Annotated in this window: 198 protein-coding genes, 2 tRNA genes and 1 pseudogene (2 of these 201 cut by a window edge); 101 read left to right on the top strand and 100 right to left on the bottom strand. The window is 38.6% G+C overall.

Annotated elements, in window-relative coordinates:
* Together P0077_RS11415 and P0077_RS11410 are read right to left on the bottom strand one after the other, a co-directional pair.
* On the bottom strand, positions 1–529 hold the 5' portion of the coding sequence (locus P0077_RS11415) for an HmuY family protein (RefSeq protein ID WP_276165379.1). It extends 896 nt beyond the left edge of the window; the window shows 529 of its 1,425 coding nt (coding positions 1–529); it begins with the start codon at positions 527–529; its stop codon lies beyond the left edge, outside the window.
* 11 nt (positions 530–540) lie between these two features.
* Entirely contained in the window at positions 541–2,670 is a 2,130-nt protein-coding gene (locus P0077_RS11410; protein WP_276165378.1) for a TonB-dependent receptor plug domain-containing protein, read from the bottom strand.
* Between the two features lie 117 nt (positions 2,671–2,787).
* Between P0077_RS11410 and P0077_RS11405 the strand changes: the two genes are divergently transcribed.
* Together P0077_RS11405 and P0077_RS11400 are read left to right on the top strand one after the other, a co-directional pair.
* Entirely contained in the window at positions 2,788–3,705 is a 918-nt protein-coding gene (locus P0077_RS11405; RefSeq protein ID WP_276165377.1) for a DUF6607 family protein, read from the top strand.
* Positions 3,702–4,193 carry a DUF2271 domain-containing protein gene (locus P0077_RS11400; protein ID WP_276165376.1) on the top strand — a complete coding sequence of 164 codons (492 nt, stop codon included), beginning with the start codon at positions 3,702–3,704 and terminating at the stop codon, positions 4,191–4,193. The genes P0077_RS11405 and P0077_RS11400 overlap by 4 nt, the downstream gene beginning before the upstream one ends.
* 113 nt (positions 4,194–4,306) lie before the next feature.
* Here P0077_RS11400 and P0077_RS11395 read toward each other — a convergent pair whose 3' ends face one another.
* From P0077_RS11395 to P0077_RS11330, 14 genes and pseudogenes are all read right to left on the bottom strand, one after another.
* Complete coding sequence (locus tag P0077_RS11395; protein WP_276169195.1) at positions 4,307–4,567, bottom strand: outer membrane beta-barrel protein; 261 nt, start codon at positions 4,565–4,567, stop codon at positions 4,307–4,309.
* A 37-nt stretch (positions 4,568–4,604) separates the two neighbouring features.
* Complete coding sequence (locus P0077_RS11390) at positions 4,605–5,525, bottom strand: alpha/beta fold hydrolase (protein WP_276165375.1); 921 nt, start codon at positions 5,523–5,525, stop codon at positions 4,605–4,607.
* A 104-nt stretch (positions 5,526–5,629) separates the two neighbouring features.
* The gene (locus tag P0077_RS11385) at positions 5,630–6,448 is read right to left on the bottom strand and encodes an alpha/beta fold hydrolase (RefSeq protein WP_276165374.1); all 819 of its coding nucleotides are present in this window, start codon (positions 6,446–6,448) and stop codon (positions 5,630–5,632) included.
* 264 nt (positions 6,449–6,712) lie between these two features.
* The gene (locus P0077_RS11380; RefSeq protein ID WP_276165373.1) at positions 6,713–9,151 is read right to left on the bottom strand and encodes a TonB-dependent receptor; all 2,439 of its coding nucleotides are present in this window, start codon (positions 9,149–9,151) and stop codon (positions 6,713–6,715) included.
* A 232-nt stretch (positions 9,152–9,383) separates the two neighbouring features.
* Positions 9,384–9,596, bottom strand: a pseudogene (locus P0077_RS11375) (nuclear transport factor 2 family protein); the annotation flags it as partial.
* A 72-nt stretch (positions 9,597–9,668) separates the two neighbouring features.
* Positions 9,669–9,878, bottom strand: coding sequence for a hypothetical protein (locus P0077_RS11370; RefSeq protein ID WP_276165372.1), 210 nt, complete (start codon positions 9,876–9,878; stop codon positions 9,669–9,671).
* Between the two features lie 321 nt (positions 9,879–10,199).
* Positions 10,200–11,396 (bottom strand): acyl-CoA dehydrogenase family protein, encoded by a 1,197-nt coding sequence (locus tag P0077_RS11365; protein WP_276165371.1) that lies wholly within the window; start codon positions 11,394–11,396, stop codon positions 10,200–10,202.
* 244 nt (positions 11,397–11,640) lie between these two features.
* Positions 11,641–12,447: a sulfite exporter TauE/SafE family protein gene (locus tag P0077_RS11360; RefSeq protein WP_276165370.1), complete on the bottom strand. Its 807-nt coding sequence runs from the start codon at positions 12,445–12,447 to the stop codon at positions 11,641–11,643.
* A gap of 21 nt (positions 12,448–12,468) precedes the next feature.
* The gene (locus P0077_RS11355) at positions 12,469–12,882 is read right to left on the bottom strand and encodes a DsrE family protein (RefSeq protein WP_194525949.1); all 414 of its coding nucleotides are present in this window, start codon (positions 12,880–12,882) and stop codon (positions 12,469–12,471) included.
* Between the two features lie 20 nt (positions 12,883–12,902).
* Positions 12,903–13,583 (bottom strand): Tat (twin-arginine translocation) pathway signal sequence containing protein, encoded by a 681-nt coding sequence (locus P0077_RS11350; RefSeq protein WP_276165369.1) that lies wholly within the window; start codon positions 13,581–13,583, stop codon positions 12,903–12,905.
* 6 nt (positions 13,584–13,589) lie between these two features.
* Positions 13,590–14,597, bottom strand: coding sequence for a c-type cytochrome (locus P0077_RS11345; protein WP_276165368.1), 1,008 nt, complete (start codon positions 14,595–14,597; stop codon positions 13,590–13,592).
* A gap of 440 nt (positions 14,598–15,037) precedes the next feature.
* A complete protein-coding gene (locus tag P0077_RS11340; protein ID WP_276165367.1) occupies positions 15,038–16,114 on the bottom strand; it encodes a nickel-binding protein in 1,077 nt (358 codons plus the stop codon).
* A gap of 293 nt (positions 16,115–16,407) precedes the next feature.
* Entirely contained in the window at positions 16,408–18,363 is a 1,956-nt protein-coding gene (locus P0077_RS11335) for a helix-turn-helix domain-containing protein (RefSeq protein ID WP_276165366.1), read from the bottom strand.
* Between the two features lie 178 nt (positions 18,364–18,541).
* Complete coding sequence (locus P0077_RS11330; RefSeq protein WP_276165365.1) at positions 18,542–20,515, bottom strand: helix-turn-helix domain-containing protein; 1,974 nt, start codon at positions 20,513–20,515, stop codon at positions 18,542–18,544.
* A gap of 279 nt (positions 20,516–20,794) precedes the next feature.
* Between P0077_RS11330 and P0077_RS11325 the strand changes: the two genes are divergently transcribed.
* The 10 genes from P0077_RS11325 to P0077_RS11280 all read left to right on the top strand — a co-directional run bounded on the left by P0077_RS11325 (position 20,795) and on the right by P0077_RS11280 (position 29,415).
* Entirely contained in the window at positions 20,795–21,700 is a 906-nt protein-coding gene (locus P0077_RS11325; protein WP_276165364.1) for a YihY/virulence factor BrkB family protein, read from the top strand.
* A gap of 141 nt (positions 21,701–21,841) precedes the next feature.
* Positions 21,842–22,585 (top strand): SDR family oxidoreductase, encoded by a 744-nt coding sequence (locus tag P0077_RS11320; RefSeq protein ID WP_276165363.1) that lies wholly within the window; start codon positions 21,842–21,844, stop codon positions 22,583–22,585.
* 24 nt (positions 22,586–22,609) lie between these two features.
* Positions 22,610–22,849 (top strand): DUF7218 family protein, encoded by a 240-nt coding sequence (locus P0077_RS11315; protein ID WP_276165362.1) that lies wholly within the window; start codon positions 22,610–22,612, stop codon positions 22,847–22,849.
* Between the two features lie 39 nt (positions 22,850–22,888).
* Positions 22,889–23,911: an AI-2E family transporter gene (locus P0077_RS11310; RefSeq protein ID WP_276165361.1), complete on the top strand. Its 1,023-nt coding sequence runs from the start codon at positions 22,889–22,891 to the stop codon at positions 23,909–23,911.
* Between the two features lie 298 nt (positions 23,912–24,209).
* Positions 24,210–24,851: an NADPH-dependent F420 reductase gene (locus P0077_RS11305; RefSeq protein WP_276165360.1), complete on the top strand. Its 642-nt coding sequence runs from the start codon at positions 24,210–24,212 to the stop codon at positions 24,849–24,851.
* 72 nt (positions 24,852–24,923) lie between these two features.
* Positions 24,924–25,223 carry a ribosome hibernation-promoting factor, HPF/YfiA family gene (hpf, locus tag P0077_RS11300; protein ID WP_276165359.1) on the top strand — a complete coding sequence of 100 codons (300 nt, stop codon included), beginning with the start codon at positions 24,924–24,926 and terminating at the stop codon, positions 25,221–25,223.
* A 40-nt stretch (positions 25,224–25,263) separates the two neighbouring features.
* Positions 25,264–25,425, top strand: coding sequence for a hypothetical protein (locus P0077_RS11295; protein ID WP_276165358.1), 162 nt, complete (start codon positions 25,264–25,266; stop codon positions 25,423–25,425).
* Between the two features lie 40 nt (positions 25,426–25,465).
* Entirely contained in the window at positions 25,466–27,292 is a 1,827-nt protein-coding gene (locus P0077_RS11290) for an SLC13 family permease (protein WP_276165357.1), read from the top strand.
* 10 nt (positions 27,293–27,302) lie between these two features.
* The gene (locus P0077_RS11285) at positions 27,303–28,202 is read left to right on the top strand and encodes a mechanosensitive ion channel family protein (RefSeq protein ID WP_276165356.1); all 900 of its coding nucleotides are present in this window, start codon (positions 27,303–27,305) and stop codon (positions 28,200–28,202) included.
* A gap of 112 nt (positions 28,203–28,314) precedes the next feature.
* Positions 28,315–29,415 (top strand): AI-2E family transporter, encoded by a 1,101-nt coding sequence (locus P0077_RS11280; RefSeq protein WP_276165355.1) that lies wholly within the window; start codon positions 28,315–28,317, stop codon positions 29,413–29,415.
* 46 nt (positions 29,416–29,461) lie between these two features.
* Here the strand turns inward: P0077_RS11280 and P0077_RS11275 are convergent, their stop codons facing one another.
* Entirely contained in the window at positions 29,462–29,647 is a 186-nt protein-coding gene (locus P0077_RS11275) for a hypothetical protein (RefSeq protein WP_276165354.1), read from the bottom strand.
* A gap of 227 nt (positions 29,648–29,874) precedes the next feature.
* On the opposite strand from P0077_RS11275, the gene P0077_RS11270 reads away from it, so the two are divergent.
* From P0077_RS11270 to P0077_RS11250, 5 genes are all read left to right on the top strand, one after another.
* Entirely contained in the window at positions 29,875–30,945 is a 1,071-nt protein-coding gene (locus tag P0077_RS11270; RefSeq protein WP_276165353.1) for a DNA topoisomerase IB, read from the top strand.
* Between the two features lie 197 nt (positions 30,946–31,142).
* Positions 31,143–31,592 carry a ferritin-like domain-containing protein gene (locus tag P0077_RS11265; protein ID WP_276165352.1) on the top strand — a complete coding sequence of 150 codons (450 nt, stop codon included), beginning with the start codon at positions 31,143–31,145 and terminating at the stop codon, positions 31,590–31,592.
* A gap of 74 nt (positions 31,593–31,666) precedes the next feature.
* On the top strand, positions 31,667–32,401 hold the full coding sequence (locus P0077_RS11260; protein WP_276165351.1) for an SOS response-associated peptidase family protein: 735 nt from the start codon (positions 31,667–31,669) through the stop codon (positions 32,399–32,401).
* A 133-nt stretch (positions 32,402–32,534) separates the two neighbouring features.
* On the top strand, positions 32,535–32,696 hold the full coding sequence (locus P0077_RS11255; protein ID WP_215438016.1) for a DUF1328 family protein: 162 nt from the start codon (positions 32,535–32,537) through the stop codon (positions 32,694–32,696).
* Between the two features lie 28 nt (positions 32,697–32,724).
* The gene (locus P0077_RS11250; protein WP_276165350.1) at positions 32,725–32,916 is read left to right on the top strand and encodes a hypothetical protein; all 192 of its coding nucleotides are present in this window, start codon (positions 32,725–32,727) and stop codon (positions 32,914–32,916) included.
* Between the two features lie 150 nt (positions 32,917–33,066).
* On the opposite strand, the gene P0077_RS11245 is transcribed toward P0077_RS11250, so the two are convergent.
* Positions 33,067–33,600, bottom strand: coding sequence for a hypothetical protein (locus P0077_RS11245; RefSeq protein WP_276165349.1), 534 nt, complete (start codon positions 33,598–33,600; stop codon positions 33,067–33,069).
* A gap of 181 nt (positions 33,601–33,781) precedes the next feature.
* On the opposite strand from P0077_RS11245, the gene P0077_RS11240 reads away from it, so the two are divergent.
* The 4 genes from P0077_RS11240 to P0077_RS11225 all read left to right on the top strand — a co-directional run bounded on the left by P0077_RS11240 (position 33,782) and on the right by P0077_RS11225 (position 39,241).
* Positions 33,782–34,333 (top strand): helix-turn-helix domain-containing protein, encoded by a 552-nt coding sequence (locus P0077_RS11240; protein WP_276165348.1) that lies wholly within the window; start codon positions 33,782–33,784, stop codon positions 34,331–34,333.
* Between the two features lie 24 nt (positions 34,334–34,357).
* Complete coding sequence (locus P0077_RS11235) at positions 34,358–34,804, top strand: response regulator (RefSeq protein ID WP_276165347.1); 447 nt, start codon at positions 34,358–34,360, stop codon at positions 34,802–34,804.
* Between the two features lie 120 nt (positions 34,805–34,924).
* Positions 34,925–37,807, top strand: coding sequence for a PAS domain-containing protein (locus P0077_RS11230; protein WP_276165346.1), 2,883 nt, complete (start codon positions 34,925–34,927; stop codon positions 37,805–37,807).
* Between the two features lie 405 nt (positions 37,808–38,212).
* Positions 38,213–39,241 carry a helix-turn-helix domain-containing protein gene (locus tag P0077_RS11225; RefSeq protein WP_276165345.1) on the top strand — a complete coding sequence of 343 codons (1,029 nt, stop codon included), beginning with the start codon at positions 38,213–38,215 and terminating at the stop codon, positions 39,239–39,241.
* Between the two features lie 230 nt (positions 39,242–39,471).
* On the opposite strand, the gene P0077_RS11220 is transcribed toward P0077_RS11225, so the two are convergent.
* Positions 39,472–40,581 carry a DUF2254 domain-containing protein gene (locus P0077_RS11220; protein ID WP_276165344.1) on the bottom strand — a complete coding sequence of 370 codons (1,110 nt, stop codon included), beginning with the start codon at positions 40,579–40,581 and terminating at the stop codon, positions 39,472–39,474.
* Positions 40,582–40,678: 97 nt separating this feature from the next.
* Positions 40,679–41,176 (bottom strand): YciE/YciF ferroxidase family protein, encoded by a 498-nt coding sequence (locus P0077_RS11215; protein WP_276165343.1) that lies wholly within the window; start codon positions 41,174–41,176, stop codon positions 40,679–40,681.
* A gap of 214 nt (positions 41,177–41,390) precedes the next feature.
* Here P0077_RS11215 and P0077_RS11210 point away from each other — a divergent pair, with 214 nt between their 5' ends.
* The gene (locus tag P0077_RS11210) at positions 41,391–41,891 is read left to right on the top strand and encodes a Dps family protein (protein ID WP_276165342.1); all 501 of its coding nucleotides are present in this window, start codon (positions 41,391–41,393) and stop codon (positions 41,889–41,891) included.
* A 61-nt stretch (positions 41,892–41,952) separates the two neighbouring features.
* Here P0077_RS11210 and P0077_RS11205 read toward each other — a convergent pair whose 3' ends face one another.
* The 6 genes from P0077_RS11205 to P0077_RS11180 all read right to left on the bottom strand — a co-directional run bounded on the left by P0077_RS11205 (position 41,953) and on the right by P0077_RS11180 (position 51,838).
* The gene (locus tag P0077_RS11205) at positions 41,953–42,393 is read right to left on the bottom strand and encodes a BLUF domain-containing protein (RefSeq protein ID WP_276165341.1); all 441 of its coding nucleotides are present in this window, start codon (positions 42,391–42,393) and stop codon (positions 41,953–41,955) included.
* A 108-nt stretch (positions 42,394–42,501) separates the two neighbouring features.
* The gene (tamL, locus tag P0077_RS11200; protein WP_276165340.1) at positions 42,502–44,823 is read right to left on the bottom strand and encodes a translocation and assembly module lipoprotein TamL; all 2,322 of its coding nucleotides are present in this window, start codon (positions 44,821–44,823) and stop codon (positions 42,502–42,504) included.
* Position 44,824: 1 nt separating this feature from the next.
* Positions 44,825–49,822: a translocation/assembly module TamB domain-containing protein gene (locus tag P0077_RS11195; protein WP_276165339.1), complete on the bottom strand. Its 4,998-nt coding sequence runs from the start codon at positions 49,820–49,822 to the stop codon at positions 44,825–44,827.
* Between the two features lie 135 nt (positions 49,823–49,957).
* A complete protein-coding gene (locus P0077_RS11190) occupies positions 49,958–50,713 on the bottom strand; it encodes an alpha/beta fold hydrolase (RefSeq protein WP_276165338.1) in 756 nt (251 codons plus the stop codon).
* Positions 50,714–50,716: 3 nt separating this feature from the next.
* Positions 50,717–51,157, bottom strand: a complete 441-nt coding sequence (locus P0077_RS11185; RefSeq protein WP_276165337.1) for a hypothetical protein — start codon at positions 51,155–51,157, stop codon at positions 50,717–50,719.
* Positions 51,158–51,328: 171 nt separating this feature from the next.
* Positions 51,329–51,838 (bottom strand): peroxiredoxin-like family protein, encoded by a 510-nt coding sequence (locus P0077_RS11180; protein WP_276165336.1) that lies wholly within the window; start codon positions 51,836–51,838, stop codon positions 51,329–51,331.
* Positions 51,839–52,078: 240 nt separating this feature from the next.
* Here P0077_RS11180 and P0077_RS11175 point away from each other — a divergent pair, with 240 nt between their 5' ends.
* The 5 genes from P0077_RS11175 (at position 52,079) to P0077_RS11155 (ending at position 56,496) form a co-directional block, all read left to right on the top strand.
* The gene (locus P0077_RS11175; RefSeq protein ID WP_276165335.1) at positions 52,079–52,897 is read left to right on the top strand and encodes an SDR family oxidoreductase; all 819 of its coding nucleotides are present in this window, start codon (positions 52,079–52,081) and stop codon (positions 52,895–52,897) included.
* Positions 52,898–52,939: 42 nt separating this feature from the next.
* Positions 52,940–53,758 (top strand): SDR family NAD(P)-dependent oxidoreductase, encoded by an 819-nt coding sequence (locus P0077_RS11170; protein WP_276165334.1) that lies wholly within the window; start codon positions 52,940–52,942, stop codon positions 53,756–53,758.
* Positions 53,759–53,796: 38 nt separating this feature from the next.
* The gene (locus P0077_RS11165; RefSeq protein WP_276165333.1) at positions 53,797–54,273 is read left to right on the top strand and encodes a hypothetical protein; all 477 of its coding nucleotides are present in this window, start codon (positions 53,797–53,799) and stop codon (positions 54,271–54,273) included.
* A gap of 10 nt (positions 54,274–54,283) precedes the next feature.
* Positions 54,284–54,415: a hypothetical protein gene (locus tag P0077_RS11160; RefSeq protein WP_276165332.1), complete on the top strand. Its 132-nt coding sequence runs from the start codon at positions 54,284–54,286 to the stop codon at positions 54,413–54,415.
* 725 nt (positions 54,416–55,140) lie between these two features.
* Entirely contained in the window at positions 55,141–56,496 is a 1,356-nt protein-coding gene (locus P0077_RS11155; RefSeq protein WP_276165331.1) for an exopolysaccharide biosynthesis polyprenyl glycosylphosphotransferase, read from the top strand.
* Positions 56,497–56,805: 309 nt separating this feature from the next.
* On the opposite strand, the gene P0077_RS11150 is transcribed toward P0077_RS11155, so the two are convergent.
* From P0077_RS11150 to P0077_RS11090, 13 genes are all read right to left on the bottom strand, one after another.
* Positions 56,806–59,187, bottom strand: a complete 2,382-nt coding sequence (locus P0077_RS11150) for a GumC family protein (protein ID WP_276165330.1) — start codon at positions 59,185–59,187, stop codon at positions 56,806–56,808.
* Positions 59,188–59,289: 102 nt separating this feature from the next.
* Entirely contained in the window at positions 59,290–60,048 is a 759-nt protein-coding gene (locus P0077_RS11145) for a WecB/TagA/CpsF family glycosyltransferase (protein WP_276165329.1), read from the bottom strand.
* A gap of 59 nt (positions 60,049–60,107) precedes the next feature.
* Positions 60,108–61,211: a glycosyltransferase family 4 protein gene (locus P0077_RS11140; protein ID WP_276165328.1), complete on the bottom strand. Its 1,104-nt coding sequence runs from the start codon at positions 61,209–61,211 to the stop codon at positions 60,108–60,110.
* A 9-nt stretch (positions 61,212–61,220) separates the two neighbouring features.
* Positions 61,221–62,123 carry a sugar transferase gene (locus P0077_RS11135; protein ID WP_276165327.1) on the bottom strand — a complete coding sequence of 301 codons (903 nt, stop codon included), beginning with the start codon at positions 62,121–62,123 and terminating at the stop codon, positions 61,221–61,223.
* Positions 62,124–62,126: 3 nt separating this feature from the next.
* The gene (locus tag P0077_RS11130) at positions 62,127–63,329 is read right to left on the bottom strand and encodes a glycosyltransferase family 4 protein (protein WP_276165326.1); all 1,203 of its coding nucleotides are present in this window, start codon (positions 63,327–63,329) and stop codon (positions 62,127–62,129) included.
* A gap of 29 nt (positions 63,330–63,358) precedes the next feature.
* Positions 63,359–63,580, bottom strand: a complete 222-nt coding sequence (locus tag P0077_RS11125; protein ID WP_276165325.1) for a hypothetical protein — start codon at positions 63,578–63,580, stop codon at positions 63,359–63,361.
* Between the two features lie 70 nt (positions 63,581–63,650).
* A complete protein-coding gene (locus tag P0077_RS11120; protein WP_276165324.1) occupies positions 63,651–64,577 on the bottom strand; it encodes an O-fucosyltransferase family protein in 927 nt (308 codons plus the stop codon).
* Positions 64,578–64,857: 280 nt separating this feature from the next.
* Positions 64,858–65,892 carry an O-antigen ligase family protein gene (locus P0077_RS11115; protein WP_276165323.1) on the bottom strand — a complete coding sequence of 345 codons (1,035 nt, stop codon included), beginning with the start codon at positions 65,890–65,892 and terminating at the stop codon, positions 64,858–64,860.
* Positions 65,893–66,109: 217 nt separating this feature from the next.
* Positions 66,110–67,282 (bottom strand): glycosyltransferase, encoded by a 1,173-nt coding sequence (locus P0077_RS11110; RefSeq protein WP_276165322.1) that lies wholly within the window; start codon positions 67,280–67,282, stop codon positions 66,110–66,112.
* Between the two features lie 8 nt (positions 67,283–67,290).
* The gene (locus P0077_RS11105) at positions 67,291–68,433 is read right to left on the bottom strand and encodes a glycosyltransferase family 4 protein (protein ID WP_276165321.1); all 1,143 of its coding nucleotides are present in this window, start codon (positions 68,431–68,433) and stop codon (positions 67,291–67,293) included.
* Between the two features lie 50 nt (positions 68,434–68,483).
* Complete coding sequence (locus tag P0077_RS11100; RefSeq protein WP_276165320.1) at positions 68,484–69,587, bottom strand: polysaccharide pyruvyl transferase family protein; 1,104 nt, start codon at positions 69,585–69,587, stop codon at positions 68,484–68,486.
* 3 nt (positions 69,588–69,590) lie between these two features.
* The gene (locus P0077_RS11095; RefSeq protein ID WP_276165319.1) at positions 69,591–70,988 is read right to left on the bottom strand and encodes a Coenzyme F420 hydrogenase/dehydrogenase, beta subunit C-terminal domain; all 1,398 of its coding nucleotides are present in this window, start codon (positions 70,986–70,988) and stop codon (positions 69,591–69,593) included.
* On the bottom strand, positions 70,985–72,508 hold the full coding sequence (locus P0077_RS11090; RefSeq protein WP_276165318.1) for an MATE family efflux transporter: 1,524 nt from the start codon (positions 72,506–72,508) through the stop codon (positions 70,985–70,987). Before P0077_RS11090 ends, P0077_RS11095 begins: the two co-directional genes overlap by 4 nt.
* A gap of 682 nt (positions 72,509–73,190) precedes the next feature.
* Here P0077_RS11090 and P0077_RS11085 point away from each other — a divergent pair.
* From P0077_RS11085 to P0077_RS11055, 7 genes are all read left to right on the top strand, one after another.
* On the top strand, positions 73,191–74,363 hold the full coding sequence (locus P0077_RS11085) for a phage tail-like protein (RefSeq protein ID WP_276165317.1): 1,173 nt from the start codon (positions 73,191–73,193) through the stop codon (positions 74,361–74,363).
* A gap of 88 nt (positions 74,364–74,451) precedes the next feature.
* The gene (locus tag P0077_RS11080) at positions 74,452–75,837 is read left to right on the top strand and encodes a methylmalonyl-CoA mutase subunit beta (RefSeq protein WP_276165316.1); all 1,386 of its coding nucleotides are present in this window, start codon (positions 74,452–74,454) and stop codon (positions 75,835–75,837) included.
* Between the two features lie 30 nt (positions 75,838–75,867).
* Positions 75,868–77,964, top strand: a complete 2,097-nt coding sequence (scpA, locus tag P0077_RS11075) for a methylmalonyl-CoA mutase (RefSeq protein WP_276165315.1) — start codon at positions 75,868–75,870, stop codon at positions 77,962–77,964.
* A 251-nt stretch (positions 77,965–78,215) separates the two neighbouring features.
* Positions 78,216–79,778, top strand: coding sequence for a sensor histidine kinase (locus tag P0077_RS11070; RefSeq protein ID WP_276165314.1), 1,563 nt, complete (start codon positions 78,216–78,218; stop codon positions 79,776–79,778).
* A 4-nt stretch (positions 79,779–79,782) separates the two neighbouring features.
* Complete coding sequence (locus tag P0077_RS11065) at positions 79,783–80,178, top strand: response regulator (protein WP_276165313.1); 396 nt, start codon at positions 79,783–79,785, stop codon at positions 80,176–80,178.
* 165 nt (positions 80,179–80,343) lie between these two features.
* Positions 80,344–80,417, top strand: a tRNA-Arg gene (locus P0077_RS11060).
* A 452-nt stretch (positions 80,418–80,869) separates the two neighbouring features.
* Positions 80,870–81,988 carry a Fic family protein gene (locus P0077_RS11055; protein WP_276165312.1) on the top strand — a complete coding sequence of 373 codons (1,119 nt, stop codon included), beginning with the start codon at positions 80,870–80,872 and terminating at the stop codon, positions 81,986–81,988.
* A 385-nt stretch (positions 81,989–82,373) separates the two neighbouring features.
* On the opposite strand, the gene P0077_RS11050 is transcribed toward P0077_RS11055, so the two are convergent.
* The 9 genes from P0077_RS11050 to P0077_RS11010 form a co-directional block, all read right to left on the bottom strand.
* Positions 82,374–84,542 (bottom strand): xanthine dehydrogenase family protein molybdopterin-binding subunit, encoded by a 2,169-nt coding sequence (locus tag P0077_RS11050; RefSeq protein ID WP_276165311.1) that lies wholly within the window; start codon positions 84,540–84,542, stop codon positions 82,374–82,376.
* Positions 84,543–85,037, bottom strand: coding sequence for a (2Fe-2S)-binding protein (locus tag P0077_RS11045; protein ID WP_276165310.1), 495 nt, complete (start codon positions 85,035–85,037; stop codon positions 84,543–84,545).
* Between the two features lie 16 nt (positions 85,038–85,053).
* Complete coding sequence (locus tag P0077_RS11040) at positions 85,054–85,668, bottom strand: hypothetical protein (RefSeq protein WP_276165309.1); 615 nt, start codon at positions 85,666–85,668, stop codon at positions 85,054–85,056.
* Positions 85,669–85,791: 123 nt separating this feature from the next.
* Positions 85,792–87,225 carry a c-type cytochrome domain-containing protein gene (locus P0077_RS11035; RefSeq protein WP_276165308.1) on the bottom strand — a complete coding sequence of 478 codons (1,434 nt, stop codon included), beginning with the start codon at positions 87,223–87,225 and terminating at the stop codon, positions 85,792–85,794.
* 3 nt (positions 87,226–87,228) lie between these two features.
* Positions 87,229–88,692, bottom strand: a complete 1,464-nt coding sequence (locus P0077_RS11030) for a DUF1501 domain-containing protein (protein WP_276165307.1) — start codon at positions 88,690–88,692, stop codon at positions 87,229–87,231.
* Between the two features lie 4 nt (positions 88,693–88,696).
* A complete protein-coding gene (locus tag P0077_RS11025) occupies positions 88,697–91,030 on the bottom strand; it encodes a PSD1 and planctomycete cytochrome C domain-containing protein (RefSeq protein WP_276165306.1) in 2,334 nt (777 codons plus the stop codon).
* A gap of 197 nt (positions 91,031–91,227) precedes the next feature.
* Entirely contained in the window at positions 91,228–92,415 is a 1,188-nt protein-coding gene (locus tag P0077_RS11020; protein ID WP_276165305.1) for a M20 metallopeptidase family protein, read from the bottom strand.
* A 59-nt stretch (positions 92,416–92,474) separates the two neighbouring features.
* Positions 92,475–93,002 (bottom strand): YceI family protein, encoded by a 528-nt coding sequence (locus P0077_RS11015; protein ID WP_276165304.1) that lies wholly within the window; start codon positions 93,000–93,002, stop codon positions 92,475–92,477.
* A gap of 34 nt (positions 93,003–93,036) precedes the next feature.
* The gene (locus P0077_RS11010; RefSeq protein WP_276165303.1) at positions 93,037–94,098 is read right to left on the bottom strand and encodes a formylglycine-generating enzyme family protein; all 1,062 of its coding nucleotides are present in this window, start codon (positions 94,096–94,098) and stop codon (positions 93,037–93,039) included.
* A gap of 216 nt (positions 94,099–94,314) precedes the next feature.
* Between P0077_RS11010 and P0077_RS11005 the strand changes: the two genes are divergently transcribed.
* Positions 94,315–94,995 (top strand): head GIN domain-containing protein, encoded by a 681-nt coding sequence (locus tag P0077_RS11005; protein WP_276165302.1) that lies wholly within the window; start codon positions 94,315–94,317, stop codon positions 94,993–94,995.
* 5 nt (positions 94,996–95,000) lie between these two features.
* Here P0077_RS11005 and P0077_RS11000 read toward each other — a convergent pair whose 3' ends face one another.
* The 7 genes from P0077_RS11000 to P0077_RS10970 all read right to left on the bottom strand — a co-directional run bounded on the left by P0077_RS11000 (position 95,001) and on the right by P0077_RS10970 (position 105,271).
* On the bottom strand, positions 95,001–95,183 hold the full coding sequence (locus P0077_RS11000; RefSeq protein WP_276165301.1) for a CPXCG motif-containing cysteine-rich protein: 183 nt from the start codon (positions 95,181–95,183) through the stop codon (positions 95,001–95,003).
* 9 nt (positions 95,184–95,192) lie between these two features.
* On the bottom strand, positions 95,193–96,212 hold the full coding sequence (locus P0077_RS10995) for a Gfo/Idh/MocA family protein (RefSeq protein WP_276165300.1): 1,020 nt from the start codon (positions 96,210–96,212) through the stop codon (positions 95,193–95,195).
* 109 nt (positions 96,213–96,321) lie between these two features.
* Positions 96,322–97,686, bottom strand: a complete 1,365-nt coding sequence (locus P0077_RS10990; protein WP_276165299.1) for a TolC family protein — start codon at positions 97,684–97,686, stop codon at positions 96,322–96,324.
* 14 nt (positions 97,687–97,700) lie between these two features.
* Positions 97,701–100,997 carry an efflux RND transporter permease subunit gene (locus P0077_RS10985; RefSeq protein WP_276165298.1) on the bottom strand — a complete coding sequence of 1,099 codons (3,297 nt, stop codon included), beginning with the start codon at positions 100,995–100,997 and terminating at the stop codon, positions 97,701–97,703.
* A complete protein-coding gene (locus P0077_RS10980) occupies positions 100,997–102,133 on the bottom strand; it encodes an efflux RND transporter periplasmic adaptor subunit (protein ID WP_276165297.1) in 1,137 nt (378 codons plus the stop codon). The genes P0077_RS10985 and P0077_RS10980 overlap by 1 nt, the downstream gene beginning before the upstream one ends.
* A gap of 172 nt (positions 102,134–102,305) precedes the next feature.
* On the bottom strand, positions 102,306–103,178 hold the full coding sequence (locus P0077_RS10975) for a leucine-rich repeat domain-containing protein (protein ID WP_276165296.1): 873 nt from the start codon (positions 103,176–103,178) through the stop codon (positions 102,306–102,308).
* Between the two features lie 182 nt (positions 103,179–103,360).
* Complete coding sequence (locus P0077_RS10970; RefSeq protein WP_276165295.1) at positions 103,361–105,271, bottom strand: ABC-F family ATP-binding cassette domain-containing protein; 1,911 nt, start codon at positions 105,269–105,271, stop codon at positions 103,361–103,363.
* A gap of 136 nt (positions 105,272–105,407) precedes the next feature.
* On the opposite strand from P0077_RS10970, the gene P0077_RS10965 reads away from it, so the two are divergent.
* Positions 105,408–105,824 carry a DUF983 domain-containing protein gene (locus tag P0077_RS10965; protein ID WP_276165294.1) on the top strand — a complete coding sequence of 139 codons (417 nt, stop codon included), beginning with the start codon at positions 105,408–105,410 and terminating at the stop codon, positions 105,822–105,824.
* On the opposite strand, the gene P0077_RS10960 is transcribed toward P0077_RS10965, so the two are convergent.
* The 8 genes from P0077_RS10960 to P0077_RS10925 all read right to left on the bottom strand — a co-directional run bounded on the left by P0077_RS10960 (position 105,802) and on the right by P0077_RS10925 (position 117,104).
* Positions 105,802–106,854: an NAD(P)/FAD-dependent oxidoreductase gene (locus P0077_RS10960; protein WP_276165293.1), complete on the bottom strand. Its 1,053-nt coding sequence runs from the start codon at positions 106,852–106,854 to the stop codon at positions 105,802–105,804. The two genes, P0077_RS10965 and P0077_RS10960, sit on opposite strands and share 23 nt — an antisense overlap.
* A gap of 92 nt (positions 106,855–106,946) precedes the next feature.
* Positions 106,947–107,849 carry a type IX secretion system ring subunit PorN/GldN gene (gene porN, locus P0077_RS10955; RefSeq protein ID WP_276165292.1) on the bottom strand — a complete coding sequence of 301 codons (903 nt, stop codon included), beginning with the start codon at positions 107,847–107,849 and terminating at the stop codon, positions 106,947–106,949.
* A gap of 59 nt (positions 107,850–107,908) precedes the next feature.
* Positions 107,909–109,468: a type IX secretion system motor protein PorM/GldM gene (porM, locus tag P0077_RS10950; RefSeq protein ID WP_276165291.1), complete on the bottom strand. Its 1,560-nt coding sequence runs from the start codon at positions 109,466–109,468 to the stop codon at positions 107,909–107,911.
* Between the two features lie 54 nt (positions 109,469–109,522).
* On the bottom strand, positions 109,523–110,179 hold the full coding sequence (gene porL, locus P0077_RS10945) for a type IX secretion system motor protein PorL/GldL (protein ID WP_276165290.1): 657 nt from the start codon (positions 110,177–110,179) through the stop codon (positions 109,523–109,525).
* 251 nt (positions 110,180–110,430) lie between these two features.
* Entirely contained in the window at positions 110,431–111,786 is a 1,356-nt protein-coding gene (gene porK, locus P0077_RS10940) for a T9SS ring complex lipoprotein PorK/GldK (protein WP_276165289.1), read from the bottom strand.
* A gap of 123 nt (positions 111,787–111,909) precedes the next feature.
* The gene (locus P0077_RS10935) at positions 111,910–113,067 is read right to left on the bottom strand and encodes a formimidoylglutamase (protein WP_276165288.1); all 1,158 of its coding nucleotides are present in this window, start codon (positions 113,065–113,067) and stop codon (positions 111,910–111,912) included.
* A gap of 109 nt (positions 113,068–113,176) precedes the next feature.
* Positions 113,177–115,684, bottom strand: a complete 2,508-nt coding sequence (gene topA / locus P0077_RS10930; protein ID WP_276165287.1) for a type I DNA topoisomerase — start codon at positions 115,682–115,684, stop codon at positions 113,177–113,179.
* Between the two features lie 121 nt (positions 115,685–115,805).
* Positions 115,806–117,104 (bottom strand): LVIVD repeat-containing protein, encoded by a 1,299-nt coding sequence (locus tag P0077_RS10925; RefSeq protein ID WP_276165286.1) that lies wholly within the window; start codon positions 117,102–117,104, stop codon positions 115,806–115,808.
* Between the two features lie 444 nt (positions 117,105–117,548).
* Between P0077_RS10925 and miaB the strand changes: the two genes are divergently transcribed.
* The 8 genes from miaB (at position 117,549) to groL (ending at position 124,707) form a co-directional block, all read left to right on the top strand.
* On the top strand, positions 117,549–118,994 hold the full coding sequence (miaB, locus tag P0077_RS10920; protein ID WP_276165285.1) for a tRNA (N6-isopentenyl adenosine(37)-C2)-methylthiotransferase MiaB: 1,446 nt from the start codon (positions 117,549–117,551) through the stop codon (positions 118,992–118,994).
* A gap of 30 nt (positions 118,995–119,024) precedes the next feature.
* Positions 119,025–120,293, top strand: coding sequence for a sigma-54 interaction domain-containing protein (locus P0077_RS10915; protein WP_276165284.1), 1,269 nt, complete (start codon positions 119,025–119,027; stop codon positions 120,291–120,293).
* A gap of 60 nt (positions 120,294–120,353) precedes the next feature.
* Positions 120,354–120,872 carry an LptE family protein gene (locus P0077_RS10910; RefSeq protein WP_276165283.1) on the top strand — a complete coding sequence of 173 codons (519 nt, stop codon included), beginning with the start codon at positions 120,354–120,356 and terminating at the stop codon, positions 120,870–120,872.
* Between the two features lie 63 nt (positions 120,873–120,935).
* A complete protein-coding gene (locus P0077_RS10905) occupies positions 120,936–121,856 on the top strand; it encodes a DUF8458 domain-containing protein (RefSeq protein ID WP_276165282.1) in 921 nt (306 codons plus the stop codon).
* Positions 121,857–121,863: 7 nt separating this feature from the next.
* Positions 121,864–122,226: a preprotein translocase subunit SecG gene (gene secG / locus P0077_RS10900; RefSeq protein ID WP_276165281.1), complete on the top strand. Its 363-nt coding sequence runs from the start codon at positions 121,864–121,866 to the stop codon at positions 122,224–122,226.
* 143 nt (positions 122,227–122,369) lie between these two features.
* Positions 122,370–122,648, top strand: a complete 279-nt coding sequence (locus tag P0077_RS10895; protein WP_194525858.1) for a co-chaperone GroES — start codon at positions 122,370–122,372, stop codon at positions 122,646–122,648.
* Positions 122,649–122,736: 88 nt separating this feature from the next.
* Positions 122,737–123,042: a four helix bundle protein gene (locus tag P0077_RS10890; protein ID WP_349292948.1), complete on the top strand. Its 306-nt coding sequence runs from the start codon at positions 122,737–122,739 to the stop codon at positions 123,040–123,042.
* A gap of 33 nt (positions 123,043–123,075) precedes the next feature.
* Positions 123,076–124,707, top strand: a complete 1,632-nt coding sequence (gene groL, locus P0077_RS10885; RefSeq protein ID WP_276165280.1) for a chaperonin GroEL — start codon at positions 123,076–123,078, stop codon at positions 124,705–124,707.
* Positions 124,708–125,140: 433 nt separating this feature from the next.
* Here the strand turns inward: groL and P0077_RS10880 are convergent, their stop codons facing one another.
* From P0077_RS10880 to P0077_RS10870, 3 genes are all read right to left on the bottom strand, one after another.
* The gene (locus P0077_RS10880) at positions 125,141–125,497 is read right to left on the bottom strand and encodes a heavy-metal-associated domain-containing protein (RefSeq protein WP_276165279.1); all 357 of its coding nucleotides are present in this window, start codon (positions 125,495–125,497) and stop codon (positions 125,141–125,143) included.
* Positions 125,498–125,521: 24 nt separating this feature from the next.
* On the bottom strand, positions 125,522–127,831 hold the full coding sequence (locus P0077_RS10875) for a TonB-dependent receptor (protein ID WP_276165278.1): 2,310 nt from the start codon (positions 127,829–127,831) through the stop codon (positions 125,522–125,524).
* Between the two features lie 172 nt (positions 127,832–128,003).
* Complete coding sequence (locus P0077_RS10870; RefSeq protein WP_276165277.1) at positions 128,004–128,417, bottom strand: HYC_CC_PP family protein; 414 nt, start codon at positions 128,415–128,417, stop codon at positions 128,004–128,006.
* 209 nt (positions 128,418–128,626) lie between these two features.
* Between P0077_RS10870 and P0077_RS10865 the strand changes: the two genes are divergently transcribed.
* The 8 genes from P0077_RS10865 to rodA all read left to right on the top strand — a co-directional run bounded on the left by P0077_RS10865 (position 128,627) and on the right by rodA (position 137,740).
* Complete coding sequence (locus P0077_RS10865) at positions 128,627–129,724, top strand: hypothetical protein (protein ID WP_276165276.1); 1,098 nt, start codon at positions 128,627–128,629, stop codon at positions 129,722–129,724.
* Positions 129,725–129,811: 87 nt separating this feature from the next.
* Positions 129,812–130,270, top strand: coding sequence for a GAF domain-containing protein (locus P0077_RS10860; protein ID WP_276165275.1), 459 nt, complete (start codon positions 129,812–129,814; stop codon positions 130,268–130,270).
* 175 nt (positions 130,271–130,445) lie between these two features.
* Complete coding sequence (gene purH, locus P0077_RS10855) at positions 130,446–131,975, top strand: bifunctional phosphoribosylaminoimidazolecarboxamide formyltransferase/IMP cyclohydrolase (RefSeq protein WP_276165274.1); 1,530 nt, start codon at positions 130,446–130,448, stop codon at positions 131,973–131,975.
* 67 nt (positions 131,976–132,042) lie between these two features.
* Entirely contained in the window at positions 132,043–133,071 is a 1,029-nt protein-coding gene (locus tag P0077_RS10850) for a rod shape-determining protein (protein ID WP_013992538.1), read from the top strand.
* A gap of 89 nt (positions 133,072–133,160) precedes the next feature.
* Positions 133,161–133,985, top strand: a complete 825-nt coding sequence (gene mreC, locus P0077_RS10845; RefSeq protein ID WP_276165273.1) for a rod shape-determining protein MreC — start codon at positions 133,161–133,163, stop codon at positions 133,983–133,985.
* The gene (locus P0077_RS10840; protein WP_276165272.1) at positions 133,975–134,484 is read left to right on the top strand and encodes a rod shape-determining protein MreD; all 510 of its coding nucleotides are present in this window, start codon (positions 133,975–133,977) and stop codon (positions 134,482–134,484) included. The genes mreC and P0077_RS10840 overlap by 11 nt, the downstream gene beginning before the upstream one ends.
* A 46-nt stretch (positions 134,485–134,530) precedes the next feature.
* Positions 134,531–136,453, top strand: a complete 1,923-nt coding sequence (locus P0077_RS10835; RefSeq protein WP_276165271.1) for a peptidoglycan D,D-transpeptidase FtsI family protein — start codon at positions 134,531–134,533, stop codon at positions 136,451–136,453.
* A 3-nt stretch (positions 136,454–136,456) separates the two neighbouring features.
* Positions 136,457–137,740, top strand: a complete 1,284-nt coding sequence (gene rodA / locus P0077_RS10830; protein WP_276165269.1) for a rod shape-determining protein RodA — start codon at positions 136,457–136,459, stop codon at positions 137,738–137,740.
* Between the two features lie 15 nt (positions 137,741–137,755).
* Here the strand turns inward: rodA and P0077_RS10825 are convergent, their stop codons facing one another.
* Positions 137,756–138,574 (bottom strand): DNA/RNA non-specific endonuclease, encoded by an 819-nt coding sequence (locus P0077_RS10825; RefSeq protein WP_276165268.1) that lies wholly within the window; start codon positions 138,572–138,574, stop codon positions 137,756–137,758.
* A gap of 119 nt (positions 138,575–138,693) precedes the next feature.
* Here P0077_RS10825 and msrB point away from each other — a divergent pair, with 119 nt between their 5' ends.
* From msrB to P0077_RS10800, 5 genes are all read left to right on the top strand, one after another.
* On the top strand, positions 138,694–139,155 hold the full coding sequence (gene msrB / locus P0077_RS10820; RefSeq protein WP_276165267.1) for a peptide-methionine (R)-S-oxide reductase MsrB: 462 nt from the start codon (positions 138,694–138,696) through the stop codon (positions 139,153–139,155).
* Complete coding sequence (gene msrA / locus P0077_RS10815) at positions 139,148–139,699, top strand: peptide-methionine (S)-S-oxide reductase MsrA (protein ID WP_276165266.1); 552 nt, start codon at positions 139,148–139,150, stop codon at positions 139,697–139,699. The genes msrB and msrA overlap by 8 nt, the downstream gene beginning before the upstream one ends.
* Positions 139,699–139,953: a peptide methionine sulfoxide reductase gene (locus tag P0077_RS10810; RefSeq protein ID WP_276165265.1), complete on the top strand. Its 255-nt coding sequence runs from the start codon at positions 139,699–139,701 to the stop codon at positions 139,951–139,953. Before msrA ends, P0077_RS10810 begins: the two co-directional genes overlap by 1 nt.
* A gap of 2 nt (positions 139,954–139,955) precedes the next feature.
* Positions 139,956–140,444: a peptide-methionine (S)-S-oxide reductase gene (locus P0077_RS10805; protein WP_276165264.1), complete on the top strand. Its 489-nt coding sequence runs from the start codon at positions 139,956–139,958 to the stop codon at positions 140,442–140,444.
* Between the two features lie 262 nt (positions 140,445–140,706).
* The gene (locus tag P0077_RS10800) at positions 140,707–142,044 is read left to right on the top strand and encodes a polysaccharide lyase family 7 protein (RefSeq protein ID WP_276165263.1); all 1,338 of its coding nucleotides are present in this window, start codon (positions 140,707–140,709) and stop codon (positions 142,042–142,044) included.
* A gap of 160 nt (positions 142,045–142,204) precedes the next feature.
* Here the strand turns inward: P0077_RS10800 and P0077_RS10795 are convergent, their stop codons facing one another.
* Positions 142,205–144,349 carry a carboxy terminal-processing peptidase gene (locus P0077_RS10795; RefSeq protein WP_276165262.1) on the bottom strand — a complete coding sequence of 715 codons (2,145 nt, stop codon included), beginning with the start codon at positions 144,347–144,349 and terminating at the stop codon, positions 142,205–142,207.
* Between the two features lie 190 nt (positions 144,350–144,539).
* Here P0077_RS10795 and surE point away from each other — a divergent pair, with 190 nt between their 5' ends.
* The 5 genes from surE to P0077_RS10770 all read left to right on the top strand — a co-directional run bounded on the left by surE (position 144,540) and on the right by P0077_RS10770 (position 149,497).
* A complete protein-coding gene (surE, locus tag P0077_RS10790; protein WP_276165261.1) occupies positions 144,540–145,316 on the top strand; it encodes a 5'/3'-nucleotidase SurE in 777 nt (258 codons plus the stop codon).
* Between the two features lie 66 nt (positions 145,317–145,382).
* Complete coding sequence (locus P0077_RS10785; RefSeq protein ID WP_276165260.1) at positions 145,383–145,667, top strand: hypothetical protein; 285 nt, start codon at positions 145,383–145,385, stop codon at positions 145,665–145,667.
* Between the two features lie 87 nt (positions 145,668–145,754).
* Positions 145,755–146,867, top strand: coding sequence for a lipid-A-disaccharide synthase (gene lpxB / locus P0077_RS10780; RefSeq protein ID WP_276165259.1), 1,113 nt, complete (start codon positions 145,755–145,757; stop codon positions 146,865–146,867).
* Positions 146,868–146,914: 47 nt separating this feature from the next.
* The gene (locus P0077_RS10775) at positions 146,915–147,469 is read left to right on the top strand and encodes a C40 family peptidase (RefSeq protein ID WP_194525839.1); all 555 of its coding nucleotides are present in this window, start codon (positions 146,915–146,917) and stop codon (positions 147,467–147,469) included.
* Positions 147,470–149,497 (top strand): ComEC/Rec2 family competence protein, encoded by a 2,028-nt coding sequence (locus tag P0077_RS10770; protein ID WP_276165258.1) that lies wholly within the window; start codon positions 147,470–147,472, stop codon positions 149,495–149,497.
* On the opposite strand, the gene P0077_RS10765 is transcribed toward P0077_RS10770, so the two are convergent.
* Together P0077_RS10765 and P0077_RS10760 are read right to left on the bottom strand one after the other, a co-directional pair.
* Complete coding sequence (locus tag P0077_RS10765) at positions 149,494–150,888, bottom strand: peptide MFS transporter (protein ID WP_276165257.1); 1,395 nt, start codon at positions 150,886–150,888, stop codon at positions 149,494–149,496. The genes P0077_RS10770 and P0077_RS10765 overlap by 4 nt on opposite strands.
* A gap of 131 nt (positions 150,889–151,019) precedes the next feature.
* On the bottom strand, positions 151,020–153,197 hold the full coding sequence (locus tag P0077_RS10760) for a S9 family peptidase (protein ID WP_276165256.1): 2,178 nt from the start codon (positions 153,195–153,197) through the stop codon (positions 151,020–151,022).
* 103 nt (positions 153,198–153,300) lie between these two features.
* Between P0077_RS10760 and P0077_RS10755 the strand changes: the two genes are divergently transcribed.
* Positions 153,301–154,674, top strand: a complete 1,374-nt coding sequence (locus tag P0077_RS10755; protein WP_276169194.1) for a hydroxymethylglutaryl-CoA reductase, degradative — start codon at positions 153,301–153,303, stop codon at positions 154,672–154,674.
* Entirely contained in the window at positions 154,671–155,585 is a 915-nt protein-coding gene (locus P0077_RS10750) for a GYDIA family GHMP kinase (RefSeq protein WP_276165255.1), read from the top strand. Before P0077_RS10755 ends, P0077_RS10750 begins: the two co-directional genes overlap by 4 nt.
* A 52-nt stretch (positions 155,586–155,637) precedes the next feature.
* On the opposite strand, the gene P0077_RS10745 is transcribed toward P0077_RS10750, so the two are convergent.
* The 7 genes from P0077_RS10745 to P0077_RS10715 all read right to left on the bottom strand — a co-directional run bounded on the left by P0077_RS10745 (position 155,638) and on the right by P0077_RS10715 (position 163,551).
* The gene (locus P0077_RS10745) at positions 155,638–157,752 is read right to left on the bottom strand and encodes a peptidylprolyl isomerase (RefSeq protein ID WP_276165254.1); all 2,115 of its coding nucleotides are present in this window, start codon (positions 157,750–157,752) and stop codon (positions 155,638–155,640) included.
* A gap of 67 nt (positions 157,753–157,819) precedes the next feature.
* Positions 157,820–159,109, bottom strand: a complete 1,290-nt coding sequence (locus P0077_RS10740) for a hemolysin family protein (protein WP_276165253.1) — start codon at positions 159,107–159,109, stop codon at positions 157,820–157,822.
* Between the two features lie 2 nt (positions 159,110–159,111).
* Positions 159,112–159,315 carry a hypothetical protein gene (locus P0077_RS10735; protein WP_276165252.1) on the bottom strand — a complete coding sequence of 68 codons (204 nt, stop codon included), beginning with the start codon at positions 159,313–159,315 and terminating at the stop codon, positions 159,112–159,114.
* The gene (lptC, locus tag P0077_RS10730) at positions 159,308–159,916 is read right to left on the bottom strand and encodes an LPS export ABC transporter periplasmic protein LptC (RefSeq protein ID WP_276165251.1); all 609 of its coding nucleotides are present in this window, start codon (positions 159,914–159,916) and stop codon (positions 159,308–159,310) included. Before lptC ends, P0077_RS10735 begins: the two co-directional genes overlap by 8 nt.
* A gap of 4 nt (positions 159,917–159,920) precedes the next feature.
* A complete protein-coding gene (locus P0077_RS10725; RefSeq protein ID WP_276165250.1) occupies positions 159,921–161,294 on the bottom strand; it encodes a tetratricopeptide repeat protein in 1,374 nt (457 codons plus the stop codon).
* A 242-nt stretch (positions 161,295–161,536) separates the two neighbouring features.
* On the bottom strand, positions 161,537–162,823 hold the full coding sequence (gene bamG, locus P0077_RS10720) for a BamG family beta-barrel-assembly machinery protein (RefSeq protein WP_276165249.1): 1,287 nt from the start codon (positions 162,821–162,823) through the stop codon (positions 161,537–161,539).
* Entirely contained in the window at positions 162,823–163,551 is a 729-nt protein-coding gene (locus tag P0077_RS10715) for a type III pantothenate kinase (protein ID WP_276165248.1), read from the bottom strand. The genes bamG and P0077_RS10715 overlap by 1 nt, the downstream gene beginning before the upstream one ends.
* A 102-nt stretch (positions 163,552–163,653) precedes the next feature.
* Between P0077_RS10715 and P0077_RS10710 the strand changes: the two genes are divergently transcribed.
* The 8 genes from P0077_RS10710 (at position 163,654) to P0077_RS10675 (ending at position 169,726) form a co-directional block, all read left to right on the top strand.
* Positions 163,654–163,726, top strand: a tRNA-Phe gene (locus P0077_RS10710).
* A 64-nt stretch (positions 163,727–163,790) separates the two neighbouring features.
* Positions 163,791–164,765 (top strand): phosphotransferase, encoded by a 975-nt coding sequence (locus tag P0077_RS10705; protein ID WP_276165247.1) that lies wholly within the window; start codon positions 163,791–163,793, stop codon positions 164,763–164,765.
* Entirely contained in the window at positions 164,762–166,057 is a 1,296-nt protein-coding gene (locus P0077_RS10700) for an ADP-ribosylglycohydrolase family protein (RefSeq protein ID WP_276165246.1), read from the top strand. Before P0077_RS10705 ends, P0077_RS10700 begins: the two co-directional genes overlap by 4 nt.
* A gap of 75 nt (positions 166,058–166,132) precedes the next feature.
* Entirely contained in the window at positions 166,133–166,624 is a 492-nt protein-coding gene (locus tag P0077_RS10695; protein WP_276165244.1) for a rhodanese-like domain-containing protein, read from the top strand.
* Between the two features lie 60 nt (positions 166,625–166,684).
* Positions 166,685–167,362 (top strand): TIGR04282 family arsenosugar biosynthesis glycosyltransferase, encoded by a 678-nt coding sequence (locus P0077_RS10690; protein WP_349292946.1) that lies wholly within the window; start codon positions 166,685–166,687, stop codon positions 167,360–167,362.
* Positions 167,359–168,174, top strand: coding sequence for a purine-nucleoside phosphorylase (locus tag P0077_RS10685; protein WP_276165243.1), 816 nt, complete (start codon positions 167,359–167,361; stop codon positions 168,172–168,174). The genes P0077_RS10690 and P0077_RS10685 overlap by 4 nt, the downstream gene beginning before the upstream one ends.
* A 114-nt stretch (positions 168,175–168,288) precedes the next feature.
* Positions 168,289–169,035 (top strand): DUF547 domain-containing protein, encoded by a 747-nt coding sequence (locus P0077_RS10680; protein ID WP_276165242.1) that lies wholly within the window; start codon positions 168,289–168,291, stop codon positions 169,033–169,035.
* Positions 169,022–169,726: a TIGR04283 family arsenosugar biosynthesis glycosyltransferase gene (locus tag P0077_RS10675; RefSeq protein ID WP_276165241.1), complete on the top strand. Its 705-nt coding sequence runs from the start codon at positions 169,022–169,024 to the stop codon at positions 169,724–169,726. Before P0077_RS10680 ends, P0077_RS10675 begins: the two co-directional genes overlap by 14 nt.
* On the opposite strand, the gene P0077_RS10670 is transcribed toward P0077_RS10675, so the two are convergent.
* The 5 genes from P0077_RS10670 to P0077_RS10650 all read right to left on the bottom strand — a co-directional run bounded on the left by P0077_RS10670 (position 169,723) and on the right by P0077_RS10650 (position 174,112).
* Positions 169,723–170,796 carry an N-acetylmuramoyl-L-alanine amidase family protein gene (locus P0077_RS10670; RefSeq protein ID WP_276165240.1) on the bottom strand — a complete coding sequence of 358 codons (1,074 nt, stop codon included), beginning with the start codon at positions 170,794–170,796 and terminating at the stop codon, positions 169,723–169,725. The two genes, P0077_RS10675 and P0077_RS10670, sit on opposite strands and share 4 nt — an antisense overlap.
* A 179-nt stretch (positions 170,797–170,975) precedes the next feature.
* Positions 170,976–171,857, bottom strand: a complete 882-nt coding sequence (locus tag P0077_RS10665; protein WP_276165239.1) for an AraC family transcriptional regulator — start codon at positions 171,855–171,857, stop codon at positions 170,976–170,978.
* Between the two features lie 65 nt (positions 171,858–171,922).
* Complete coding sequence (locus P0077_RS10660) at positions 171,923–172,960, bottom strand: flavin monoamine oxidase family protein (protein ID WP_276165238.1); 1,038 nt, start codon at positions 172,958–172,960, stop codon at positions 171,923–171,925.
* Positions 172,961–172,962: 2 nt separating this feature from the next.
* Entirely contained in the window at positions 172,963–173,265 is a 303-nt protein-coding gene (locus P0077_RS10655) for a carboxymuconolactone decarboxylase family protein (protein ID WP_276165237.1), read from the bottom strand.
* A 100-nt stretch (positions 173,266–173,365) separates the two neighbouring features.
* Positions 173,366–174,112 (bottom strand): SDR family NAD(P)-dependent oxidoreductase, encoded by a 747-nt coding sequence (locus tag P0077_RS10650; RefSeq protein ID WP_276165236.1) that lies wholly within the window; start codon positions 174,110–174,112, stop codon positions 173,366–173,368.
* 23 nt (positions 174,113–174,135) lie between these two features.
* Here P0077_RS10650 and P0077_RS10645 point away from each other — a divergent pair, with 23 nt between their 5' ends.
* Genes P0077_RS10645 through def form a run of 3 tightly spaced genes read left to right on the top strand, consistent with a single transcriptional unit; the run spans position 174,136 to position 176,262 of the window.
* Entirely contained in the window at positions 174,136–174,897 is a 762-nt protein-coding gene (locus P0077_RS10645) for a VOC family protein (protein WP_276165235.1), read from the top strand.
* 8 nt (positions 174,898–174,905) lie between these two features.
* Positions 174,906–175,721, top strand: a complete 816-nt coding sequence (locus P0077_RS10640; RefSeq protein ID WP_276165234.1) for a DUF6503 family protein — start codon at positions 174,906–174,908, stop codon at positions 175,719–175,721.
* A gap of 10 nt (positions 175,722–175,731) precedes the next feature.
* Complete coding sequence (gene def / locus P0077_RS10635) at positions 175,732–176,262, top strand: peptide deformylase (RefSeq protein ID WP_276165233.1); 531 nt, start codon at positions 175,732–175,734, stop codon at positions 176,260–176,262.
* Here def and P0077_RS10630 read toward each other — a convergent pair whose 3' ends face one another.
* The 5 genes from P0077_RS10630 to P0077_RS10610 all read right to left on the bottom strand — a co-directional run bounded on the left by P0077_RS10630 (position 176,263) and on the right by P0077_RS10610 (position 181,019).
* Positions 176,263–177,528 (bottom strand): BamA/TamA family outer membrane protein, encoded by a 1,266-nt coding sequence (locus P0077_RS10630; protein WP_276169155.1) that lies wholly within the window; start codon positions 177,526–177,528, stop codon positions 176,263–176,265.
* Between the two features lie 79 nt (positions 177,529–177,607).
* Complete coding sequence (locus P0077_RS10625; RefSeq protein WP_276169154.1) at positions 177,608–178,327, bottom strand: hypothetical protein; 720 nt, start codon at positions 178,325–178,327, stop codon at positions 177,608–177,610.
* Between the two features lies 1 nt (position 178,328).
* Positions 178,329–179,330, bottom strand: a complete 1,002-nt coding sequence (locus P0077_RS10620; RefSeq protein ID WP_276169153.1) for a glycoside hydrolase family 113 — start codon at positions 179,328–179,330, stop codon at positions 178,329–178,331.
* Between the two features lie 45 nt (positions 179,331–179,375).
* Complete coding sequence (locus P0077_RS10615; protein ID WP_276169152.1) at positions 179,376–180,266, bottom strand: hypothetical protein; 891 nt, start codon at positions 180,264–180,266, stop codon at positions 179,376–179,378.
* A 33-nt stretch (positions 180,267–180,299) separates the two neighbouring features.
* Entirely contained in the window at positions 180,300–181,019 is a 720-nt protein-coding gene (locus P0077_RS10610) for a DUF547 domain-containing protein (RefSeq protein ID WP_276169151.1), read from the bottom strand.
* A 237-nt stretch (positions 181,020–181,256) separates the two neighbouring features.
* On the opposite strand from P0077_RS10610, the gene P0077_RS10605 reads away from it, so the two are divergent.
* From P0077_RS10605 to P0077_RS10515, 19 genes are all read left to right on the top strand, one after another.
* Positions 181,257–182,606 (top strand): NAD(P)/FAD-dependent oxidoreductase, encoded by a 1,350-nt coding sequence (locus P0077_RS10605; RefSeq protein ID WP_276169150.1) that lies wholly within the window; start codon positions 181,257–181,259, stop codon positions 182,604–182,606.
* A gap of 69 nt (positions 182,607–182,675) precedes the next feature.
* On the top strand, positions 182,676–184,268 hold the full coding sequence (locus tag P0077_RS10600) for a 4Fe-4S binding protein (protein WP_276169149.1): 1,593 nt from the start codon (positions 182,676–182,678) through the stop codon (positions 184,266–184,268).
* Between the two features lie 85 nt (positions 184,269–184,353).
* Positions 184,354–184,836, top strand: a complete 483-nt coding sequence (locus P0077_RS10595) for a toxin-antitoxin system YwqK family antitoxin (RefSeq protein WP_276169148.1) — start codon at positions 184,354–184,356, stop codon at positions 184,834–184,836.
* A gap of 49 nt (positions 184,837–184,885) precedes the next feature.
* A complete protein-coding gene (locus P0077_RS10590) occupies positions 184,886–185,581 on the top strand; it encodes a glycosyltransferase family 2 protein (RefSeq protein ID WP_276169147.1) in 696 nt (231 codons plus the stop codon).
* 1 nt (position 185,582) lies between these two features.
* Positions 185,583–187,067: a cellulose synthase family protein gene (locus tag P0077_RS10585; protein ID WP_276169146.1), complete on the top strand. Its 1,485-nt coding sequence runs from the start codon at positions 185,583–185,585 to the stop codon at positions 187,065–187,067.
* A gap of 81 nt (positions 187,068–187,148) precedes the next feature.
* The gene (locus P0077_RS10580; protein ID WP_276169145.1) at positions 187,149–188,510 is read left to right on the top strand and encodes an MptA/MptB family glycosyltransferase; all 1,362 of its coding nucleotides are present in this window, start codon (positions 187,149–187,151) and stop codon (positions 188,508–188,510) included.
* 217 nt (positions 188,511–188,727) lie between these two features.
* Positions 188,728–189,351 carry a GNAT family N-acetyltransferase gene (locus tag P0077_RS10575; protein ID WP_276169144.1) on the top strand — a complete coding sequence of 208 codons (624 nt, stop codon included), beginning with the start codon at positions 188,728–188,730 and terminating at the stop codon, positions 189,349–189,351.
* A 54-nt stretch (positions 189,352–189,405) separates the two neighbouring features.
* Positions 189,406–190,596: an argininosuccinate synthase gene (argG, locus tag P0077_RS10570; RefSeq protein ID WP_276169143.1), complete on the top strand. Its 1,191-nt coding sequence runs from the start codon at positions 189,406–189,408 to the stop codon at positions 190,594–190,596.
* A complete protein-coding gene (gene argC, locus P0077_RS10565) occupies positions 190,589–191,563 on the top strand; it encodes an N-acetyl-gamma-glutamyl-phosphate reductase (RefSeq protein WP_276169142.1) in 975 nt (324 codons plus the stop codon). The genes argG and argC overlap by 8 nt, the downstream gene beginning before the upstream one ends.
* A gap of 121 nt (positions 191,564–191,684) precedes the next feature.
* Positions 191,685–192,485: a pyrroline-5-carboxylate reductase gene (gene proC / locus P0077_RS10560; RefSeq protein WP_276169141.1), complete on the top strand. Its 801-nt coding sequence runs from the start codon at positions 191,685–191,687 to the stop codon at positions 192,483–192,485.
* A gap of 54 nt (positions 192,486–192,539) precedes the next feature.
* On the top strand, positions 192,540–193,667 hold the full coding sequence (locus tag P0077_RS10555; RefSeq protein WP_276169140.1) for an aspartate aminotransferase family protein: 1,128 nt from the start codon (positions 192,540–192,542) through the stop codon (positions 193,665–193,667).
* On the top strand, positions 193,664–194,863 hold the full coding sequence (locus P0077_RS10550) for a glutamate-5-semialdehyde dehydrogenase (protein ID WP_276169139.1): 1,200 nt from the start codon (positions 193,664–193,666) through the stop codon (positions 194,861–194,863). The genes P0077_RS10555 and P0077_RS10550 overlap by 4 nt, the downstream gene beginning before the upstream one ends.
* 38 nt (positions 194,864–194,901) lie before the next feature.
* Complete coding sequence (proB, locus tag P0077_RS10545; RefSeq protein ID WP_194531118.1) at positions 194,902–195,693, top strand: glutamate 5-kinase; 792 nt, start codon at positions 194,902–194,904, stop codon at positions 195,691–195,693.
* Between the two features lie 50 nt (positions 195,694–195,743).
* On the top strand, positions 195,744–196,679 hold the full coding sequence (locus tag P0077_RS10540) for a Rossmann-fold NAD(P)-binding domain-containing protein (protein WP_276169138.1): 936 nt from the start codon (positions 195,744–195,746) through the stop codon (positions 196,677–196,679).
* 4 nt (positions 196,680–196,683) lie between these two features.
* Complete coding sequence (gene argB / locus P0077_RS10535; RefSeq protein ID WP_276169137.1) at positions 196,684–197,457, top strand: acetylglutamate kinase; 774 nt, start codon at positions 196,684–196,686, stop codon at positions 197,455–197,457.
* A gap of 2 nt (positions 197,458–197,459) precedes the next feature.
* The gene (locus P0077_RS10530) at positions 197,460–198,524 is read left to right on the top strand and encodes a M20 family metallo-hydrolase (RefSeq protein WP_276169136.1); all 1,065 of its coding nucleotides are present in this window, start codon (positions 197,460–197,462) and stop codon (positions 198,522–198,524) included.
* Positions 198,525–198,617: 93 nt separating this feature from the next.
* Positions 198,618–198,908: a four helix bundle protein gene (locus tag P0077_RS10525; RefSeq protein ID WP_349292998.1), complete on the top strand. Its 291-nt coding sequence runs from the start codon at positions 198,618–198,620 to the stop codon at positions 198,906–198,908.
* A 28-nt stretch (positions 198,909–198,936) separates the two neighbouring features.
* Entirely contained in the window at positions 198,937–200,214 is a 1,278-nt protein-coding gene (gene argH / locus P0077_RS10520) for an argininosuccinate lyase (protein ID WP_276169135.1), read from the top strand.
* Between the two features lie 27 nt (positions 200,215–200,241).
* Entirely contained in the window at positions 200,242–201,846 is a 1,605-nt protein-coding gene (locus tag P0077_RS10515) for a M1 family metallopeptidase (protein ID WP_276169134.1), read from the top strand.
* 183 nt (positions 201,847–202,029) lie between these two features.
* On the opposite strand, the gene P0077_RS10510 is transcribed toward P0077_RS10515, so the two are convergent.
* From P0077_RS10510 to P0077_RS10490, 5 genes are all read right to left on the bottom strand, one after another.
* Positions 202,030–202,878, bottom strand: coding sequence for a pseudouridine synthase (locus P0077_RS10510; protein WP_276169133.1), 849 nt, complete (start codon positions 202,876–202,878; stop codon positions 202,030–202,032).
* Between the two features lie 25 nt (positions 202,879–202,903).
* Complete coding sequence (locus P0077_RS10505) at positions 202,904–203,854, bottom strand: carbon-nitrogen hydrolase family protein (RefSeq protein WP_276169132.1); 951 nt, start codon at positions 203,852–203,854, stop codon at positions 202,904–202,906.
* A complete protein-coding gene (locus P0077_RS10500) occupies positions 203,854–204,759 on the bottom strand; it encodes a geranylgeranylglycerol-phosphate geranylgeranyltransferase (RefSeq protein ID WP_276169131.1) in 906 nt (301 codons plus the stop codon). Before P0077_RS10500 ends, P0077_RS10505 begins: the two co-directional genes overlap by 1 nt.
* Before the next feature lie 14 nt (positions 204,760–204,773).
* Positions 204,774–205,712: a mevalonate kinase family protein gene (locus P0077_RS10495; protein WP_276169130.1), complete on the bottom strand. Its 939-nt coding sequence runs from the start codon at positions 205,710–205,712 to the stop codon at positions 204,774–204,776.
* A 281-nt stretch (positions 205,713–205,993) separates the two neighbouring features.
* Positions 205,994–207,079 (bottom strand): diphosphomevalonate decarboxylase, encoded by a 1,086-nt coding sequence (locus P0077_RS10490; protein WP_276169129.1) that lies wholly within the window; start codon positions 207,077–207,079, stop codon positions 205,994–205,996.
* A 92-nt stretch (positions 207,080–207,171) separates the two neighbouring features.
* Between P0077_RS10490 and P0077_RS10485 the strand changes: the two genes are divergently transcribed.
* Positions 207,172–207,645 (top strand): TspO/MBR family protein, encoded by a 474-nt coding sequence (locus tag P0077_RS10485; RefSeq protein ID WP_276169128.1) that lies wholly within the window; start codon positions 207,172–207,174, stop codon positions 207,643–207,645.
* A gap of 2 nt (positions 207,646–207,647) precedes the next feature.
* Here the strand turns inward: P0077_RS10485 and P0077_RS10480 are convergent, their stop codons facing one another.
* The 7 genes from P0077_RS10480 to P0077_RS10450 all read right to left on the bottom strand — a co-directional run bounded on the left by P0077_RS10480 (position 207,648) and on the right by P0077_RS10450 (position 216,118).
* Positions 207,648–208,187, bottom strand: coding sequence for a DUF1697 domain-containing protein (locus P0077_RS10480; protein WP_276169127.1), 540 nt, complete (start codon positions 208,185–208,187; stop codon positions 207,648–207,650).
* Positions 208,188–209,471, bottom strand: coding sequence for a BaiN/RdsA family NAD(P)/FAD-dependent oxidoreductase (locus P0077_RS10475; protein ID WP_276169126.1), 1,284 nt, complete (start codon positions 209,469–209,471; stop codon positions 208,188–208,190).
* Positions 209,471–210,166, bottom strand: coding sequence for a glycerophosphodiester phosphodiesterase (locus P0077_RS10470; protein WP_276169125.1), 696 nt, complete (start codon positions 210,164–210,166; stop codon positions 209,471–209,473). The genes P0077_RS10475 and P0077_RS10470 overlap by 1 nt, the downstream gene beginning before the upstream one ends.
* A 60-nt stretch (positions 210,167–210,226) precedes the next feature.
* Positions 210,227–212,005, bottom strand: coding sequence for an alpha-amylase family glycosyl hydrolase (locus P0077_RS10465; RefSeq protein WP_276169124.1), 1,779 nt, complete (start codon positions 212,003–212,005; stop codon positions 210,227–210,229).
* A 3-nt stretch (positions 212,006–212,008) separates the two neighbouring features.
* Complete coding sequence (locus P0077_RS10460; RefSeq protein WP_276169123.1) at positions 212,009–214,312, bottom strand: glycoside hydrolase family 65 protein; 2,304 nt, start codon at positions 214,310–214,312, stop codon at positions 212,009–212,011.
* Between the two features lie 36 nt (positions 214,313–214,348).
* The gene (gene pgmB / locus P0077_RS10455) at positions 214,349–215,011 is read right to left on the bottom strand and encodes a beta-phosphoglucomutase (RefSeq protein WP_276169122.1); all 663 of its coding nucleotides are present in this window, start codon (positions 215,009–215,011) and stop codon (positions 214,349–214,351) included.
* A gap of 75 nt (positions 215,012–215,086) precedes the next feature.
* Positions 215,087–216,118 (bottom strand): LacI family DNA-binding transcriptional regulator, encoded by a 1,032-nt coding sequence (locus tag P0077_RS10450; protein WP_276169121.1) that lies wholly within the window; start codon positions 216,116–216,118, stop codon positions 215,087–215,089.
* A 344-nt stretch (positions 216,119–216,462) separates the two neighbouring features.
* On the opposite strand from P0077_RS10450, the gene P0077_RS10445 reads away from it, so the two are divergent.
* From P0077_RS10445 to P0077_RS10435, 3 genes are all read left to right on the top strand, one after another.
* A complete protein-coding gene (locus P0077_RS10445) occupies positions 216,463–219,552 on the top strand; it encodes a SusC/RagA family TonB-linked outer membrane protein (RefSeq protein ID WP_276169120.1) in 3,090 nt (1,029 codons plus the stop codon).
* Between the two features lie 16 nt (positions 219,553–219,568).
* Positions 219,569–221,182 (top strand): RagB/SusD family nutrient uptake outer membrane protein, encoded by a 1,614-nt coding sequence (locus P0077_RS10440; protein WP_276169119.1) that lies wholly within the window; start codon positions 219,569–219,571, stop codon positions 221,180–221,182.
* Positions 221,183–221,353: 171 nt separating this feature from the next.
* Complete coding sequence (locus P0077_RS10435) at positions 221,354–221,587, top strand: hypothetical protein (protein WP_276169118.1); 234 nt, start codon at positions 221,354–221,356, stop codon at positions 221,585–221,587.
* 75 nt (positions 221,588–221,662) lie between these two features.
* Here P0077_RS10435 and P0077_RS10430 read toward each other — a convergent pair whose 3' ends face one another.
* Positions 221,663–223,315: a solute:sodium symporter family transporter gene (locus P0077_RS10430; protein ID WP_276169117.1), complete on the bottom strand. Its 1,653-nt coding sequence runs from the start codon at positions 223,313–223,315 to the stop codon at positions 221,663–221,665.
* Positions 223,316–223,486: 171 nt separating this feature from the next.
* Here P0077_RS10430 and P0077_RS10425 point away from each other — a divergent pair, with 171 nt between their 5' ends.
* The 3 genes in view from P0077_RS10425 to P0077_RS10415 are tightly spaced (at most 41 nt apart) and all read left to right on the top strand, a layout consistent with a single transcriptional unit that may run on beyond the window.
* Positions 223,487–226,810 (top strand): VCBS repeat-containing protein, encoded by a 3,324-nt coding sequence (locus tag P0077_RS10425; RefSeq protein ID WP_276169116.1) that lies wholly within the window; start codon positions 223,487–223,489, stop codon positions 226,808–226,810.
* A 1-nt stretch (position 226,811) separates the two neighbouring features.
* Positions 226,812–230,171 carry a VCBS repeat-containing protein gene (locus P0077_RS10420; RefSeq protein WP_276169115.1) on the top strand — a complete coding sequence of 1,120 codons (3,360 nt, stop codon included), beginning with the start codon at positions 226,812–226,814 and terminating at the stop codon, positions 230,169–230,171.
* A 41-nt stretch (positions 230,172–230,212) separates the two neighbouring features.
* A protein-coding gene (locus P0077_RS10415; RefSeq protein ID WP_276169114.1) for a VCBS repeat-containing protein crosses the window boundary here: on the top strand, positions 230,213–230,686 show its 5' portion. The gene runs 2,802 nt beyond the window's last position; the window shows 474 of its 3,276 coding nt (coding positions 1–474); the start codon lies at positions 230,213–230,215; the stop codon falls past the right edge of the window.

Raw genomic sequence — 230,686 nt, 5'->3', positions numbered from 1 at the left:
GTCCACTTAAATCAATATACACTTGGTTAGGTTCATTTGGCCCACCAACTTCTGGGGCAAAGTTCCCGCCAAGAGCAGCCGTTTCTTCAAAAGCCACTTGGGTTGCGGTTGTTCCGTTAGCCATACCGTTGGCTACGTTAACCGTACTTATTTCAAAATCTATGCTCTTTTGGGTTCCTTCTACGGCATCTTTTAATTTTTTAAAAACAAAGGAAGCGCTTTGGGCCCCGCTTGCCACCTCAATAGTTATAACGCCGTTTACGGCAGCGGGAACGGTAACAAAATCTTCATCTTCGCCATAAGCAGCATTGGAACCGGTAAAAGACACTTCTACGGAACCAACCTCTGGTGCTACGGTAGAAAAAACCAAGTTTATATTTTTCTCATCTTCAGTAGCTCCAAAGCTTACGGAAGGATTCTCAAAAGCAACAACAAAATCTTCTTGTATAACTTCTCCGTCATCTGAGCTACAGGAAGAAATCAATAAAAGAAATAAAAAGAGGGATGATAATTTAAAGGTAGTTTTCATAAGTATTCTAATTAGAAATTAAGGTTGTATAAAAGTTTTAAAAAATATGATCGTCCGTAACCTAGCAACAATCCGTTGGATGGACTGGAATGTACACCTCCGCCACCAACGGTTACCGTATTTACCCTAGTAATATTCAGTAAGTTTCGTGCACCTAACGTTACCTGAAACTTATTATCCATGAAGGATTTTTTTAGGGTGGCATCTAGCCAACTATATTGGTCTTGCTCATCTTTGAGAAAGATTACATCTCCATCTGAATTCTGATTTTGAACAAATTGATATTGCTTACCCGTGAATTTGTAGTATGCTGAAAAAACGGTATTCCATTTTGGTATTCTGTACGACAGGTTACCATTTAACTGTAAGGAGTATAGGTAATCATCATTAAAATCCACTTCACTTTCCAAGGTTTTGGACTGGCCGGAAAAAGAAACACCTGCGCTTATTTGCAAATTATCATAGGACGTAGTATTGGTATAGGAAAGACCCCAAGTTTTATAACTATCAATATTGTTATATTGATAAGCCAATGGGTTGGTATTAACAATTGTCAACTCTATTCTATCATCTACGGAGAGATACCAAGCTGATAATTTGTTCTTTAACGACCATTTATCATTTGCCGTCCAAAAATCCTTTTTGAGATGTAAAAATGCGGAGTATCCCCGTTCCGGGTTAAGGTCTTCATTCCCTCGCATATCATGGTTAATGTCTACGAAATACGTAAACAGTTCATTATAATTGGGACTTCTAGGAGAGGTACCCAATACCGCTCTCAACTGGTACCCATTATCAAAAAGATATCTAGAACTTAACGAGAGTGCCGTTTGTGGGTCAAATTTTGAAGAAAAAAGCGTCCGAACGCCAGGTCGTACAGACCACTTTTCATTTAAGTTATATTCTGCAGAAGTAAATACGTCGTAGGATTCTAAACGCCGGTTTATATGATCCGCCTCAAAATCTCCAGCCAAGGAAGAAGAATAACCATCAATGATACTTACCTCATACCCTAACTGATAACTAGACCAATTATTCGAAAATAAATTATTAAGTGTACCACGCGAATAGAACCCTTTTCTAGACTCATACTCAAACTCATCATCATCAAATTTCTCTTGGGTTTTAATACGGTAATTATAGGTTTCTACGTTGCGTTTCTGTTGTTGATACGAGAACGAAGCATCGTAAGTAGTCTTTTCACTAATATTTCCCGAGAAGTTTAAATGATGATTGAAACGTTTTGATATAAAAATCTCATCAGAAGCGGTGGGATTGGTCGTTTGAGTTGCTGAATTTAAGTTGGTACGCACAAGAGAATCGTACCGTGACACCTCTTCATCAAAATACTCAAATCGGTAAAATGCATTGAGCTTATTGCCATTATAGCGCAGAAGTCCCTTGGCGTTGTTCTGCAACTTAGGTAACCACTCATAACCACGCTTACCATCATTCAATTCATAGTTCTGTCCTTCCCTTCTCCCAAAATGACCAGCAAAATCATTGCGAGTGTATGTACCGTTTACATACCATTTCTCAGCAATATTGTGTCCTACCTTTAATGATTGTATATGTCTACCTTCATCAAAAAGCCCATATTCGTTACCAACCGTTTCCTCCTGAACATAAGGACTGATCTGCCATTTGTATTTAGAAGATTTCTTAGTTATTATATTTATTATACCGGATACCGCATTAGAACCATACTGTACTCCCATGGAGCCTTCAACAATCTCAACCTGTTCTACATCATCTAAATTCAACTGGGTCAGATCTGTATTATTACCAAGCCCTTCATCATTGATCAAAGGAACGTTGTCTATCAAAATTTTAAAATACTGCGAATCCAAACCAAAAAGTTGAACACCGCTCTTTCCGCTAGATGGGTTTGGAATAATATTTATGTTCAAGGTCTGGTTAAGAACATCGGCCAAATTGTTTGCCGCCAAATTATCGATAACCTCCCTGGAAATCACTTTTACTTGAAAAACCGACTTATCTACACTTTGTTTATTGTATTGACCGGTAACCACTACCTCTTCTAATTTAGTAGTTGCGGTTGAGTCGCGTTGCTCTTCTTGGGCATTTGTAACAACACATACAAATGAAAATAAGAATGGGGCCAATAGGCGAAAAGACATGAATATTGTTTAGACTGATTCTTAATAGAACGCAAATATATATTTTATTTTTAATCAGTCTAAATAAAATTTATATTTTTACAGCCGAAACAATAGACCACTAATAACATTTGTAAGATGAAAAAATCACTCTTTTTACTCCTTTTAACCTCTACCATTAGTTTTCCTGGAATTGCACAGAAAAACAAACAAAAGCAAGATGCCGAAGCCATAAAAAAAATGTGCGGTTGCTTTGAGGTGACCTTCAATTTTGCCGAAACTTTTAATTACACCAACGACTCCCTTTACAAACCATCAAAAACTAAAGTGGACAAAGGGTTGGAATGGGCGCAGTTGGTAACGAACAAAGCCGATCAAGTTACCATACAGCACATTTTACAAGTAGGAAACCCTGCTGAGCCCATGATTATAAAGCATTGGCGACAAGATTGGCTGTTCGAAAACCAAGACCTTTATCTATACAATGCAGATAACAACTGGACGTATAAAAACAAAACCAACGAAGAAGTTGATGGACAATGGACCCAAAAAGTATATCAAGTAGATGACAGCCCTAGGTATGAGGGTACAGCAACATGGGTTCATGTAGATGGAAAAAGTTACTGGGAAAACACCACTCCCGCTCCTCTTCCAAGAAGAGAATATACCACTAGAGGCGATTACAATCTGACCATGCGAGGAAACAGACAAGAAATTACGGATTATGGTTGGGTTCACGACCAGGATAATGATAAAATTTTACGTAAAGAGGGCAACGATGATGTGCTCATAGCCAAAGAAAAAGGATACAACACCTATGTAAAAGTAGATGACTCTCGCTGTGCAGCTGCTGCTGCTTGGTGGAAAGAAAATGCTGAAAAATGGAAATTAGTACGTTCAAAATGGGATAAAGTATTTGACCGTAAAACAGACTTACACCTTGCTGAAAAAGTGGATAACAAAGTACTTTACAAGTATCTTTTTGATGATGAAATAGTCAAGAAGAAGGAAATAGAAGAGATAATCGAGTCTTTTGTAACTACAGATGCTAAATGAAAAAGCAATATAAAATTGCAATAGTCTTTACACTATGTTTTCTGGGGTTGGTAAGTTTTATCAACCCTACAGAAACCATTAGCTACAAATGCATGATCCAACTAACCAATTATACGGGTGAAGGCGCATACATTGTGGTCTCTATACTTGACACGAATGAGGAATACCAAGAAACCCTATACGTACAAGGAGATGACAATGAATGGTATCGTGATATTGAAGAATGGTGGAAAAACGTTTATGGTATAAGAAGACCAAATGTTGATGCTATTGTGGGTGAAACCGTTACCGGAGGACAACGTAAAATGACGGTCTTAAAAATACCCGTAGATAAAATTGATGCCGGTTATAAAATTCGGTTTGAGTCAGCAGTCGAAGATAATGAATACTTTGAAAGTGATGTAGAATTTGAGTTAACCACAGAGAATTTAATGTCAAAAAAAGAAGGTAAAGGCTATATTCGTTACGTTCGTATGCTGCCGCAATAAACCTGAGCATTCTTTTATTGAACTCTACAGGTTTTTTATGCGCTTGCCCTCGTGATGTTTTTGATAGTGTGACAAGCCCAATAAAAATATATAAAAGAGTATTTACGGTTGTATTACATAGAGTCCAATACATCATTCACCTTGAATGCCAACGCACCTCCTCGTTCACCAAACTTCTTTTGAATTCCTATATTTAATCCATAGAATTCCTCTAAAACTGTCGTACCGGTGAAACTAACTATAGACGGACTATTATAGTTGATATTAAATTCCGAAGTCAGATTTTTTGCCATCGTAAACGATTGGGTATGATTGATATTGAATGTGTTTTGTTCAAATCTAAATTTTGTGCCCTCTAACGTATCCGAGCAAATGAAACAAATGGTTTAAAAAAGCATCAACATAAATTAGCTAATTTTTATTAATAAAATCAAGAACAATTTTGTTGAATTCAACGGGGTTTTCATACGCTAACCCATGTGAAGAATTTGATAATATAACAAATTCACTATGGCCTATGCAAGAATGAAGTTCTTCTAATATGGCTGTTAAAACCTCTGGTGATTTATCACCTTTCATTAATAACACTGGCATTTTTATTGTTTTAATATCATCACATGCAAGAGGAGGAAGAAGATTCTTTCTAGTAACAGAAGCTCTTAGTTCTAGGATATTATCTAGCATTAAGTCCTTTTCTTTCTGGGCTGCTTTTGAGAAATACAGACTATCTTCCAAAACACCTCCAATAAATATTTCTACCGCTTTTTCATCATTCTTTTTCGCAAATTCCTCTCCTGCAGGAATCAATACATTGCCTACAAAATCATTTAATAACTCCTCACCTTTAGGAATATTCTGCAATAGTGACATAATCGGTGGTTCTCGAAGGGTTAAACTTTGTAATAATTCAGGATGCTCCAAAGCTGTCACTAAAGATGTAAAAGCACCAAAAGAATGGCCTACAAGATGTACAGGTCCAAGATTAAGTTCTTGAATAAACGTTGTAAGATCCTTTGAATGCGCAGTAACCGAAAAATCGGCTGAATCGTTTAACACTTGTTTATTTGGATAAGCAAAACGGCGACTATACGCTATAACTCTATGGTTTTTAGCAAAGGCGTACATCTGTGCTTCCCACACCCGATAATCACCAACTGTACCATGAACAAATACAACGGGTTCTCCTTTACCTATATCCAAATAGTTTAAACTACTACCATTGATCAAAACGGTTTTTAGTTCGGTCTTATCTGGATCCGGAACACTGTTCTGCTTTTCTGGTTTCTTCTCTTTGCAGGAGATAAAACAAATTAGCATTACCAATAAACCCATACGTAATGGTCGTATAAAACTGATGCTTTTTTTGCTCGTGTGGTCATGACTATTCTATTTTAATATTGTGAGAAGTGTTTTAGTACATTTAGATTTAACGAACATTAATTTTTTACCAGAAAATCAACAATTGTCTCCGTAAAGAGCTCTCCCAATATTGTTTCTTTTTGTGGAACAGCATGGCCCAAATTGGGTACGATCCATAAGGATGATTCAGGAATTGCATTATATAACCCCACGGCAATATCAACAGGTATAATTGGGTCTTGGTCCCCATTTATAATTAAAGTGGGGCAATTTATTGTGGAAAGGTATGGTGCCGTAAAATTCATGTCCGTATATGAATCTGCCATTTGATTGTAATATTTCAACAGAAGTCTTATTTGATCTTCACCTCCAGGTTGAACCGCTTTCATATATGTTATCCAGTCAGGTCTATCTGAAGCTACAGTTTCATAGGATTTACTTGCTAACCATTCTCTTGTTTCTTTGGGTAAATGGGGTGTTGAACCCAATAAAATTAGAGATTGAATACGGGTGGTATCCATTGTTGCCATGTGCAGCAGCGCCATAGCTCCACCACTAAAACCCATAGCCGAGAATTTATCAACTTTCAGTTTATCAAGAAGACCATAGAAATCTACCGCTGCAGCTTTAAATGTAAATGAATCGGCTGTGGTCGTAGATTGCCCATGCCCTCTAGTATCCACTGTAATGACCATATTATTCTCACTTAATTCATCTACCCATGGAGACCACATATCATGGGTCATAGTATGACCATGTAACAAAAGAATTGCATCGCCCTCTCCCTTGATTTCGTAATACAATTTTATATCATTTACTTCTGCAAAATTATCCTCTTGAGCTAGTAGCCCTTGCATTACTACTATTGATAATATGAATAAAATCAGCTTTTTCATTTTAGTAGAATTTATAGGTTAAATTTTATATTAACTTACTGAAAATCAATCTCTACACGAACTGAACAGATAAATGGTTATATAGTTGATAGCACCCAGAACATATTGGACCCAATGATAAAAATGATATTCCTTTTATTAAGAAACTTTTCCCTTAAGGCTTAGTTAATACGAAGGTTTTTTTTAGCAACTTTTTGAAAATCTCAGTAAACCTCATAGCCTTTTACGGTAAATACAATAGTTCTTAAAACCCTTTAGAGACTATCAATTCACCCTTTGTCTTTCCTCTTCGGAACCGGTACCCCTTTGACGAGCAGATTTAAGTTTACGATTCCCAAAGCTGTTGGAGTACGTCAATAAAAAAGTACGATTAAAGAAATCAAACGTATTGGTCGTATTTAGGTTCTGCTCTGGTATATCTGTCTTTACCGTATATTTCATAGAGTCCAATACATCGTTCACCTTGAATGCCAACGTACCTCCTCGTTCACCAAACTTCTTTTGAATTCCTATATTTAAACCATAAAATTCCTCTAAAACTGCCGTTCCGGTAAAACTAATTATAGACGGACTATTATAGTTGATATTAAATTCCGAAGTCAGATTTTTTGCCATCGTAAACGATTGGGTATGATTGATATTGAATGTGTTTTGTTCAAATTTAAATTTTGTACCCTCTAACGTATTGCCAATTTTGGTGTTCAAGTAGGTGAAATTATTTTGTATTTTCCACCAATTAGTCAATGTTACCGGAAGCCCCAGAGTCAAAGAAAAGATTTTGGTCTCATCTAAGTTTGATGCACCAAAAATTAGACGTTCACTCATTTCGTCAAATCGAGATTGGAATCTTGAAATTGTTCCATCCTCTACTGAGTATTGTGTTGACACTATCAAAGATTGATAATTGACATCAAATTTAACAGCATTAGAAATAGCGGGCTGAACAGCAGGATTACCAGCAAAAAAGGTCGTTGGGTCAACAAAAATAACGAAGGGAGCCATGTCATTGAACGTTGGCCTTGTTATACGTCGTGAGTAGGAAAAGTTAAAACTTAAGGTATCATTTAATTTGTGTGAGATATACGCCGTTGGAAACAATTCACCAAACGACCTATCTACCACTTTACCCCGTTTATCAGAAATGAGCTCAGAATTGGTATGTTCATAACGCAGCCCCAATTGCAAGCTAGTCTTCTCGTGTATTTTATAATCAATGCTACTGTATCCCGCCAGTATTTGCTCCTTTAGACTGCTGATTTCCGTAAGCTCAGCATCCTCTATAAAATTAGCCCCTTGAAACGTGCCAACGGTTACATCATTATTAAAATTACTAAACGCTCCTTTTAACCCAATATCCAGTTTAATTTTATCCGAACTATGAGCACGATAATCAACCTTACCTACCTTAATATCAATTGGAGTTATTTTATCGCTTTCTGTAAGCTCCTCCCTTAAAAAATCATTGTTTCCATCAAAAAAACGGTTGGTATACATTGTAGGGTTTTCAATATCATACTTTAGGTAATCCACATCTAAACTTAGATACTTCTTGTCTTTAAAATTGTGTTTCAGGTTAAAATTCAAACCCAAATGCTGAATTTGATTTCGCTCTAACAATAACAATTCTACAAATGAACTTGGCATACCCGCTTCAGTTTCAGAACTACCATTGGTTGCATCCATGGTCCATTTGTTATCATTGGCCCAAAACAACAGCCCCAAAATAGTATTACCAGATACTTGATAATCCAAGCCTGTCCGAATACTATGGTTTCGTTGTATAGGCTCACGGTCCGAAATGGTATACACATGTATTGGTATATCATCCGCATCTATAAAATCACGGTCAAATTCAAACAACTGCCCTTGTGAATCCCTTAAAAAAGAATACGTACCGAAGAAATTAATCTTATCTTTTCTATAGTTGAAATTAATATTGTCTGATGTAACAGTACCATTTCCTACACCAAAAGACAATGCGTATGATCCGTTAAGACCGGCATCTGTCTGTTCTTTTAATACTATATTGATGAAACCGGCATTACCTTCTGCGTCAAAACTTGCCGGTGGCGTGGTAATGAGTTCTATAGTCTCTATATTACCCGCATTCATTCCTTCCAATAGAGATATAACAGCAGCTGCAGGCATGTAACTTTGTTTGCCATTAATCATAACTACCACCCCACTTTTACCTATCAATGCAATAGAACTGTTTTGCCTATCTACCAGTACTCCCGGTGACCGTTCTAGAATCTCTAGCGCAGAAGAGCCTGTTGATAAAATACTACTAGCCACATTTATAACCGTACGGTCAATTTTTTGAACGTACAGGTTTTTTTTTGATGCCACTATCACTTCATCCAACTCCACACCTTCAGATAGTAAAAGTGGAGACAAGGTTAATTCTTTTGTTCCTTCAAAATTAAACTCCTCAGTAGCGGTAGTTTTAAAACCAACCATGCTTGCCGATATTACATACCGGCCTTTTAATATGTTTTCAATCGAGAAAGAACCATTCTCATTTGAGATAGCCCCCTTTACAAATGAGGAATCACTAGCTTTTAATAACAATATGTTGGCGTAGGAAATAGGCTGGCCCGTTTCCGTTTGTACCTTTCCTGAGATAGTTTCTTGACTATAAGAAAACAACACGCCCAATAATAAAAAACAAATAATGGGAATTCCCCTGTTTAATAGTTTCATCACGCCTTAATTAAGCTATTCAACAATTCATTAGGGGGAACCTATGGAAATGTAACATAGGCAAACAATTAAAAATATAAAAAACCCAAAACCACATCAATTCAGTTGTATGGATGGTATACTATTCTGTATACTTCGTTTTCGCTTTAATATTTTCTCCTTTATCCGCAGACTACTAAAGAACAACAAACGATAGTATTCCCCTTAACTACAGGTTTATCCCCTCTACATCTCACCCTTCATTCAAAGGCGAGTGGTGTTCATGAATAATTTTCCAGCCATCATTGGTTTTTAAGAACAGTAATGATGTTTGCTCATTGACTACCACCAAATCCTCCCCAAATTTCAAATGAAAATCAGAATGAAAAGTTACGTTGGCCACCTCGCCATACACCGCTATTTTTAAATCTTGAGCATCAGACTTTATTACTTCAGTTACGGCCCCAAAAACATTACGCTCGTAAACTTCGTTTGCTTCATCCCCATTTCTAGGTTCTCCATTTTTAAACTCGGTAAATTAGGGTCCATAAGCATGATATGAGATGAGCTTATCCATATCTCCGTCTCTAAGACTTTGTTCTATTCCGGCGAATACGCCCTTAATTTCTTCTTGTTCTGCAGAGAATTCATCCTCAAGTAAACTTGTATTATCAACTACTCCATTGTCATCATCTTTTGCATCGCATTTAATAAAAGACATTCCAAATAAAAGAATCACTGCGTACACTGTTGCTGTTTTAATAACTTCTAAAGTTTTAGTGGTTTATAATTTTATACTTCAAAAAGATGAAGGCGACAATTAAACCACACTTAACATGCATGTTGCAGACTTATTAATTTTTAGTACCATGTTCAACTTATAATGCAAAACCTTTAAAAATTGATGAAAGGACACCAAAAAATCTTCTATTCATAAGAAAATCATATCATGAACCTGATACTTAAAAAATCTGACTTTCCAATAAAGATCTTTATATCAGGAACCGTTTCTAATTACTTATCAAGAGCCTAACTTGTTGTCTGGTTTTAGACATTTCTTATTTTGAACTTATCTAGGCTTCAGATCTAAATCGATTCCCAACATGCCCTTGGCCATAATTTCACGGGCAAAATAGGTGTTAGCGGGATGAATTTTGGCCAAACGGGCATCGCGATACAAGCGTTCAAAACCAACCTTATGGATGAGTCCGGCACCGCCCATAATGTCCATTGCCTTATCGGCCAAACGCATTGAGCCTTCGGCTGCATGACATTTGGCAGCTACAATCTTCACACCCCAGGCACCCCCATAATCCTTACCTTCGGCATATTCTCGTACAATGGTATCTAAATGCGGACCGATGCTTTCTACTTCCAATACCATATCGGCTACATCGCGCTGTATTCCTCCATGATAAGCCATAGAGGGCCGGCCCATGGAAATAGATTTCTTTTGGGGTAATTTTTCCAGTACGGTATTCAAGATTCGTTGAGCCAAACCATAATAAACGTTGGCGAAACCGAAGTTGGCCCAGGCAAAAACGCCCAGAATAAACCCATCGATACCAGCAAAACCTGGAGCCACTTGTCTTGCTATATATTTATCCGGTATAAAGACGCCGTTTAATATTGTATCATCGGAACGAGTGGCCCGCATGCCGAGCACATTGTCCCAAGTCTCTTTAATTTCATAGTTATCCGTTTCACGGGGCATAAAGACGTGTATGACCTTTGGATTGTCAGGGTCGCTATTGTCTTGCCCATGAAGCCCGAGGTAATCCCAAACAGGAGTAAGACTACCGAACATTTTATGGCCCGTAAGTTTGTAACCCCCTTCAACTTTCTCCGCTTCGCATGTAGAATAGAGCACCGGGGAGTCATTGCCCGACTCGCCATGCCCAGCAGCAAAAATCTTGCCTTTACCAGCTTCCTCCAGCACCCATTGCAGTGAGGTGTCACCCGAGCGATAGAGGTCTGCGACGAGACCTGTCCAGTAAATATGCATATTGAGGCCCAACGCCGTTGCCGCCGCGTGATAGGCAAGTTTTCGAGTGAGTTGTTCAACCTCGTCAATCAACATTCCATACCCCCCAAATTCTTCGGGAACGGCAATGAGCAGATACCCAGCTTCTTTAAGTTCATCAAAATCTTCCTGAAAAAATAGATTATTAGCATCATAATACGCCGCTCGGTCTCGGCAATTTTGAAAAATGACTTCTAATTTTTCTAGTAAGGTTTCTTTCTTGTTTGTCTGTGTCTCTATCATGATTCCTTTTTTAACTGTTATTTAAATGGATATATAAGTCTTGAGTCATGTGACCTTGAAAATTTCACTTTTACTAAATCACTAATTAAAAACAAAAAAAGGGGAGTTTTGAGCATGGACAGCGGGTTGTACAGCCATACATCGCGTTTCATTAAAATTACCTATCAAACGTATTTTGCCATGTAAGTTTTGGTTCAAATGATAATACATATGTGTCATTTGGGTAAACCCGCATCCCATACAACTAGAGTTGGTTACCTACTTCTTTACAAAAAATACTTATGGCCATTATGAGCACAAACCAGCCGAAACTTCTCTTTAGTCTTTCGCACTTTACAAAAGATGATAGGTAGACTCCCAAAAATATCCCGGCAATAGAAATCAAGGTAAATACTGATAGGAATGTCCAATTGATTTCTAGGTTACCTAAATCACCTGAAAACCCAATCAATGATTTTAGGGCGATTATAAACAGTGACGTTGCCACCGCTTTTTTCATGGGGAGTTTTACAAGTAATACCAAAACCGGAATGATTAAAAATCCGCCGCCTATACCAACTATTCCAGTCAAGACACCAATGATAACTCCTCCTCCTACCATCAAAGGGTAATTATACAGCGTCATTATTTTATCCTCAACGGCACGCTCTTTCTTAAATATCATTGACAATGATGCCACCAACATTAATATGGCAAAAAGTAACATAATACTCATATTTCTAGTCAGCACAACACCGCCTACCGAAATCAGTTTTTCCGGAATTATTGGAACTATAAATCTTCTAGCGATATATACTGCTACAAATGCAGGAATGGCAAAAACCAAAGCTATCTTAAAATCTATCAAACCCTTTTTGAAATTTTTTACTGCTCCTACCGAGGCAGAAGTACCCACCACAAATAACGAATACGTGGTTGTTGCAACGGGACTGATATGAAATAAATAGGTGAAAATGGGAACAGCCATAATGGACCCACCACCTCCCATCAGCCCCAATACAACACCAATGGCCAAAGCCGCCAAATATCCCAAAATATGGATGGTTTCCATGCTCAGCAGGTTATAGTTTGGTTATTTTCCTTCTTTGATATAGCCCCAACCAAGCTGTTGTTTGGCAATAATCTCATAAATACCGTCGGGCACAGTAGTAACGCCAGGAATCAGATCGCTAATACTCTTTTTATTCCTTTTTAAGGTATTTGCACACACCACAATAGAGACATTATCATTCTTTACAATTTCGCGAAGTGTCTCACCTGCAGCAGAAGAATCATTATCAACCATACTGTAAGCACTGCTATACACCACGAGTTCAAATTCAGAATCCGGATAGGTCTCCGACATTAATCGTACATGACGGGCTGCGGATTTATGCACATCGGTATTTGCGCTTGTTACATCAAAAACAACTTTTATGGGCTTTTCTTGGGCTACGGCAATGTTCGTTACGAATAGCACCATTGCCAATTGTATATACTTTTTCATCTTTCCTAAATTTTAGATTATTAATTTCCGGCAAAAATGTAGCCACAACCTTTCTTTTGGGCTCTTCCTAATGCCCAGACACCGGAAGGAACTACATGAATTCCCGGTTGAACCGCATCTAGCCATTCTTGATATACTTCTTTAGCATCCAGCCCCATTTTTTGGGCAACGACACCACTATATACTGAAAGTGCCAAATTGCAAACGCAGAACATCGCTCCTCTTTGTTGCATGTCTTTTATACCCTGAATTACAGGCATGGGAAAATCTCCTTCCTTTGGTTCGTAATAGGGATTCCGTAAAGAGGGAGCCTTGGTGGCATTATCATTTACTCCGAAGACCTCTCCCAGCTTGTACTTCTTCCACACTTCTGATTTTAATGCAAACGGAATGGCGTTGTGTCGTAAAACCGTCATTGCCGTAATATCATCATCACCAGAACCGGTTTCATTATTTGACAGATAAAAAGCCCAGTTCCAGATAACAGGAAAACCATCATGGGGCGTAGACCCATCGTAGACAATGCGATGCTCGCCTTTAATATTTTCGAACCAATCTTCGGCCTCCGTCATTTTTTTATCATCAAATTCTAGCATATTGGCATGCACTGGGTTGGTAATTATTGAAAAGGTACTTGCTGTAGCACCCATAAGTACCGAACCCATAAACTTTCTTCTTGAATTCATGTTCTTTGTTCTCATAATTAATTATTTAGATTTAACAATATTGTGGTTGATTTTATAGTGATCTATTATAGGTTTGAATGGCCCCAACTGATGCTGTGTTATTGAAAAGGTATCGGCATATGGTGGATATGGCGTTGAGACTGGCTTTTTCTTTAAGTCCGGAAAATCTTTGTCCTTATTTAGTTTTTGCGGTCGCCTTTGTTGGTTAATAAACCCTGCCACGTCATAGGCTTCTTCATCCGTTAAAACTGGATTTTCATAGGTTGCCCCAAATGGCATATTGGCCTTAATAAATTGGGCCGCCGTAATTACCCTTGTCATTCCCGCCCCATTATTGTAGCTATCATCTCCCCAAAGTGGTGGATACTCATAATGTGTATCACCACCATCAACTGACCTTTTACCTTGCCCATTCTTGCCATGGCATACAATACAATTGGCGGTAAAAACACTTTTTCCCATTTCAAGATTGACAGCCCTATCAGGAATCTTAATTTTCACAAAACCCTGCCCTTTGATTTTACCATCTTTTGGAGCGAATCGGCTCAACCAATTCAAATATGAGATCATAGCTTTCATTTCTTTACTCTCTGGCGGTAACATTTTACCGTTCATGCTACGTTCCATGCAACCGTTAATACGCTCTTCAATAGTTCCTATCTTATTTTCCCTGCCCCTGAACTGCGGAAATCTTTGTATAATGCCAATTAAAGGTGCTGCGTAAGGTTTAGTGCCGGACCACAAATGACAATTGGAACAGGAAAGATTGTTTCCAGCAAAGACCTTATTGCTTTTCCCACTGTTTGGACCTATATATTTTGAGGTATTCCGGAATACCTCATATCCTTGCTTTATTAGTTCATCTTCATCGGAATTTGTCAGCTTTGAAATGTCATAATTCATATCGTACATTTCATTAAATACGCTCTGATTTATGTAACCGGTAAACAATCCTCCCCAACACGTCCAAAGCAAAAAAAGAGATAGTAGTAAAAGTGCCGCAAAGGGAATAGAAAGCCTCTTTCTCAACCTCTTGACATTTTTACAAAATCGATATTTTTTTACCGTTTCCATTATAATTACTATCTGTTGTTCTATTTATTGCAAACCAAAAATTGGGCAGTACTTTCTAGCGGACATTGGGTATCCCGTTGTATTCCAACAATGTTTAGGAGGGAATATAATCAGTAAGAGATCTATGTTCTTACTTCAATTTATTAATGTAAAACTACAATAGGAAATGCCGGAGAAATGTAAGTTTTGTTTCAAAGGTTCGAACATTTGAAACACGTTTGTACTTTTTATCTCAAAAGATGAAACAAATGGTTCATCTGGTCCAAACACTATAAAACTTAGAAATTGAAAAAGCTTTGCAAACCCGATTGCCAAATTATATAAGGATTTTAAAACCAAGGTCATATCCTATTCAACAACAAAAGAAACATGGACTATACATACAAAAATTACTCTTAGACGGCATTTAATCTGGCAAAAGATGTGGGAAGCACATCATACCGGTTTCTAAAGACCCTTGTAAAATAGGTGGGACTATTAAAACCCAAATCATATGCAATTTCGGCTACGGTTTGGTCATTGCACTTTAAAGCCCTGAGTGATTTTCGGAGCCGGAGTTCTCGTATCATCGTATTAGGCGACATGCCCGTAAGCGATTTTATTTTTCTATACGTCTGCGCCTTGCTTAGGTGTAATTGATGACTAAGTACGTCGCCTTTGAAATTGGGGTCATTCAATTCATTATTTAAAATTAAGGACAGTTTTTCACAGAACAAAAAATCCGTCGCGTTTACAATTTTCACATGAGCGTGATTTAGCTTGGGGGTGTTCGATTCTTTATGGGAAAGCACCTCTGTAATGGCATCCATATAGACTACTTTGCTCAATCCTACCCAACAAAGAGTGCGTACCTTTTTTTTGGTTTCCTCAAATAGGTCTACTCCTTTTTCATCAACAGGACTACCACTGACTAGGGCCAATCGGTATTCAAAATTATCCGGAATGGTCTGTAGTAAATTAGCAATAGCCATTGCCGCTATAATGGCATCGGAAGCTAACAGAAAAGAAGCCATGGTCTCATCTTCATTAGGCTGGCGCACTATTTTTCCATGAAATTTATCAATCAAACTTCTTGTCTCCTTTATATAATGCCGGTAATTTCCTGAAAAGTCCGATGTACTTATTAGCATTATTGTTCTGAAACCCGTATCTAGGTCACCGTTCGCAGTATAGGCTAAATCTTCCTTTTGGGTGCTTCCCTGCGCCATAAAAATATTGTACTCATCATCAGAAACTTCAATGATATTACAGGCGGTCATACCATGTGATTCCGCGTGCGTTTTGTGACAGGCTTCTTTACTTGGGCCTTCCATTAGGCAAAACACCATTTTGTTCTCTTCGTTCACCCAATACTTACGTTGAATAACTCCGAAACGCTCTTGTACAGCAAGATCATGTAAATGGGCCTGAATAACGTCTTTGACAGTGAAGTCATCGGAATCTACCTTGTGTATGTCCATAAATAATGGCATGATTTGAAAATTTTGGGTTTATACTACGTTTAAAACATTGACTATCAAAAACATAAATGCAAACGAATTTATAAGATGGAACGTTTTAATCAAAGGATAGCACAAATAGCTCGTCACCCTATTAAAAGTTCATGTTTTAGTTTTCGTCTAACTATCCATAGACTCGTCAAAACAAAGATTTAAAGAATTACAATGTACTTATTACAAATATGTTCCAAACCTATTAAGCTTTAAATCAACGGTTCAAATTATGGTGCAAAACCTTCAAAAATTGTTGAAATAAGATTGAAATTCTACTGTTGCGCTGAAGATTTTATAGACAACCCAATACTTGAAAACCCGACTTTGTCGTACAGTTCTCTGTATCGCGAATCGTTTCTAATAGATGCTAATAATGGTTCTTCCCGTAGCCAGGTCATTTCTACTTCATGCCTATCATACGATTTTTGCAGCCATTCAAAAGTTCTTTCATAATCGTTAATATGGGCATAATAGAGGGCGATAAACCATGCAGGGCTGCCTGACGAACCTTTTTTGTACTCGTTTTTCAACTCGTTTAAATGCTTATTTACTTCCGAATTCTTACCATCCATTTTAGCGTAGACAGCGTTAAACCACATTAGTATTGGTGGATAGTCTGAAAATTTAGTTACTACTTTTTCAAGTTGAATCCTCGATTTTTCATATGCTCCCAAATAATAATATAACTTGGTAGATTCTCGTAAATAAAACCAGTTATCCGTATAAAAAGGGTCTGATTGCGTTAATATTTTTAAGGCCTCATCATTAGAGCCTAAATAAAACATAGCCTCTGCTTTAAAAAATGGATAAAATACGTTTGATGGATCATTTATCTTTAAATCTTGAACGGTCTCCAGAGTTTTTTCTGGTCTTCCGGTTTTTATAGGGTAATCTAGAGAAATAACAGATGGTTTGTCTAGGATGGAATCATCTAATATTTTTTTATAAAATTTCTCTACAAGTTCAAAATTCCAATCATAAAAAAAACGTCCTGTATTTAGCTCTTCTTCAACGCGTAAATTCGTTGGTTCTATTTTTAGAGCTTGTTCCAATAATGCTTTCGCATTACCCCAAGCAATTTGCTCCTCGTAAAAACCCCAAACGGAGCCGCCCATATGCCAAACATTAGCCATATCCACATAGGCTTCTATAAAATTTGAATCTGCCGCAATAGCATTCTTATAAAGGTTTATAGCATTGGAATATGATAGTTCGTCTCCTTTATTTCTTTGAAATTCCCCTTGAAGGTAATACGAATAGGCATCTTTACTTTTTGTCGGCACTTTTTTAATATTGGCTAATTCATCTTTAGCTATTGTGGCATTCATGTTGTTCACTATTCCTTCTACTACCTCGGTCTGCAGGTCAAAGATTTCGTCAGATTTCCATTCTTTTGTGTATTCCTGTGACCAAATATGTTCATTTGATTTCCCATGAATTAATTGAAGGTTAATTTTAATTTGGTCTCCTGAAATCTGAAGATTCCCCTGCAACAGGTTCGTAACACCTAATTCTGCCGCTATTTCTTGGGTAGTTTTATCCGTTTCCTTGAATTTTACGGTAGAGGTAAAAGGAATTACCTTATCAATAGCACTCACCTTTGTTAATCTTGAGATAATCGCATCCGTCATGCCATCGCTTACATATTCCAGATCCGGATTTCCCGTCCAATTTTTAAGGGGCAGAACTGCAATTGACTTAGTATCGGTTGCATTTTCTGTTACTGGAATTGCTGTCTCGTCTCTTGAGGTCTTTCTATAAAGAAACACGATTAAAAGAAGGAGAACCAATGGTAAAGCAACCCAGAGAATAGATCTCTTTCTGTTCCAATGGTCATTTTTAATACTATTAATAGCAGATTGTTCTTCCACTACTAACTCATCTTTTAACCTAGATTTGACTTCGCCTGGCGTATACCCATAAAACTTATGAAAACAAGTACTAAAATAAGTGGCACTGCTAAAACCTACACGATATGCCGTTTCCGAAGCGGTGACATCCTCTTCTTGAAGAATTTTTAACGCTCGTTTTAGTCGATATTCCCTTATAAACTGACTTGTGGAAATACCTAATGTCTTATGTAGTTTTCTATGCAGATTTGACCTGCTCATACCCACGTTTTCCGCAAGATGGTCTACCCCAAACTGATCATTGTTCAAGTTCGCCTCAATTTCTCTCGAAAGTTTATCGACCAGTGTTTCTTGCGACGATTTTTCCTCAATCCCCATAGATATATTTTTGTCTTTCACATTATCTGACATGTATCTGCACGAGGGGGTATAAGTTAGGTAAAATATTACGAAGTGTATGAGCCATAGTGTTCTAGACGGAGCCTTTTGTTTTCCTCATAGAAAGAATACAATGATGTTATCGAAAAAAGTCAATGTAAACTAAATTTACTCAATACTAATTTTTTAAAGAAGATTTTATGGGCAAACCAATACTAGAAAACCCCACATTTTCGTAGAGGTCTTTATATCTGGAATCGTTTCTAATAGGGGCCAACAATGGTTCTTCACGAAGCCAAGTCATCTCTACTTCATGTCTGTCATACGATTTCTGAAGCCACTCAAAAGTGCTCTCATAATCTTTTGTATGCGCATAATAAAGGGCTATAAACCAAGCCGGGCTGCCGGACGATCCATTCTCATACTTAGCATGTAATTCGGCCAGATGTTTGCTAATCGCTTCCGTATTCCCATCTATTTGAGCAAAAACCGCGTTCAGCCACATGAGAAGCGGAGGATAATCGGGAAATTGATTGAATATTTTTTTCAGCTGAGTTTTTGATTTTTCATGTTCACCCAAATAGAAATATTGCTTTGCCGATTCCCTTAGATAGAATAAATTATCGCTATAAGGTAGTACCGTACTGTTCAACAGGTCAATTGCTCCTTTTGAATTACCAAGAAACATCAGTGCTTCAGCCTTACGACAGAAAAAGACCCCTATTAATGAAGGATCGCGTAACAGATGTTTGTCAATATTTTCAATGGCCTCATGATACCTACCCATTTTTATGGCATAATCTGTATTAATAATAGGTGTATTAACATAAAAAGAACCTTTTGACTTTGTTTGGTAAAATTGCTCTACCATTTCAAAATTCCATTCATAGTAGAAATTCCCAGTATATAGCTCCTCCTCTACTTCTTGATTTGAAGGGTCCAATTCATATGCATGTTCCAATAAACTCTTGGCATTTTTCCACGCCGTTTGTTCGTTATAAAGACCCCACACCATACCTCCAAAACTCCATATGGAAGCAAGGCCTAAATATGCTTCTACAAAACTGGAGTCTAAAGCAATTGCTTTTTTATATAGGGGCATTGCAAGGTCAAATGTGGCCTCATTTGATTTATACCGTTGATACTCTGCCTGAAGGTAGTAAGAATATGCTTGCTTACTTTTAGTAGGTATGGTCTTGACATAAACCATTTCGCTATCTGTTATAATTGCGCTCATGCTAGAGGCAACACCTTCAACAACTTCGGTCTGGATTGTAAAAATTTCGTCAGTTTTCCATTCCCTTACATATTCTTTAGACCAAAGATGATTGTTAGATGTTCCATCAATCAATTGTAGTTTTACCTTAATTTGATTACCTGATATCTGAAGATTGCCTTGCAAAAGATTTTCTACGTCTAATTCGGTCACGATTTCCTTGATGGTCTTATTTGTTCCTTTGTATGATAAAGTTGATGTAAATGGAACGACCTTTTTAATACTGTTAATTTCGGTCAATTTAGAAATAATGGCATCGGTCATTCCATCGCTTACATATTCTAAATCGGTATCTCCCGTCAAATTTTTAAAAGGAAGTACCACGATGGATTTCTCATTGGCCGGTTTCCTAAGAGTAACTGTATCCTTATTTTCCTTTGCAGCAGAATTATAGAAATAGAAAACTACTGCACATACAACAGTGGCGGACATTGCTACCCACAGCATTCTTTTTTTAGTACCATCTCTATCGATTGGAGTACTTTGTTCAACAAAAACCTTTTCTATTTCCTCAGTACTTTTAGATTTCACCTCACCTGGCGTGTACCCATGGTACTTATGAAAGCAAGTATTAAAATAGGTGGCACTGCTAAATCCCACTCTATACGCCGTTTCCGAAGCCGTGATATCTTCTTCCTGAAGAATTTTTAGAGCTCGTTTTAATCTATACTCTCTTATAAACTGACTTGTGGATATACCTAATACCTTATGTAGTTTTCGGTGCAAACTAGATCTACTCATGCCCACGGCCTGCGCAAGACTATCTACCCCGAATTGGTCGTTATCTAGATTTAACTCAATTTCTTTCCTGAGTTTATCTATCAATCTACCCTGCGATGGTGTTGCCTTACTTCCTTTAGATAAATTTTTAGACATACCCATTTAATTGAATATCAAATTATTATCCGAGGGAAGCACAAGTTAAGAAAAATACGATTAAACTGTTTAGCAAGACCCTACCTCATCTTTAATTGATTTAATCAAATAATGAAGCAGTATTTTAAAAAGTCTATTGGTTTAATTACAAATACTAAAAATTATATTCCATATTATGCAATCCCATTAAAACATTAAGCATATCGGTTAATGTTTTGCGAACTGTCTGAGTAATTTTATTCAAAATTCTACATACGAATAGAACGCACAGCACAGCTTATGACAGCTACCAAAACCGATAAAAAATTTAAACTAAAACACCTTCCCAAATTAATAGTTGATACCTATAAAGCTTGGGATGCGGACGATCCTTTTAGACTAAGTGCTATTGTCGCCTACTACGCGGTACTCTCTTTACCCGGTCTTCTCGTTATAATTATAAATCTTGTGGGTTCGGTATGGGGCACAGAGATTGTTCAAGGAGAACTGACCCAAGAAATTTCTAGTGCTCTGGGTCATGATGCTGCAGAAGCCATACAATCCATGATGGTTGAAACACAAAATGAAAACCGAAGCACTATAGCAAGTATCCTAGGAATAGGCACTCTCATTTTTGGTGCTACCGGAGTATTCTACCACTTACAACTTTCATTGAATCAGATATGGCAAGTGCAACCACACCCGGATTCAAGTTTTATAAAAATGCTGATGGACAGAGCTAGAAGCTTTGCTTTTATTGTCGCCATCGGTTTTTTGTTGTTGGTGAGTTTTCTGGTTACAGCAGCTATATCGGCCTTAAACGCTTATATACGGAGTATGCTACCCGAGGTTATAGTCTACATTGCCTACCTGCTAGATTTTGTGGTCTCCGTTGGAATAATAACGGTACTCTTTGCTCTAATATTCAGATACCTTCCCGATGCCAAAATACGTTGGAAAACCGTTTGGATAGGCGCCCTTATTACAGCGGTTCTATTTGTATTGGGTAAGTCTTTACTGGGTTACTATTTTGGTGAAGCAAACCCTGGTTCTACCTATGGCGCAGCGGGAACAATTGTTTTGGTTCTTTTATGGGTTTCCTACTCCTGTTTAATACTATTTTTTGGAGCAGAATTTACATGGGTCTATGCCAAAAAGTACGGTCACGGAGTGCCAACTGAATCCGCCGAAAAAATTAGTGAATAGGTTCTTTTGCAGTCCTAATGACTAGAAGCACTACTTACACTCTTCTACGGTTATAGTCAATATTTTTTCTGATGTGATTAAGCTATCGCAATGGTTTTCTAAAACTTTGCAATCAATAGTAATATATCTTAAAAATAAAACATGAATATAACTGATAAAGTAATTATAATAACAGGAGCATCAAGTGGAATAGGCGAAGCAACAGCCTTAAAATTATCCAGTGAAGGCGCCAAAGTGGTGCTAACCGCCAGAAGAGAAGAAAGGCTAGAGGAGCTAAAGGAAAAAATTGAAAGTAACGGAGGTACAGCTATGATTGTTACTGGTGACGTTACTAAAAAATCCGATTACGAAAATCTCGTCAAAAAAACACTTTCTGAATATAACACTATAGATGCCCTTATCAATAATGCGGGTCTAATGCCATTGTCCTATGTGGAAAAATTAAAGACAGATGAGTGGGAAAAGATGGTTGATGTAAATATTAAAGGTGTCTTGAACGGAGTAGCAGCAGTACTTCCTACCATGATTGAAAACAAGGGGGGTAATATTATCAACATATCTTCAAGTGCAGCACGTAATTATTTCCCCGGCGGTGCGGTGTACTGTGCAACCAAATCTGCCGTGAAGATGTTTTCCGAAGGTCTAAGACAGGAACTTGCCCCAAAATATGGCATTAATGTAACATCAATTGAACCGGGAGCCGTTTCTACCGAACTCACGGACACGATAACCGACGAGGATATAAAAGAGACGTTTAAGGAGATGCAAAAAATGACATTCTTGGAAGCGGAGGATATTGCCGAAGCTATTTACTACACCCTAGTACAACCGGCCAGAGCAAATATTAATGACGTATTTATCATGCCCACGGAGCAACAGAAATAAGTTGAATCTAAAAATCTTAAAACTATGGATATTCCAAGTGTAAAAAATGAGGAGCAGTATGAGGCCCTGAGAGACAAGGGGTACAGCAAAGAGAAATCGGCCCGGATTGCCAACACGCCAAATAGTGGTAAAAAGGGCGGAAGATCAAAGCCGTATGAAGAGTGGACGAAAGAACAACTTTACGAGCAAGCTAAAAGCGTTGGTATTGATGGTCGCTCAACGATGGATAAGGCCGAACTGATTCATGCCTTACGGAATAATTAAGCTCACCTTTTTCTTCATAATTAAAAAGTAATAAGACACATGAAAACCATACACCCCAAAGTTATTCGCCAACTTTTTGTTTTATTGCTGATCGTCTGTATAGGCGGACTTATATTTAAAGAAATGGCTCCTTACTTTTCAGGTGTATTAGGAGCCATTACTTTGTACGTATTGTTGAAAAAACCAATGGCAAAATTGGTTCACAAAGGTTGGAAACCAGACCTGGCAGCAGCTTTTTTGATGTTCGCTTCTTTCATAATTATCTTAATTCCCGTTTCGGGAGCCGTCCTTATGCTGGGAAACAAGGTAAGTCAGGCAGTGAACAATTCCGAGAAAGTTACAAAAGCCGTAAAATCACAGCTGGAAAATGTAGAAAGTTATGTGGGTTATGACTTGTCCTCCTCCATAGATGTATCCGCAGTTTCAGGTTGGTTCTCCACCAATCTCCAAGGGTTTGCAGGAAGTACGTTTACTTCGGTAATCGCTATAGGTATCATGTACTTCTTTCTTTATTTTATGTTGACGAACCGCAAGGAAATGCGTGAGTCGCTTTTTGAGTATATCCCAATAAGCACGGATAATCTTAAAACTATAGGCAGCAAAATCAGAAGAATGGTACGTGCCAATGCACTAGGTATACCTTTGGTGGCGATAGCCCAAGGTGTTGTGGCGTTAATTGGTTTCCTCATCTTTGGAATTGAAAATCCCTTTTTCTGGGGCGTAATTGTCGCTATAGGTTCTATGATTCCCTTTGTTGGAAATATGTTGGGTACCCTGCCCGTATTTATAATAACGCTATCTGCAGGAGACACTTTTCAAGCATGGGGCATTCTCCTTTATGGCATTGTTGTAGTAGGCTCCACAGATAATCTAATTCGCCTTTATGTGCTTAAAAAATTAGATGATGTTCATCCGCTGATAACCATGATCGGTGTTCTTATAGGAATTCCGCTTTTCGGTTTTATAGGTCTTATTTTCGGTCCTTTGTTCGTGAGCTTATTTCTCATTATTGTACAGATTTACAAAGATGAATACGGTAAAGAAAATAGTGATTCCATGTAATTGTTACTGAACGATTTTTGGTCTGCAGGATATATATTCTGCCTATCTCCTTCTCTATTTCCACCAAAAACTAACGCTATCCATCATTCCAATGCTTCAATTGCTTTAGCAGTAATAATAGCTGCAATTGAACTAATCCGTCTTCGCATATATACCTAATATAGTGGAAGTTTCAGGATAGTCAGGTACAAAATAACAAGTACCTCCTGATACAATCCGTTGTTTTTGGGCGCTAACCCAAGAGCACATATTAAAAGATAATTTTTCGCAATAGCGGAAATAATATAAAAACACAGTTATGAAAATAGGAATAATAGGAAGTGGAAATATTGGTGGCAGTTTAGGTACGCATTGGGCAAAAGCAGGCCATCAAGTACTCTTTAGCTCACGCCACCCAGAGGAACTGAAAAGCTTGGCAAATGATGCGGGCAACAATGCAAAAGCGGTAGGCGTAGATGAGGCTTTTGAAACTAATGCAGACGTTTATTTATTGGCTATACCGTTTAAATCAGTAAATAACCTTGCCGAAAAGTATGCGTCCCAATACAGCAACAAACTTATAATTGATGCTACAAACCCTTATCCCGAAAGAGATGGAGAGCTGGCTCAGCAAGTAAGAGAGGCAAATTACACGGCTTCTGAATATACTGCCATGAAATTCAGCACGGCAAAGACCGCCAAAGCTTTTAACACCATAAAGGCAGAACACTTGCGCGACAGGGCGTTCAGGAATTCTGAAAAGTTGACCGTACCCTATGCAGCGCAGGATATAGAAAGTAGATTTATTACTAAAAAACTAATTGAAGATATGGGTTTTGACACCCTCTTTATTGGTAATCTTACCGATACGCAAATCATGGACCCTGACCAAGCTATTTATGGTAAGTCCTTGCAGCATGATGAGTTGAAAGAAGCGGTTGATTCGGCAAGAATGTACTAAGAAGCAGCATAAAACCCAATGGAGAAATACCTCCTACAATCATAAAAATTAATTTCAAAACTAAAGAACACTATGCAAATCATATATCAATATCACGACGTATCCGCTAGCGAAAGGCTGGAAGCAATGGCAAAGGAAAAATTAGAAAAGCTGGCTAACAAATTCGATTTTGTTCACCGTGCCGATGTATTCTTTAAAAAAGAAAACCGAAGTGATGACCAAGAGATGTTCTGCGACATACGTTTAAGCATGCCCGGGCCAAGAATTTTTGCCTCATCAAACGGGGAATCTTTTGAAGCGGCTATGAGCGAAACCGTTCGTGATCTGCAAGATCAGCTAAAAAAAGTAAAAGAAAAGATGTCGGCTCACTAAGCCGCCATCTTTTAAATATATCAACTTAAAAATACAAAATATGAAACCCACATCGCTCATTGGCATTGCCTCGGCATTGGCCAACAATAGGAAAATAAAACTTGCACTTGTAGGTATGCAGTTTGCCTATTTAGGTTACAAATTGTTGCAACCTAAAGAATCTGAAAAGGGCAAAAAGAAAAGAAAAAAACTAAAGCGATAACCAATAAAGCATCCGTATTCAATGATGCCACAGAAAAGAAATGACTTGGGAAATAACGTTAATGTTCTGCGTACTGCTGGTAACGGTGGCATTATTTGTATTTGAAATTTTTCCGGTAGACAAAATTGCTTTTCTAATTATTGTTTCACTAACCCTGCTAGGGCTGGTGACTCCAGAAGAAGCCATAAGCGGCTTTTCCAATAACGCCACTATTGCCGTGCTTGCTTTAATGATCTTGGCCATTGCCCTGGAAGAGAACGGCGTTATTAACTGGTTGACTTCTGGTATGGGAAAAGTTAAAGGCTTGCCCATTTACGTTATGGCCCCGGTATTTATGTTTGTTACGGCAGGCATTTCGGCATTTATAAGTACTACGGCCGTTGTTATTGTTTTTATAAAAATCGTAAATCAGCTTTCGGAGAAATACAATGTCTCCCAAAGTAAGCTATTATTGCCCATATCCTTTGCGGGTATACTGGGAGGTTCCTGTACCCTTATGGGCACCTCAACCAACCTTATCGTAAATTCAGTTGCAACAGATTTGGGTGCGGATAAATTGGGCTTTTTTGAATTCTCAATTTTAGGGTTGATTTTTCTAGCCATTGCTATTATCTACCTCACCCTAACCCTGCATTGGTTGCCTTGGGGAAAGGGTAAAAATATTGATGAGGATTACCATCTCAACAATTATGTAACCAATGTTCATATAAATTCGGATTCCCAATTGGTGGGAAAAACAATCCAAGAAAGTTTTCTTTTTGAAAACCCTGATGTTTCCCTTTTAAAATTGACCCGTAATAATAGAGTCCACAATTCACCGGGCAAATACATCACTTTTAAAGCGGATGATGAGCTGTTGTTGCTATGCGACTTGGAAAATTTATCGCGTATCAACGAGTCTGAAAATTTAAGTCTCAACCAAGAGGAATATTATGCCCCGTTACAGGACACAGAACTTAATGATGAGGACAAACCTAATGAAGATGAGCTGGACCACCGCGTATTTGCAGAGCTATTAATGCTCCCTGGCGCTCAATTTTTAGGAAAAACCTTGGGGCAACTCAGAAGTTTAATGATGCAGGATATGGTACCTATTGCCATCAAAAAGAGAAAAACCCTGACCAAGCTTAACGAAAGGTTGGTGCGTAGTAGCATGAACAAATTAGTTCTAAAAGTAGGGGACCGTTTACTTTTAGAAACATCAAAAGATAAACTGGAATGGTTGGGTAAAATGGAGAATGTACTATTGCTTCAGGAGTTTGAGAAAGGGAATGCCAACTCTAAAAGCAAACGTAATTTTTCTTTATTCATCCTGCTTTTGGTCATTGGTCTTGCAGCTTCTGGTGTACTATCCATTATGGTGAGCGCCCTTACAGGCGTTTGCATTTTACTAGTAACCAAAAACCTGGACCTTACTACGGTCTACAAAAAAGTAAATTGGCAGATTTTTTTCTTGTTGGCAGGAATGATTCCCTTAGGTGTTGCCATGCACAATAGTGGTGCCGATATGTACATCTCGGAAAAACTTTTGGGCTTCCTTATGGACCAGCCCGGCTATGTGGTCATTGGAACCTTGTTTTTTTCGACTATGATCTTAAGTGCCGTTATTAGCAATAATGCTACAGCCATTATAATGACCCCCATTTCAATAGCAGTAGCACAAGGCATGCAATTAGATTTTAAGCCGTTTATCCTGGCTGTGATGTTTGCTGCCAATTTTAGCTTTTTTACCCCTGTTGGTTATCAGACCAACACCCTAATATACAGTTTGGGCAACTACAGGTTCAGTCATTTTTTAGGAATAGGCGGCTTACTGAGTCTTATTCTAGCAGTAGTAGCCACGTTTTTATTAACCAATATATTATAACACAAAAATTATGGAAAGTAAATTTTCAATAGAAGACGCAATAAGCAAATTATGGAGCAAATTAGACGGGTGGCTAGATGCCATTATCCTTAAGCTTCCCAATATAGTTATGGCCATTCTAATAATGGTCTTATTTTACTTTATCGCAAGAGGCGTTCGCAAGCTTTTACAGAAATTTCTTCTCAACCGTATCAGTCAACAATCCATACAGGATATTATTGCCAGATTTGTATTTCTTGCTGTTGTTTTAATCGGTTTTTTTGTGGCGCTAGGCGTGCTTGAACTTGATAAAGTACTTACCAGTATTCTTGCTGGCGCGGGAGTTGTAGGTCTTGCAATAGGACTTGCTTTGCAGGGAACATTGAGCAATACCTTTGGCGGACTTATTCTTTCTTTCATGCCAAAAATAAATATAGATGACTTTATAGAAAGTGACGGTGTTAAAGGTTCTGTCTCAGAAATTAGTCTTCGCAATATTACCGTTCGCCAACCGGACAATAATTTTGTAGTGATTCCCAATTCAAAATTTATTGATGGGTCCTTTAAAAACTATTCGTTAACAGACCGAAGTAGAATTGCAGTAAACTGCGGTGTGGGTTATGAAAGTGATCTACAGGCCGTAGAAGATTTAGTAGTTAAAATTATCGGCGAGAAATTTCCTCAGAATAAAAACGAAAAAGTAGAATTTTTCTTTACTGAGTTTGGCGATAGTTCCATCAACTTTATGGTTCGCTTTTGGATTGACATGAAAGGTGCCATACAAGAACATGCCGCAAGACATAATGCCGTTAAATTGATCAAATCTAATTTTGACGCTCAGGATATCAATATTCCATTCCCAATCCGTACTTTGGATTTTGCCAAGAACACTTTAAATATGAATACTATTTCAAGTGATAAACAGTCTTAAAATAACAAGAAGACTTTGACAAATAAATAAACCTATTGGCATTGGTGCCAATAGGTTTTTATGACTGAGACCTAACTCATCTCACATACCTTAAACCACCTAAAACTAACCTATGAAATCTTCTGAAATAGCCAATGGAATTTTAAAAGCAATAGCCGCAGTATGCGGTTTAGTATTGCTCATATTCCTAATTTATGAATTACAAAGTATTGTGGCCTATATACTCATATCAGGTATTGTAGCTTTAATTGGCCGGCCCATCGTTTCCATTATACAGAGACACCTAAGGCTACCCAATATGGTAGCTGTAATTCTTACGATGCTTATTTTAACCGCACTCTGTGCCGGCGTAATCGCTTTGATTATTCCACTTCTAACGGAACAGGGCAAAAACCTCTACCTCTTTGATTTTGGTATTATCCAAAACGAGTTTGATAAGCTCTATGTGATGGCAAGTGAGTACTTTGGCACTACTAAGAAGGTGGTGGAAGATTTGGTAGAAGATGCCACTCTGGACAAAACTGGCGTACAGACATTGGGCAAGGATTTAGTTCCGTCATTTTTTAAATCCGTTTTACAGGTTCTGGACAAAATTGGAATTGGCCTGTTCTCCGTTTTGTTCATCTCATTTTTCTTTCTGAAGGATAGTAACATCATACAACGCTCTATCCTTATCACCGTACCAGACGCCCATAGAATGCGGACTATGCGTTCTTTAGCGAAAATCAAGAATCTCTTATCCCGTTATTTTGTGGGGCTCTTACTGCAGCTATTCGTTCTCTTTTCACTGTATTCCATAACGCTGATTTTAGTAGGCTTGGAGAATGCCGTACTCATAGCATTTATGTGCGCTTTATTCAATGTTATTCCTTATTTAGGACCCATGATAGGTGCTATAATCATGATTATGTTTACCATAACAAGTAACCCCGGATTAGATTTTAACAGTATAATCTTACCTAAAATAGGGTATGTTATGATAGGTGTAACCATAGGCCAACTTATAGATAACTTCTTTTCTCAACCCATAATATTCAGTAACAGCGTAAAATCTCATCCGCTGGAAATATTTTTGGTAATCTTGGCAGCCGGCTTACTTTTTGGCATTGTAGGTATGATGGTAGCCGTACCCGTATATACGGTATTAAAGGTAATTTTAAAACAAGTGGTATCTAAAAATAAAATAGTTACAGCCCTAACTAGAGGGCTGTAACACATTTTTTTCTCTGCTGAGAAACTTAGAAAAGAGCTATTGTTATTTAAAAAGCCACGCCCGAAACAATTAATCCTATGGTCAAAATAATCAGAGCGGCTATCACAATAAAAAAGCCTTTTTTGGTGATGCTGTTTTTTTGAAAAATATACTCTCGTTTATCATCATGGGCTTCCTTGGCAAATTCTGTTTTCTCGTTCTTTACTTTTTCGTCTCTAACTGTATCTTCCATAGTTTTTTAGTTTTTGATTTATTTAAAATGCACTCAAAAACACCTCTTCTAGTCTAAAAATGAATGGTTTTTAAGTTGTATTACTTCAATATACATCCATTTTTCACTTTTACCACTTAAATCACCAAAGCCGTTAATCTAATAATCGATTGAGCCCAAACCAGATACTATTTAAGGAATATCTTTAGCCAATACAGTGTTTTTACTACCATTAATTACAACAAAAAATGACAACTCAGACCCTATTAAGTCAATTGTTGAAAACTCCCGAATTGGCGATTGAAAATCTCGATTTGGTGTATGTTGACAATAAAAAAATGCCTATTTCTAGACTTAAAAAAGGGAAAGACTTTATATACCTACACAAACAAAAACCGGTAACGAACAAAAAAGAGCTAGAGCGCATTACCAATCTGGTCATACCGCCAGCATGGGAAGATGTAAAAATCACCCATCTTGCAAATGGTCACCTTCAAGCCGTAGGTAAAGATTTAAAAAGCAGAAAACAATACCGCTATCATCCCACTTGGGTGAAAATCAGAAACCAGACCAAGTTTTATAAAATGGCTTTGTTCGGCAAAAAACTACCCGAAATTAGAAAACAAGCGGATAAGGACCTGGCATTACGTACCTGGTCAAAAGCTAAGGTTGTTGCGCTTGTTGTAAAACTTATGGACGAAACCCATATTCGCATTGGCAATGAGCAATACGCCAAGCGTAACAAGTCTTATGGACTTTCTACCATGCGCAAAAAGCATATTGAAATTTTCAAGAACAATATTAAGTTTGAATTTGTTGGTAAAAAAGGTAAAAAGCACTCGGTTACCCTGCGTAACAAGAAATTAACCCGACTTATAACTCGTTGTGAAGAAATACCCGGCTGGGAACTTTTTCAGTATTATGATGACGATGGAGATAAGCAAAATATAGAAAGTTCTATGGTAAATGAATACCTACATGATATAAGTGGAGAGTTTTTTACCGCCAAAGATTTCAGGACATGGGCAGCTTCAGTTGTATTTTTTGACACGCTGTTGGACCTTGCTCCCGTACAGACCGAAAAAGAAATCAAGAAAAATCTGCTCATTGGTTTTGATGCTGCTGCCAAAGCGCTGGGCAATACCAGAAATGTGTGCCGCAAATATTATGTACACCCGGTCTTAGTTACTTCCTATGAAGATGGGTCATTAAAAAAATGGTTTGACAAGACTGATAAAATCGATTCTAAATCGGCCTATTTTTCTACTTCCGAAAAAGTTATGCTGGAGCTCTTTGAGCAGTACACGCCAAAATTTTAACGCAAGCTTGTGTTTTCTTTCACATTGAATTACAATAGGATACCGCTAAAAACAATGATTCAGCGATTGCATTAAAATTTCATTTTTTCAGATAAATCCCTGCCGTAACATCTTATTAAATTTACTGTAAGCAAAAAGATGTTATGCGGCACACATCTACCAAAAACAAGATGCCGCTCATATAAAACTAAAATATTATGAGTACATATACAGAAGAAGTGCAGACAAAATTAAACAACATATTAGAGAAAACGTATGATGCTGAAAAAGGCTTTAAAAAAGCTGCAGACCATGCAAAAAGTACCGATTTAAAGACATTCTTTAGCCGTAAAGGAGAAGAGCGTTACAATTTTGGACATGAGTTGAAAACCGAGATGGTACGTTTTGGACAAGAAATAGATAAAGGTGGCAGCGCCACAGGGGCTATGCACCGCAGTTGGATGGATGTAAAAGCATGGTTTAGTGCAGATAATGACGAAGCTATGTTGGAAGAAGCCATCACCGGAGAAAAAGCGGCAATAGATGAATACAAAGAAGTATTGAACGATACGTCCTTACCATCATCTACCGCTACGCTACTCACCCAACAAATGAATAAAATCAGTACCGATCTATCCAATATTAAAAATTTGGAAAGCGTACTATAAGAGTAGTATGGAACAACAGAAAAAGGGATGCAATCGTATCCCTTTTTTACATTATTAACTATTGAAAGATATCTATGTTCAACAAATTATCCATTAGGGCAGAAAGAAGGCAGATTGAAGAAACGTTTGGCGCCCTTTTTCAATTTCCTGACATATATAGACCCAGAAAAATCATAAACGGACTTGAAGAAAGTACCGTACCCATTATAACCTCTGATAAACAAGAAACCATAGCCACCTCAATTTGGGGCCTTTTACCCAAAAAATTTCAAGGAGACTGGGCGGTGTTTCAAAAACATGTAAATACGCTTACCATTCCGGCCGCTTCATTAGAATCACAGCCATGGTATGCGCAAACCAGTGAAACAGACAGATGCCTACTCCTTGTTACCGGGTTTTACACCACATTCATTGCAGATGGTGAACTTCTCTTTTTTCACATGACCAAAGAATCTGGCGAGCCATTTTGCCTTGCCGGCATCAGCAATGAGCTTGAGGATGGTTTTTTGACCAGTTCACTAATTACGGCAAAAGCAAATAAGACTTTTGAAGAGATTAATAATACCAGTAATCAAATGCCAATTCTAATACCTAGGCATCAGCAAAAAGATTGGCTAGACCATACAATAGGTATAGATGGAATAGAAACGGAAGAGGCCACATATACTTTAACCGCAGAACCTATTGGAAATGATTTTTTTTATGACTCTGATTCCGATGCAAACTTCTCCGTTTTAGAGCGAGAGGATTTTCTACCCTTATCCTTGCATGATTTGCTTTACAATAATAGTATAAACCTTAGTAATTAAGACCTAACCTTATTGTTTTAAGGCAAAATCATAATTTTTAGGGCTAAGGCAAACCATCAACATGGGCCATCTTTGTAACATAGAAGTCGGATAAGTACGACACTTAAAATTTACTAATCTAAAACTACATATTATGTTACGTTGGACAGTCACTTTTGTAATACTGGCGATTATAGCCGCAATATTTGGATTTGGTGGAATTGCAGCTGGTGCTGCCAGTATAGCCAAAGTCCTATTCTTTATTTTTCTGATTCTTTTTGTGATTTCATTATTCACCGGAAAGAAAGCCGTATAATTTTTTTTAATCTATAAAACCTAAACATATGAAACGTATAATATATTTAATGTCTATTTTTTTAATGACCGCATCTTTGTCAACTTTAACTAGCTGTAGAGAAGAAAACAAAGATACCGGAGATAAAATAGAAGACGCAGTTGATGATACCGGAGATGCCATAGAAGAAGGCGCTGAAGATGTTGAAGACGGATTTGAAGATGCTGTAGACGATAACTAAGATAAAGTTTGGTTGGTTGTAAAGTGGGCGTCTCCTTTTGGAGGCGTCCATTTTTTTCTGTTTACGCCGTACTACGGTAGAGCGCATTTTATAGAACTGTTAAGCCTCTCTTTCTTTTGGGAAGTAGAAGTAGGAATATTTAAAATTCTATTATTCATCCTTATCCTCTTCTTCATAAATAAGAGGATTATCCGTATCACCCAGACCCACAATTTTAATAATATTTACAACCGTATTGTACAGCATAAGTATTACAACAATTAGCGACGAACTCAACAGACCAGATATGGCCAACGAGATATAATACAGATACCTAAACCAATTTTGGGGCACATTCTCAGATTCAGTAATTGGTAAATTGAGCAGTAAAAATGTTATTACCGAAGCGATAAAAACAAAAGTATCTAGTTTTGCAATCTGCAATACATGCCGGTAATGGGCATTCTTTAAGGTAGAATCTGCGTTAGATGTGAGACTTAACAGGGTTAGCAATAATGCTAATATCGTTGCAGAAGCAAGAGCTATGGTATTACAGAGAGTATTTAGACCTCCTATTGAATTTTTAATCAACTCTTTAGCTTCGTAGCCGCTTAACCTACCCAACAAAATGGTTCCCGCAAGAATTACCAGTAGTGAAATGGCACCACCAATGAATGCCCTTCTCGTGTATTTGTTTAAAATCATTTTTATGCTATTTAAATTGTACTTTGTATTAGATTTGCTAGCTAATTAGCACATAGATCAAGCTAGTAATCCGCCTATTTTATCAGTCAGGCGATACCTAATTAATGTATTAATTTTTAAAATAAAGTAATTACCTTTCCTGTTTGGAAAAGCAAGGATTCAACACCTATATTTTGGCACTATGATTCTTTACGTAAAATATGATTTTAACCTGGCATGCAAGACTCTTTTAAAAGAACATCTTGACGCATTAGGTATTGCATATACATTAGGTGGACTTGGCGAAGTGGAAATAAAAGGAAACCTTACGGAAGAAAAACGCACTTTGCTTTCCAATTCCTTAAAGAAATATGGAATTCAGATTCTGGACGACCAGAAAACAACTTTAGTAGAGCGCATAAAAAATGCAATAGACGAACTCTTAAGAAATGAAGAACTAAAGTCCGTTAAGGTCTCAACCTATTTAGCGGATACGCTGTGCTACTCCTATGCTCATCTTTCATCTTTATTTTCTGAGAGCACCTACACTTCTATTGAAAATTATATTATCTTACGCAAGGTTGATTTAGCAAAAGAATTAATGTGCAATACGGATTACACGCTTACTGAAATTGCGTATCAATTAAATTATAGTAGTGTAGCCCATTTATCGGGCCAATTTAAGAAGACCACTGGGCTTACCCCAAGCACCTTTTTAAGAATCATGAAAAAGAAAATGAACCCCAGCGATTGATAACCCCCAACCTAAATACAACCTATGAACACCAAACTGTTGAACATAGTCTTGGCAGATGATGATGAAGATGACAGAATGCTCTTCAGCGAGGCCATTGAAGAAATTAGCATTAAGACTAATTTATCCCTTTTTAACCACGGTCAAGAATTGATGGACTATCTCAACTCGCCGGATATTGTTTTGCCAAACCTTATCTTCCTAGATTTAAACATGCCTATAAAAAATGGTATGCAGTGTCTTAAAGAGATACGGCAAAACCCAAACCTAAAAGACCTTTGCATAGCTATATATTCTACCTCATCTTCCGAAAAAGATGTGGAGGAAACATTTCTAAATGGAGCAAACATTTATCTGAATAAGCCCAATAATTTTGCTAAATTGCAATCTTCAGTAGAACGCATACTGCAATTAAATTGGCAATACCACACCTCTAACCTAAACAAAGAAACCTTTCTATTTCGCATATAGAACCTTTCTATGGATTTTAAACGAATATATTCCTCATCCAAGACCTACATAGTACTATTATTCGTTGCATTTGTAATTATTCTTTTTACGGCGAGCATGGCATATTATCAAATTATGCGCATGCAAGATCTAGCCGAAAAAGTTGCACATACCCTTCAAGTAAACAATGCCATTAGCGAACTCTCGGCGCATTCCACACAGGCCGAATCAGAGGAGTTCAGAAAACAGCTTCAGACTATAGATGATACAAGCAGTGTTTTTGATGACTACGTAAAAGAGGGAGAAACCATACTGACCACACTTAAGGATCTCACCAAGGAAAACACTTCCCAGCAGATTCGTTTGGCTCCTATGGAAACCCTATTGGACTCCTTACATGAGGAACTTAGAAGCTTGGCGAACCACCCTAGCGATGCCGTAAGAAATGTTGGAGAATCGGAATTATCAAAGAAAAGTAACATCAACTTTACCCTATACCGCATTCGGAATATACGTAACCAAATGTTGGCGGAGGAACGGCTATCCATAAAAAATACAAGGGAAGAATATGACTCCAATAAATATTTAGCGCCTTTTACCTCTCTCCTACTGGCCTTCTTTGCCTTAGTTATTTTTGTACTGGCTTTTCTAAAAATATACAGGAACAAAGTACGTATTCGTCAATCAGAGAATTTCCTTAGAAGTGTATTGGCCTCTACGGATAACATTGTAAATTATTATGAGCCCATTTATGATGAGAAAAAGACCATTGTAGATTTTAAAGTAGTTTTTGCCAACGAATGTAATCGCGACTATTTAGGACTTGAACCGGATTATCTCATTGACAAACCCATTTCCCAGGTTTTTCCTTTTTTAATGCTCAATGGTGAATTTGAAAAGCTCGTCACCAGTTTTATCAAGAAAGAAAAAGTAAACTTAGATCGCCAAATTTCGGTAGAAGGCAAAAAATTATGGTTTAAATCGCTCATAACGCCTTTAGCAGAAGGTATAATGGTAACCGCACGCAATTCTACCGCAGAGGAGAAAGCAAAAGAAGAGCAGTTAATGCTAAACCAACGGTTAGAAGACCAAAACCTAAAACTTTTGGATAACCGTGCATTTTTGAACAATATTTTCAAAAGCATTTCTCACGTGGTGATGAATTTTGAGAGTATCAGAAATAAGAAAGGTAAAATCACAGATTTTAAAATTCTATTCATTAACGACAAGATTACCCCTATTACCGGATACCTTCCAGAAGATATAATCAATAAGCATGTTTCTGAGGTCTTTCCGCCGATCTTTAAATCTGATTTTTTCACCTCATTAACAGATGTGGTCCAAACGGGCACTCCCATGTCCTATGAGGTACCGTATGAAATAAAAGGTGTTTTAAAATGGTTCAGTACACGAGCCACTAAGTTAGGGGACGGCATTACCTTAACCACCAGGGAAATAACAGAGGAAAAAGAAAAAACGGATCAGCTCTTACGGTTGAACACGCAACTTGAAACCCAAAACTCAATTTTTATAGATGCCGAAAATGTAGCCAATATAGGTAGTTACATTTGGTATTTGGACAATGGCGAGGCAACTATCTCGGATAACTTCTACCGGATTTTAGGATATGAACCCAATGAATTTAAAGTAACTTACGATAGCTATAAGCAATTTGTCCATCCTGAGGATTTGGAAACCTACAACCAATTGGGTGCCGAAACGGTTGAGCACGGAAAATCCAGGGTAACCGGGTACCGTATTATTACCAAGCAAGGAGACGTAAAATATATTGAGCTTAATGGACGTGAGCTTATACGCAATGGAAGAAAAGCTTCTGTAGGTGTTGTAGTAGATGTTACGGAAGAAAAACAGACCTCTGATCGTGTTGTATCACTTAACCAAGAAGTCTACATACAAAACTCCATTCTTACCAATGCAGAAAGAATTGCAAAAATAGGCAGCTTTATATGGTATGTAGGCACCAATGAAATTGAACTTTCGGAGAATTTTTATAGAATGTTAGGTTACGAACCCAAAGATTTTAAACCTTCATTGGATAAATATAGTGAGTTTGTTCACCCCGATGATTTAAAAAAATACCATCAAAGTATTGAAAAATCCGCCAACGAACAGAACGTTACGGAGCACCGGTACCGCATTATTACCAAAGATGGGGAAATAAAGCACCTAAAAGTAAATGGTCAGTTCATTCAAAAAAACAACAAGCAGGTCATGTCCGGTGTTGCCCAGGATATTTCTTTAAGTATTGAAGCAGAAGAGCAATTACGGGCCAGCAACATGGAGCTACAGCATAGTAATGCAGAATTGGAATCCTTTAACAGGGTTGCCAGTCATGATTTACAGGAGCCCCTTAGAAAGACACAAATGTTCATTTCCCGTATAGAAAATACAGAGGCGGAAAACCTATCCGATAAAGGGCGTGTCTATTTTAAAAAGGTAGTAAATGCCGCTTCGCGTATGCAAGCATTGGTCTTAAATCTACTGACCTATTCTAGAATTGATGCAAAACATGAAGATTTTGAACTTATAGATTTAAACGAGGTGCTGCTGAAGGTAAAAGAAGACCTATCATCAAATATTGAAAGTACCGAAGCCCAAATTAAAAGTGAAAATCTCCCTACTCTTAGAGGTGTATCCTATCAACTAGAGCAGTTATTCAACAATCTTATCTCTAATGCCATAAAATACAGAGGGGCAGATGTAACCCCTTCCATTACAATTCAGGCGGAGAAAGTCCACGCAAAGCAAATTCCCGAAGACTTTTTCAAGACCTCCAACAGTTATTTTAAAATTGCCATTATAGATAACGGTATTGGTTTCTCTACGGAACATTCCGAAAAAATATTTGAAGTCTTCCAACGTCTGCACCAAAAATCGGAATATACAGGTACGGGAATTGGCCTTGCCATTTGTAAAAAAATTGTAGAAAACCATCATGGTTTTATTTATGCAACAAGTGAACCGGGCAAAGGTTCCGCCTTTATTTTCTATCTTCCTTTATAGGTAAGAGACTTTTAAATCCTTCGTTTCTATTTTAAAAATTCAACCTTCCTATCATTTTGCAGGGTTGGCACTCCTCGCCACAGCCCCTTATTTTAGGCGATTTTAGCGTTATTTAGATTCAAAACCCACAATTGTATAACACAAAGCAAAAATTGTGTAACAGAAAATGTGGGTTCCTCCCTGATCTTTGTACCAGAACAAATAATACATCTGGTATCTATGAAAAATCTAATTGAAAAAGTATCCGAGCAGCTGGCTAGAGTAGGTCGTGTTAGATCAATTCATGAATATTCTTCTAACAATACAACGCCAGATATTATGGAGATGACCAATAATGGACATCACCAAATTCAAGGATAATCAGATTTCGACCTAAAGAAATTTACAACCTTAAAAAAGAACACTATGACAACTATAACTTTATCATCTGCAGCTATTAAAAATATGTTTCAACAACTTCACCATAATTTTGGTGGTTCACTTACGGTAAACGTAAAAGAACATATTTTAACTATAGATAACGAACTAGGCCGGGGCCATATTAGAGGAATCACTTTTAAAGGTGGTATTTCATATTTAGAGTTTGATATGGAATTCAACCAAGATTTCACCTTAATAACAGGATCTGAAGAAAACGCTCCTATTTGTTTTGCCTATTGTTCAGCAGGTAAAATTGCCCATAGCTTTAATAACGAGACTAAGAAAAACGTTTTAGAGAACTTTCAGACGGGTATTTTAACCAATGCTAGCCATACGGACAACGTTCTTTACTTTGAAAAGGACGTGCACGTTAAAACATCTTTAATTGTTGTTAGAACGGTACATGGCGAAACAGCTAAAAAGAACGGTCTAAATTACAGACTGCAGGAACTTATGTTAAATGGGAAGCCTGCCGAGAATACTATCTACATTGGCTCTTACAACTTAAAAATTGCCGATCAAATTGCCCAGTTGAAAGCCATTAAGCAACAAGGTATTGTACGTAGTTTACTAATTGAAGGTTTAGTTCATATGATATTGGCCTTAGAGGTGCAACAACATACGGATGACCTAGAAAACAGAGAAAACCAGACAGGTAGTCTAAACATGAGAGAAATGGAGTCTGTAAAAGAGATTTCCGACTTTGTACATAACTATCCTGAAAGACAATTATCTATCTCAGAGCTTTGTCGTAAGTCCGGTTTATCACCTTGTAAATTACAAGAAGGATTTAAACTGATGCACGGTACAACGGTTACGGATTACATTAGAGAGGTTCGTATTGAAAAAGCCGAAGAATTAATCAAAAACACAGATTTAAATATCTCTGAAGTAGTGTATAGCATAGGATTTACTAGCCGTAGCTACTTCTCCAAAATATTTAGAAACAAATATAACTGCAGCCCAAAGCAGTACAAAGACAAGCAAAATGTAGTATCTACTGCATCTGCATAAAACATTCACTAGAATAGTTTGGTTGTTGATAGAGCCGGCACATTGTTGCCGGCTTTTTTATGCCTAAAAAGAAATAACCAACAGTTCTTTGCAAGACCATTTCGTCTTTGGTCTCATCAGAAGATACTAGGACTCATTAGTCGGTTAAAGCTTTGATAGGAATGTACCAAAATTTGTCCTCAACAGTTTTACCTCAAGAATTAGTCAACCCAAACTAACTAAATCCTTCCTTATGAATCAAGCATCTTCCTTGCGCTTCTCAATTTCTCAGAAAGAATAGGGTCCTCTTTCATATAATGCTCCATCTCCCTAAAAACATAAGCTTTTAGCGTGTCCTTCGGGACCAATTCAAAAAACACACAACCTCCTTCTTTTGAGTGGTAGGAATTAAAAGTGGGAATTTTTTTCCTAAGAATGAATAGTTGCATTAAATAGTCTATAGCGATCAATGATGTGCCTGGGTCGTTTATTGCGGGAGAGCTCCCCTTTATGGCGACTTCCACCAAATGTTTAAATCCTATTTCTATGACGTCCACAGGTTCTGAACGATCCACGCTTAAACAACGTTTTACTTCGTCACGCAATTTTTTATCCATTGGAGAAGAGGAAGATAATACAACCTCATCAATTTGAACAAATGTCCCCATTTGCTTTTCCAGTTTAAACTGAACACCGTGCTTTTCTGAAAGGGAGATTAATTTCTCCATTCTAATATAATTGAGATAACCACAGGAATCAAAGGCGATGGTATCGGCCCATTTTTCTTCTGAATTATCGGACAGCGAAAGGCCCTCTTTCATATCCAATATATTTTGAATACTTTTTTTGGTGTTTAGATATGACCGATGTACAACGTAATTGACATGAATACTTTGAGATACGCTATGTATAAAATAGATAAAAAGAAAAATACAGATTACTACCATAACAATGGCCAAGGGTGCCGCTAAAGAAGATAACTCCCCAATATTTACGCTAGAGACCTGAACGGCCATAATTAAACTGTAAATAATGGTTCCGCTAGTAGCTCCTAAAATTACCTGATGGTGTCTTTCATGTAAGATCAACGGGATTAGCCTTGGCGAATAATTACTAATGCTTCGGTTTAAAACATTCATTACCATGGTATAACTGAACACGGTTAAGGTAAATATTCCGCCTATAGTAAAAGAAAGGATAAATTTAATACTGTCCTTATCCGTAATGGCTATACTGGGAAAATCCTTTAATATATCCGTTGGAAAAAGAATCAATACAAATGCAATAAGAGCATAACCTATCGCAATTAATACGGTTACAAATGAAATGCTATTATAAATACGTTTAACCAGTGCTAACATGATATTTTTTTTGGTTTTCATAAAAAAATCCGAAGCTTTCAGATAGCCCATACGGACTATTAAACACTTCGGATTCTTAGACAAATGGATCTAGAAATCAAGAATTCCCGCCAATTGCCTTTTTATTTAAACGGGTTTCCGCTAATTTTTCCAAGGTACTATCCGCATCATATACTTCATTAAGGGTTTCCTGTAAGGTCTTGGCTATATTTCTATATCCCAATTCTTTTGCAAACCGAACTGCCGTTCCATAACCGGATATTTCATAATGCTCTAATCGCTGAATACCAGCAATGAGACCCACATCCATTAGCTCTTTATTATCTTCCGCTTCTTCTATAAAATTTTTAGCTTCGCTAATGAGCCCTTTCATGGTTTGGCATGTTTCTCCGCTTGGGGTAATTTCCAACTCATGGCAGATATTTTCTATTCTTTTCTTCTGCTCTTTTGTTTCCTTCAAATGATTCTCAAAAGCATTTCTTAGCTGCTCATCGCTGGCATGCTCTAAAATATCGGGAAGTGCATCTAGAAACTGACTCTCCGCACTATACAGGTCTTTAAGTTGATGCTCAAATAAGTCGTTCAACGTCATCATATCTCTTTTCCTTTCTAATTAATACTCCTTATTTAATTTCTAAATATAAGATTACTGGTATTAGAAGATCAACTTTATAGAACAAAATAATAGCCTTATACTATATTAAAACCCATTTTTTCCATTCGTTTTTTTTGGAGCAAACAATAACTTTTTCCGGTTAACCAGGGCAGCGGTTTAGCCTTAAATTGCAGTAGTAATCAAAGAAGAAAATATGGAAGTTAAAGAAGCACAAAAGACCGAGATAGGCATAAAAAAATCAAATAGAGAAGCTGTAGTAAAAATGTTGCGTCAATTATTGGCCGATGAGTTTTTACTTTACACCAAAACAAGAAATGCACACTGGAATGTAGAAGGTATAGATTTCCACACAAAGCACGTTTTCTTTGAAGAAGAATATGGCAAATTGGAAACCTTTATAGATGAAGTAGCAGAGCGTATCCGTATGTTAGGGTTCTATTCTCCGGGCACTTTAAAAGAATTTTTAGAGTTGTCCAATTTAGAGGAAAACAATCCGGATCAGACGGACAGTGCCAGCTTTATGACCGTCTTATTAAAAGACCATGACAAAGTAATTAAATTCATCCGAGAAAGTATTGGCGATAATGCAGAAGCGCATAATGACGAAGGTACCGCAGATTTCATTACTGGAATTCTACAGGCACACGAGCAAATGGCATGGATGCTAAGAGCATCTTTAAAACAATTCGATTAAGACAGCAATCTGAATTACATTGAGAGTAAAAACGGCGGGAAATCGCCGTTTTTTTATGCTTTTACGAAACATCCGGCGGCTCGGCAACTAATAGTTTCATTCGTTTCCAGAAAAGAATAGCCGTTTGATTTGAATGCACCGTTAGATCGGCAAGCAGAAGCAAGTTTCTTTTGAACTGCTCATATTCATTCTGGTTCGCTTCGTTTTTATCAATGGGATAATATACCATGCCCCAATTGGGAAAATTACGATTTTCAGTAGGGCCCTCAGATAAAACATCAACATTTCTATGCCGCTTATCTTGTTTAATCTTTTCCATAAGGTCATGAATTTTCGCCTTATCGCCTTCTAAAATTTGTATAAATTTTCTCCTGTAAAATATGAGACAGCCCGTAATTCCATTTAGACCATTAAATGTTCTGGCCGTTTCAAGAATAGCTTCAATGTCCGCTATGGTCAATTCCTTTATAGCTTTTGACTCGTAAGTAAGTGTATGGATCATGAGGAAATGGCGCTGGTAAGCCAACAAAAGTAGAACATATTTATCATTGTTGTAAGGTCTTATCCTAAAAGGTTATGCCACATCGCTGCGAACAACAGTTATTTACCCCTAAAAAGGGTAACCAATGGCAAAGTTGAAAATAAGATTGTCACTTCCCCCATCAATAAACGGCGTTCTTAATCGCTCGCCTTCCGGATTGTAAGGCACTTGCAAAGGTGAGGCAAAATCAAACCGAATTACAAAACTTTGAATATCCACTCGAAGCCCGAATCCTACGCCTACACCTAACTCCTTCATCCAATCTGAACCAAACTTCCCTTCTGTGGTCAATTGCTGATTAAATGCAATGGTCTCTTCTGACTCCGTTTCATCTATCTCTACCTCATTGGTCAACCAAACATTACCTGCATCTATAAAGAACGCACCTTTTAAGTATGACCAAATAGGAAACCTGTATTCTAAGTTAGCTTCTAAACGTAAGTTACCGGATTGATCAAAGTATGAACTGGTACTATCTTCTGCACTACTAAATGTTCCCGGCCCCAAACCTCTAATCGGGAAAGCGCGAACACTATACGGCCCTCCCGAAAAAAATTGTTTTACAAAGGGCAAAGTAGATGAGTTCCCATAAGGTATACCCCAACCTGCATACAAACGACTTACCAAAGCATTTTCTTTTCCCCATTTTAAATAATACCTAAAGTCAATATCCGCTTTTGCATACTGTGCATATTCCAATCCAAAAGCGGTACTTTTTCCTCCGTTCAAGAGACTTAACGTATTACCGGCAACATCCAAACTTGTGGACACATAAATAGGACGGTCCTTGTTTTGGTCCACAAGTTCATTATAAGTGAATGTATAATTTAGTCCTGCTATAAATTGCTGTTCAAAACTACTGCTTAAAAAAGCATTGTTATCCAGAATCTCCTCAAACTCGGCCGTAGTATCCGTGAGGTTTACATAGGTTATGCTAATGGGATTCAACTCATGGTATACAAACTTATTGGCATTCCAGGTATACCCAAAAGAGCTGTTAAATGAAGTAAGTGTATATAATTTACTTCGCTTTAAAATATCCCCACCCAAACTTATTTTGGTCTTCGGCACCGCATAATTAAACCTACTGGGCGAGAAAGGCACAAGTCTGGGCAATAACAAATCTGCTTTGAGTCCGCCCGCAATACTACTGAGTCCGGCATCATCACCTCCCGACAACTGGGCTTCATAAGCAAAATTGCCTGTTAAACTCAGCGTCTCACCTCCATTAAACACATTCCGATTATTATAGGTCACCGAAATTCCCGGGCCTGCAAAACCATTGGACTTTGTTACTGCTTGAAGCTCTGTCCGAATAGACCTTTTGGTTAAAGGCGATAAGAAGATATCTGCGTTCAAAGAGCCGGTATCTTTGGTATTTGTAGTGTCCGTTTCATTGAACCGTATGTTCACGAACTTGTAACTCCCCAAAGCGGAAAGTCTATTGCTCGTTAAACGTGCCCTTTCAGAATTGTACTTCTGTCCTTTTTCAAAAAGAATATAGGGTTCCAAACGTTTGGGCTTGAAGAACTCTTCATCTTGAATAAAATAAATTCCGTTTTCCTCCGTCACCTCAGAGGGGCTTGGCAGACTATCTTGCTCAATGGAATAATTGGGATAGACCGCAATAGAATCAATCGTATAGGGTATAACCGATTTCTGCGGTGTTCCCTTTTTCAGTCTAAGAAATAAGTCGAATTTTTTATTCTCATAGCGATTGGTATCGGCCTCAAAAATCAAAAAATCAGGATTAAAATTATAATACCCTTTGTTCTTAAGATGGGAATCTATACGTTCTCGCTCATATTTTAAAAGTTCCAAATCAAAACGTTCACCTGCTTTTAATTGGGTGTCTGACATTGCCAATTCTATTTCGTCATAAATAGGCAAGCTATCTTTATCTAACTGCCACTGCTCTAGCGTATAGGGCTTTGGCAGTTCTGCCGTGTAGGTTACGGAAGCATATTTTTTTGTACTGTCCATTTCAGAAGACACTTGACTATAGAAAAACCCACGATTATCCAACCTGTTAAGCATTAACTCCTCTATTCTATCAGGATTAACATCGCTCATATACACGGGCTCCTCACCAAACTTTTTATTGAGCCATCTGTTTAGGAAACCCGGTTTTTCCTTTTGCGCTTTGTAATGGTAATAGAGTCCCAAACGCATTCCTAAAATGGTTGAATTTGGAGTAGGTTTTAGAAGCGTACTCAGTTCTTGCTCCACCGGTTTTAACGCCCTTTTATCCTCTTCGGAATCTACGTGAATTTCCGCTCCAGTAAACAGCAATTCATCCTCAGGTATGTACTTCCCCACGCTACATGCAGATTGGGCCGCCAAACACAGCAGTATAACAACTCTTGAAATAGATGTGGTACTCAACTTCATATTACTCTTCCTGATTTGGCATTTCTTCCTTTTGGCCAGCGTCCGTTTCCGCTTTCTTTTCCTCTGCTTCCTTTTTAATAGGATTGAACAACTGACTAAACTTATTAAACTCCCTATTAAATATAACGGCCATTCCGGTTACAATCAACTGACCGTCAATAATATTTTCATACTCACTTTTCCGAAAACCACGCAGACGGTACCTTCCGTCCTTAGTCAGTAAATATTCCAAACTCACGTTACCGATGATCGGTGTCTCTTCCTGACCAGATTGTGCACTACCTTCTACATCTACGGCACTACCTGCAGTGACTACCAAACGGTCATCAAACAGTTTTTTCTTTGCGTTGATATTCAGTTGGGTGCGGTCTTGTGGAGTGTCTCCCTGGTAATCGGTAAAACTATCCAGGTCAAAATCTACCTCAACACCCGTATTTCCGAAAACTTTATCAGAAAAAGCATTGAGCTCGCCAGACAACACTTTGTTTACGTTATCCCTAGCAAGAGCGGCCGTTCCCCCCGAACTTCCATCACTTCCGGAATCCGGATAAAAACGGTTCAACGCCAGTAATGAAAACACCTGTTTGTTCAATTCCGCCTCTTGTCCGTTCAATTGTTGTACCCTACCATAAACGGCTCCACTTAGGGCCCCTTGCTCGTCTTCCGGCATGTCCAGACCAAAAGATAGCTCGGGTTGCAAGAGTTCTCCATCTACATTCAAATACACCAAAAACGGTAGCACTTCCCTATATTTTGAACTCACACTAATATCTTCTCCAGATGTTACGGTAGACATGAGGGGCTCTACGGACGTTTCTATATTATAGACCGCTGTTACATCTAATTTAGCATCCGTGGGGTCTCCTTGCCATATAATGGTACTTCCCGGGTTTATCTCAAACCGTCGTTTTACAAGATTATAAAGGCTGGTCTCATAATGCCCGGATTTCAGTTCATATCGGCCCGAAAGACTTATTCTGCCATTAGGCTCAATATTAAGATTGAGCGCAGCATCCCCAGAAATGGCCAGATTATCTCCCGTTCGCTCGTCTATAATCACATGAAAATCGGCATCTTCCGCTATTTCCAAAACGGTTCTTACGTCCATTCCCTGAAAAAATGCAGGTGTCTCTTCCTGATCGTTTCGTGTTATAATAGCATCCGGATTCTCTCTGTTCACAAAAAGTACTACGCCATCGCGCTCCTCAACATCCAATTGAGATTCCGGAACTACATAAGTAATATCCGTTACCTTCCGAACACGGAGTTTGCCACTCACCTCTGGCAGCTCTAAATCACCTTGTAACTTTATATCCGCATCCAAACTGGCTACACCGTAATACAGTTCATTGTCCTCTTTTGTAGAATTCAGCACTCTAAAATTCTCTGCATCCAACTGTAGATCAAAAGCTGGATTCAACAAGTCCTCAGTTAGGACCGCTCCCTGTACCGTAAAATCGCTGCCATCCGCGTCGGCAATCTGAAAATCATCAAAATAGACGCCTTCCGTGTCCAGTTTTAGTTTTTCGTCGGTTATTTTAAACACCGAATTCAATTCCGAAACATTAAAATCCACTTCGGAAAAATTCAAAACCCCATCATACTCAGGTGAAGCTGTAGTTCCCGAGACATTTATTTTCCCGGAAAACGCACCGTGGCTATCTTTGATTGCGCCTTGGGCAAAGCCCTCCAATGTTTTCAGTTCTATGCGGTTCAGGTCCAAATCCAAGTTCAATTTTGCCCCGCTTTCGGCAGCGGCGTAATCGCCTTTTAAATCCAAATCTGCCCCTCCTTCCTTTAAGGCGAGGTTAAAATCATAAGCCGCATTCCCTGTAGAATTGGCCTGTAGCGTCAGGTTGCCCAAAGGACTTTCAAATGCTTCCAAGGAATTGATTTTAAAATCGGCAACAAGGCCTGTCGCACCAAACGGATTCTCTATGATCAAATCGCCCTTTACCATACCGGAGGCCAGGGTTTCATCAGGGTTCAAAAGACTTAAAAAAGTTTGGAGCTTAAAATTATCGAAGTGAATACCAATATGCTCCTCTTCTTGGTTGGGCAATTGATCGCTAAGGGTCAACGACTGGTCATTTCGGGTGAAGTTTACATTTCTAAACTGCAATAATTTATCACTAACGGCAATCTGATTATCTTCAGGCACAGACCATTTCCCTTTGTTCAATACCAAATTAGAAGGCTCAATACGAATGAGCGTGGTATCTTTTGCAAGTGTCAATTGGGACGAAATCTGTGCAATAGCCTCGCTATCGTCCATAGCCACAAAGTCCAGAAATAACTTTTTGTTTTTTAAGTCGCCCTTTACGAAGGTTTTCTTAATGTGGATGGGGTCCGACACGAGAGCTGCAAAACCTGCGTTAAAACTAAGATTGGTGGCATTACCAGTAACCTGTGCATTGAGACTATCAACAGAGCTCCCTTGGTACGACACGGAAGGCACACGTACATTGGCATTTAGCTTTTTGGTAAGGGCATTAAAATCGGCATCTATCAAAACCGAATCCAAGCGATCCACATCTCGTAAAAAAACTTCCGTAAGAAAGGGCGTTGGCGATAGTTTTACGTTCATTTTCACCTGAACCGAATCTACCGTAGTCTCTGCAATGGAGTCTTTAAAATAGTTTTCAAATTGATGTGTTAATACATCGCTCAATCCTTTTGGCGAAGCATTGGATTTTAAATCGGCAATCAAAAAATCGCTATCAACCGAAACATCCGTACGAGTTGCATCAATAAAAGATTTTAAACTGACAGGCCCCATTTGGTATTGCTCATTATCATAGACCGCTATTCCATTTTCAATTTGTGCATCTATATGATACGCCTCGGCATTTCCCTTAAATGTAGCATCTAGCTGCAGTCCCGTTTTAATACTTTCTGTGGTAACCCCTAAGGCATACAAATCAGCCCCAATAACGTTTAAATTCAAGTCCATTGTTGAATTAACGGAATCCAAGGCCACTTTACTTTTTGCTGAAAAATTGAGGTTCTCGTCCTTAAAGGCCAAGTCAATTCCCCCTTTTCCATTGTTAATCTCACCTTCCAGTTTTAAATCCGAAAAATCATAATTACTCAATGTCAACTGCGTAAAATCTGTTTTCAATTTTGCATCCAGATGGTTCACTGTTCCGCCACCAGAAACATCCATCGTAAAGGAAACACCACCCAATTCCGGGTTATTCAAAAGTTTGTTCAGTTGTAGGCTATCTACCTTTACATTTCCATCAAACCGCATCTCTTGAATATCTTGGTAGTTACCATTCACAGCAATAGTTCCTTCAGGAATTTCCAAGCTTGCCTCCGCCGTCAAATCATCTATTTTTCCGGTTGCCGCGGCACTAATAGTTACAGTTTTGGGAAGCGAAATACCCAACTCTTGTTCCGAAACAAATTGTGCAATATCCTCTTTTACGGTATTCAGATGAATGGTATCAAAGTTAAAATAGAGCGAATCCGGTTGTGTTACATTTTGAACATTTCCCTGGGCTACGAACCGGGTTGTTTCACCCCAATTCAATTGCATATTTTTTAAATCGATTTTCTTTAAAGTGCCCTCCGCCGTAATATTTCCCTCCACGGGATGTTGCATAGCCGACTGTAAATAAACATTCTCAGCAAGTTCCGGTTGTAGCGTAAATACATCTTTTAAGTTCAAAAACACATCTTGAAGCTTCATATCTACTTGCGTCCGCTCTGGCGTATCCATTAATTCTTCTACAGACGGGTAATTCATTGTCATTTGCCCTCCCAACGTACTTTCGTTCACACGCAATTGCAAATTCTTCAAAGCAGCCGAGGTCTCATCAATATTTGCATTGAACGTCAAGTCCTTCAAAGTAATTCCGCTTGCTTCCGAAAAGGAGAAAGAGCCAAGGTCCATTTCCAACTTTTGGGGTTGGTAGGCGATACCATTCGCCTGAAGCTGGAAATTGGAAAATGCTAAAGCATTCGGGTTTATTTTTCCTTCTTCGGATTTGGCGTCACCCATAGAATAGGCCAGGGTATTGCCCGTAAAATCTACCTCATCCAAACGCACTTTAAAATTTGGCCATTCAAAACCGGCATTGGAACTGTTTGTTACTGTAGAATCCGTTGTTGTAGCAGCAGGCAATTGTAAAGAAACGGACGAGCCTTTTAACGCTATTCTATCTACAGCTATATCATTGGTAGCCAAATCGGCTTTTGGTAATTCCAGCTCAAAATCCTGTACGTTAAATTTCGCACTAATAGAATCTGGAACGGAACTATAATCGGCTTTTACATTTTTAAACTGAAGACGGTCTACCGCCAAAAATGGCAATGTTGTCTGTGTAGTATCCTCGGTTGTAAAAGGTTTTGTTTGTTTGTACTGGATATTGGTATTTGAGAGCTCCAGTTCATCGAGCTCAAATCGTAAATTTTCCAAATCGGTTTCATCGGCATCCAAAATCAATTCCCCCAATTGAATGCGACTATCAATGCCCAAAAATTGGTCATCGTAAACCAGGTTAAAATCTTTAAAGTCTAATTCCCCAATACTGATTTGCATGGGGTCGCCAGTTGTGGTAGTGGTAGTATCCGCTGTGGCAAATGCATCTACGAGAAAAGTAAAGTTAAAATCTTCAGAAGATTCGGCTCTAGTGATGTGGGCTTGCAATCCTTCCCATGTGGCGGATTTTAAATTGAGTTCATTGCCGAAAATCAAAGGAGTTAATGGCAAATTGACCTCCAAGTTTTTTGAATACACCAAAGTATCTCCTTTGGTATCTTCCAAATACAGGCCTTCCAAAAATACATTTCCGGTAAACGTTAGGAACAAACGGTCTATCTCTACTTTGGTATTGGTCTTTTGAGCAACGTAGTCGGTAAGTTTACCCACAATAATATCTTGCCCCCATTGGCTACGGATAAAAAGTACTAACCCAAAAAACAAGAACAGCAATACCAAGAACACCCGCCCTAAGCGCCGTAACCACCTATTTTTCTTCTTCTCCTTTTGCATGCTCGGCAAAGGTCAGTAATAAGCGCATGATTTTTACGCTTTTAACAATGATATATTAACTTATTTGCTTCTGAAGTTGTCTTTTTCCGCAATCAGTAGTATCAAACTGCGACATCCAATAAAATTGAAAATCTTCTATTTATGGAGTTTTTTGATGATTCTTGCCAATCGTCGTGGCATTTCCATGGGGATTAGATGCCCTACCTTGCTCAAAGCCACGGTAGATGGATTCGCAATATACGGGAGCACTTCGTTATAAATTACCTCTGTAGAAATCACCGGGTCATCATTGGAAAAAATAACATCCGTTGGAATATCAAGTCCTTTAATACGTTCCGCAATATTGTTGTTCATACCCGTGTGAAGCCACCATTTCCAAGTCTCCTCCTCTATTCGTAATTGAGAGTTTACGGCGTACAATAATCTTTTCTTCCCCATTTTCTTTTGCTTGGCACCATGAACCGTATTTGCCGCTTCATCCCTATTAGGGTGGTTTAGCATTCGTTTGCGCTCATCATTGCTCATATTTTCTATGGTAGGGGGCGATGGTGCAATTAATAGTATCTTTTTGGGCAAGTTCGCATTCTTTATTTGGGCTGCGTAGAGTACCAGTTTAGCACCCATAGAATGGCCACATAAGATGTAGTCTTTCAATTTCAACTCTTCTATACACACATTTATATATTGGGCCATCCCGTAAATGGACGGTTCCGCTAGCGGTTTCGTTCCTCCAAAACCAGGTAGATTGAGCATGATACAGGTATACTTTTTCCCTAATCGCTTTGCCAACCACGACCAGCTTCCGGCATCGCCACCAAAGTAATGCACAAAGACGATAGTCCTTTTTCCATTACCTATTCTTTCATATTTCAATCCTGTATATTCTTGCATGTATTATTCTATCAGCGACTCTTTAGTAAGCCTCAAATTTTTAAGTCTATCCCTATGTTCTTCAAACACAGTTCTCAATTTGGAAGGCAAAAGTGAATCGGCAATAATATAACCTGCTTCCCGTAGCACCTTTTCATCTTCCTTGGTTAACTCCGCGTAAAAGGAATTTAAATTCCCACAAGAAACTAGTGTGTCATTGGCATACCAATTGGTCAAGGCCAAACAGCGGGAAGAAGGCATATAAGGTAGTTTTAAAGACGGATCCAAAAAGAAACTTACCAATTGCGCTTGCATCAGTTCCATTTCCTCAATTCTTGACACCACCATGGCCGTGCCATAAGATAAATTGGGCCTCTCCTTTAAAGTTTCAAGATGGGGCAAAGCGCCATGCACCTTGTTAAAATATATTTTTACCTTCCTATAAATTTTATAATGTAATTCCATAATCCTGTTCATTTAGTTCATATTTCGCTCTAAGAATCGTGCGTACCCTCTCCTTTAAATATACGAAATACCTTTCAATACAACTAACAGAACAGGCCATAAGGCCAATCTCTAATTGTTTTGAGACCAAACTTTTAATTCAATTGGAAACAGGTTAACTATAACCTCTATTTATTCACCTCCTCTTGCAGGATAATCGTTCTTTTCTATATAATCTATAGCATTTAGTATATCCTTCCAATCAGGACGCGCAAACGGCATAGTCTGTATCGCACTGGCGTATAAAGTTTTATCCGGTCTCACCAGAAAAACTCCTGGCTCCGAAAACGTATCAGGTTCCGAATCCTTAACGGCCTCGGAAACAAACAATCCCCAATTCCGTGCTTCTTCAATTGGCAACCCATAGGCAATAGGCAATTCTGGAACATCCCATTCCTTACCTGATTTTTTAGCACGTTCCTCACTGTCACTGCTAATTGCTATAACATGTGCGCCCCTATCTGAAAAATCTTTTAATTTTTTAGCTAGCGCCTCTAGGTAGTTCTTACATATAGGACAATGTAACCCCCTATAAAAAACAAGGACCGTAAAGGATTTGCTTTTTTGAGCGGACAAGCTCCACTGGGTATCGTTAATAAGTGGTAGTTCAATATCAGGTACTTCCGTTTTCGGCTTTATCATATTTATATTTTTTAATTCTTCTTTAATAAACGGGCAATTTTATGAACTGCCCTGTCCCCAAAATAACAACTAACAGATGGCGTAAATAGGCTTAATACCTAAAATTTATGCCGTAAAAACAAAACCGAAAACTCTTGCTATAATCGCTTTGAACACCAATTGCATTGAGCTATCAATTTTATGTATTGGGCAATCCCGGCTGCACCTCTAAGCGTAATTTTATGATCTAATCCGTAAGACATGCAAAAACCAAATAAAAGACTCGAAAACCAAACCTGTATCATAACCGGGTCAAGCGGTGGTATTGGAGCAGCCGTAGCAAAAGCCATGGGAACCGAAGGCGCCAATATTGTGGTCAATTATAGAAGCTCTAAAGAAGAGGCGGAAGAAGTAGCAGATTGGATCAACAAAAATTCCAGTTGCGGCGAGGCCATTGTTCTAAAATGTGATGTAAGTAAGGAAGAAGAGGTAAAAGACCTGTTCCGAAAAACAATTTCACATTTTGGCACTGTAGATGTTTGTGTGGCTAACGCAGGTTTACAAATAGACCACCCTCTTCATGAAATGCCATTGGATGCCTGGAAAAAAGTGATCGATGTAAATCTTACCGGGCAGTTCCTATGTGCCAAAGAGGCCCTAAATGAATTTTTAAGACGGGGAATGCGAAAAGAAGTGTCCAACTCCTTGGGAAAAATAATCCACATGAGCTCGGTACATGAAGAAATACCTTGGGCGGGACATGCCAATTACGCAGCTTCAAAAGGCGGACTATTAATGTTGATGGAAAGTATTTGTCAAGCTTATGCCCCACATAAAGTACGATGCAACAGTATTGCACCAGGGGCCATTAAAACCGATATCAATAAAGACGTTTGGAGTACGGAACAAGGCAAAGAAGATATGTTGAAATTGATACCGTACAAACGTATTGGTCTACCCGAAGATATTGGAAGTGTGGCCAGTTGGTTGGCATCGGACGAATCTGAATACATTAATGGAACAACCATTTTTGTAGATGGGGGAATGACTTGTTATCCAGGGTTTACGACCAACGGATAAGACAAACATCAAATTAAAAAATTACGAATCAAAAAAAACACAATGGATTTAAAGATAAAAGGAAAAACAGCTCTTATAACCGGAGGCGATTCCGGACTAGGTATAGAAACTGCTAAGTTTTTAGCACGAGAAGGTGTGAATGTCGTGATTTCCGATAAGGACAATGGCGAAAAACTGGCCGATGCCGTACAACAAATTGAAGCGGAGGCAAAAGATGGGGCCAAGGTAATGGGCGTAGCTGCTGATGTTTCTAAAAACCAAGCCGTGTTGGACTTGGCAAAAAAAATAGAAACGGAGTTTGGTGGTGCACATATCATTTTTCATTCCGCCGGTGTCACTGGAGCCTCGGACGATTTTTTAAAACTCACCGATGACGATTGGATGAATACTATAGAAGTTGACCTTATGGGTGCTGTTCGCATTGCTCGTGCTTTCATCCCGCAAATGCAAAAACTAAAATGGGGCCGTATGATTATGGTGGCCAGTGAAAATGCCTTCCAACCGTACGTAGAGGAGAGTCCATATAACGCGTGTAAGGCGGCTATTGTCAACCTTTCCAAATGCTTGTCCCGCTCGTACTCCAAAGAGAACATTTTATTCAATTGTGTTTCACCGGCCTATATAGAAACCCCTATGACGGATGCCATGATGGAAAAACTTGCCAAAGAGAAGGACATTTCCGTAAAAGAGGCCGTAGAGTGGTTTGTAAAAAACAAAAGACCGCATATTGCCATGGAACGTAGAGGAAAACCGGAAGAAGTAGCTTCCGTAGTTGCATTCCTGTGCTCCGAGCATGCCAGTTTTGTAAACGGAACCAATGTACGTATTGATGGAGGCGCCGTAGAGTCAGCTTTCGGTTGATTTAATGAAGCATGATGTTAATTTAAAAATCTGAAAAAATGAAAAAAGAACGCAGTACTTGGAAAAACGAATTACATAGACTGATAACGGAAATGGTGGCCGCAGAAAAGGTGTATGGCACTTTAATACAATCGGACCGCTACCCTACCTATCAGGCTTATTTTAAAAAACGCCATTTTGAACAAGGGGATTTCACCAAAATTCTAACGGACGAATACCGTGCCGTAACGGAACGAAAAATTATTGAACCTTTCACAACGGACCAACCTATTTTTGCTCCTCTGGAAAGACAGCACTTAGAAGAAAATCTAACGGAAGCACAGATCAATGTCTTGATTACCGATAAGGAACAAGCGCTAGTTTTACTGTATCAAAGCCTTTTAGCCTTTAGCGGAATGCCAAAGACCACGAATGCGCTGTTGCAATCCCAGGCCGAAGACATGAACAGTACCGTCCAAAAACTACAGATGGACTACAACACAAAATATAAATCCGGTCCTCTAAAGACCTCCTAAACAAACACCTATGAAAAACATACTAAAAGCGATATTGGCCGGTTGGGGCGCTAAAAAAATAGGAGGAGGCAAATGTGGGTGTATAGGAACTATAGTAGTTTTTATTATCCTTTACTGGATTTTAGGCTACGTCATTAATTAACGAGAAACCATTTGGATCAATTTTGATTTTTTTTGAATCAATACCCACTAAAAAACGGTTGCATATTTGTAACTCATAAGTAGGTTGAATTCCTATTTCAACGTTGAAATAGGTAGGATATAACTCGGAAAGGGAGCGTTGGGGAACGCTCCCTTTTTTTATGTCTACTAATGAGGTTTTAAATGAGGATATGGTTTTGCATTACTATCGAATGTGTCAAAATTTCATTTTTTTGAATCAATAGCGTCAATAGAACAAACGCATCTTTGTAACTCATAAGTAGGTTGTTTTGTCTATTTCATCTTAAAATAGATACTACATAACTTCATAAAGGGAACGTAGGGGTGCGTTCCCTTTTTTAGTTTTAAGATTGTATCTTCTTCAATAACTTGTTCAATCCAAAAATTCAGATGAATTCCTAATTGAAAACCGATAATCTTGTTGTTAACAATGCAATTCCTAACCCTACAACGACTTTTTTTTTTGCCTATAAGAGACTAAAGCATATATTTACCGCCTTAAATAGCACTCCACAAATGCTCCAGAATATTTTATTAAAGCTAGTTCTTAAGAATATGGTATCATCTGTGAAAAATTGCTGTTATCCCGTTGTTACCATTGCATTACTTCCTACTAAGCCCTACCTAATTACTGGTGGTTTTTCCGAATATTGTACGATTGAATTAAGCAACCGCAACCTATTTTAAGTAATAAGAACTGGAGAAATGATAAACTCGAAAAGGTCAGACTGGGCAATTCCTATATCAATTTTAATCCATTTATGTATAATTAATGGGTTGCTCTATTGCCTTACACCAGATACCTATACTAACGTCTATCATATTCTACATTACAATGGTTCTTGGCTTCTGGTTACTTATGGTCTTGGTTATTATACCAGAAAGCGTAAGGAAAGTTTTTTTACAAATATCCATAAGGTTGTCCAGCTTTATTTGATATATGGTTTGGCCTATTTCGCTTTGTTCGGTATTACTGGCAGAATTTATGAATCGCTAGAACAGCAATTGCTGATTTATCTTGTAATTTGTTCTACGCTAATCCTATATCGTTCCTTCTATTTTTGGTTACGGATAAAATACCGTTTGTGGGGCGGTAATTCGGTTAGAGTGGTTGTTATTGGCAGGGACAAAAACCTTAAAAAAATCAGAAAGGTCTTTGACGACCCTGAACTTGGGTACCGCTATATGGGCTATTTTAATAATAAAAAATCTAAGAGCCCCACCTATTTAGGGCCCGTACTTGATTGTTTTCTCTACATTCTAGAAAATAATATTGATGAAATTTATTTGGTTGCCTCCAAATTCAATAGGAAAGAACTTCACAATCTCATTGATTTTGCTGACAACAATCTCATTCGGGTAAAGATTATACCGGATAACAAAGAGATTTATTCAAGAGGTATGTTTATAGAACTCTACGAAACCATACCCGTACTCAACTTAAGAAGAGTACCCCTGGACACACTGTTCGCTAGAGTGGTTAAACGGTCATTTGATATTGTATTTTCTGCTTTTGTCATGATTACGGTACTCTCGTGGCTCGTACCCTTAATGTTTGTATTGATTAAATTAGAATCACCCGGCAAACTCTACTTCAAACAAAAAAGACACGGACTTAAAAGACGAGTATTTTGGTGCTATAAGTTTAGATCTATGCGTCCTTCTAAAAATGCAAATTCTAAAATGGCCACTAAAGGAGATATGCGGGTAACCCGTGTAGGACAATTTATTAGAAAAACTAGCATAGATGAACTACCTCAATTTTTTAATGTCTTTTTGGGCGATATGAGCGTTGTGGGGCCAAGGCCACATATGGAGGTACACACTATGGATTACGAGATAAGTGTAGATAAATACTTGGTACGGCATTTTGTGAAACCGGGTATAACAGGACTAGCTCAAATTAAGGGGTATCGAGGTGAAATTGCGGAAAAATCAGATATTCTAAATAGAACAAAACTAGATATCTTTTACGTTGAAAAATGGAGTATTTGGTTAGATATAAGAATAATATTTCTTACTGTTTATAATGTTGTAAAGGGAGAAGATAATGCATATTAAAAAAATGTACATTTGATAAAATGACTCTTTAGTATCTAATCTAATTATTTAGATAAGTAGCCCGTATTGCCCCAACTATTACTACCCTATTTCTAGAAATTAAAGAATTATAATTCAATTTTAAACTCCATCAAAATTCTTTAGGTATCCAAAACTTGATAAATAAAGATGGGTGGCTAAAAAGCATTACCAATCGCTGCAGTTACTAACATACCCATCTTCCCCAAAAAAAGGCTCTATAGAGATACATTTCCCTACAAAGCCATAAACTTTTCTGTTATGAGATTTCATAAAATCGATGCCATAAGCCTAAATACCTAATATTGATTTGATTTTACTTTTGGTATTCTCAACTCCATATTGATGGCCATAGTTAGAATCTAACATTTTAACATCATTCAGCAAAAAGCCCATATTTTTGAGTTTTTTCTGATTGTTGATATCCAGAGCAAATTCCATTACCTTTCTCTTTGTACGCCCAACTCTTAAGAGATATAGCGTTACATCAGCATACTTACTTATTAAAAATGTATCTGCTAAAATCATTGAAGGAGCCGTATCTACAATGACATAATCAAATATACTTTTAAGTTCGTTGAACATACCTTCCATTTTCTCGTTTTGCAAAAGCTGTATAGGGTTGGGAGGTACAGGACCTGATGGAAGCAGTTTTAAATTTTCATGTAATTTAGAATCATCAACAAAATTTAACACCTGTGGATCAGAACCTGCCAAAAATGTACTTAGACCTCGCGTACTTAATTGTCCATCTTCATAACGTTGCAACTGCGGATTTCGTAAATCCGCACCGACAACTACAACAGATTTGCCGGTTTGCACTAAGGTCATGGCGAGATTCATGACCGTAAAAGTCTTACCTTCTCCCTGTGTAGATGAAGTAACGTAAATACACTTTCCTTTTGTGCCTATAGCTTTCTCTCCTATTACGTAACTTAGGTTTGCGCTTAAAATGTTAAAAGACTCTCCAATCAGTGATCGCTCGTTGGATTTAATAAGATTTGAATCACCAGATGAAACATGAGGTATTTCTGCAATTAACGGTATTTGAGGCACTACTTTTCTTACCTGCTCGCGACTTCTAATTTTATTATCTAAGAGCCTCTTTATATTAATAGCCAAAAAGGGCAAAAACAACCCTAATAAAAATGATATGGCAATAACAATCTTATTATTTGGAGCAATAGGTGTTCCGCCGCTGTAAGCTTTGTCTACAAGTTTAGCCTTTGGTGCGGTAACCGCTAGGGATAAAGAATTCTCTTCTCGTTTTTGCAAAAGAAACAGATAAAGTGCTTCTTTGATATTTTGTTGACGCTCTATTCCCCTATACTCCCTTTCCTGGGAGGGAACTTCGGAAATCTGGGAACCTAAAATACCCGCCTGCCTACTAAGGTTATCCATAGAAATCCTAAGGTTCATCCGTCTACGCTCCAAACTAGTCTGAATGTTATTTTTAATCTGCGTAATCTGGTCGGTCAAACGTATTACAAGGGGGTTTTTCTCCGTAGCACCGTTCATTAACCTATTACGTTCAAGCACCGTAGCATTAAAATCACTTATCAAACTATTTGTCCCCATCTCGTCAAGACCCAGATTGGTAGGCAATAAATTAGAATCGTTGGACCGCAAATGATCTATCATTGCATTAGTAAGCTCTAATTGATTACTTACCTCCTGTTGTTTTTTTTCATAATCACTCGCATTCTCTATAATCAGTGAAGATTCTGTATCAATATCCGTTAATCTATTGGACGCCTTAAATTGTTCCTTCCCCGATTCCACTGAGTCCAGTTCGGAATTGATGATACTTAAACGTTCATCAATGAAAAAGGCACTATTTCTAGCTATTAAATTTTTATCCTCAATAGCTTCTTGATTATATTCAAAAATCAACTGGTTTAATATATCCTCGGCCCTTTTCCTTACCTCGTCAACTATTCGTACTTCAATTAAAGTAGAACTTTCCTCAACCAATTCCACTTCTAATTGGGATTGATACAGACTCGCGCGCCCAGACAGCGAAACAAATTCAATATCAACTCCAACTGGCACGTCTTTTTCTTGATTAACCTTAAAATCTTCATTTGCCTCTATAACAAAATCTACAAAACCGTGTTCTATAACATTTCCTAGCTTAACATTACTATTTTCACCATTTGGAAACAAAATTTCTACATGGGAAGAATCCGTTTTTTGAAGGCTAATAAAATTTATTTCATCCCTTATCGCTTCCGATAAACTGTTCTCGTCTAGACGCAATATCCGCAATAAGTACGGACTTTGCTTATACACCTCTTGTCTTGGAAAGCTTTCTGGCGCATAGTACAAAACATTTAACTGCAATGCTTTTACTGCGTTAAGCATTAACCTTTTGGATCTTAGCAAACCTAATTCATTTTCAATGCTACTTGTACTTAGTCCTTTTAACAGCCCCAAATCCGCATACGCAGCACCTTCACCAGAAGGCCCTTTGGCTTCCTCATTTTCAATAATTACACTAGTTGACGCCGCATAAGTTGGTATGGTAAACCTTAAGTACAATAGACCGATAATTACGGCTATGACCACACTTACTAAAAATAAAGGCCAATACCGTAAATAACTATCTAGAAGCTCTCTAAAATCCGGCAATTCTCTATCCGTATTATAATATTCTTCATTTTCTTTAGCCATAATGTTACAACAATTGTATTTTATTATTATCCTTGTTATTTCGTCTATTGAATTCTTCTTCGGAATTAGTATTATCCCTAACGGACATTTTCCTAAACCACCCTATACAGTCCTAAAATTCCTTTTTTTAATCTTTCCGCTAATTTTTTGTTTGGACAAGTAGTATAAAAAAACCACACCATAATAAATGTATCTTTTCCACATTCTCTTGGGTTCTTTTATCAAACGGCCAAACCATTCCAGGCCCAAATTAATCCATATTTTATTTGGCCTTTTTACCGTTCCGGCATAAAAATCAAAAACAGCCCCTATGGAACAAATAATATGGGCATCTAGTTGCTCTTTATGGGAATGACCCCATTTTTCCTGTTTAGGGGCGGTCATTCCAACAAAAAGCACATCTGGTTTAAATGAATTCACGGCCTTGACCATTAGTTCAGAATCCAAACTGTCAAAAGATGATTTATAGGGAGGGGAGTAACTAGCTACAGAAACATTAGGAAATTCTATTTTTAACCGTTCCTTGATTTTCACAAGGGTTTCCTCTGAAGCCCCTAAATAAAAACAGGAGCCGCTACTCGCATTCAATTTGTTCAATAAAAAGCTATGAATGTCCGCTCCAGCTATTTTCTTTATGCGAATGCCTCTCAACATACGAGCCGCCCATACCATACCAATACCATCAGGTAATAAAACATCTGCATTTACAAGTGCTTTTTGGAACTCAATATCCTTTTCCGCTATACAATATGAATATTGGTTTATTGTATTTACCTCCAATTTGGTATTTAATGGAATTCTCTCCAGCTCATCTGCAAAGAGTGAGTATCCCATACAACTTTCCGTTTTTAACTTTCTCATTCCAATTCAGTTTTGAATACTAGAAACACATATTATCACATAATCCTTCAGGTCTATAATTATCTAATGACATCATTAAGGATTTCCAGAAGATTAGCCTCAAAAATTTCACTCGTATACAAGTCCTCAAATCTTTCTCTTCCTTTTTCGCCCATTTGCTCCCGTAACGGCACATCTACTATTAAATCCACCAGTACACTCGCTAATTCCTTTTCATCTTGCCGAGGTACTAAGAATCCCGTCATGTTTTCTTTCACAATATCGGCTATTCCTCCTTCACGTGTGCTTACTACGGGAAGACCATATTGCATAGCTTCAAGAAGTACTAGGGGAAAACACTCATTATTATAAAATGTTGGAAAAACAAATACATCGGCACTACTAAAAAACTTTACTTTATCACTACCATACTGTTTTCCGTGTGCAAATACATTATCAGCAATATCTAATTGACCTATCTTTTCATAAAAAAACTCTTCCGAAATATCGGACCAGGCCCCAATAAAATGACACTCAAAGCTTAACGCTCTTTTCTTTAATAAACCGCAAGCTTCCAATAAAATCAAAACTCCTTTTTCCTCCATCATATTAGATAAAAACAAGAATTTGCAAGGTGAATCCAGATTATTCTCTTTCTCCTTTTTAGACTCGAACGCATCAGGTATACCATTTGCACAGAAATGAACATCCTTGGGTAGGACGTAGCGCTTTATATCATAATATAAAAGAGGTGAAAGTTGAATACTTTTAGTATTCTTAAAGGTAAATGTATATAACAAACGGTTTAGGGTATTCCCACTATTTTGTTCTACTCCCTTATTATGAAAGTGGTAGACAATTTCTTTGCCGAACAATTTAAGTACTAGAACAATCAAAAAATCCTTATAAAAACCAAATCCCTTGGCCGTAAGTGTCATATAACATAAATCGTAGTCTTTTTTACGCAGTGCCTGTATAACTTTTTTAGCGATTAGTATAGCCGTGAAAATTTTAGAAACTCCACCCTTTCCTATTTTGTTAAGGTTAAAAGACGTGGTTAAGTTTATATAATCCGTTTCAAATACGGAATTTATTTTTTTGCTATTCTTAATCTGTTCGCCTACCATAGCCGCTCCATTTATTGGAGGAGGAATATGCAATATGAAAAGAATTTTTTTCTTCATTAAAACATTTTAAATTCCCAAAATATTCTTGATTTTATAGTAAATTCTTGTCCGCAAACTGTACTTTGAGATAAATTGTTTTACAAATTGTTGTCTGAGTTTGGGCTCCTTATCAAAACTAAATCTAGTCTTATCGCTACTATCGAGATGAGTTTCAAAGCGGGTGTCACTAAATTTTGTATGAGTTGCCTCTAGACCAAACCCTATATTGACAACTTTGGATATTGTTGGAAAAACAGAAAGTTGATTAAATTTAAATTGATGATAGCACCATCTGATAGCCCAAGAACTTATCTCTCCGTTCATTTGTTTACTTAACATAGAGGTCATATCGGACCCCATCTCATTAAATTTCTTTTTACGCGACCCATCGCTAATAAAACTATTATAATCTGACACAGACCAATCTACAGACACCCACCTATCCTTCCATGTGGCCCAGCCCCAAGAAGATGCCCGTCTTGTAAAATAATTGTCATAAGAATAGTTTAAAGGTGTCTTTATTGGCATCGTGTAACCAGAGATAGAATGAACCCTGTCATCATTTTTAAAGTCATTCAAGGCCTGGTTCATAAATAACAAAAAGTTTTTACTGGTAACCAAATCGTCTTCTAACACAATAGCCGAACCTCTCTCTTCAATTATTTTAGAAACGCCATCTATTATTGAGGTCGCTAAACCTTTATTTTCAAGAGATTCAAAAATGACAACTTGTTTAAAACCAGTTATGCCTTTTTTAAGGTAGGCTCTTACTTCATTTACTTGAACATTATCTTTTTCACTCTTAGCTCCATCCGAGAAAATGATAAGATCTGATTCAGAAGCCAGTTGATTCTTCCCCAATGCCTCAATGGTAGCTTTTAAGGGAGTGACCTTTTTATAGGTAAATAGTAAAATAGGGGCTAATTTCATAGTCTAAGATATTCGAAATTCCGTACCAGTTATTGATACCTCATTTTCAAGAGATTTATAAATGTCTTTCCATTGTTGTTTATAAGCCCCATGATCATATTGCGTAGCGGCAATCATTGCATTCCCGCCCATTTTTTCTATATCATATTTACCTTGGGTAATTCCAATTAAAACTTTGGCAATTGATTCAGAATTACGCTCTATTAACCACCCATTCTTTTCATGCTCTAAATATTCTTCAACCCCATGCAATTTAGTTACCATAATAGGTAAACTGGCAGCAGCAGCTTGTATACAGACTAGAGAGAAAATCTCATATAGTGAGGGTAAAGCAAAAATATTACTCATCCATAAATAGGGGCGTATGTCTTTTTGAAAGCCTACAAAAATCATTTTGTTCTCTATTCCTAATCTACTCGCCTTATCTTTATAGCTTACAATTTCTTTTGGTTTACCGCCTATAACCAGAATCTTAATATGCGAACTGTCCAACGCATTGTCTTCAGTCAAACTTTCCATTAATTCCGGCAGGCCTTTACGAGCAAAATCCCCTAACGCGGCAAAAGCAATTACAAAATCCGAAGAACTTAATCCTAATTTAGCTCTCTGTTCATTCCGCTTATAATCTAATGGTCTTTTATAATGGGCTACATCGACCGGATTAGCTATGATTTTAATTTTATCTCGGCATTGTGGATATATTTCCAACAGCTCTCTGGCTAGACCTTGAGATGGAGTTACAATTACTTTAGCCTTATTAAAAGCCTTAGCCTCCTGTCTGGCATGGTACATGTGATTAAGTTTGCGCAATACCCTTCTCACCCCAGTTATTGAACTTTTTTTCCAATGTTTTTGTAAATAGGCCCTATGGCAAAAATGAGGATATGCTATAGTACAATCTATATATTGCCCTTGGGTAGTCTGAATAACATACGGGCCTTCAATTTGTTTTATGACCTCTTTCATTTTCGTTTTAACACGATTTGAAAATACCATATATCGAACAAATAGAGGTATATTAGGTGAATTTATCTTATGAAAAACTAATTTTTCCTGAAGGTTTTCATCTGCCTCATTAGCTAAAAGATGAATTTTATATTCATTAGCGAGCCCATCTAACTCTGACAAGATACAGCTACCTGCAGGACTTGTCCGTTGCACGGAAAGATCAACTACAACCAAAGTCAACTTTTTATGTGCTTCCATATTCTACCTTTTTTATCAATTTCTTGAACTTACCCGTTAGATTCTATTTCATTTACCCTACCATAGTTTTTTAATTTAGACCGTTTACCATGTATATTACTCTCCAGTGACAAAATAAAGAAGCTGAGAGCCCAAAAATCTTGGGAATTATATAATTCAGAAGCCAATTGATTTTGCCCTAGTGCCTCAATGGCAGCATTTAGCGGAGTGACCTTTTTATAGGTAAATAATAAAACAGGTGATAAACTCATGTGTAAGCTAAATTTTTAAATTAGGACATGTACAATTTATATAAATATGCCATGAGAAACTCGATAAATTTCAGTCTAAGTTTAGATTTATAAGCTGTGAAAAGGGCATTTCGAAACCATGAGGTACAGACCCTAACCTTGAATAGGCCCAATTATATCCTCCTGCTGGTTGAATGCTAAATTTTTTGAACAAAGACGCGGTCCAGCAAAAAGATGAATTACTTTGAATAATATTTTCGCCCTGATAAAGACATGCCCAATCCATAGCAGCATTATCTTCATGAAGTACATAATTTTTTCCCTTAAAAATATTAGTTATTTTTTCACGGTTATCAGAGAAAAGGTGATATTTAAGATTCGGCCCCAATTTTGATTCACAAAGTTCTATACTTTTGGAGTAGTACTCTTCAGGCAAGGCTATTGATTTTTTAAAGATATGGCGTAAATGGCTATTAAAATCCGTATCTCTCAAATGGACCATTACTGAATTTTTATCCCGTAAATCAGGATATTTAGCAATACATTCCTCCAAAATACTTGGTTTAATATTTATGTGTTTGTTTAAAGTTTTTTCTGAAGGCATTAATTGATAATGCCAAAAATGACCTTTTGCATAACCCTCTTCAAATTTTGGTAGTGTTTGCAAAAGTTCCTGCTCTTCTTTTTTTTGCCTTAGACTTCTTTCAATCACCTTTTTAAGACTATCGTTTACTGATAAAAAAATGCCAAGTTTACTAAGAGCTTTTTGAAGAAGATTTAATTCCAAAAAAGCCGACTGTTCCTCATAAATACAATCTACTACCTCATCGGATTCTTCGGTTTTCTTTATCGCGGATAAATCAAAAATAGAGTCTAAGGAACTATTGGCTGTCAATATGGGTTTTACTCCCAATTTTTCAGCCAGATTTAAAACAAAAAAAAGATGAGATATTTTATTACCATGACCAATATTCCAGCTATTGGAACTAATTCTTTTTGTATCTACGAAAAGTTTCATAATCTTCTATTTTTTTAATTGGTTATGGAATTGATGATATAGGGTAATTGAACATTTCAAGATATCTAATAAAACTTAATTAATTACATTTTCAGAGACTGTCCCTAAAAAATCCCTACCTCTAGCATATTTTTTACACCACACCCTTATTTTAATCTCACTATCCAGCTGAGTCATTAGAAAATATGGTTTATCAGCAATGTTGAAATATTTGTTTTCCTTTAAATCCATTTCGTTTGAGTAGTTTACTTATCAAGTTTAAAATACTGTTTTTACGCATTTAAGATACTGAGACTAATGATTCTTCTTTCAGGGATAATATAAAAAAACTAAGCGCCCAAAAATCTTGAGAACTATACAGAGATGATGAAAACATCCCAAAAATCAATATTTGTAAAAAAAGTAAAATAATCCAACCAGAAGGATGCCTGTTTTTCAAAACTTTATACGATTTAACCATCGTAACCGCTACCATTACAACATACGGAATACCCCCAAAAATCCCAACGGTCATAAATGCTTCTATAAAAAAATTATGCGGATAGTATCCTTTAGCTATTCCAGATGGTATTAAATAATAATTCCCGAAGAACGGAGAATCCAAGAATTGTCCTATTGCATTCTCATAAATATTATCACGTCCACTGGTTTCACCGGTTTCTATGGCTGATAACAGTCGGGTAACAATACTACTACCCACAGCTTCAGATAATTCAATTAAAATACCTATGGAAAAATAAAAAATTAATGCCGTGCAACTTACGAGGATTATCCCCTTCATAAAACCAGCTTTGGCAAAGAAATAAAAGACACTTACAGCAAGCAACACTACGACAGGTGATCGTGAACCAGCTTTCATTATGGAAATAATTCCTAATAAAAATAATAAAGGATAAATTAACTTACTATACTTGAAAGGGCGGTTGAGCAAGCCATAAACAGAAACTAGTGACAAAGCACACCCCATTTGTCCATAATTAATAGTATTTACGGTAGAATTGGCATCATAGCGCCCTACCAGCGGAAAAGGACTCTCTTTTGCCAAAAAGAATGCTATTACCAATCCAATAGCTAAACTGATTAAGAAAAAGAAAAAAGAATGATTGGAAACGAACGCTTTATCATACCGAAAAGCCAAAGCTATTAGTATGCTCAAAGTGAAACCCATTAAATCTATCGGGTTTCCCATGCCAACGGGATAGTTCTGCCAAAAAATATCGATAAAAATATTAATTAAATAAACAGCTGAAACAAAGACAAAAAGTTGCTCTCCCCAATTTAAATAATACCACTTCTTGCTATACAATACAATCAACCATATGGCAGTACATGACTTAACGGCCCACAAACTATAAGATATTAATGATGGAGGCATTCCTATAATATCCGGTATAAATGTCACCAATAAGAAAAGGCTATAAAAATTCAACGAAAAGTGAAACCTTTCTTTATAGATTTTGTATAAGTTCATAAACTATTATAACCTAAATATTACATAGAACATAATAAAAATATTCTTTCTTGAACAATAATTAGAGTTTCAAAATCAACTCCGCAAACATTTTAGGACTATGATTTTCAACAAATCTACGTTGGCCTTCTATACCTACGTCTTCGCCCAACATTTGGGTCATCTTTAAAGCCAAATTACCACCATCTGGCACAGCTAATAGTTCTCCTAAATTGTATCTAGACACTAATTCCTCTATTAATCCAGCCTTTGTAGCTATTACCCTTTTGCTAGCAGCTGCGGCATGGCCAAGAATACCACTTGAAAATTCGGCGTTTTTATAGGGTAACAAAACCGCATGGCATTGATTAAAGATACTCTTCATCATTTTTGTGGGAACAAACTGGTTGTCCCATAACATCTGCACCCCTGTTTTGATAGTTACTTCTCCTATTTTTTCATTATACAAATTTTCTTGACTTAAATTTCCAGCTTTGCCTACCAATAAAACAGCAATATCTTTTTGCGCTTGAGTCGTAAGATGGTGCGCTGAGTCGATAACCTCATCGGTACCCTTTCTTTCTCCTAACGCCCCAATATGAAGGTATATTTTCCTATGTGGTTCAATACCATAGTGCTCATAAATATCAAAATTATCCAAAGGCTCAAGCTGAGGAATTGGATCAGGCAGCATTTGAAAACAATCTGTATGGAACTCATTGTTCATGTAATTTACCGTTTCTTGATCGTTTAGCACAAAAATCTTCTGTATACTAGGGTTTCCAATACACCACTTTGTTAAATAATACCTTTTATAAAACTCTAATTTCTCCTTGAACGTAACTCTTTTTAATCTATAAAATTGTAAAAACAGAATGGATGAAATATTATGAGACACCCGCTTAAATATAGCCCCGTATTTAATGGTATGAAAGTCTAATGGCACTACATGGTCTGCCCCAATTTTTTTTGCATAGGCATTCATAATATCCATTGATCGGATAGAAGCTAAAATAGTATTGCCTTCTCGTATTCGCTTCATCTCATTCTCTTGAACCGGCATCCAGTGCACACCAAATATGTTTTTACCTTTTTCGTAAATTTCCGGAAAAAGTGATGGGAATTTAGGACTCACCACAAAAAAATATTCGTTGCCTTCAGTATTGAAATCGGATAGATAATCAATTAGGTGGCTTATATATTCTGAATGATGACCTGTAACGGCCGTGTCGTAAATTAGTTTTTTATTGATCATAAAAAGCCTTAATCGTTTTTCTCAATATCTAATTCCTGTATAAGCCTATTCATTCTTTCCTTATTTTTTGCCAATGAATAATTAGAAACGAATGTATTGTAAAGCATACTTTCCCTTTCCTTATCAACCGTAAAGTTCTCAATGGTTTTTCTAAACTCTTCCGGAGTATCTGCAACTAAAAACCCGTGGCTCACTGTGCCCTCGACACCTTTGGATGTTGAGATTATGGAAGTTTTAAGCGCCATAGCCTCCAAACATTTAAGCCTAGAACCACTTCCTTGTAAAAGTGGAATCAAAACGGCCTTTGCCTTGGCTATGTAGGGAACCATATCATCGACGGGACCAATGGCAATTATATTCTTGTAATCATAAGTGCTTATTAATTCACTATAAGCCTCTTTTGAGCCTTTACCGACAAGTAGTAGCTTTTGCTCGTTGTCTAAAGTTTTGTTCCAAACTTCCTCAATAATCCATTTTAGACCCATTTTATTCATATAGGCCCCAAAATTGGCGGTCATAATAAAGTAATCTTCTTTATTGTAATTAGCAATATATCTAGATTCATCCAGAAAATTAGGTATGAGATGAATTTTGTCACTCTTCATAAATTTGGTATAAAAAGACTTATCGTCTTCGCTTACACAAATTAACTTATTTGCGGTAGGAAAGAATATTCGCTCATGCCTATAGGCTTGCCAGTAAAATTGAATCTTTCTTATTTTGTTGAATAGACCGTTGACCGGTTCCTGCAAGAGCAAAGAAGATTCTGCATTATGAGTACCATACACTACCGGAATACCGGTTTTTTTGAACATCTTAATATATTGACCTATAAAGGCATAATCCAAAAATGCAAAATCAAAATCGTTTTGTTCTATTAAATTATCGAGTACCGAATATATTTTTTTTGAAGGGCTAAAATAATACTTGCCCGTTATCCTTTCGAATGTGGTAAAAGCCTCATTATTAAGCTCAAAGTAGCTTACATTCTTAAGTTTATAATCAGCAAAATTAATAGAATTCTGATTGGAAACCACTGCAACAACAGTATGGCCTAGCTCGGACAATACCTTGAGCAAACCATATGATCTTATTCTTTCACCTCCGTTTATGGGAAAGGGTGAAATCTTGGTGTAAAACAAAATTTTCATTAATTAAAAGAGTCTTAAAATTATAAAATTAATTTCTCTTACCTATAAACCTAAAGTCCCGCTTCATCTAAAAATTTCTGAGCCAATTCTCTCTCATTTTCGATAATTTTGTTGACCCGATTATAATCAACACTTTCATTCAGAGTTTCTATACTAATCTCACTACTATTAATAACAAATCTTTTCTTCAAATCAAACGTCTCCAATATTGAGTCAAACCTTGTAATTCCCCTTGATGTATTTCCATAAACAATAAATGGCTTATTAAATAAAATGGAAAAAGCACAGCCATGGAACGAATCTGTAATAATAAACCTTGCTTTCCTAAAACCTTCAATCCAACTTCCTACAGTCGGATAAATCATTTTATCGTCAAAGTTTCCCTCATTTGCTTTCTCTACACCAACTCTAAATGGAGTACATTGTAGTTCTTTGGCAATAATTTCAGCAGATTTTTGCTTGTCACCTCCATAATCCAACATATAAATAAGAAGCCCATTATCAGGTATGTTATTGGAATCTTCTGTAGTTGTTAGACCATTATACAATTCAGGCTCAACTAGTATTGCCGGATCCAATATATGAGTGGCATTTACTTTTAAATGTTCACCGCATAATTTGACTCCGCTTTTTTCTCGAACAGAAATGGAATTGAATTTTGAGGCTAATCCAGATAATTCTTGAGTCTTATCTTTGGTTAGTTTCCATTCATCAATACCGAAAGAGGCCGCGAAAGATATTTTAAGTGCGTTTTGATTAACAACAAAATTTAAAAAATAATTTCTATAGCGTTTCTTTGTGTAATCAAACCTCCATACTTGATCACTACCGACAACATATGCATCATAATCATTATAAGAGCTAAAGTCTTTCTGACTATAAATAGGTGCTGTCGTCTCCATATTATTGTTTTCGAAAGCTTTCATATTTTTAGAGATTTTCTTCAATCTCTTTTGATTTGCTCGTTCCTTTCCCAAAGCCGTTTTTAAAAATCTATAAACAGACTCTTTGAACGAAGTTGCCGGCAATCTTGAGGTCACTTTGAGTACGGTAACCTCATGACCACGTCTTTTTAATAGAACTTGTAGTGCATACGACTGTAATAAGCCCCCATAATTGTTATTGAATGGGAGTGTTAAAATGGCTATCTTCATTTGTTAAATTTTATTTAAGGTTTTTTTAAGGCGGTTGAAAACCTTTCTCAACAACGTAATCTTATAAGTTTGTTCGTAAACTTTTACGATGGAATTCATCCTGTTTTTGAACAAGCTAAATTGGCCATTTTTCAAAGCCTCTTGGAATGCCACATGACTCTGATTCGCCAAGTCCATACGAAGTTCTTGTCTTAATTGAATCTTTTTACTCAGATGGTCTGCATTAGGGCTTACTCTTTTTTCAGGCCGCCATTCATTATTCTTATCTTTTAACTGTAAACGATAGGCTAGCCCCTCTCTTCTATGATTAAAACCGGAACTTTGTGATTGAACCACTTTCTCCGGGGTAATTTCATCAAAATGCAGTTTTTTCTCCACTCTAGCCTTTTCAATTAAACGTGATATCGTTTTATCCCTAACCACTATAACATTGGTGCCTTTGCTGTCCTTAACATATTCCGGTAGCCATGCATCTCCAATAGAAATATCCGCAGTTTCTCCAACAACATCGTCACAATAATCGCAAGCTTGATATTTAAAAAAGCCCCATCCCCAATTGGCACCGTATAATTCGTTCAATGGAGGGCTTATTATTTCATTATCATCATCCTTACTTAAAACACTAACACCGTACTTACTTGCGTTATTATTATCAAGTTTATGCCTAAAGTTTATCTTTTCCAAATCGTCTGGATGAACTCCAAGTTGCCAGCCCCACATACTTCCGAAATGTGCACTCTTTAAATGACCACAAACTAGACCTATACAAAATTTGATTCTTTCATTTATTACAGCATCCTGCTTTGCAAGTAATCTTATTGATTTTATAAAACAGGGTAAACCGACAATTGCATATCTTCCCGCTTTTTCTTTAATCAAGCTTATCACTTCAGACATTTCAATGGGATAGTACCTAGAAGAAGAACCTTGAGAAATTTCTTCTGTTGTACGAGAAATAGTGTATTTGAATAAAACATCTCCTTCACTAGGTTTGACGTGAATAATACCATCAACTAAGTTTTGTCTCAAGAGTTCAGTTAGCACCCAAGAACCCATACCTCCTGAGCTACCATTATCCCTAAAACTCTCTTCGTCTACATGACCGGCATATGTTGAATTGATATAACCTAGTTTATCATGCTTCACATTTGTATCTCCAAACAGACCTTTTCCTATCTCATCTTCGTTTTCGCTCTCATCAGAAAAAGGACATAATTTTAAAACTTCAACATCATCTTCAAGGCTTGCACCCTCTTTAATTGTTGCTTGCAGCTTGGCGAATTCATCAAACTTTACTTCAAAAGGAGAATTTTTGACAGTGGCACAAACGCCACAACCCACACAATACCCACCTTTGATAACAGTCTCATTCAGTTTATTTATTTCCGTGTTATCCTTCATTTTCTAACTTTATTCATTATTGTATTAAAAAATTTAGTCAAAAGTGTCTTCTCATCTTCATAAAGACCATAAAAATAGATACTAGTCGTAAAAACAATAGCAGACAAACAGCCCGTTAGTAAAAACCGGTATTCCATTTCTAAATTTCTTGTTATTAGCCAACATATAGCTATGTTACTGATTAAAGGAACAATGCTTACAACCATTACACGTTTTAGATATAACGGAACAGATAACTGTGCTATTTTTTGCGCTATCCAAATACGAAGCCCAACCCCTATTGCCTCTAAACACAGATAACTAACAAAAACATAATACGGGGGAAAACCCATTTTCAAAAATATATAGGCAACAGGTAGCGTCATTAAAATGACACCTCCAACAACGGTTTGATACAGTTTGATTCTTCCAGTTGCCTGAAGAGCGGATTGCAAACCAATAGTTATTTGGTTCAACAATATTGAAACTAGAATAAGTTGTGCGAATATTGTAGTAAACTCCGGCACATCCTTTAACCAGAACTTTAATATGCAGTTCATTTCAAAAATTGCGGGTATTGCAATAATCGCCACCAAAAAGAAGCCAAATTTACTTGCTATCATAGACAACCGCAGCATTCTCTCCCTGTCATCGACCCCTTCACTTTTCATAATCTGAGGGTTTAAAGCTCTTAGCATGGTTGCGGACAAAAAATACATTTGTGCGGATAATTGATTCGCTATACCATATGCCGCGTTAATTACCGTACCAAAGAAAATATTCAGCAGCACTGCCAAACCTTGGGTTCTTCCCAAACCACATAAAGCTCCAAAAAGATTCCACCCTGCAAATGAAGATAGTTCTTTAATCTGTTCTTTATTAATTTGTGTATTTTTAAGTGAACACTCGTCATATTTTCTAATACAGAATACGACGTACAATATTAAAGTAACAAACGCCAGCGCGGCCATTAGATAACTATAGGCGATTAGCCTATTGCCCTGTAGAGAAATTAGAATAAAAGCAATAGCCAACTTAAGTAACGCCTCAAGAATATTTACCACTGCAACAAAAAGTAAATTTTCATGGGCCACCAGTGTACCCATAAACGGTACGTTAATCATACTAAACAACAACGAAGCCAACATGGTGCGGTAGACTATTTTAGCAGCGTATATACGATTTTCCGCAATATTCAGAAAATGTTCGAATAGATAAGATTCCAAGAGAGCCAAAACAACAACAATCAAAAGACCTAAAGCTACATGCATGGCAAGACTGTTGGCAAATACCGATTTTTGGTTCTCAATATCGTTCTTACCTTGGTAGAAAGATAAAAATCGTTGGGTGGAGGTTGCCATTGTATTTTTCAAAAATGCCAACACTGCAATTATGCCCGCCACCAACTCAAAAATACCGTAATCCGTACTACCAAGGGCATCCAAAATTAATCGTGTTGAATATAAAGAAACCCCTACGGTCAATACCATACGACCATATAAGATTGCAGTATTGACTATTACTCTATTTGCTGGGGTCATTCAATTAATTATTTGATTGATTTAGCTTGCACCTAATTTCTCACATCTCTATACAAAATTCTGAAAATCAAAAACTCTACATCAACAGATTCTGTTTAGACAAATATTATACAGTTCCATGTAAAAGCATTTACAACCCTATCTAACAAACCATTCGCTACACACTTTTTGTAATGTATTTTTCAAGCCTCAAATAAACATAATCTTTTGTATAAAAGAAAGTTAACTCACCTCTAATTTAAAGTACTATTTAAACCTCATTGCGGATATGTTAACAAAAATCCGTCTTACAGGTTTTTATGAAAAAAAATGTTATTATTACTTTGGAAAAAGTGGCCCTACCTCTTAATTATTATCTATATAATAATTAACATATCGGGTTTTGTAACGTTCATAATAATGCTTTTTTTTCACACTCCTTATTATAAACAATGCCCTTTAAATAAAATGCTTGCTCTTCTATTTATAACTTTAGCTTTCTAAACAAATCTTCTTACGTTTCACTGTCTAGATTCGAAGATATTCAATACGATCCAGTTACATTTCTGGCACGCCAAACAGAGTCCGTACGTGAAAAATTTAAAGGCTTAGCAAAAACCACAAACAAAGCAAATCAACAAAAAAAAGGGGGTTTTTTCGTCAAAATGATGATTTTATGCGTATATAGTATAAAATATTCATTTTGATAAGATTTTTGAGAAATTCCCCCTATCTCATTTACCTATCCTGTATAGTATTTCTATTTCTGGTATCGACAACAAATGCACAGGTAAAGATTGGAGATAACCCAGAAGAAATAGACCATGCATCATTACTTGAATTAGAAAGTACAACGCATGCCTTAGTGCTTAGCAGAGTAAGCAATGAGCAAATGCTGGCCATCTCCCCTATGGAGGGTGCTATTGTATACAACACTACTGAAGCTTGTATATTTTATTACAACGGTAATTCATGGACAAACCTTTGTGATTATTCTGGTGAATTTTCAATAATTGATCATAATGACGGAACATTTAGTTTTAATACAAGTTCCGGCTCCATAACATTTGATAGCAGCCCAGAGACTATAACCCGTTTTGTTGACAATGGAAATGGAACTTACACCTATTTTGATGAGAATAACCAAGAAACTATTATTAATACAGGCATATTGGACGGTGGCCACATAGGAACACCAGGTTCTATATTTTTTGCGAACCAAAACAATGGTGCGCCTTTTGAAGCTAATGAAGATTTATTCTGGGACAACACTAATAAAAGATTAGGCATAGGCACGAACAAACCTTCAAATGAACTCGAAGTCAATGGGATTTTGAAAGCAGCAAGAATTTCTAGTTCATTTGGTACGGCAAGCTTTCCTTCCTATCATTTTACTGGAAGTTTCAATTCCGGACTGTTCGTTCCTGGGTCTGGCGCTGTAGCCATGGCCTCAGAGGGCCGTGAAGTTGTCAGAGTTACTGACGGCAACAAAGTAGGGATAATGGTTACCAATCCACAAGCAACTTTACATGTAGGTGGTGACCTAAGAGTTGATGGAGCAATTATTGGTCGTAATGGAACAGTAGCTAAACAAAATAAGATTGAAACCAACATTAGAAGACTCTCTAACCACAAAGTATCATTAACCACTAATGACTATACGGTAATTTTAGATAAAATTGTTGAACATCTTACTTTGCCATTACCCGGCGACCAGAATCTTGGTCATATATATATAGTTAAAGATTTAGGAGGAACAAAGACCAGATTAAATGTTCCCTACATCACACCTAATGGAGAAAAATCCTTCAGCACAAAAAACGAGGGTGTTTTATGGTTGCAAAGTGATGGAAAGGACTGGCAGCAAATAAATTAGAAATCTCTAGTTGGGGGCCAACAGGAAATACTTTTAAACTAAATCTTAAAATCGTACTTTTCATGAACGATTGGTATAGTCTATGGGCATGAAACAAAAATTGTTTACTGATTTTCAAGAAGTTTCCGCGAAAGCGTGGAAACAAAACATTCAATATGAATTGAAAGGTGCCGATTACAATGAAAAATTGGTTTGGGAGTCCCCCGAGGGCATAAAAGTGAAGCCCTTTTATCATGCCGATGATTTGGAAGGTCAAAATCAGTCTTCGCGAACAGCTCATAACAATTGGCTCATAACGCAACATATTGTGGTTCGTGAGCTTTCTATGGCGAACAAGAATGCTATTCATGCCATTGCCGGTGGTGCAGAAAGTATATGGTTCACCTTGCCTTCGCCAGATATGGACCTGAAGGCACTACTCAGGAATATCGATTGCCAATCGGTTGCGATTCATTGTCAATTTGAAAGTGCTTCTACTGAAGGCATGCAGAAACTGACACATTTGTTATCCCAAGAAAATTATCCTATCTCCTTTCACATGGATCCCATTGGGCATCTCGCAGCTACGGGGAATTGGTTTACGAATATGGCCGAGGATTTTGAAATCCTCCAACAGCTTTTGCAAGCCACTCAAACGCCATCGCCAAAAAAAGTGGTTACCGTAAATGCGGAACTGTACCAAAATGCGGGGGGAAACATGATACAGCAACTGGCCTATGCCTTAGCACATGCCAATGAATATTTGCATCGTTTTGGTTCAAAATTAGAATCCATTACCTTTAAAATGGCCATGGGCGGCAACTATTTTTTTGAAATCGCCAAATTACGTGCCCTACGAAAACTCTGGAAATTACTTGCTGCTGAATATGATATTACCGCCGATTGCCGCATAGAAGCAACGCCTTCCAAACGAAACAAGACGCTCTATGATTATAATATGAATATGATCCGCACCACAACGGAATGTATGTCCGCTATTTTGGGAGGTGCCGATAGCGTTTGTAATCTTAACTATGATTTTATCTATCATAATAACAATTCATTTGCGGAACGCATCGCTAGAAATCAGTTGCTACTCCTTAAGGAGGAAAGTTATTTTAAATCGCTACAAAACCCTGCCATAGGCTCCTATTACATAGAAAGCCTAACAGACCAACTTGCGGAGAAAGCACTAATTCTCTTTAAGGATATGGAAGCGAATGGGGGATTTCTAAAACAGTTAAAATACCATACCCTTCAGAAAAAAATAAGGGAGAGTGCCCAAAAAGAACAAGCAAAATTCAATAGTGAAAAGGAGATATTAGTAGGTTCCAATAGATACTCCAGTTCTGATGACCGTATGAAAAACCAATTGAAAAAGCCTCCTTTTGGTTCCAAGCGAAAAGCAAAAACTTTAATCGAGCCTATTTTAGAAAGTAGACTGACGGAAGCCCTAGAGCGGGAACGACTTAAAAATGAAGGTTGGCAGGGCTAAAAACCTCTATAACATAGAGATGTGCATTATATGAGAAAAGACATTCAACATATCGCCTTTAATAAATCTGCGGTACAGCCGGACACCTTGCTAAATGAGGAAAATTTTGAGCACCTGAACTTTGCTGCCGGAAGACCTCCTTTTTTACGTGGCCCGTACAGTACTATGTATGTACAACGCCCGTGGACCATAAGACAATATGCGGGATTCTCTACCGCGGAAGAGAGCAATGCCTTTTACCGAAGAAACCTAAAAGCAGGTCAAAAAGGACTTTCCATTGCCTTTGACCTGGCCACACATCGTGGGTATGACAGTGACCATGAACGTGTGGTGGGCGATGTAGGCAAAGCTGGTGTGGCCATAGACACGGTAGAGGACATGAAGATTCTCTTTGATGGTATTCCGTTGAATGAGATGTCCGTTTCCATGACCATGAACGGGGCCGTGCTTCCCATTATGGCTTTTTATATTGTTGCCGCGGAAGAACAAGGCGTTTCCCTAAATGAACTGACAGGTACCATACAGAATGATATTTTAAAGGAATTTATGGTGCGTAATACTTATATCTACCCACCTGCGCCTTCCATGGCTATTATTTCGGATATTTTTCGATATACGAGCGAACATATGCCCAAATTCAATAGTATCAGCATTTCAGGATATCATATGCACGAAGCGGGTGCCACGGCAGAGCTGGAACTGGCCTATACCTTAGCCGATGGACTGGAATACATTCGTACAGGTCTAAAAGCGGGACTTGACATTGATAGTTTCGCACCTAGGCTTTCTTTCTTTTGGGGAATTGGCATGGACCATTTTACGGAAATTGCCAAACTGCGTGCAGGGCGAATGCTATGGGCAAAACTGGTAAAACAGTTCCATCCAAAGAGCAACAAATCCATGTCGCTCCGCACGCACTGCCAGACCAGCGGATGGAGTCTTACGGCACAGGACCCGTTCAATAATGTGGCACGTACTACTATTGAAGCCCTATCCGCCGTATTGGGAGGCACCCAAAGTTTACATACCAATGCGCTGGACGAAGCCATTGCGCTGCCCACAGATTTCTCCGCACGTATTGCCCGCAACACTCAGCTATATCTGAGAGAAGAAACAAAAATCACAAAAACAGTAGACCCTTGGGCTGGTAGTTTTTATGTGGAAAAACTAACGGAAGACCTAGCCCACAAAGCTTGGGAGCTTATTGAAGAAATTGAGGAGATGGGCGGTATGACCAAAGCCATAGAAATGGGCATACCCAAAATGCGCATTGAAGAAACGGCAGCAAAAAAACAGGCACGGATAGATAGCGGTCAAGATAGTATTGTTGGCGTAAACAAATACCAAACGGAAGAGGAAGACGGACTTCAAATTTTAGAGGTGGATAATAATGCGGTACGCAAAAAGCAACTGGCGCGCCTTCAACACATAAAACAGGAACGGAACGATGAAAAAGTAGCGCATGCACTTAACGCACTTACCGCTGCCGCACATCAAAAAATGACCGACTCAATAGATACGACTACAGATGAAAATTTATTAGCTTTAGCAGTAGAAGCTGCTAGACACCGTGCTACTTTAGGCGAAATAAGTAGCGCCCTAGAAACGGTTTTTGGCAGGTACAGAGCAACTATTCAATCTATTTCAGGCGTGTATTCAAAGGAAATTAAAGAAGACGGTAGTTTTAAAAAGGCATGTGAGCTTTCAGACCAGTTTGCCGCACAAGAAGGAAGACGCCCCCGTATTTTGGTAGCAAAAATGGGGCAAGATGGACATGACCGTGGAGCCAAAGTAATTGCAACGGGCTATGCGGATTTAGGTTTTGACGTAGATATTGGTCCGCTGTTCCAAACTCCTGCAGAAGTAGCCAAACAAGCCGTAGAGAATGATGTGCACATTTTAGGTATCTCTTCTTTGGCCGGGGGACACAAGACCTTGGTGCCCGAAGTTATTTCAGAACTAAAAAATCAGGGCCGGGATGATATTATGGTGGTGGTTGGCGGGGTTATTCCCAAGCAGGATTATTCCTATTTATTTGAAAGCGGTGCTATTGCCGTATTTGGGCCGGGCACAAAAATTACGGAAGCCGCCATTCTTATCCTAGATATTTTATTGGATATTGAATAGTATCCTGTATATTTTATTAACAAGAGACCCTACTTTCCCTTAAATTAGATTTTTGATAATCAGACGTATAGGAGCACAACCAGACCAATTGTTAACTTTAAAACCGAAAAGTAGTAAAAAGACTACATTTTTAACTTCTCCTTAACACCAAAGTGCTTGCAAATAGCGGTATATTTAAAAGACCAAACCACTTATTAACATTCGTAATTTTGATAGCATACCACACAAAATACGAGAATAATTAGCTATTGATGGGGAAAAAATTAATCATCACATCGGCCATCTTATTCTTGATTACCTGTATTATCATATGGAATCTTTCGCTTCAGCGTATTGAGCTTTTTCACAAAAATATTACGTTAGTTGAAGAGATCAAGGCCAAGAATAAGCTGAAAGATGCTGAATCGCGCCTTTTCGAACTATATAATATCAGCAAGAAAAATGTCACTTTTCTAAGTAAATTAGTAGAGTTAGACCTTAAAACAGATGTACCCTTAGAGGTTACCCAGAAAAAGCTCAGGCATTTTCTGAATACCGACAGCAATTATTTTCAGGCCCGCTTTATTGATTTAAAGGGAATGGAGGTCATACGGATAGAAAACAAAGACAGTACGGTTGCCTCTACCTTTCAATTTAAGGGAAATCGAGATTATTTTAAAAAGACCTTAAAGCTAGCTAAAGGCGATGTTCATATTAGTAATATGAACCTGAATATTGAAAATGACACTATTGAACTTCCACATAGACCCACGGTTCGTTTTTTCACCCCGATTTATATAGATAAGGAACTATATGGTATTGTTGGCCTAAACCTAAACGCCAAAAATTGGCTTGAGAATTTTAAGGGGCAGGATATTGGCTTTCTAAATTCCAAAAAAGTGGTGTTTTATAGCGGCGATAACGAAACCCTCTATGCCCCCTCTAAATTGAACCTATCAAAAAGAGATCGCTACGGAGATGCTTTATATGTAAAAAGGAAAGTCAGTCTAGAAGGAAATCAAACTTGGACATTGTACACCAAGCCGGATATTGCTTCCATACGCCAACAAATGGCAGATTATAAAAAATCCAACTATACCACGGCAGCCATTTTAACCATTGGAATTATACTGTTCCTGTGTATCATTTACATGCTTTATAAAAAGAACACCTACATAGATTCATTAAACCAAACTATAAAAAGCCGTTTGAATGAGCGCGATACCCTTTTAAAAGAGATCCACCATAGGGTGAAAAACAACTTACAGGTCATTACCAGTTTGTTGAGCTTACAATCCAGTTTTATAAAAGACGATAAAATTAAAGGGCTTTTTAGGTACAGTCAGTACCGCATTAACTCTATGGCCATCATTCATGAAATGCTGTACCGCTCCAAAGACCTTAGCCGCATAAACTATGGGGACTATGTAAAACAATTGGCAACGACCTTAATAGCTTCTATGAAGGGGTCCGACAAAAAAATTGATTTACATATTGAAGCAGAAGAATTGCATCTGAACCTAGACACCTCGGTTCCGCTTGGGCTTATGGTAAATGAAATCATTACCAATTCCTTAAAATATGGATTCAAAAACAAGGACGAGGGAACCATTTCTATAAAGTTTGAAAAATTGAAATACCCCAACTTCCTTTTGCATATTGGCGATAACGGAACTGGCTTTTCAGATGAAATCGATTTTAGAAACACCAAATCTTTGGGACTGAAATTAATTCATATGTTAACCCTACAACTAAAAGGAACAATTGAAAAAGATAATACCGAGAACGGCACGCACTATATAATAACGTTTCAAGAAATTGAACAGATATCCTGACGCTATGAAACTAAAAGTCCTAATTGTAGAAGACAACCTAATCATTCAGATGTTCATAGAGCACATTATCACCAATGTGGGCGATACACACGTTAGAACGGCAGACAACGGAGAAGACGCGCTTTCTATTGCAGAACACTATATGCCCAACGTAGTGCTATTGGACATAGGCCTTTCCGGAGGTATAAATGGAATTGAAACCGCAGCTATCCTAAAGGAAAAATATAATATTCCGTTTGTTTACATTACGGGAAATTCAGATTACAGCACTTTGGAGAACGCCAAAAAAACCGAGCCGTTACACATTCTTAAAAAACCTATAGATGAGCATGAGCTCAATAGGGAATTTGAGATCATACGCCAAAAACTAATGGAATCTAAACTAGAAAGCTCCGAATAAACCGCTGTTTACAAATAGTATGGACTCTCTTAAAAAACAGTCAACTCATTAAATATTAAAGATTTACATCTTGTTATCCTATTTTTTTAAATAGAAAATCCATTTTTTAAACTCTATAAGGGTCTTTTTCTAGAAAAAAATATATCTTTGCACCGCTTTAAAAATGGTGGCATAGCTCAGCTGGATAGAGCACCTGCCTTCTAAGCAGGCGGTCCTAGGTTCGAATCCTAGTGCCATCACTTTAAATTAAGAAACCACGCCCATTTCGGCGTGGTTCTTTGTTTTATGGAAAGGTGCAAGAACACCGGTCTTGTGATCTTGGAATAAGACGAAGAACCAGAGCGCTAGCTCGTGGTTTGCAATTTGCAACATTGAGCCGCCTAGGAATACCGAAAGGTAATCCTAGTGCCATATCACTTTAAGTTAGAAACCACGCCCATTTCGGCGTGGTTCTTTGTTTTATGGAAAGCTGCAAGACCAGCAGTCTTGTGATGGATAAAGCCTTAAGGTTGTGGAGAAAGACTATAAGAACTCATTAAATAGCTGTAAAGTGAAAAATCAGCGGTTAAATCAAAATTACGAACCCTAAAACACTATAATCCAATATAGTATCTATATTTGAGCAGTAAATACCTAATATATAGCTCAAAATTTGACTAAATTTGAGCTATAAAAAGCAAAGTTATAGCTCATGGGACATCAAAAATGGAATTGGCAAACAAAAGAATGGCCTCATTTTACCTTTAAAAAAGAGGCTATTGAAGCGTTAGAACGCAATTTTTTACAAAAAAATGGGGTAGCCCTAGGGGCTTTTAAACATATAAAACAAGAAGAAAAAGACCAGCTTTTAATTCAAATACTTTCCGATGAAGCCTTAAAAACTTCTGAAATTGAAGGCGAGTTTCTCAATATAGCTAGTATACAGGAATCTATCAAAAAGAATTTGGGGCTTGAGTCTACCAAACGAAAATTACCCCCTGCCGAATTTGGGGTTTCTGAAATGATGGTCGACCTATATAAAACCTATAATCAGCCACTGTCCCATAAACAAATGTTCCAATGGCACAACATGTTAACCAGTGGTAGAAGGGATTTGGTAGATACAGGACGATACCGCACCCATGAGGACCCTATGCAGATTGTCTCAGGGCGACTAGATAGGCCCACCGTTCATTTTGAGGCGCCTCCATCCAAAGTAATACGCTCTGAAATGGATGAATTTGTTATATGGTTCAATACGGTTCATACTATAGACAACAAATCAATATCGCCTTTAGCAAAAGCTGGTATTGCTCATTTTTATTTTGTGACCATCCACCCTTTTGAAGATGGTAATGGCCGCATTGGACGTGCCATAGCTGAAAAATCAATTTCTCAAAGTATACAACGTCCTGCTTTAATTTCTCTGTCCCAAATGATAGAGGCGAAGAAAAAAGAATATTATGGGACTTTAGAAAAACATAATCGCAAATGCGAGTTGACGGATTGGCTTGTTTATTTTGGTCAAACCATTTTAGATGCCCAAGAGAACACCTTAAAAGTTATCGACTTTTTGATTCAAAAAGCACATTATTTTGACCGCTTTTCAAACCAAATGAATAAACGGCAACTTAAAGTAATACGTCGTGTTTTTGAAGAGGGTCATACGGGATTCAAAGGAGGCTTAAGTGCCGACAACTACACCCGCATTGCCGGAACCTCTGCTTCCACAGCTACAAGGGATTTAAAACACTTAATCGATATAGGTGCCCTGTATAAAACAGGAGCGTTGAAAGGTACCCGCTACTATCTTCAATTGAGTGAAAATTGATGATTTTTAAAACTTAAATGACGGTCCTAGGTTCGAATCCTAGTGCCATCACTTTAAATTAAGAAACCACGCCCATTTCGGCGTGGTTCTTTGTTTTATGGAAAGATGCAAGACCACCGGTCTTGTGATCTTGGAATAAGATGAAGAACCAGAGCGCTAGCTCGTGGTTTACAATTTGCAACATTGAGCCGCCTAGGAACACCGAAAGGTAATCCTAGTGCCATCACTTTAAGTTAGAAACCACGCCCATTTCGGCGTGGTTCTTTGTTTTATGGAAAGATGCAAGACCACCGGTCTTGTGATCTAGGAAAAAGCTAAAGAACAAGAGAAGCACTAAAGTTTAAAAAGGCTTCCAACCAACTGGAAGCCTTTTTTAGGTTTTAATTTATGTCAATTTTAGGGGCATGGATTGCAGACGTTTGCCCGTTAGTCTTTTTACGGCATTGGCAATCGCCGCACCAATGGGTCCCAATGGCGGTTCGCCCACAGGGCCCGGTGTATCTTTGCCTTGAAGCAATACCACTTCTATTTCTTTGGGCGCATGTTTCATTAATGCCATTTCATAGGGTCCGTAAATCGTAGGGGTCAAAGAGCCGTCCACCACTTTCATTTGCTCGAACAGTACCGCACTCATGCCCATAATAACGCAGCCTTCGCATTGCGCCCTAACCTGATCCGGGTTTACAGCAAGGCCAGGGTCTAAAACTACCGTAACTTTATGGACTTTTATTTCGTTATCCGTTACGGAAACCTCAACCACATGCGCACAAGGTGTGCCCGCATCTACCGAGGCTGCAAATCCCATAGCTCTATTCGCTTTGATTTCTTCGGAATATCCCGATTTCTCACCTGCGGTACGGATTACATTTTTTAAGCGTTTCCCTGCTTCATCATCGCCAATATGTGCCAAACGGAATTCTATGGCATTCTTTTCTGCTTTCAGCGCCATCTCATCTACAAAACTTTCTATGGCAAAGGTATTGGCCAATAAACCTAAACTACGCCACCAACTGGTAGCAAAAGGCAAATCTACATGCCAATACACAGACCTATGATTGGGTACGGCTGTATACTGAATAAATGCACCTCTAATAGCTCCCACATCCGCACCCAAAATAGTGGGTACCACATTAGGTATCAATGCCGAATTATTACCCACATCCCCACTCACAAAATGATGTTCGAGTCCGCTTAATAAACCCTCCTCGTTCAGACTTCCTTTTACAATATGATGGGTAGGCGGACGGAACATATCATGCTGAAATTCTTCTTCCCGACTAAAAACGTACTTTACAGGTTTGCCCACAGCTTTGGACATCACCGCTGCCTGAACCGCATGGGGCGTATGCAGTCGTCTTCCAAAACCACCACCTAGATAGGTGGGAATCACATTTACCTGCTCTTCATCCCATCCCAAACGGGAGGCTACCTCTTTACGCGTAATACCAATGACCTGGGTAGAAATCATAATCGTTGCCTTCTCATCTACAACGGATGCGACCACACCATTGGGTTCTATCTGGGCGTGTGCACCAATGGGACTTCTAAATTCCATCTGCACAACGGCATCCCCTTCCAAAGCATCGCCCTGTTTTTGAATAATACTGGAGTTTCCGTTTCCCACCGTCATCATAGCCACTATCTCCTCTTGCTGTAAATTATCCGGGGTTTCCCAGACCACCTCAATTGCTTGTTTGGCATTTTCGGCTTCGATATACGATTCCGCAACTACGGCAACAAAATCATCTTCCTTGACAATTTTAATGACTCCGGGCATTTTTTCGGCCTTATCCGCGGTGGCACTGATATATTTTGCTCCTATTTTTGAAGGTCGAACTACTGCCCCAAACACCATATTTGGCATTTCGGCATCCAAACCGAACATAGGCGAGCCATAGACCTTATCCTCTAAATCTACGCGTGGCAAAGGTTTTCCAACAAAGCGATAGGTATCTCTATTTTTTAAAACAGGAGTATCCGGAATGGTCCAACTGGTTACTCCTTCTGCAATTTCCGAATAGGAAAGGCTTTTTCCATTTCCCGAAACTATACCGTCTACTGCGGTGACTTCGGACACGGGAACCCCTAATTTCTCCGCCCCTTTAAGCTTCAGCATTTCCCGAAAAGTGGCCGCCAATTCCCGTAACGGTTGCCAAAGTCCTGAAATAGACGTGCTCCCTCCCGTACTGAACTGGTCAATATTTCCTGTATCCGTAGTGGCATGTACAACTTTTACATTCTGAAAAGGAACTTCCAGTTCATCCGCAGCCATTTGTGCCAATCCCGTAAACGTACCTTGCCCCATTTCTATTTTTGGTGAATGTAGAATGATTTCATTGGCCGGGCCCAACTCAAACCATAACATGGGATTATCCGTGCTTCCTAAATATTCAATATCCATTGAATTTACCTTCTCCAAAACAGCCCTTCTGATCGGATTTCTGAATAAATAGGTTCCTACGGCCAATACGCCCACCGTACCTAAACCGCCACGTACCAAAAACTTTCGCCTTGATACTTTCTTATTTCCTGAGGATTCGTTCTCTGTCATCATCTAAGAATTTGTAGGTTCGCTGTCTGTTTTTAAAGTACTCTGCTTTTCGGCAGCAAGGTGAATGGCTTTACGCATTCTATAATACGTTCCGCATCTACAAACGTTTATGATATTATCATCTATATCTTGGTTTGTTGGATTTGGAATTTTATCCAATAATGCGGCCGTAGCCATCATAAAACCCGGCTGGCAATAGCCGCATTGTGGCACAATTTCCTCTATCCAGGCCTGTTGTACGGGATGCGGATTTGTGGCATCTCCCAATCCTTCAATAGTCGTGATTTCTTTTCCCTCCGCAAATTTTACGGGATAGGAACAGGACCGAACCGCTTCGCCATCTACATGGAGCGTACATGCTCCACAGGCCGCTTTTCCACAGCCAAACTTGGTGCCTTTCAATCCCAGCATATCTCGGATAACCCACAGCAAAGGGGTATACTCATCCGTAAGTTCAACAACATGCGACTGCCCATTGACCTGCATTGAAATTTTCATAGTCGATTTTTTTCTTTTATTTGGATGGAATGACATGTCCGTTTTCGAACCATGCTTCCACGGCTTTTATATATTCTTCTTTAGATACCGGAGGCACTTCACGAGGTTCCCCTTTGGCATCAACTCCTGGATGAAAAGCCCATAACACCAATTTGTCTTCGGTTAAATGATGTAGAATATCCTCGGGCGTACGGCCGCCATTACGTCCCGTATCCATCATGGAGGCTGCAATTTCAAATCTATCCAGCCCCTGCCATTGCATAGAATGCGGAGCCAATGACCAATGTGGTGCCCCAGGAACCCCGGAATATGGATTGTTTTCCGTCTGATGGCAAGTGGTGCATTTTGTGGCTTCAAAGCCGAGATTGTTTTCTCCCCTACTCATCCCAAAGTCGTGAGGGTCGCCCTCAATCCCCTGTTTGGGCACATGATCGTTCGGGTGGCAGTTAACGCAGCGCGGGTGCGTCAACACATCCATCATTTTATGAAAAGCTATATCAGAAGGAGTTTCGCTATTTTTTTTTGAAGGAGGAACAGAAACATAATCACTTTCCGAAGGGGTATACATAGATGCGAGAACGAAGCCCGCCATTAACAGAAAGAGTATGAGAATATAGGATTTTGTTTTCATAGCTAGAGGTATTTCAAGTTTACCTATAGCTCTAAAGTTACTTAATAATTAAAGAATACTACGCTGTTCCATTGATAACGCCCCCTTATGGCCTGATACAGGAAGTATTAACCGCACAAACCTTTACTTGGCTATTGCAACAGAATCACTGGCCACAAAAAAGGTCTCAATTTCAGGATTGATTCCGTAATTAATGGCGAGGCCTGAATTTTCGCTCTTTAAGCTCTCGAGGGCTTCGTTAGACAGTTCCGTTTTCCATACATACAGACTTTTTAAACTTCCCAATTGCTTAAAAACAGATATGCTTTTGTCCGTTACCGGGGTTTCATAAATTTTTAAAAGCCGAAGGTTTTTTAATGCCGTTAGTTTTTCCACCTCTGCATCGGTAACAGGAGTTTTATCCACTTCGAGCCATTCCAGATTTTGACATCTGGCTACGAAATCCATTTCCGCTGAACCAATGGGCAACCCACTTAAATCGAGTTCCACAATGTTAGCCGCAATACGCTCCATGGCAATAATAGGTGCCGCAGTATACTCGGGCGGCGAAAACACATCAATACTTAAAGCGTTGGAATTCGCTGCCATTCGCTCTATGGTGAGATAATCGTTCGATAAATTCTTTATTGTACTATCCGCCACAACGGGAAGACTGGCCCATTTTGATTCGGCATCCCCTTCTTTCAAACCTTTTATGAGTGCTACCAAAGGTTCACTTTCCGGTAATTGGTCAAATCTAAGGGTATCCGAAGCGCCCAAAGCCACCCATCTTTCCAAAATCTCTATTTCACTTTGGGTCAACGGTGCTTTGCCTTCCGGTGGCATATGTTCTTCGTCTTCCGCCGGAAGGTGCAATCTACTGATTAGCTGACTTTTTATGGGGTCCCCAGGAATAAGCGTCTGACCGCTCTCCCCTCCTTTTAGCAACTCTTCTAAATTGGTCATGAGTAGTTCGCCCTTCTTTTTATTGGGATTGTGGCATGACACACATTTATCCTCTAAAATTGTGGTTACTACATCCGCATAAATCACAGGATTTTCTGGAATCTCTTTTTCTTTTTTGTTTGTGGGAAGTGCTAAAAATTCCTCCCCATGGGTGACCATTCCGCCATAGTGCCCCGTAACCGCCACCAAACCGACCATGACAACTTGAAGCACCTTCGTATACATCGTACCGCTCAATCCTCTATTCGCCAGAACATACCAAAGGGAAGCTACTAAGGCCACACCTCCACCCAGCCATTGGTGCCAAAAGAGCAAATCTCCTTTTACCAGGGTTTCCTTTCCTAGGAAAAACCCGGAAACAGCAGTCACTAAAGCCGAGAGCACCGCAACTACGAGTAATTCGTCCGGAACTTTTTTTCCTGTTAGCCCTAAAAAAACAGCGATCAACAGAAGTACAATCGGAAAATGGAGAATCAATGGATGCCAACGCCCCAGCCACGCCACAAGATTTGGCAACTCTATATACGAATCGAAAATCAAACAAAAAATAAGAAATACGGATAGCCCCAAAATGGCATAGTCTACCCAACGGTTTTTCAGAATACGGGTCATTGGTTATGCTAATAGGTCTTTGATTACATTCCCGGCAACATCGGTCAATCGGAAACGTCTTCCTTGATATTTATAGGTCATTTGCTCGTGGTCCAATCCCATGGCATGCATTAAGGTGGCATGAAAATCATGCACGTGCACCGGATTTTCAACAATATTATATCCAAACTCATCAGTCTTACCATAATTGAGACCTGGCTTGATACCTCCTCCAGCCATCCAAATACTGAACGCACGTGGGTGGTGATCACGACCAAAATCTTTTGGATCAAACTTACCTTGGCAGAAGTTCGTCCTTCCAAATTCACCGCCCCAAACTACCAACGTATCCTCTAACATGCCCCTTTGCTTCAAATCCATGACTAACGCTGCGGAAGCTTGATCTACATCTTTCGCCTGCCCCGCCATGGCATTGGGCAAATTACCGTGTTGATCCCATCCTTGGTGATACAGTTGTATAAAGCGAACTCCGTTTTCTGCCAACCTTCTTGCCTGTAAAGCATTTGCAGCATAGGTGCCCGGCACTTGACAATCCTCCCCGTACAACTTTACAATAGATTCCGGTTCTTTTGAAACGTCCATTACATCGGGTACGGACATTTGCATGCGGTATGCCATTTCATATTGCGCAATACGCGATTCTATTTCGTCATCACCTGTTTCCACATGATGCATTTTGTTCAATTGAGAGACTTCGTTCAACAAATGGCGCTTATCCGATCTTGAGATTCCGTCAGGGTCATTCAAATACAGAACAGGGTCTTTACCCGAGCGCAACAGAACCCCTTGGTGTTTGGAATCTAAAAATCCACTAGACCATAATTTGGAATACAAACCTTGACTGTTGCCCTTTCCCCTAGAGGTCAAAACCACAAAAGAGGGCAAGTTTTTATTTTCACTACCAAGGCCGTAACTCATCCACGAGCCCATACTGGGGCGCCCGGAAATCTGACTTCCCGTTTGAAAGAAGGTAATGGCCGGATCATGGTTGATAGCATCCGTATGCATGCTTTTTACCACGGTAATCTCATCCGCAATTTTGGCAATATGGGGAAAATAGTCACTGACCCAAGCCCCACTCTGACCATGCTGTTTGAAATTAGTGGCCGATGGCATCAACGGAAACTTATCTTGCCCGGATGTCATACCCGTTAACCGCTGTCCGTTTCTTATGGATTCGGGCAAATCTTCACCCATGCGTTTCTTCAATGTAGGCTTGTAATCAAAACTCTCAAATTGCGAGGGGCCACCCGCTTGAAAAAGATAGATAACACGTTTTGCCTTGGGAGCAAAATGAGGAATACCCAGCGGTTGCTGTGCCAAAGGTTGTGCACCTCCGCCTTTAAACAGATCAGGAATCAGTAATGACCCCAAGGCCAGGGAACCAATACCCACGCTCAATTGTGAAAAGAAATGACGCCTGTTTACTTTTAACGGATTTTCATTGTTTTTTTTCTCCTCTTTCATAGCCTTATTCTTTTGTAATGGTTTCGTCTAAATTGTAAATAACTTGAGCAGTCAACATCAATGCCGCTGCTTTTGCAGGGTGTACGTCTATCTGTTCGTAATCGCCTGCGGCCAACAATTTCTCAGCACTCTCTAAATCGTTTGTATACTGATCAAGTGCACTGTGATAATAGGTATTCAACGTCAATAGTTCTTCTTTACGGGGACTACGGACCAAAATGCGTTTAAATAGGTCTTCGACCAACTTGGGATTGTCCGGTTGTTGCTTAATACTCCGTTGTGCCAAAACTCTTGCCGCTTCCAATACCTGTACATCATTCTGCAGCACCAATGCCTGTAAGGGCGTATTAGTTTTTTGCCTTTTCACTTCCGAAAAGTCGCGGGTGGGCGCATCAAAAATGGTCATATTGGGCGGTGGTAATGTGCGCTTCCAAAATGTATACAGAGAACGACGGTATAAATCTTCGCCTTGATCGGGAATGTATTTCGTTAATATTCCCCGGTTACCACCGGCATTCGTTTCTTCCCACAAACCAGCAGGTTGGTAAGGTTTTACACTGGGGCCACCCAACTCCGGATTGAGCAATCCGCTGGTGGTCAAAATATAATCTCTAATCATTTCGCCACTCATTCTAAAACGAGGTGCACGTGCCAACAATTTATTTTCAGGGTCCGCTTTTTTGATTTCCGGTCGTAATTCCGATTTCTGTTGGTAGGTAGCGGATTGCATTATTTTCTTAAGCAAATACTTGGTGTCCCATCTGTGCTCCATAAAATCTACCGCCAACCAATCTAACAACCCGGGATGTGTAGGAAGGCTCCCCTGAACACCAAAATCCCCAGCGGTTTCCACTAACCCCTTACCAAATAACATGGCCCAAATACGATTGACATACACCCGCGCCGTAAGCGGGTTTTTACTATCCGTAAGCCACTGGGCAAGACCTAATCTGTTTTTAGGCAAATTATCGGAGAAAGAAAAAATAGCTTCGGGTGTTTTTGGACTCACAGAATCTGCTGGCTGGTCATATTGTCCCCTATTTAAAATATAGGTGGTCTTTGGTGCCGAATCGTTCATCACCATCACATTGATTTCCGGAAGACTATCCATATTAATGAACGAAAGCACATTTTCCGTTTCTTCTTTTGAAATTTTGATATAAGGTGGATCTGCAAAATACCTAAGTTTTGCTGCCGGAGGAGCGGTCATCTGCAGCCCCTTTTCATCCACTTGGTTAAAAAAAGCGAACATCTCAAAATAATTGGCCTGAGAAATGGCATCGTATTTATGGTCATGGCACTGCGCACATTCCAAAGTAATACCCAAAATTCCCTTTCCTAGCGTATTAGTGCGATCCAAAACGTAATTGGTACGATATTCTTCTTGTACAATACCCCCTTCTTGAGTTATTGGATGATTTCGATTGAAACCCGTAGCCAGAATCTGTTCTTTGGTAGCATTGGGCAAAAGGTCTCCCGCCAATTGCCAGGTCAGAAACTCATCATAAGGTAAATTTTCGTTGAAGGCATGAATCACCCAATCACGCCACGGCCACATGGTACGGTAACTATCATCTTGATATCCGTGAGAATCCGCATAACGTGCTACATCCAACCAAGATTGCGTCATACGCTCACCATAAGCGGGCAACGCTAAAAAGGTGTCTATAATTTCATCAATATCGCCTTTGGCAATTAACTTATCTACCTGTTCGGGAAGCGGAGGTAAGCCTGTTAAATCCAGACTTATTCTGCGTATGAGTGTTTCTATGGGTGCTTTTTCGGAAGGCGAAAGTCCCTTATCCTCTAATTTACCCAGAATGAACCCATCTATTTCATTCTGCGCCCACTCTGTATTTTCGGTTACTGGAAGTTTATCTTTTTCCGGGGAGATATACGCCCAGTGTTTTTCAAATTTAGCACCCTGTTCTATCCATTTTTTAATGAGTTTCTTCTCATAGGAATTCAAAGCCAATTGCGAATCTACTGGGGGCATCAGAATGTCATCATCATCGGAGACGATAACCTTATATACCTCACTTTTCTTTAAATTTTTAGATACAATAGGAAAGTGGCCCGGTTTTTCTTTCAATTCAGAAAAAGCGGCTTCCTCAATATCCAACCGTAAACCGGCCTTTCTTTTGTTGGCATCCGGACCATGGCAGGTATAACAATTATCGGAAAGGATGGGTTTGATATGAAAATTATAATCTACCGTCTCTGGAAGTTTCATATCTGCATACGCATTCGTTTCCGTTTGGAATACTCCTTTCTTGTACATAAAAAGGAATCCAATCAAACCTGCCAAAACTGCTAAAATAACTACCTTATATTTCATTTTCGGAATCGTACATTTTACACTTCATGTGATTCCTTAAAAGTAGCAGATTGCCACAGGGTGCACAACTGAAAGAGTTGCACTTTTTAGTTATTCTTTATCATTTTTTGAATACAACAGCCCGTTTTATGTGAGTTCGACACTTTTTAGCATCCGATTACAGTAATACCGCAGAAAAGAATTAATCTAAAAATAGGTTATACGGAAAGTGTTTTGATGGCAAGCCAAGCCATGAGTCCGCCGCCAATTTCCAAGGCAGATTCATCAATATTAAAAGTGGGGGTATGAAGTCCAGATTGAATATTTTTTTCAACATTGCCCACACCCAGCATATAGAAACAAGCCGGATGCTGCTGGCTGTAGTATGCGAAATCTTCCGCTGCCATCCATTGGTCTAGTTCTTCTACCTTTTCTTCTCCCAAATATGCTTGTGCGTGGCTACGTAAATCCTCCGTTAACAGCGCCTCATTTTTTAAATGTGGATACCCATGGTTAATTTTAAGTTCACAGCTCCCGCCCATAGCCTCTGCCATAGTCGTAACCAATTTAGTCAGTTTTTCCAATGCCGATTTTCGCCAGGTTTCATCAAAAGTCCTAAACGTACCCTCGATGGTTACCTCGTCCGGAATTACATTTATAGCTCCGTTGGCAATTACCTTACCAAAAGAAAGTACGGAAGGTACTTTGGGATCGGCCATACGGCTAACGAGTTGTTGCGCAGCAACAATAATATGTGAGGATATCAATACCGGATCAATCAATTTTTCGGGCATGGCGGCATGACCACCCTTCCCTTTAATGGTCAAAAAAAGTTCGTCCATACTAGCCATAAATTTCCCAGAGCGAAAACCTACTTTTCCGACCGGCATATCTGGCCGTACGTGTTGCCCAATGTGGGGAATGCGCCCCAAGTCAGTATATGCTTTCTCCTGCATGACTTTAATTGCCCCACCCGGACTCAATTCTTCTGCAGGTTGAAACAACAGTTTTACAGTTCCCGAGAAATCACCTTTTAACTCCAAAAGAATCTTGGAGCACAACAAAAGGGAAGCGCTATGTGCATCATGGCCACAGGCGTGCATGACCCCAGGGTTTCCCGAAGCATAGTCAATCTTATTTTCTTCAAGAATTGGTAGGGCATCAATATCTGAACGCAATAGCACCGTCTTACCGGGTTTATCTCCATTTATAGTAGCCAGAAGCCCTGTGCTTGCCACCGATTCAATATCGGTTACTCCAAGCGATAACAACTGCTCTTTAAGATAAGCGCAGGTATTATATTCTTGAAATGACAGTTCAGGATTTTGGTGCAGGTGCCTTCGTATTTCTACAAAATCAGGCGCAAATCTTAAGGCAAGACTTTTAATTATTTGATGACTATCCATAGGTAAAAAGGTATTAAAGTCAAGTATATATTAAAAATCCGTGTGCCATAAAAGACTTACTATTTTGAAAATGTCAAATCGAAATTTACGGTTACCTCATCACCAACAATAATCTGACCGAACATAGCCGTTGGGGGCTCCATTCCGTAATCTTGTAATATCAATTTCTTTTGTCCCGTAATTTTAAGACCGTCAGAAACTGTTTCCATAGTTACCGGAATTTCTACGGACTTTTCCGTTCCCGCAATATTTAAAGTGCCTACCAAAATAGATGTATTCTTTACCTCCACAAGTTTAAAAGTAACATTTGGGTGTTCCTCCTTTTTTAGGGCTTCGTGCATTTTTTTATCCATCGCGGCACCACGCTCACTTTTAATATCTTCTACGGCCACTTCCAAATTAATTTTCTTTGGGGCCGTTCCATCGTATTCTAAGGTGGCATTCACGGTGTTGGCCGCTACTTCCCAATCATGAACGGTAGATGAGCCCGAAATGGTCATTTTACTGGCGTCAGAAAGTGCATATTCTTGCGCCTGGCCTAACCAAGTTAAGCTCACAAAAAGTACTAGAAAAACTGCTTTTTTCATTTTATAAGTTTCAATACGTTAATTAGGAATATGGCTATTCATCTAGAACCGTCTGCCAGAATTGTTTCTGCTCTTCTTCGCTAGGTTGCACCTTAGGGCTCACCAATCTAAAACCAACATAATTGGAATCTGTAAACCACCAAAAACTCTTAGGAATCTGAGGATCACGCTTCTGTTGTTTTAAACTGGATGCCGTTCGTGCGGACGAACGAAGCTTATCGGCATCGTCATCCCAAGAACCACCTCTGTAAGATCGCGGGTGAATAACGGCCGGTGTTACCCACGGGTTTTTCTTATCCGTAGTGGCATAGGCATCTTCTTTGTATTCATCTAATGTCCACTCGGCGGCGTTACCGTGCATATCATACAAACCCCAAGGATTTGGTTTTTTAGAACCTACCTTAGCATACTTGCTCTCCGAGTTTTTGTAATATACCGCATAGTCGCCAATGGCCGCGATATCATCTCCAAAACTATAGGCACTTTCCGTTCCCGCTTTGGCAGCGTACTCCCACTCAGCTTCCGTTGGCAGGCGGTAGAATTTACCGGTTACCGTACTCAACCATTTGCAATACACCAATGCGGAATAAGCAGACATACTCACTGCAGGAAAACCATCTTTTCCCATACCGTATGAAGGGTCTTCATAAGGTGGACTAGGACGTGTAATGGCATCTATTTTTACCACGCGGTCATCATCTAGCTTCACAAAAAGTTCTTTGTTCTGTTTGAAGAAAAGCTCGAATAAATCCCACGTTAGCTCATGCTTTGCCATATAAAAAGCATCTAGCTCCACCTCTTTTTGAGGGCCTTCATCCGCTTTTCTATTCGCTTCCGATTCTGGACTTCCCATGGTAAAAGAGCCTTCGGGAATAAGCACCATATCAAAACTCTTATCGGTTTCGGGAACGGTTTCCGTATAGCCGTTTGACGTTTCCGCAGATGCTTCTGCAGGTATTTTTTCTACGACTTTTTCCTCGGTCGTTTCTACTGTAGTTTTTTCTACAGTGGTTACTGTGTTTGAAGATTTACAAGATTGAAATACCGCCCCAACGAGACAGGCAAATAAGGTAACTTTGGTCAACTGGATTTTCATTGAAATAATGCTTTTGCTAAAAATAGCTTTTTTTATTCATAATAGACAAAAGCTAATACCATTAAACTGCCATATTCTCAATGGCATAACAACACCTACGTAATTTGTTTAAAATAGCCACAAAAGAAATTGGAGCGTTACTTGATAGACCTTACGGCTCTGGCGGAATCATTGAAAATAGCTTATCTTTGACCAGACACGAGAAAAAATTGAAAAATGAAAAAATTGACATTCCTTGCCCTTGCCCTGTTCTTTTCAGCAGGTGTTTTGGCACAAAAAGAAAACACCAAGGATTTAGATAAATTCACAGAGCTTAAGGTCTACGACCGTATCATCGTCTCCCTTGTAAAAAGTAATGAAAACAAGATTGTAATTACAGGTGATGATAGAGATGAAATAAAAATCACAAACAAAAATGGCCTCCTAAAAATAAAAATGGAGTTCGATAATTTTTTGGACGGAAACGAGGCCAAAGCAACCTTATATTATACCGAAGACCTCTCCCTAATCGATTCAAACGAAAATGCCAAAATTCGCTCCGATGAAACCGTTGAGGGGAGCCGTGTAGAAATCAAAACCCAAGAAGGCGGGCACATAGATCTTAAAGTGAACATCAAAGACCTATATACAAAATCTATCACCGGAGGTGAGGTGACGCTTACCGGTTCTGCCACACAGCAGGAAGTGATGGTAAACACAGGTGGTAAAATTTACAACAAACAACTTGATACCGACAAAACTACAGTAGTGGTCAATGCCGGTGGTAGAGCAGATGTAAAAGCTTCGGATAAAGTAACTGCCAAAGTACGTGCCGGTGGCTCTATCTACATTTACGGAAATCCAAAAACTATTGATCGAGACAAGGTTTTTGGCGGAAAAATAAAAGAAATGGACTAAGCTTTCTACTGCTCAATATCACGGGCACTAAAAGCAATCAATTCGCTCTCCTGAAATTCGGGAGTAATTTCAATAGGATTACAGCAGACCTCACAATCTTCTACGTAGGTCTGCTTTTTTATGGAAGGATCTAAAAGCATAGATATGTCTTCCCAACAATATGGACATTGAAAAAAGTGTTCGTACATATTTTAATTCTACAGTTGCACTTGTTTTTTCTCTCTTGAAGATTGATAGATAGCATTGATTAATGCTACGGATATTCGGGCCTCCACACCATCTACCATAGGATTACGACTCTCACGAATAGATTCTACCATATCTTGAAGTACAATTTTATGGTTTTGGTGCCCAATGGCCTTGGGGTCGGCAGCTCCGCTACCTGATGTTTTCGTATCCAAAACCGGAGCATCTTCACCTTGAATATTCCATGCGATGATTTTTCCTCCTTCCATAATAATACTTCCCTTCTCGCCATATACTTCAATGCGCTCCGGATACCCGGGAACCAATGCCGTACCCGCAGTAATCGTACCGATGGCTCCATTTCCAAAATTCACCAGAGCCGCACCTACGTCTTCTCCCTCTATTTTATGGACCCTAGTTTGCACATTTGCGAAGACCGAATCGGCAGGCCCCATAAGATTCATGAGCAAATCGATCGTATGAATACCTTGATTAATAAAAGCGGCGCCACCATCTAGTTCTATGGTTCCCCGCCAATTGCTTTGTGAATAATACGCTTTGGAACGATACCAGTTGATACTAGCATTACCCATCAATAACTTACCTAATTTACCTGATTTTACAGCATCTTCTACAAGGCGGTAATCGGCACTGCATCGGTTCTGAAGTACACAGCCCAATAGCACTTCCTGTTTTTTACATAAGGCGATGAGCCTATCTATTTTATCCGTAGTTACTTCTAGCGGTTTTTCGCATAAAATATGTTTTCCAGCCTTCGCTGCGGCTTCAATCGCCTCACTATGCTTGCCACTCTCGTTGCAAATACATACCAAATTAATTTCCGGAAGCGATAAAAAGGATACATAATCACTATAAACAGGTAGACCGAATTCAGTTTTCACCTGTTCTACCCTATCCACAGATTTTGTACAAAGTCCGATTATCTCAACACCCTCCATCTCAGAAAGACATTTTACATAGGTATGCACAATTGAACCCGTTCCAATAATCCCAATACCGATTTTCGACATGATATAACTCTATTTTAGAAAAACTATACTACGAAGAAATTATAGCAATGGCAAAGAATACGAGGATTCTGAAAAGTTATTTTTAAGACCTCTGGGGATTATCCTGATTTTAAAACTCTACATTAAGCAGCTGCCCTGTAAGCTGCAACAGTTGAAGTTCGGCAAGTTTGGCATCATACTTTGCCAAGTTCTTATTGGTCTGTGCATTGAGAAGGTTAATCTGCGCCTGACGAAACTCAATGGAGGTGATTCTTCCCAATTGAAACTGTTCTTTTGACCTTTCGAAGTTATTCTGATTGGTGATAACATTCTGTTCTTGAATCTGATACACGTTCAACCGGTTTTCATAGGTTGCCAAAGCATTGAGAATATCCCTATCTACTTCTACCTCTACCTGCTCTTGCACCAATTCTTGATTTTCGTACGCAATTTTCGAGTTTTTGACCAAGGTTGTAGTTCTTCCGCCATCAAAAAGATTCCATGTAAGGCTGGCGCCTAATCCTAAGGTTAGACTAGTTCTATTACTACCTGGTATAACCTGACCCGGTAAGAAAGAACTAGGGGCACTCTGGTTTAAATTCCAACCGTAAGACCCTGTTAAACCGATAGTAGGCAAGTAGCCCGAACGGTTCACCTTAATATCATATTCGTTAATCGCCAAGTTACGCTCCGCTTGCAAAATAGTAACGTTATGGACCTTAGCTTCACCAATTAGCTCATCTAACTGCAACCGTGGCACAAAACGAACTATCGTATCGACCTCAAAATTCTCACTTAAACTTTGGTTAACAATTACGTTCAGATCTCGCTTGGTATTTGCCAATTGTTGTTTCGCATTCAGCAGGTTGATGCTATCATTAGTAACATCTACCTGGGCATTTAGAATATCCAACTTTGTATTCTGACCATATTCAAAGGCATACTCTGCCCTAGTGATACGATCCGTAGAAATCTCTAGCGCTTGTTTGAATACATTTTCATTTTCCGTAAGCCTGGCCACTTCAAAATAGACACTGAACAACTGCAACAATGTATTTTCTATCGTCTCCCTAGCTTGTAGTTCGGTAAGCTGGTATTGCTCTTTTAACCTTTTGTAATTGTACAAGCGGCCTAGACCATCAAATAACGTATAGTTAAGCGCCAGTGCTCCATTATAGGATTGCGACTCCGCATTGTCAATTTCTAAATCCGCCCTTGGTTCGCCCGTAGACTCAAACTGGCCCGGATAGGCGGTAGTACTGTTTAATTCGTTGTAATTGGCCCCAGCCGTACCCGTTAAACTTGGTAGATAGCCCGAATTAAGAATACCCTGATTATTATCGGCTATTTTTACTTGGTTGCCCGCAACTTGTATTCCGAAGTTGTTTTCTAAGGTTAAGCGTACCGCTTCTTCTTTTGATAGTTTCTTTTCTTGTGCGGACAAGCCCACCGTTAGTAAAAGAAAACTGAAAGCAGCTATATATGTTTTGATCATTCTTACTCTAATTTCTATAAATTGGTATCTGCATCTTCAATCTTGCCAGGTTGAGAAGTTTCAATGCTTTTTTGAGTTGCTCCATTAATCTTTTTCACCGTACTTGGCGGTAAGTGCGCTTCTTCTTCCTTTTGCTCCTTTATTGCACGCTCAACTTCTTCTTTAGAGATATCATCACCGGTTTTCAACCATTTAGAAGTCACTTTAATCCTATTACTAAAGGATAAGAACAAGGGTAACAACAATAAAGTAAGCACTGTTGCAAAAGCGATACCATAGGCAATGGAAATGGCCATAGGCTTCAAGAACTGTGCTTGTCTACTTCGTTCCAACAACAGGGGCGCCAAACCTGCAATAGTAGTTATTGATGTCAAGAAAATTGCTCTAAAACGGGAACGACCTGCCTCATAAATAGCATCGTCAAATTTCATTCCTTCACGGAGATTGCCGTTAAATTTACTAATGAGCACGAGTCCGTCATTAACCATAATACCAATCAAAGCAATTATACCCAACATAGATAAAATATTCACCGGGAAATCATGTATCCAATGCCCCCAAGCTACCGCCGTTAAACTGAACGGCACCAATAAAAGGAGCAATAACGGTTGACTGAAACTTCTAAATGTAAATGCAATAGTAAGGTAAATCAACATTAAAACGGATAGCCCAACAACAGTTATGGAGTCCGTCATTTTGTTTGCCTCTCGGTTCTGACCTTCGTAGGAAGCCGTCACCGTAGGATATCTTGACTGAATTTCTGGCATTACGTTCGTACGGATGTCATTCATAACATCTGTTGCGCTCGTTGTTTTCTCGTTCTTAATATCGGCAGACACTTGAATTTCCCGTTGCCCTTCAAGGTGATTTATAGCAACATCTCCCCTTTCGATTATATATGTAGCGATTTCATTTAAAGGTACCCTGTTCCCATCTGGGGTAACAATACGCATTTCATCCAAATCTGTAATAGAAGAACGGTTTTCCCTATCATATCTAACCCATACTTTAATTTCATCTTGTCCCCTTTGAAAACGTTGTGCCTGAGAACCAAAGAAACCAGCTCTTACCTGATTCATTACCGTTCGCAGGTCAAGCCCTAACAGGTAGGCATTCTCCTTTAGCTGAAGTCGTATTTCCTTAATACCGGCAGGATCATTATCCGCAACATCTTTCAACAGAGCATTGTTTTCCAATACTGCCTTAAGTTCTTTTTTGGCCGCTTTTAACTCCCCAATATTGTTTCCTAATAAGGATACGGATACCGGGCTACCACCAAAATTACCTCCGGAACCATAAATAAGGCTTTCCACCCCAATAACAGGCCCCACTAATTCTTGTAGCCTATTGGTAACCATATCCGCAGCAATGGCATCCGGTCTTTCTTCACCTGGAAGAAGGTTAATGTCCAATGAGGCCGCAGACGATCCAGGACCGATTCTTTTAATTGTATTTTCAAAAAGAACCTTACCTGTACCCTTTAAGTATTTTTCCGTAAGTTCTTCGTTTACGATTTTCGATTTTTCTTCGATCAAAGAAATTATAGAATCCGTTACCTGTTCGTTAGTCCCGTTAGGCATTAGCAAGTCTATGGAAACCTTATCACTTGCAATTCTTGGAAAGAACGCCGTTCTAACAACACCTCCTCCTATAGAGCCTAAAGTCAATACCAGCCCCATAACGAACAGTGCAAACATCAGCACTTTGTACCGCAGCCCAAAGCGCAAGGCAGGGCTATACATATTATCTCGCATCCAAACCATAAAACGGTCTCCCATTTCATTAATGACCCGGAGTTTGGCAAAAGCTCTACCTATAGCCGTTTTAGGCACCTTATCCATAGGTTTCAACGCCTTGGAGTGCGCCAAGTGAGCCGGTAGTATAATTAATGCCTCTACCAAGGAAACGACCAGCGTGAGAATTACAATTACGGATACCTCACTAAAAATCTCCCCAATTCTACCATCCAAGAACAAGAAAATAGAAAAGGCCAGTATGGTAGTTATAATTGCTGAAATAATTGGTGGTATAACCTCCATAGTACCATCAATAGCAGCTTGTACAGGAGTTTTCCCTTTTTCATAATGCTGATAAATATTCTCCGCGATTACTATACCGTCATCCACCAGAATACCGATTACGATAATCATACCGAAAAGGGACAATACGTTAATGGTAACATCAAAATAGCCAGCAAAAACGAACATCCCCAAAAAGGAAATAGGCAAACCGAAAGCTACCCAAAAAGCCAGACGCGTATTTAAGAACAACGATAAAAATATGAGTACCAAAATCATACCCACAATAGCATTCTCGGTTAACAATTCCGTACGTTGGTTCAAGGTGATACTACGATCACTTACCACACTTAACTGTACATTGTTGTTCTTATGGTTGAAATCTTCTATATACTCTTTCACCTTTTCGGCAGAACCCAAAAGGTCTTCCGTATTGGTACTGGTAATGGAGGCACTTACGGAAAGGTTACCATCAAAATAAGAAGCATTGGGCGACTCTTCAAAACGATCCCGAATGATAGCTACATCTTTTAAACGGATCGCACTACCGGAAGCATCTGCCCTAATAATCATATTAGAAAGCTCATCACCATAGTAAGACCTATTATTGGCCCGGATCAAATACTCTTCCGCATCCGTTTTAATATTACCTCCTGTAACCAATATATTGGCATTGGCTACTGCTTGGGAAACCTCTGCAAAAGAAATATTATACGCCAATAAGCTATTCTCATTAACCGCTATTTCTATTTCCTCTAGCGGATAACCGCTCATTTCTATTTGAGAAATACCATCTATGGTCCGCAACTCATTCTCTACCTGTCTGCCAATCTCTTTTAAGGTAGCCAATGGAATATGGTCGCCGCTTATGGCAAAAGTTATGGTTTCCCTGACCGCTTCCAATTTAGAAACAATTAATGGCTCCATCCCTGTGGGGAAAGAAGGCACTCTATCTACGGCATTCTTAACTTCTAAAAGCATGAAGTCAATATCATACCCCTTTAATATTTCAACGTTGATGGTACCGCTATTTTCACGTGCCGTGGAAGTTACCCTATCCACACCTTCCAAACCTTTAAGGTTATCTTCTATCTTGAGCACAATACCTTCCTCTACTTCTTGTGGAGAAGCTCCTGGGTAAGTAATAGTTATATTGATGTTCTTAGAATCGGTAAGTGGAAAATAACTGGATTTGAGCGAAAGCGCACCAAATATACCAAACACCATAAAGGCAAGTACAAATACATCAACCGCTACATGATACTTTATAAAATAAGAAATTATACTCCTCATTACTTTGCGGTTTTTGCGTTACTATCATCAAAAACCTTTACCAACATACCAGCATAGGCACCTACTACAGGTTTAGAAACAATTGTTAATCCGTCCGGCACTCCTTTCAGCACAACTTTCTTATCGGAGAAATAAACTGGTTTTACGTCTACCAAGTCAAGAACGGTATCGCGTACTACAAAAATCTTATCGTTCTCCAGCAGCAGCCCCCTATCTATTTCTATAGCATCTTCTTCTTGTTTGGCATCTAGATTAGCCTCTAAATACATACCTTCTCTCAGGTTTGCATCTTTTACGTCTATATAGGCCCTAATGGTTTGGGAGGTTAAATCTACGCTTCCGTTTACACGAGCTACCTTTCCGGTATATGTTTTGGTTCCGTTCAAGTTAACCAACTCTACTTTCTCCCCTACCTGTAGAAGGTCGCTATAGTCTTTACCTATAGCTACTTCTAATTCATAAACATCTGTATTAATAAATTCTCCAAGCTTTTGTCCGGATCTAACCAGTGTACCTTCAGTTACCAAAGCTTCGGTAAGAATACCTCCAAACGGGGCAGAAATTCTATACTTGGCCAGGCGCTGTTCCAAATTCTTAACATTGTAGTAATTGGTAAGTATACCACGGCCAGATATGAAGTATTTTTCCTTTTCATCGGTCATTTCAGGTAAGGCGGGAGTACCTTTGGACATATCAAAATCAGTAAGATATTTTTGCCACTTTGGAAATATCTCGGGATAATCCAATCTTAAATCCGGCATTATGGAAGTAATTAAATTGTATAAGTTACTTTTTGCCGATTGTACACTTGCCGCATACTCCGAAGCATCTATGCGAATGATAGTTTCACCTGCTCTATACTCCTGTCCTGCTTTAAATAATTTGTTTCCCTTTACAAAAACACCTTGAACCTCAGCGTACAATTCTACTCTTTGTTTAGCCCTTAAATTACCGTTTGCGGGGATAACAATAGAAACGTTTCCGTTCTTAACCGTGTCCGTAAAAACGGTCTTAACTACTTTCTCTGGTTTTGGTCTGGGAGTTCTTTTGCTATTTACAATTGAAATTGCGGCATAAACTGAGACTATAATTAGTACAATGCCAAGTACGGTGAGGACAATCTTTCGTGTATTCATAAGTATATGGGGCTATTTGGCCAGCTGGTTGGACTACAAATCTATTTAATAGTTTAAGCGAGGTAAGTTAAATGTATCTTAAAACTACTTTTTTTAAAATTTCCATAAAAAAAAGGGATGCATATCCGCATCCCTTTAACCAAACTAACTATAAATTATGGAAATCTATTTTCTACTCTTCGTCTTCAAATTTGGTATCAGCCATTCTTGTTCTGCCGTACTCTACATTTTTAAAGTCGATTTTATCATCTTCCTTATCATAATCAAATACCAGAAATTGCTTTTCATCCATTGATTGTAAGTTTTTGAATGAATCAAACTTGTTATTCTGAATCTGTAACACCTCTAAGCTTGCCAATTGACCAAACTCTTCCGGCACCGCACCTCCCAATTGATTGTTGGCAAGTACAAGCTCCTTTAGTTTTGTAAGTCCGCCTATTTCCGAAGGTATACTTCCTTCGAGCGTATTCTCAAAAAGACCCAAGCTTTCTAGCTGCGCTAAACCACCAACAGTTTTTGGAATGTTTCCTTTTAAGCTGTTACTGGATAAGTTCAATACTTTAAGGTTTTTAATGTCCCCTATACTTTCAGGAATGCTTCCGGTAATAAAGTTGTTAAAAGCGGTAAGCTCCATTAAGCTTCTCATTCTCCCCAATTCCAAAGGAAGTTCTCCTTTTATACGATTCATTTCAATCTTTAAAACCCTTAACCGAGTTAGTGAAGTTATTTCTTTAGGCAGCTCTCCAGTGATACCGTTAAAAGCCAGGTTCAAAGATTCTAACTTTTCAAGATCACCAATACTAGCCGGTATAACCCCTTGTAGATTATTATTAAAAAGATTGATTTCTACAACATGATTGTTCCTCACCTTAACGCCGTCCCAAGTTGAGATATCTGCATCAAGATTCCATTTTCTTTGCCATTCATCGCCATTGGTGGCCTTATAAAGCTCAACAAGAGATTCTCTTTCTTTAGTTGGAACTTCGGCCCAAACCGCATGCACGGTTATGCAAAAAAGCACTAAATAACTCAATAGACTTTTCATATACTAACTTATTTTTTTTGGTTGACAGTAAGGTTGGGTGCAATTCTCACAGAATTACCTTACAAAAATAAGCCTAAACGAGGATGAAAAACAAAAATTATCGATTAACCGCTCTATAATGTTGTGAAAACTCGATTATCTGTTGTGAGCAAAATTCAAGCCCCCTATTTTAAGAGCCAAACCTAATAGTTTTCTAGCTCCAAGGTGATTTCCTCCCACTTGCCCATCATATCTTCCAGCTGCTTTTTCTTCTTTTCATACCCGTCAAAAAAGTTGGGAGAAGCAATGGTTTTGTCATAGTCCATTACTAACTGATGGTCTATTTCTACAATCTCTTTTTCCAGCTTTGCAATATCCGACTCTACAGAGCTGAGTCTGTTTTTTAAAGATTTTAATTTCTTTTGCTCTTTAAAATCATTTGCACCGGATTTTGGTGCCACACTTTTCTTCTGATCTTCCTGTTTTTTTTCAATTGCCCTAAAATCTTCAACTTTGCGTTGATCCAAGTAATAATCTATATCACCAAGGTACTCTTTAATTTTCTTGTCCTTAAACTCATACACCTTATTGGTCAACCCTTGAAGAAAGTCCCTATCGTGAGACACAAGAACAAGCGTACCATCAAAATTCTGTAGTGCCTGCTTCAACACATTCTTAGACTGAATATCCAAGTGGTTGGTGGGCTCATCCATTACCAATACGTTAAAGGGCTGCAAAAGCATTTTAGCCAAAGCCAAACGGTTTCGCTCTCCACCGGAAAGTACTTTTACATACTTTTCCACCTCATCACCTTTAAACAAAAATGAGCCTAAAATATCTCTTACCTTACTTCTGTTCTTCTCATTGGCAGCATCTATCATGGTATCCAAAATGGTTTTGCTACCATCAAGATATTCGGCTTGGTTCTGGGCAAAATATCCTATTTGTACATTGTGCCCTAGTTTCAAATTACCTTCGTAATCCAAATCGCCAACCATTATTTTTGCCAATGTAGATTTTCCCTGGCCGTTCTGCCCCACAAAGGCTGTTTTGCTATCACGTTCCAAAAGGAGATTGATTCCCTTTAAAACATCCTTTTCTCCGTAACTCTTAGAAAGTTCATCAATTTCTGCAACGACCTTACCGGGTGTTATGGAGACCGGAAAACGCAAATTCATTACCGCATTGTCATCTTGATCAACCTCTATCCGTTCCATCTTATCCAGTTTTTTGATAAGGGATTGCGCCATAGATGCTTTGGAACTTTTAGCACGGAACTTCTCTATTAATCGTTCCGCTTGCTGAATTTCTTTTTCTTGGTTCTTTAGCGCGTTCATCTGCTGCTCTTTAATTTCTCCTCTTAACAAGAGAAACTCAGAATAAGGTTTACCATAATCATAGATACGTCCTAAAGAAATCTCTATGGTACGGTTGGTAACGTTATCCAAGAACATTTTATCGTGAGAAACAATTACTACCGCGCCGGCATAACCTTTTAAAAATTGCTCCAACCAAATGATAGACTCAATATCCAAGTGGTTGGTGGGCTCATCCAGTAGCAGTACATCATTACTTTGCAGCAAAAGTTTAGCCAATTCAATTCGCATGCGCCATCCACCGGAAAAAGTATCGGTTTTTTTATCGAAATCTTCGCGCTTAAAACCAAGTCCTAATAATATTTTTTCAGTTTCACCTTGGTAATTATATCCGCCCAAAATTTCATAGCGATGGGTTATATCGCTCAAATCCACCATAAGCTGATGATAGATATCGCTTTCATAATCCGTACGCTCTGCCAATTGATGGTTGATCTCATCCAGCTTAAGCTCTAATGCTTTTATTTCTTCAAAGGCTTGATACGACTCTTCTAAAACCGTTCGTCCCAGAACAAAATCTATATCCTGGCGGAGAAAGCCAATCTTAATATTCTTCTCCATTGCGATGGTACCCGAATCAATAGGCATATCTTTGGACAACATTTTTAAAAGCGTAGATTTACCCGCTCCGTTTTTACCGATTAGGCCTACCCGATCACCGCCATTTAAACGAAAGGAGATTTCCTCAAAAAGATATTCTCCGCCAAAAGAAACGGAAAGGTTATGGATATTCAACATACTTTTAAAAATTCTAGATTCAAATAGGCATCATGCCTAAATGGTGTGTCACTTAGTATTAAAAAATACGGTTTTTTGTGATGATCGTTACATTGAAAGAAACCTTAAAACTGTACTTTTATCTAAAGTTTTGCAAATGTTAAAAAAAGGAAACAAACTATACAGTATTTTAACAGGAAGTTGTCCCAAATGCCATGAAGAGAGCATGTACGAGGATACGAATCCGTATCATTTGGGCAAAATTTTTGATATGCACGAGCGTTGTTCTACCTGCGGAACAAAATATAAAATTGAACCTTCTTTTTTTTACGGGGCCATGTACGTGAGTTATGCGGTAGGAATTGCGTTTGCAGTGGCAGCATTTGTAATCAGCTTTTTATTCATTGGAACAACTTTAACCACTGCTTTTATTGCTATTGTAGCAACAATGATAGTTTTTATGCCGATAATCATTAGGCTATCTAGAAACATTTGGATTAATTTTTTTATTGGCTATGACCCAAATGCAGCTACCGAGCACCATAAAAAAGTTAGCGATAATATTTCTGCGTAAACCGGGCCACATCTATTTCTTGGTCCAATGATTCACCATTTTCAATTAAAGCATATAATTTTTTAGAAACTGACGGGCCTATAAGCACCCCGCGTGAACCAAAACCATTTAGTACGTATACGTATTGATATTCTGGATGCCGGCCCACCAAGGGCTTCCTATCCACTACTGTAGGACGGACACCGGCCACTTGGCCCACAACATCAAACTTGCATTTGAGCACGACCCTTAATTTGGACAAAAGCCCTTCTCTAGCACTTTCTGTGGGTAGGTTTGTCTTATCATTGCGTTCGTAATTAGCCCCTACCCTGTATACATCATTACCTTGCGGGATAATAAATACCGATGATTTTATAGCTCGATTTTCTTTTAGCTCCGGAGCTTTAACAAATAGATATTCTCCTTTAGAACCCTGCAACGGCAAATAATCAAAAAAGGGATTGTTCTTTAATCCAAAACCTTCGGCGAAAACGATATTCTTTGCTGAACACGATCCATACTTGACTCCGTCTTCGGTTTGAGTGAAATTAGTAAAATCGAAAGTCTCTTCGGATAACGAACCTTTTGAAACAAGATAATCTTTATAGGATGAAACCAATGTTTTCGTATCTATTCTACCCGTGCTCAAAACCTCACCATAACCAAAAGGTGCATCAATTGCTGGATTAGCATTCGTTAGAATTTTGGTGTTTAAAAACTTATCCAACCCTTTTTTGTCCGAAGCTTCAAACCACAAATTTTGCTCTTCAATGGAATGAAAACGTCTATAGACCGGAAGTGTATAATCTAATTGTACACCTAATTTATTTTCTAAACTTGAATAGAAAGATTTGGCTTCCTTCATCTGTTCTACTGCCTGCCAGGCAAGCGTAAAACGCTTTAGAATAACAGGATTATACAATCCTCCTGCTACGATTGAAGAAGTCTGAGAAGAATCACTAATTACCTTAAAGGTTTTATTGTGCTTCTCCAATTGCTCACAAAATGAAATACCTGCAAGACCGAGCCCCACAATTAAATAATCTACCATGGTCCAAAGGTAGAAAAACGGCAATCAAAAAAAGCGCCCCGACAAAAATTGTCAGGGCGCTCAATACTATTTGAATTGGAATATTCTTGGGTCTAGTAAGCCCACATGTCTTGTTCTCGGTCTCTAATGACCTCTTGAATTCTACCGGCTTCTAACAACTGAAACAAAGCGTTATCGGTAATATAATCGTTTACTTTACGATCACCATGAACATTGTCTTCTCTATAAATTACACCGTTGAATCTTCTTGCGTTCAACAACATATCAAAAGAAATAGGTTGTGCAGAGTTTCTCTGGTTAAAGACTTTGGCTTCATGTAAGATGTTACGCGCATCTGGATACCATACCCAGAAAAGCTCAACCTTGGCATCACTTGGGTCCATAGAGTCATCATCTATAAAGTTAACATCCGGGGCCACTGGGGCAATACCTAATAAACGATACTTTAATTCACCTTGGCGCTTATCAAAATACCACATACCTTTTATACGGTACTCTTCAATATCTGCCGCGGTAAGGTTTCTTTTCATCACGTATTCAGGAGAAAGCTCTTCACCTGCGTTGATTTGTTCGTAACCATAATCCGTAGTATCTACTTTTTGTAAGGTACTTTGAAGGTCGCTAAACTTACGTTTATCCGTAAAATAAGAATCGGCATAAACATCCTTTAGCTTTCCGTTCTTAATGCTCTTTAAAAGAACATCGTACAACGATCTTCTGTCGTTACCAATATCAATGGTATCCGTAGGATAATACAAAGGGAAATTTACCCTTTCATCTAGATCAATAACTTCCCACACGGTCTTAGACCAAAGAATGTCACGATCATCTACATAACCATACTCAAGGGGAGCATCATTGTCCAAAGCTTTTTGAGCTTCGGTCTTAATGCCTATTTCCTCTGGCTTTTTGGCGTTCAAAATGTTCGCCTGGGCCATCATGGAAACTGGCAACAATGTTACTGCACCAATTACTAAAGCATTTTTCCAATTCATGTTTGTAAAATTTTAAATTACCGAGCGATCAAAAGACCGCTCGGTTTTACTAGTTGTTATTAGTTTGTAATCTCCACTACAACCGGAGATACTTTCTTCAATTTATAACTCTTGTTATTTGTAATATAAGCTTGAACATCAAATATCTGAACGGCATCACCTCTTTTAGCTCTCTTAAGGGCAGATTTAGCGTTAGCGTTCAATTTGTTACCGTTAACACTTACAGTAGGCTGACCAGGAACTTTGAATTTAAATCCGCTTACTTTAAGATTCAAGTCAAAATCAAAGTCTTCCAACATTGCACCAATAGTAGCAATTTCCATGTTAGACCTTGGCATTTTAGCGCTACCTGTCTGCTTACTTACAGAACCTGCAGGTCTTGGAATATCTTTAATTCTGAATTCAGATTTAGAAGATACGGTCTGACCATCTGGCAATTTACCAGAAGCTGTAATAGTAACTGTTCTACCTGTACCAGGGTTCATGATATACTTACTACCACTTACAGATTTTAAACCTGGTGCAGAAGCATTTACTTTGTTATTAGGTATACCCGGGATAGATATAGACATTGGGTTAGCAACGCCACGGTAAACAACATTCATCTTATCAGCAGCGATCAAAGCAGCATTAGGCTTGCTAATAGTTGCAAAACTGTTTTTCACAGGAACCGGAATCTCTTCACCATCTTGCTTAAAGTACAATGTACCTTCTACAGTATGATCTCCAGCAGAACCTGCTCCAATTAACATCTTAACACCACCAGCTTCTAATTTATAATCAGAACCTTCAGAAAGTTTTCTTCCATCTAAAGTTAATTCAGCTTTTACAGGAGTTGAAGAGTTATCAGTTTTACTAATGATAATCTTACCGTCATACTTCTCACCAGAGTAAAAAGCAGATTTACTTGCCTGTAATGATGTTGCAAAATTCTTAAGCGATACTTGGCTCGTTAACTCACCTTCCAACATTCTTTTAAGAGCGTCTTCTTCCGTTGCTTTTACGTCAGCTTGAAGTGCCGTAATCTTAGCTAATGAAGCTACCAAAGGATAACCTTCGTAGTGGTAGTTGATCCAATCTTGCTTAGAACCGTCTCTTTTAGTTTCTTTACCGTTCTCATCACCAGTTTGGAAACGAGCGTTTACAGATTCTTTCAAATCTTTTGGTACGATAGCCGAAACTTGTGTACGGTAGTCATTAATTCTACTCATGAACTCTTTTCCACCTTCCGATAAATTGTCTCCTTGAAAGAATTTTTGATCCAAGAAATCAGAATTGTCCATTCTTGCATAGTCAGTAGCATCTTCTAAACCTTCTGTCATACCTTCTTTAAGGCCTTCTAGATAGTCATAATACTCTTGTGACATTTGCTTGATTTTCTGTGCATCTTTATAAAGCTTTCCGTATTTCTCGGAATCTTCTCCAGCTTTAGTCTCTAGACCACTTAAGAAAGCTAGGTTACTTTCTGTAGTCTTTTCGTTAGAAGCTTCCATCTTTTCGTTCATAATCCCGAAAGCCGCAAGTACTTCTTTACTCATGTTTAACGCCAGCATAGCGATGAAGATCAAATACATAAGATTGATCATCTTCTGACGTGGTGTTGCTTTTCCTCCTGCCATGTTTTTCTAATTAGGTTTGATTAATTAATTGATTTGGGGTTAACTAATCTCTAATTAGTTTCTATTCATTGCAGTCAACATACCACCGTATACTCCGTTCAATGAAGAAAGGTTAGTTGCCAAAGATTCCATTTGATCTTTAAGAGCTGATGCATTCTGTACTACTTCTTCGTTTACTGAAGCTTGTTTGCTAGCACTTTCCAACTGTACTTTGTATAAACTGTTCAAAGATTCCATTTGAGCGGCAGCTTGTACCATTTCATCAGAATACTTTCTTGTAGACTCCATAGCGTCAACTGTTGGGGCAATACCCTTAGCTGCACCTTCGAAATTACGGATACTAGTACCAAGACTTTCCATTAAGTTGGCGTCTACACCAGCTTCTTTTAATAAATCGTCTAATTTACCAGACAATGAAGCCTCTGCTTCTTTAATTTCCTGAGCTTCGTTGCTTCTTGCAACTCCAGTTGAAGCACCACCAGCTAATTCTGGGTATACTAAAGACCAATCGTACTCGTCATCTACTGGCTCAAATGCACTGATCGCAAAAATAAGTGCTTCTGTAATAAGACCTATCGCTAATAGAAGACCACCTGTTAAAGGTCCGAATTCCCAGTGAAGAATCTTGAACAATGCACCAATAATTACTACAGATGCTCCAAGGCCGTAGGCCATGTTGAATAATTTCTTTGTTGATTTTGACTGTGCCATAATTTAAGGTTTAATTTGAAATTTAATGTTAATAATAAAGATTTGGTTTAACTTGAAATTTGTTTATCATCATCCTCTATGGCTAGAAGAATCCGATGGTGTATTTGTATTTGTGTATTTAAAACTTTTACTAAAATAGTACTCCGACTTGATTTTTTGAAATACTTCCTTATCCTTTTTTTACTTACTGGTTCTAAGTGCTGTAGGTAATACTCTTTGCCAGTTTTGTTTTCCTTTTACGGGTTTACTTTTTATTGTGTTGAATCTTCTTCACCCATGTAATCCTGTACGGTTCTAAAGCCAATGTAACTACGAGCAGAATCTGCGTACTCATAATCTCTTGTACTTACTTGTAGGAAATAAGCAACATCTTTCCAAGAACCACCTCTGATAACTTTTCTAGCATTTGCCCCATCGCCACCGTTAGGGTTCATAGTAGAAACGAATTCGTAAGAGTTAGGATCATAGCTAGAGTTGGTCCATTCAGACACGTTACCGGCCATGTTGTAAAGGTTAAAATCATTAGGCTCATAAGATTTTGCTTCTACAGTATATAAAGCTGCATCTGCCGCATAATCACCTCTTTGTGGTTTAAAGTTTGCCATAAAGCAACCTGTGTCACTTATCACATAAGGACCGCCCCAAGGGTAAGTTCCTCCTTCAATACCACCTCTGGCCGCATATTCCCATTCAGCTTCAGTAGGCAACCTGAATTGGTTAACAAATTGCTTGCCTTTGCTTTTCTGGTCGTCGTTCTTGAATTTTGTTCTCCAGTTACAAAATGCTCTTGCCTGTGCCCAAGAAACACCCACCACTGGATAATCGCTATAAGCATCATGCCAGAAATAATCATTGTGCATTGGCTCATTGTACGAATATTCAAAATCACGAATCCAAACGGTTGTATCAGGATAGATTTCAAGTTCTTCCTGACGGATAAAATCTTTTCTACTTCCGGTTCTAGAACGGGCTGCAGCTTCAATATCCATCCAGCTATACTTGTACTTTAATTTTGTAACATCAATAGTACGCTGACCATTATATGACTCCTCTTCAGGAATATACAAAGAATCCATAACCTCCGTGTAATACTCATCTGGGTAATCTGAAATATCCCAAACAAGATCTTGGTCCTTGTTCAATGCACGACCTTCAAAACCAGTTTCGCCCATGCCGGCATAATTATCCAACATGTACTTATCGTAAGCTGAAAGTTTAGTTGTGTCCGCATCTTTAAATGCATACTCACCAATACCCTCATCCTCTGGCCCTAAACCAAGTTCGTCCGCCAATACGGCTAAGCGCGTTCTTGTTATGGAATCTTGTACCCATTCTACAAACTGGCGATACTCGCTATTTGTAATCTCGGTGTCATCCATATAGAACGATCTGACCGTTACGGTCTTTGTTGGTGCGTTCAGAACTTTAGCCTGGTCCTCTTCGGATTTACCCATGATATAAGAACCTCTTGGAATGAGCTCCATCCCATAAGGTTTCTCAGGATACCACTTCTTTCCTTGGGCCCCGACTAGCTCTCCCTTTGTCTTTGATCCGCAACTGCTGAGCAAAAAAACAAACGCTATAGATGATAACAATAGCTTTTTCATACTTTAGGTTAAATTTCGATTCTGGTTATAAACTGCAAATACTATGATTTAATTCTACACTCTAAAACTGTGATTTATTTAAATTATTGTATTGACGGCAATTATACTATAATTTTTTTCAACTCAATTAAAACCTTTTTTATAGGCCTTGAACCACCGTTCAGGAATGTTTTGGTCGCATGCTTCCAAATAGTCCTTTTTAGTGCATGGTAATAACGCCGATGAATTTGATTTAGTATGCGGCGTTAGTATAGAAGGAACCTCTACCCACCACCTATCCGTAAGGTGACTCTTGTGAAAGGTAAGCTCTTCGGTATCTGTAGGAACAATATACTTTGTAAAGTTCTCACCACTCTCAAAGGGCGATTCGTTTCTTCTAAAATTGAAACCTTCGATGAAATACCAAATTATCTGGGCCATTAGCTGACAAGATTGATTGGTATTTTCCATTTCATAGATACCAAAAATACTCACTTTGTCACTAATTCCCGAATATCTAGCTATGGCACATATCTCTCTTCCCGTAAATCCGTTTGGCGAAAAATCATCTGACAACCCTATTTCACTTGCCCTTACCGCACGTGCATCCATACTAATCATATGGGCATTGCGTAGCACAGGTTCTGCCAAAGAAATATCCGACCCCAACTCCCCCAATCGATACGCATCAAAGAAAAGACGCTCCATTAAATCTATTTCCTCCTGTGCATTAAAATAGCTTTGATACCCTATATTAGAGAAGTTGAACAGGTTATTTGGCTTATCGGTAATGATTTTACTCATATATGAATGCGATGAAATAAGTTCATCGTCCATACCAAAATCAAACCGGCTGTCTACCGCCACCAAGTTTACCAAGTCTACAATACCGTCAAAAGAGCGGTAAGCAGGATACGTAATATCTTGTGTTGCCCCTATAATAACGGGAATTATCTTTTTTTCCAAAAGAGCGGAAAGTGTTTCCTTTACTACAAAATAGGTGTCTTCTACAGTTGCCCCTTCTTCAATATCGCCCATATCGGCCAATTTTGAATTCCAATTGCCCAATAAGAGTTTATATAACTGTATCCGAATTGCCGAAACATCTAATTTCTCAGTCTTTTTTTCGAATGCGTTTCTTGATTCTTTTACCCCTAAAAGGGCTATGGAGACATTTTCAAGGTTAGGAAGACCGTCTCTTTTATTATGTATTCTGGTATGTTTACCCAAAGATTGGGCTGGAAATAGTTCACAGTGGGCCATTACTTTGTCTTCTACTGGAACTAAAAAATCAAATGCCATTTATATTGAAAGATTATTTGTGTTTAAATCATAGAGACGCATTATATGCGTCTCTATTCTCTATGTTCTATACGATTCACCTCTAACCAAATGGCACACGTCAAGCCTTTTATTTTTTGGCTTTAGGCTTCGCTTTTGGTTTTGCTTTAGCTTTCGTTTTTTTCTTAGGTGTTTTTTGCTCAATAAGCTTTTGGGCCTCCTCTAATGATATTTTGGTCGCATCTACCGTTTTGGCCAACTCTACCTTTATCTTACCCTTAATAATATTATGTCTGCCCCACCTTGCTTTTTCTATTCGGATACCTTCTTCGGTCCAATTTTGGACTACCTTATCTATCTCCTTCTGCTTTTTAGTCTCGATCAATTCTATTAGATCGGCCTCAGAAAGATTATCAAAATCGTACTTCTTGTTAACATTGATAAACATACCGTCCCATTTAATGAACGGTCCAAACCTACCGGTACCTTTAGTTACCTCTTTATCTTCATAATGATAAATAGGAGCATCGGCCTTTTGCTTTTCTTTTATCAACTCAACAGCACGATCAAAATCTACCTCAAAGGCACTCTCTCCTTTCTCAAGAGAAACAAACTTTTTGCCAAAACGTACATATGGGCCAAAACGACCCACATTAGCCTCTACCTCTTCCCCTTCATAAACCCCTAGTTTTCTTGGGAGTTTAAAAAGTTCCATCGCTTCATCATACGTAATGGTAGTTAACGACTGATCTGGCAGAAGACTTGCAAACTTTGGCTTCTCTTCATCATCTACGGTACCCATTTGAACCATTGGACCAAAACGCCCTAAACGAACCGATACCTGACGCCCACTTTTAGGATCCTCCCCTAAAATACGTTCTCCACTTGCGCGATCGGCATTTTCTTGCACATCAAGCACATTAGGATGAAAGTCTTTATAGAATTCTTTCATCACCTTTTGCCAATCTTCATCGCCTTCGGCTATTTCATCAAAATTTTCCTCAACCCTAGCCGTGAAATTATAATCAAGGATAGTAGCAAAATGACTTACCAAGAAATCGTTTACGATCATTCCTATATCCGTAGGCACAAGCTTACCTTTATCGGATCCCACCATTTCAGAAAGCTGCTTTTCCTTTACAGCGCCTGCCTCTAATAGCAATTGCACGTAGTTTCTTTCCGTTCCCTCTATGGTTCCTTTCTCTACGTACCCTCTATTTTGAATAGTAGAAATAGTTGGCGCATACGTAGATGGTCTACCAATACCCAACTCTTCAAGTTTCTTAACCAAGGATGCTTCCGTAAAGCGGTATGGCGGCCGTGAAAAACGTTCAGTGGCCGTTATATAATTGTTGTGCAAAGCTTCACCAACTTTCATTGCGGGAAGCATACCTTCTTGCTCTTCGGCTACATCTTCCTCATCAAGCCCTTCCATATACACCTTTAAGAAACCATCAAATTTAATGACCTCCCCATTGGCAGTAAACTGTTGTGAATGTGTGCTCGCCTGAATTTTAACATTGGTACGTTCCAATTGGGCATCACTCATCTGCGAAGCAATGGTACGCTTCCAAATTAACTCGTATAATTTAGATTGATCACGCTCCAATGATGGCGACTGATTAGTAATATCTGTAGGTCTAATGGCTTCGTGAGCTTCTTGCGCTCCTTTTGACTTTCCTTTAAAGTTACGAACGGAGCTATACTTTTCCCCATAATTATCTATAATGGCATCTTTAGCTGCATTAATAGCCTCTCCGGACAGATTTACACTATCGGTTCTCATATAGGTTATAAGTCCCGCTTCGTATAGGCGTTGCGCCACTTGCATGGTTCTACCCACTGAAAAATATAGCTTTCTAGAAGCTTCCTGTTGTAAGGTAGAGGTTGTAAACGGTGCTGAAGGTGATTTTTTAGCAGGTTTCTTATCCAGATTTCCAACCGAAAAATCAGCTCCTATATTTTCATCCAAAAATGCCTGAGCCTCTTCTTTTGAAGGAAACGTTTTATTCAGTTTTGCTGTAAACACACTACCTTCTAGCGTTTTAAACTCCGCCGATATCCTAAAAGACGCTTCAGCGGTAAAGGCTTCAATATCTCTTTCACGCTCAACAATAAGACGAACAGCAACGGATTGCACCCTACCTGCCGAAAGGCCCGGTTTGATTTTTTTCCATAGGACAGGTGACAGTTCGTAACCTACTAAACGGTCTAAAACCCTTCTTGCTTGTTGTGCATTAACAAGATTATAATTGATTTCACGCGGATTTTCTATCGCTTTTTGAATTGCCGATTTGGTAATGGAGTTAAAAACAATACGCTTGGTCTTACTTTTTTCCAACCCTAAAGTTTCCGCCAAGTGCCAAGAAATAGCCTCTCCCTCGCGGTCTTCATCACTTGCTAGCCAGATTGTTTCAGCTTTCTTAGCAAGATCTCCCAGTTTTTTGACCAGTGCCTTCTTATCCTTATCGACAATATATTTTGGCTCGAAATCATTCTCTACATCTACACCCAACTCTTTGGAAGGCAAATCCGCAATGTGCCCAAAACTGGACTCTACCTTAAAGTCTTTGCCTAAAAACTTTTCGATTGTTTTTGCCTTCGCGGGTGACTCTACTATTACTAAATTCTTAGCCATGCATGGTTTGTTTGATATAACAAAAGTAATTGATTTTTTTAATTAGCTGCCATACCCTATATATTAGGTATAAAAAAACGCCCCCGTAAATAGGGGCGTTTTAAATTAGTTTTGTAGTAATTTACTCTAAACTAAAACTACTTAACAACCTGATATCGTTGTTTAAGTATTTATACTGGTAAAGCACTTTATCCCCTATCATTAATAATGATTCTTGTAATGGAATGACATCATAGGTAACAATATCTTTAAAATGACTTACCAACTTTAAATCGTTCACATCTGTTTTGTCATACACCTTTAAGCCTGCATCTCCATCACACACAAAAAGGTTATCATCCTTAAAACCAATTCCGTACGGTCCTTCCAAAGGGTAAAACTTTTCTAGTTGAGGATTAACCAAATCAGAAACATCCACTATATATAGTCCACTTTCCGTACTACCACATGAATTTTCACCACGAAGGGTAACAAAAGCATAATCACCATCTACTACTACGGGATCACAGGCGGTACCGTGAACAAACTCAGAAATATATTCTGGTTTTTCGGGGGATGAGATATCATATATATACATACCTTGAGTTCCCCCAATAAATAAAACATCACCTTGATTAAATATAGTTTCTATAGTACCATTTACATAGACATCCTCTAAAGTCTTGGGATTATCTAAATCCGAAATATCAAAAACACTAATACTAGACCACTCAACCGCATACAAATAATCCTCAACAATCTTAAAACGGGCCAAAGAACCACCCTGTCCCGTATCACCACTCGTGGGTGATGCAGATTCTGCACTACTGTTACTTAAATCAAAACTTACATTAGGATCGCCAACACCAAATTTTCTTTGAAGTTCTTCTGACGAAATACGCTGAGACTTTACCTCCCACCCTACAATAGCCTCTTTGGAAGCGTCAAAATCTCCATAGTCATAAAAATCGGCCTGTGGCCAATCTACATCAAAACCAACCGTACACCAAAATTGCTGATAAATGGCCCCTTCTATGCGCTGTACCATTTTAATAGCATTGATATCTGAAATATCCATTATTACCAGATCCCCATAACTATCCGCATACAGACGATCGCTCTTTATTGAAATATCATAATTACCCTCAAGTTTTATGAATGAAATAGGGTTAGGGCTTGATGGGTTACTATTGTCGATCACATGAAACCCGCGATGCAAATCGTTAACGAAAATATAATCTTGGTACGCATAAATTTTACCCGATTCAACCATTGGAACCGGTTCGGTAACCGCTACAGCCTCTTCTTTAAACTCTCCAAGATTGGTAGTTAACGGGGTGGCAACTAAATACTCTTCGCCTTGAACATCATCTTTATCATCCGTACAGGCGGCCAATGTTACTATAGCAATTAGCAACACCAAATGCATACTCTTTCTCATAGTTTGGTTTCTTTTGGTTAAAAAACAAGCGATACTGTTATCGTTCTATCTATCAATAAGATGACAAATACTAGATAACGTTGCGTTTATGAACTAAAAACTTATTCCTAACTGGGTTCCTTTGCGAACCTTACACCAATATTTACTACAAGGTAGAACGGAATTATTAAAACGAAGGTTAATAAAATCGTGACAAAACCCTGTAGCCAAACTTTCTGAAATAGCTCAATAGAATTAATAATTAGGACCCCAAGCTCCAATTCATTGTTTTATTCAATTTTTTTGGTCAATTAACTTAAGGTCATGGTATAACTTTTCACTAAGATAAAAGACCTATTAAAAAGTACAGTTGTAAAATAATATTAAAATTCCCTGTCAATTTGTCATAAACCTGTTTTAAGCCTTATATTTGCTGCCCGTTATATTTGAAAGGTAACGATAGATATGGAGAAAATTATAGACGAATCGGTTCAGGGATCTGCCCTAGCACTTGAAAAAAAGAATTCCAACAACAAGAAGCTCTACATTGAAAGCTATGGTTGTCAGATGAATTTTTCAGATAGTGAAATCGTTGCATCCATCTTAGCCAACGAAGGTTTTGACACTACGCAAACCCTTACCGAGGCCGACTTGGTTTTGGTAAACACCTGTTCCATTCGAGAGAAGGCCGAACTTACCGTTCGCAAGCGCTTGGAGAAATTCAATGCCATAAAAAGAGATCGTCCGCATATGAAAGTGGGTGTACTAGGCTGCATGGCGGAACGTCTAAAGCATCAATTTTTAGAGGAGGAAAAAATTGTAGACATGGTCGTAGGTCCGGACGCCTACAAAGACCTACCCAATTTAATTCAAGAAATAGACGAAGGCCGTAATGCGGTAAACGTTATTCTTTCTAAAGATGAAACCTACGGTGACATTGCCCCTGTTCGCCTGAACACTAACGGTGTAACGGCATATGTTTCCATCACCAGGGGATGCGATAATATGTGCACATTCTGCGTAGTACCATTTACACGGGGCCGTGAACGTAGTCGTGATCCACAATCCATTATAGATGAAGTAAACGATTTAGCGAAAAGAGGATATAAAGAAATCACTCTTTTGGGTCAAAACGTAGATAGCTATTTATGGTATGGCGGCGGATTGAAAAAAGATTTTGCCAAAGCTTCCGATATGGAAAAAGCTACTGCCGTAGATTTTTCCCAATTACTGGAAAGAACCGCCTTGGCACAACCCAAAATGCGTATTCGTTTTTCAACATCTAATCCGCAGGATATGACTTTAGATGTTATCCATACCATGGCAAAACACAAAAACATCTGCAACGCCATTCACCTACCGGTTCAAAGTGGTAGTGACCGCATCTTAAAAGAAATGAACCGTCTTCATACACGCGAGGAATATTTTGAGCTAATAGATAATATTCGCAAAATTATTCCGGATTGTTCTATTTCTCAAGACATGATTATTGGTTTCCCAACCGAGACCGAGGAAGACCACAAAGACACCTTGTCCTTAATGGAATATGTAAAATATGATTTTGGTTATATGTTCTCCTATTCCGAAAGACCAGGAACCATGGCCGAACGGAAAATGGAAGATGACGTTCCCGAAGAAACAAAAAAACGAAGACTATCGGAAGTTATCGCTCTTCAAAGAGAACATTGTCAAGAACGCACTCAACGACATTTAGGCAAAGTTCAAGAAATTTTGATCGAGAGTACTTCAAAAAAATCAGACCAACATTTCATGGGGCGTAACTCCCAAAATACGGTTGCCGTATTCCCTAAAGGGGATTATAAAATTGGTGATTTTGTTATGGTACGCATGGACGAATGTACTTCTGCCACCTTAATTGGTGAAGCCGTAGAATATTCAGATAACAACTAAATAACAATAGCCCCCGAACCATAGAGAACAATGGAAAACGTACAAGCCATAAAACAACGATTTGAGATTATAGGTAATGACCCAAAACTCAATCGTGCTATTGAAAAAGCCATTCAGGTAGCCCCAACAGATATTTCTGTTCTTGTAACAGGAGAAAGTGGTGTTGGTAAAGAGGCCATCCCCAAAATTATACACTCGCTTTCACATAGAAAGCACGCCAAATACATTGCCGTAAACTGCGGCGCCATCCCAGAGGGCACAATTGATAGTGAACTTTTTGGTCATGAAAAAGGTGCTTTTACAGGAGCTACCCAAACAAGAAGCGGGTATTTTGAAGTCGCCGATGGGGGAACTATTTTTTTGGATGAAGTTGGCGAACTACCACTTACCACACAAGTAAGACTATTAAGGGTACTTGAAAATGGCGAGTTTTTAAAAGTAGGTTCTTCACAGGTGCAAAAAACCAATGTACGTATTGTGGCAGCAACGAATGTAAATATGTTCGATGCCATTAAAAAAGAGAAATTCAGGGAAGACCTATACTATAGGTTAAGTACGGTTGAGATAAATATTCCACCGCTTCGAGAAAGACAGGGCGACATTCATTTGCTCTTTAGGAAATTCGCTTCGGATTTTGGCCAAAAGTATAAGATGCCTACCATTCGTTTAGATGATGAAGCCGTAGACCTTTTACTAAAATACCGGTGGCCTGGAAACATCCGTCAGTTACGGAATATTGCAGAACAGGTTTCCGTTCTTGAGGAAAGTAGAGGCGTTTCATGGTCTACCTTAAACGGATATTTACCTAATTCCAACAACTCCAATCTTCCTGCGGTTGTTGGTCAAAAGAAAGCTGAAAGTGATTTTAGCAATGAAAGGGAAATTCTTTACAAGGTACTTTTCGATATGAAAAGCGACCTGAACGACCTAAAGAAACTTACTTTAGAGTTGATGAAGAATAATGATGGCGAAAAGGTGCAAGAAGAGAACGAGGGTCTAATCAGAAAAATTTACGGAGACAACGGCGAAGAGCTAGAGGAAGACGAACGCTCCTCTATGGAAGTTTTACACTTGCCCGAACCACGAGCAGAAAAACCCATTGTTAAACCATCTATTGAAGATAAGTATCATTTTGCCGAAGAAATTCAAGAAGAAGAAACCCTATCTTTACAAGAAAAGGAAGTGGAGCTCATAAAAAAATCATTAGAACGCAACCGCGGAAAAAGAAAAGCCGCCGCTTCTGAACTGGGTATTTCGGAAAGAACTCTATATCGTAAAATAAAACAATACGATTTATAGCTAGCGTATCCTATTATATAACAAAACGGCAAATCATACTTCTAATACAGATATAGAATTTTGAAAAAGAACATTTACATAGCTTTCAGTTTACTATTGGTCCTTATCCTTAACGGTTGTGGTGTTTATAATTTTACTGGAGGTAATGTGGGTACCGCCACCACTTTTACAATACCTACTTTTCAAAACTATGCCACGCAAAACCCAGGCTCTACTTTTGAACCGGGATTGGAAAGAGACTTTACTTTGGCCCTGCAAGATCGTATATTAAATCAGACGAGTCTTGATTTGACCTCTTCTAATGGCGATTTATTATATGAAGGTGAAATTGTGGAATTCCGCATATCCCCCATGAGTGCTACCGCACAACAAACAGCCGCACAAAACCGCTTATCCATGGCGGTTAAAGTCCGTTTTTACAACAAAACCAAAGAGGATGCAGATTTTGACCAACGATTTTCTTTTTTCTATGACTACCCTGCCAATTCACAGCTTTCTGCTGTAAAAACGGAAGCATTAGAAGTGATTTTTGAACGGATAACCCAAGATATTTTTAACGCATCATTGGCAGATTGGTAACATTGCCCAACTTATTAAAACAATTCCGAAGAATCCATATTGCATTATTTGTAACCCAATAGAATGAACGTACAAGATTTTACATATCTCTTACAGCATCCAGATAAAGTGGTCTCCCCACTTCAGACCAAGCAACTGGAAGAAGTGCTAGAAGAATATCCGTACTTTCAGGCAGCACGGGCTTTACATTTAAAGGGCCTCAAAAATCTTAATAGTTTTAAGTACAACAATGCCCTAAAAATTACAGCCGCTTACACAACGGACCGCGATGTTCTTTTCGACTTTATTACTTCGGACGAATTTTTACAGAATACCATTGCCGATAAAATTTCGGGCAAAACCACGGCTTTAGTAGATACCGAAATTATTTCAGAGGAAATAGAGTCCCCTAAAAGTGATGAACCCACTGCAGAAACTCCAATTCCGCTAACCCATGCAGATGCAGACAAGCTTTTAGACCCTCAACTTTTTACCTCAAAAGACCCTAAAATAGATGAGGAAATTGCAGAAGCTAAAAGAAAAGCTTCTAAAAACCTGGAATTGGGAGAACCCCTACCCTTTACCAAACGAGAAAAATATTCGTTTGCCGAGTGGCTGCAGCTCACCTCCTTTACAGCGGTTAAAAGGGATGAAGAGGCTAAAACGGGAGACGCCGGTAAAAAAGAGGAACCTGAAGCAATAGCATTCCCATTAGAGGAAGAGATTCTGAAAAGAAAGAAATTTGACCTTATTGATAAATTTATTGCTGACAATCCTAAAATAAAGCCGAATAAAGACGTACCAAAAGTTGCTATAGAAACCTCTGTTACCCTAGACAAGAAAGAGCTAATGACAGAAACTTTGGCCAAAGTTTATCTGGAGCAAAAAAAGTATAAAAAAGCTATTCAATCTTACAAAATTTTAAGTTTGAAATATCCGGAAAAAAGTGGTTTCTTTGCAGACCGAATTAAAGCGGTGGAAAAATTACAACAAGAAAACAAGTAGCGCCATTATGAGTACGTTTACGATTTTTTTAATACTTATCATTATAGTTTGTTTTTTACTGATATTGGTCATCATGGTTCAGAACCCTAAAGGTGGCGGATTATCATCTTCTTTTGGCGGCGGTGGCAGTCAAGTAGTAGGCGGTGTAAAAAAGACAGGCGATTTCTTAGACAAAAGTACTTGGACGTTGGCCATACTACTTGTGGTTCTAATTCTAGCATCTAACGTTGCCCTTAAAGGAAACTTTAGCGATACAGATTCTAAACTTTTAAATGGTGACGGAATCGAAACCGTTGTTCCTGAAACTGTACCAGAAGCACTGCCAGAACAGACACCTGCACCAGTAAGTGCTCCTGCGGACAGCTTATAAAATTCTACCATAACATATACAAAATGCCAGCTTAGTGACAAGCTGGCATTTTTGGTTTAACAATGTGTCAGTTTTTGAGTAATGGCATAATTTCTGCCCACTAGCATTCGAGAATATAATTTTTCAAACTAAAAACTAAAAATATGGCAAAAGTGAACATTAAACCATTGGCGGATAGGGTTCTTATTGAACCTATGGCTGCCGAAACCAAAACAGCATCAGGTATCTACATTCCAGATACTGCCAAAGAAAAGCCTCAACAAGGTAAGATTGTTGCCGTTGGACCCGGAACCAAAGACGAGCAAGTGACAGTTAAAGTTGGTGACACTGTTTTATATGGTAAATACGCAGGCACTGAGCTTAAGCTTGAAGGTGTTGATTACCTTATGATGCGTGAGAGTGACGTTTTAGCTATAATTTAAGGCTATAGGCTGTTTGCTATAAGCCACTATAGGGATTTTAGAAAATATACAATTTGGCAGATTAGCCATAAGCTCACTTTAGAGTTATATGCGATTACCGAATCATTTCCTAAAAGAAGAATTATATGGCTTGGCACCTCAGCTAAGAAGAGCATCCAGCTCAATTCCCACTAACATAAGTGAAGGTTCCGGAAGAGATAGTGATGCTGAATTTAATCGTTTTTTGACAATAGCAACAGGTTCCGCCTCTGAAGTTGAGTATCTTATATTACTCAAAAGATTTAGGTTACATAAAACCAGATTTACACGAGAAGCTAAATATAAATATCAACGAAATCAAAAAACGCATTTACACTTTAAAGAAAAAATTAAATTAATAACCCACTTAGCATAAAGCCAAGAGCTTAATGCTAAAAATTTAAAAAGAATGGCAAAAGATATAAAGTTTGATATCGATGCACGCGATGGCCTTAGAAGAGGTGTTGATGCATTGGCAGACGCAGTTAAAGTAACATTAGGTCCTAAAGGTAGAAACGTAATCATCAGCAAATCTTTTGGTGCTCCACAGGTAACCAAAGATGGTGTAACCGTTGCAAAAGAAATTGAGTTGGCAGACCCTCTAGAAAACATGGGTGCCCAAATGGTGAAGGAAGTTGCTTCCAAAACCAATGACCTTGCAGGTGACGGTACTACTACCGCTACCGTTCTTGCACAAGCTATCGTTAAAGAAGGTTTGAAAAACGTTGCTGCTGGCGCAAACCCAATGGATTTAAAAAGAGGTATTGACAAAGCCGTTGATGCTATTGTTGAAAACCTTGCCAAGCAATCTAAAAAAGTTGGTGATTCTTCCGAAAAAATCAAACAAGTTGCTTCTATTTCCGCGAACAACGACGAAACTATTGGTGATTTAATCGCTCAAGCTTTCGGTAAAGTTGGTAAAGAAGGTGTAATTACTGTTGAAGAAGCAAAAGGTACCGATACATACGTTGATGTTGTAGAAGGTATGCAGTTTGACAGAGGTTACCTTTCTCCATATTTTGTTACCGATTCAGAAAAAATGGTAGCAGACTTAGAAAGTCCATACATCTTATTGTTCGATAAGAAAATCTCTTCAATGAAAGATTTGCTTCCTGTATTAGAGCCAGTTGCTCAATCCGGAAAGCCACTTTTAATTATTGCTGAGGATGTTGACGGTGAAGCATTGGCTACATTGGTAGTAAACAAACTAAGAGGTTCTTTAAAAATTGCCGCTGTTAAGGCACCAGGTTTTGGTGACCGTAGAAAAGCAATGCTAGAGGATATTGCTATCCTAACAGGTGGTACAGTTATTTCTGAAGAAAGAGGTTTCTCTTTAGACAATACTACTTTAGATATGTTGGGTACTTGTGAAAAAGTACAAATTGACAAAGACAATACTACAATTGTAAACGGTGGTGGTGTTGCTAAAGACATTAAAACTCGTGTAAATCAGATCAAATCTCAAATTGAGACTACTACCTCTGATTACGACAAAGAAAAACTTCAAGAGCGTTTGGCTAAATTGGCCGGTGGTGTTGCCGTACTTTATGTAGGTGCAGCTTCTGAAGTTGAAATGAAAGAGAAAAAAGACCGTGTAGACGATGCTTTGCATGCTACTAGAGCTGCCGTTGAAGAAGGTATCGTTGCCGGAGGTGGTGTTGCCTTGGTAAGAGCAAAAGCTGTTCTTTCTAAAGTTGCCACAGAAAATGAAGACGAGGCTACTGGTTTACAAATTGTTGCCCGCGCTATTGAAGCTCCGTTAAGAACTATCGTTTCTAACGCAGGTGGTGAAGGTTCTGTAGTAATCGCTAAAATTCTTGAAGGAAAAGGAGATTACGGTTACGATGCTAAATCTGAACAGTATGTTGAGATGACCAAAGCGGGTATTATTGATCCTAAAAAAGTAACGCGTGTTGCATTAGAGAATGCTGCATCTGTTGCGGGTATGATCTTAACTACCGAATGTGCATTGACAGACATAAAAGAAGATGCTCCTGCTGCACCACCAATGGGTGGAGGCGGAATGCCAGGCATGATGTAGTGGCGAGACGACACAGGCAATTTTTAGCTTGTTTGCGGACATACATTATATTTAAAGCTGCTCTTGAAGTTTCAAGAGCAGCTTTTTTTTATGTACTTATATTAACAAAAAAACCACCTTCTTTATTTACAGAAGGTGGTTTCATGTCCAAATGGGAATGTCTATTCTATAGACAAACAACCCGACTACTTCTTACGAGGAGCAGCTTTTGGAGCAGCCTTTTTACCAGCTTTCGCTGCTAACGGCTTAGCAGATGTTTTACCTGCATTTTTTGCTTGTGCCATAATTAATTGCGTATTAAATAAAACTAATCTAAAGTAAATCACTTTTTGATTCGTGATATTTTCATTGGGAAAAAATTAACTAAAATAACAAAGCTTTTTTCCGCGTCATTAAAAAAATACACAATACGCTTAAAAACAGATGCTTACTTTTAGTGGTCAGCTCCGTCATCAGAATTATCTTCCCTATATCTACAGCATGGGTGCACACTTTCATACGCTTCCTCTGTAGCTTTCAATTCTTTGGTATCATGCCCTACTGCCACAAGAGCGGTTTTTATTTTCATGGGATCCGTTTTACGCTCGTCCATAATTACTGCTAATTGATGTGTTGGTATATCCCAGGATGCATACTTCACTCCTTTTACATTAAGTGCCGCCTCTTCTATCCGTTCTTTACACATGCCGCATTTCCCATTAACGTCAAATGTCATTTTTTTATTCTTATCCTGTGCAAAAATCACCACAGTAAACAAGCTCATTACTATTGATAAAATTGTAGTTTTCATTTGTCTTCTATTTAGTTATTATCATTAAATTTTAATTCTAAAGCCTCCATAAAACATACGCCCCATTATTGGCGCATATATTATAGTAGTATCAAAGTTAGGACCAAAAGGGTCATCTGCCCCTAAAACTGGATTATCTTGTTGTACATTGGATAAGTTCTCCCCTCCTACATATACCTCAAACGTATTGGAGAACACTTTTGTTATCTGGGCATTCATTTGGTCGTAGGGGGATGACGTAGCTGCTAATTGATATGCTATTGGGTTTGAACTTGTATCCGGCAATCTCTTTTCCCCAACCCTATGCAAAGTGTAATCAAATTTCCATTGAGAGCCATTATCTTTTGCTTTGGTCTGATACTCTAAATTAGCAAAAAATAGGTGCTGTGCCTGTAAAGGCTTTTGCAGACTTCCACTTTGATAATCCGTTGTTATATCATAATTTTTATAAGCTGTACGTATATTCAAGCGCGGTAAAAGCTCATAATTCACCTCTACCTGAAAACTCTTAGCCGTACTACTCCCCTCTAAATTATAGAATAAAACCTCTTGCGAATTTTCCCAATCCACAACTACTTGATTTTTAAAATCAGTAATGTAATAATCTACCGTAAAATCACCTTTTCGATTTAAAAAATTAAAACCTTGCAAAAAGCTAACCCCATAATTCCATGCATCTTCGGGATCCAAACCATACACATCTCCACCGGAATTCAAGATCTTAATTTCACGGCCAGAAGCAAATAACTGTTGATTCTCCGCAAAGATGTTAGCTGCTCTTTTTCCTCTTCCAAAAGAACCACGCAGACTTCCTTTTTCCCATGGTGTATACCGGATATGAAATCTAGGTGTAACGAATGTACCTAACCTATTATGATTATCTACTCTAAGACCGGCAGTAAGACTTACCTTTTCTAAATTCTCATAGCTATATTCAAAAAAAGCACCTACGGAACGATCCTCCCGGGAATAATCGGTTGCAGTCACCATTTCGTCGTAGCCATCATAGGCGAACGTCAACCCTGTTTTGAATTTGTTACGCGTATCGCCAATTATAGAATTAAAAAGCAAATTGGTATAAATGCTTTCATGATCAATATCATACGTTCTATAACCAAAATAAGAGTCCTGCTTATGCAAACTATAGGCTGTTTGAAAACCAAAGCTTTGAAATGGCAACTCAGGAAAAACGTAACCCAATTTCAAAGAAGTATCAAAACGACGTGTATTGATTTCACTGCCCCATACTTCGGCTTCGCTCAGTATAGGCAGTTCGGCTTCACCAGACGCAAGGGCTTCGGCTTGACTAAACATTCTCCGATTATTATCTACTCTGTCAGTATCGGGGTTAAAACCGACTTGCCCCACTTGCTTTTCATCATTCAAAAACCTCACATTAAAGAAGCTTACCCAACCTTTTTCTGCATCTTGGTACTGCCAACGATTCATTACATTAATCTGATCAGCCAAAGGGGCATCTAAGAATCCGTCTCCGTTATCATCCTCTTTTTGAGTTCTTTTATTTCCGTGTATATAAAGTCCCGTACTCCACTTTTCGGATAGTTTTTTATTGAAATGCGTATTCAACTCATACCTTCCGTTTTGATTCCCATATCCATTTATAAAAACGGAACTATCCGTCAACGGTTTTACCAATTCGGTATTTATCTGACCAGAAATACTTTCATAACCATTCACCACACTACCCGCACCCTTTGTAATCTGAATACTCTCAATCCAAGTACCCGGTGTAAATGTAAGCCCGTATGCCTGCGAAGCACCCCTAACCATAGGAATATTCTCTTGCGTAATCATCAAATACGGACTGGTCAAACCTAACATTTGTATTTGTTTCGTACCTGTTAGCCCATCCGAAAGATTTACATCAATAGCAGGATTGGTCTCAAAGCTCTCAGCCAAGTTGCAGCAGGCTGCTTTTAACAACTCCGCACTATTAACGGTGACCGTATTCTGTGGACTGAAATAGGTTTTTTGAATATTGTCCCGCTCTTGTTGAACCACAACTTCATCTAATTCATTAGAGGGTTTAAGCCCATGCTTAACAACCTTAGGAGTATTTACCGTTAAAGTATCAGACTCATACCCTACGTAGCTAATTATTAGCTTATTGTATTCTTTTTTATAAGGAATAGAAAATTTTCCGTCAATATTGGTTACAACCCCTATTTGGGAATCCATCCAATACACATTGGCACCAGCAAGCCCCAATGCATTGGCACCTCCTGCTTCCACAACCGTTCCTTCTACTTTTTCCTGAGAAAAAGCAAGCCACGGAAGTATGGTAAAAGCAAATGCTATTATTATTTTTTTCATCAATTTAATTATGATTTTCTAGTTTCAATTCATTTGTTTGCGCCCAGCCATTCATTAAAAATCAATGGAAAAGAGAAGTGATAGTTATGAATAGAGCCACATTACCAGTTAAACCGGCACGATTTTATCAATCAGAACCTGCGTAATGGTAAACCGTAAAAATTGAAGAAAATCAGATTAAAAAGACAGCATCCAGCAACTGGATATTCTTTATAATTTTAGGAGGATTGTAATGTACCTGTGGTACGTCTTTAGCTTCTACAGGCTCAAAGAGACCTTTAAAAGAATAAACAAATGCGACCAAAACCATCTGTTGATGCAGGTCAAAGTCATTAAAAGAAGGTTTAACATCATTCTGCCCTTCCATAGCGATCACCTCGCTATTACAGCAAGACATTTTACCTACGGTAGTATCTATTTTTTCATCCAAAGACATTGCCATACCACAATCCTGGGCATCGGAGAAAAATGCAACATCTACTAAATGCCCCATACAATAGTGCTTTTCTACTTTAAAGGAGGTAGTAGAAAACAAAAGTGCCACGGTCATTAGGCAAGCAAAAAAACGATGTAGCTTTTCTTTCATTAACACAAAATTACGAAATAAACGATTACTCAAGGTTTTAACCCCTGCCTTTAACTAAAGTTTAAAGTTTCATCTTCATTAAAATATAAATCATAAAATTATTGTTTTGAACAATATATACTATTTGGCACGTTTTAGAGTTAACGCATAACGGATTAAACTTACAGTACATCCGATTCACTAACCATTTTGAACTTAAAATTTTAGCAATGAAGAAAAATATTAGATCAGTAGTAAAATCAGGATTCGCAGTATTTGCTCTAGCCTTTATGGTATCTAGCTGTAGTAGTGACGAAGGTTCTGTTTTTGACACACCCATTGACACCGACCAGGACGACACCGATGATACGGACACCGAAACAGTAGCCACACTAATAATCAATGCTGAAGATGACTCAAACGATGTTTTGTTTGCAGAAGCATCTGGTGAAGTTGGCACTAGCGTACCGGGGCGTATTATCTACACCTCTCCAACAAACCAAAAGAGACTTTACATTACTCAGAATATTTCTGGCAGCGGCGAAATGCCATTTAACAACTTCAACATTGAAGGCAAAGATTTAACGAAGGCTCTTAAAGGTGATGGTTCCGTTGATTTAGATGGAGACACTCAGAAAGCTATTGATTTCACTTTTGACCTTCCTGTTCCGGATATTGACAACGGTGAGATTGTTTACCAATTCTGGACTACTACAGGAAAAGGAGATTTTAGAGACCCTACCAAAAGAATGGCTTTAGGTGTAGGTACTATTACTGTTACAGTTGGTAACGGAACCAACCCAGCAGCCGAGGTTCGCTCTTTTACAGACGTAAAATTATTTGCTCCTGACGTAAATGGCACAAGCGAAACTTTTTATTCCCTTTTAAATGATAAAGAGTACCTAGTATATGACCCAGAAAACACATTAGCACAAGCAGAATATAGAGCATTTTGGGATTTTGGATATTACTACGTAAACAACTCTGCCTTTTTTGCTTCGGCAGCTACCTACGACGACTCTTTTGGCTATCCTGTAAAAGGCCTACAAGCTGAAGATAATGAAGAAAACGCCGACACCGAAACGCTTAACAAAGCTTATTTTTCACTCTCTACGACTAACAGCACCACGTTTGACGGTATTACATTATCTAGCGAACTAGATTTTGTTGTAAAGTCCGATTTTCAAACATCAGGCGTATTGGCTGTCGGGGATATTCTTGAAATCGTAGATAACTACGGAAAAAAAGGACTTATAAAAATTACTGAAATCAATCCTGGTTTTAATAACGACGATTATATTGTATTTGATGTAAAAATACAGCCGTAACACATTTTCAAAATATTAAAAAGGGATGTCGTTAATTCGGCATCCCTTTTTTGTTTTCAAAAGCTTATTTTTGCACAAAAAATTAGCATGTTCAACGAATTAAGCACTCAAACCAAAGCCATACTTCATTCCACAGAAGTAGCCGTAGATGAACGTCTTCAAAAGCTTTGCGAATTATTAAAAGAGACTGTGCCACATTACGACTGGGTGGGATTCTATTTTAAAAACGGCAACAAGGAAGAACTAAAATTAGGCCCTTACGCTGGCGCACCTACGGACCACACCATCATACCATTCGGAAAAGGAATTTGTGGACAGGTAGCCGTGTCCAATCAAAATTTTGTAGTACCAGACGTACAGGCTCAGGACAACTATATAGCTTGCAGCATTACCGTAAAAGCCGAAATAGTGGTGCCTTTGTTCATTAATGGAAAAAATATAGGTCAGATTGACATCGACTCGAACACTCCAGACCCGTTTACTGAAGAAGACGAACGTTTTTTAGAGTTCGTAAACACTGAAGTGGCCAAAATTTACGTGTTATAATTCAGCTTAATTAGAATTTTCCGATTTTCTAATGTCGTTTATCGATGCCGCCCCGTGTTATTTGACACAAAACGGTTTAAAACTTTAGTAGTTTTGTTGATAACCTCGGCTATTTTTTCTTTCAAAAAAAGTACTTTTGCGTGTCTTTTTAACTTAGTAACTACATCTTATCAAAATGAGTATCAAAAAAGCTTCTTCTGCACTGATTTCCGTATTCCATAAAGATGGATTGGAACCTATCATCAAAAAATTTCAAGAACTCGGCATAACCATCTATTCTACGGGAGGTACCGAGAAATTCATTAAAGACCTTGGTGTAGATGTTGTGCCGGTGGAAGATGTTACCAGTTACCCTTCCATTTTAGGAGGAAGAGTTAAAACATTGCACCCTAAAGTTTTTGGTGGAATCTTAAACAGACAAGACAACGAAAGCGATGTTGCTCAGTTGGAAGAATTTGAAATTCCTCAATTAGATATCGTAATCGTAGATTTATATCCTTTTGAAAAAACTGTTGCCAGCGGAGCACCGGAACAAGATATTATAGAAAAAATTGACATAGGTGGCATTTCACTTATTCGTGCAGCGGCAAAGAATTTTAAAGATGTGCTGTGTGTTTCTTCAATGGAAGATTATTCAGACTTTTTAAATGTTATCTCAGAAGGAAATGGTAGCACTAGCCTGGAAGACCGCAAACGTTTTGCATCAAAAGCATTTAACGTTTCATCTCACTATGACACCGCTATTTTCAACTACTTCAACAAAGAACAACAAGAGCCTGCACTTAAAATAAGTGAAGGTAACGGACAGGTATTACGCTATGGTGAAAACCCGCACCAAAAAGGATTCTTTTTTGGCGATTTTGATGCTATGTTTGAAAAATTACATGGCAAGGAGCTTTCATATAACAATCTTCTAGATGTTGATGCAGCCGTTAACCTCATGAACGAATTTAAAAACGATGCACCTACTTTTGCAATTTTAAAGCACAACAATGCTTGTGGCCTAGCGCAACGTGAAACCATTCACCAAGCTTATGTAGACGCTTTGGCAGGAGATCCTGTTTCCGCTTTTGGTGGTATATTAATCAGTAACGTAGAAATTGACAAACCTACTGCAGAAGAAATTCACAATTTATTTTGTGAAGTTGTAATAGCTCCTAGCTATTCTGCCGAGGCCCTTGATATTTTGAAAGGTAAGAAGAACAGGATCATTCTTATACAAAATGAGGTATCCCTAGCGGAAACTTCAATAAGAACTTGTCTTAACGGTTATTTAGTTCAAGATAAGGACAACAGAACGGATGCTTTGGAAGATTTACAATATGCAACAAACAGCAAACCATCAGAGCAAGATTTAGAAGATTTAATTTTTGCTTCCAAGCTATGTAAGCACACAAAATCAAATACTATTGTTCTTGCTAAAAATAAACAATTATGTGCTAGCGGTACCGGACAGACCTCACGTGTAGACGCTTTAAACCAAGCGATTCACAAGGCAAAATCATTTAATTTTGACCTTGAAGGAGCCGTAATGGCGAGTGATGCGTTCTTTCCTTTTCCAGATTGTGTAGAGATAGCCAATAAAAGTGGCATTTCTAGCGTTATACAGCCGGGCGGGTCTATAAAAGACCAATTGAGTATCGATTATTGTAATGAAAACAATGTCTCTATGGTAATGACGGGCACTCGTCATTTCAAGCATTAATTTCATTACTTTTACCGATGAAACACACCCCTTATCAAGCTAGTAACATAACCAAACAAGATTAAAAATGGGATTTTTTGATTTCTTGACAGAGGAAATCGCCATCGATTTAGGTACGGCGAACACCCTTATCATTCATATGGACAAGGTAGTTGTAGACAGCCCGTCTATAGTTGCCAGAGACCGTATTTCAGGCAAGATTATTGCCGTTGGTAAAGAGGCCAACATGATGCAGGGTAAAACCCACGAAAACATTAAGACCATCCGTCCTCTAAAAGATGGGGTTATTGCAGATTTTGATGCATCTGAAAAGATGATCAATATGTTCATTAAAAACATCCCTGCTTTAAAAAAGAAATGGTTTCCACCAGCATTACGTATGGTTATCTGCATTCCCTCGGGAATTACCGAGGTAGAAATGCGCGCGGTTAAAGAATCTGCAGAACGTGTAAACGGTAAAGAAGTTTACCTAATTCATGAGCCAATGGCAGCAGCCATAGGTATTGGTCTTGACATCATGCAGCCAAAAGGTAACATGATCGTAGATATAGGAGGTGGTACTACAGAAATTGCGGTCATAGCTTTAGGTGGTATTGTTTGTGACAAATCTGTAAAGATTGCAGGTGATGTTTTCACCAATGACATTATTTATTACATGCGTACGCAACACAACCTTTATGTTGGAGAAGCAACCGCAGAGAATATAAAAATTGAAATAGGTTCGGCAACCGAAGATTTACAGACACCGCCAGATGAAAAATCGGTGCAAGGTCGTGATCTATTAACTGGTAAGCCAAAACAAGTTCAGATTTCGTATCGTGAAATTGCCAAGGCACTGGACAAGTCCATTCTTCGTGTAGAAGATGCGGTAATGGAGACCCTTTCACAAACTCCACCGGAACTGGCAGCTGATATTTACAATACCGGTATTTATTTAGCAGGTGGTGGTTCTATGTTGCGAGGATTGGACAGAAGGCTATCACAAAAGACGGATTTACCTGTTTACATTGCAGAAGACCCACTACGTGCCGTAGTAAGGGGTACAGGTATAGCACTTAAAAACTTAGAGCGCTACAAGAGTATCCTTATCAAATAAAACCTACAGATTTCGGGGCGATTTCAAAAGGTTTTAATTTTTATTTCCATTCGGAATTGCTTCACAGGTTTCACCAAATCTAATAGTGAATGCAGCAGATCATCAACTTTATCATACGATATAAGAATTTCCTTCTTTATGTCTTTTTGATGATTGTTTCTTTGGGATTTACGATTCAATCGCACTCGTATCACCAATCGCGTTTCTTTAATTCGTCCAATTGGTTAACGGGAAATATTTTGGATACTTCCAACGATATTTCCACCTACTTTGGCCTTGATAAAGAGAACGAAAAACTTATGCAAGAAAATGAATACTTGCGTAAACTATTGTTCAACAAACCAGAACAAATAGACAGTACCGCATTAGATTCCGTTCAACTAACCTATACCGTTTCAATAGGAAAGGTTATCAAAAACAGCTTTGCAGACCCCCGTAATTACATCACTATAAACAAGGGTGAAAAAGACAGCGTACACCCGGATATGGGCGTTATAACCAGCAAAGGTATTCTAGGTATTGTAGAAAACACTTCAAATAACTTTGCCACGGTGCAATCCATTTTGAACGATAAATCCAATATAAACGCCAAAATCAAAAACACAGACCACTTTGGATCTTTGGTATGGGATATGAAAAAGTACAATGTAGTGCAATTGGTAGACATCCCAAGATTGGTACCACTTACTATTGGAGATACTATTGTTACCGGTGGCATGAGCAGCATTTTTCCCGAAAACATTCCTATTGGTACAATTAGAAAGTTTGACCTTAATACTTCAAAAAGTTTTTACAATATAGATGTAGCTTTATTTAATGATATGACGAATATCAAAAACGTGTACATCATAAAGAATAATGATCGCGAAGAGATTTTGGAACTAGAAAAACAAACGGAGACAAATGGTCAGTAACTATTACTTCTTAAATGTTATTCGTTTTATACTGCTGGTTCTGGTACAAGTACTGGTATTCAATAAACTAAACTTTTTTGGGTTCATCAACCCCATGGTTTATATTCTGTTTTTATACTGGTACCCCATTAAAGAAAATAGGGCAGCCTTTATTGGGTTAGGATTTTTGCTTGGGGTAGCTATAGATTTTTTCTCCGATACAATGGCCATACATGCGGCATCTACAATTACAATTGCCTATATGAGACCTGCCATAATGCGATTTGTATTTGGCGTTAACTTTGAATTTCAAAGTTTTAAATTAAGTAACACCACTAGGGTACAACAAATTACATATTTGGCGTTATTAATTATAGTACATCACTTTGTTTTCTTTACCCTGGAAATTTTTAGTTTGGCTAATTTCCTATTAATTTTGAAGAAAGTATTGGCTACGGGCACCGCAACTCTTATTCTTTGCTTACTATTCGGTTCACTTTTTAGTGTTCGCAAAGAGTAAACAAGCGAAAAATTATAAACTTCTTTAATTAAAAATTTCATCTAAGATGAAAAAGCTGTTATTATCCTCCATCATCGTAATCATTGGTATTACGTTTCTCGGCAGACTTTCCTATCTGCAGATATTCAGCTTTTCCCCTGATCAGGTTTTAGAAGACCCTGCTATTAAAAGGGTTTATGATTATCCTGAACGCGGTTATATTTATGACAGAAACGGAGAACTTTTAGTAGGTAACGACCCTGCTTATGATGTTATGGTCATTCCTCGTGAAGTTCGTGCACTAGACACATTAGAACTTTGCGGATTACTTAAAATCGATAAAGAAAAGTTTAAAAAAGAATTACGAAAAGCAACCATATACTCCCCTCGGCTTCCTTCGGTTTTTGTACCTCAACTTTCTAAAGAGGATTATGCAAAGCTTCAGGAAAAAATGCGCCATTATAGCGGGTTTTATATCCAGAAACGTTCGCTTCGGTATTATGATACCAATAGCGCTGCCAATGTACTAGGGTATATTAGCGAGGTAAATGAAAGAGACTTAGCCAAGAACCCTTATTATGTTCAAGGTGAACTTACTGGCCGCACAGGTGTAGAAAAGGTATATGAAGATATTTTAAGAGGACGAAAAGGCGTTCAGTACATCCAAAAAGACCGTTTCAATAGAGATATTGGACCTTATAAAAATGGAACCTTAGACACTTTACCAGAGCAAGGTTTTGAAATCAATATTACCATTGACAAACATCTTCAGGAATATGGCGAAAAACTAATGCACGGTAAATGGGGAGGAATTGTAGCCATTGAACCTTCTTCCGGTGAAATATTATCTATGATTTCGGGTCCTACCTACGACCCGTCTCTTTTAGTGGGAAGAAAAAGGTCTGCCAATTACAGCAAACTACATTACGATTCCATTTCAAAACCAACATTTGACAGATCTATATCTTTTGAAAAAAGTCCGGGATCTCCTTTCAAAGCCATTAATGCATTAATTGCATTACAGGAAGGTGCTATTACACCCTCAACAACATTTACCTGTCACCATGGTTTTTTCATAGGAAGACATAGAAAAGGATGCCACTGCGGGGGCGGTGTTAGAACACTGAATAACGGGATATACAAATCTTGTAATGCCTATTTTGTAGGTGCGTATAAAAAATTATTTGAGCAATTCCCATCTAACAGTGCAGCTATGGATGCTTGGGAAAAACACGTTAGAAGTTTTGGATTAGGCTCGTACTTAGGTTCTGACCTTTATACAGGAAGACCTGGTAGTGTACCTAGTACCGCACTATATAACAAATGGTATGGAGAAGGAGACAAAAGATGGTCGGCCACCACAACATACTCCAATGCTATTGGACAGGGAGAAGTAAACGTCACTCCCATACAATTAGCTAATATGACGGCCGCAATTGCCAATAGAGGCTTTTTCTTTACTCCGCACGTTCTCAAAAAGATTGATGGAAAAGAAATAAGCATTCCTGATTTTGTTGAGCCCAAACATACCACAATAGACAAAAGGCATTTTGAACCCGTTGTTCAAGGAATGGCAGATGTATACCACCATGGAACGGCAAAACACATACAAATACCTGGAATAGAAATTGCCGGAAAAACGGGTACTGTAGAAAATTTTATTAAAATTGATAGTGTTAAAACACAGTTGACGGACAACTCGGTCTTCGTTGCTTTTGCTCCCGTTGATAATCCTAAGATTGCCATTGCCGTTTACATTCAAAACGGATATTATGGTTCTAGATATGCAGGCCATATCGCATCATTGATGATAGAGAAATATTTAAAAGGCGAAATTACCCGAAAGGACCTTGAAAAAAGAATGCTAGAAAGAACTCTGGAAAGTGAATACGCTAAGCCTTACAGCGGTAAAGAATTCAAAATAAACGAATACGATTGGAGCAAACACTCAATAAAGTATCAAGAGAAAATCTCCCAATCAGAACAATAGCTTATGGCCGGTAAAAGTGTCCTCAAACGTATTGATTGGCTTTCTGTTTTATTTTATGTACTCCTATTGACAATTGGGTGGGTAAACATTTACTCCAGTACCTTTTCTGAAAGCGATTCTTCCATATTCGACTTTGGGACGCTTCATGGTAAACAGCTTTTCTTTATCCTTACCAGCTTTGCATCTATTGTAATTCTATTGGCCCTAGAAGCCAACTTTTATGAGCGTTTCTCCAGTGTACTCTACATCATATCTATGGTTCTGCTACTGGGTTTGTTCGTTTTTGGTAAAACCATTGCTGGCGCAACTTCTTGGTATGACTTAGGGTTCTTTAACTTACAGCCCTCTGAGCTTGCTAAAGTAGCTACGGCCCTTGCCTTGGCCAAATACCTTAGTGATATACAAACAGATATTAAACGGAATAAGGATCAGTTGTACGCGTTCCTTATCATTTTAATCCCGGCAATATTAATTATACCTCAGCCTGACCCTGGTAGTGCATTGGTTTTTTTCTCATTAAGCTTTGTTATTTTTAGAGAAGGACTACCTATCTATTATTTGGGGATTGCTTTTTTTGCCATACTTATTTTTGTGACCACATTAATGTTCGGAACCATTTGGATTACAATTGGCATCGCACTTATATTGATTCTGTTCTTCCTATTAAAAAAGAAGAAATTTAAGGTTCCGGTAATTCCAACCGTAATAGCAGTTGTTCTCACACTTCTATTCTCTCTGTCAGTAGATTTTGTTTTCAACAATGTTTTTGAACAACGCCACCGTGATCGTTTCAGTCTTTGGTTGCGTTTAGAGAAAGACCCCGCAAAATTAGAGCAAATTCGAAAGACCATTGGCTACAACACCTACCAATCCGAAAAAGCAATTGAATCTGGCGGTTTCTTTGGAAAAGGCTTTTTAGAAGGCACACGAACCAAAGGAGATTTTGTACCTGAACAACATACAGACTACATCTTTAGTACAGTGGGCGAAGAATGGGGCTTTTTAGGTACAGCAACGGTAGTCTTACTTTTTACTTTTTTGCTATTACGTCTGGTTTATCTCTCTGAACGCCAAAAAACCGGGTTTGCGCGTATGTATGGCTATGGTGTAATTTCAATTCTCTTGGTGCACTACTTTATAAACATTGGAATGGTTATTGGCGTATTGCCCACAATTGGTATTCCCCTACCCTTCTTTAGCTATGGTGGATCCGGACTCTTATTTTTCACCGCTCTATTGTTCGTTTTCTTAAAGCTTGATGCAAACCGTTTAAAAGAAGGTATTTAAAAGATACGATTCCCTTTAAAACTTAAACTTCCAACTAGCGGTCTCAACTTTGGCTTCCAACTGATCTTGTTGTTGTTTGGGGAGATTTTGAAAAAAGTCGATGCCCGTACGTTTTTCAACCTCATCCACGGATACCGCAAATTCTTTTAGGGAGGCTGAACTTTGCTTTCCTTCCATCAAAAAAGCTATAATCTTTAAATTATTGCTGTTACCGCGTGCAACTATTTTGTAATAATATCGGGGCACATCAACATCTTCTTGCCCTATTTCATCCAAACCTTCTTCTAATACGCCCGCAGTAACCACAAAAAGTTCTCCGTGCTGCTTGGCCCAAATACGAACTTGCATCTCTAATTCATTCCAAATACCAGCATTAAATTCTCGGTCTTGTGGGCTTATATTACTTGTATAAAAAGTCTCGTTATATGCTTGTTCGGTAAACCTCCTATCTCCCGCAGGACACAAATGCCCTCTATCATAACCAGACCCTTTATAATTTCGCCAGTCGGCAGATTTTGTTCGCACCTTTGGATCTTCAATAAAATAAGGTCGTTTACGGTCATCATTGGTCAAATGTTCTTTTTTCAACGTATAAGCTACCCACTCCGCCTGCTCAAAAGGTTCGTTATAAGACAGCATATAATGACTGTGTTCAACAATATCTCCCGTAGTGGAACCTGGTATTAAATTACTCGCTACGGAAGTTGTTGGTCCGTTCTCTTTTTGTTGAGAATAGGTATCAGGTGTATAGAAATTCTCAAATAGCCAAAAACCAGCTATACAGGCCAACATTAATACAGAATATATAAGTTTATTTTTGGAGGTCTTATTCATTTGTCAAATGTAAGTAAAAGCTAAAAATTTCGACAAATAAGCACATTTCATATAGTGCAAAGTGTTTATTTTGTATTATCTAGTTTATGTAACAATTAGTCAAAATAGAAAGGAAAGTTATGCTGACGTGGAAAGATGTAATTAGTTTTAGTGTAAACGGAAATCCGGAACCAGATAGAAGAGTAGAGAAGACCGAAGCCGAATGGCGTGAGATTCTCTCCCCGGAACAATTCAGAATTACCCGAAAAAAAGGTACGGAGCAAGCGCATACTGGTGCTCTATGCAGTGCCCATGACGCAGGAAAATATAATTGTGTTTGTTGTGATACACCTTTATTTGATTCAACCATTAAATTTGAATCAGGGACAGGTTGGCCAAGTTTTACACAACCCATAGAAGAAAATGCCATTAAATATGAGAAAGATTCTTCTTTTGGTATGATTCGGGTAGAGGTTATGTGCAATACTTGCGACGCCCATTTAGGACATATTTTCCCTGATGGCCCAGAACCAAGTGGCCTTCGCTACTGTATCAATTCAGAATCAGTGCAACTACAAAAAGAAAGCATTACCAATGAATAATAAAAATTTAGAAACAGCTACCCTAGGCGGCGGATGTTTTTGGTGTATAGAAGCCGTTTTACAAGAACTAAAAGGAATTGAAAAATTGGTTTCCGGTTATACCGGTGGCACAGCTCCTGGCAAACCTACGTACAGAGAGGTATGCTCTGGCCTTACCGGTCATGCGGAAGTAGTACAGGTAACTTTTGACCCCGCTATAATTTCTTATCAAGATTTACTAATAGTGTTTATGACCAGTCATGATCCAAGTTCTCTTAACCGCCAAGGCGGTGATGTGGGCACACAATACCGTTCCGTAATCTACTACCATAACGACGAACAAAAAACAGTTGCAGAAGCTGTAATTAAAGAATTAGCTTCTTATTTTGAAGATCCAATCGTTACTGAATTAAGCCCTCTACCTGTTTTTCATGAGGCAGAGGAATATCATCAAGATTATTACCGGAACAATACCACACAAGGGTACTGTAGCGCTGTAATAACTCCAAAATTGGCTAAACTTAGAAAAATGCACGCCGATAAAATAAAAGGTGTTTCAGCTTAATGACTACGTTATTACAACGTATTAGAAAATTACCGGTGGGCTATTGCCAAGTTGTCTACAATGAGAAAAGATACGGGGTGACCCGATCAGATTTCAATAATGGCAATAGCCACAAGGTTTACGCAGAGGAACTGGGCGGAAATGATTTCATAAGCCTCAATTATTATGTTACCTCCACATTAGAAAATCTAAAACCTTGTGAAATGCCCCTTAAAAAAGTGGAGAATTTCCTAAACGGATTTCAATTTGCCTGATTATGTCACTACATAAAATAGCTTTAGGCGGTGGTTGTCATTGGTGCACTGAAGCCGTTTTTCAATCCCTACAGGGCGTAACCAAGGTTGAGCAAGGTTTTGTTGCATCGACCGGAAATGACAGTAACTTCTCTGAAGCGGTAATCGTTCACTTCAGCCCCAATATCATTAGTTTAAAGACGCTAATAGAGGTGCACCTTCACACGCACAAAAGTACGTCTAACCATAGCATGCGCAGTAAATACCGTTCTGCAATCTATACCTTCTCAACAGAACATGTAGTGGAGTCAGAAGCTATTTTAAACGAACTACAAGCTACTTTTGGTGACACTTTGATTACCAAAATACTTCCCTTCATCGCTTTTAAACCTTCTGAAATACAGTTTAAAAATTACTATTACAGTAATCCTGAAAAGCCTTTCTGCACCACTTATATCTCTCCAAAATTACAATTACTCAAAACTCAGTTCACATCATTTTCTAAGCATTAGAATCATATAAAAAATACGCTCGCTTTTAGCTGCAATTTTAAATTCGAATTTTCTAAAGCTACAATAGAGACAAACATCAATAAAAGTCAGGGTTAGACTTATTTCACCCTATTATCAACCCCTCAATATGAGATATAATTCTTTAGTATTTTATCGATTTTTCCTTCAAATATTTTGACTTTGATAATTTAATAACTAACATTACACCAATTGGTTAACCAAAGTGGATAACCAATACCCCTAAATTAAACATTGAACTATTATGAAAAAAAATGAACGAATGACCGTCATTTCGGTCACAAAAAACTTTCTATCGAAACTTTTACCGGTCATCCTCATGGCTCTGTGCATTATTAGTTGCTCGGATGAACAGGTAAACGACGATGAAGAACAAATCCTTACTAGGCTATCGGCAAATTCTACAGCTATTGGGGTATCTTCAGTTTCTGCAAGTACTTCGCAATCACCAAACCTACCAAGTAACACCTTGGACGGGTCTACCTCAACCCGTTGGTCAGGCCTTGGTGACGGCGCTTCAATTACTTACGATCTTGGTAATTCTGCAAACATTGATTATGTAAAAATCGCCTTTTACAAAGGTGACACCAGAAAAACCAAATTCGAAGTTTGGGTAGGCAATTCAACTTCCAACCTAACCCAAATCAAATCAAAAACTAGTGCCGGTACCTCTACGGATTTTGAGGTATTTGATTTACCTAATTCTACCGCCAGATACATACAGGTGGTTGGCAAAGGTTACGTTCTGAACAGTGGGGGAAGCACTACCTTCTGGAACAGCATTACCAAATTTGAAGCATGGGGTTCTGGGGGCTCAGTTGTACCACCTACTGGTAACGATTACCCTACTGCAGTTTTAGGAATTAGTGAAAACACCTGGAAAATCAACAGTTTTACAGGAAACCCCGGCTCCTCTGCCACGTACTATGATGATATTACCGATGCTAGCGGCATATCATATAATACGTATGCTGATGACAACTACTTTTACACCGATGGCGAATGGGTCTTTTTTAAATGTTATAGAGGATTAGGAGGTTCTGCAAATTCTCAAAACCCTAGGGTAGAGCTACGGGAAATGGACAATGGCAACTTAGCCAGTTGGACAGGTGATAGCGGTACCCACACGATGGAGTGGACGGTACAAGTGAACCAACTTCCGCAAGATACGGACGGTGATGGAGGCGTACTTTGTTTTGGACAAATTCACGGCCCAAGTGTTAATTCCGACGGTGTTGAAGTAGATGACGTTGTAAGGGTTCAGTTTATTGGCGACGAGAACCAATCTTCGGGCTCTGTTAGCTTAAAAATAAGCGGTTACGTTACCGAAGAGCAAGGAGGAAGCCAAACGTTTAGTGGCTACAGCCTTGATACGACCTATAATTGCAAACTTGTTTACTCCGGTGGTTATGTTGAACTTTTCATGAATGGCTCTAGCGTGTTCAGAAAAAAAATGGAAGTTGACGATCTGTCAGAAAATTATTTTAAAGCGGGTAATTACTTACAGTCCGTTAAAGGAGCTAGCTATACCGGATCTTACGGTTTAGTGCGTATCAAAAACCTAAGCGTTACACACAACTAAAATACAAGTCAATTTATTTACTAGGGAGACGGCTGAATAAACGGCCGTCTCCTTTTTATTTTACCTTATATTTTACATCAATACCTAACTACCTCACTATTTCAAAAAAAAGCCCTGACGTTAATGCGTCAGGGCTTATTCCTACTAAAAATTTATTGTTTTATCCTTTTACAGCGGCTATTTTAGAATGCTCAATTTTATTGTTCTTCAGGTCTTCAAGCACGTTTACCGCTTCTTCTACATACACGTCTTTGACCAAGGCCTTGTGCCATCTGTCACGTTTTTCCCGCAATACGGAATCTTTGGTAAACAACTCTTCTTCATACTTCAATGAACCGAAAGATAATTTAGAGTCATATTCTCCTATTACCTTAAAGTAATCGGATTTTTTCTTGTGTTCTTTTTCATCGGCACGGTAAGCATCGTAGTTTAATGAAATTTCCATTTCATCACTTTCAGATTTCAACCATTTGGCATTTTCCTCTATTAATTTAATCTGAGGATTATTTGCCATTCGTTTTGTACTATTCGCAACGGTCTCCTCATAATCTATATAACCGTCCCAAGGCTTATAATCTGCCGGAGATATTTTATCCCATTTTAAAGGGTTTGCTTGATCTCTTTCTCCTAAATCAATATAGCTATACTTGTCCGGCACCACTACATCACTCTTCACGCCTTCTAGCTGGGTTGACCCACCGTTAATACGGTAGAATTTTTGGGTAGTTAATTTAATAGCCCCCAAATCGCCGTGATCATTACTTCTCACGATATTATCCAAAGGAATTACGTTTTGAACGGTTCCTTTACCAAACGTTTGCTTACTACCAATAACAATAGCTCTTTTATAATCTTGCATAGCAGCTGCCAATATTTCGGAAGCAGAAGCAGATAATTCATTAACAAGAATTACAAGTGGACCGTCCCACTGAATACGCTCATCCTTATCATCATATACGTCTTTGCCCTTTCCGGAAGAACGCACCTGAACTATTGGCCCATCCTTTATAAAAAGGCCTGCCATTTCAACAACGGTTTTTAGAGAACCACCACCATTATCTCTTAAATCTATAATAAGACCTTCGGCACCTTCTTCTTTCAATCGCTCTACTTCTTTAGCAACATCGGTTGCTGCGTTTCTTTCAGTGTAATCATCAAAATCAACATAGAACTTAGGTAAATCAATAATACCGAACTTCTCATCGCTCTTGATTATACTTGCTGATTTTGCAAATGACTCTTCAAGTTCAACCACGTCTCTGGTTAACTCTACTGTATCTAACGAGCCATCTATTTTACGAACGGTTAATTCTACTACAGTAGATTTAGGACCTTTTATCAATTTAATGGCATCATCTAAACGCATACCCACAATATTGATTGGCTCCTCACCTTCTTGGCCTACTTTAAGAATCATATCCCCAACTTCTAGACGCGCATCTCTCCATACCGGACCTCCAGAAATAATATCCACAATTTTTGCACCTTCCGGTTTTTTCTGTAAACGTGCTCCAATTCCTTCAAACTTACCTGACATACTTGTGTCAAACTTGTCTTTTTCATCTGGTGCAAAGTAATATGTGTGTGGATCAAACTCATCCACAATTGTATTAATATACTGCACAAACCAATCTTTACGCTCCAAATCGTTTACAAAATCAAAAAACTCATCTAATGTTTTCTTTGTAGATGCCCTTGCCGATTTTTCGGCTTCTTTAGCAGTTAACGGTTTAGACTTTTCGGAACCTTCTTTTCCTTCAAATACTTCACCTCTTTCAACGCCTTTCATTTTAGAATCATACGTCCCTAAAGTGGCATATTTAAGTTGTTGCCTCCAACGCTCCTTCAAATCTTTTTTTGAAGATGCGAAAGGCATTTTCTCATAGTCTATATTAATGCTTTCATTTTTGCTGTAATCAAAAGGTTTCTCTAAAACTTCTTTGTACAATCCTTTTGCTTCCTCCATTCGCTGTACCAATCTATCGTACACTAAATTGAAAAAAGAAATATCCGTACTTTTTATTTGATCGTCCAGTTGAAATTTGTACTGCTCAAATTCATTAATATCCTCTTCCAAGAAATATCTCTTGGTGGGATCCAGAACATCAATAAAATCCTCAAAAACACTTACCGAAAAATCATCATCGATATTTTTGGGCTCATAGTGTCCCTTTTCAAGCACATAAGTAATTAAATCTAACAGTAATTTGTCTTTGTCATCGGTTTCAAAAGACTTATTGGTAAAGCTGCATGAAGCAACTGATATTAACATTACCAAAAGAGAATAGGCAAGATTCCTTTTCATATATTTTTTTTTCGAAATTTTAAAATAGCCAATCTTGGGGAAGATTGTGATTTTCACACTTAAAAGTAATGAATTCCCTAAGATACTGAAAAAACTATGCCACCTTTAGAGCTGATACACTAATTTTTTGTTAAACGAACTTAGGTCGTTGTGTTCTGTAAACGTATTTTTGCTCCATAAAGTATTTGGCATGAAAAAACCTTTGATTTTAGTTACAAATGACGACGGAATTACCGCACCCGGAATTCGTGCTCTCATTAAATATATGAAGGATATAGGCGATGTAGTTGTAGTTGCTCCAGATGGCCCACAATCTGGCCAAGGACATGCCATAACTATAGACAACACCCTATACGCCAATAAAATTGTGGTGGACGAAAAACAGGGTGCCCCAGAAGAATATAGTTGTACCGGAACACCTGCCGATTGTGTAAAAATGGCACTTCAAGAGCTACTGGACCGCAAACCGGATATTTGTGTAAGCGGTATAAACCACGGCTCCAACTCCTCTATAAATGTAATTTACTCCGGAACAATGAGTGCTGCCATTGAGGCGGGAATTGAAGGTGTTCCTGCCATTGGTTTTTCCTTGTGCGATTATTCTTGGAATGCCGACTTTGGCCAAGCAGAGGAAATCATTAAGAAAATAGTTAGTGAATCATTGGAAAATGGCATCCCAAAAGGCGTTGTATTGAACGTTAATATTCCAAAAGCTGCAAAAAAAGACTTAAAAGGTATAAAGGTCTGCCGACAAGCACGTGCCAATTGGAAGGAAAAATTTGACAAACGTACCAGCCCGGCAGGCAAAGATTATTATTGGCTGACCGGTGAGTTTGAATTATTGGATAAAGGCGAGGATACGGATGAGTGGGCATTAGCCAACAATTATGTTTCTATTGTCCCTACTCAGTTTGATCTTACTGCCCATCATGCTATTCAACAATTGAACGGGTGGCAGTTTGAATAGTCACCAATCATTTACCATAGATGCATACCTTTGCATTACCAAAAACATTGTACAAAGTTGAAAAACATGAACGTTAAAAAAGAACTTGCCATAGGATTCATAGTGGGGATTATAGCCAATACAATTGGCACACTTCTCTATATTCTGTTATTCTCCGAATTTGGGATAGCCGAAACTTTTCAGGCGGCAGTAGAACAAGGTCATATTGGCAGTCTTTTGGCCTTAGGTGCCATTCTAAACCTTATTGCGTTTTTTGGTTTTCTAAGAATCCGCAGAGACAATAGAGCAAAAGGTGTGCTTATCGCTACCCTTCTGACCGCTTTGGCCATTCTATATTATAAAATATTTTAAAGCGTAATTTTAACGGATAAGGAATACGAATTTTTCCTTAACCGAGTTCTCCTTTTTAAAGAGCAGGTATAAACTGTATTTAATTAAATGAAGTACTATATCATAGCAGGCGAAGCCTCTGGAGACCTACACGGCTCCAATCTCATGAAAGCTCTTATTACCAAAGACCCTAATGCGGACATTCGCTTTTGGGGAGGAGACCTCATGCAAAAGGCTGGCGGTACTTTGGTTAAGCATTATAAAGAAATGGCCTTTATGGGCTTTTTAGAGGTGCTAATCAATTTGGGTACAATTGCCAAAGCCATTAAATTTTGTAAAGTTGATATTGAAAAGTTTCAACCAGATGTTATTGTTTTCATTGACTATTCCGGTTTCAACCTGCGTATTGCCAAATGGGCAAAGGAGAACGGTTTTAGAACCAACTACTTTATATCACCACAAATCTGGGCTTCTAGGGAAGGTCGCATCAAAGACATAAAGCGAGATATTGATGCCATGCACGTTATACTCCCTTTTGAGAAGGAATTTTACGAAAAGAAACACAATTACCCAGTTAATTTTGTGGGCCATCCACTTATTGATGCTATTGAAGGAAGAGATTCCGTTGACGATCAGCAATTCCGAAAGGACAACAATTTAGACCCTGACAAATTGATTATTGCTTTGTTACCGGGCAGCCGAAAGCAAGAAGTTCAAAAGATGTTGAACCTAATGTTATCCGTCGTTAAAGACTTTACCGCATATCAGTTTGTAATAGCTGGCGCACCCAGCCTTAACCACGATTTTTATGAGCCGTTTCTTAAAAATCCGAACGTTAATTTTGTAACCAATAAAACGTACGACCTTTTAAGTGTTTCCCATGCCGCTTTGGTCACTAGCGGTACGGCCACACTTGAAACTGCCATTTTTAAAGTACCCCAAGTAGTTTGTTATAAAGCCAACTGGCTATCTTACCAAATTGCCAAACGAATTATAACCCTTGAATACATCTCTCTTGTAAACCTGATTATGAAAAAAGAGGTAGTAAAAGAGCTGATTCAAAATGATTTGACTACCCATAATATCCGAACCGAATTAACCAAAATACTGGAAGGACCTGCACGCATAGACCAAATCAAGGCTTATGACGAGTTAGAGAAAAAACTGGGCGGTAAAGGCGCCAGCAAGAATGCCGCTGCCCTTATAATAGAAAATGTTTAATTTTGGTATATACCCTTGATGTTCAATCAGGAAAAGTAATGATGTGCATGCTTCGTAAACTCTTTTACATACTAATCATTAGCCTAGTTGCCAGTTGTGGTTCATCTAAAAAGAAAGCCGCTCAAAGTCAACCCCGTAAAGTAAGTGTTGCTGCTAAAAACCCAGAAGCACCTAGAAGAGACCCGGCACCTGTCAAAAAATCTATTACCGTAAAAAATTCAAAAGCGGATGATGTTATTGATTCTGCCTTAAAGTTCTCAGGAGTAAGATACAAATTTGGGGGTACTACAAAAAAAGGAATGGACTGCTCGGGCCTTCTGTATGTTGCCTTTGGCGAAAATGACATCAAACTGCCACGCACTTCTTACCATATGGCCGAAGAAGGTAAAAACATTCGTGTGCGCGATGTAGAGAAGGGAGATTTACTTTTCTTTAAAACCAGTAAACGGAGTAAACGCATTAATCACGTAGGCATGGTGGTTTCGGTAAAGGGCGATGAAATTAAGTTTGTTCATTCATCATCTTCTCGTGGCGTTATCGTATCTTCTTTGCGAGAAGGGTACTGGAACAGTGCCTTCATAAAAGCCACCCGAATCCTGTAAATGAAATTACTACGCTTCATACCCATCAAACTTACATTAGTTTTGATTCTGGGTATTGTAGCTGGAAATCATCTTAGTCCGAATCTATACTTCCCGCTATTTGCTGCTCTTATTCTGCTTCTATTTTTAGGGATTTTATGCTTCACGGATAAAAAGAACGAGTCCCCGCTCTTTGGTTATGCTACTATTTTAACCACTTTCTGTATTGGCATTTTAGCCGTATCACTCTCACTTCCCAAAAATAAACCCCATCATTATGTCAATCAGGACTATTCAGGAAACCATACATGGAGGATACAAGTTTCGGAGGTTTTAAAGTCCTCGTCTTTTTCAAATCGATATATTGGTAACGTCCAAACACTGGACCACAAAAATGCGGAAGGCAAGGTCTTAATCAGTTTTCCTAAAGACACCACGTTCCAAAACCTTCAGGTAGATGATGAGTTAGTACTGTACGCTGCTGCTATGGAAATTAGCGCACCATTAAACCCCCATCAATTTAATTACAAGGCGTACTTAAAAGATTTGGGAGTATCCCACCAGTTCAAGTTGACCGGAAAAGAGTTCATTACTTTAAAACATCCTCCCGCTACCATTTACGGAAGAGCTGCAAAAGCTCGCTCCCACATCATAGCCCAACTAAGAAAAGCTCAATTTGGCAAGGATGAGCTAAGTATCATTCAAGCTTTACTTCTTGGTCAACGGAATGACATTTCGGAAGAAACATATGCCGCTTATAAGAATGCCGGAGCGGTTCATATTCTTGCTGTGTCCGGACTTCATATTGGCATTCTACTGGTACTACTGCAATTCCTTTTACGCCCCATGGAACGGCTCCCAAGAGGGAGAACATTAAAACTTTTTTTGGTTGTACTTTTACTCTGGGGCTTCGCTCTCTTGTCCGGATTTTCCGCATCTGTCGTTAGAGCGGTTACCATGTTTTCTTTTGTAGCCTACAGCATGTATTTGAATAGACCTAAGAACACATTTAATATTCTGGCCCTATCCATGTTCTTCATTTTGTTGGTGATAAATCCCAACCTACTTTTCCAAGTGGGTTTTCAAATGAGTTATGCTGCTGTTTTGGCTATTGTTTGGCTCTATCCTCTTTTACAAAAATTATGGTTCCCAAAGAACAAAATGGTCCGCAAGATATGGCAATTGCTTTCTGTTAGTATCGCAGCGCAGTTAGGTGTACTCCCTATAAGTCTATTTTATTTCCATCAATTTCCCGGATTATTTTTTATTAGCAATTTACTTATCGTACCAGCATTGGGGCTCATTTTAGGGATGGGTATCTTAGTAATATTGCTAGCAATACTAGATGCTTTACCCAACTTTTTAGTTGTTATCTATAACACCTTAATCGGGTGGATGAATTCTATTATCAGTTGGGTTGCCCAACAGGAAGCTTTTATTTTTAAGAACATCTCTTTTGATGCCGTCCAAATGGTGATTGCTTACGGTATTCTATTTCTGTTGATAATTCTGCTGTCCCAACCTAACTTTAAAAAGGTAATTGCACTTGCCATTGCAATTATCAGCTTTCAACTATGGGGTTTGTATATGGAGTATCAAACTTCTGAAAAAGACGTATTACTGCTGGCGCATCAAACCAAAAATACCGTATTCATACATCAAAACGGGAGGCACTTAACAGCCTTCACAAATGATTCTATTCGTATAAAAAACATCATTCAGGATTATAGTATTGCCGAACGAATATTGAACACCTCTCACTCTATATCAAAAAACAGCTATATCTGGAAGGGCAAGTCGGTTTTAGTAATTGACAGCCTTGGAGTTGTTCCAACTACCGAAACGCCGGTAGATTATCTTATTCTCACCCAATCCCCCAAGCTGAATCTTGAAAGGGCCATCTCAGCTTTAAAACCAAAATATATCATTGCAGATGGCAGCAACTACACTTCATACATTAAAAGATGGAAGCTAACCTGTATAAAAAGAAAACTCCCTTTTCACGCTACTGGCGAAAAGGGAGCTTATTATTTTGAACATTTTAATTAAGCATGTCCTTCGATATTAAAATCCTCTTGGACCTCATTTGAGATTTTAGTTTCACCATCTTCTGCTCCGTGAGCTAGTCGCTTCAAAGGTTTCAGCATTACTATTACCAGAATCCCTATTGCCGACCAAATAACTGCGATTCCCGTAAATATCTCAAATTCTCCTAAAGATTGAGAAGCCTGGCCTATTAAACCTGCGACCTTGTTACCAAGGCCTGTTGCCGCCCAATAGAGCCCCATGATGATAGAGGCATATTTAAGCGGAGCTAATTTAGTAATGTAAGATAAAGAAACCGGAGACGCACAAAGCTCTCCAATGGTATGTAATAAATAAGCAAAAATAAGCCAGTACATTGCAGATGAACCATTAGCCTCGTATTGCATAGATGCCGCACTCATAAAACCAAATCCAAGGGCCATAATCACCATTCCCACGGCAATCTTAAAGATTGATGAAGATTCTTTTCCTGCTTTTCGCCATCTCAACCAAAAGCCTCCCACTACGGTAGCCAGGGTAATGATAAAGAATGAGTTGACCGACTGAAAAACCGAAGCTGGAATTTCAAAAAGACCAAAGAAATTACGATCTGTCTTCTGCATCGCATACAAATTCATTAATCCACCGGCCTGTTCAAAAGCTGCCCAGAACAAAATAATGAGAAGAAAAGAAATCAGAAGAACCTTTATTCTATCTTTTTCTATACTTGTAAGTGGTTTATCTAAAATCTCGCGATCAGCTTCATTTTTTCTACTAATAAGGTTTCCTACATGTGTTAAATACTTCTGTCCCCAAACATATACCGCTTGTCCCAAAAACATACCAATAGCAGCGAGACCAAAACCATAGTGCCAATTGATCTGCTCACCAACATAACCACATAAGATAGGTGCCAAAAAGCCTCCAATATTAATACCCATGTAGAAAATATAAAAACCTAAATCCCGTCTTTCATCCTTTGGCTTGTACAAACCGCCTACCATAGAGGAAATATTAGGTTTAAGACAACCCACTCCTAATATAATAAAGAGACACCCCACATAAAAAGAAGTCTCGGAATTCATGGCCAATACGGCGTGGCCAATACATAAAAGAGCGCCACCGAGCATTACAGTTTTCTTTTGCCCTAGGAATCTATCGGCGATCCACCCTCCGGGAATTGAGGAAACGTAAACTAACATGGTGTACCAGCCATAAAGCGCTAAAGCATCATCATTACTCCAACCAAAACCGGCGTTGCTTGATGTAGTTTCCGCCACTAAAAACAGCGTAAATAATGCCCGCATTCCGTAGTACGAAAACCGCTCCCACATTTCTGTAAAAAACAGAATATATAAACCTACCGGATGCCCAAACAGCTCTTTTTCATGCGGTGCTTTTTCTACTAATGCCATATACTATGTTATTTGTTTAAATTGATTTGTATCATAATTAGTTCAAGAACCGATTAAATTACTCTTTTTAAACGGTTATTACATTCTTGATCACAAGAACCTCAGGCACTAATTATCGTTGGTTTTGGATTTTAATTCTTTAGGTTCAACAGATTCTCCTCTAAGAAGTCCGTCATCTTATTGAAGAGGTGTATTCTTGTGTTACCGCCATAGATACCATGATTCTTATCAGGATAAATCGCCCAATCAAATTGCTTATTAGCTTGTACCAATGCTTCTACCATTCTCATGGAGTTCTGCACGTGCACGTTATCATCTCCTGAACCATGAACCAACAAATAATTACCCTTCAACATCTCAGGATAGTTTAATGGCGAGTTTTCATCATAACCACTAGGGTTCTCCTCCGGGGTACGCAAAAAACGTTCGGTGTAAATGGTATCGTAAAAACGCCAAGTAGTTACGGGAGCAACGGCAATAGCCATTTCAAAAACATCGTTCCCTTTAAGAATACTGTTCGTAGACATATGCCCACCGAAGCTCCAGCCCCAAATTCCGGTTCTATTTTCATCTATAAAAGGTAGTTTACTCAATTCTTTAGCCGCGGCAATCTGGTCTTCGGTTTCATATTTCACCAAGTTTAGGTAAGTCGATTTTTTAAAATCAGCCCCTTTAAAACCTGTTCCCCTACCATCAACACATGCAACTACGTACCCTTGTGACGCCAATTGCTGGTGCCATAAATCTCGTGAGTCCAACCAACGGTTCACCACACTTTGAGACCCTGGACCGCTATATTGATACATTAACAACGGATATGTTTTTGCCGGGTCAAAATCTTTCGGCTTTACCATGTACATATTAAGCTCATTGCCGTTAATGGTTATGGTCGAAAATTCTTTTTCACTGATTTCGTAACCCTTCAATTTTTCAACAAGCGAATTGTTATTTTTAATCTCCTTTACCTTTTTTCCGGTAAGCGCCTTATGAAGCATATAAACCGGTGGCGTAGAAGCATTGGAATAGGTATGGATGAAATACGTAAAATCGGCACTGAAATCTGCAACATTAAAACCTGCTTCGGCCACTAGCGCTTTTTTCTTCTTTCCGTTACTCTCAATACTGTACACCCCTCTGTTGATGGAACCGTTTTCCGTAGATTGGTAATACACCTTGTCCTCATTTTGGTCGTAACCGTAGTATTGCGTTACTTCCCATGGACCTTTGGTAATTTGATTTACAAGATTCCCATCTTGATCGTGAAGATATATATGGTTATAACCATCTTTTTCACCGGTCCAAATAAAACTATCATCGGCTAAAAACGTAAGGTTGTCCGTAATATCTATATACGCTTTATCTTTCTCCTCAAGAAGCACTTTAGCCGTGTTGCTCTTTGCATCTACAGCATATAATTTTAAATTGTTTTGATGTCTATTCAGGGTCTGAACACTTAAATAATTTGGGTTGTTCATCCATTTGATACGTGGAATATAATACGCATCATTTAAATTGACCGCAGCAGTACTACCAGCTTTTACATCGTATAAATGCAAACTTACTTTGGCATTGGCCTCTCCCGCTTTAGGGTATTTAAATGTGTCCTGAGATGGGTATAAATCCGTTCCAAAAACATCCATTGAAAATTCAGGAACATCCGTTTCATCAAAACGTAAAAAAGCAATTTTAGTCCCGTTGGTGTTCCAGTCAAAAGCACGAACAAAGGCAAATTCCTCTTCGTAGACCCAGTCTGTTACGCCATTAATAATTTTATTCTTTTCACCATCCGTAGTAAACTGCTTTGTGTCTCCTGAAGTCAAATCAAAAAGATACAAGTTATTTTTCGCCACATACGCTACTTTTGAACCATCTGGCGCCAGTCTAGGCTCTTGAATTTTTGTGTCCGAAACCTTGGTGAGTTTCTTGGTCTTTAAATCATAAACATAAAAAATACCGAGCGTAGAACGTCTAAAAATGGGTTCTAGTTCGGTAGCTAATAAAATTTGAGATTCGTCGTCACTAAATTGATACGAGCTAAAACTCTCAATTTCTTGTAAATCTGCGGAACTGACTATAGTTCCTACTTTTTCTTGTGTTGTGTAATCAAACTTATCTATAGTGGTAGACCCGTCTGCTCCTCTGTTTAAAATAGTATATTGTTTTCCATTTTTCATGGATCTTAGAGCGTCCAGTCTTTCAATTGAGAACTCACCACCATACACTGCCTCCACAGTAACTTGTTCCTTTTGTGCATAAGAAAACGCCATAAAGGCGAACACAAAAGAGACACTCAAAATAATTTTTCGCATAGAATGTTATAAAAAAGATTAAAACGCCCAAGTTTAGTGATAATTTTACAAAAAAATAAACTTTAAATCATAAAAATCCCTTGTTTTATGGAGGTTTATCGCAATCTTAGGTCTAAACCTTTATCATTATCTTTACCGACCGAAATTAAACGCTATGATCAAGCCCATTGAGGGATACTCAAAACTAACCAAAGAAGAGAAAATAGATTGGCTAACCAACAATTACACATCCGATCCAAAAGCGGCAAAAGCGCTTTTAAAAAGATACTGGAACATTGCCGAAGATGTACAGCAGCTGCATGATGAATTTATAGAGAACACCGTTACCAATTACTATCTACCTCTGGGCATTGCCCCCAATTTTCTAATCAATGACAGGCTTTACGCCATACCCATGGCCATTGAAGAAAGTTCTGTTGTGGCCGCGGCAAGTAAGGCTGCTAAATTTTGGTTGGACAAAGGAGGTTTTAAAACCGAAATTTTAGGAACCGAAAAAATTGGGCAAGTACATTTTATGTACCGTGGCAATAAAAACCATCTATCCGCCTTTTTTGAAAAAGTGAAGCCCAAACTTCTTTCCGATGCTTCCTCCATTACCAAAAACATGGAAAAACGAGGTGGTGGCATCAATTCTATTGAATTACGGGACAAAACCAATGCTCTGGACAATTACTACCAATTGCATTGTACTTTTGAGACCCTAGATGCCATGGGCGCGAACTTCATTAATTCTTGTTTGGAACAATTCGCTAAAACTTTTAAAGTTGAAGCACAGTCGTACTCTCTTTTTACAGAGGAAGAAAAGGCAATAGAAATTGTAATGAGCATTTTGTCCAACTATGTGCCCAATTGCCTGGTACGAGCAGAAGTGAGCTGTCCCGTAACGGAGCTTAAAGAAGGCAACACAGAAGCCTCCAAAGAATTTGCAGAAAAAATGGTACAGGCGGTAAACATAGCTAAAGTAGAACCCCATAGGGCGGTTACACACAATAAGGGCATTATGAACGGTGTAGACGCTGTTGTTTTGGCCACAGGGAACGATTTTAGAGCTGTAGAAGCTGGCATTCATGCCTATGCCGCAAAGGATGGATCGTATTCCAGCCTTACCCATGCTACTATTGAAAATGGTGTTTTTAAATTCTGGATAGAGCTCCCCTTGGCGCTTGGAACAATAGGCGGACTAACTAGTCTTCACCCGCTTGTAAAACTGGCCATGGAAATCTTAGGAAAACCTTCCGCTAAAGAATTAATGCAACTGGTTGCGGTTGCCGGATTGGCGCAAAACTTTGCGGCAGTACGCTCCTTGGTAACCACCGGTATTCAAGAAGGCCATATGAAAATGCACCTTCTGAATATATTGAACCAATTAGAGGCGACGGATGACGAAAAGAAAACCCTGACCCATCACTTTAAAAAGCACTCTGCTACGCATAGCGCAGTAGTGGAAGAATTTAAAAAGCTTAGGAGAATTAAATGACAAAAGAGTTTTACAGCAACGGAAAACTGCTTCTAACGGGAGAATATGCCATATTAGATGGTGCATTGGGTCTTGCCGTGCCCACAACCTACGGTCAAACTTTAAAAATATCATCTACTTCAAGTAAAGACTTAAGTTGGAAAAGTTTTGATAATGAAGGTGAAATCTGGTTCAAAACCTCTGTAGCTATAAGCGAAATTTTACAAGAAAAAGCGCAACCGGCAGAGGAGGCAGTAGACCATGTCCTTTTTAAATTACTGCGCGAAGCAAAAAAACTGAACCCCAGTTTTTTATCAGGTGATGAAGGGGTTAAAGTAGAAACAAAATTAGATTTTCCCCGTGATTGGGGATTAGGCTCTTCCTCCACACTTATAAACAACATAGCCCAATGGGCAGAGGTTGATGCTTTTCAACTTCTATGGAATGCTTTTTCCGGCAGTGGGTACGACATTGCATGTGCCCAAAACAATACACCAATATTTTATCAGGTGAGGGAAAAAGTTCCAACGGTAAAACCAGTAGATTTCAATCCTAAATTTACGGAACATCTCTTTTTTATTCACCTTGATAAAAAGCAAAATAGCCGTGAAGGTATCGCCAAGTACCGAAAGATGGAATTTGATTCCGAAAGATTAACAGAAAGCATTACTAGACTTACGGAAGAAATCTCAAACAGCGAAGACCTGCAAACTTTTCAAAGTCTAATGGAACGCCACGAAGCACTGCTAGCCCAGATATTGCAAACCAAGACCGTTAAACAGCAGCTTTTTCCTGACTACAAAGGAACCCTAAAAAGCTTAGGTGCTTGGGGCGGAGATTTTATTTTAGCTACAGGAAATAAAGACACCCCGGAATATTTTACCAAAAAAGGTTATAACACTATCATTCCTTATTCAAAAATGGTTCTATAAAAAAAGAGCCTTTCAAATGAAAGACTCTTTTTTTTATTCTGAAAGCAACTTCTTAATAGAAAGAAGCTCTTTTATCTTCAATTTCAGCAGCTTCTTTTAATGCGTCATAAACCGCAGTACTTACCCTTGCTTCACGGGCAGTCTTTACAGAAGTAGCGTACATACTATAGTTATCCAATTTAGGTGCTTCCGTTTTCTTGGTTACCGTTAACTTATACACACCTGTATTTCCCTCAATAAGGTCCGAAATAGCACCCTCTTTCATAGCAAAAGCTGTACCTACGACTGCAGGTTCAGAACCAGCTCCTGGAATAGTAGGAGACTTCACGGTTAATGCAGATGCAGTAGATGCACTAACACTATTGTCCTTGGCCAAATCATCTATTGATTTTCCTTTATTAGCTGCGATAATCTGCGCTGCCTTACGTTCTTTCCTAAGTTTAGGAAGAACCAGTGCAGAAGCATCCTCAACGGACATAAGACCCTCTTTATAGGTTTTCGTCAATTGCGCTACGGCATAACCACCAGTTAAATCAAAACGCTTGATGTCTCCCACATTTGTCTCTTCCTGAAAAGCCCACTGTACTATACTCCTTTGAGCGGATAGACCTGGCAGGTTTTCATCTGTAGCTTTTATTTTGTTGACAGGACGAACCAAATACTCATTTTCTTTAGCTAAATCCGAAAAAGCCTTATCCGACTCAATAGACTCCATTTCAAACTTGGTAGCATCCGTAAACAATTTATTGGTAGTTTCTTCTGAAGGCTCTATCTCACGGGCTAAAGTAGCTACTTGAACTATATCTTCCTTGTCATCAATTTTGATAACGTGAAAACCAAAGTCGGTTTCAACCATACCTACCGTACCCACTTTGTTATCAAATGCAAAGTCGTTAAAAGCAGGCACCATTCTACCTTCTTGGAAATAGCCCAAATCACCTCCGTTGGGTGCAGAAGGACCGTCAGAATTATCACGTGCCAATTCTACGAACTTAGCATCTTTCTTCTTGGCCTCTCTAAGCAAACGTTTTGCTTCAGCTTCAGCCTCTTCTTTTGTTCTGGTTACTTCCGGATTGGCACGTTGTGCTCCTTCATAAGCAATAAGAATATGGCTAGCTTTTACAGAACCGTTTGGCTTTCTATCCATCATTTTAGAAACCTTAAAGAAATCCCCATCTCTATACGGACCATATACCTCTCCTACTTGCAACGTCATTAACGTATCTGCAAATTTAGCAGGCAATTGCTTTTTAGACTTGTAAATGGTATCAAACTTAACGTCTGAATTACGGTCTAAGAACGCCATCATATCCGTTGCCGTTCTAAAACCGGCTATGGTATCATTTTTATCGGTCTGAGAATTATACTCAACCGCATCATCCATCAACTTAGTAATGGCATCTTTTACAGCAGTCTCATCTGCCGTAGAAGGTTTTTCTTGAAAATATACAAATTGAATATCTCTAGCAGGTTCTTGCTTAAAATCTTCTTTATGATTGTTGATGTAGGTCTGAATCTCACTTTTTGAAACTGAAATACTACTATCAGGTATAGAAGAAAAAGGGATACGTACGTACCTGATATCAATTTTATCGTTTGCCAGTTTGTAATCTAGCTCACCTTCTTTTAATGTAGCCCCAACACCCGCTTTAATTAAATTAAAATAGGTTTGCTGTTTGGCACTTTGAATAATAGCCTGCTCATCTTGCAACCAAAGGTTGTATTGTTCCGGGCTATTCATTTTAAGTTCTGCGATAAAATTTCTGAACTTGTTCTGATCGAACACGCCACTTTCATTTTGAAACTGTGGGCTCTGAGCATAAGAAGGAATAGTACCTATGTAGTTTAAAATCTGGTCTTGCTCAATGTCAACGCCCAAATCTTCAAATTGCTGTCCTAAAACAGCGTTACGAACTTCTTGATCGTAAACTTGGTTTACCGTTTGCATCGTAGATGCGCTAGCAGAATTTCTAGATGCGATATCTACTTTTTGACGAAAAGCATCTATGGAAATTTCTTCTCCATTAATTTCTGCTATACTAGAGCCTACTTTGCCGTTAACATCTCCGCTAGTAAAAACCCCAGAAATCACAAATGCGAAAAGGGCCAAGCCTATAATTAGTATTAGAACGGTGGTCCGTTTTCTTATATTCTCTAAAATTGCCATTAATTAGGTTTTTTTAATCAGTTTGCGAAATTACCATTTTTCCTCCAATTTATAAAGAATTGAAAAACTATTCTTTATCAAGTATTTGTAAGAACACTAAATCTATTTTGGTATTGGAGACCTCTATTATTTTAAACAGGAAGTTTTCTACCTGTATTTCTGAATCTTGTTCAGGAATTTCCCCCGTTTCATTCACTATTAGCCCGCCAAGTGTTTCATACTCTTCACTTTTAGGAAGCTCTAACTTATATGCCTCGTTTAAATAATTGACTTCCAATCTAGCGGATAGTTTATAGGTATTATCCTCCAGTTGCTCCTCAATTAAATCCGTACTATCATGCTCATCTTCAATTTCACCGAAGAGTTCTTCTACAATATCTTCTACGGTCATAATACCTGAGGTACCTCCATACTCGTCTAAAACGACGGCAATACTCTTTCTTTTTTTGATCAAAACATTAAGAATATCCTGAATCAGCATCGTTTCCGGAACAAACTCTACCGGCAAAAGAATACTTTTTATAGTCTTCGGCTTTTTAAAAAGTTCATACGAATGGACATAACCAATAATATTATCGATTGTATCTTCATAGACCAGGATTTTTGAATAGCCGGTTTCCGTAAAAAGCTTCGCTAAGTTTTTGGGCGTTTCCAGAAGTTCAACGGCCATGATTTCCGTACGAGGCACCATAACTTCACGTGCCTTAACGGCCGCAAATTCTAGTGCATTCTGAAAAATCTGAATCTCAGAATCTACTTCATCTTCCTCTTCTACGGTTTCCATTTGTTCCGTAATATAATCGCCTAGCTCTATTTTACTGAATGCCAATTGCACATCATCTCCGTCCGTTTTAAAGAAAGCTTTTAAAATTGCATCCGACACCCAAATAACAAAGTCCGATATGACCGAAAAAAGGATGTAAAACAAATAAGCGGGCACAGCAAAAAATTTGAGCAAGGTATTGGAGTAAATCTGAAAAAGCACCTTGGGCAAAAACTCAGCCGTAAAAAGAATCACCAAGGTAGATATTACAGTCTGAGTCAACAAACTAAAGTCGCCCAGCACGAGATTAAGAAACTCATTATTGGTAGGGACCATACCCTGAAACCACGACATTAAAAGGTCTCCCATAAAAAGACCGTAAATAACCAAAGCAATATTATTGCCAATAAGCATAGTGGCAATAAACTTAGAAGGTCTTTTGGTAAGGCGCGTTAACACCTTAGCCAAAAGACCTTCTTGCTTCTTCTCTATTTCAATATGTATTTTATTGGCGGAAATAAAAGCTATCTCCATCCCAGAAAAAAAAGCTGAGAACAGCAGGGATAAAACAATAATTAAAACGGCGGTTTCCACAACTATTGTTGGTTATCTTGTTTACGCTGTTCAAATTTCTTTCTGTAATTTCTTCTAAAAAAGAACATTCCTATAGAAACCGCAGCAAAGAAAATAAACAGATAGGTTGATTCTCTATCCGTACTCCAATCCGTGAAAATTCTATACAAGGAAAAAAAGGCTACTGCCAAATATAAATACTCTGTATATCTTAATATCTTAATCATCTGATTCTTCTTTAATAGTCATAAGGCCATACGTTTTTTGAGCATGAAAGAAACTTAGGTCCCTATTGAAATCCATTCCTTCTCCATCCATTATGGTACCATCCTCGGGATTGGTAAACTTGAACCTCTCTTGTGTGAAGATCCAGTTATCATCTTGATCCCAAAATAATTGTGGGGTCTCCAGTTTTTTTCCATCGTGGCTCTCAATAACTACATTGCCTTGTAAATCTATCACATTTGTGGCAGAATAAATAATTCCATAATCTGCCTTAATGATACTCTTTTCACCTCCTTCATTAAAATAATGAACCAATAAACCATCTGGAAAGATTCTATGCGGAAATTCCAAATTATTAAAATCCTCGTTTAAAGGACTGGTAAGTACCGCTATAACCCTTGTTGAGGTAGAATCTTCGGTTTCAAGCATTTCTCTTGCCTCGGTATAGGTTGCTGTAAAATTTTCAGCAATACCCATGGGGTAAATCAACGGCACTTTTTCCTGCCCAGACCTCTCATAGTTATCTTGACAAGACAAAAAAAGTATTGCCATGGAAAATACCATGGCAATACTTTTAAGATTATATCGGTAAGATGAAATCATCTTTCTATAAATTCGGAACTTTTACGCTACCACCGGCCCAGCAGTTAAAAGTAACTGTTTTACCAGCCATACCGGAGTTGAATATATCTGTTTTAGAAGGCGCTTTTGCAGCATAACTAGCAGCAGACTGATTTGCAGCACTACTAACGGAAGGATCTACACGGCCAGCTTGACGGGCCATATCTGCAGCTTTCCAATAGATTGCTCTTTTTTCAAAAGGAGTACTACCGCAATCATTAGCACTTGTTGCATAAAGGTTAGCAATCAATAAATACGCTTTACCATTTGCCTTGTTAGAGTTGATAGCTAACTGAGCATATTTTCTAGCAGTAGATTTGCTGCCTTTTCTCTTATTGATAACTGCTACTTTGTAAGCAATATCTGATTTTTTATAAGGATCGGTCTCTAAAGTCATTGCTTTATCAAAATCCGCAAGAGCTCCTTTAGAATCTCCATTCTTCATTTTTAAAGTACCACCGTAAACATACGCACTAGCCGAAGGATCTAAAGCCAACTGTGCTTCAAATAATTTCTGAAATAAAGGATCATCCGTACATTCCTTGTTAAACATTCTACCTACTGCCCTTTTTACCCACGTAACATCACCCTTCTTCTCTTCAAAACTTTTTTCGTATAAAGGAATAAGGTTATCACAATCTGCCAAAGCACCAAGCTTAGAATCTACACTCCCAGCAATCTTACCGTAAGATGTTGAGTTAGAAGTTGCGATTTTCAAACTTCTTTTTTCTTTTGAAGTTATAGTACCTGTAGAATCCTTTGGAAGTAATTTTGTAATTACATCCGTTAATGCTTTGTTCTCTTCTTCAATTTTATCGTTTACGTTATCATAAACATCAAAAACTTCTTGCAAATCTTTCTTTCCCTCTTTATGCAAGTCAACTAAACTTGAAAAATAAAGGTAGAGTGCTTTTGGATTCTTAAAATGTGAACGGTCTTTTTCAAAAGCAGAACCTAACATATCATACAGCTCAGCATCAGAAGCCATTTTGTTATCGTACAAAAACAAAGCTTTATCTATACCAACAACAGCTGGAGAATATTTTTTAGGAAAATACTTAGCACTGTTATCATAAAGAGCCAACATATCGCTTACATAACCATCCTTTTCAGCACCAGATGATTTTTCTATTTTATCGGCCAATATTTTCTCGCCATAAATAAAGTTCGCTCTATTGATATCAGGGCAGTTATCGTAAACCATTTTCCAAGGTGTATATGCTGCCTCATAATTTTTAACTTTTGCATGTTCAACATAAATAGATAGGTTGGTCATACATTCCTGATTTTGAGCTTGGGCATTACTTACTCCCATAAACCCTAAAAGCATAATCGCCGTGAAGTAAAGTTTCGTTTTCATTTTGTCGTTTTTACCTGTTTTTTTGAATTTACAAATCGCCAATCAAAATCGTGGTTAGTGCCCAGAGTTGTTATGGCTCATTTTTTAATGTTCTAATTTTTGGAGGGGTAATGTACTAATTTTTTAGCAACAGGTCTAAGGTAATTTTAGAAAATGTCTTTTTGATGTTTTTTTATGAATTAGTTCGATTATTTCTTAATTTATCGTTCAAATCCTAATAAAACCTCAAGCATTTCACCTTCTTAATTTATCTTTCTTTTCTTAAACCATTGATCATTTAAAGACAATCCTAGGTTGACTTTAAAGTAACTCTCCTCAATTAAATCTGCTGCGGTAGTCCCTCTTTTTCCATATTCAAAACCTAAGTTAAGATTAGAGAGGTTGTTACCCAACGGTAGACCCAATCCAAAAGTTATGCCAAAATTGTTTATGTCCTTCTCATTAACATACATTCCAGTCTTCTCCAAACGCAAACCTGCCCTATACGTAACCCTTTTAAAATAGCTTCCAAAAGAATTTCTTTCCGGCGTATAAAAACCACCTAATGCCAAGGTACTGGCATCTTTGTACTCTATATTATCAATCTCTAAAAACTCGTTGGAAAAGTCTGTAAGCTTTTGAAAACTGTACTCTACACCTAAAAACCACTTCATATCCTTCCCATAACCCACACCCAGAGTTGTTGTTGTTGGTATGGTTACACCCGTATCTTTCAAACCTTGTGAATACAAATCTACCTCATTCACGAAACGCTCCTGGGCTGGACTCCCAATAAAAGACCCTATTCTTTGCGTATTTCTTGCGGTAAGATTGGCTTGGGTATTTATGCGTAATGAAGTGTGTAGCGTATGTGTTTCATCTATTGCAGGCGTATAGCTAAGGGCATAATTTAAATCCACCCCATTAATTCTAGAAACCCTTTCATCCTTAGATCCCAAAAGCACGCCTTCCGTACTCTGAACTTTAAGAGTTTCTATTCTACCAAAGTTATAATTTAAGGTAACTCCCAAGCTAAGGTTCTTGGCAAACTCATAACCTACGGATACGTAAGCCTTGTTTACTCCTCCTTCACCGGAATACTGATTTATTTCCTGAGACCCTTCCGTCCCAATTAAACTTTCAAAATTGTAGCCTACCGAAGAATAAGGAATAATACCAAAACCAACTCCAAAGCCTTCTTTTATAGTCAATCCCACAGAAAGGTAATCTAAGTTAGTAACCGCGGTGGACTGGCTTTCCGTATAACTTTTTAGACTTGTTTGTTTATAAGACAACCCTGCGGTATACGTAGTTATACCAAAATCATCTCGCCCTCTAACACCCAATTTACTATACGCAGCGGGATTTCTAAGGTTAACGTGTATACTATCGGCATACATTCCGATCCCACCCATCATTTGGTTTTCCACGGTAGCACCGCTTCTTAACTCTCCTAAACCAAAATATGAATATGGGGAAACTGAACCATCTTGAGCGTACATACCTGTTGTAAAAAGGCAGATTATTGCAAAACCTATTTTTCTGATCATTAGCGTTTGTTGTATTCCAACAGATAATTTAATCCTACAAGGAGAAATTTGGAGTCCGCAAATATGGTATTTTTTAACCGTTTAGACAAAAATTGCATGTCACCGCCTGTTAAAATAACTGTTAAATCTGCAAAACGAGATTTGTATTGGTCTATTACTCCGTCTATTTCCCTACAAATACCATTTACTACACCACTATGAATACTTGTTTCCGTAGAGTTCCCAATATAGTCTATTAACTCCTTAGGTTTCAATAGCGGTAATTTTGAAGTTTGTTGATGTAATGCTTTATAGCGCATGTGCAACCCAGGCGAAATGGCGCCACCTAAATACTCCCCATAATCGTTCACCATATCATATGTAACGCAAGTACCGGCATCGATTACCAAACTATTCCCTTTTGGGTTATGATAAAAGGCAGCCGTTGCTAAGGCTATACGATCCACCCCTAAAGTTTGAGGTGTTGCATAAGAGTTTTTAAAAGGGGCCCTGCTAGAGGGTGTTAATTCGTGAACTTCGCAGAAAACTGTGAGCACCGGCATCACTTTTGGGTCCAAATTACCCACCGAAGCGATTATTCCACGTTTTATTTTGGGATAATGGTCACAAATTTCCTTTACCTCCCGGGCCACATCTTTCACGTCTGAATTCTGCCGGAATATGAGGGTATCTCCCTCAAACACCGCAAGTTTCACACAAGTATTACCAGCATCTATAACTAGTTTCATAAGTGCAAAGATCAAAAAATGTTATCTAACTTTCATCTTTTTTTCAAAATTTGTTTGCATATCGCAAATTTGAAATTATATTTGCACCCCGCAAACGGGTATGGTGCCTTAGCTCAGTTGGTAGAGCAATGGACTGAAAATCCATGTGTCCCTGGTTCGATTCCTGGAGGCACCACAAAAAATCCTTACATCTGTAAGGATTTTTTTGTTTTTAGGCTATATTGCACAAAACTACTGTTTTGACTATAATAGATACCAACACCCCCCTAGAGGAGCTTCAGAATTATCTACTATCCAAAGAATGGTTAAATCCCACTGAAAAAATAACTGTAGTAGAGAAACCTGGCGACGGAAACATGAATGTGGTTCTGCGTATTATAACGGATCAGCGCTCTTTTATCTTAAAACAATCCCGCCCCTACGTACAGAAATACCAACAGATTAAAGCACCAGTAAACCGCATTGCGGTAGAAAAACAGTTCTACCAAGCAGTTAGGGACAATGCCGTTCATGCCCACGTTCCAAAGATTATTGGGTTTGATGCTTTTGAGAATTTGTTACTGTTAGAAGATTTGGGCCATTGTGAAGATATGGTTTACATCTACCATAAACAGGCCATATCAAACCGACAACTAGATCTGTTGATCTTTATCTTAGGTCTTATTCACCGTAAAAAGGTTTCGAGCAACTTTCCTGAGAATATGGAAATGCGCAAGTTAAACCACCAACATATTTTTGAACTTCCATTTTTAGAGGATAACGGATTTCAATTGGACGATGTTCAACCCGGACTCCAAGAACTATCCTTGCAGTTTAAAACGGATAAGAAAATAAAAAAAGTAGTCAAAAAGGTCGGTAAAAAATATTTAGAACCCGGCAACACCTTACTTCATGGCGATTACTACCCGGGCAGCTGGATGACCGAATCAGACAATCTCTATATCATAGATCCTGAATTTGGTTTTATAGGTTTCCCCGAATATGATTTAGGCGTCATGGCCGCACATATCATTATGGCAACCGGTAAAAAAGGCTACCTAAAACGCATTCATGCCGCTTACCAAGGTGATGCCGACCAAGAACTTATGTCCCAAGTGGCTGGAATTGAAATAATGAGGCGCTTAATTGGGCTTGCCCAATTGCCTTTAGACCGTACATTAAAGGAAAAAAGCAAGCTTTTGAAAAAGGCTCGTAAACTTATTTTATCGCCATGAAACGGTTATTTGCCTGTCTTGCGATTCTTGTAGCCATGGCCTGCAAAGAATCTACGACCTCAATAGATATACCGGCACCCACCAAAACCGCATACACCTTAGACACTTTACAGCTTTCTGAAGAGGAATATTATGATAAAGTCCTAGGTGCTCTCGTTGGCTCTGCCATTGGTGATGCCATGGGCGCGTCTACAGAAATGTGGCACAGAAAAGATATTCAACTTAAATACGGCTATATCAATACCCTTACCCCAGCAGTTCGCGAGCAATCGCCGGAAGGCACTTGGGGGCACAACCTTATTGCCGGTGCCACTACGGATGACACCCGTTGGAAATACGCCATGGTTAAGTATCTATCCCAGAAAAAGGGAGATTTAAACGCTTCTAACTTTGCCAATTTTATAACCGATTATTATGCCTCCCTAACAAAGAGTATAAATGACAATGGCACCATACCCGAAACCGATTTTTTAGATACGCAGATTGAAAAAATAGATTGGATCAAAGAATGGGCCCGCGTGAGTATGGCGTATCAAAAAGACACCGATTCTTATATAAAGGCGATGAATCGTTTTTACGGCGGTGAGATGTCCTGCGCAGGGCAATTATACACCCCTGTGTTTGGGCTCATTAGCAGTTCTCCCGAAAATGCATATACATTGGCTTATGACCATACTTTGTTCGATATAGGGTACGCTAAGGATATTTCGGCCTTGGTTTCGGCAATGACACATATGGCACTTCGCACTAAAAACATTGACTCTATTATTAACACGGCAACTTTTGTAGACCCCTTGGGTTATCAGGATAGTCGGCTGGTCGGTCGTATTGCTTATGACATGACAGATGCCTCCGTTAAAAAAGTACTCACTTTAAAGCAACTTATCTTAGCGGATACCTTAACGCCTAAAGACAGCATTATTTTTAAAATTCCTAAAGGGTTCCAAGGGAGCCAAAAAGATTGGACGCGTCAAGAAATGGCCTATCAATTTTTAGAAAAAAACGAAAAAGCCATTCCTTTTCACTCCGGGGAAATCTGGCAAATTCTTGTTACCGCACTACAATATGGCGAAGGTGATTTTGAAAAGACCTTGCAATTTATTGTTAACTACGGAAGAGATAATGACACCGTTGCCGCTGTGGCCGGTATGATTCTAGGGGCTAAAGACGGATATTCCAACCTACCCGTAACGCTCCGCACCCAAGCCCTGAAAGTTAACAAAGAAAATATGGGCATTGACCTTGAAGCCTTGGCTCGTGAAATGGTTGCAAAAAAGCATATAGAGTTTTAAAACTCTTAGTTTTGACTTAACAACTGCAGCTGATATTAATCTTATCTTTGTTTCTGTGCTTCAAGTTTAATTGTCATGAAAACAAAATTATCCCCAATTCTATTTCTCTGTATTGCTTCGGTTTCTTTTTCTCAAAGTAAAATCGATAAAACCTTAAAAAAGCTGAACAAAGAATCTGTTGATTATATTCACGTAACAGCTCTTGACTCTACCACAGGCCCTATATTATTAGATGCCCGCGAGAAGGCCGAATACGAGGTGAGCCATTTAAAAGATGCTATCTGGGTGGGTTATGATACTTTTCAGCTGGATTCCGTTGTTCAGAAAGTCCAAAATAAAGACAGTGAAATTGTCGTTTACTGTTCTATTGGGGTCCGTTCCGAAAATATTGGTGAGAAATTGGAAAAAGCAGGCTACACCAATGTGAAAAATCTATACGGAGGCATTTTTGAATGGAAAAACGAAGGGCTTCCCGTTTATGACACCATAGGAAACGAAACCGAGCGCGTACATGCTTTCAATAAATATTGGGGGAAACTACTTAAAACAGGAGAAAAAGTGTACTAGTTTCATTTGAGTCCGTAATAGATGCCCTGTTTTGGCGACAAATTCTAAAAAAATAATCATTTGAGTTTTATAACCCCTAAAGAAAAACAAAAAGAAGCCGCCACGGTAAATTATACCAATGTAGCTTCAAAAAATCTATTGCTCATTTTTACGCGAAACCCACAATCGGGCAAGTGCAAAACCCGGTTGGCAGCGACTGTTGGTAATGAAGTAGCTTTAGACATATATAAGTTTCTACTAAATCATACGGTAGACATTACAAAAAACCTAAGCGCCGCAAAACAGGTTTGGTATTCCGAAGAAATCTGGGCGGACGACATATGGAGTCCGAGTATATTCGACAAAAGATTACAGCAAGGCAATGATTTGGGCATTCGCATGGCAAAGGCCTTTCAAGACGGATTTGCTTCCGGCTATGAGCGAATCATTGTTATTGGCAGCGATATGTTTGACCTGGACCAAAAAGACATCCAAAATGCTTTTTCGGAATTAAAGAAAAACGATTTTGTAATTGGGCCAGCTGAAGACGGCGGGTATTATCTTCTGGGCATGAACCGCTTTAAACCAGAGTTATTCGTTCAAAAAAACTGGGGGAACAAAACTGTCCTTGCCGACACCTTAAACGATTTAAAAAACGAAAAATATCATATTTTAGAAGAGCGAAACGATGTTGATATTTACGAGGATATTAAGGACGTAGAAGCTTTTCAGCCCTATTTAAAACACATTAAAACATGATCCAAAAGCAATTAAACGAATCCGTTGCCTACCTACAGAGCAAGGGTTTTGATACGCCTGAAATTGGTATTGTACTAGGTACCGGTCTAGGCAAACTAGCAGAACAGATAGAGGACCCTATTGAGGCGCATTACAACCATATTCCTTTTTTTCCGCTGGCTACCGTAGAATTTCACTCTGGAAAACTCATTTATGGTACTATAGAAGGCAAAAAGGCCGTGGTCATGCAAGGGCGCTTCCATCTATATGAAGGTTATGATTTTCTAGATATTACGTACCCTATTCGTGTTATGCACCAACTGGGCATAAAAAAACTGTTCATTTCCAATGCTGCCGGAGCCATTAACCTGGATTATAAAGAAGGGGATTTAATGCTAATTGAAGACCATATCAACCTTCAAGGCGGCTCTCCACTTGCTTTTAAAGGTGTAGGGAAATTTGGAGACCGTTTCACGGACATGTCCGAACCCTATGATGTTCCTATGCGCAAAAGCCTACTTGCAATTGCCCAAAAAGAGGATATTACCCTGTACGGAGGTGTTTATGCTTCAGTAGTAGGCCCACAATTAGAAACCAAGGCAGAATACCGAATGCTAAAAATCATTGGTGCCGATGCTGTAGGAATGAGCACAGTACCTGAGGTAATTGTAGCAAACCATTTAAATCTGCCCATAGTTGCCGTTTCCGTAATTACGGATGAATGTGACCCGGACAATCTAAAAAGCGTAGACATACAGCGAATCATTGAAACGGCAGAAACCGCGGAGCCAAAAATGGTGAAGCTTTTTAAGGAATTAATAAAGACTTTGTAGCCTGTACATTTTGGTTTTTATAAAATTCAGTTGAATGGATGTTGTAAGTTTTTGAGTTGTAATACTACTTATAGCTAGTTACCAAACCCTATGCAATTTAAACTAATGGCTAAAATGACAGTTGTATCACTATTTTCCTTAGCGGGACTTTTTTCTCTTTTTGGAGGGAAAGAAATGCCCATTCACCAGTTTACGGGAAACACCAAAAACGAAGTTTTAGACCACAGTTCCTGGAATTCTCTTTTAAAAAAGTATGTGGACGACTCTGGTAATGTAGATTATAAAGGTTTTAAAACAGACCAAGATGCGCTTAGTTCATATTTAGATTATCTAGGGAATACCACACCATCCAAAAGTTGGTCCAAAGAAGAAGGTTTGGCCTATTACATTAACCTCTATAATTCAGCAACGGTACAGTTAATTTTAAACCACTATCCCACAAAGAGCATCAAGGATATTAAGGACCCTTGGGGCAATGAATGGGTGAAAGTTGGAGAAGAAACTTTTTCTCTGGGTGATATTGAGCATAAAATTCTCCGTAAAATGGATGAGCCTCGCATTCATTTTGCTATAAACTGTGCTTCTTTTTCTTGTCCCAAATTGCTAAACGAAGCATATACGGTATCAAAATTAGAGAGTCAGTTGCAGAAAGCTTCCGAAGACTTTGTAAACGACCCCACTAGAAATGTTCTTTCTAAAGAAAAATTACAGCTTTCGAATATTTTTAAATGGTATAAAAAGGATTTTACCGAAAACGGTAGTCTTATCGATTATATCAAAAAATATAGCCACACAGATATAAATCCAAAGGCAAAAATCACATACGTTACATACGATTGGAGTTTGAATGAAAAAAAATAAACTCCAAATAAGCATAGTAATTCCGGTATTGAACGAAGCAAATGGTATTGCTAAAATAATCAATTACTTAACCGCGAACAGCTCCCCTACAAATATCAATGAAATATTGGTTGTTGATGGCGGGAGTACAGACCATACCGTGTCAATTGCCGAACAATCCGGGGCAAAGGTTATTCACTCCTACAAAGGCAGGGCCAAACAATTGAACTATGGAGCGCAACAAGCAAAAGGCTCCATCCTCTATTTTCTGCATGCGGACACCTTACCTCCTAGAGATTTTGATCAGTCTATTATAGATGCGGTAGAAAGCGGTTACCAAACGGGCTGTTTTCAGATGAAATTTGATAGCAACAGTAATTTTCTAAGCTTTTTTGCGTGGTTTACAAGAGTCAACCATAAACTGTGTCGCGGTGGGGACCAGTCTTTATTTATTACCAAGCAACTTTTTAAAAGCTCAGGCGGTTTTAATGAAGACTATGTAGTCTACGAGGATAACGAATTTATAAGCAGGCTTTACAAAAGCACCGTTTTTAAAATCTTGCCTCGGCACGTAAAAACTTCCGCTAGAAGGTATGAAGAACGCGGTATGGTAACCTTACAATACCATTTTGGAATGATGCACCTTAAGAATTATTTGGGTGCGGGACCGGAACAATTATACGACTACTACAAACGGAAAATTTCGGTTTAGCGAATTGGGCCTATTTCACCCAGTTCAAAATCTAGCAAAACGCCTTCGCTTATCCATTTTGCCAATGCTTGTCGGTTTTCGGGCTCAAGAATACGTCTTTGGTCTTTCTTGTTCCGTATATTCCCAACTTCAATAAAAGTCATAGCCGGATGCGTCTTTTTTACCAAATACAAAGAGGTCCTATCTTCAAAAGTTCCGGAATAAGTGCGGTTAGGCTGATATTGTTTATATTTTAGTTGAAAGGTCTTATGTATGCTCTCGGCCAACTTTTTACCGTTCTTGCTCTTTTCATGGTGATAGAAAAACACATCAATATTCTGCCCCACACTACGACTATCAATATGGGTAACTATTAATCGTTGATACTTCCCTCTATTTTTTCTATGCAAATTGTTTACGATATCCACACGTTGCTTTAAGCGCGCCACCTGATTTAATGGAATTCTCTTATTAGGATAAGCAACCTCATCATGGTCTATCTCCAAAATACGCTCATCCCTAATCCCGTCATTTTCATCTCTTATTATAATGTAAACCGTAGCGCCATGAGACAATAACTCTTTGGCAAGACGCAATGTAATATCGTAAGCGTACTCATCTTCGGCGATTGATTTCCCTCCGTAGGTTGCCATTGCCCCAGGGTCCGGACCTCCATGACCGGAAACCAGGTAATAGACAGCATCCTTCAGCTTCTCACTATTTGGTATAACGGTTTCGTGGTCTTTTCCAAAAATAGCATAACGCTTCCCTTCAATTTTTTTAATCTCCTTGGTCTTTCTCTGAATGGAATCTACAACTTCAACCGTATCAATATCTGCATTCGGAATTTTATAGGTCCGCCCCGCATACAAATGAACACCGTCCCGTAGATTTTCAATATTCATGGATATAAAATCATCATAATGATCATATGGATCAACTCCTTGTTTTCTCAATAGTGAAAGTATACCATCTCCCCTTTCGGCAACTACCGTATGAATCGTATCTTGAGAAAAAGCCGACATAGTGAAACCAATGGCAACGACCAAAAGACCAACTGCCCTAAAACGATAAGAAAAAATGTACTTCATTAAAAACTGTATCAAAACCAAATGAACATCTGCTTAGTAGAACCTACTAATCCCAGAAAATCAAAAACAATGCCTAAAAACTATGTGAAACAAAATTAAAGAACGAAAAAGATAAAATAACAAGACCTAGAAGAATTTAGTTAACGATTTCTTCAACAGTCTATTTTTTAACCAATTAATCAAGTAAATTGACTTTGTCGATAACTTTTGGGAGATTTACCTAGGTGCCTTTTAAAGTATTTTACAAAATACGATGCATCTTCAAACCCCAATCGGAAAGCAATTTCATTAATCTGAAGTCCCGTAAACCGTACTAGGCGTTTGGCCTCTAAAATGGTGCGCTCTGCAATAACCTGAGAAGGCGACTTGCCCACAACAGTATTGGTAAGGGTAACTAATGTTTTGGAAGAAATATGTAACAAACTAGCATACTCGTTTACAGACAACCCTTCCTTAAAATGCACCTCTATAAGTTCTTTAAAGTCAAAAAACTGTCTTTCGTACAGACTATTAAGTTGAATGGGCCTACTATCATTTTCATGATGTATACGTTCCAATTGAATTAAAAAGGACTTCAATAAAAAACGGATAATATCTTCATATCCAAACCTATCCCGTTGTTCCAATTCATTTTGAATTAGAGTTATATATGTTGATGCAACGTTTAAAACTCCCTCTTCAATAGTATAACAAGGCTTATCCAACATATGAAAAATGTTGAACTTCAAAAACATATCTACATCGGTGTGCTTAAAAAAACTTTCGTTAAAATGAATAAGCCAACCTTGAACATCTTCATTGTCATCAAAAGCATGCACTTGGTCTCTAGTGACAAATAGTACCGTATTCTTTCTTATATCATACTTTTTAAAATCTACGGTGTGTGTTCCCCCTTCTTTAAAAAACCATATAATTTGATAATAACTATGTGAGTGGGGCACAGCAGCCAAATTGCCACTTTTTTTTCTATACGTATGTAAGTCATATAGTTCAAATTGAAGCTTTCCAGGATGCATTTTATGCAAATGGTACTGTTCAATTTTATTTTTTGAATGCCGCATTCAATTCGTTTATAAACGGTTATGATCTATTCGTCGGAAAAAAAATGCATCACTAACGTCCCGATTTATAATTTTTCCACCGTTTGAATTCCGCTATAAATGGCACCGTCCATATATCCGCCATGAACAGGTGAAGTTTCGGCTCCCGAAAACCGCAATTTACCGTTCATATAATTTCTGTCAAAAACGGGGTTTCCATAGGACGGACTCATATAAACAGATTTGATACTTTCACATGAGGTATGCCAATCTTGAGACCAATCTTTTTCTTCATAGGTAAGGTAATCTAAGGTTTCAGTTCCCAGATATTTGGTCAGATAATCCAAAATGCGTTGTTTTCTATTCTCGGCCGATGTATCGCGAAGTCCTTCGTTTACAAAACCCATCAAAGCATAATGCTCGTTTTCGGCGTCATTATGGTCATAAAGTTCAGTAACCGCACCTACTTGACCAATGACCATTCCTGAAAAATCCTTATTTCGCCAAAATGGCTCCTTAAACGTTAACCCTACTTTTATGGCATTGCTCATCCAAGTGTGGGTCTTACCCATCACCGCTCCAACCTCAACTGGTAATTCAGGAGAAAAAGAAATACGGGTAGCAATTTTTGGTGGAACGGTAACAATAACCTTCTCGCCATAAAATATACCTTTATCGGTTTCTACCCGTACTCCATCTTCTGTTTCTGTAACGCTCAAAACTTTGGTACTGACCTGTATTTTGTCCAATACAGGTTTAGCCAATGCTTGAATCAAAGCTTGTGAATTTCCTTTAATACGGTAGGCAGATGGTGTATTTGGGTCATTCTCAAAATAATGTTCGGGCGCCATGGTACTATAGACCAATATACTCTTCCCTTTATTATATTGATGGTATTTCTCAACACCAAGCTCATCTAAAAGTGCTATAACTTCTTGATGGTGCGTCTGGAACCACGTAGCCCCATAATCAATCCTGTCTCGGGTTACGATTCGCCCTCCAATACGGTCTCGAGATTCAAGAACCGTAAAACTGGTTTCACCTTTATTAAATAACTTATATGCATATGTAAGACCCGAAAGCCCTGCACCTACGATAATATATTTAGAAAAATTCCCTTTCAAACTTATTTCATTAAATGTGTTCCGTGTACTACTGCTGCTCCCGCTCTTAATGCTGCAGAAATCATGGTTACTTCCGCCAGCTCCTCTTGTGTGGCTCCAGCTGCTATTGCCGCATCTTTGTGTATTTCAAGACAATAAGGACATTGTGTGGTCAAAGCTACAGCAATTGCCATTAATTCTTTATACTTTTTTGGTATAGCGCCATCTGCCAAAGCCGCTTGATCAAAAGCCCAAAAAGCCTTCATTGTCTTTTCTGATTCTTTTCCTAGAGTTTTTAAATGCTCTAGATTCTTCATATCGTACATAACTTCGCTAGTTTTTATATGTGAAGAAAAATGGAGCAATTCATATACTTACTTGTCAGACAACAAATTGCCTCCATCTTCCCACATTTATTATTTGTATTTAGTTTCTTCCGGACATTACACCACCATCTGTATCCCAAATAGCACCTGTTACCCATGAAGCTTTATCCGAAAGTAAAAAGGAAATGGTATTGGCAACATCTTCTGGTTTTCCATATCGCCCAATGGGGTGAAAACCATGAAAACCTTGCAAAGCCTCATTGGCCTCTTCTTTCCCTCCAAAAACACTATCATAAACCGGTGTTTGAACTACCGCTGGAGATACCGCATTTACACGGATTTTAGCATCTGCCAACTCCATGGCCAAATGCTGTGTAAGCGAATGTAAACCTGCCTTTTGCATGGAATATGCCGTTGAAGGAGTTGCTTTCACCGCTTGTTTGGCCCACATAGAACCTACGTTTACAATAGACCCACCACCTGTAGCGGCCATTTTTTTAGCTGCGGATTGAGTAATAAAGTAGAACCCTCTATTCAAATCCATATACGAATCATAATCCGCCACAGTATGGTCTAAAAATGGTTTGGGACCAAAAATACCTGAAGCATTCACTAAGTAATCCAAATTATCCCAACCACTTATTTCCGCATTTAAGCCGTCCAATTCGTTCGCACTGGTAATATCAACCTTATGGGTAACCAAATTTCCTGTAGCTTCTTCTTTAAAAGTTTCAAGTTTTTCAGGATTAGTACCAACCACATGTACTTCTAGACCTTCATTTAAAAGGTTTTGTGCCGTTGCTTTTCCAATTCCACTACTACCTCCTATAATCAATGCTCGTTTCATAGTCAATTCTTTTATAATTATTGATGGGACAAAGGTATTTTGCTTCTATAGCCGAGAACGGCACTATAAGGAGAATCCATGGTAATTTTGAGAAACAGATAATCAAACTTCCTACTTTTCAAATACCTTTAGGATATATGAAATCGATACATATTAAACCTAGGTCATTGGACCACATCGTTTATACGGTACTAGATTTAGAGGATGCCACCTTAACTTTAGAAAAGAAACTTGGGGTTAAGGCAATTTTTGGAGGATACCACGCCACCCAAGGCACTAAAAATGCACTTATAAATTTGGATAACGGCACTTATCTTGAGCTTCTAGCGGCCGATGATGACAATAAAAATATACTCCCTCCTAGATGGATGGGAATTGACGTCCTTAAAAAAGACCAAATAACTCGTTGGGCCCTAAAATCCGCACAGCTTGAAAAAGATGCGGAAATAGTAAAACAATATCACCCCGAGATGGGAAAAATCACCGGCGGAAGTAGAAATACGGCAAATGGCTCCCTTTTAAAATGGCAGCTTATTCTTCCACTGCCGACCCCAGAAGTAGAGCTTATACCTTTTATGGTAGATTGGAGCCAAACGGAAACACATCCGCATGACGCTTTACCTAATATGGAATGTAAATTAATTGAATTGTATGGCACACATCCAAATCCCGACCTATTAAAAGTCACATTTAAAAACTTGGGCGTACATTTACGAATAGAACCCAATGAAAACATTAACATTAAAGCTATTATACAATGCCCAAACGGGGTAGTTGAAATCTAAACCTATTTATGAAAGTTACTTTTTACCTTTTCACTCTAACCCTACTATTAGGATTATCCTCATGCAAATCAAAAGAAAAAGAAAAAACTGCAGAAAAGGAGGTTCCAAAACTTACGAAACCCATGGACGACTCTATCCAAAGGGACGAACCTGACGAAGCAGAAATAGTAGTTCTAGAGGCCATTATTGCACATGGAGGAAGCCGATATAACAAAGCACATTATGGTTTTACGTTTCGCGATAAGGACTATACATTCCAAAACAATGGCAACAAGTATATTTATACGACGACTATGACCGAAAACGGGGATAAAACCATTGACTTTCTTAACAATGGAAAATTATTGCGTACCCTAAATGAACAACCGGTTACATTATCACCTAAAGACAACACTAAATACACCGAAGCCTTAAATTCTGTTATTTATTTTGCCACATTACCCCACAAGCTAAACGATAAAGCGGTACATAAAAAATACGTGGAAAATGTAAAAATTAAAGATACCGACTACAAAGCTATTGAGGTTACTTTTGACCAAAAAGGAGGTGGCACAGACCATGATGATGTTTTTATGTACTGGATAAATGTTGAATCCAAAACCATAGATTACCTAGCTTATAAATACGAAACAAACGATGGAGGCGTACGCTTCAGAAGTGCATACAATCGTAGGACCGTAGACGGCATTATATTCCAAGATTATGTAAATTACAAAGCACCAATAGGTACTCCACTTACAGAATTGCCTTCTTTATTTCAAAAAGGAGAATTGGAAGAACTTTCAAAAATAGAAACGGAGAACGTTGTAAATTTAGCGCAATAAATTAGAAAATATGGCTGTTCTTGATGTGATAAAAATGGGGAACCCTCTATTGAGAAAGGTATCCAAAGAAGTTGGACAGGACGAAATAACCTCTCCCAAATTTCAGCAGTTTTTAGCAGACCTTGTGGAAACCATGCGAGCAGAAAGTGGAGCGGGAATTGCGGCCATACAAGTAGGTGTACTCAAAAGAGTCTTTGCCATGGAAATGAAAAAGAACGACCGCTACCCAGATAAAGGGTCTTTTGCCCTAACTACAGTTATAAATCCTGAAATAGAGCCTTTGTCTTCTGAAGAAGTAGAAGGTTGGGAAGGTTGTCTTTCCATACCCGGAATACGCGGCAGGTTAAAACGTTACAAAAAGGTAAAATTAAGCGGACTTGACATAAAGGGAGAAAAGTTTGAAAAAGTGCTTGATGACTTCTCGGCAATCGTGGCACAACATGAATTAGACCACCTCAACGGAATTTTATTGATAGACCGTATGCCGAATATGAAGACTTTAACCTTTCAAGAAGAGTATGACACCTATTGGAAGGTCTAGTTAAAAATACTGCCCAATCCCAAAAACAATACCCCTGGAGGCATCCTTGGTAATTCCGTACCCATAATCTATTCTGAAGATAGCATTAAAGATGCGTTTATGCATCAGTCTAAGCCCCACACCTGGGTAAATACGGATATTGCTTTTATGAGAGAAGTCATCAAAGCTACCGCCTGGATTTCGCCATGACCCTCCGTCAACAAAAAAATTGCTTTGTAAAACAAACCAATCTTCCTCTATTAGGGTATGACGATACTCCGTATTAAAAACAATAGCTCCCGTTCCTCTATCAATTGTATTTCCAACCCCTCGTATGTTCAGGTTGTTATCTACGGTAAAAGGTGCAAAAGGCGTGTTTACATTACTTGCCAACCCTAGACGAAGCCTATTTGCCCAATTGCCCCTGTCCCCTACTCTTTTAAAAAACACAAAGTCGTTAAACCCTATTAAGAATTCAGGCAAGTTGGTACTGGTACTACCTACATATTGAAAATTTAAGGTACTTCTAAATCCATCTAAAAAATAAAAATAGTATTTGATGTTTTCGTAATTGTAAATGAGTTTAAATAGATGCTTATCTACTTTCAGTGTTCTTGGCACATTGGCACTTGTAGCTCCGGACAGGTACCTGTAGTCTTCAGTAAAGAGACTCCCTCCTAATTCTATCCGGTTTTTAAAGTTGAATTCATGCAGCCCCATCACTTCAAACCCAGTATTATTATACCTATAGTCTGCTGTGGTTCCATCAAAGAAAACGGGTTCTTGAGTAGTAAAATCGTTATAACTAACAGAGAGACCTGTAGTTCTACTAAACAAGTGCGGAGCACGTACGGCCAGTCCATAAGAATTAAAAACATCATATTGATAAAAGCCGCCCAAGGTTATATTCCTACCAAAAAGATTGAATTCTTGTAGCCCCAGCCTAAAGGCAAAAGCATCATTGGAAGACGAAAAAAGATTGGCAAACGGAATTAAGGTGAAGTTCTCCTCTACAGAATAGAAGACAGTGTGCTCATTAGCATCTGACGTAAAAACTTGATAATAGGCATGTGAAATAGCCGGAAGTCGCTGTAAACGGGCAACATCATGTTCCAAAACAACTGAATCCAGCACCATTCCTGATCTTAAACTAACCAGGTTTTTTAAAAAAGTGGGTTTGGTACGTTTTGCTCCTTGTATTTCAACGTTTAAAACAGTTCCTTCTTGCGCTTGTGAAAACACTCCATTTAATATTATAATAGAAAACAGAAGTATTTTTCTAATCATACTTTAAACTGTGGGAGTAAAAATGAAATTTATGTTCAATATAAGATATCTGTTCTATAAAAACTATAATCTCCGTACGCTAAAACTCTACCTCGGAAATAAGATTCACCCAATTGTCTTCACTTACCGCCATTAATGTAAAGTTATAGGTTGATTCCGATTTTAAAGCAAGCGGGTTTCCTTCGGTGATATTCAGGACTACGTTGTCTAGGTTGTAAAATTGAAAACTAGTATCGTAGGTATATGTACCTGAAAGCAAATTATCCGACTCATCCGACACCACCTGAAAATAGATTTTAGAATCCGTATACTTACCGTCTTCCCATGAAAAAACAGGTCTTCCAGTTTGGAGTGAATCAATTTTAATATTTTGGGAAACGTATTCCGTAGGTTTGGTAAAATGTTTTATCCGAATAGGGTTTGACACATGGATCTTACCGTCCTCTTCAAACGTAATAATCACCCATCTCTCCTTAGAAATAGCCACTTCAAATTTCTTTAAATATCCATTAAACACATCAAATGATGGAACATCTAAGCGGTAGTACTTGTCAAAATCGGTTTTTGACACATTAAGATGTTCCGTCTCATAATAACGAATATTGGTAGCCCCATCTCGTGGGTAGAAGAACACACTGACCAAATCATCATTTTCATTACTGGCCGCACACGCTATAACATTGTCTAGTACACGGGTACGATCGGTTAAACCTTCTTTTAGCGTAGCATCTTGATCTTCCAAATCCGATGAACAGCTTACAGAAATAACCAATAGAGCAAAAAAAATGACTGAACGCATATCAATATTTTTTATAGACTTCTTTTATAACTTCTTGTGCCGGCTTATTTTGTGGTGTAAATCTATTATCCTTTTCTCCTCCTGACTTCCCGTGATCCATAAACCACTTCCAGACATACCCCCCTGCAAACCAATCTTCACCCCAGAACTCATTAAAAATGGCTTTTTTAGCATTTACTTGTGCCGTTAGGTTTACTTTATCTTCGTTCCTATCTACCAACCAGGGTTTGTGAGCGGTATAATCCATACTTCGATAACCAAATTCAGTAAATAAAACAGGCTTTCCTGTTTTTTCTGAAAGTGCAGCTATATCTCCCTTCCACCTTTGCCAACCTTCCTGCAATTGTTCTACAGTTGGTGTTTTTTCTTCAGACAGCGGAAAATACGCATCAATTCCTATATAATCCAAATCTTCCCAAAAAGGAACTCGCGAATATTCATCCCAATTGGAAGCATAGGTAAGTTTTCCGTCATAAACGGTTCTGATTTTTGTGATCAACTCATGCCAGTACTCCGGTCTATTTACCACAAATTTCTCAAGTTCAGTACCAATGCAAAATATTTCGGACTGGCTTTCTTGGGCCATTTTAGCATAAGCCAAAATGAACGAATCATAGGCGGCTTCAAGTTTTTTCCAATCCTCCTCAGAGTTCATATGTAAGGTTCCCGTAAACTCGCCTTTCCAAATCCATATCTGGGGCTTCACCATAGTCTTAATACCATTCTTGTGCAATAGATCTATATACTGCATGGCACCCTGTTTGGTCTCCCCAAACCACTGGCGCTCCGTATTAAAAACGATTTCGGGAGAAGCTATATCCCTAATAAAACCAAAAGGCATTACGGCGGCATGATTGGCATTGACTTCCTTTACATCATCAATATGCTCTTGTAAGACCTCATTCCTGGAGGCTACAAAGCTTACACCGTTAATTTTTTCTTTAACCTGACTGGAACAGGAAAACTGAAGCAGGCACAAAAAAAAGAGTCCTAATCTACGCATGTATCGTTATTAAGACCCCTAAAATACAGTATTTATGATTATGTCTTAGAAAATTGCCCGTAAACCCAAATTAAAGGTTTGGCCAAGACCCGTATTGCTACCCCTTACAAAGTTGGTATACAAAGCCTCTAAGTTCAGTGCATTGGTTAATTGGTATTTTGCGCCACCGCCTAATGCAGTGAAATCCTGTCCAAAATCATTACCTAAATCCAAACGTTGCGAGTGTTGGGCCAAGGCTAAAACGGTAAATTTAGAGCTTGGAAAGTAACTCAAAAATATACCTGGCGTTAAGTTTAGGCTGTTATTGGCAAAACTCTCTTCTTTATCTCCAAAACTCAATTCTGAGTTCAGCTCACTAAACAATTGCCATTTATTTCCAGGAAAAGTATAATCATAAAAAAAACGGTTTTGCCAGATGAAGCCTTTTTGGTCCAAGAAAACACCATTCTCGGTTTCGTTATCCACCAAAGGAATGAAGAACGAACTCTGAATAGAGAAATTACTAATAGATCTAAAAGGCACAAACTTAACGGACGGTGCAATTGAAGTGAGACCGGAACGCGCCGTATTATCCTCCCCATCAAATTTAAAGACGTCCAACGCATCTCTACCTCCGACTACGTTAGAGCGAAATTCAAAAATGGCCCCTACATTCCATCTTTTATTCTCTCCAACACCAGTATAAGCCTCTAATGTAGAAGTGAAAAATGTTTGCCTTGGCTCCTTGCCCTCACTAAAAGTACTTTCAGTCTGGGTGTATAGGTTATTGAACCATTTTATATCTATCTGCCCTTTACCAATTAGTTTGGAAGGTGTGTATTGCTGAATATTACTTTGCGTAGAGTTATCATCATCGTTGGTATCATCTTGCGCAAATACCATGGTTGTGGCCAAAAGAAGACCTGAAAGAAAAAGATTTCTTTGTATTGATTTCATAAATTTTAGTTTAAAATTAAAGGTTGATGGCTATTACTTGGTTTCGTTCAATGTCCAATCATACGGGTAGTAAGAAACCTTGGTTTTCTCTGGTAGCTGTTCCGATCTATACTTGTTTATAAAGCCTACCAAACTTTGTCCGTTTTGGGTAAAATCACCTTTATACCATTCAAAAATTTGAGAGATTTTCACTTTATTTTTATTGAATTGTATGAACTGCGGGTTGTTTATAGCCAATTTGGTCTGCTTTTCTAACTGCGCATCCAAAGTAGCACGCATATACGCTTTGTTTATTATGGGAGGACACCCTAAACCACCACAAACCAACACAAAATGAAAACGCGCTTCAGATGGAAATTTTGCACGTAGCAATTTGTTCTCAATATCATTAAGAGTGGTCTTATTTCCTCCTATTTCGTATTTCTTACCATCAAAAAAACCACCAACGTCCAAAGGCGATTTTAAAGGATAGTTATCCACAATACCTTTTATCACCAACAAATTATACCCATTAATATAGAACGCTTGATACTCATTGGTATTGGCCTCTGAAACTTGTATATTCTTAGCCGCTTCCAACAATTCATTTAATTCTGCAGGGTTTGTTTTTATAGCGGCGTAATTAACACGGCCATCCGTGATATGGGTCTTAAAAAAGGCATCCGCCTTTGTAAAAAAGTCAGCGGTACTTTGTCCGAAAGTTGCCGATATAGTGATCAAAGAAAGAACCGCGGCCAGTATTAAATATCTCATAAATAGTAGTTTTTGTTGTTACTCTTGTGGCTTCTGTCGAGACGATTTTAACATCCATACAAAAAAATAAGATTTTTTGATATTTGTTTAAAATTTTTAAAATCAAGGCCTTACGAGTTCGGTTTTCCCTATAAAACCTTACATAAATCGCAAAAATTTAAAATCGTTCTAAATTACAACAGGCCATTAAGGTATTACCTTTAAGAACGACAGAATTCGCAATAATCAAATTAGCATATGGAACATATCGTCATTATTGGCAACGGAATTTCAGGGGTAACAGTGGCAAGGCACATCCGAAAGCTTTCCGATAAAAAGATTACCATTGTATCGGCAGAAACCGATTATTTCTTTTCTCGTACCGCCTTAATGTATGTTTACATGGGCCATATGAAATTTGAACATACCCAACCCTATGAAAATTGGTTTTGGAAAAAAAATAGAATAGAGCTACTCAAAGCTTTTGTTACTTCAGTAGACCATAAGAACAAGACCCTAATTTTATCAGGAGACAAAGAGTTAACCTACGATAAGCTAGTTATAGCCACAGGGTCCAAACCCAACAAGTTTGGTTGGCCAGGTCAAGATTTGAAAGGAGTTCAAGGTTTATATTCAAAACAAGATTTAGACCAACTAGAAATTAACGCCCCTAACAACAATGTATGCAACCGTGCGGTTATTGTAGGTGGTGGACTTATAGGTATTGAACTAGCGGAAATGCTTCGCACTCGTGAAATTCCAGTAACATTCTTGGTCCGTGAAAACAGTTTTTGGAACGGAGTATTGCCAAATGGGGAGTCTCAAATGATAAGCGAGCATATTAGTGAACACCACATCGATTTAAAACTGGCAACCAATCTTGTTGAAATCATACCTGACGACAACGGCAGGGTGAAAGCCATTACAACGGATAAAGACGAAACAATAGAATGTAATTTAGTAGGGCTTACCGCTGGCGTTACACCCAATATAGATTTTCTCAAAGATTCAGGCATTGAACTAGGACGTGGTGTTAAGGTAAATAGATTGCTTGAAACCAATATAAAAGACATTTATGCCATTGGCGATTGTGCCGAGCAGCATGAAGCCATAGGTAACCGAAGACCCATTGAAGCTGTTTGGTACACGGGCCGTATGATGGGTGAAGCTTTGGCCCAAACCATTTGTGGCATTACAACGGAATACAAACCAGGGCACTGGTTCAACTCCGCTAAATTCCTTGATATAGAGTACCAAACCTATGGTTGGGTTTTCAGCGAGAGAGCTAAAAAAGAATATGAAGCGCATTTTCATTGGCGTCATCCTTCAGAAAAAATATGCCTTACTATTGCCTACCATACAGAAACCAAGAAATTTCTAGGTATTAATACGTTCGGTATCCGCATGCGCCATGAAATGTTTGACCGTTGGCTTACAAACGAACGACATATAGATTATGTGGTACAATACTTAAAGGACGCTAATTTTGACCCTGAGTTTTACGCTCATTACGAAGATGAAATCGTAGCCAGCTATAATTCCCAAATGGGCACCGACATACGCACCAAGAAAAAAAGCTGGAAGCGTATCTTCCAAACTACCAAATAAACACCCGCAAGGGAATCTCACATACAAACTGAAAAACTCAGCATACATACAATCAACGATAGAAAACATATGAGCACTTACGATAAAAGCATGTCCTTAACAGGCGAACCGCCCAAGGCGCTAAGCACACAACAAAAATTAGCCACTGTTCTAGGGATGGTCGGCCTAGGTCTTTTGGCACTGAACCTGTTTAACATTGATTTCCCCAACAAAGGGCTCTGGCTTACTGTTGCACTATCTTCTATTTTCGCTGGTATTATCTGGTTTTCCGCTGCTGCGTATGCCAACAAACATCCTGGCATAAAGAATGACGGTGTTTGGTTCAAGTCCATTTCTAGCCGCGGTTTTTGGGCTTGGGTAGCTGGTATTGCCTTGACCGGGTTTTATATTATACTATACTTTTACCCACAATATCTGGGCTTGGTTAAAGATGGGGACAACACAGGTGTTATTGCTCTTTTTGACCCACTTAGTAAACTTTTAAGCGGCAATCCTGCCAGCCAATGGTTTGTTTACGGCACATTATATACCGTGGCGATTTTAGCATTCGGTATTAAGTTTTTATGGAAATACCGTCACAACAATTACGAAAAACTTAGAACGGTAAGTGTGATGTTCTTTCAGACTTCATTTGCATTCTTAATACCGGAATTTATGGCTCGCCTAAACCATGATGGTTTTTCCCTTCCGTATTATGACCTTAAAAATATCTGGCCACTTAACTATTATAACTTTGAACGCTACCGTGTAAACAGTTTAATAGATGCAGGCGATATTGGTTTAGCAATTCTCATTTTTGGAATATTGTCCATTTTTGTCATTACCCCAATCCTAACTTACAAATATGGTAAAAGGTGGTACTGCTCTTGGGTCTGCGGATGTGGTGGACTAGCTGAAACTGCCGGAGATTCTTTCCGTCATCTTAGTGATAAGAGTCAATTTGCCTGGAAAGTAGAACGGTGGGTGGTTCATAGCGTAGTGGTATTCGTTACTTTAATGACCACTGCTGTTATCTATTCCTATTTGGGTACAGACACTAGTAAATATTGGCTTACAAAAACTACTTTTTTAGTGAGTGTGGCAGTTATTTTAACGGCCGTATTTGCATGGGTGATGATCTATAAACGCGAGCAATTACAAAAAGACGCGAAATATGGGGCAATTGGGTACTTCGTCATTATCATGGCTTTAATCGGAATGCACTTTTTAAGCGGTGAGGGCAATGTATTTCTATTTAAATCGGAGAGTCTCCGTAAATCATATGGCTTTTTAATCGGAAGTATTTTCTCAGGAGTTATTGGCACTGGTTTCTACCCAATCTTCGGTAATCGTGTATGGTGTCGTTTCGGATGCCCAATGGCTGCTATTTTAGGTTTTCAACAACGCCTTTTCTCAAAATTCAGAATTACAACAAACGGAGGACAATGTATTTCTTGTGGTAACTGCTCTACCTATTGCGAAATGGGAATTGATGTTCGTGCCTATGCTCAAAAAGGAGAAAATATTGTACGCTCTAGCTGTGTCGGTTGCGGAATATGCTCCGCCGTTTGCCCACGTGGTGTATTAAAATTAGAAAACGGTCCTTTAGAAGGCCGTATAAATGGTAAAGATGTGCTTTTAGGCAATGATGTTGATTTAATGGATTTAGTAAACAACAAATAATTCTCTACCACTAAAAAAAAGTTTAGTTCTCATAACTGGTAAGTTAAGCATGAACCGGGCGACCAAAACGTAATTATATACAAGTATGTTTTCAAAACTTTTCTTACTGTTGCTTGTTGCTATTTCGGTATCTCAGACCGAAAGCAGTACGGTGTACCATAAAGAGTTCTATGAGAATGGAAATATCAAAACGGAAGGTTGGCTACTGAACGGTAAAAAAGTAGAATATTGGAAATTCTACCACATGAACGGAAAACTATCCGAACAAGGCCATTATAAAAACGACCAACGTATTGCCTATTGGCATTTTTACGACCGTTACGGCAAATCTTTACAAGAGGGACATTATAAAAACGGGAAGAAATCAAACTGGTGGTTATTTTATGATTCTATGGGTAAAGTAAACCATAAGTGCCAACTGAGCAATGGTCAAAAAAACGGATATTGCCTTAAATATATCAATGAGAAACTGACTTCTGCCGAGAAATATCAAAATGGCAAAAAAATTAAGGAATGGTTTAGTTTTAGTAGCTTTAGCCGTGAAAACAACTTATCAGACCTAAAATAATGCATTATTTCTTACACCCTACAACTACAGTAATTAACAAGTTTCACTAATGCTACAACCAGACATTAAGGTCATAATTCCCGCTTTCAACGAAGCAGATTCCATTGCTTCCGTGATTCGTGAAATCCCCACATCGGTCTCCGAAATTATAGTAGTAAACAATAATTCCACAGATAAAACAGCCGAAAATGCGGCGGCAGCGGGAGCTACCGTTCTGAACGAGAGCAGAATGGGTTATGGCTACGCCTGTTTAATGGGCATGGACTATATTTCCAAACAATCCAAAGCACCCGATATTATCGTATTTCTTGACGGAGACTATTCAGATTACCCTGAAGAGCTCGATAAAATTGTCGCTCCGATACTAAATAAACAAGCTGATTTTGTAATAGGTGCTCGTGTAAAACGACTCAGAGAAGAGGGAAGCATGACACCTCAGCAAATTTTTGGCAATTGGTTGGCTACTTTTTTAATGAAATTATTGTTTGGGGCAACATTTACGGACCTTGGTCCGTTTAGGGCTATAGCATATCCTAAGTTGTTAACACTCAATATGGAGGATAAAACTTACGGGTGGACGGTAGAGATGCAATTGAAGGCTTTGAAGCAAAAATTGGCATATACCGAAGTACCAGTACGTTACAAAAAAAGAATTGGTGTGTCAAAAGTATCGGGTACCGTAAAAGGTAGTATATTTGCGGGCATAAAAATATTAGGTTGGATTTTCAAATACAGCATAAAATAATATGGGGTTAATCATTGCTTACATTATTCTCGCAATCTATAGTGTAGCACTACTATTGATATTTTTCTACAGTTTGGCGCAACTGAACCTATTGGTAAATTACCTGGGGTACAAGAGGCGCAACCAAATTGCCCCAAAATTCAATCTTCTAGATCCAAAAGAGATTCCTTACGTTACTATACAGTTGCCTGTCTATAACGAAGAATATGTAATGGAGCGGCTTTTGGAAAACATTGCCAAAATAGAATACCCAAAAAGCAAATTAGAAATTCAAGTACTTGATGATTCTACAGATGATTCTGTTGTTGATACCGCTGCAAGGGTAAAAGCATTAAAGGAAACTGGTCTTGACATTCAACATATACGCCGAGAAAATCGCCAAGGCTTTAAGGCCGGCGCATTAAAAGAAGGGCTGGAAATTGCAAAAGGTGAGTTTATTGCCATTTTTGATGCCGATTTTATGCCTTCCGGCGATTGGTTAAAAAAGACCGTACTTTACTTTAAAGACCCTGAAATAGGTGTTGTGCAAACACGCTGGGGCCATATAAACCGAGAGTATTCTACCTTAACGCGTATTCAAGCTTTTGCTTTGGATGCCCATTTTACGCTAGAACAAGTAGGCAGGAATGCCAAAGGACACTTTATCAATTTTAACGGTACCGCAGGTATTTGGAGAAAAGAATGCATCATTGATGCGGGAAACTGGGAAGGTGACACGCTAACCGAAGATTTGGACCTTAGCTATCGTGCACAGCTTAAGAACTGGAAATTCAAGTACCTAGAAGATGTTGAGACTCCTGCAGAACTTCCTGTAGTAATCAGCGCGGCACGTTCACAACAGTTCCGTTGGAACAAAGGCGGTGCGGAAAACTTTAGAAAGACAGTTTTTAGTGTAATTACCGCTAAAAATATTTCTTTTAAAACTAAATTTCACGGCGTAATGCACTTATTGAACAGTTCCATGTTCTTATGTGTGTTCCTGGTCTCATTATTGAGCATACCTGCCATGTATATCAAAGCAATATATCCTCAACTGGATATTGTTTTTACCCTATTGAGTTTCTTTGTTTTAAGTACAATTATTCTTTTTGTTTGTTATTGGTTCACTTACAAGAGTATACAGGGAAGCGGGTTTGACAATTTTGTGGATTATATTAAAATATTTTTCACTTTCTTTTCTGTTGCATTGGGCTTTTCTTTACACAATTCAATTGCTGTTCTTGAAGGTCATATGGGCAAAAGAAGTGAATTTGTACGGACGCCTAAATTCAATTTGAACAATATTACGGACTCATGGAAGGGCAACAAGTACCTAACCAAAAAATTGTCTCCCAATATGATTCTGGAGGCCGTTCTTATGCTTTATTTCCTTTTTGGAATGTATAGCGCCGTTCCCTTGAACGATTTTGGTCTTTTCCCTTTTCATTTTATGCTCTTTGTAGGCTTTGGGTTTGTTTTCACCAAGTCGCTTACAGCTCGTGCGTAATACACCGATCTAATATTGGCAAAAGTCCAGCAAGTCCATTTAAATTTCTTATTTTTTCGGGTGATTAGAACAAACAGTTAAATGCCCAACCGTCTCTCTACATACTGGAAGCTTCACAAAGTGCCTATTTTTATGGCTCTATTGGCGGCCATTTTTTATTACACTTTTGCATTTCATTTGGAGCGAACGGATTTCATTAAACTGTTAACGCTTTTTGCCGCTTCCTTTTTTCTCTGTTTAAAACTTATTCAGTTTGAAAAATGGAACTTTAAATTTCTTCTGGTAGCAGGTATTATTTTTAGGTTGATATTCTTAACCACGGAACCCAACCTCTCCCAGGATTATTATCGTTTTATTTGGGATGGGCACCTGGTTGCCAATTTTATTAATCCATATCTAGAAGTCCCAAACGATTTGATTACCCAAAGTGACTTGGTTATCCCCAACGCCCAACTCCTTTACGATAGCATGGGAAGCCTAAGTGCAAAGCATTATAGTAATTACCCTCCATTAAACCAGTTGCTCTTTGCCATAGCCGCTTTGTTGGGCGGAAAAAGCATTATGGGTTCGGTTCTGGCTATCAAAACCATGATTATTTTAGCAGATATTGGTATTTTCTACTTTGGGAGAAAACTTCTAAAAAACCTTAACCATTCTCCTCATCTCATTTTTTGGTATTTTCTGAACCCTTTAGTCATCATAGAACTAACAGGAAACCTACATTTTGAAGGTGTTATGCTTTTCTTTTTTGTATGGGCATTATATCTACTATCCATAAAAAAATGGGCACTGGCTGCCATTCCTTACGCCTTATCCATTTGTATTAAACTAGTACCTTTATTGTTTCTACCGCTATTTTTAAAACATTTAGGATTAAAAAAAAGTGTGAGCTTCTACATGATTATAGGAGTTACATGTGTATTGCTATTTGTTCCCTTTTATTCTTCTGAATTTATTGCGAACTATTCCAAAACAGTCGGACTCTGGTTTTCAAATTTTGAATTTAATGCCGGTCTATACAATGCCATAAAATACATTGCCGTTCAATTTGAAGGAAAACCGTGGGAACTAATAAAAACCTATGGAAAAATAACACCTATATTAACTATCCTATTTGTACTGTTATTCACTTTTCTTAGGGACAATCAAAAAATACCAACGTTGATTACCTCAATGATGGCCGTACTTACCTTGTATTATTTCATGTCTGCCACAGTACACCCTTGGTACATTATTTTCTTGGTAGTTCTTGGCGTTTTTACTCGTTACAAATATGCGGTACTTTGGTCCGCAATGGTGATTCTTAGCTATTATGCCTATTCAAAGGTAGATTTTAAAGAAAACCTTGGATTAATTGCTGTTGAATATATTTCCGTATATGCATTTTTGATTTACGAAATTTTTAACTCAAAACAACAATTTGTTATTTTTCGTAAAAATTAACCTCACACCTTTATACTTTCGGCATAATCTTGTACATTTGACCTTCCATGAAAGGACAAAGACACATATCTAAAACTTTGAGCAACCTTGCTCCCGTTCGCCCGTTTTCTCGCCGTCGTCGCCCGTAGGGGTGTACCATATTTCATGGAAATAGGTGAGTCCATTTCCGCACAACAAACAACAATTCATTTTTCTTACAGTTTAAACCCTTTTGGCAATGAAACTAATTATTGCTAACAAGTCACATATTAAATACGCTCAAATCATTAGCGATACTATTACGGAATCTGCTAAAGTTAGAGGAACCGGCATAGCCAAACGTACACCTGAATACATTCAGAAACGTCTGGAAAATGGCAATGCCGTTATTGCTTTAGATGGTGACAAGTTTGCCGGCTTCTGCTATATAGAAGTTTGGGGCCACGAAAAATTCGTAGCCAACTCAGGCCTTATCGTACATCCTGATTACAGAAATCAAGGATTGGCAAAAAAAATTAAAAAAAGAATCTTCGAGCTTTCGAGAGAGAAATTCCCGGATGCCAAAATATTTGGTATTACCACTGGTCTGGCCGTAATGAAAATGAACTATGAATTGGGATACAAGCCAGTTACATTTTCCGAACTAACGGATGACCCCGAATTTTGGAAAGGCTGTCAGACCTGCAAAAACTTTGATATTCTTACTCGAACAGAACGTAAAATGTGCTTATGTACGGGTATGCTCTACGACCCTGCGGTAAAAGAGAAAATATCAAAAGATGAAAGCGTAAACGGTAAAGCTTTTAAAAGACTGAAAAGCATTAAAGAATCGCTTTTCCTAAAAAAGAAAACAAACGAATAACTATATAGGCCAGCCAAGTATTCAATTTATGGCCAACGCAATACAATTTTAAAAATGAAAAAATTAGTTTTAGCATACAGCGGCGGATTAGACACCTCTTACTGCGCTAAGAACCTATCACAAGAAAAAGGTTATGAAGTACACGCAGTTAGCGTAAATACAGGGGGTTTCTCAAAAGAAGAAATTGCAACTATAGAACAAAAGGCATTGGAATTAGGTGCTAGTTCATATACCTCAATAGATGCAGTCCAGATTTTTTATGACAAGGTAGTTAAGTATCTTATCTTCGGAAATGTTCTAAAGAACAATACCTACCCGCTATCAGTTAGTGCAGAGCGAATCGTACAGGCTATTGAAATTGTAAACTATGCCAAAAAAATCGGTGCTAATTATATAGCCCATGGTAGTACGGGCGCCGGTAATGACCAAGTAAGATTTGACATGATTTTTCAAATCATTGCTCCAGAAATAGAAATCATTACCCCCATTAGAGACAACCAACTATCTAGAGAGGCAGAAATTGCCTACCTAAAAGAGAACGGTATAGACTATCCTTGGGAAAAAGCAAAATACTCTATAAACAGAGGGCTTTGGGGTACTTCCGTTGGTGGTGAAGAAACATTAACTTCACAAAGAGCGTTACCCGATAGTGCATACCCAAGCCAATTACAGGAAAAAGAGCCTACAGATGTAAAACTAACTTTTGAAAAAGGAGAATTAGTTGCTATTGATGGCGTTAAAAATGGTCCCGTTGCCAATATAGAAAAACTAGAGGCCATGGCCTCAAAATATGCTATAGGTAGAGACATTCATGTAGGCGATACTATTATAGGTACAAAAGGTAGAGTTGGTTTTGAAGCTGCTGCTGCGTTAATTATTATTAAAGCACACCACTTGTTGGAAAAACACACCCTTACCAAATGGCAACAGTTCCAAAAAGAACAACAGGGTAACTTCTATGGCATGTTATTGCACGAAGGCAACTACCTAGATGCCGTAATGAGAAACATAGAAGCTTTCCTAACGGATACGCAAAAGAACGTTTCCGGTGATGTTTTCATTAGCCTTTATCCTTTTCAGTTTAGATTGAACGGAATTTCTTCGGAGCATGATTTAATGACCGATGCTTTTGGAAGCTACGGAGAAGTAAACAAAGGATGGTCTGCGGATGACGCCAAAGGATTCATCAAAATACTTTCCAATTCCGGGAAGATTTATAACCATGTAAATTCTAGCGATGATTAAAGTTGGTATCATAGGGGGGTCTGGTTATACAGGAGGTGAACTGATTAGAATTCTCTTGCATCACCCAGAAGCTGAAATAGATTTCGTTTTCAGCACTACCAGAGCCGGAAAGAAAGTCACTACGGCCCATGCCGATTTATTGGGTACTACCGAAATGGAGTTTACAGGTACTGTAAATCCTGATGTAGATTTGGTTTTCCTGTGTTTGGGGCACGGTAATTCCTCTAAATTTTTACAGGAAAACGAGTTCTCCAAAGACACCAAAATAATTGACCTCAGCAACGATTTTAGGCTTCAGGCCGACGCTGTTTTTGAAGGAAAAGAGTTTGTTTACGGACTTCCAGAACTCAAAAAAGAAGCAATTAAAAAGGCGAACTATATCGCAAACCCGGGTTGTTTTGCAACGGCTATTCAATTAGGCCTTCTTCCTTTGGCAAAAGGGAATAAACTTGGAAATACGGTACACATTAATGCAGTTACAGGTAGTACAGGTGCGGGCGTTAGTCCCTCCGCTACTTCTCATTTTAGTTGGAGAAATAACAATGTGAGCTGGTACAAACCCTTTACACATCAACATTTGGGTGAAATCAACGAGAGCTTAAAATCTTTGCAGCCCAATTCCGGAGAGCTGTTTTTCCTCCCAAACAGGGGTAATTTCACTCGTGGTATTCTAGCAACGGCCTATACAGAGTTTGATGGCAGTTTAGAGGAAGCTATTGAGTTGTACAAAGATTTTTATGCGGATGCACTTTTTACGCAAATAGCCGAAGAGCCCATTCACCTCAAACAAATTGTGAATACCAATCAATGTCATATTCATTTGCACAAACATGGGAACACATTGCTTATTACCTCAGCCATAGACAACTTGTTAAAAGGCGCCTCTGGGCAAGCGGTACAGAATATGAACTTGATTTTTGACTTTGAAGAAGCAGCCGGTCTTAATTTAAAAGCAGGCGTTTTCTAATCAGACCTATAGAAAACAAATTAAAACATTAAATAAAAAGGTCTACTTATAAGTAATGAACACTCAGTTTTGAACAAGATGTACTATGTACATTTTACTCATAACTCAATACTAAAAGATTATGAAAATAGCCATCATAGGAGCAGGTAACTTGGGCCTTTCCATCGCCAAAGGGATTTTAAATTCCAACGGAGCCACAACCATGTATCTTACCAAAAGAAATACGGCTGAAATAGAAGAATATGCCAACTATGGTAATGTTACCATTACTTCGGATAATCGTGAGGCCGTAAAAAAATCCGATATTATTATTTTGGCTGTTCAACCTAGTCAGCTTGAGAATATCTTGGAAAGCACTAAGGATTTGCTCACCGATAATCACGTGGTTATTTCTACTATTACCGGTTTTAGTATTGCTAAAATGGAAGCTATTCTTGGTTCGGATTATAATATTATCCGTAGTATGCCCAACACGGCTATTTCCGTAGGGCAATCTATGACCTGTATTTGTAGCAACGAAAATGGCAAAAAGAAAATTGAATTGGCCAAGGCTATTTTCAATCGTATGGGACATTCTATGGAAATCCCAGAAACGCAAATGCAGGCGGCAACGGTAATTTGCGCCAGTGGAGTTGCTTTTTGGATGCGCTTGATACGTGCCACCACCCAAGGTGCCATTCAGTTAGGTTTTGATGCCAAAGAGGCTCAAGAGTTAGCCATGCACACCTGTAGTGGCGCCGCTAGTTTATTAATCGAATCCGGTAGTCACCCCGAAGCGGAAATCGATAGGGTCACCACGCCAAAAGGCTGTACCATTCAAGGCTTGAACGAAATGGAACACCAAGGACTGAGCTCTTCCCTTATTCAGGGAATTGTAGCATCCTATGAAAAAATCAGTAGAATTAAAGAGAACCAGTTATAAAAACATCTCTCTAATAAAATACAAGAAGCTATGATTAGCTCAACAGTAAAAGTTATGAATTTATTTGATGTTTACCCATTATACGATGTAACCCCTGTATCGGCAAAGGGGATAGTAGTAACCGATGATAAAGGAACGGAATTTTTGGATTTTTACGGAGGTCACGCCGTAATCTCCATTGGTCATTCACACCCGCATTACGTAAAACGTCTTACGGACCAGCTAAATAAAATAGGTTTCTACAGCAACTCGGTTAAAAACCCGCTACAAGAAGAACTGGCTGCTAAACTCGGTCAGCTTTCAGGCTGTGAAAATTACAATCTGTTTTTGTGCAATTCAGGTGCCGAAGCTAATGAGAATGCGTTAAAACTAGCTTCCTTTCACACTGGAAAATCTAGAGTAATCGCCTTCACCAATGGCTTTCATGGGCGTACTTCTGCGGCCGTTGCGGCTACGGACAATCCAAAGATTAATGCACCTATCAATTTACAGCAAAAGGTGACATTTCTTCCTTTGAATGATTTAGAAGCTTTTAAAACTGAAATAGAAAAAGGCGATGTTTGTGCGGTGATCATAGAAACCATTCAAGGTGTTGGAGGTTTAGATGAACCAACAACCGATTTTTATCAGCAAGTGGCTCAATTATCGAAAATCAATAAAGCCATATTGATTGCCGATGAAGTACAGTGTGGTTTTGGGAGAAGTGGAAAGTTCTTCGCTTTTCAACATCATGATATACAACCGGATATTATCTCTGTAGCTAAAGGAATGGGTAACGGCTTTCCTGTTGGCGGCATTTTAATACATGAAGATATTAAAGCTTCCTACGGGTTATTAGGTACCACTTTTGGCGGAAATCATTTGGCTTCCGTAGCCACATTGGCGGTTTTAGAAGTTTTAGAGGAAGAAAAACTGATTGAAAACGCAGGTCATTTAGAGGGATACTTTAGAGCGCTAGCGGCAGAAATACCTCAAATTAAAAAAGTAAAAGGTAGAGGTTTAATGCTCGGACTAGAATTTGATTTTGAAGTGGCCGATTTAAGAAAGAGACTGATTCACGATCAACACTTATTTACAGGTGGTGCCAAAGACAAGCGTGTGCTTAGGGTACTACCTGCATTAAATATTACGGAAAACCATTTAGACACTTTTTTCACCGCTTTAAAAGCTGAATTGCAATGAGTTTATTATTGGATATAAAACAACGCAACGCCGTTCTTTCGGATATGGCCCATTTGATAAATCAAGAACGCTCAGCCATTCTTGAGGCCAATAAAAAGGATATGGAGGGTTATACAGGTGATGACCTTGCCATGCGTGATCGCCTTAAAGTTGACCAAGGCAAAATTGACGGTATGATTTTAAGCCTGCAACAACTTGCCACTCAAGAAGACCCATTGGGTGTAGAACGTTTTAGTTTTGAGCATGAAAACGGCATGCAGGTAAGCAATAAAACCGCTCCTTTCGGAACGATTCTTATTATTTATGAATCCAGACCGGATGTTACTATTGAGGCTGCCGGTATCGCTTTTAAATCTGGGAACAAAATTTTATTGAAGGGAGGTAAAGAATCCTTGAACAGTAATCTTTTGTTAGTGGATTTGTGGCACAAGGCACTTGAAGCCAATGAAGCTGAAGCGGACTGGGTGACTTATTTACAGTTCAACAGAACCGAAACTCAGGCATTTCTTGAAAAACCGACACAAAAGGTAGATTTGATTGTACCCAGAGGTGGTGAGCGACTTATTGCTTTTGTAAAACAGCATGCTACCTGCCCCGTTATTGTTAGCGGCCGTGGAAACAATTTCATTTATGTTGGTGAAGAAGCAGATTTAGAGATGGCCATAGACATTATTATTAATGGCAAGACTACTAAAATATCTGCTTGTAACGCAGTTGACAAAGTATTGATTTCTTCGGATTTGCCTAGAAAACAGCAGTTTCTTCAGCATTTGATTCAAGAATTAAAGAAAAGTAAGGTTGAGATTCTGGCCGATGAAGCTATTGCCGGAATGGAAGGAACAAAAGGCATTGAGGACGATAACATTTGGCACGAGGAGTTTCTAGATTATAAAATTGTAATTGGCCAAAGCTCGGACTTAGAAGATGCTATTTCTAAAATAAACACTTATGGTGGCGGGCATTCTGCATCAATTATAACGGCCAACAATGAGACTGCAGAATATTTCATGAATAATGTGGATACTGCCGCTGTCTATCATAATGCATCAACCCGCTTTACAGATGGAGGACAATTTGGTCTGGGTGGTGAATTAGCCATCAGTACCGATAAATTACACCAAAGAGGACCTATCGGCCTTCAACATTTGGTAACTAACAAATGGTACGTAAAAGGAAACGGGCAAACTAGAGGATAATTAAAGTATCATTGGCTCCTCATGATGAAAAAGAATACCTGATGAAAAAAAGGATTTTACTAAAAATCGGCACGAATACACTTACTAAGGAAACCAATCAGATTTCCCGTGGAAAAATAGAGGATATAGGTCGGCAAATAGCTGCTTTAAAAAACGATTATGAGTTTATCATAGTAAGTTCAGGAGCTATCGCTGCAGCCAAACAGTTCGTAAAATTAGAGCACAACGGTGGAGATATTGACGTAAAGCAAGCCTTGGCTGCAATAGGTCAGCCCCATTTAATGCGCATGTTTCAGGAAAGTTTTAGAGAGCTTGGTCTATTTGCCGCGCAATGTCTTTTATCGTATTCCGATTTTAAGAGTCCAAAATCCAAAGCCAATATTAAGAATACTATAGATGTTCTGGTTGCGAACAATTTTATTCCGATAATCAACGAAAATGATACGGTGGCAACCGATGAAATAAAATTTGGCGACAATGATAAGCTGGCGGCATTAACGGCCTCATTGCTGAAAGCCGACCTTTTAATGATTGCCACCAACACCAATGGCATATACACCAAAATATCCATAGAAAATGGGCAACCGGAAACTATCTCCGAAGTATTGGGAATTGATAGTTTGGAGCAAGAAATAAGTTCACATAAATCATCACATGGCACGGGCGGAATGCAATCTAAAGTTGAGGCGGCCACCATTGCACAAAAAGCAGGTATAGAAACTTGGATTGTAAACGGATTGAACGACAGCTTTATCACCGATGCTTTTAAAGGCTCGGGCAACCATACCAAAATAAAAACCAAAGACGGTCACTTTTTAGAAGACCAATGATGTAGAGAACATCCAAATAAAAATAAAACAGCACGAGAAATTTATTTAAAATGAAACATTACCTCTCCTTACAGGACATAGACTCGCTAGATAATTGGGTAGAAGAAGCAAGGGACTTAAAAGAAGACCCCAGAAAGCACAAAAACCTAGGTTCGGACAAAACTATTGGTTTGCTGTTCTTCAATAACAGTCTGCGTACGCGCCTAAGCACCCAAAAAGCGGCTATGAACCTTGGTTTGGAAGTTATTGTTATGAACTTTGGAAGCGAAGGATGGGCTTTGGAATATGCCGATGGAACCGTAATGGACCAAGGCACTTCCGAACATATCAAAGAAGCGGCTCAAGTTATTTCTCAGTACTGTGATATTGTTGCTATTAGGGCTTTCGCCGGATTACAGGACAAAGAAGAAGACGAAGCGGAAAAAGTATTAAACGGATTCAAAAAATACGCCAGCGTACCCATTGTAAATATGGAAAGTTCCGTAGGCCACCCATTACAGGCTTTGGCAGATGCCATAACCTTGGCCGAACAGAATACAAAAATAAGACCCAAAGTAGTACTCTCTTGGGCACCGCACCCTAAGGCTTTGCCACATGCCGTAGCCAATTCATTTGTAGAAATGATGCATATGCAAGATGCGGATTTTGTGATTACACATCCAGAGGGTTACGAATTAAACCCCGAAATTACCAAAGGGGCAACTATAGAATACGACCAGAAGAAGGCTTGTGAAAATGCCGATTTCATTTACGTAAAAAATTGGAGTAGTTATTCCGATTATGGCCAAGTGCTGAACCAAGATAAAAGTTGGACGATGACTCCTGAAAAAGTGGGCAAAGGCAAGTTTATGCATTGTCTTCCTGTGCGTAGAAATATGGTTGTTGCCGATGCTGTTTTAGATGGGGAGCAATCCCTTGTAATTGAACAAGCAAACAACCGAACCTATGCAGCTCAAATCGTTTTGAAGAAAATCTTGGAACAGTAAGCCCATGAAATTATCCATTATAAAAATTGGCGGAAACGTCATTGAAAACAAAGAAGAACTTTCTAAATTCCTAAAGGCATTTTCTGAATTGGAAGACCCAAAAATTCTAGTGCACGGTGGCGGAAAACTTGCCACCCAACTAGGGACTAGATTAGGAATAGAATCCAAGCTAATTGGTGGACGCCGAATAACAGACGAGCAAAGCCTTGAGCTGATTACCATGGTCTATGGCGGATTGGTCAATAAAAATATTGTAGCGGAATTGCAATCAAACAACTGCAATGCCATAGGACTTAGCGGCGCGGATGGCAACACCATTCAGGCACACAAAAGACCTGTAAAAGAAATTGATTACGGTTTTGCCGGAGATGTTGACGGCGTAGATTCATCCACCATCTCAAAGCTTTTAGAAGCTGGGCTTACCCCTGTTTTCTGTGCAATGACTCATGATGGCAACGGACAATTGTTGAACACCAACGCAGACACGATTGCATCCGAACTGGCGATTGGCATGAGCGAAAATTATGAGACCACCCTATACTACTGTTTTGAAAAGAAGGGTGTTCTTATGGATGTCCACGATGAAGATTCGGTAGTAAAGCATATCGATAGCGAATCTTATAAGGACTTATTGGAACAGAAAGTCATTGCCGATGGCATGCTTCCAAAAATGGAAAACTGCTTTCATGCCCTAAAACAAAACGTACATCAGGTGCGTATTGGAAACATTGGCATGTTAGACCCTAAATCCACTTTATTCACTACCCTTAACCTATAAAAATGGAACAAGCAGCATTAACGCAAAAAGCGATAGATTTATTAAAAGAACTGATTTCGATTCAATCGTTTTCCTCCGAAGAAGAAAAAACTGCCGATGCCATCGAAAACTGGTTCCAGTCTTTTGACATTCCTTTTGAAAGGCATTTGAACAATGTTTGGGCAGTGAACAAGTATTTTGACGCGAGCAAACCAACCTTGCTTCTCAACTCTCACCACGATACTGTAAAACCGAACTCGGCTTATACGAGAGATCCTTTCAACCCGCATATTGAAGACGGCAAACTCTACGGTCTAGGCAGCAATGATGCCGGTGGCGCCTTGGTTTCGCTTATCGCGACATTCACCACCTACTACGCAGAAGAAAACCTGAATCACAACATTTTAATGGTGGCTTCCATGGAAGAAGAAAGTTCCGGTCCCAATAGTTTACGCGGACTACTACCTCACCTACCAAAAATAGATGTTGCTATTGTGGGTGAACCTACATTGCTGGATTTGGCCATAGCCGAAAAAGGACTCGTAGTTTTTGATGCAGTGATAAAAGGAACGCCATCACATGCCGCGCACCCAAATGACAACAACTCCATTTACAACACCATTGAAGTTCTAGATTGGTTCAAAAACTATACGTTCCCAAAAGTATCGGAAGTTTTGGGCCCGGTGAAATTGACCGTCACCCAAATTAGCGGAGGTTCTCAGCATAATGTAGTCCCTGCTCAGGTGGAATTGGTTATCGATGTACGTGTAAATGACAAATATACCAATGCAGAAATAGCAGAAATTTTAAAAAGAGATGCTCCCTGTGAAGTCAAAGAACGCTCATTGAGACTCAACTCTTCGGCTATTGATAAGGACCATCCGTTGATACAATCAGGAATTGCATTGGGAAGAAAAACTTATGGTTCCCCTACCCTTTCTGATCAAGCTGCCTTAACTTGCCAATCCCTTAAATTAGGACCTGGCGACAGTACACGTTCACATTCGGCAGATGAATATATCTACGTCAAAGAAATTGAAGACGGGATTGATTTGTACATTAACTTATTAAAAGGATTTATAAAATAGTTTCTAGTAAAAAGTTAATAGTTCGAAGATGTATAATTATAAAGAGCTTATTGTTTGGCAAAAGTCAATGACCTTAGTTGAAAAGTTTATAAATTGACATCTAATTTTCCTGCCGAGGAAAAATTTGGACTTACAAGCCAAATACGAAGATGCGCCGTTTCCATACCTAGCAATATTGCAGAAGGAACCGGAAGGAAATCAAAGAAAGTATTTCGCCAATTTTTAGAAATTTCCAACGGATCTATTAATGAACTAAAAACACAATTGGAGATATCAAAAAGAATTGGATTTCTGGCTGAAACAGACTTAGAAGATACTTTTGCCTTATGCGATGAGGTCCAGAAAATGACCTTTACTTTAATCAAAAAATATAGTGACTTTTAACTATAAACTTAAAACTTATAACTAAAAAATGAAACTCTGGGATAAAGGCTTTAGCACCGATAAAAAAATAGACCATTTTACTGTTGGAAACGACCGTGAATTAGACTTACAATTAGCAAAATACGATGTCATTGCTTCACAAGCGCATGCCAAGATGTTGGGGAAAATAGGATTGCTGACCGAGGAAGAAACCAACTCCTTGGTAAAAGAATTGGATGCTATAGCCGATACCATAGAAAAAGGCGAATTTGTCATTGAGGATTCATTTGAGGATATGCACTCAAAAATAGAATATGTACTCACCGAAAAACTTGGTGATACCGGCAAAAAAATACACACTGCACGGTCAAGAAACGACCAAGTTTTGGTGGCCATGCACCTCTATTTAAAAAACGAGCTTTCAGAAATAAAATCAGGAACAAAAGAGCTTTTTGACTTGTTACTAGAATTGGCGGAAAAGCACAAAGATGTTTTGCTTCCCGGATATACCCACTTACAAATTGCCATGCCGTCTTCATTCGGTCTTTGGTTATCTGCTTATGCGGAAAGTCTTATAGACGATTTATATTTTGTGGATGCCGCTTTTAAAGTAGCAGATCAGAATCCATTGGGCAGTGCTGCCGGATATGGAAGTTCTTTTCCTATCGACCGAAGTTTTACGACTGAGGAAATGGGTTTTGAGACATTAAAATACAATGTAGTTGCCGCTCAAATGGGACGTGGAAAAGTGGAGAAAGCTACAGCCTTTGGGATGGCGAATATTGCCGCTACCCTATCAAAACTGGCAATGGACATCTGTTTATACATGAGCCAGAATTTCAATTTTCTGTCTTTCCCAGATGAGTTGACGACTGGCAGTAGCATTATGCCACACAAGAAAAATCCAGATGTTTTTGAATTGGTGAGGGGAAAATGCAACAAGCTTCAGAGCATACCCAATCAGTTGACATTAGTGATTAACAACCTACCAAGCGGGTATCACCGTGATTTGCAATTGGTGAAAGAAATTATCGTACCCGCCATTCAGGATATGAAAGCTTGTATTGAGATTTTGACTTTCAGCCTAAAGGAAATGCAAGTGAATAAAGGCATTTTAGAAGATCCAAAGTACGATTACCTCTTCAGTGTAGACACCTTAAACGAATTGGTCCAGAGCGGAATGCCTTTTAGAGATGCCTACAAAAAAATGGGGCAAGAAATTCAAGAAGGTACTTTTAGCCCAAAACGAGATATTCACCATACGCATGAAGGAAGTCTGGGTAATTTGTGTTTAGATGAGATTAGAGGGAAAATGGATAAGATTTAATATTTTAGCAGTAAACGAATAGCCTTTATGAACAGACCAACACAATTCCGTACCTTTTCTTTATTTACATTGTTCTTTTGGTCAATACTTGTTCTACAGGCCCAAGACACCTACCAAAGAAATACTTCTGCTGATGTACAGGGATATGTTTTTGGACTTTCGCTAAACGACGAATCGAACCAAATAAAAGGCGAGGCCGAAATTACCGTCAATTTTAAAAAGGGGGTGAATCCATTTGCATTGGATTTGATTGCCAAGTCCGAGAGTTATGGTATGACTATCACCCAGGTTTTAGAAGGTGATACGGCGGCAAATTTCACGTTTGAGAATAATAAAATCAACATCACCCCTACGTCCTCCGAGGTAAAAACAAGAACCTACAAAGTGGTCTATGAAGGTATTCCCGAAAGAGGTCTTGTTATTGATACCACTAAATTTGGTCAACGCTCTTTCTTTGGCGACAACTGGCCCAACTTGGCGCGGCATTGGCTTCCATCGGTAGACCACCCATCCGATAAGGCTACGATTGAATTTAGAATTACCGCCCCAGACCATTACGATGTGGTAGCAACAGGTGAAAAATTAGAGGAAAGCAACCTGGGCAACGGATTAAAATTGACCACTTATAAAGAACCTGCTCCTGTAGCCATGAAAGTGGTTACTATTGGCGTGACCAAATTTGCAAGCACATTGCTGGACGAGGTTTACAATATTCCTGTTTCTGCATGGGTATATCCTGAAAATAGACTGGATGGTTTTTCTGATTATGGTGTAGCAACCAAAGTACTGGAGTATTTTATAGATAACATTGGTCCGTATTCATATGCCAAACTTGCCAATATGCAGGCAAAGACACAATGGGGCGGATTGGAAAACGCAGGAACCATTGCCTATTTTGAAAATTCCGTGACCGGAAAAAATGAAGTGGAAGGACTCATTGCACACGAAATAGCCCACCAATGGTTTGGTAATTCAGCCAGTGAAAACGACTGGAACCATGTGTGGCTCAGTGAAGGTTTTGCTACCTACTTTGCTATTCTGTACCAAGAAAGCGTCTACGGAAATGAAAAACGAAAAGAGGAATTAGAGCTAGACCATAAGCAAATTATCGATTATTACGCAAAGAACCCATCTCCTATTGTGGACTCTAGCATAACCGACCCCATGCGGGTGTTAAGCATCAACACCTACCAAAAAGGGGGTTGGGTATTGAACATGCTACGCTATAAACTGGGTAACGAAACTTTTTGGAAAGGCATACGGGCTTACTACAAAGCATTTCAAAACTCCAATGCAATGTCTGCCGACTTTCAGGAAATAATGGAAGAGGTTTCGGGCGAAGACCTGAGCGAGTTCTTTCAGCAGTGGTTATTTGTAAAAGGATACCCCGAACTGAAGTGGGATTGGAGCTATAACAAGAAGAAATTGCAAATCAATCTTACTCAAGTTCAGGAGCATCACATTTTTAAATTTCCAATTGAAATAGGTGTAGTAAAAGATGGGAAAACCGTCATCTACAAAATGGATATGGAGAACGCTAGAAAGAGCTTAACTATTAAACTGGACTACCAACCGGACGATGTAATTCTTGACCCGGAATCTTGGTTGTTGTTTGAAGAGAAAGGCGAGTAATATTCTACTCCTTGATATAAATAAGAAATACGAATCTTTATAAAAAGACAAAACCGATACGGATATCGGTCTTAAGGCATCTTCTTTACTCGGTTGACCAAGTAAATTGCTCTGCAAAGATGTAGTTTTTATAATTCACATAGGTTATGGCAACCTTATGCTATAGTTATGATAACGAATCTATTATTTAATCATACCTAAATTAACCACTTCTTGTTCCGTTAGGTAGCGCCAATGTCCCCTAGGCAAGTCTTTTTTGGTAAGTCCTGCATAAACCACACGGTCCAATTTTACAATTTCGTAGCCTAACGTTTCAAAAATACGTTGCTCAATATTGGTACGGGTACTGAAGATTTCCATACCCACTTGGTTCTTGGGTGCCTTGTCTACAAAGCTAACGTCTTGTACTTTTATCACCTTTTCATCTACAAGAATACCTTCTTGAATCTTTTTCAAATCGGCACTGCGTAAAGGCTTGTTAAGTTCAATATGAAATATCTTTCTCAGTCCGTTTTTAGGACTGTTCAAACGCTTTGTTAAATCACCATCATTGGTAAACAATAAAAGCCCCATAGTATCTTTACTCAGTTTTCCTACTGGTTTCAACTCGGTCTTTGTGGCTTTAGAAATCAAACCAATAGCTGTACGCCTACCCTGCTCGTTACGAGCCGCAGTGGTAAAGTCTTTTGGCTTATTCAATAAAACATATTCTTTTTTTATTGGATTCAATAAACGTCCATCAAACTTAACCTCATCGGTAAGTTTTACTTTGTAACCCATTTCGATTACTGGTTTTCCGTTTACGGTAACACTACCTGCGGAAATATAAATATCTGCTTCTCTACGTGAACACACACCAGAGTTGGCCACATATTTGTTCAAACGAATCAAATTTGGGTCTGATGGTTTTTGAGGTGTTTGTTCCGTTTTCTTTCTTATTGGCGAATTGCCACGCGCATAACTCTTCTTACGAAAAGTACCACCTTGTCTGCCTGACGCTCTCTTATCATTGTTGGAATCTGATCTACCCATGTCTATAATTTATGCAAAGGTAGCTTTAATCTTTGAACTCTACAGTAGATTGACGCTCCCTATTTACCATAAGCTTCGTAATATCAGGTCTTGAGTAGTGACCTGCGGGGTCAAAATTCTGTCGTTCTTCATAAACCCTATTAAAGTCGAGGTTTTGAAACAACAGCCCTTCTTTGTTTATTACTGGTTCTAACAACCATTCACCATCCGGCCCAGCAACACAAGAACCCCCATTGGCCATAACCTCTGGTGCCTTTTTCAATATTTCTTCTAAATGCGGTGTGGTTTGAGGAAAATCTTCCCTTTTCATCAAAGACGAAACTGAAATAACGAAACTACGAGACTCCCTTGCTATAAAACGGGTAATGTCTTTGGTATTATACTCACTTCCAGGCCAAACCGCAATGTGTAAGTTTTCACCTTGTCCGTAAAGTGCCGTACGCGGTAAAGGCATCCAATTCTCCCAGCAATTGAGTCCACCAACTGTAAATTGTTTAAGTGAATGCACCTGAAGTCCGTTACCATCACCTGACGCCCAAGTCAATCGCTCGTCATAGGTGGGTTGTAGTTTACGGTGAACGGATTTTATAACTCCATCCGAATCAACATAGACAAGGGAACAATAGAGACTGTGCCCACCTCTATTTTGGGCTCTTTCAATAATGCCCAGATAAATAGCAATTTTGTTTTTCTTTGCCAATTTACAAATAGAATCTAATTCCCCTAATTCTATTTGAACTGCGTTTCGCGCATAATGGGCATGCAATTCTTTGTTGACCTTAGTATCCCAAGCAGCTCCATCCGTTAATTCCAACCAAAACGGGTAACCGGGTAAAAGAGCTTCCCCAAAAACAATAAGTTCTGATTTTTCTTTTGCCGCGTCCAGAATCGTCGTTTCTATTTTCTTAAGCGTAGCCTCTTTATCTAGCCATACCGGTGAAATTTGAGCTAAGGCTACTTTCAATATATTTTCCATTACAAAATCCGATTTAAAACGAGGTCCACATCTATCAGTAAAATACTAAAGACACCAACAATGATTATGAGTTTAAGAATGTTGTGCAACCAAACGTAGTCTTTCTTGGTTTTAGACTTTACAAGCAAAAACAGAAACAAAATCAGAAGTACAACACACACCATAAAATAGTAATTCATATAACCCACATCAAACTTCAATATCAACAACAACGAAGGAATTAATGTGAGAAGAATTAATATGGAGATAAGAATTTTAGACACCTTGCCACCCCACAGAATAGGAATAGTCTTATAATTTTGGGCTAAATCACCCTTAAGGTTTTCCAGATCTTTTATCATTTCTCGCGCTAAAATCAGGAGAAACAAGAACATAGCATGGACAAAAATGACATGTTCAAAATTTTTGTAATACACGAAGACTGCAAAAAACGGTGCAATTGCCAAAGTGGCCGAAACAAAGTTTCCAACAAACGGCAACCGTTTGAGCTTATGCGAATAGAACCAAATTCCGAAAATATAGGCCGAGAAGAAAAAGACGGCTTTAAACGATACATAACTTGCCGCAATGACCGCTAAAAAATTAAGAATAAAATAGGTCGTCAGCTTAAACTGTTGCCCAACAAACCTATCTATCATGCTCTTTCTAGGCTTGTTTATTAGGTCTTTTTCCGCATCATAGAAGTTGTTGATGATATACCCACTAGCAATGATCAAAGCAGAAGAAACGACAATAATAAAAAGATTTAAATCAAAAACTACCTCGCGGACACGCAGTTGATGTGCCAAAATATAGATAGACGCTAGATACTGCGCCAAAATAACCATAAGAATATTATACCCACGAACAACAGAAAACAGACTGAATACTTTCAACAGTAAAAGTCTATTTTTTCTACTTAGCATGTATATGAGGGTTTTTAGAAGTTGTAAACCACTTCTAAATTGTAGCCCTTCAATGCTTTTTTAGCTTTTTCTAAATCTTCTGCAAAACCGAGAATATAGCCGCCGCCGCCAGAACCACAAAGTTTAAGATAATAGTCATTTGTCTCAATACCTTTTTTCCACAAGTCATGAAACTTTGCTGGTATCATAGGCTTAAAGTTATCGAGAACTACATGTGATAATTGTTTCAAATTTCCGAAAAGCGATTTTACGTTTCCGCTTACAAAATCCTCAACACAGGCATCCGTGTGTTTTATGAACTGGTCTTTTATCATATTACGAAAACCTTCTTGCTTCATTTTTTCCATGAAAATCTGAACCATGGGCGCCGTTTCACCAGTAGAACCACTATCTAACAAAAATACCGCTCCTTTCCCTTCAGGGTTTTGGGTGGGTATACTTGTAGATTCTATATTGTCTTTTGAATTGATAAGGATAGGAATGCTCAAATAACTGTTCAATGGATCTAGTCCTGAAGACTTACCATGAAAAAAAGACTCCATCTTACCAAAAATCTCTTTTAAAGTCAACAATTTTTCGCGTGTCAGATTTTCTAGAACCGTGATTTTATCTTGTGCATATTTATCGTAAATAGCAGCAACCAATGCACCACTACTTCCCACGCCGTAACCTTGTGGAATAGAACTATCAAAATACATTCCGCCGGAAACATCAGCTTTTAGGGCATCAAAATCAAAAGAAACCAATTCAGGACTATTCTTATGTACCATCTCCAGATAACCTACATATTCACGTAGACTTGCATTGGATTTCTTTGCTATGTCAGATGGATTTTCGTCGGTCTTTAAAGCTCCCTTAAAAAAGTTATAAGGAATAGAAAGCCCTTTTGAATCTTTAATGATTCCGTATTCTCCGAAGAGAAGAATTTTTGAATAAAATAATGGTCCTTTCATTATATAGTTGGTTAGCTACGGTGCAAAAATACGAAATATACTTTTGATGATTCTACATTTCTGCCCCGTAACACGATTAACGCTACAATTTTATCTTTTAAAACCCAAAACCTCTAGTAGTAAGTCGAATAAACCTCTTCATTCTTACTTATCACCATTTCAATCGGTTGTTGAGTTATAAAAAAGTATGCTATATATACGTTCTAACTGGTCCTTCGGATTTGTATTCCGTACATTTAATGAGGTACTAACGGCCTACATACATTTTAATTATAAGAAATTTAGTTTATTTTTTGAGACCCCTTTCCTACGAAATCATGAATAAACTGTCCGTTTTGACAATAGACGGCCAGCTCATCGTTAATAAATCGTTGTACCTCTTCTTTTTCATTATCCGGGTAAAGCACATGAACGTTCGCCCCAGCATCTAGGGTAAAGCATACATGAGTTTTTGAACTTTCACGGAAAGCCCATATTTTATTTATAATCTCAAGTGTATTGGGTTTCATTAAAATAAAATATGGCAGACTTGTCATCATCATAGCATGAAGCGTTAATGCCTCACTTTCAACAATGGAAATTAGGCTCTTCAAGTCTCCTGAAGCAAAAACCGATTCCAGTTTTGATAAATTTTCGTGTGCCTGTGCAAATCGCTGTTCCGCAAAAGGATGATTGTGCATCAGGTCATGTCCTACCGTACTGCTTACTTGCTTTTGCCCTTTATCCACCAATAGAATGGTATCGCAATAATTTTGAAAAACAGGGTGTACTTTATGGGGATATTCTATTCCGAATAAATTTGAACTGCCTTTAATTCCTGCATGTTCTCCCCACTGCACCAAACTACCTTTTATACTTCTCGCAGCACTACCCGACCCTAACCGCGCTAAAAAGGAAGCCTTTTGGTTGAAAAATTCCACCGTCATATCTGGATTTAAGCTCTTTTCGATATTCATCAAACAAAGTGCTAGTGCGCTCATACCGGAAGCAGACGAAGCTATACCACTACTATGCGGAAAAGAATTAGACGTTTCAATCTCAAAATGATAGTTTTTTAAAAACGGAAGGTACTCGTACACCCGCTTAAAGAAAGTATTGATTTTTGGTTTGAATCCCTCTTCTTTTTTACCATCCAAAGAAACCTCAAAAGAAAATGCTTTACTTTCCTTCTTTAATTTGGAATAGGTAAGCGTTGTGACCGTAGCACATTCGTTCAAAGTAAAACTAATGGACGGGTTTGCAGGAATCTGGTTTGTTTTCTTCCCCCAATATTTCACCAAGGCAATATTACTGGGCGATTTGTAGGTTGTTTTTCCTGACGGAATATCAATCTTATATGGGGAAGGAATAAATTCTTTTTCGGTCATCGAGAAATATTTTGTGCAAAGATAGTTTTTACCAAGATTGTGATGGCGCTCAATGGAATAAATCACTAATTTAGGGGTCAACGCATATTAATTTGAAAAAGAAAGCCCTCTACATCTTCTATGCTGTCTGTATTTGCTTGGCTATTGGTTTCTTATCCAGTTATGCCACTCAAAGCTCGGTAAACGACTGGTTCACCACCTTGAACAAACCCAGTTTCAACCCACCTAATTGGCTTTTTGCTCCGGTTTGGACGGTTCTTTATATCATGATGGGAGTAGCTGCGGGTGTCGTATGGGCCAAAGGTTTTTATCATCTTTGGGTACAGACCGCACTTTATCATTTTGGGTTTCAACTGATGCTGAATGCCGCTTGGAGCATTGTTTTCTTTGGATTAAAAGAACCGTTTTATGCGTTGCTAGTGATTATAGCATTGCTTATTGTTCTTTCAATAACCATAAAATGGTTTAAAGTAGTTAGTAAACCGGCCGCATGGCTATTGGCACCCTACTTCCTATGGGTTTGTTTTGCCACGGTTTTAAACTACAAACTCTGGGAGCTCAACTAATTCTAAGAAGATATTTCAAGTAATTTTACCATCGTGGCATGGTTACGGGTTGTAGACTCTACTTTTAGTTTTCTTTCCACAAGGTTGTTATTAAGTTTTGCTTTTCCATAACCTGTTTTACAAAATAAGTACACACAACTATTGGTAATTTTGAACTCCTCGTTCACATACTCTTCTGAAGAGAAAGCTTCAACAAATTCTAGTTCCGGTGGATTTTTCAAAAGCACAAAATACACCTGCTTTTGAGCAATTGCCTCAGCATTGGTATAAGGATTATCGTTGAATATTTTTTCCAGATTTGCTCGCGTCTTGACCAGAACAGGTACTTCAAAGCCAAAAGTAATCTGTATGTTTTTTGTAATTGAAGTTGCCAATTTAGCGGTGCTTTCCTCTTGACTTTCAAAGACCACATTACCACTTTGAATATAGGTCTTTACATTCAAAAACCCCATGTTCGTTAGCATGTTCCGCAATTCTGCCATTGGCACTTTCTTCTTTCCGCTTACGTTTATTCCCCGTAAAAGTGCAATATAAGTTGTCATCTAGAAACTTTTAGCAATCGCTTGGGCAGCAATATATCCACCTGTCCATGCATTTTGAAAATTAAACCCGCCTGTTATGGCATCTACATTAATCACCTCCCCGGCAAAGTACATTCCTGACAATTTTTTGCTCTCGTATGTTTTGAAATTCACTTCTTTCAAATCAATACCTCCCGCGGTAACAAACTCTTCTTTAAAGGTGCTTTTACCGTCAATTTTAAGCTCACATTCAGTTAGTTGACGCGCCAATTTCTCCAATTGAACTTTAGTTACCTCAGCCCACTTATCCGTTTCGGAAATATCCGAAGCGCGTACCAGGTTTGTCCATAAGCGGCGTGGTACTTCCACCGCTTTCGTACGTAGCACGGTTTTCTTGGCTTCCACCTCTTTAATTTCCAAGAACAGCCCCATAAGGCCTTCAAAATTATACTCCGGCAACCAATTCACACGTATTTTAAACCGGTATTCCATTCCATTCAATATACGTGCTCCCCAAGCGGACAATTTTAAAATAGCGGGACCGCTCAAACCCCAGTGGGTAATCAATAGCGGTCCGTCAGAAGTTAATAGAGCGCTTTTAGCATTCTTGCTCTTCAACTGTGTGGTAACTTTGGATTGGTACAAGCGATTTTCAAATACCTCAACCTGAGCCATAGTACTTACCCCTGGAATACCGGAAATCCGTTCGTCCTTACAATTAAAGGTAAACAGCGAAGGCACTGCGGTTACTACAGTATGGCCTAGCTCCTCTAAAAGCTTCCATATTTTAGGATTGCTTCCAGTAGCCACTACCAATTTTTGGCTCTTGTAGCTATGTTTTATCGTGGTGATTTTCCATCCCTCAGCATTGTCCTCCGACTGAACTTTTTCAATTTTGGAAACTGCACTATGCTTCAGTATATTTATGCCCAAACGTTCTGCTTCACTTAAAAAACAATCGATAATTGTTTGCGATGAATCCGACTCGGGAAACATTCTTCCATCCGCCTCAATTTTAATGCTGATTCCCCTTTCTTCAAAAAAAGCAACGGTATCACCACTGCAATAGGTATGAAAAGGACCAATAAGTTCTTTTTCCCCTCTAGGATAATTTTTGGTAAGTTCCCGCGGGTCAAACTCAGCGTGAGTGACATTACACCTGCCACCACCCGAAACCTTTACTTTGCCAAGAACCTCTTTTCCGCGCTCAAGGATAGCTATTTTAAGATGGGGCTTTGCCTCTGCAATATGAATTGCTGTGTAAAACCCGGCAGCACCACCACCTATTACAATTACATCAAACATTAATCTACGCGTTCAGGATAATTGGTAATGATACCGTCAACTCCGAACCGCTTCATTTGAAGAATATCTTGTGGCTCGTTCACCGTCCACGGGTAAATTTTAAAACCGGCCTCTTTTATTTTTAAGTTGTTCTCCGCTGTAAGTTGTTTAAAACTTGGGTTAATAGCTTCGGCATTCAACTCTTTTCCGACTTCAAGAGCATCAAGGGGATTCTCACCGATCAGAATGGCAATCCTCACCTCTGAATTGGCTTTTCGCATATCCCGCAACTCATCCCACTCAAAACTGGAAATTATAAAATCGTTGAGCCTCCATTTTCCGGAGTTCACTTCTGCCTCTATCATTCTATTTACGTCAGTTGCCGTATTTCTGCCCTTCAATTCAATGTTGAGTTCGGTTTTTCCTCCCATCACATCCAACACCTCTTGAAGCGTTGGTATTTGATGGCCACCATTGACCTTCAACGCCTTCAATTCGGCCAAAGTATAATTTTCTATTTCACCTTTTCCATCGGTCAGGCGTTCTACCGTGTCATCATGAAAAACAACGATTTCTCCGCTTTTTATTTTGAAAACGTCTATTTCAAGCATATCCACACCCATTTCCATGGCCTTTTCGATAGAGGCAATAGTATTTTCGGTTTCATGGCCCATTGCTCCCCGATGACCAATAACAAGCGGTTTCTTATTTTCCATACAACTCGATACAATTAAAAGGCAAAAAACAACTAGAATGGACAATTTGTTCATGAGATTCTATTTTACACTAAAAATAAAGGATTCCAAAGGATTGATATCAATACGTACCTGAGCGGAACCATTTGCTACCTTCAAAGTCTTCTCTACGCCGTAAAGTGCATCAGTAATGGTATATTCTCCTTCGGACAACTGCCATTCTTGAACAATATTTTCAGGAAGTTTCAACTCAAAACCGAACCAATCACTAGCATTGAAGTTAGAAATGACAATCAACTTCTCATTCTCCGACCAACGTACATAAGAAAGCACATGGTGATTGTAATATTCCGTGTGGTCTTTGTTGTAAAAATGGATGTCTTGATATGCCCCCATTAATGCACTACTATTGACCGTAAAACTCAACAACCGCCGATAAAAATCACGTAAATCCGCTTCATCTTCTGAAAGCTGACCACCATCAAATTTTTTATTATTTACCCACCGTTGGTGGTGCGGCACCCCAATGTAATCAAAAATTGAAGTCCGCGTAGGGCTACCAAAACCGGCATTTTCAGCAGCAGATTCCCCCACTTCCTGCCCAAAATAAATCATGAGCGGTGCTGTAGTCATAGTAGCCGAAACCACCATTGCAGGTTTTCCTTTTTTGGCATCACCAGCAAAATCCGGAGATGCAATACGCTGCTCATCATGGTTTTCCAAGAAATGTAACAGATGGTGTTCAATATCCTGTGTTCCGTTCTTAATGACGGGAATATGATCCGTCCACCCATGGCCTTGCATAATTCCTTTTAAGGAGTCATACATTTCTACCTTGTCATAGAGGTAATCCATTTTCCCCCTAAAAATGTAATTGCGGTATTCTTGCGGATTATAAACCTCAGCCATTAAAAAAGCATCCGGTTTTTTAATTTTGATGTTGGAATTCATATAACTCCAAAATTCCACAGGAACCATTTCTGCCATATCATAACGGAACCCATCTACACCCATTTCTATCCAATACAGGGCAATATCCTTAAATTTAATCCATGAATCAGGTACGGACCGTTCATTCCAAAACTCGAAATGAGCTCTATGGTCCTTTCCTCCAAAATCATCCGGAAGCACATCAAAATCATAATATCCATCTGGCCGAACTCCATAATTTATTTTTACGGTTTCATACCAATCATTAAAATCAGGTTGTGCCAAACGTGATCCGTTCCCGGTCCATTTTGCAGGATTCTCACAAAACTTGTAATCAGCTCGGTCATGGCTTTCCCCTCCCAATGGTTCATAGCCATCGCGCCATTCGGGCACTTTAAAAGGGGTATCAGGAATGTAATAAAAATTATTATCTCGGTGGTATTCTACCGAAGTATCATCGGAAGCCCCAAAAGGCTCTTTGCCCTCAGGAGTAGATTTCCCCTCATATTTTCGTGCTACGTGATTTGGCACAATGTCGATAATCACTTTTAACCCTGCTTTATGGGTTCTGGTAATCAAATTTTGAAACTCTTTCAGCCTATTTTCAGGATTTTTGGCCAAGTCCGGATTAACGTTATAGTAATCCTTAACCGCATACGGAGAACCTGCCCTGCCTTTGACCACATCCGGGTCGTCATTGGAAATGCCAATTGCAGTGTAATCGTTAATTACGGCATGGTGCGGCACACCTGTATACCAAATATGGGTAACCCCAAGGTTTTTGATTTCTTGGAGCGCCTTTCCGGTAAAATCCGCAAATTTACCAACTCCGTTCTCTTCAATAGTTCCCCAAGGTTTATTGGTTGTATTGGTGTTACCGAACAATCTTGTAAAAACATGGTAAACGACCTTCTTTTTGTCTTGCGCCATGGTCTAGATTACTTTTACCGTATTCGGTTCGAGAACAATGCGCTCACCGTTCAAACGGATCGACATGTCTTCTTGACCGGAAAGTAAAAGCTCCGTACTACCTTTCTTCACGGTCACTTTTAAAATTCGGTGTCTAAAATTGATTTTAAAGGAATACGCTTTCCACTGTTCTGGTATTTTAGGCTCAAAAGAAAGTTTGTCGTCAACCACCCGCATTCCTCCAAAGCCTTCTACAATACTCATCCACGTACCCGCCATAGAAGTAATGTGCAGACCTTCTTCCACCTCCTTATTGTAATCATCCAAGTCTAACCGGGACGTTCTAAGATAAAACGTATATGCCTGTTGCATACGGTTTAATTTTGCGGCCTGTATACTATGAACACAAGGAGACAAAGATGATTCGTGTACCGTAAATGGTTCGTAAAAGTCAAAATGCTTCTCTAGTTCAGCTTCGGAAAAGTGGTCTTCAAAGAAATAAAAGCCCTGAAGTACATCGGCCTGTTTAATGTAAGGAGAACGTAATATACGATCCCAACTCCACTTCTGATTAATAGGTCTTTGCGTTTTAGGAAGTTCGCTTACAGTAATCAATTGCTTATCTAAAAATCCATCTTGTTGCAAAAAGACTTCCTTTTCTTCTGAATATGGGAAATACATATTACCCGCAACTTTTTGCCATTGCGAAACCTCGTTATCCGTTAATTTTGTTTTACCTATGATACGACGGTAATCCTCATTATAACCGTCTTCAACCTTATGCAATTGTTCTACCGCATACTCAATACACCATTTGGCCAAATAGTTTGTATACCAGTTATTGTTGATGTTATTCTCATATTCATTAGGACCCGTCACACCCAAAATAACATACTTATTTTTCAATGTAGAAAAGTTGGCCCTTTGATGCCAAAAACGTGCGATACCAATAAGCACTTCAAGTCCCATTTCCGGGATATAGGAATAATCGCCCGTAAATCTGTAATAATTAAATATGGCGAAAGCAATTGCTCCATTACGATGAATCTCTTCAAAAGTAATTTCCCATTCATTATGGCATTCCTCTCCGTTCATGGTCACCATTGGGTAGAGTGCCGCTCCATTGGAAAAACCTAATTTTTGCGCATTCTCAATCGCTTTTTCAAGATGATTGAATCGATATTTCAATAAGCTACGTGCTACATTTTGGTCTTTGGTAGCCATGTAAAAAGGAATACAATAAGCTTCGGTATCCCAATAGGTGCTTCCTCCATATTTTTCTCCCGTGAATCCTTTTGGGCCAATGTTCAATCTAGAGTCACGGCCTAGATAAGTCTGATTTAGTTGGAAAATATTAAAGCGAATACCTTGTTGTGCCTTTACATCACCATCAATAGTGATATCGCTCATCTCCCAAATTTTTGCCCACGCTTGCTTTTGTTTATCCAGAAGCACATCAAAACCAAAATCTGAGGCTTTTTTTAACGCTTTCTTTGAAGCTTCAATCAATTCTGAAGCCTTATGATTTCGGGAAACGGTATATCCTCCAAATTTATGGAGTGATATGGTTTCACCTTGTTTCACTGTTTGCACATACTCGTGGGCTACCCGTATTTCTTCCTTCTTCTCTGTTGGATTCTTCTCAACAGCCTTTCCATCCACAAACAACCTGCTTTCCATAAACGTGCAGCTCTGAAAATTGGTTTTCATGGTATGGGCTTCAATAAAGGCTTGATTGCCCTCTGAAGTTACCGATGTGGTACTCCAAAATTTATCATCCCAATTAGAATCCTCATTGGTGATGCCGCTATCTAGATAAGGTATAAACTTGATTTCAACGCCGTCACTCTCAGGTGTAATTTCGTAATTAATAGCTCCTACTTCATCCAAATCAAGCGATAAAAAACGAGTTATCTTCACCGAAACTTTTTCATCATTTGGCAGCACCGCTTTAAATTGACGCTGGTACCAGCCTTCTTTCATGTTCAGCTCCCTTTTGAATTTTTTCACCTTTTTACAGGTATTCAAATCTAAAGGTTCCCCATTCACGAAAACTTCAATACCTATCCAATTAGGAGCGTTCAAAACCTTGGCAAAATACTCCGGGTAGCCATTTTTCCACCAGCCCACGCGGGTTTTATCTGGATAATAGACCCCTGCTATATAGCTTCCTTGAAAGGTTTCCCCAGTATAGTTTTCTTCAAAATTGGCACGTTGCCCCATGGCTCCGTTACCGATACTAAAGATACTTTCTGATGATTTAACCAGTTCTTTATCAAAATCTTCCTCAATAATTGACCAAGGGTCGGCTTTTATATATTCTTGCATTTGGTTTAAAATTTAGGGATAAAAAAGAGAATGAACTTACGCTTGTGGTGACATTAAACTTTCTAGAAATTCAATGTTCATTTCTGTAAAATCGTTAAAATTATGGTCCGCTTCGGATAAAACCTTAGCATCACCGATACCGATACTAATCATATTGGCATTGTTGGCTGCTTGTATTCCCGCAACGGCATCTTCAAAAACAACACATTTTTCAGGTGATGTTTCTAATTTATTGGCCGCGATCAGAAAGACTTCCGGGTCCGGCTTTGCTTTGGTAACATCGTTACCGTCTACAATAGCATCAAAATAAGACAATAGTTTTACTTTTTCTAAAATAGGGCGAGCATTTTTACTTGCAGACCCTAAAGCAATGGGGATATTCTTTTCCTTCAGAAAACTTAAAACTTTTGGCACATCGGGCAGAATTTCGGACTCGTCCATCTTTTCAATGTACTCAAGATAGTCCTCGTTCTTTTCTACCATATATTTATCAAACTCTTCTTGAGTTGCAGTAACGTCACCAATATCCAAAAGAATTTCTAAACATCGTTTTCGACTTACACCCTTAAAAAGTTCGTTCTGTTCCTTTGTAAATTCAAAACCCAGTTCATTGGCCAGTTTCTTCCAAGCTAAGTAGTGATATTTTGCAGTGTCTACAATAACACCGTCCAAATCAAATATAAATGCTGCTGTACCCATGTAATTTAAATTATTAATATTTTTAATCGTTTAAAATTGAATCTAGCAACATCATCAAACCTTTTGTGCAATACTCTATTTGTTTATAGTTGAATCTCTTTCTATGAGGGTAGCCTCTATAATTTCAGTCCTATAAACTTCTTCTTCATGAAAACCTATTTCATTTTCAAGTTTCTCTATCAACATTTTTGCAGCAACCTGCCCCATTTTTTCCCCATGTTGTGCAACCGTGGTTAATGCCGGGGTTGAATATCTAGATAAAAGTCCGTCCGTAAAACCAATTACGGATACATCTTCTGGAACTTTCAATCCTTTCTTCTGAGCCAATGCCATAAAAAGAACGGCAAAAATTTCGTTCACGCAAAGAACTCCATCAAAATCTTCATTTTCAACAAAATCCTCAATATATTTTTCTTCGAGCTCCTTATATGGCAAGACCAAAGTTAATCTCTCATCATGAGCAATACCATGGTCCGTAAGTGCCCTCTTGTATCCTTCCGCTCTTTTTTCACTAACATTAAAATAGCTTTCCGTAGTTACCAAAGCTATCTTTTTTTTACCCTCAGCCAACATTTTTACTGTAGCATCATAAGCTATCTCCTCATCATTCATAATAACCTTATCACACTCAATCTCATCAATTACCCGATCGAACAAGACCAAAGGAATTCCTTGCTCCATGACCTCCTTTAAATGACTAAAATCATTTTTTTGCTGAGTTTCAGCAGATACGGACATGATGAAACCATCAATACTGCCATTGGCCAAAAGCTCCATATTGAAAACTTCTTTTTCATAAGACTCGTCGGATACACATACTACAACATTATAACCATGTTCGTTGGCATACTTTTCAATACCCCTAAAAACAGTTGTAAAGAAGTGATGGACAATATCCGGAATAACCACCCCAATATTTTTGGTCCTTCTATTTTTTAGGCTTAACGCTATATTATTAGGCCTATAATTATAAAGTTTAGCAAAGGCTTTTACCTTTTGTTTGGTATCCGCACTGATCTCGTCACTATCTTTTAAAGCCTTTGACACAGTAGAAATTGATACTTCTAACTCTCTTGCAATTTGTTTTAAGGTAATCTTTCGCTTCAAATCCTATTAACTTTTGGAAGTGAAATTAAACTATAATATGGGCAAATGACAATGATCTACTTTTTTTAACAATCTTAACCCTTCATTATTAAATTTGAGTCATTTTTCATTTCAAATGAAATCTGTATATTTGATATTATATATCGATTCCCCGTTTTCAACCTTCCTTATTATTAATTCCATATTTATTCGATAAGATTATTATTAGTATCGAATTTTACTAAAGTTATTAACACGAAACCGTTTTCGTAATTATAGCTGATGGTATTTCATGGATATTAACACCGTTTTTACATACTTTTAACTTTAATTTATAATTAAACTCAACTTAAAACAAATCATTTATGAAGATTATGCTACTCAAAAACCTGGTTATGGTTGCGGCTTTTTTAGGCTTTGGCATAGCACAGGCACAAGATGTTTCGGGAACTGTTTCCGATGCAAGTGGCCCTTTACCGGGAGCTAGTGTTGTAATAAAAGGCTCGACCACTGGAGCACAAACGGATTTTGATGGAAATTATTCATTAAGCGATGTACCTGAAGGTGCAACCTTGATCTTTAGTTACATTGGCTTTGCTACCCAAGAAGTACCGGTCAATGGTCAATCTACAATTAACGTAACCCTACAAGAAGATGCTCAAGCTTTGGACGAGGTTGTCATAATAGGTTATGGTACAACAACCGTAAAAGATGCAACTGGATCGGTTACCGCGGTGAAAGCTGAGGATTTTAACGGAGGCGTCATTGCTTCCCCTGAACAATTGATACAAGGTAAAAGTGCCGGTGTGCAAATATCGCAATCGAGCGGTGAACCGGGAGCAGGTGTTAATATTCGTATTAGAGGCGCAAATTCAATTCGTTCTAACAACAACCCGCTGTTCGTAGTTGATGGTGTTCCACTTTCAGGAGAATCCACTACCCCTGACGGAGGGAATATTGTAAACGGAGGGAATGCTACAAAGAACCCTCTAAGCTTTATTAACCCAAGTGATATTGAGAGTATTTCAATTTTGAAAGACGCCTCCGCAACAGCTATATATGGATCAAGAGGTGCTAACGGTGTAGTGATCGTAACTACTAAAAGTGGTAAAGCGGGCTCTGGAGGAAACTGGGAATTCAACTCAACCTTTAGTGTTTCTTCCCCAGCCGACGAATACGACTTATTTGATGGACCTGAATTCATTTCTAAATCAGCAAGCTTACGATCTCAAGAAATAGCAGATGGATTGGATTTCGGACAAAATACAGACTGGCAAGATTACATCACAAGAAATACCGCTTCTCAAAATCAAAATTTAGCATATAGCAACAACTACGGTAGCGGTAATGTTAGAACAACATTTTCTTATGGTAAACAGTTTGGTGTGATACAAAAGTCATCACAAGAAAGAATTACCGGTAGAGTAAACGTAGCTCAACGATTTTTAGATGATAAGCTAAGAGTTAATTTCCAATCTACTTTGTCTAGAGTTAATGACGAAGCACCTCCTATTAGTGGTACTTCTGGTTCTAGCGGAAACCTAATCGGTGCCGCTTATGCTGCTAACCCAACCTGGCCTTCAAGTAGTACTTTTAGTATTGACGGAAATCTCGTCAATCCTGCGAATTACCTAGCAAATTGGCAATCCGAAACACATACCGATAGGTTTTTAGCCAATCTTTCTGCGGAGTACGACATTACAGAAGAGTTGACAGGTAAAATATCTGTAGGTTATGACCGGTCCGATGCACAAGCAATAACAGTAATATCTCCCGGGGTAAGAAATTTTGATAGAGTTGTTGATAATGGACAAGCAGCATTCAATACTTTGGAAGCTACAAGTAAATTGCTTGAAGCCACATTGAACTACAAAAAAGAGTTTTCCAACTCCACGTTAGATGCTATTGTAGGTTTCACTTTTCAGGATTTTCAAAGGCAAGGTATCAATTCTCAGGGTTGGGGCACCTCACTTTACAACCTAGACAAGATAGGTCAAGAATTGAAGCAATCAATTTATGACTTGCGTTATTCTATAAACCGTCCATACCAACAGTTTGGGTATGATGCTTCCAGCAGTTTTGTAAATTCACTAAACCCTTTTGATGATGAAGGCACATTAAACAGACAATCTGACTCTTTTAGATCAGTTTGGGGCAATGCTTTTGACAATACCGATGAATTACAATCGTTTTTTGGTAGAATCAATTATTCTTTGAATAGTAAATATTTATTTACTGTAACGCTTAGAGCTGATGGTTCTTCTAGATTTGGTACAAATAATAAATATGGTTATTTCCCTTCAGGAGCATTTGCATGGCAATTAGCTGAAGAAGATTTTATAGGAGATGCTTTTTCTACTCTTAAACTTAGAGTGAGTGCCGGTGCAACGGGTAACCAAGAAGGCTTAGGGTATGCAAACTACTTAAAAAGGGTTCGTTTTAGCACACCTAATATAGATAACGATGGTAGTATAAACAGGCCTGGTACGGAAACTGTCGCAGTACAAAATTCAGATTTAAAATGGGAATCTACTACAGATTACAACTTAGGTATAGATTTTGGGTTTGCAGATGACCGCTTCAATGGTTCTATTGATTTATATAGAAGAGAAACCAAAGATTTGTTGTTTAGACAGCCGGCTGCAGCTCCAGCCTTTGACCCTTTTAAATTCACCAACTTAGAAGATGGCACACTAATAAACCAAGGTGTTGAACTTGGCTTAAACTATGATTTTATCCAGTCTGAAGATATTAACTTTTCAACATCTTTCAATATAGCTTATAATGATAACACCGTAGAAGGTTTAAATGGAGCTACTGCAGATTTTGGAGTTCTGAACGGCCCAGGGCTTACAGGTGCATTTGCACAACGCCTTGGTGAGGGAAGGTCACTTTTCTCATATTACATGGCTACTTATTCCGAAGATGCTGATGGCAATCCTAATTTTAATGCAGATGATAAAGATTTTGTTGGTGAAGATGCCGTACCGGATATTACTACAGGTTTAGCACTAAATTTGACAGTTAAAAACTGGGATGTATCGGCATTTTTTACAGGGCAATTTGGATTCTCTGTATATAATAACACTGCAAATGCGTTCTTAAACGCTGCAGCTTTCAATACTTCCAGAAATGTAACTCCTGAAGCTCTTGAACTTCAATCATCGGAGGTTTCTACTCTTTATTTAGAAAAAGGAGACTTCGTACGTATGCAAAATGCAAGCATAGGGTACAACGTACCATTAAGTGGAAAGGGAGCGCTAAATAGTCTTAGATTATCGCTTACAGGTCAAAATCTATTTTTAATTACCGATTACAGCGGTTTAGACCCAGAAGTTTCATCATCCACGTCTTCAGACGGAGATTTTACAGGAGGAATTCCGAGCCAAGGTATAGACTATACTTCTTTCCCTAGACCTCGAACATTCACTTTAGGAATAAATGCTAGATTCTAATTATAAAAAAAGAGCAATGATAAAATATATTAAAAATACATCGAAGATTCTAATACTACCGGCCATAGGCTTGTCCGTATTATTCTCATGTAGCGACCTTGAGGTTGAAGAAACAGACTCTTTATTGGTTGCCAACTTTGAGGGAATCGAAACTGCTGAAGAAGCAGCAAGTTCTGTTACCGCAATGTACAATCAAATCAACGGGTATATTGGAAACCAAGCAGATTTATTCGCTTTGAGCGAAGTTACTACTGACGAGCTTTTAGTTCCGACTAGAGGTTCTGACTGGGGAGATAATGGAATATGGAGACAGTTACACCAACATACCTGGACACCTGACCATTCATATATTACAAACGTATGGAACCAATGGAATGAGCTACAACTTACTGCTAGCGAGGTATTAGATTCAAGGTCTGCATCATCTGAAGCATCAAAAGCAGATGCCGCATTTCTTAGAGCATTAGGAATGTATGTGATTCTTGATAATTTTGGACAAGTTCCATACCGCGATACTACAGCAGACCCTTTAGATGACCCTGCCGTTTTAACAGGAAATGAAGCTGTTGATTTTATAGTTGCTGACCTAGAAGCCGCTATTTCCGGATTACCAGCCACCTCACCGGATGGAGAAACAGTAATGGCGTCCAAAGCTGCAGCTAGATACTTATTAGCAAAAGTTTTATTGAACAAGCATATATTTAATGGTTCAGGCTCTGCTGATAGCGCGGATATGAACAGAGTTGTTTCCCTGGTAGATGAAATAGAAGGAGATGGATTTGGTTTGGTCTCTGGTTATTTTGATATATTTAAAGCAGACACTGATCAAGAAACCATTTTTTGGGTAAAGACTTCCGTTGGTAATAGAATATGGAACGGACTTCACTACAATCTTACAACTCCAGAACAAGCTGGCGGTTGGAATGGCTTTAGCACCTTAGCAGAATTTTACGATTTATTTGAAGGCGACCCAAATTCTAACGAAGAGGGTGGCAATCAGGAAGAAAGAAGAGGTTATGTCCCTTCTGAAGGAAAACCTGCAGGAATCCCAGGCACTGTTGATGCAAACTCAGATGGTATTGCCGACGGGTCTAATATTGGTTTTGGCTTTTTAATAGGACAACAATATGAACCAGACGGAACGCCATTGAACGATAGAGGCACAAGCCCTTTGAATTTTACTAGAGATTTCACTGATGCTACTAATGGCGAAAAAAGCTTAGTTGAAAACAGTGAAGTTACCGGTATACGAGTAATAAAGTACCACCCACAATATGGTGCTTTCGCCGAGCATGAAATTTTCTTCAGATATTCTGACGCGCACTTAATGAAAGCAGAAGCAATTATGCGTGATGGAGGAGACCCAACTGCTTTAGTAAACGAGCTTAGAGTTTTGAGAGGTGCCGAACCATTAGCTACAGTTACCGAGCAAGATTTATTAGATGAAAGAGGGAGAGAACTCTATGCTGAATTTTGGAGGAGAAATGATATGATTAGATTTGGTCAATATACTAAAGATTGGGAATTCAAAGACCCTTCTTCTGTTGGTGACACTAACAGACAATTATTTCCTATACCTGCATCACAAATTATTTTAAACCCTAACCTAGTTCAAAACCCAGGGTACTAAAAATTACAACTTAAGTGTTTAAAAATGCCTCGACCCTATTAGGTCGGGGCATTTTTTTTTGAATCTGTATCCAATATACTAACACATTAGCTTTCTTTTATTCAAAAATATACTAGACCTTCTTAAGCGTCAGCATATTTCAACCTTTTTTAAAAGCTGTACAGTAGACGTATGCCGGCTAGATTAATAGGTGTTCGGTTTAGCCACTTAGTGGAAGGCGGTCATCAAATTAATCTATCTGAGGACAATGAAAAGCAATTCCACTTGAGTTTGGCCATAGACAAGATACGCGAACGGTACGGAAATCGTTCCATTAGTGCTGCTGGAATGGAAGCCAATAACAATAGCCGATGGAACCCTTTTTCGGGTGAACCGCCTCCCCTCCTAGCCAATAGAAAAAGGTAATCGTATATTTCCCAAAAAGAAAAAGCCTTGCACAGTAGTAATCTGTACAAGGCTTTATATTATATAGCTTATTTTTTACTTCGCAAAATACACATAAAGTGCCACTACTATAAAACAGATTGCTATACCTACTTGCTTTACATATTTGTAAGGCTCAATAGAAACTTGGTTGGTATATTCCAATTCAAAAGGTTTTTCATTTGGCCAAATCTTACCAATAACTAACATAATAGCAGCATTCAGCACAAATAAAATAGCCATAACATGAATAAAGTGAGGGTAGGCTTCCGCCTTTATCAAGGCCAATGCATCAGGATCGGTTATACCTGAAGCGGCCGCTTCCTCCAAAGCACCATCAACAAACATAGGCTGTAAATAAAACTGACTAAAACAGTATAGCACTACGCCCGCGATAATACCTATTTTAGCCGCAATGGCCGGAACTCGTTTGGTAAGGTACCCTACCACGATTATTGTAAAAATAGGAATGGTATAAATACCGTTCAGCTCTTGCAAATAAGCAAAGAGGCTACCTGCGTTAGAGATTAACGGCGCAATAAGCATAGCACCTACCGCCAAAACAATCCCAAAAATCTTTCCATATTTCACAACCGTTTGTTCATTTGCTTCAGGGTTAATGTGCTGTTTATAAACATCAAGTCCAAATAGTGTTACCGAACTATTTAACACACTATTGAACGAACTCAAAATAGCTCCAAAAAGAACGGCTACAAAAAAGCCCACTAAGTATTTAGGTAGGACGGCATTTACCAGAGCAGGATATGCTTGATCGGGCATATCTAGACCACCTTGGAAATAATGAAAAGCAATAATACCGGGAAGTACTACAATTAACGGACCTAGTATTTTTATAAAAGAAGCTAATAACAAGCCTTTTTGACCTTCGGCCAAATTCTTTGCCCCCAAGGCCCTTTGAATAATTTGCTGGTTGGTTCCCCAATAAAACAAATTGATAAGCATCATACCGGTAAAAAGAGTAGAAAAAGGCACACTATTGGTAACCTCCCCCGTAGAATCAAATTTATCGGGGTTAGCTTCATACAACACCTCTAAACCTCCAAAAAAACTTCCATCACCAATGGCCATCAACCCGAAAATAGGAATCAAAAGTCCACCGACTAACAATCCAACTGCATTTATAGTATCTGAAACCGCAACGGCCTTTAATCCTCCAAATACCGCATAAATAGAACCTATAATACCAATACCCCAAATACTGAGATTCAATGCTGTACCGTCCGAAACCCCTAACATGGTTGGTAAATCGAACATGGTACTGATTGCCAGTGCCCCAGAATAAAGAATTGTAGGCAGCAATACCACCACATAACCGGTAAGGAACAAGACCGAAGTCAGTGTTTTTGTGGTTACATCATACCTGTCTTTTAGAAATTGGGGAACAGTGGTAATACCGCCCTTTAAATATCTAGGTAACAAAAATATAGCGGTAACGACCATGGCAATTGCCGCTAAAGTTTCCCATGCCATTACTACAATACCCTCTGTATAAGATTGCCCGTTAAGACCTACTATTTGTTCTGTGGAAAGGTTTGTCAACAACAATGACCCGGCAATAACTCCAGCGGTCAAACTCCTCCCCCCTAAAAAATAACCGTCAGAAGACTGTTCGTCTGTTGTTCGTGTTGCAAAATAAGATATTATGGCTACCAAAGCGGTAAAGCCTACAAAAGACAAAATTCCGATCATTATGAATTGGTTTGATATTTTGGCTAAATATATTGGATTATTTACGAAAAACTTAATGATTAACAGACAATATATGCGATATCACATTTGCCAAAGAAATAAGTTGAAATTTCACAGCCCTGTAATTTTCTAGACCTCTGCACATTGATTATCTTGCAAGTGATTTTGACCATGAAAAAAGTACTGGGTTTTATTTGGGTTTGGGCACTGTCCTTTTTAATGATTTCCTGCTCAGAAGAAAAGCAAGAAACGCCCACCCTATTTAAAAAAACTTACGCCTCACATACTGGAATATCCTTTACTAATTCGCTCAAAAACACACCGGAACTTAATATCCTCAACTACCTTTATTATTATAATGGAGCTGGAGTAGCTGCAGCAGATTTTAATAATGATGGGCTTACAGACCTCTATTTTACGGCAAACGAAGGTGCAGACCATTTTTACCTAAATAAAGGCGACTTCAAATTCAGTGAAATAAGCCAAAAAGCGGGTATTGACAATTCCAACGGGTGGACCACAGGAGTAACCCACGCAGATATCAACAATGACGGGCTTTTAGATATTTACATTAGCAAGGTCAGTAATTACAAGCATTTAAAAGGCTCTAATTTACTCTACATAAATCAAGGTAATAACGCTAATGGAACTCCTATTTTTAAAGAGGAAGCAAAAAAGTATGGTCTTGATTTTTCAGGCTTTTCTACCCAAGCTTCTTTCTTTGATTATGATTTGGACGGCGACCTTGATATGTTTTTGCTCAACCACTCCGTTCACCCAAATCGCACCTATGGTAAAGGAAGCAAAAGAAAAAAAGTAGACTCCCTATCCGGAGACCGTTTGTACAAAAATGAAAACGGAAAATTTATTGACGTATCTGCTGAAGCTAATATTTTTCAAGGTGAAACTGGCTATGGTCTAGGTCTTGGTGTAAGTGATGTTAACAATGACGGTTATCCTGATATTTACGTAGGAAATGATTTCTTTGAAAACGACTATCTATACATCAATCAAAAAGACGGTACGTTTGAAGAAATTATTTCAAAGAACGATAAAAAACTAGGTCACACCACCCACTTCTCCATGGGAAATGATCTGGCGGACATTAACAATGACGGACTTACGGATATTGTTTCCCTAGACATGTTGCCCGAAAATCTAGAGACCTACAAAACTTCTGGTTTGGAATTTGCTTACCCAACTTACCAAAACTATCTGCGAAACGGTTATGCTCCGCAGTACATGCAAAACACCTTGCACTTAAATCTTGGAAATAATAACTTCAGTGAAATTGCACACCTTGCAGGTATTTCAGCAACAGAATGGTCTTGGGGCTCACTTTTAGCGGACTATGACAACGATGGATTAAAGGACCTTTTTGTTTCTAACGGAATTAAAGGTGCCACCAATGATATGGATTTCATAAACTTCATTGCCAATGAAAATATCCAAAAACGCATTGAAGCCGGAATGACCAAGGAAGATATGGCGTTTATTGAGGAAATGCCAAAGAAAAAGGTCCCTAACTATTTTTTTAAAAATCAGGGAGATTTAACCTTCAAGAACGTATCCGATGTATGGTCCGATCATCAGGCCGGTTATAGCAACGGCAGTATTTATGCAGACCTGGACAATGACGGTGATTTGGATATTGTGGTTAACAATATTGACCAGGAAGCTTTTGTCCTTGAAAACAGGAGTATATCAAGCAGTGAAAATAACTTTCTAAAAATAGACTTTGAGGGCGCTGAAAACAATCTTTTCGGAATTGGCGCAAAGGTTATCGCTTATGGTAACAACTCTCCCATAAGTGCAGAAAATTTTGTGAGCAGAGGGTACCTATCGGCTGTACCTCCCCAAATACATTTAGGTATCGGCAAAGATTCTCTTTTGGACTCTGTTAAGGTCGTATGGCCTAATGGAAAACATCAAACTCTTCGGAACGTTTTAACCAATCAAAAAATCACTTTCAGTTTTTCTGATGCAAATGAAAGCTTCGATCGGAAGTTAGAGCAATCTACGCCTCTCCTACTTTACAACGCTGCTGATTTTCTCGGGTTTTACCATAAAGACAGTCCAACTCTTGAGTTCAACCGTAGTCCGTTGGTTCCTTTTGCGAACACCAATGAAGGTCCTGAAATTTCGGTGGCCGATGTCAATTCAGATGGACTAGACGATGTTTTAATTAGCGGGGGAAAAGGACAAGCTTCTGCCCTATTCGTCCAAAATTCACCCGCCAATTTCTCAAAACAACAAACAAAATTGTTCGAAGAAGACCATATTAGCGAAGATATTTCTCAGGTCTTTTTTGATGCCGATGGTGATGATGACCAAGATTTAATAATCGTAAGTGGAGGAAATGAATTCCAATCGGGCAAACCATTGCAACCTCGTTTTTACCGAAATGAGAATGGCCAATTCAAAAAAGAAGAAAACCAGTTCAACGAGCTTTATGTAAATGCCTCAAATGTAAGTTCTGTAGATTTTGATAATGATGGAGACACAGATATTCTAATCGCTTCCGACCAGATTCCACATCAATTTGGTTCCACTCCGTCACAATATATTTTTGAAAATGATGGTACCGGAAATTTTGTCGATGTATCAGAAACCTTTGGCAAAGCTTTTCAAAATATTGGCGCCGTAAAGGACCTTATCTGGAAGGATTTGAACGGCAACGGATTCAAAGACCTCATAGCAGTTGGCCATTGGATGCCTATTTCTATTTTCTACAATGACGGAAAACTATTGCAACTCCAAAATCACCAAAACTTAAAAGAAAGCAATGGTTGGTGGAACACCATAGTTGCCGATGACTTTGACAATGATGGCGATATTGATTTTGTTGCGGGAAACTGGGGTCTAAACAGCAAGTTTAGTGTATCAAAATCAGAACCCATCACTCTTTATAGTACAGATTTTGACCAAAATGGAACCATAGATCCAATTGTAACCCATTTCCAACAACAAACGGAAACTCCATTTTCATCTAAAGATGAACTCGTAAAACAATTACCGTATTTGAACAAGCAATTTCTATCGTATAAAGATTTTGCTAAAGCCTCAGTTTCCGATTTGTTTTCACATGAAAAATTGACGAAATCTGGTCAAAAAAAGGTCTATGAATTACAAAGTTTATTTTACGAAAACGATGGAGTTGGCAATTTTAAAATAAAAGCACTTCCAACTATTGCACAAGCATCTACAATTCATGATATTGCAGTAGACGACTTTGATAATGACGGCTTTAAAGACCTCCTTATAGTTGGCAATACATCCGAAATAAGCACACAATTGGGCAGAATGGATGCCGCGCACGGCATCATTTTACGAAACAACCAAAAAGGAGATTTTGAGTGGCTGAGCAATCAGAAATTCAACATAGAAGGGCCTGCAAGAAGTATTGCCAAGATTAAAGTAAAAAAGAAAGAATTCTACATCATTGGCAGAAATAATGACACCCCTGTTTTTCTATCAAAAAAAAGTTATAAATAGTATGCAATCAATAACCAAAATGGTTTTTAAAGCACCTCTTAGGACAGTTATTTTTATAATGACCCTTCTCATTTCGTGTAAAAGCGAAACGAAAGAGGATACTGCTGAAACCCAAAAAAAAGAAACACTATTTAGTATGCTTCCGGCAGAAGAGACAGGCATCGATTTTATCAACGCTGTTCAGAACCAAAAGAATTTCAACATCTTCAAATACCGTAATTTCTATAATGGTGGTGGGGTTGCCATTGGTGATATCAACAATGACGGACTTGCAGACATCTACCTTTCTGCAAATATGGGTCCGAACAAACTATACCTCAATAAAGGTGATTTTAAGTTTGAAGATATTTCCGAGAAGGCAGGAGTTGTAGGGAATAAACCGTGGTCTACAGGTGTTGTCATGGCCGATATTAATGCAGATGGATTCTTGGACATCTACGTGAGCAATGCAGGTAACATGGAAGGCAACAATCATGACAATGACCTCTACATTAATAACGGAGACCTTACCTTTTCTGAAAAAGCAAAAGACTATAACCTTGCCGAAACCGGCTTTTCTACTCATGCATCATTTTTTGATTATGATAAAGATGGCGACCTTGATGCCTATATTTTAAACAACAGCAATATTCCTGTTAGCAGTTTGGGTTATGCAGAACAACGCAGTGTTAGAGCACAGGACTGGGAAGGCGTACCACATATTTTTAGAGGTGTGGGCGATATGCTTTTACGCAATGACAATGGTACATTTACAGATGTAAGTGAGGAAGCTGGCATTTACGGAAGCCTTATTGGCTTTGGTCTTGGCGTTATGGTCAGTGACATTAACGGAGACTTGTGGCCTGATATCTACGTTTCTAATGACTTTTATGAACGAGATTACCTTTACATCAACCAAAAAGATGGCACTTTTACAGAGGAAATAAAAGAGTGGACTTCCCACCTGTCACTTTCCGCAATGGGTATTGACATGGCCGATATTAATAATGACGGTAATGCCGATATTTTTATTACGGACATGCTTCCAGAAGGAGACGAACGTGTAAAATCAGTCATGGAATTTGAAGGCTACAATGTTTTCAGATTAAAACAGAGTAAAGATTTTTATCAGCAGTACATTCAAAATACTTTACAACTCAATAATGGCAATGGTTCTTTTTCTGAAATTGCCTACCACAGTGGCGTAGCAAAAACGGACTGGAGTTGGGCCGGACTTTTATTTGATATGGATAATGACGGTCTTCGGGATATTTTTATCACCAATGGAGTAAACCATGACCTTACGGACCTTGATTTTGTAGATTTCTTTGCCAATGAAATCATTCAAAAAATGGCACTAACGGGTAAAAAAGAATCCATAGATTCCATTATCAATAAAATGCCCATTAAACCGCAACCCAATTATGCATACAGAAACAATGGCGATATAACTTTTGACAACGCCGCAGTTGATTGGGGCTTTGAAATCCCCAGTTTATCGAACGGAGCGGCATACGGAGACCTTGATAATGATGGAGACTTAGACCTTGTTGTGAACAATGTAAACATGCAGTCGTTCATATACAAGAACAAAACCAATGAGCTAACGGACAATCACTTTATAAAATTAAAGTTCGTGGGCGAAGGTCAGAATCCGTTTGCTGTAGGCACAAGCATTAAAATGTATTATGATGACCAGGTGGTTTTTCAAGAATTGATTCCCTCACGTGGTTTTCAATCTTCGGTAGATTATGTAATGGATATTGGTCTAGGTGCAACCACAACCGTAGATTCCCTTCGGGTTATTTGGCCAGATGATTACACCCAGAAACTAGAGAATGTTTCCGCAGACCAGCTTTTAACCTTAAAAAGGTCTGAGGCAACCGAGAAATATAGCCTGCCCAAACCATCCAAACTAAAAACACTGCTCACCGAACTGAAAAACGATAAGCTAGCCCCACACAAAGAAGATGTTTATCAAGACTTTGATTACGAGGGATTAATTTCCAAATCGGTATCACAAGAAGGCCCTGCATTGGCTGTTGGTGATGCAAATGGCGATGGCAATGAAGATATTTTCTTAGGAGGAGCCGATGGGCAGCCCGGAGTAGTATATATCCATTCCGGTAATGGCAAGCTTTCTAAAAAGCCATTAAGCTTTGATATTGACTTTGAGGATACCGCTGCTGCATTTTTTGATGCCGATGGCGATGGCGACCAAGACTTGGTGGTGGGCTCGGGCGGAAATCGCATTAATCAAGAAAACACATATAAACCTAGATTATATCTAAATGACGGAAGAGGGAATTTTAGTAAAGCAAAAGATGACCTCCCTTCTGTCTTTAAAAACATTTCAGTTATTTCTCCCTATGATTTTGACCAAGATGGCGATATTGACCTGTTTGTTGGTTCAAGAAGTGTTGTTGGCACCTACGGCATTGATCCCGATCATCTCTTTTTGGAGAATCAAGGTGATGGAAAATTCGTTGATGCCACGGAGCGATTGGCATACGACCTTAAAGATGCAGGCATGGTAACGGATGCTATTTGGGCCGATATTGATGGGGATGGCAAACAGGATCTTGTTACTACATCCGAATGGGGAAGACCCAATATTTACAAAAATTCAGGTAGGCGCTTAAGCCGACTTTCAACAAACCTTGACAGTCTTTACGGGTGGTGGAACACTGCGGAAGCCGTTGACCTTGATGATGATGGCGATATGGATTTGGTGTTAGGAAATCAAGGTACAAACGTACCCTACGAGGCCTCTAAAGAACATCCCATGAAATTGTGGATCAATGACTATGACAATAACGGAACATTGGAACAGATTACAACCCGAGGGTTTGATGGAAAGGATTATCCTATCCACCAGAAAAAAGAGCTGACAGGGCAAATTGTTTCGTTAAAAAAGCAAAGTTTAAAAGCTTCGGAATATGCCAAAAAAACAATTGGCGAACTTTTCCCTAAAGAAATATTTGAGCGCAGTATTGTTAAAGAAGCCAACACCATGTCTTCCGTAATTGCCATTAATGAAGGTGGTGGTAAATTCACTATTAAAAAATTGCCCTCACGTGTTCAACTTTCATGCGTTTGCGGTATTACTTGTGCCGATGTTAATAAAGATGGCAACCTAGATTTGATTATGGCAGGGAACAATTTTGAATTCAAGCCCCAATATTCACGCTTGGATGCCAGCTACGGCAATGTACTTATAGGCGATGGAAACCTAAATTTTAAATGGCAAGATTATGGCACTAGTGGTTTTTTTATAAAAAATGAAGTAAAACACTTGAAACAATTCAAAGATAAAAATGGCAAAAGTTATCTGATTGCAGCTATAAACAATAGCTCTCCAAAAATTTACGCGTTAGATTAATGTTGCTACCTAAAGAATCTCAAAGAAAAAACTTACCGTTCGTGCTTTTCAAACACACATATATATACTTCTACCTCGCACTCTTTACTTTTTCCGGTTGCGGTAAAAAGCAGGGTTCACTTTTTAATAATCCACCTGCCGAAGAGACAGGTATTACCTTTAAAAATACCCTTACAGAAACAGATGACCTTAACATTTTAGACTATCTCTATTTTTATAACGGAGGCGGAGTAGCCATTGGAGATATTGACAATGACGGGCTTCCTGATATTTTCTTCTCGGGTAACCAAGTAAAGAACAAACTCTATAGGAACAAAGGCAATCTACAGTTTGAAGATATTAGTGAAACTGCCGGTATTGAAGGGAACAGCACTTGGAACACAGGTTCCGTAATGGGCGATATAAACGGAGACGGTCTCTTGGATATTTACGTATGCGCCGTGGTGGGCATTAATGGCTTCAACGGTTATAACGAACTGTTTTTAAATAACGGCGATGGCACTTTTACAGAAAGT

Origin of the sequence: Zobellia alginiliquefaciens, from assembly GCF_029323795.1 — a bacterium.
Taxonomy (GTDB): domain Bacteria; phylum Bacteroidota; class Bacteroidia; order Flavobacteriales; family Flavobacteriaceae; genus Zobellia; species Zobellia alginiliquefaciens.
Note: the sequence above shows the minus strand (reverse complement) of the source record. Positions and strands in the feature narration are given on the sequence as shown.

Excerpts from the sequence above, each read along its gene's own strand:
- P0077_RS10880 (WP_276165279.1), bottom strand. The coding sequence starts at position 125,497 with ATGAAAACTACAATTTTATCAATAGTAATGAGCTTGTTTACTGTGGTG.
- P0077_RS10775 (WP_194525839.1), top strand. The coding sequence starts at position 146,915 with ATGCTTCGTAAACTCTTTTACATACTAATCATTAGCCTAGTTGCCAGT.
- P0077_RS10600 (WP_276169149.1), top strand. The coding sequence starts at position 182,676 with ATGAGCACTTACGATAAAAGCATGTCCTTAACAGGCGAACCGCCCAAG.
- P0077_RS11265 (WP_276165352.1), top strand. The coding sequence starts at position 31,143 with ATGAGTACATATACAGAAGAAGTGCAGACAAAATTAAACAACATATTA.
- lpxB (WP_276165259.1), top strand. The coding sequence starts at position 145,755 with ATGAAGTACTATATCATAGCAGGCGAAGCCTCTGGAGACCTACACGGC.
- P0077_RS10555 (WP_276169140.1), top strand. The coding sequence starts at position 192,540 with ATGAATTTATTTGATGTTTACCCATTATACGATGTAACCCCTGTATCG.
- P0077_RS10770 (WP_276165258.1), top strand. The coding sequence starts at position 147,470 with ATGAAATTACTACGCTTCATACCCATCAAACTTACATTAGTTTTGATT.
- P0077_RS11385 (WP_276165374.1), bottom strand. The coding sequence starts at position 6,448 with ATGAAAAAGCTGATTTTATTCATATTATCAATAGTAGTAATGCAAGGG.
- P0077_RS11340 (WP_276165367.1), bottom strand. The coding sequence starts at position 16,114 with ATGCCATTATTTATGGACATACACAAGGTAGATTCCGATGACTTCACT.
- P0077_RS11250 (WP_276165350.1), top strand. The coding sequence starts at position 32,725 with ATGAAACGTATAATATATTTAATGTCTATTTTTTTAATGACCGCATCT.
- P0077_RS11270 (WP_276165353.1), top strand. The coding sequence starts at position 29,875 with ATGACAACTCAGACCCTATTAAGTCAATTGTTGAAAACTCCCGAATTG.
- P0077_RS10965 (WP_276165294.1), top strand. The coding sequence starts at position 105,408 with ATGTTAAAAAAAGGAAACAAACTATACAGTATTTTAACAGGAAGTTGT.
- P0077_RS10765 (WP_276165257.1), bottom strand. The coding sequence starts at position 150,888 with ATGGCATTAGTAGAAAAAGCACCGCATGAAAAAGAGCTGTTTGGGCAT.
- P0077_RS10915 (WP_276165284.1), top strand. The coding sequence starts at position 119,025 with ATGGAAAACGTACAAGCCATAAAACAACGATTTGAGATTATAGGTAAT.
- P0077_RS11390 (WP_276165375.1), bottom strand. The coding sequence starts at position 5,525 with ATGGGTTTATTGGTAATGCTAATTTGTTTTATCTCCTGCAAAGAGAAG.
- P0077_RS11035 (WP_276165308.1), bottom strand. The coding sequence starts at position 87,225 with ATGACCCGTATTCTGAAAAACCGTTGGGTAGACTATGCCATTTTGGGG.
- P0077_RS11315 (WP_276165362.1), top strand. The coding sequence starts at position 22,610 with ATGGATATTCCAAGTGTAAAAAATGAGGAGCAGTATGAGGCCCTGAGA.
- P0077_RS10810 (WP_276165265.1), top strand. The coding sequence starts at position 139,699 with ATGACTACGTTATTACAACGTATTAGAAAATTACCGGTGGGCTATTGC.
- P0077_RS10645 (WP_276165235.1), top strand. The coding sequence starts at position 174,136 with ATGGGACAAAGGTATTTTGCTTCTATAGCCGAGAACGGCACTATAAGG.
- P0077_RS11005 (WP_276165302.1), top strand. The coding sequence starts at position 94,315 with ATGAAAAAATTGACATTCCTTGCCCTTGCCCTGTTCTTTTCAGCAGGT.
- P0077_RS10980 (WP_276165297.1), bottom strand. The coding sequence starts at position 102,133 with ATGAATACACGAAAGATTGTCCTCACCGTACTTGGCATTGTACTAATT.
- P0077_RS10870 (WP_276165277.1), bottom strand. The coding sequence starts at position 128,417 with ATGAAAGAAAAGCTACATCGTTTTTTTGCTTGCCTAATGACCGTGGCA.
- P0077_RS11020 (WP_276165305.1), bottom strand. The coding sequence starts at position 92,415 with ATGGATAGTCATCAAATAATTAAAAGTCTTGCCTTAAGATTTGCGCCT.
- P0077_RS10510 (WP_276169133.1), bottom strand. The coding sequence starts at position 202,878 with ATGGGTAGATCAGATTCCAACAATGATAAGAGAGCGTCAGGCAGACAA.
- P0077_RS11275 (WP_276165354.1), bottom strand. The coding sequence starts at position 29,647 with ATGGAAGATACAGTTAGAGACGAAAAAGTAAAGAACGAGAAAACAGAA.
- P0077_RS10675 (WP_276165241.1), top strand. The coding sequence starts at position 169,022 with ATGAAAAAAAATAAACTCCAAATAAGCATAGTAATTCCGGTATTGAAC.
- P0077_RS11380 (WP_276165373.1), bottom strand. The coding sequence starts at position 9,151 with ATGAAACTATTAAACAGGGGAATTCCCATTATTTGTTTTTTATTATTG.
- P0077_RS10575 (WP_276169144.1), top strand. The coding sequence starts at position 188,728 with ATGAAACTAATTATTGCTAACAAGTCACATATTAAATACGCTCAAATC.
- P0077_RS11225 (WP_276165345.1), top strand. The coding sequence starts at position 38,213 with ATGACAACTATAACTTTATCATCTGCAGCTATTAAAAATATGTTTCAA.
- P0077_RS10650 (WP_276165236.1), bottom strand. The coding sequence starts at position 174,112 with ATGAAACGAGCATTGATTATAGGAGGTAGTAGTGGAATTGGAAAAGCA.
- argB (WP_276169137.1), top strand. The coding sequence starts at position 196,684 with ATGAAATTATCCATTATAAAAATTGGCGGAAACGTCATTGAAAACAAA.
- P0077_RS11175 (WP_276165335.1), top strand. The coding sequence starts at position 52,079 with ATGCAAAAACCAAATAAAAGACTCGAAAACCAAACCTGTATCATAACC.
- P0077_RS10685 (WP_276165243.1), top strand. The coding sequence starts at position 167,359 with ATGATCCAAAAGCAATTAAACGAATCCGTTGCCTACCTACAGAGCAAG.
- P0077_RS11185 (WP_276165337.1), bottom strand. The coding sequence starts at position 51,157 with ATGGAATTACATTATAAAATTTATAGGAAGGTAAAAATATATTTTAAC.
- P0077_RS10530 (WP_276169136.1), top strand. The coding sequence starts at position 197,460 with ATGGAACAAGCAGCATTAACGCAAAAAGCGATAGATTTATTAAAAGAA.
- P0077_RS11235 (WP_276165347.1), top strand. The coding sequence starts at position 34,358 with ATGAACACCAAACTGTTGAACATAGTCTTGGCAGATGATGATGAAGAT.
- P0077_RS11325 (WP_276165364.1), top strand. The coding sequence starts at position 20,795 with ATGACAGCTACCAAAACCGATAAAAAATTTAAACTAAAACACCTTCCC.
- P0077_RS11205 (WP_276165341.1), bottom strand. The coding sequence starts at position 42,393 with ATGATCCATACACTTACTTACGAGTCAAAAGCTATAAAGGAATTGACC.
- P0077_RS11000 (WP_276165301.1), bottom strand. The coding sequence starts at position 95,183 with ATGTACGAACACTTTTTTCAATGTCCATATTGTTGGGAAGACATATCT.
- P0077_RS11195 (WP_276165339.1), bottom strand. The coding sequence starts at position 49,822 with ATGCAAAAGGAGAAGAAGAAAAATAGGTGGTTACGGCGCTTAGGGCGG.
- P0077_RS11125 (WP_276165325.1), bottom strand. The coding sequence starts at position 63,580 with ATGAGTTTATCACCTGTTTTATTATTTACCTATAAAAAGGTCACTCCG.
- P0077_RS10890 (WP_349292948.1), top strand. The coding sequence starts at position 122,737 with ATGCGATTACCGAATCATTTCCTAAAAGAAGAATTATATGGCTTGGCA.
- P0077_RS10540 (WP_276169138.1), top strand. The coding sequence starts at position 195,744 with ATGAAACATTACCTCTCCTTACAGGACATAGACTCGCTAGATAATTGG.
- P0077_RS10905 (WP_276165282.1), top strand. The coding sequence starts at position 120,936 with ATGAACGTACAAGATTTTACATATCTCTTACAGCATCCAGATAAAGTG.
- P0077_RS11285 (WP_276165356.1), top strand. The coding sequence starts at position 27,303 with ATGGAAAGTAAATTTTCAATAGAAGACGCAATAAGCAAATTATGGAGC.
- P0077_RS10925 (WP_276165286.1), bottom strand. The coding sequence starts at position 117,104 with ATGAGAAAGAGTATGCATTTGGTGTTGCTAATTGCTATAGTAACATTG.
- porL (WP_276165290.1), bottom strand. The coding sequence starts at position 110,179 with ATGGCACAGTCAAAATCAACAAAGAAATTATTCAACATGGCCTACGGC.
- P0077_RS10985 (WP_276165298.1), bottom strand. The coding sequence starts at position 100,997 with ATGAGGAGTATAATTTCTTATTTTATAAAGTATCATGTAGCGGTTGAT.
- porN (WP_276165292.1), bottom strand. The coding sequence starts at position 107,849 with ATGAATTGGAAAAATGCTTTAGTAATTGGTGCAGTAACATTGTTGCCA.
- P0077_RS10655 (WP_276165237.1), bottom strand. The coding sequence starts at position 173,265 with ATGTACGATATGAAGAATCTAGAGCATTTAAAAACTCTAGGAAAAGAA.
- argG (WP_276169143.1), top strand. The coding sequence starts at position 189,406 with ATGAAAAAATTAGTTTTAGCATACAGCGGCGGATTAGACACCTCTTAC.
- P0077_RS11260 (WP_276165351.1), top strand. The coding sequence starts at position 31,667 with ATGTTCAACAAATTATCCATTAGGGCAGAAAGAAGGCAGATTGAAGAA.
- P0077_RS10860 (WP_276165275.1), top strand. The coding sequence starts at position 129,812 with ATGTTCAACGAATTAAGCACTCAAACCAAAGCCATACTTCATTCCACA.
- hpf (WP_276165359.1), top strand. The coding sequence starts at position 24,924 with ATGCAAATCATATATCAATATCACGACGTATCCGCTAGCGAAAGGCTG.
- P0077_RS11120 (WP_276165324.1), bottom strand. The coding sequence starts at position 64,577 with ATGAAACTTTTCGTAGATACAAAAAGAATTAGTTCCAATAGCTGGAAT.
- P0077_RS11255 (WP_215438016.1), top strand. The coding sequence starts at position 32,535 with ATGTTACGTTGGACAGTCACTTTTGTAATACTGGCGATTATAGCCGCA.
- P0077_RS10990 (WP_276165299.1), bottom strand. The coding sequence starts at position 97,686 with ATGATCAAAACATATATAGCTGCTTTCAGTTTTCTTTTACTAACGGTG.
- argH (WP_276169135.1), top strand. The coding sequence starts at position 198,937 with ATGAAACTCTGGGATAAAGGCTTTAGCACCGATAAAAAAATAGACCAT.
- P0077_RS10875 (WP_276165278.1), bottom strand. The coding sequence starts at position 127,831 with ATGAAAAAAATAATAATAGCATTTGCTTTTACCATACTTCCGTGGCTT.
- P0077_RS10430 (WP_276169117.1), bottom strand. The coding sequence starts at position 223,315 with ATGATCGGAATTTTGTCTTTTGTAGGCTTTACCGCTTTGGTAGCCATA.
- P0077_RS10695 (WP_276165244.1), top strand. The coding sequence starts at position 166,133 with ATGAAAACAAAATTATCCCCAATTCTATTTCTCTGTATTGCTTCGGTT.
- P0077_RS11105 (WP_276165321.1), bottom strand. The coding sequence starts at position 68,433 with ATGAAAATTTTGTTTTACACCAAGATTTCACCCTTTCCCATAAACGGA.
- P0077_RS11055 (WP_276165312.1), top strand. The coding sequence starts at position 80,870 with ATGGGACATCAAAAATGGAATTGGCAAACAAAAGAATGGCCTCATTTT.
- P0077_RS11305 (WP_276165360.1), top strand. The coding sequence starts at position 24,210 with ATGAAAATAGGAATAATAGGAAGTGGAAATATTGGTGGCAGTTTAGGT.
- miaB (WP_276165285.1), top strand. The coding sequence starts at position 117,549 with ATGGAGAAAATTATAGACGAATCGGTTCAGGGATCTGCCCTAGCACTT.
- P0077_RS11065 (WP_276165313.1), top strand. The coding sequence starts at position 79,783 with ATGAAACTAAAAGTCCTAATTGTAGAAGACAACCTAATCATTCAGATG.
- bamG (WP_276165249.1), bottom strand. The coding sequence starts at position 162,823 with ATGATCAGAAAAATAGGTTTTGCAATAATCTGCCTTTTTACAACAGGT.
- P0077_RS10425 (WP_276169116.1), top strand. The coding sequence starts at position 223,487 with ATGAAAAAAGTACTGGGTTTTATTTGGGTTTGGGCACTGTCCTTTTTA.
- P0077_RS11410 (WP_276165378.1), bottom strand. The coding sequence starts at position 2,670 with ATGTCTTTTCGCCTATTGGCCCCATTCTTATTTTCATTTGTATGTGTT.
- P0077_RS11320 (WP_276165363.1), top strand. The coding sequence starts at position 21,842 with ATGAATATAACTGATAAAGTAATTATAATAACAGGAGCATCAAGTGGA.
- P0077_RS10625 (WP_276169154.1), bottom strand. The coding sequence starts at position 178,327 with ATGCGTTCAGTCATTTTTTTTGCTCTATTGGTTATTTCTGTAAGCTGT.
- P0077_RS10865 (WP_276165276.1), top strand. The coding sequence starts at position 128,627 with ATGAAGAAAAATATTAGATCAGTAGTAAAATCAGGATTCGCAGTATTT.
- P0077_RS10970 (WP_276165295.1), bottom strand. The coding sequence starts at position 105,271 with ATGTTGAATATCCATAACCTTTCCGTTTCTTTTGGCGGAGAATATCTT.
- P0077_RS10610 (WP_276169151.1), bottom strand. The coding sequence starts at position 181,019 with ATGAGATATTTAATACTGGCCGCGGTTCTTTCTTTGATCACTATATCG.
- P0077_RS11110 (WP_276165322.1), bottom strand. The coding sequence starts at position 67,282 with ATGATCAATAAAAAACTAATTTACGACACGGCCGTTACAGGTCATCAT.
- P0077_RS11145 (WP_276165329.1), bottom strand. The coding sequence starts at position 60,048 with ATGAGAAAGTTAAAAACGGAAAGTTGTATGGGATACTCACTCTTTGCA.
- P0077_RS10580 (WP_276169145.1), top strand. The coding sequence starts at position 187,149 with ATGCCCAACCGTCTCTCTACATACTGGAAGCTTCACAAAGTGCCTATT.
- P0077_RS11240 (WP_276165348.1), top strand. The coding sequence starts at position 33,782 with ATGATTCTTTACGTAAAATATGATTTTAACCTGGCATGCAAGACTCTT.
- P0077_RS10995 (WP_276165300.1), bottom strand. The coding sequence starts at position 96,212 with ATGTCGAAAATCGGTATTGGGATTATTGGAACGGGTTCAATTGTGCAT.
- P0077_RS11365 (WP_276165371.1), bottom strand. The coding sequence starts at position 11,396 with ATGATAGAGACACAGACAAACAAGAAAGAAACCTTACTAGAAAAATTA.
- P0077_RS10630 (WP_276169155.1), bottom strand. The coding sequence starts at position 177,528 with ATGATTAGAAAAATACTTCTGTTTTCTATTATAATATTAAATGGAGTG.
- P0077_RS10725 (WP_276165250.1), bottom strand. The coding sequence starts at position 161,294 with ATGAAAACGAAACTTTACTTCACGGCGATTATGCTTTTAGGGTTTATG.
- P0077_RS10490 (WP_276169129.1), bottom strand. The coding sequence starts at position 207,079 with ATGACCGAAAAAGAATTTATTCCTTCCCCATATAAGATTGATATTCCG.
- P0077_RS10735 (WP_276165252.1), bottom strand. The coding sequence starts at position 159,315 with ATGATTAAGATATTAAGATATACAGAGTATTTATATTTGGCAGTAGCC.
- P0077_RS10480 (WP_276169127.1), bottom strand. The coding sequence starts at position 208,187 with ATGACAACTTATATTGCACTTTTACGGGGAATAAACGTAAGCGGAAAG.
- P0077_RS11310 (WP_276165361.1), top strand. The coding sequence starts at position 22,889 with ATGAAAACCATACACCCCAAAGTTATTCGCCAACTTTTTGTTTTATTG.
- P0077_RS10715 (WP_276165248.1), bottom strand. The coding sequence starts at position 163,551 with ATGAAACTAGTTATAGATGCTGGTAATACTTGTGTGAAACTTGCGGTG.
- P0077_RS11220 (WP_276165344.1), bottom strand. The coding sequence starts at position 40,581 with ATGTTAGCACTGGTTAAACGTATTTATAATAGCATTTCATTTGTAACC.
- msrB (WP_276165267.1), top strand. The coding sequence starts at position 138,694 with ATGCTGACGTGGAAAGATGTAATTAGTTTTAGTGTAAACGGAAATCCG.
- P0077_RS10680 (WP_276165242.1), top strand. The coding sequence starts at position 168,289 with ATGACAGTTGTATCACTATTTTCCTTAGCGGGACTTTTTTCTCTTTTT.
- scpA (WP_276165315.1), top strand. The coding sequence starts at position 75,868 with ATGAGAAAAGACATTCAACATATCGCCTTTAATAAATCTGCGGTACAG.
- P0077_RS11160 (WP_276165332.1), top strand. The coding sequence starts at position 54,284 with ATGAAAAACATACTAAAAGCGATATTGGCCGGTTGGGGCGCTAAAAAA.
- P0077_RS10760 (WP_276165256.1), bottom strand. The coding sequence starts at position 153,197 with ATGCGAAAAATTATTTTGAGTGTCTCTTTTGTGTTCGCCTTTATGGCG.
- P0077_RS10960 (WP_276165293.1), bottom strand. The coding sequence starts at position 106,854 with ATGGTAGATTATTTAATTGTGGGGCTCGGTCTTGCAGGTATTTCATTT.
- P0077_RS11135 (WP_276165327.1), bottom strand. The coding sequence starts at position 62,123 with ATGAAATTAGCCCCTATTTTACTATTTACCTATAAAAAGGTCACTCCC.
- P0077_RS10670 (WP_276165240.1), bottom strand. The coding sequence starts at position 170,796 with ATGAAGTACATTTTTTCTTATCGTTTTAGGGCAGTTGGTCTTTTGGTC.
- P0077_RS11095 (WP_276165319.1), bottom strand. The coding sequence starts at position 70,988 with ATGAAGGATAACACGGAAATAAATAAACTGAATGAGACTGTTATCAAA.
- msrA (WP_276165266.1), top strand. The coding sequence starts at position 139,148 with ATGAATAATAAAAATTTAGAAACAGCTACCCTAGGCGGCGGATGTTTT.
- P0077_RS10470 (WP_276169125.1), bottom strand. The coding sequence starts at position 210,166 with ATGGAAAATAAGAAACCGCTTGTTATTGGTCATCGGGGAGCAATGGGC.
- P0077_RS11245 (WP_276165349.1), bottom strand. The coding sequence starts at position 33,600 with ATGATTTTAAACAAATACACGAGAAGGGCATTCATTGGTGGTGCCATT.
- P0077_RS10615 (WP_276169152.1), bottom strand. The coding sequence starts at position 180,266 with ATGAAATCAATACAAAGAAATCTTTTTCTTTCAGGTCTTCTTTTGGCC.
- pgmB (WP_276169122.1), bottom strand. The coding sequence starts at position 215,011 with ATGGGTACAGCAGCATTTATATTTGATTTGGACGGTGTTATTGTAGAC.
- P0077_RS10665 (WP_276165239.1), bottom strand. The coding sequence starts at position 171,857 with ATGCGGCATTCAAAAAATAAAATTGAACAGTACCATTTGCATAAAATG.
- P0077_RS11025 (WP_276165306.1), bottom strand. The coding sequence starts at position 91,030 with ATGAAATATAAGGTAGTTATTTTAGCAGTTTTGGCAGGTTTGATTGGA.
- P0077_RS11045 (WP_276165310.1), bottom strand. The coding sequence starts at position 85,037 with ATGAAAATTTCAATGCAGGTCAATGGGCAGTCGCATGTTGTTGAACTT.
- P0077_RS10975 (WP_276165296.1), bottom strand. The coding sequence starts at position 103,178 with ATGAAAAGTCTATTGAGTTATTTAGTGCTTTTTTGCATAACCGTGCAT.
- P0077_RS11295 (WP_276165358.1), top strand. The coding sequence starts at position 25,264 with ATGAAACCCACATCGCTCATTGGCATTGCCTCGGCATTGGCCAACAAT.
- P0077_RS11335 (WP_276165366.1), bottom strand. The coding sequence starts at position 18,363 with ATGGGGATTGAGGAAAAATCGTCGCAAGAAACACTGGTCGATAAACTT.
- P0077_RS11350 (WP_276165369.1), bottom strand. The coding sequence starts at position 13,583 with ATGAGAACAAAGAACATGAATTCAAGAAGAAAGTTTATGGGTTCGGTA.
- P0077_RS11330 (WP_276165365.1), bottom strand. The coding sequence starts at position 20,515 with ATGTCTAAAAATTTATCTAAAGGAAGTAAGGCAACACCATCGCAGGGT.
- P0077_RS11100 (WP_276165320.1), bottom strand. The coding sequence starts at position 69,587 with ATGAAGATAGCCATTTTAACACTCCCATTCAATAACAATTATGGGGGC.
- P0077_RS11150 (WP_276165330.1), bottom strand. The coding sequence starts at position 59,187 with ATGGCTAAAGAAAATGAAGAATATTATAATACGGATAGAGAATTGCCG.
- P0077_RS11355 (WP_194525949.1), bottom strand. The coding sequence starts at position 12,882 with ATGAAAAAGTATATACAATTGGCAATGGTGCTATTCGTAACGAACATT.
- P0077_RS11400 (WP_276165376.1), top strand. The coding sequence starts at position 3,702 with ATGAAAAAGCAATATAAAATTGCAATAGTCTTTACACTATGTTTTCTG.
- P0077_RS10825 (WP_276165268.1), bottom strand. The coding sequence starts at position 138,574 with ATGAATAAGACCTCCAAAAATAAACTTATATATTCTGTATTAATGTTG.
- P0077_RS10435 (WP_276169118.1), top strand. The coding sequence starts at position 221,354 with ATGCCGGCTAGATTAATAGGTGTTCGGTTTAGCCACTTAGTGGAAGGC.
- P0077_RS10595 (WP_276169148.1), top strand. The coding sequence starts at position 184,354 with ATGTTTTCAAAACTTTTCTTACTGTTGCTTGTTGCTATTTCGGTATCT.
- P0077_RS11405 (WP_276165377.1), top strand. The coding sequence starts at position 2,788 with ATGAAAAAATCACTCTTTTTACTCCTTTTAACCTCTACCATTAGTTTT.
- P0077_RS11210 (WP_276165342.1), top strand. The coding sequence starts at position 41,391 with ATGGAAGTTAAAGAAGCACAAAAGACCGAGATAGGCATAAAAAAATCA.
- P0077_RS11280 (WP_276165355.1), top strand. The coding sequence starts at position 28,315 with ATGAAATCTTCTGAAATAGCCAATGGAATTTTAAAAGCAATAGCCGCA.
- P0077_RS10515 (WP_276169134.1), top strand. The coding sequence starts at position 200,242 with ATGAACAGACCAACACAATTCCGTACCTTTTCTTTATTTACATTGTTC.
- P0077_RS10550 (WP_276169139.1), top strand. The coding sequence starts at position 193,664 with ATGAGTTTATTATTGGATATAAAACAACGCAACGCCGTTCTTTCGGAT.
- P0077_RS10745 (WP_276165254.1), bottom strand. The coding sequence starts at position 157,752 with ATGGCAATTTTAGAGAATATAAGAAAACGGACCACCGTTCTAATACTA.
- P0077_RS11230 (WP_276165346.1), top strand. The coding sequence starts at position 34,925 with ATGCAAGATCTAGCCGAAAAAGTTGCACATACCCTTCAAGTAAACAAT.
- P0077_RS10795 (WP_276165262.1), bottom strand. The coding sequence starts at position 144,349 with ATGAAAAGGAATCTTGCCTATTCTCTTTTGGTAATGTTAATATCAGTT.
- P0077_RS10440 (WP_276169119.1), top strand. The coding sequence starts at position 219,569 with ATGATAAAATATATTAAAAATACATCGAAGATTCTAATACTACCGGCC.
- P0077_RS11190 (WP_276165338.1), bottom strand. The coding sequence starts at position 50,713 with ATGCAAGAATATACAGGATTGAAATATGAAAGAATAGGTAATGGAAAA.
- P0077_RS10640 (WP_276165234.1), top strand. The coding sequence starts at position 174,906 with ATGAAAGTTACTTTTTACCTTTTCACTCTAACCCTACTATTAGGATTA.
- mreC (WP_276165273.1), top strand. The coding sequence starts at position 133,161 with ATGCAGCAGATCATCAACTTTATCATACGATATAAGAATTTCCTTCTT.
- P0077_RS10605 (WP_276169150.1), top strand. The coding sequence starts at position 181,257 with ATGGAACATATCGTCATTATTGGCAACGGAATTTCAGGGGTAACAGTG.
- P0077_RS10475 (WP_276169126.1), bottom strand. The coding sequence starts at position 209,471 with ATGTTTGATGTAATTGTAATAGGTGGTGGTGCTGCCGGGTTTTACACA.
- tamL (WP_276165340.1), bottom strand. The coding sequence starts at position 44,823 with ATGAAGTTGAGTACCACATCTATTTCAAGAGTTGTTATACTGCTGTGT.
- P0077_RS11165 (WP_276165333.1), top strand. The coding sequence starts at position 53,797 with ATGAAAAAAGAACGCAGTACTTGGAAAAACGAATTACATAGACTGATA.
- P0077_RS11155 (WP_276165331.1), top strand. The coding sequence starts at position 55,141 with ATGATAAACTCGAAAAGGTCAGACTGGGCAATTCCTATATCAATTTTA.
- P0077_RS11015 (WP_276165304.1), bottom strand. The coding sequence starts at position 93,002 with ATGAAAAAAGCAGTTTTTCTAGTACTTTTTGTGAGCTTAACTTGGTTA.
- P0077_RS10835 (WP_276165271.1), top strand. The coding sequence starts at position 134,531 with ATGAAAAAGCTGTTATTATCCTCCATCATCGTAATCATTGGTATTACG.
- P0077_RS10505 (WP_276169132.1), bottom strand. The coding sequence starts at position 203,854 with ATGGAAAATATATTGAAAGTAGCCTTAGCTCAAATTTCACCGGTATGG.
- P0077_RS11180 (WP_276165336.1), bottom strand. The coding sequence starts at position 51,838 with ATGATAAAGCCGAAAACGGAAGTACCTGATATTGAACTACCACTTATT.
- P0077_RS10445 (WP_276169120.1), top strand. The coding sequence starts at position 216,463 with ATGAAGATTATGCTACTCAAAAACCTGGTTATGGTTGCGGCTTTTTTA.
- purH (WP_276165274.1), top strand. The coding sequence starts at position 130,446 with ATGAGTATCAAAAAAGCTTCTTCTGCACTGATTTCCGTATTCCATAAA.
- P0077_RS11050 (WP_276165311.1), bottom strand. The coding sequence starts at position 84,542 with ATGATGACAGAGAACGAATCCTCAGGAAATAAGAAAGTATCAAGGCGA.
- P0077_RS10700 (WP_276165246.1), top strand. The coding sequence starts at position 164,762 with ATGAAACGGTTATTTGCCTGTCTTGCGATTCTTGTAGCCATGGCCTGC.
- argC (WP_276169142.1), top strand. The coding sequence starts at position 190,589 with ATGATTAAAGTTGGTATCATAGGGGGGTCTGGTTATACAGGAGGTGAA.
- groL (WP_276165280.1), top strand. The coding sequence starts at position 123,076 with ATGGCAAAAGATATAAAGTTTGATATCGATGCACGCGATGGCCTTAGA.
- P0077_RS10785 (WP_276165260.1), top strand. The coding sequence starts at position 145,383 with ATGAACGTTAAAAAAGAACTTGCCATAGGATTCATAGTGGGGATTATA.
- P0077_RS11215 (WP_276165343.1), bottom strand. The coding sequence starts at position 41,176 with ATGATGACGTTGAACGACTTATTTGAGCATCAACTTAAAGACCTGTAT.
- P0077_RS10750 (WP_276165255.1), top strand. The coding sequence starts at position 154,671 with ATGACAAAAGAGTTTTACAGCAACGGAAAACTGCTTCTAACGGGAGAA.
- P0077_RS11080 (WP_276165316.1), top strand. The coding sequence starts at position 74,452 with ATGAAACAAAAATTGTTTACTGATTTTCAAGAAGTTTCCGCGAAAGCG.
- P0077_RS10420 (WP_276169115.1), top strand. The coding sequence starts at position 226,812 with ATGCAATCAATAACCAAAATGGTTTTTAAAGCACCTCTTAGGACAGTT.
- rodA (WP_276165269.1), top strand. The coding sequence starts at position 136,457 with ATGGCCGGTAAAAGTGTCCTCAAACGTATTGATTGGCTTTCTGTTTTA.
- P0077_RS11360 (WP_276165370.1), bottom strand. The coding sequence starts at position 12,447 with ATGGAAACCATCCATATTTTGGGATATTTGGCGGCTTTGGCCATTGGT.
- topA (WP_276165287.1), bottom strand. The coding sequence starts at position 115,684 with ATGGCTAAGAATTTAGTAATAGTAGAGTCACCCGCGAAGGCAAAAACA.
- P0077_RS10585 (WP_276169146.1), top strand. The coding sequence starts at position 185,583 with ATGGGGTTAATCATTGCTTACATTATTCTCGCAATCTATAGTGTAGCA.
- P0077_RS11040 (WP_276165309.1), bottom strand. The coding sequence starts at position 85,668 with ATGAAAACAAAATCCTATATTCTCATACTCTTTCTGTTAATGGCGGGC.
- P0077_RS10805 (WP_276165264.1), top strand. The coding sequence starts at position 139,956 with ATGTCACTACATAAAATAGCTTTAGGCGGTGGTTGTCATTGGTGCACT.
- P0077_RS10590 (WP_276169147.1), top strand. The coding sequence starts at position 184,886 with ATGCTACAACCAGACATTAAGGTCATAATTCCCGCTTTCAACGAAGCA.
- P0077_RS10850 (WP_013992538.1), top strand. The coding sequence starts at position 132,043 with ATGGGATTTTTTGATTTCTTGACAGAGGAAATCGCCATCGATTTAGGT.
- P0077_RS10840 (WP_276165272.1), top strand. The coding sequence starts at position 133,975 with ATGGTCAGTAACTATTACTTCTTAAATGTTATTCGTTTTATACTGCTG.
- P0077_RS10465 (WP_276169124.1), bottom strand. The coding sequence starts at position 212,005 with ATGGCGCAAGACAAAAAGAAGGTCGTTTACCATGTTTTTACAAGATTG.
- def (WP_276165233.1), top strand. The coding sequence starts at position 175,732 with ATGGCTGTTCTTGATGTGATAAAAATGGGGAACCCTCTATTGAGAAAG.
- porM (WP_276165291.1), bottom strand. The coding sequence starts at position 109,468 with ATGGCAGGAGGAAAAGCAACACCACGTCAGAAGATGATCAATCTTATG.
- surE (WP_276165261.1), top strand. The coding sequence starts at position 144,540 with ATGAAAAAACCTTTGATTTTAGTTACAAATGACGACGGAATTACCGCA.
- P0077_RS11130 (WP_276165326.1), bottom strand. The coding sequence starts at position 63,329 with ATGGAAGCACATAAAAAGTTGACTTTGGTTGTAGTTGATCTTTCCGTG.
- secG (WP_276165281.1), top strand. The coding sequence starts at position 121,864 with ATGAGTACGTTTACGATTTTTTTAATACTTATCATTATAGTTTGTTTT.
- P0077_RS11090 (WP_276165318.1), bottom strand. The coding sequence starts at position 72,508 with ATGACCCCAGCAAATAGAGTAATAGTCAATACTGCAATCTTATATGGT.
- lptC (WP_276165251.1), bottom strand. The coding sequence starts at position 159,916 with ATGATTTCATCTTACCGATATAATCTTAAAAGTATTGCCATGGTATTT.
- P0077_RS11070 (WP_276165314.1), top strand. The coding sequence starts at position 78,216 with ATGGGGAAAAAATTAATCATCACATCGGCCATCTTATTCTTGATTACC.
- P0077_RS10495 (WP_276169130.1), bottom strand. The coding sequence starts at position 205,712 with ATGAAAGGACCATTATTTTATTCAAAAATTCTTCTCTTCGGAGAATAC.
- P0077_RS11030 (WP_276165307.1), bottom strand. The coding sequence starts at position 88,692 with ATGAAAGAGGAGAAAAAAAACAATGAAAATCCGTTAAAAGTAAACAGG.
- P0077_RS11140 (WP_276165328.1), bottom strand. The coding sequence starts at position 61,211 with ATGAAGAAAAAAATTCTTTTCATATTGCATATTCCTCCTCCAATAAAT.
- P0077_RS10800 (WP_276165263.1), top strand. The coding sequence starts at position 140,707 with ATGAAAAAAAATGAACGAATGACCGTCATTTCGGTCACAAAAAACTTT.
- P0077_RS10500 (WP_276169131.1), bottom strand. The coding sequence starts at position 204,759 with ATGCTAAGTAGAAAAAATAGACTTTTACTGTTGAAAGTATTCAGTCTG.
- P0077_RS10935 (WP_276165288.1), bottom strand. The coding sequence starts at position 113,067 with ATGGCATTTGATTTTTTAGTTCCAGTAGAAGACAAAGTAATGGCCCAC.
- P0077_RS11290 (WP_276165357.1), top strand. The coding sequence starts at position 25,466 with ATGACTTGGGAAATAACGTTAATGTTCTGCGTACTGCTGGTAACGGTG.
- P0077_RS11010 (WP_276165303.1), bottom strand. The coding sequence starts at position 94,098 with ATGAAAATCCAGTTGACCAAAGTTACCTTATTTGCCTGTCTCGTTGGG.
- P0077_RS11170 (WP_276165334.1), top strand. The coding sequence starts at position 52,940 with ATGGATTTAAAGATAAAAGGAAAAACAGCTCTTATAACCGGAGGCGAT.
- P0077_RS10460 (WP_276169123.1), bottom strand. The coding sequence starts at position 214,312 with ATGCAAGAATATATAAAAGCCGACCCTTGGTCAATTATTGAGGAAGAT.
- P0077_RS10895 (WP_194525858.1), top strand. The coding sequence starts at position 122,370 with ATGGCAAAAGTGAACATTAAACCATTGGCGGATAGGGTTCTTATTGAA.
- proC (WP_276169141.1), top strand. The coding sequence starts at position 191,685 with ATGAAAATAGCCATCATAGGAGCAGGTAACTTGGGCCTTTCCATCGCC.
- P0077_RS10620 (WP_276169153.1), bottom strand. The coding sequence starts at position 179,330 with ATGCGTAGATTAGGACTCTTTTTTTTGTGCCTGCTTCAGTTTTCCTGT.
- porK (WP_276165289.1), bottom strand. The coding sequence starts at position 111,786 with ATGAAAAAGCTATTGTTATCATCTATAGCGTTTGTTTTTTTGCTCAGC.